Origin of the sequence: Bradyrhizobium sp. Rc3b, assembly GCF_900114915.1 — a bacterium.
Taxonomy (GTDB): Bacteria; Pseudomonadota; Alphaproteobacteria; order Rhizobiales; family Xanthobacteraceae; genus Bradyrhizobium.
The window spans coordinates 57,672-286,064 of record NZ_FOUS01000003.1 but is presented as its reverse complement, the minus strand read 5'-3'; the positions used below and the strand labels follow the sequence as shown (position 1 = coordinate 286,064).

Genomic DNA, 228,393 nt, shown 5'->3' with positions numbered 1-228,393 from the left:
CGGTTCCTGATGCGGCTCAACGCCGAAATCGGCACCGCCAAGACCGCCGACGTCAAGGGCTATTATGTCGGCGGCAAGACCGGCACGTCCGAGAAGGTCATCAACGGCCGCTATGCCAAGAAGCGCGTGCTCAACTCGTTCACGGCCATCATGCCCTGCGACGATCCGAAATATCAGATCCTGATCATGCTGGACGAACCGCAGGCGATTCCCGAAACCAAGGGCTTCATCACCTCGGGCTGGAACGCGGTGCCGACCGGCGGCAAGGTGATCGAGCGGATCGCGCCGCTTCTGGGCGTCGAGCCGCGGTTCGACCTGCCGCCGTCCGAGCGCCTTATTCTTGCAGCATCCAGGACAACCCAGTAATCAATCGGGTGGGCCGTAGCCGTTGCTGAGTCGGGGATTTCCCTCAAGATTCGGCTTTCGGTACGGCGACTGGAAGACCATGAAGCTGCGCGACCTCTTAGGCAATGATGCCGCGATCGAGCCCGCAATCGCGGCGCTCGAGGCGACGGGCCTTGCGCTCGACAGCCGCGTGGTCAAGGCCGGCGACCTCTTCTTCGCACTCGCGGGCAGCAAGACGGACGGTGCGCGCTTCATCGATGCCGCGGTGGCCGCAGGCGCCGTGGCCGTCGTCGGCGACCACGCGCCGGCTGCCTGCAAGGTGCCGTTCATCACTGTCGCCAATCCGCGCCGCGCGCTGGCGCTGGCAGCTGCAAAATTCTTCCCGTCGCAGCCCGCGACCATCGCCGCGGTGACCGGCACCAGCGGCAAGACCTCGGTCGCAGCGTTTACGCGCCAGATCTGGGAGCGGCTGGGGCACGCTTCCGCCAGCATCGGTACCATCGGCCTCGTCTCGCCCAAGCGCACCGTCTATGGCTCGCTGACCACGCCGGATCCGATTGCGCTGCACCGGCAACTCGACGAGATCGCGCGCGAGGGCGTGACGCACCTCGCCTTCGAAGCGTCCTCGCACGGGCTCGATCAGTACCGGCTCGACGGCGTGCGCGTCTCGGCCGGCGGCTTCACCAATCTGTCGCGCGACCACATGGATTATCATCCGACCGTCGCGCATTATCTTGCAGCGAAACTGCGCCTGTTCCGGGAACTCGTTTCTCCGGGCGGCGCGGCGGTGATCTCGGCCGATCAAGATTGCTCGGCGGAAGCGATCGATGCTGCGAAGGCACGCGGCCTGCGCGTGATGGCAGTCGGCCGCAACGGCGACGGGGCAGGCGATGGTATCCGTCTTGCCGACGCCAAGGTCGAAGGATTTTCTCAGAAGCTGACGGTCGAGCATCGCGGCAAGCGCCATGCCGTCCGGCTGCCGCTGGTCGGCGAATTCCAGATCGAGAACGCGCTGGTATCGGCCGGACTTGCGATCGGTACCGGCAGCGATGCCGCCAATGTGTTCGCAAGCCTCGAACATCTCGAAGGCGCCAAGGGCCGGCTCGAGCGCGTCGGCGAGCGCAATGGCGCGCCGATCTTCGTCGACTACGCGCACAAGCCCGATGCGCTCGCCAAGGCGCTGCAGGCGCTGCGGCCCTATGCGAAGCGCAGGCTGGTTGTCGTGTTCGGCGCCGGCGGCGATCGCGATGCCGGCAAGCGTCCGATCATGGGCGAGATCGCGGCCGACAATGCCGACGGCGTCATCATCACCGACGACAATCCGCGCAGCGAGAAGCCGGAAGCCATCCGCGCCGAAATCCTCGCCACGGCGAAGGGCGCCCGCGAGATCGGCGACCGTGCCGCGGCAATCCGAACCGCGATCGAGGAACTACAGGAAGGCGATGCACTGCTCGTCGCTGGCAAGGGACACGAGACCGGGCAGATCGTCGGCGGAGAGGTTTTGCCCTTCAGTGATCACGAGGCGGTCGCCGCCGCATTAGCGTCGAGGGTTGCATGAGCGCGCCGATATGGACGGTTGCCGAAGTCGCGCGCGCGCTGGGCGCTGCCGGATCATTTCCGGATACGCCGATCCACTTTGTCACCCAGGACAGCCGGCTGGTAAAGCCCGGCAGCCTGTTCGTCGCGCTGAGCGGTACGCCGAGCGGCGGCTTCGTCTCGGCCTTCGCCAGCGCGCGCGACGGCTGGGAGTTCGCGGACAAGGCCGAGGCTTCCGGCGCGGTCGCGATGATCGTGCCGCACGAGATCGCGGGCATCCGCATTCCGCAGATCGTCGTCAAGGACACGCTGATCGACGGCCTCTGGGGCCTCGCGCGCGCCGCCCGCGCCCGCTTCCGCGGGCCTGTGATCGGGCTCACCGGCAGCGCGGGCAAGACCAGCACCAAGGAATTTCTGGCGGCCTATCCGAACGCCTATGCCAGCCCCTCGAGCTTCAACAATTTCTGGGGCGTGCCGCTGACGCTGTGCAATGCCAGGCTAGATGCCAGCCTCTGGGTCGTCGAGATGGGCATGAACCAGCAAGGCGAGATTGCGCGGCTCAGCGAACTGACGCAGCCGACCGTCGCACTCGTCGTCAACGTCCAGCCCGTGCATCTGGAAAAGCTCGGCTCGCTCGAAGCCATCCGCCGCGAGAAGGTGTCGATCGCGCTCGGCCTGCCCGAGGACGGGGTGCTGGTGCTGCCGGCCGGGCTGAAGGCATCCGAATGGAAGGGCAAGGTGGTGCGCTTCGGCGAGCATGCCGAGGTGCACGAGGTCACGCACGCGCCGCATGGCGAGAGCTGGCAGGTCGTGGCCATGATCGGCAAGAAGCAAATCGCCTTCAGCCTGACGCCGGGCGCGCCGCACCGCGTGCAGAATGCGCTGGCCGCGCTCGCCGCCATCCGCGCCGCGAGCCTCGATGCGGCGACGCTGGCGATCAAGCTCGATCGGGTCGGCATCATGACCGGCCGCGGCGTCGAGCAGGCGGTCGGCGGTATCACCGTGATCGACGACAGTTTCAACGGCAATCCGGCCAGCGTCGCCGCGGCGCTGCAAAGCCTCCAGGCGCGCAATGTGACCGGCGGCCGTCGCGTTGCCGTGCTCGGTGACATGCTGGAGCTGGGCGATGATGCACCAGGCTATCACACCGGCCTTGCCAAGCATCTCGACGGGATCGACGGGATCTACTGCGTCGGCCCTCTGATGCGCCATCTCTACGATGTGCTCCCGGCCGGCAAGGGCCTCGGCTGGCACGACGATCCCGCCACCTTGAAGCCGAGTGAGGTCGCGAACCTGCTGAAGGCAGGCGACGTCGTGGTTGTCAAGGGCAGCAAGAAGATGTTCTGGGTCAACAAGTTTGTGCCGGGCCTGGTGGCCGCCTTGCAGGCAAAGGCGTAAACTGCTTGGAAGGCGCTGTTCCCGAATCCCACCCTTTGCGCCGCGAAGCGTCCGGTTTCCCGGAGGTCGCGCGACCATGATGAAGACCAGCGAATGCGCGTAAGGCACGTTGAGGCCAAGCTCAAGAAGATCAAGGCCAAGACCGCGTGCGCAAAGGCGCCATAGGACCGTCTGAATGTTTTACTGGCTGATCGAGCTCTCCAACACATTTCCGGGCTTCGGTGCCGTTCGCACCTTCCTGAACGTCTTCCGCTACATCACCTTCCGCACTGGCGGCGCCGTCGTCACCGGCGCGCTGTTCGTGTTCCTGTTCGGGCCCTGGATCATCGATCATTTGCGCATCCGCCAGGGCAAGGGCCAGCCGATCCGGACCGACGGTCCGCAATCGCATCTCGCCAAGAAGGGCACGCCCACCATGGGCGGGCTGATGATCCTGTCCGGCCTCACGGTCGGCACGGTGCTGTGGGCCAATCCGCTCAACCCCTATGTCTGGATCGTGCTGGCGGTGACGCTCGGCTTCGGCTTCGTCGGCTTCTATGACGACTACCTCAAGGTGACCAAGCAGACCACGACCGGGTTCGGCAGCAAGCTTCGCCTGCTGATCGAGGCGGCGATCGCGCTGGTGGCCTGCTATGCGCTGGTGCGGCTGAACCGCGATCCCGCATCGACCGCGCTGACGATCCCGTTCCTCAAGGACACCGTGCTGCATTTCGGCTGGTTCTTCGTCATCTTCGGCGCCTTCGTCATCGTCGGCTCCGGCAACGCGGTGAACCTCACCGACGGCCTCGACGGCCTCGCCATCGTTCCCGTGATGATCGCGACCGCGAGCTTTGCGATGATTGCCTATCTCGCCGGCAACGCGGTGTTCGCCGAATATCTGCAGATCAAATATGTCGCCGGCACCGGCGAGCTCGCGGTGCTCTGCGGCGCGCTGCTGGGCGCCGGCCTCGGCTTCCTCTGGTTCAACGCGCCGCCGGCCTCGATCTTCATGGGCGACACCGGCTCGCTCGCGCTCGGCGGCATGCTCGGCGCGATTGCGGTGGCGGTGAAGCACGAGATCGTGCTGGCGGTGATCGGCGGCCTGTTCGTGCTGGAGGCGGTCTCGGTTATCGTGCAGGTGGTGTCGTTCAAGCTCACCGGCAAACGCATCTTCCGGATGGCGCCGATCCATCACCATTTCGAGCAGCTTGGCTGGACCGAGCCGCAGATCGTGATCCGCTTCTGGATCATCTCGGTGATGCTGGCGCTGGCCGGTCTCTCCACGCTCAAGCTGCGGTGATCGGTCGATGATCCCCGTCACGTCCTTTGCCGGCAAGACGGTCGCGGTGTTCGGCCTCGGCGGCTCGGGGCTTGCCTCCTGCCACGCCTTGAAGGCCGGCGGTGCCGAGGTAATCGCCGCCGACGACAATGCCGAGAATGTCGCCAAGGCCGCGCAGGCCGGCTTCATCACTGCCGATCTGCGCAACGTGTCCTGGGCGAATTTTACCGCGCTGGTGCTCGCGCCCGGCGTGCCGCTGACCCATCCAGTGCCGCACTGGAGCGTGCTGAAGGCGCGCGAGGCGGGCTGTGAGGTGATCGGCGACATCGAGCTGTTCTGCCGCGAGCGGCGCCGCCACGCGCCGGATGCGCCGTTCGTCGCGATCACCGGCACCAATGGCAAGTCGACCACGACGGCGCTGATCGCACATCTGACCAAGGTCGCCGGTTACGACACCCAGATGGGCGGCAATATCGGCACCGCGATCGTGTCGCTGGAGCCGCCGCGCATGGGCCGCGTCCACGTCATCGAGATGTCGTCCTACCAGATCGACCTCACGCCCTCGCTCGATCCCTCCGTCGGCATCCTGCTTAATGTCAGCGAGGACCACATCGATCGCCACGGCGCCATCGCGCACTACGCTGCGGTGAAGGAGCGCCTCGTTGCCGGCGTGCAAGCCGGCGGCACCGCGATCGTCGGCGTTGATGACGGCTTTTGCCGCGACATCGCCGACCGGCTCGACCGCGCCGGCAAGACCGTGGTGCGGATCTCCGTCAAGAATCCGCTGGCCTCAGGCATCCATGTCGAGCACGGCAATATCGTGCGCACCGCGGGCGGCGCCCGCAGCGAAATCGCCGCGCTCGGCGGCATCGGCTCGCTGCGCGGCCAGCACAACGCGCAGAACGCAGCCTGCGCCGCCGCTGCTGCGCTCGCGATGGGCATCAGCCTCGATGTTCTGCAAAGCGGGCTGCGCAGCTTTCCAGGCCTTGCGCATCGCATGGAGCAGGTCGGCCGCCGCGGCAACGTGCTGTTCGTCAACGATTCCAAGGGCACCAATGCGGATGCCACGGCGCACGCACTGTCGTCCTTTGCCGACATTTTCTGGATCGCCGGCGGCAAGCCCAAGGCCGGTGGCATCACTGGCCTGACCGGCTATTTCCCGCGCATCCGCAAGGCCTATCTGATCGGCGAGGCCGCGCAGGAGTTTTCGGGAACGCTGGGCACGCAAGTGGCGCACGAGATCAGCCAGACCCTCGACGTCGCGGTCGAGAACGCCGCGCGCGACGCGGAAGCCTCAGACCTTACCGACGCCGTGGTTCTGCTCTCGCCGGCCTGCGCCTCCTTCGACCAGTACCGCAATTTCGAGATCCGCGGCACCAAGTTCCGCGAGCTGGTGCAGGCGCTGCCGGGCGTGAAGCCGGTGGTGTGAGGATGTCGCGGCGACGCTGGATCGGAATTGTCGTCGCTGCTCTCGCCGTCCCGGTCGCCGCGGGTTTTTTCTTCGTTGTCATCGTCGACAATGTCATGAGCGGATTCGGCGCATGCCGCATCGTTCGCCAGCGCGCATTCGCCTCGCCAAGCGGTAGCCAGTTGGTCGTCGTGGTCTGGAAGTCGTGCGGAGCGACGGTGCCCGACAGCACGCAAGCCAGCATCATCGCGCGCGGCCGGACGTTCTCGCCCGAGAGCACGCCGACCTTTCTTAGCGTACTCGAGCATCAGGACGTTCTCGTTGCCTGGAGTAGCGAGCATGCCGTCAGGATCGGGTCCATTTCGGGGACAGTCCAGATTTACAAACGCGACCAACGCGTGGGGGATGTCACGATCAATTACGAGTAGGCCTCTCGTGTCCCGAACGCGGTGCGGCACGAAGTGACGCTCCGGAGAGCCGGGACCCAGGAGCCGCTGGGCCCCGGCTCTGCAGCGCACCGCAAGGGCGCTGCGCTGCGTCCGGGGCACGAGACTGTGCACAACTTCATCCACTTCCTTAACCCTGCGGTAACCAACCTCGGCGACCAATGGACGGACCTCTGTCCGAAAGCGGCCGCCCATGCTCTCCCGTGAAGAACGCACCCCCTTTTCCGAGTGGTGGTGGACCGTCGACAAGCCGCTGATGGGCGCCATCCTGGCGCTGATGCTGACCGGGGTGATCCTGTCGCTGGCTGCAAGTCCGCCGGTTGCGACCCGCATCGGGCTCGATCCCTTCCACTTCTTCAGCCGTCACGTGCTGTTCCTGCTCCCGTCCTGCCTGGTGCTGCTCGGGGTGTCCTTCCTGTCGCCGCGCGCAATCCGCCGCTCGGCGCTGATCATCTTCGCGGCGAGCATCATCCTGATCGTGCTCACGCTTGCGATCGGCCCGGAGGTGAAGGGCTCGCGGCGCTGGATCACGCTGCTCGGCGTCAACATCCAGGCCTCCGAAATCGCAAAGCCGTCGTTCGTCGTGATCGCCGCCTGGCTGTTCGCGGAATCGACCAAGCGGCCGGAGATGCCGGCGACCTCGATGGCGCTGGTGCTGCTTATGATGCTGGTCGCGCTGCTGGTGATGGAGCCGGACTTCGGTCAGACCATGCTGATCCTGATGGTGTGGGGCTCGCTGTTCTTCATCGCGGGCATGCGCATGATCTGGGTGTTCGGCCTGGCGGGCCTCGGGGCGGCCGGCCTGTTCAGCGCTTATCTCTTTGTTCCTCACGTGGCCGGACGCATCAAGCGCTTCATGAACCCGGCCTCGGGCGACACCTTTCAGGTCGATACCGCCATGGAGGCCTTCTACAACGGCGGCTGGTTTGGGCTCGGGCCGGGCGAGGGCATCGCCAAGCGTAGCCTGCCGGACAGTCACACCGACTTCGTGTTCGCGGTCGCGGCCGAAGAGTTCGGCATCATCCTGTGCCTGGCGATGCTGACGCTGTTCGCCTTCGTCGTCATCCGCACGCTGTCGCGCGCCTATGCCAATGAGGACATGTTCTCGCGCTTCGCGGCTTCCGGCCTTGCCATCCTGTTCGGCGTGCAGGCGGCGATCAACATGTCGGTGAACCTCCAGCTCATCCCCGCCAAGGGCATGACGCTGCCGTTCATCTCCTATGGCGGCTCCTCGATCGTGTCGCTCGCCTATGGCGTCGGCATGATGCTGGCCCTGACGCGGCTGCGCCCACGCACAGAGGTCGAGGCCAGCGGCCATGCCGACGCGATGCGGAGTTACGCTTAGCCGCTCTCGGGTCCCGGACAAGCGAAGCGCAGAGCCGGGACCCGGAATGCCGCAACCAATGGGCCCCGGTTCAGCAGCGCACCACGTCGCCAAGAGCGCTGCGCTGCGCCCGGGCACGAGCGCCGCGTAGCCGGCTCGCAATGGCGAAAAAGTCCCTGTAAAACCTTCCACCATGGACAATTCCCCCCTGATTCTTCTCGCCGCGGGCGGCACTGGCGGCCATCTGTTTCCGGCCGAGGCACTCGGCGTCGAGCTGATCCGGCGCGGCTTTCGCGTTCGTCTCGTCACGGATGAGCGCGCGCTGCGTTACAGCGGGCTGTTCAGCAAGGACATGATCGACGTCGTTTCGAGCGAGACCGCACGGGGCCGCAATCCGCTCCAGCTCGCCTATGCCGGGCTCACGCTCGCGGCCGGCACGCTCTCTGCGTATAGTCTGATCAAGCGGTTGAAGCCGGTTGCCGTCGTCGGCTTCGGCGGCTATCCGACGCTGCCGCCGCTGGTCGCTGCCAAATTCGCCGGCGTACCCGGCATTATTCACGACGCCAACGCGGTGCTCGGCCGCGCCAACCGGTTCCTCTCGGGCCGCGTACGCGCGATCGCGACGTCGCTGCCCGGCGTGCTCGATCGCGATCCGGCGCTATCAGGCAAGACCACGACGGTCGGCACGCCGATGCGCCCGGCGGTGCTCGCCGCGGCTGCCGTGCCTTACGCTGCGCCCGAGGTGAACGGCCCGCTGCGGCTGCTCGTCGTCGGCGGCAGTCAAGGCGCGCGCATCATGGCCGATATCGTGCCCGGTGCGATCGAGCGGCTCGAGCCTGCGCTGTGGAGCCGGCTCATGCTGACCCAGCAGGTGCGGGACGAGGACATGGCACGAGTGCGCGCGGTCTATGACAAGCTCAAGATCAAGGTGGAGCTGGCGCCGTTCTTCACCGATTTGCCGGCACGGCTCGCTTCAAACCATCTCGTGGTATCGCGCTCCGGCGCCGGCACGGTGGCCGAGCTCGCAGCGATCGGCCGGCCCTCGATCCTGGTGCCGCTGCCGGGCTCGATCGACCAGGACCAGTTCGCCAATGCCGGCGTGCTGGTCAAGGTCGATGGCGCGATCCGCATCCCGCAGACCGAGTTCACCTCCGACCGGTTGGCGTCCGAAATCTCCGCCTTCGCCGCCGAGCCTGCGCGCCTTGCCGCCATGGCGCAGGCCGCCCGCGGCGCCGGCCGGCTCGACGCCGCCGAGCGACTGGCTGATCTGGTGGTCAAGGTCGCGGGAATCTGACGCGAAAAAGCCCTTGTCTTCGCCTTCTAAAGCGGGGCATCCAGTAGGAAAGGCGCGCGGCTGATTTGGCCGTGACCTTCGCCAGATGCCGCCTGCGCAAGGCGGCGAGGTCAGGGAACACAGCATGAGACTGCCGCGCGAGATCGGACCCATCCACTTCGTCGGGATCGGCGGGATCGGCATGAGTGGGATCGCCGAGGTGCTGGTCAATCTCGGCTATGCCGTGCAGGGCTCGGACGCTTCCGACAATTACAATCTCGACCGCCTCCGCAAGAAGGGCGCAAAAGTCTCGGTCGGCCACAAGGCCGAGAATGTCGACGGCGCCGAGGTCGTGGTCGTGTCCACCGCGATCAAGCGCGACAATCCGGAACTGATAGCGGCGCGCGAACGGCGCATTCCCGTGGTGCGCCGCGCCGAGATGCTCGCCGAGCTGATGCGGCTGAAGAGCTGCGTCGCCATCGCCGGCACCCACGGCAAGACCACCACGACCACGATGGTCGCAACGCTGCTCGATGCCGGCGGGCTCGATCCCACCGTGATCAACGGCGGCATCATCAACGCCTATGGCTCCAACGCGCGCCTTGGCGCGGGCGACTGGATGGTGGTGGAGGCCGACGAGAGCGACGGCACCTTCCTGAAGCTGCCGACCGATGTCGCCATCGTCACCAATGTCGACCCCGAGCATCTCGATCACTTCAAGACCTTCGAGGCCGTGCAGGACGCGTTCCGTCATTTCGTCGAGAACCTGCCGTTCTACGGCTTTGCGGTGATGTGCATCGATCATCCCATTGTGCAGAGCCTCGTCGGCAAGATCGAGGATCGCCGCATCATCACCTATGGCGAGAATCCGCAGGCCGATGCGCGGCTCGTCGATCTGACCCCCATGGGCGGCGGATCGAGGTTCAAGGTCGCGTTCCGCGATCGCAAGACCGGCGCGGTGCACGAGATTTCCGATTTGATGCTGCCGATGCCGGGACGCCACAACGCCTCCAACGCGACGGCGGCGATTGCTGTCGCGCGCGAGCTCGGGGTGTCCGACGAAGCGATCCGCAAGGCGATCGCCGGCTTCGGCGGCGTCAAGCGCCGCTTCACCAAGACCGGCGAATGGAACGGCGTCACCGTGATCGACGATTACGGCCACCATCCGGTCGAGATCGCGGCGGTGCTGAAGGCGGCGCGGGAATCCACCAACGGCAAGATCATCGCCGTGGTGCAGCCGCATCGCTACAGCCGCCTGCAATCGCTGTTCGAGGAATTCTGCACCTGCTTCAACGATGCCGATGCGGTCGTTGTCGCCGACGTCTATGCCGCCGGCGAAGCGCCGATCGAAGGCATCGACCGCGATCATTTCGTCACGGGCCTGCGCGCCCACGGTCATCGCGAGGTGGTCCCGCTGCCGGCCGCGCCGGAGCTCGCGGGCATCGTCAAGGGATTGGCGAAGTCGGGCGATCTCGTCGTGTGCTTAGGGGCCGGCAACATCACGCAATGGGCATATGCGCTGCCGGACCAACTGAAGGCGCTGGGGTAGGGCGGTGATTTTGATTTCACTATTCGCCACGGAGCACACTGCGCTCCCTCCCCCCTTGTGGGGGAGGGTGGGGCAGAGGGGTGGCCCCGGGCGAGGTCTGAGTTCGTGGCTACCCCCCTCCCTACCCCTCCCCCACAAGGGGGGAGGGAACGGAAGCAGGCTGCGTCCCTCACTCTTGGTGAGCGCTGGCACATGAGCTTTCCCGACATCACACCGTCGCTCAAGGCCGCGATGCCAAAGTTGCGCGGGCGGCTGCTGGCCAACCAGTCGCTGGCCGAGCTCACCTGGTTTCGCGTCGGCGGTCCCGCGCAGGTGCTGTTCACGCCGACGGATGAGGACGATCTCGCTTACTTCCTCGCGCATCTTTCTCCCGACGTTCCCGTCTACGTCGTCGGTGTCGGCTCCAATCTGATCGTGCGCGACGGCGGCATTGCGGGCGTCGTGATCCGCCTGGCGCCGCGCAGCTTTGGCGAGGCCAGCGCCAGCGGCGATATCGTCACTGCCGGTGCAGCCACGCTCGACAAGCGCGTGGCGGAAGTGGCTGCATCCGCCAATGTCGGCGGGCTCGAATTCTATTTCGGTATCCCCGGCACCATCGGCGGCGCGTTGCGCATGAATGCCGGCGCCAACGGCGGCGAGACCAAGGACGTATTGATCGAGGCGCGCGGCGTCGGGCGAGACGGCAGCAAGCACACCTTCTCCAACGCCGACATGAAGTTCGTCTACCGCAACAGCGGCGTCGATCCCTCCATCATCTTCACCTCCGCGCGCTTTCGCGGCGAGATCAGGGATAGTGAGGCGATCCGCGCGCGCATGGCGGAGGTGCAGACCCATCGCGAGACCGCGCAGCCGATCCGCGAAAAGACCGGCGGCTCGACCTTCAAGAATCCGCCCGGCCATTCCGCCTGGAAGCTGGTGGATGCCGCCGGCTGCCGCGGCTTGCGCGTCGGCGGAGCGCAGGTCTCCGAGATGCACTGCAATTTCCTGATCAACACGGGCGATGCCACGGCGCACGACATCGAGACGCTGGGCGAGACCGTGCGCGAACGCGTGAAGGCAAATTCCGGAATTGAGCTACACTGGGAAATCAAGCGGATTGGGGTTTCCCCCTAACACTCATTCCGGGGGCGCGCAGCGCAACCCGGAATCTCGAGATTCCGGGTCTGGTGCTTGCGCACCATCCCGGAATGACAAAGCACGAGGCAGCGAATGCGCATCACCATCCTCTTCGGCGGCTCCAACCGCGAGCGCCTGGTTTCGGTCGCCTCGGCCCAGGCCCTGCATCATGCATTGCCCGAGGCTGATCTGTGGTGGTGGGACGTCGAGGACAAGGTGCATGTGGTGCAGTCCAAGCAGCTGCTCGAACATGCCCGCCCCTTCGAGGACGAGTTCGCCCCCGGAACGCGCGGCATCCCGCTGGCGCAGGCGCTCGACCAGGCCAAGGCCGAGGATCGGGTGCTGGTGCTCGGCCTGCATGGCGGACGCGCCGAGAACGGCGAATTGCAGGTGATGTGCGAGGCGCGGGGCGTGCCCTTCACCGGCTCGGGCTCGGCCTCCTCGCATCTGGCCTTCGACAAGTTCGCGGCCAAGCGGTTTGCGGCGCTCGGCGGTGTGACCCCGCCAGAAAACGTTGCGCTCGAGAACATCGACGAGGCTTTTGCCCAATACGGAAGGCTGATCGCAAAGCCCGCGCGCGACGGATCGAGCTATGGCCTGATCTTCGTCAACGCCAAGCAGGATCTCGTCGCCGTCCGCAACGCGGCCAAGCACGAAGAGTACGTCATCGAGCCCTACATCGCGGGCGTCGAGGCGACCTGCGGCGTGCTGGAGCGCGCCGATGGTTCGATCATCTCGCTGCCGCCGATCGAGATCATCCCGGGCGAGGGCAGTTTCGATTACGCCGCAAAATATCTCCTGAAGTCGACCCAGGAGATTTGCCCCGGCCGTTTCGCACCCGAGATCACCGCGGCGCTGCAGGCGCAGGCGATGCTGGCGCATCGCGCGATGTCCTGCGCCGGCTATTCCCGGTCGGACTTCATCGTCTCGGACAAGGGCCTCGTCTATCTCGAGACCAACACGCTGCCCGGGCTGACCAAGTCCTCGCTCTACCCCAAGGCGCTGAAAGCCGAGGGCATCGAATTCGTCGACTTCCTGCGCGGCCTGGTGGAGCTTGCCGGGCAGCGCGTGCGGAAATAATTAGGACTGGTTAACGGCCGAATCGGCCAAACGGGCCAGTTTGGGGTCCAAAACCGGTAAAATGCCGGACATCGCGGCATAAATGCCTCACATCGCGGGGCAAAATGCGCCGGACGTTAACGAACTTTACCTTTTGTTTACCAGGACGTCCGAAGGTTAACGCTGGCGGCGCATATGGCGCTTTGGCTGCCGGCGCGTGAGCTGTCGGGGGTGATGTCACCTCCAGCGAACGCTTTGAAGGGGAGAGGCTTCTTCTGCTGAAGACCAGCACCCGGCCCGGCACGTCGAAGACGTCATGTTCGCCAGGATCCGCGCGATGTCGCGGGCAAACTGTTGACGAGCTCGTGCAATGGATGGAGCAGGAAGCCTCACCCGGTCGTTTTTCAGATCGCTGAGGCCCCAAGCTGACCTGAAGGCGGCCGCTGTCGGAGCGGTCGTGCTTCTGCGCGAGTGGCTGCAGGACAAGCGCCAGCAAAGACTTCACGCCGCGCGTGCTGCCGCCAAGATCAAGGCCAAGGCCATCATCGAGCGTGAGCCGCCGCCGCGCGTGGTCGCATTGGTGGAGCGCTATCTGCCGCGCCGGGTCGGGATCAGCATGACCGTGCTGCTTTTGATCGGCAGCACCGGCTTCGGCATCGTCAAGGGCGGCCATCTCCAGGATTTCATCACCGCGGTCAGCGATGCCCGCAACGCGCTGGCCAATTCCGCCGGGTTCCGCATCACTTCCGTCGTGATCAACGGCCGCAAGCATCTGACCCAGGACGAGATCCTGGCCATCGGCGGTGTCAGCGGCCGTTCCTCGCTGCTGTTCCTCGATGCTGACGCGGTGCGCGATAAGCTCAAGGCCAATCCGTGGATCGCGGATGCGACCGTGCTGAAGCTCTATCCGGGCCAGCTGATGATCGAGCTCACCGAGCGCAAGGCATTCGCGCTGTGGCAGGAGGCCGGCCGGCTCTCGGTCATCGCCGATGACGGCGCCGTCCTCGAACCCTACGTCTCGCGTCGCTTCCTGTCGCTGCCGCTCGTGGTCGGCAAGGGCGCCGAGACCCAGGCCCGCGATTTCCTCGCGCTGCTGGCGCGCTATCCGCAGGTCAACTCGATCACCAAGGCCGCGATCTTCGTCGGTGAGCGGCGCTGGAACCTGAGGCTCAAGGACGGTCTCGACATCCGTCTGCCCGAGCAGGACGTCGGCAACGCGCTGGCGATGCTGTCCAAGCTCGACAAGGAGGACAGGCTGTTCTCGCGCGACATCGTCGCCGTCGACATGCGCCTGCCTGATCGCCTGGTGGTGCAGCTGTCCGAGGACGCCGCCAAGGCGCGCGAGGAGCTGTTCAAGGACAAGAAGAAAAAGAAGGCCGGGGATTCCGCATGACCGGTCTTGATCGCACCCAGACCCCGAAGACGCGCCCGATGCCGCACAAGCGCGGCGGCCTCGTCGCCTGCCTCGACATCGGCACCAGCAAGATCGCCTGCATGATCGCGCGGCTGAAGCCGTCGCCGCCGAGCGAGGCGCTGCGCGGCCGCACCCATGCGGTGGAACTGATCGGTTACAGCCAGATCCAGTCGCGCGGCATGAAGGCCGGTGCGGTGATCGACCTTACCGAATGCGAGCAAGCCGTGCGCCAGGCCGTCGCGCTCGCGGAGAAAATGGCCAAGGTGCGGGTCGAGTCCGTGCTGCTCTCGGTCTCCGGCGGTCGGCTTTCTGGCCAACTGGTCGAAGCCGCCGCAGATATCCGTGGTGGCGCCGTGACGCAGGCCGATGTCAGCCGCGTCACCTCGACCGGCATGCGTCATGCCACCGGCGAAGGCCGCACCGTGCTGCACGCGCTCCCGGTCGGCTACACGCTCGACGGCGTCAAGGGCATCCGCGATCCCCGCGGCATGGTTGCGCATCAGTTCGGCGTCGACATGAACGTCGTTACTTGCGACGCCACCGTGGCGCGGAACCTGATGCTGGCGGTGGAGCGCTGCCACATCAATGTCGAAGCCATGGCGGCCAGCCCTTACGTCGCCGGATTGTCGGTGCTGACCGACGACGAGGCCGATCTCGGCGCCGCCGTTGTCGAGATGGGCGCCGGCACCACTACGATTGCCGTTTATTCAGGCGGCCGTTTCGTGCATGCGGCGGGTTTTGCGGTCGGCGGGCAACACATCACGATGGATCTTGCGCGCGGACTCTCCGCGACCATTGCCGATGCCGAGCGAATCAAGACGTTATACGGGACCGTCATCACCGGCGGATCGGACTCGCGTGAGCTGATGTCTGTGCCGACAGCCGGTGACGAGCAGGATCTGCCGCAGATCGTCTCCCGCGCCACCATCGCCAACATCGTCAAGCACCGTGCCGAGGAAGTCTTCGAAATGGTTCGGGACAAGCTGAAGGATTCGCCCTTCGCCTCAGAGCCCAACGGCCGGGTCGTGCTCTCGGGCGGCGCCTCGCAGCTGACCGGCCTCGTCGAACTCGGCACCCAGATTCTCGGCCGGCCCGTGCGGGTCGGACGTCCGCTCGGCTTCGGCCGGCTGCCCAACGAGGCGAAGAACGCCGCGTTCGCGGTGCCGGCCGGACTCCTCGTCTACCCGCAATATGTTCACCACGAACATGTCGAACCGCGGCATACGCGGCAGCAGGTCAAGACAGGGACCGGCGGTTATTTCGGAAAGGTCGGACGATGGCTACGCGAGGGCTTCTGATGATTCATTTCCGCAATTCCCGACTTTCACCAACTCCCGCGGCCGCCGGCCGGGGCGAACCCACGCGCGCGTGATCGAGAGGCAAACATGACCATCAGCATCAATGTTCCTGATATTCACGAACTGAAGCCCCGGATCACCGTGTTCGGCGTCGGTGGCGCCGGTGGCAACGCCGTCAACAACATGATCACGGCGGGCCTTCAGGGCGTCGATTTCGTGGTCGCCAACACCGACGCGCAGGCGCTGACGATGTCGAAGGCGCAGCGCATCGTGCAGATGGGCACGGCGGTCACGCAAGGCCTCGGCGCCGGCTCGCAGCCGAACGTCGGCGCGGCGGCGGCGGAAGAGGTGATTGACGAGCTGCGCGACCATCTCTCGGGCGCCAACATGGTGTTCGTCACCGCGGGCATGGGCGGCGGCACCGGTACCGGTGCAGCTCCTGTGATCGCCAAGACCGCGCGCGACATGGGCATCCTCACCGTCGGCGTCGTGACCAAGCCCTTCCACTTCGAGGGCGGCCGCCGCATGCGCACGGCCGAAGCCGGCATCAACGAGCTTCACAAGGTCGTGGATACGCTGCTCATCATCCCGAACCAGAACCTGTTCCGGGTCGCCAACGAGAAGACCACCTTCGCCGACGCCTTCGCGATGGCCGACCAGGTGCTGTACTCGGGCGTTGCCTGCATCACCGATCTGATGGTCAAGGAAGGCCTGATCAACCTCGACTTCGCCGACGTCCGCGCCGTCATGCGCGAGATGGGCAAGGCGATGATGGGCACCGGCGAAGCCTCCGGCGACAAGCGGGCGCTGACCGCCGCCGAAGCCGCCATCGCCAACCCGCTGATCGACGACAGCTCGATGAAGGGCGCCAAGGGCCTCCTCATCTCCATCACCGGCGGCAAGGACCTCACGCTGTTCGAGGTCGACGAAGCCGCGACCCGTATCCGCGAGGAAGTCGACCAGGACGCCAACATCATCGTCGGCGCGACCTTCGACGAAGCGCTCGATGGGCTGATCCGCGTCTCGGTCGTTGCCACCGGCATCGAGCAGGCCGCGATCGCCCGCAACAGCCAGGCGACCTCCGCACCGGTTGCGAACGCGGCGCCGCAGGCACAGCAGGCTCCCGCAGCCCCCGCCGTCGCCGCCGAGAGCCGTCTGGCCGACCTGACCGCGCGGCTCCGCGCCGACAATCAGCGTATGGCTGAGCGCGCCCAGAAGCTGGAAGGCCAGATTCCGGCCGCAGCCCCGGTCGCTGCCGCGCCGATGGCGCCCCGTCCGAATGTCGAGCGCGCCGCGCTCGCTGCCATCGCCGCCGCCGTTGCGGAGGTCCCGCAGGCGCCCGCGCCGATGCAGACCTATGGCGACGTCACCGTGCGCCCGATCGCGCAGAAGCCGACGCTGTTCCCGGAACCCGACATGGCCCCGATCGCGATGCAGGAGCCGATGACGCCGGAGAACTTCATTCCACCGCAGGCCGAGCGCGCGCCGGTTCGTGCGCCGCGGATGCCGCGCCTCGATGAGCTGCCGATGCCGGCCCAGGCCGAGATTCGCCAGGCCCGCGGCGAGGTCGAGGAGGAGACCCCGCAGAAGACCCGCCTGTCGCTGCTGCAGCGCCTCGCCAATGTCGGCCTCGGCCGTCGCGACGAGGAAAGCGAGCCGCCGGTCGCGGCCCGCACCGCCGGTCCCGCGATGCCGCCGCTGCCCGAGCGCCGCCAGCAGAAGACCGTGGCCCAGCAGATCGCATCGAGCGAGCCGGTATCTGAGTATGCCCGCCGCCCCGCGCCGCAGGGTCTGGACATGCACGGCCGTCCGGCGCCTGTTGCGCCGGCGCCACAGGGCGACGACCATCTTGATATCCCGGCCTTCCTGCGGCGGCAGGCGACCTGAGGATTGTTACAATAAGGCAGACGAAAAAAGGTCCCGGCAACAAGCTTGCCGGGACCTTTCCTTTTATCCCGTGCATGTCCGGATTGCGCAGACAAGCAACTGATTTTAAATCATTAATTACGTGTTTGGGTGTTCAGTCAAACTGCCGGAAGCGACCCAAAACCTCGGCGCAATTTGGTTAAGCCTTGGCGCGAATACGGCAGGTTTGGGGTAACAATCGGTAAAAAAGCGTGAGTTGGCGCTGTTTGAGGCAGTGACTATGGTTTGGCGTGACTTGGGGATACGGATTCGCAGGGGCCCGGCACTGGCCGGCCAAGTGAGTCCAGTATAAGTCGCAGTGGGTCGTAGTGGGGCGGGTTCCTGATGAAATTTAGCCGGCAAACAACGCTTCGTGCGCAAGCCTCCGTGGCAGGCGTAGGCGTTCACTCCGGTCTTCCCGTCACTCTCACCCTTGGGCCTGCGCCTGTCGACGCGGGTTTTATTTTTGTCCGCACCGGCCTCGAGGGAAGTGACCGCGAAGTTCAGGCGACCGCCGAGCAGGTGATCGCGACCGACTTCGCCACCGTCCTCGGCGATCGCAACGGTCCGCTGGTGTCCACCGCCGAGCACGTGCTTGCTGCACTGCGGGGTATGGGTGTCGACAACGCCACCATCGAGATCGACGGTCCCGAAGTGCCGATCATGGACGGCAGCGCGGCGGCTTTCATTGCGGCGATCGACCAGGCCGGCATCGTTACCCAGCCGGCGCAGCGCCGCTTCATCCAGGTTTTGAAGCCGATCTCAGTCAAGATCGGCGACTCCTTCGGCGAGATCAGGCCCTATGCCAACGGGTTCTGCGTCGAGGTCGAGATCGATTTCACCAATCCCGTCATCGGCCAGCAGAGCTACGCCTTCGATCTCAACCCGGAGCGTTTCCGCCGCGAAGTCGGCCGGGCCCGGACCTTCGGTCTGATGAGCGACGTTGCGCGGCTCTGGAGCGCGGGCTATGCCCTCGGCGCCTCCTTCGACAACACCGTCGTGTTCGACGACGAGCGGCTGCTCAACACCGAGGGCCTGCGCTACGCCGATGAATGCGCCCGCCACAAGGTGCTGGACGTGATCGGCGACCTCTCCCTGGCCGGCCTGCCGCTGCTTGGCGCCTACCGCTCGGTGCGTGGCGGCCACAAGCTCAACCACGCTGTGCTGACCGCGCTGCTCGCCGACCGTACCGCCTGGCGGGTGGTCGAGGGCGAGGCAGCCCGCCGCACCACGCGCCCCGTGGGCGAGGTCGGTCGCGGTATCGTCGGCGGCCGGATCGCTGCGGCCTATGGGCCGGACGTGTCCTGAACAGAGCTGTTGCCGCCTGCCTCAGGCAGCGGCTTACCCCGGGAAACTCCTGGTAACCACGATCGGCTAGGATTGCGGCACGTTCGCCTTAATCCGGGCGAAATGCCTGCCTATCCGGTTGGTTAAAGATCGCTTTTCGGATACATCGGCGTGGTCGCATGGCAAGGCACCACGGTTACATTTCGCGCCCATGACGGGGTTCATGGGCTGGCGGCACCGCATCACAGGGCGTCAGGGCTTAAACTCATGTCGGCACAGCGTACGACGCGCGGATATTTCTCGGTCTCGTCGCGAGCCCGCGGGCTGCTTCAGGCCGTCACCTTCATGATGCTCGCGCTGCCGCTGGCCGGCTGCGGCACCGGCTCGCTCTGGGACAAGTTCACCGCCAAGGACGACACCTTCGTCGAGGAGCCCGCCGACAAGATCTACAATGAGGGCCTGTACCTCATGAACGAGAAGAAGGACATGAAGGCGGCGAACAAGAAGTTCGAAGAGGTCGACCGCCAGCATCCTTATTCCGACTGGGCCCGTAAATCGCTTCTGATGTCGGCCTATGCGTCCTACCAGGGCGGCGACTTCGACGGCTGCATCGGCGCTGCCACCCGCTACGTCACGCTGCATCCCGGCAGCCCGGATGCGGCCTATGCGCAATATTTGATCGCCGCCTCCCATTACGACCAGATCCCGGACACCAGCCGCGATCAGGCCCGCACCGAGAAGGCGATCGCCGCCCTTGAAGAGGTGGTGCGCAAATATCCGAACTCGGAATACGCGACATCCGCCAAGGCCAAGATCGAGGGTGCGCGCGACCAGCTTGCCGGCAAGGAAATGAATGTCGGCCGCTATTACGCGCAGAAGCGCGACTACACGGCTGCGATCAACCGCTACAAGACCGTCGTCACGCAGTACCAGACCACCCGCCATGTCGAGGAAGCGCTGTTCCGGCTGACCGAGGCCTATATGGCGATCGGCATTGTCGGCGAGGCGCAGACCGCGGCAGCCGTGCTTGGGCACAATTTTCCTGACAGCCGCTGGTACAAGGACGCCTATAATCTTGTAAAATCCGGCGGTCTCGAACCGAGCGAGAATCAGGGGTCCTGGATCAGCCGGACTTTCAAGAAGATGGGTCTCGGCTAGGAAATTTGGTTCCATGCTGGCGCGTCTGTCGATCCGTGACATCGTCCTGATCGAACGGCTCGATATCGAATTCGCCACCGGCCTTGCGGTTTTGACCGGCGAGACTGGTGCGGGCAAATCCATCCTGCTCGATGCCTTTGCGCTGGCACTCGGCGGCCGCGGCGACGCGGGCCTCGTGCGCCACGGCGTGGAGCAGGGGCAGGTGACCGCCGTGTTCGATGTCCCCAAGAATCACCCCGCGACGAAAATCCTCGCCGAGAACGGCCTCGAGGACACCGGCGAGATGATTCTCCGCCGCGTGCAGCTCGCCGACGGCCGCACCCGGGCCTTCATCAACGACCAGTCGATCAGCGTGCAGACGCTGAAGGCGGTCGGCGCCGCCCTGGTGGAGATCCACGGCCAGCATGACGAGCGTGCGCTGGTCGATGCCGCGACCCACCGCCGCCTGCTCGACGCGTTCGCCGGCCTGGAGAGGGACGTCGCCGCGGTCGAAACGCTCTGGGACGCACGCCGCACCGCCAACACCGCGCTGGAGGAGCATCGCTCCGCCATGGAGCGCGCCGCGCGGGAGGCCGACTATCTGCGCCACGCCTCCGCCGAGCTGAAGCAGCTCGCGCCCAAGGACGGCGAGGAAACCTCGCTCGCCAACCGCCGCACCACCATGATGCAGGGTGAGAAGATCGCCTCCGATTTGCGCGAGGCGCAGGAGGCTGTCGGTGGGCACCATTCGCCGGTTTCGACGCTCTCGGCGGCGGTACGCCGGCTGGAACGCCGCGGCGTCAATTCGCCCGCACTGGTCGAGCCGGCCGTGAAGGCGATCGACATGGCGATCAACGCGCTGGAAGAGGCCGACCAGCATCTGCAGGCGGCACTCGCCGCGACCGATTTCGATCCGGCCGAGCTCGAACGCATCGAGGAGCGCCTGTTCGCGCTGAGGGCCGCCTCGCGCAAATATTCGACGCCGGTCGACGGGCTGGCCGCGCTGGCCGCCAAATACGCCGCCGACGTCGTGCTGATCGATGCCGGCGCCTCGCGGCTGAAAAAGCTGGAGCAGGCCGCGATCGAGGCAGATAGCCGCTATGCCGCCGCCGCCAAGAAGCTGTCGCTGGTGCGGCAGAAATCGGCTGAGAAGCTCAACAAGGCGGTCAACGCCGAGCTGGCGCCGCTCAAGCTCGAACGCGCCAGGTTCATGACGCAGGTCGCGACCGATGAGGCAGCTCCAGGCCCGCAAGGCTTCGACCGCGTCGAGTTCTGGGTGCAGACCAATCCGGGCACCAAGGCAGGACCGATGATGAAGGTCGCCTCCGGCGGCGAGCTGTCGCGCTTCCTGCTGGCGCTCAAGGTCGTGCTGTCCGACCGCGGCTCGGCGCCGACGCTGGTGTTCGACGAGATCGACACCGGCGTGGGCGGTGCGGTCGCCGACGCTATCGGCGGGCGCCTGGCGCGGCTTGCCGGCAAGGTGCAGGTGATGGCCGTGACCCACGCCCCACAGGTCGCCGCCCGCGCCGACCAGCACCTGCTGATCTCCAAGGATGCCCTCGACAAGGGCAAGCGCGTCGCCACCCGCGTCAATGCGCTGGCCGCCGACCACCGCCGCGAGGAGATCGCGCGCATGCTGGCGGGGGCAGAGATTACGGCCGAGGCGAGGGCGGCGGCGGAGAGGCTGCTGAAGGCGGCGACGGCTTGATTGTGTGTCCCGGACGCGGCGCAGCGCGTAGCGCTGCTCCGCAGAGCCGGGACCCAGATTTCTGCCACGTGGGCCCCGGCTCTGCAGCGCACCGCACCGGATGATGCTCCGCATCGCCGGGAGCGCTGCGCTGCGTTCGGGGCACGAGATTTCCACACGCCTTTACCGTGCTACCCGCTCCGTCGTATCCAAGCACCATGGTCAGAGCAGCAAAATCCAAAACAACACCGCTTCGCGACGTCGCCGACCTCACCAAGGCCCAGGCCAAGGTCGAGCACATGCGGCTGGCGCTGGAGATCGAGGGGCACAACGAGCGCTACTATCAGGAGGACGCGCCCACCGTCACCGACGCCGAGTACGACGCGCTGCGCCAACGCTTCAATGCGATCGAGAAGCGCTTTCCTGAATTCGTCACCGCGGACTCGCCCTCTCAGAAGGTCGGCGCAGCGCCGTCAGGCCGCTTCAAGAAGGTCCGGCATTCCGTTCCCATGCTGTCGCTCGACAACGCCTTTGCGGAGGAGGACGTGCGCGACTTCGTCGGCCGCATCGTGCGCTTCCTGAAGCTCGACGACGACAAGGTCAATTTCTCCGCCGAGCCGAAGATCGACGGCCTCTCGATGTCGTTGCGCTACGAGGGTGGCGAGCTCGTCACTGCGGCGACGCGCGGGGACGGTGCGGTCGGCGAGGATGTCACTGCCAACATCCGCACGCTCGAAGACGTACCGCAAAAGCTGAAGGGCCGGAACATCCCCGATATCTGCGAGGTCCGCGGCGAGGTCTACATGACCAAGAGGGCGTTCCTCGCGCTCAACGAGCGGCAGAAGGCGGCGGGCGATACCATCTTCGCCAATCCGCGCAATTCGGCCGCGGGCTCGCTGCGCCAGAAGGACCCGACCATCACCGCCTCGCGTCCCCTCGGCTTCTTCGCCTATGCGTGGGGGCAGATGAACGCGATGCCGGAAGCGACGCAGAGCGGCATGATCGACTGGTTCGAGCGCTGCGGCTTCAAGACCAATCCGCTGACCAAGCTGTGTCACTCCGTCGAGGAGCTGATCGCGTTCCACCAGAGCATCGAGGAAGAGCGCGCCGAGCTCGACTACGACATCGACGGCGTTGTCTACAAGGTCGACCGCATCGACTGGCAGGAGCGGCTCGGCTTCGTCTCGCGCACGCCGCGCTGGGGCATCGCGCACAAATTCCCGGCCGAGCGAGCCATGACCGTGCTGCGCGACATCGAGATTCAGGTCGGTCGCACCGGCTCGTTCACGCCGGTCGGCAAGCTCGAGCCGGTCGGCGTCGGCGGCGTGATCGTGCAAAACGTCACGCTGCACAACGAGGACTATATCAAGGGCATCGGCAACAAGGGCGAGGTGCTGCGCGAGGGGCGCGATATCAGGATCGGCGACACCGTCGTGGTCCAGCGCGCCGGCGACGTGATTCCGCAGATCGTCGATGTCGTCCTCGACAAGCGGCCGAAGAGCGCCAGGGAATTCTCTTTCCCGAAGAAGTGCCCGTGCCCGCTGCACACCGACGTCGTCCGCGGCGCAACCGCAGCCGGCGAGGAGGAATCCCGCGCCCGTTGTAGCGGCGAGTTCGCCTGCCCCTATCAGAAGGTCGAACACCTCAAGCTGTTCGTCTCGCGCCGTGCGTTCGACATCGACGGTTTAGGGGAGAAGCAGCTGCAGTATTTCTTCGACGAGGGATGGGTCAAGGAGCCCGCCGACATCTTCACGCTGGAGAAGCGCAACGCGAAGCTGAAGCTCGAGGAGATCGAGGGCTACGGTGCCACCTCGGTGCGCAATCTGTTCGGCGCCATCGAGAGCCGGCGCACAATCGCGCTCGAACGCTTCATTTATGCGCTCGGCATGCGCCATGTCGGCGAGACCACGGCGCTGGCGCTGGCACGCGGCTATGGCTCTTGGGACGCCTTCCACGACGCCTGCCTCAAGATCGCTCACGGCGACGAGGAGGCGATGGCCGACATGGACGCGCTCGACCAGATCGGCGACACCGTGATCAAGAGCATCGCCGATTATTTCGGCGAGAGCCACAACCGCGGCATCGTCGAGCGGCTGACCAAGGAAGTCGAGATCGTCGACGCCGAGAAGCCAAAGAGCAACTCCGCCGTCGCCGGCAAGACGGTGGTGTTCACGGGCTCGCTGGAGAAGATGACGCGCGACGAGGCCAAGGCGACTGCAGAGCGCTTAGGGGCAAAGGTGTCGGGCTCGGTGTCGAAGAAGACCGATCTCGTCGTCGCCGGCCCCGGCGCGGGCTCGAAGCTGGCAGAGGCCAACAAGCACGGCGTCAAGGTGCTGACTGAGGACGAGTGGTTGACGCTGATCGGGGAGTGAGGTTTCTTCCTTCTCCCCTTGTGGGAGAAGGTGGCGCGAAGCGCCGGATGAGGGGTCGTATCCACAAACTCGACTGAGAGTGATCTGCGTGGAGAGAGACCCCTCACCGTCTCGCCGCTCCGCGGCGAGCCACCCTCTCCCACAACAAGGGGAGAGGGGAAGGGTAACGCGCATAGCCTCCCTCACATTATCCCACTCTCTTCCTCTTCCGCCTGCTTGATCAGCGTCTCGCTCACCGTCATCTCGCGGCGGGGCACGACGAAGATCATCACGCAGGCGCAGAGCAGCGAGATCGCGAGGACTGCGGCGGTGAGTGGCAGCGTCGTTGCGGAGTGGCCGCCGAGATAGGCGCCGAATTGCGACATCAGCGCGCCGATGCCCTGTTGGAGGAAGCCCATCGTGCCGGAGGCGGTGCCGGCGGCCTCGGGGCGGATGCTGATGGCGCCGGCGGCCGAATTCGCCATCACGAAGGCATTGCCGGCCATCACGATCATCTGCGTGCCGAACAGCCAGGCCGGCGCCTCGTTCCAGCCGATCAAACTCCAGAGCAGGTTCGCAAGGCTGCCGGCGAGCTGAAGGGCGAGCCCGAACCAGATCAGCTTTTCCAGCGAATGCCGCGGCGCAAAGCGCACGCAGAGCAGGTTGCCGACGAGAAATGCAAAGCCCGAGGTCGCGAACCAGGCGCCGTATTCGGCGCTGCTGCGGCCCATCTGCGTCACCACGATGTAGGGGCCGCCGCCCGCGAAGGTGAAGATGATCTGCGAGGCCAGCACCTGGCACATCACATAGCCGACGAAAGCGCGGTTGCGGATCAAGATGCCGACGTCGCCGCGGAAGCCGCTGCCGGCGGCGCGGCTGCGCCGCGTTTCGGGCAGCGCCACCGCGATGCCGGCGGCGACAATGATCGCGGCGATGGTGATGGCGTAGAAGATCGCGCGCCAGCCGAACGCGGTCTCGATCAGGCCGCCGGTGAGCGGCGAAACCATCTGCCCGATCATCAGCGCGGCGACCACGAGGCTGATCATCGAGGCGACGCGGTCGCGCTCGTAGATGTCGCGGATGATGGCGCGGCTGATCACCATGCCGGAGGCGCCGCCGAGCGCCTGGAAAAAGCGCGCGGCAATCAATTGCGGCAAGGTCTCGGCGAAGATGCACGCGACGCTTGCCACGACCATCAGCGCCAGCCCTCCGAGCAGCACAGGGCGTCGTCCGAACCGGTCGGACAGCGGTCCCATGATGAGCTGCGACAGCGCGATGCCGACCATGTAGAGCGACACCGTCATCTGCGCGATCGAGATGTCGCTGCCGAAATTCGTCGCCAGCACCGGCAGTGCCGGAACCAGGATATAAAGAGAGATCGGCGCGATCCCGGTCATCACGACCAGCAACAGCAGCACCAGGCGCGATGTCGCGAGGTTGGCCGCCGCTCCCGGCGGCTTGCTGATCATGCCGTGCATTGGTGTCCGTCTTTCGAGTTCGAATCGACTGTAGCGCGCTCGCACAAGACGGATATCGGCGTTTCGGAATGCGGCTATACGGATTCCGGGATGGTTATGCTGGAGGCGCGATATTCGCTTTAGCCTCCGTGTCGGGAAAACAGCGTTGCGCAAACGGCGTAGCGCCATGCGCGCTGCGGCAGGGTAACCCTACGCCTTCAGCTCTGCCGTCGCCTGATCGAGCCAGGTCTGTGTCGCCTCGTCCAGCGCGGGCCGTACCTCGGCCCTTACACGCGCGTGGTAGGCGTTGAGCCAGCCGAGCTCGTCGCGGCTCAGCATCGCGACATCGATGAGGCGGCGGTCGATCGGCGCCAGCGTCAGCGTCTCGAACGCGTTCATCGGCTTCTCGGCGCCCTTGATGTCGGCGGCCACCACCAGCTCCAGGTTCTCGATGCGGATGCCGAAACCGTCGGTCTTGTAGTAGCCGGGCTCGTTGGAGAGGATCATGCCGCGCTTCAGCGGCGTGGTGCCGAGCTTCGAGATCCGCGCCGGCCCTTCATGCACCGAGAGATAGCTGCCGACGCCGTGACCGGTGCCGTGCTCGAAATCGACGCCGGCGGCCCAGAGATATTGCCGCGCCAGCGTGTCGAGTTGCGCGCCCGTGGTGCCGTCCGGAAAGACGGCGCGCGCGATCGCGATGTGGCCGCGCAGCACGCGGGTGAAACGGTCGCGCATTTCGTCGGTCGGCTCGCCCACGGCCATGGTGCGCGTGACGTCCGTGGTGCCGTCTTCGTACTGCGCGCCGGAATCGATCAGCAAGAGGTCGCCCGGCGCGATCCGCCGGTTGCTCTTGCGGGTGACGCGGTAGTGCACGATGGCGCCGTTCGGGCCGGTGCCCGAGATGGTCGGAAACGATACGTCCTTCAGCGCGCCGGTGTCGCGGCGGAACGTCTCCAGCGCCTCGACTGCATCGATCTCGGTCAGCTTGCCGCTTGCGGCCTCGCGATCAATGAAAGCGAGGAAGCGTGCCAGCGCCACGGCGTCGCGCACATGGGCCGTCTTCGTGCCCTTGATCTCGGTCGCGTTCTTGACAGCCTTGAGCAGCGCAATCGGATCGCTGCCGCGCACCGGCTTGCCGCCGGCGCCCGCGATCAGGCGGCTGAGCGCATCGGCCGCTGTGGCACCGTCGAGCGCGATCGCAGCGCCGCTTTTGGCAAGCGCCATCAGCGTCGGCGCCATCGCATCGGGCTCGCGCACGTCGGCGGACTGCTCGAGATGGTCGCGCGTGAGGTTGGAGAGTTTTCGATGGTCGATGAAGATGGTGGGACGACCGTCCTTCGGCACCAGCGCATAGGACAGCGGTAGCGGCGTGTGCGCGACGTCGGCGCCGCGGATGTTGAAGGTCCAGGCCACCGCGTGGCTGTCGGACAGCACCAGCGCGTCGGCGCCGAGCTTGACGATCTCGGCTCTGATCTGCGTCAGCTTCTCGGCTTCAGTGACGCCGGCATTCTGCAGACTGTGCACGGCGACGGGGGCGATCGGCGGCTGCGGGCGGTCCTGCCAGACCGCGTCGATTGGATTGCTGTCGACGGCGACCAGCTCGGCGCCGGCCTTGGCGCAGGCGGCGGACAGGCGCTCGGCTGCCGCAAAAGTGTGCAGCCACGGATCAAATCCGAGGCGGTCACCGGCCTTCAGATGCGCGGACACCCAGCTCTCCGGCGGCGGATCGATCAGCGATTCCACGGCCCAGGCCTTCGCGTCGACCTGCTTGGCGGCCTGAAGCGTGTAGCGGCCGTCGACGAACAATGCGGCCTCCTGGGTCAGCACCACCGCGAGTCCCGCCGAGCCCGTGAAGCCGGTCAGCCAGGCCAGCCGCTCTTCGGACGGCGGCACATATTCGTTCTGCTGCTGATCGGCGCGCGGGATCACGAAGCCGGTCAGCTTGCGGCGGGCGAGTTCTTCGCGAAGGGCGGCGAGCCGCGCCGTCAATGCGACGCCGGCCTCCGGCTCCTCGAATGTCTGGAAGTGTGCTTCGAACATGGTGGATCACTTTAGGATCATGGGGACGAGTCCGCAATCTGGACGCATTCGCGTCGCATCTGGCATGGACTGTGCTTGAATGGTTCCATTCGAATTGAGTGGAGTAAAGGATGCGGCAGTTGCGCTTCGTCCGGATGACAGGGAAATTCGAGCAGGTGGTTCATCTCAACGGCGAGGGGACACACGATGCCAGCGTTCACGTTTGAGAAGATTACGCCGCCGGTGCGTCGCGCCCCAACCGCGGCGGCACCGAAGAAACCGCGCGGCGTCATGCGCCAGATGATCGACCGTATCGCCGAGCGTCGCGCGAGGCGTAGCTTGCAGGACGAGCCTCCGATGCGGCGGGACGAGAAGCCTGCGGAGTAGCGCGGCGATTTCGTAGGGTGGGTTAGCCGAAGGCGTAACCCACCACGTCTTTTCCCGCGGTGACAAAAGAGATGGGTTACGCCGAGCGATTGTGCTTTTGCGCAATCGCAGGGCTAACCCACCCTACGACACCTTCCGCAGCAACAGGCTGCTCCACCCCTCGATCCGCAGATGCTTCAACGGCACGAGGCCGCGCGCGCGGTACGCGGCGATCACGGCGGGGGCCTGGTGCGTCAACAGGCCGGAGAGGATGACACGTGCGCCGGGCGCGAGATGCCGCGCCATCGGGCCCGCCAATTGCCTGAGCGGATTGGCGAGGATGTTGGCCAGCACCAGGTCGAACGGACCGGCCTTTTCGAAATCCGGCGCGGCGAAGCCGGTGGCCCGGATGACCCGCACTTGGTTGCCGACCTCGTTCAGCACCGCGTTCTCGGCCGCCACCCGCACCGACGGCGGGTCGATGTCGGAGGCAAGCACCGCGCGATGCAGCGCCTTCGCCGCCGCGATGCCGAGGACGCCGGTTCCGGTGCCGAGGTCGAGCAGGTTCCTCGGACGGGAACTCTTAAGGACATGGTCAAGCAGCAGTAAACAGCCACGGGTGGTGCCGTGGTGGCCGGTGCCGAAGGCGAGCGCCGCCTCGATCTCGATGGCGAGCTTGTTCGGCGCCACGCGGTCGCGGTCATGGCTGCCGTGTACGACGAAGCGCCCGGCCGGGACCGGGACGAGATCTTCCAGGCTGGCCTTGACCCAGTCCTTGGCCTCGACCGTATCGAAGAGAAGCGTCGCGGCGATCGCATTTCCTGCTGAAGTTGCAACGAGTTCGCGTAGCCAAGCCTGATCGGGCGCCTCGGCGAAATGGAGCGTGACGTCCCATGGTCCGTCGGGCCGCTCGAAGGCGGCAACCGCCGCATCGCCGTCGAAAAACACCTCGGTGAGCACGTCGACGACGCGCCTGGCGTCGGCCTCGCTGCCGATCGAAAAGCTGGCGCGATGGGTGGGAGAAGGCTGCATTCAGGGTTCCGTTGAGTTCAATTTTTGGAGCTTTTATCGCCATTTTTCCGCATATGTTGCGGTTCCCGGTTAACCGGGCTGTAGGTTGCGCCCCGTATCTTTGCGGATGTCGAAACCAACCAACACAGCTTGGAATTGAAACGGAGGCGAGTTTTGAAGCGCATGGTTCAAAAGTTCTGGTCGGACGAGTCCGGCGCAACCGCGATCGAGTACGGCCTGATTGCCGCAGGTATCGCTCTGGCGATCATCACCGTGGTGAACAGCCTGGGCGTCACCCTGAACGACAAGTTCACTTCGATTAGCAGCTCCTTGAAGTAAATTCCGCCTCCATTTCCCAGCGGGGGCTATTTTTCTTTGAGGTTTTTCCTGATCACCGCCCGCGAGGGGATACCCTGGCGGGCGAGGTCGTTTTCGGGCGAGCGTTCTCAGTGATCTTCACAAATTGTCCACCGCTTGCCGGGACGCCGTCCACCCGCTTGTCCCGCGATTATCCACCGGCTTTCCCCAAATTCGGTCCCGGCGTTCTGGCCCATGTATCCTCGGTCTGACCACAGATCATTCAACGGCCAGTCCACAGCTCATCCACAGACCTATCCACGGCTTCCGAACAGCGACCGGTGATCTCTCAAGATCGTCTGCGCGGCGTTATGGCCGGGCGCACCGGTGACGCCGCCGCCGGGATGGGCGCCGGAGCCGCAATGGTAGAGGCCCTTCAACGGCCCGCGATAATCGGCATGGCCCAGCATCGGCCGCGCCGAGAACAGCTGGTTCAGCGTCAGCGCGCCATGGAAGATATCGCCGCCGAGGAGGCCGAACTGCCGTTCGAGATCGAGCGGGGACAGGATCTGGCGGCCCAGCACACTCGCCGCAAAACCCGGCGCGTATTTGTCCACCGTCGCGATCATGAGATCGGCGACCTCTTCGCGATGGTCGTCCCACGACTTTCCATCGGGAAGCTCCGGCGCGACGTGCTGGCAGAACAGGCTGGCGACGTGCTTTCCAGCTGAGGCCAGCGTGTCGTCGAGCGTCGAGGGGATCAGCATCTCGACGACCGGCTCCCGGCTCCAGCCCTGCGCCCGCGCATCGAGATAAGCGCGGTCCATGTAGCCGAGGCTCGGCGCCAGGATGATGCCGGAGCTGAGATGATCGCCCTCGCCCGGCAGCGCCGTGAAGGAGGGCAGGCAGTCCAGCGCAACGTTCATGCGGAAGGTGCCGGAGCCGTTCTTCCAGTGCCGGATGCGGGCAAGGAAGTCCGCAGGGAGCGCGTCGGCCGCGACCAGCCGCGTGTAAAGCAGCTTTGGATTGACATTGGCCGCGACATATTTCGCGCGGATGGTTGAACCGTTCTCCAGCACGATTCCGACGGCGCGGTCGCGCTCGACGATGATCTCACGGACGCCGGCATCGGTGTCGATCATGACGCCCCGATCGCGCGCTGTGCGCGCCATCGCCTGCGTGATCGCGCCCATGCCGCCGATGGCGTGGCCCCAGACCCCCTTCTTGCCGTTCACCTCGCCGAAGGCGTGATGCAGCATCACATAGGCCGAGCCGGCGGCGTAGGGGCTGGCATAGTTGCCGACGATGGCGTCGAAGCCGAACAGGGCCTTGACCAGATCATGCTCGAAGCGCTCGTCCAGCATCTCGCCGGCCGAGCGGGTGAAGAGATCGAGCAGGCTGCGGCTCTGTTCCAGCGTGAGACCGCGCAGGATGTTGGCGGTCTTCCAGGCGTTGACGCCTTCGCGAACGGCCGCTGTGCCAAAGCCGTCGACGAGGTTCGGCGGCGCGCGAAGCACGAACTGCCGCAGCACGTCGGCGATGTCTTCCAGCTCGCGCGAAAATCCGTCGAGCGCGTCTGCGTCATGCGCGCTCAGCCGTGCGACTGATGGCTTTGTCCGCCCTTCGCCGGTGAGGAGATAGCTGGCATCCGGCGCGGGCAGAAAGTTCTGGGCGCGCCGTTCGACGATCCGCAGGCCCTGTTCAGTGAGCTTGAGGTCGCGGATCACTTGCGGATTGAGCAGGCTCACAGTGTAGGCCGCGACCGAATTGCGGAATCCGGGGTGAAACTCCTCCGTGACTGCGGCGCCGCCGACCACCTTGCGGCGCTCGACCACGCGCACGCGCAGGCCCGCCATCGCGAGATAGGCGGCGCAAGTGAGGCCGTTATGGCCAGCGCCAATGATGACGACGTCGGTCTCGGTCATGATTTCCCTGGCGTCATTCCGGGGCGATGCGCAGCATCGAACTATGGTGCGGGCTCCGCACCGGAGAATCTCGAGGTTCCGGGTTCGCGCTTCGCGCGCCCCGGAATGACATCTCTATATCAGGCATTCCTCGCTGCAACATCACGAGTGCCTTTATTGCCCGTTCAGGCGCCTTGTGCTCCATTGCGCGCGTCCGGCGCCCGCCGGGGAATGTAGGCTGGAGCTTCCATGGATTCGATCGTGCAACCTGCCGCCACGGAGCAGCCGTCCGCCTCGCGCAACCGGCTGCTGCTGACGGTCTACACCGCTGCGATCTTCGTCAGCGCGCTGCTGCTGTTCTCGGTGCAGCCGCTGTTCACGAAGATGGTGCTGCCGCGGCTCGGCGGCTCGCCGGCGGTGTGGTCGGTGGCGATGGTGTTCTTCCAGTCGCTGCTGCTGGCGGGCTATGCCTATGCGCATCTGTTGATGCAGGCGAGGAGCCGCGTCGTGCCGGTGGCGGTGCATCTGCTGCTGCTGATCGCGGCCTTCGCCACGCTGCCGCTCGGCATTGCGTCCGCCTATGGCGAGCCGCCCGCTTCGGGCTATGCGTTCTGGCTGCTCGGCCTGTTCGTGGTCTCGATCGGCCTGCCGTTCTTTGCGCTCGCCGCCAACAATCCGCTGCTGCAGGCCTGGTTCGTCCGCACCGGCCATCCCGCCGGGCACGATCCCTACTTCCTCTACGCCTCCTCCAACATCGGCAGCTTCCTGGCGTTGCTGTCCTATCCGTTCCTGCTGGAGCCGATGTTCACGCTGCATGCGCAGAACCGGCTCTGGACCGGTGGCTATGGCTTGCTAATCCTCCTGATCGCCGCCTGCGGCGTGCTGCTGTTGCGCTCGCCGAAGCTGGCGGTGGCCGATGCGCGAACCGAGGACGTCAACGCGCCGGCGCCTGATATCGTGACGCGGCTGCGCTGGATCTTCCTCGCCGCGGTGCCTTCGGGCCTGCTCATCGCGGTCACCGCGCACATCTCGACCGACGTCGCTGCGGCGCCGTTGCTATGGGTGCTGCCGTTGTCGCTTTATCTGCTCACCTGGGTCGTGGTGTTCCAGTCGCGGCCGTTGCTGCCGCACAAATGGATGTTGATGCTGCAGCCGGTCGCGATCGCGGGCGTCATCGTTCTGCTCGCCTTCGGCGGCGAGCAGAATTTGCTGCTGACACTCGGCGGCCATCAACTCTGCTTCTTCGTCATCGCCATGGCCTGTCACGGCGAGCTGGCGCGGACGCGGCCGGCCGCCAGATATCTCACCGGTTTTTATGTCGCGCTGTCGTTCGGCGGCATGGTCGGCGGTCTCTTTGCTGGCCTCGTTGCTCCCTTCACCTTCTCGTGGATCGCCGAATACCCGATCCTGATCGCGCTTGCCGCGCTGTGCCGGCCGTCCGCGAGTGAGCGTCTCGCAGGTGTCGTCAAATGGTATTGGCTGGTGCTCGCCGCGCTCGCGGTTGCGCTGGTTGCGCCGTCCTACACCACTGGCGGCCTCTCGACCTGGTTGGAGGATCACCGCGTCTGGGTCGCCGGCGCCGTCGGCGTGCTCGCCGCGCTGCTGGCGCTGGCGCTCAATGCCGGCCGCTGGAAGATCTTCGCCACCGTAGCGCTCGCGCTGGCGTTGATCCGGGTTTATCCCGCGGACGAAGGTCGCGTTACGACGGTGCGCAGCTTCTTCGGCGTGCACAAGATCGTGGTGACGCCCGGCGGCTATTTCCACGTGCTGATGCACGGCACCACCATCCACGGCGCCGAGCGCTTCCGCAACAATGACGGCACGCCGGTCACCGGTCGGCCCGAGCCGATCACCTACTATCACAAGGACGGCGGCATCGGTCAGGCCGTCAGCGCGATCCGCGAGCGCAAGGGCGCGCCGCTCAAGGTCGCCGCGATCGGCGTCGGATCGGGCACGCTCGCCTGCGCCGCCGAACCTGGTGAGGACTGGAAATTCTTCGAGATCGACCAGTCGATGGTGGATGCTGCGCGTGACCCCAAAAATTTCCGCTACATCTCGAGCTGCCTGCCGGACATGAAGCCGGTGATCGGCGATGCGCGCCTCACCTTCGCCAAGGAGCCCGACGGCGCCTACGACCTCATCGTCGTCGATGCCTATTCGTCGGATGCGATCCCGATTCATCTCGCCACCGAAGAGGCGATGAAGATCTACAAGGACAAGCTCGCGCCGCACGGGGCCGTGGTGATGCACGTCTCCAACCGGCACCTCGATCTCGAGACCGTCGTGGTCGGCATCGCCGACGCCAACGATCTCAAGAGCTGGGTCTTCAACGAGGATTCCGGGCGCGATGGCGACTACATCTTCTCGACCGACGTCGTCATCTCCGCGCGCGATGAGGCCGACATCGGTCGGCTCGCGTCCTCGAAGGTCTGGGAGCAGACCGAAGCCGACGACAGGGTGCGGGTCTGGACCGACGACTATTCCAACATCCTGGGCGCCTTGTACCGGCGTTTGAAGAACGGAGAGTAGGGCGGCACGACAATCGTCTCCGTGCCCCCGGACGCAGCGCAGTAGCGTTGCGCGCTGCACCGCGTCCGGGACACGAGACCGACGGTTACGGCTCGACCGGCGTCCCCGCCGGCAGCACAACGCCCTTCTCGCCGGCAACCTCCCGCAGCAGGTCGGGCCTGTCGGAAATGATGCCGTCGACGCCGAGCTCCATCATCCGCGCCATGTCTTCGCGCTTGTTGACCGTCCACACCACGACGCGCAATCCGAGTTTGTGGGCCTCCGCGATGAGCGCCGCCGTCACGTCACCGAAATTGGGCGACCAGATCGTGCCGCCCGCCGCCTTGATCGTCCGTGGCAGCGAGCTGCCGTGATCGGTCGGGCTGAAGCCCGCCGTCCAATTGGTGGCTTTGTCCAGCGCGACTGTCTGGCCCGTGCCGCGCTGGAGCGTCAGGTACACGGTCGGTATCTTCGGCGCCTGCTGCTGGACGAGCTGCAGGGTTCTCCAGTCGAAGGATTGGATCATGACCCTGTCGGAAAACGTTTCGGTCTCGATCAGTCCCAGCAGCTTCGTGACAAAGGCTTGCGGGTCGAGCGTTTCGTCGGGGCGGTTCGGATCGATCTTGGTCTCGATGTTGAAGCGCACACGCGAGTTGCCAGACTTGCGCACCAGCGCGAACAGCTCGCTCAGGGTGGGAATGCGTGTCCCCGGCAGGGCGCGCTGGTCGGGGAATTGCTTCGCATAGGCACTGTCCGGCCGGATTTGGCCGACGTCATAGGTCCTGACCTCGTCCAGCCGCAGTTTTACCAAAGGCGTGCCGGGCGGAGCAATGTAAGTCCCGCCGACGCCGCGTGCGAGATCAGGATTGAGCCCGCGCTCATGCGAGACGACGACCTCACCGTCCGCGGTCACGCCGACATCGAGCTCCAGCGTGTCAACACCCATCGACAGCGCGTTGGCGAAGGCTGGCAGGGTGTTTTCCGGCAGTAGAGCCCGCCCGCCGCGATGCGCCTCGATATCAAAGGCCATATCAATAGCCATGGCTTGTCCTGCAATGAGAACCGAGAGCACGGTCAGGATCGTCGCGGCACGTGACGGCATCGGGGATCGCAGCGCTCGTGAAAACAGGAGCTTATGAAATCTTTGCGCGTTTCGTCCAGTCTCGCGGTTGACGGCGGCCGTGGAAGGCGGAAACTGTCGCAAAAAAAGCAATGATACAGGGAGCCACTTGCATGCGGCTTGTCTTCATCGGAGCGATGGCGGTTCTCATGGTCGGACAGGCCACAGCCAAGGACCTGCTATCGGGCGCGAGTCTCTATGAAGATGTGGCGCGCTATGCCTCCTTCGGTCTGCACCGCTTCGGCTCTGCCGGCGATCGCGGGACCGCCGACTGGATTGCCGGCGAGCTTGCGGCCGCGGGCTTTGCGATCAGCTTCCAGCCCGTCGTGCTGGGTCGCCAATATGTCGTCGAGCAGGCCAGCGCTGAAGCCGCCGGTATCCGTGTCGAGGCGACCCCATTCTGGTGGCCGCCGGAGGACAGAGCGAGCTTCCACCTGTCGGCGTCGCTCGCACGTGATGGCGATGTCGTCGGCAAGATCCTGATGCTCGATCTGCCATTCGACCGGGGAGCCTATCTGGGGCCGACCCATCGTGCGGCCGTCGCTGAAGCGGCGGCGAAGAAGCCGGCCGCGATCCTGCTGATGATCGGCAATCCCGCCGACGATCGCTTCGCCTACAATGTCACGCAGGAGGATGCGCCCTGGCCGGTGCCGGTGATCGTGGTCGGGGCCAGGTCGAAAGCGACGTTCGAGCGCGCGCTCGCCGAAGGCACGCCCGTCAGCTTCGACGTCAAGGGCCGCTACGAACGCGATGTCACCGGCCGCAACGTCATCGCCGAGATCGGCGCCGGCCGGGGGCCGACCGTCGTGGTCTCCACGCCGATGACCGGCTGGTATAGTTGCGTCTGCGAGCGCGGGCCCGGCATTGCCAACTTCCTCGCGCTGGCACGCATCATCGCTGCCGAGAAATGGCCGGCGCATTTTGTCTTCATCGCCACCGCCGGCCACGAGATCGGCCATGGCGGCATGGAGCTGTTCCTGAAGCACGGCGCCCCGACACCGAAGGACACGCTGGCGTGGATTCACTTCGGCTCGTCGAATGCGTGCTACGGCTTTGCGGAAGGTGTCCGCACCGATCGGCCCGAGGAAGAACGTTATCTCGTGCTCAGCAAATCCGCGGTTGCGCTGACCGATGAGGCCTTTGCCAAGGTCGCGGCCAAACGCCTGGTGACGGAGAAGCAGGCGGTCGGCGAGCTGCGCGATGTGCACGCGGCGGGCTACGCCAACTTCCTCGGCATGGCCGGCCGCCATCGCACCTTCCACACGCCGTCGGACGACCTCGCAGCGACCGGGCCCGGGATTCTCGAGCCGGTCGCACGCGCCTTTGTCGATGCTGCGCGAAAGATCGTGGAACGCGGCGACGCCGCGTTCAGATAGCGTCAGTTCTGATAGTAATAGCCGCGCGGCTGGTAAACCTGCCGCGGCTGCGGCTGATAGTAATAGCCCTGCTGGCCGGAGCCTTGGTCGTAATAGGGACGCGGCTGCTGCTGATAGACCTGCGCATCATAGAGCGGGCGTGTGCCGCGCGGTGCCGGATAGCGCGCGCCGGTATCGCTGCCGTCGGCGGGATAGATGTAGTTGTCGTCCTGCGGCATGTAGCGGCGGGCGGGCTGCGCTGGCGGCGTCAGGTTCACGGGATCGCCGGTGGTCGCGTACTGCTCTTCGGCAGGCTGCTGCGGCGCGCGGGCGACTGCATTGTTGGTGCGGCCGCGCGGATTGCGCGCCAGCGCCACCTGCGCCGAGCCGGTCAGCGTCACCGAGGTGTTGAGCACGCCCTGCTGCTGCACCAGCGCATAGAGCGTCGAAGCATTCTGGCGCGACAGCCGAACGCAGCCGTGGGACGCCGGCGAACCGAGACGGCCGACCGAGTCGGTGCCATGGATGGCGTGGCCGACTTTGGTGAAGAAGATCGCGTGAGGCATCGGTGCGTCGTCGAATTCCTTGGAATAGTGATCCTCTTCCATGCGGAAGGCGCGGAATGCGCCGTTCGGCGTTTCGCGCGAGGGGATGCCGGTCGACACCGGCCAGTGATACCGCGCGACGCCGTCGACGGCGACGGTCATCTGCTGATTGTCCTTGTCGACGGTGATCTCGACCTTGGCTTGCGCGCTGCCTGCGCTCAAAAGCATCAGTGAGGTGAAAGCGATAAAAAATGAACGCATCTGGAAACGCATTTGAATCCTGGCCTCCGGCCTGTTCACGCTAGGCGCCGCGGCTCTCCGTCCCCGGCGTGCAATATGCCTGCAATCCGGCTTTCGTTCCAGCGGCCTGCCTGCCCATCGTTAACGCGGCGCGAGGCGTAAGCAAGGCCGCTTTGTGCCGCGCCGCGCGCGGCGAAGCTGACATTTTCGCGAGCGGTGCCCCATTCACAACGCCGACAATTCGTCACAAAGGCGCAACCATTTGGCCGACCGGTGCGTTGACGATCACCTGCCTCGACAGGCGGCGCTCGCCGCCATTCACCGTTTGGGATCGAAGATGAACAAAGCCCGCATCGCCGCCGCGCCGTCGCCGGCCGGTTCAGCCTTCCGTCTGGTGTTCGCGGCCGCCGCCATCCTGCTCGCGCTGTTGGCGCTGCCGCAGGCCGGCCACGCCCAGGGCATCGTCCGCGGCGCCCAGGAAGGTTCGTACGAGGGCAACCGGATTGCCGGCCCCGTGGGCGGCGCGGTCGGAGGCGTCGTCGGTGCCGGCGTCGGCGGCGCCGTTGGTGCAGTCGAGGGCGTGCTCGGCATTCCCCATCGTCACTACCGTCACCGCTGCCACGGATACTATGACGGGTATCACCGCTTCCACTGTTATCGGTGATGACGCGTCAGTTCTTCAGCCGATACCCCGTCCGAAAAATCCACCAGATCACGACGAGACAAATCACCAGGAACGCCAGCGTCATGCCGACGCTGACGGACATGCTGACGTCCGCGATCTCGTAAAAGCTCCAGCGGAAGCCGGAGATCAGATAGACGACCGGGTTGAGCATCGCCACCGTGCGCCAGGTGGGCGGCAGCATGTCGATGGAATAGAAGCTGCCGCCGAGGAAGGTCAGCGGCGTCACCACCAGCATCGGGATCATCTGCAGCTTCTCGAAGCCGTCGGCCCAGATCCCGATGATGAAGCCGAACAGGCTGAACGTCACCGCCGTCAGCACCAGGAAGGCCAGCATCCAGACCGGATGGTGAATATGCAGCGGCACGAACAGTCCGGCCGTTGCCAGGATGATCAGGCCCAAAATGATCGACTTGGTCGCGGCGGCGCCGACATAGCCGAGCACGATCTCGAAATAGGAGATCGGCGCCGACAGGATCTCGTAGATCGTGCCGGTGAATTTCGGGAAGTAGATGCCGAACGAGGCGTTGGCGATGCTCTGGGTCAGCACCGAGAGCATGATCAGGCCCGGCACGATGAAGGTGCCGTAGCTGACGCCCTCGACCTGGCTGATGCGCGAGCCGATCGCGGCGCCGAACACCACGAAATAGAGCGAGGTCGAGACGACGGGCGAGACGATGCTTTGCAGCAGCGTGCGCCAGGTGCGCGCCATTTCGAACAGATAAATGGCGCGGATGGCGCGATGGTTCATGACGTCCTCACGAGATCGACGAAGATGTCCTCGAGCGACGATTGCGTCGTGTCGAGATCGTTGAAGCGGATGCCGGCGGTGCGGAGATCGCCGAGCAGGCTGGTGATGCCGGTGCGCTCGCCCTTGGTGTCGTAATCGTAGACCAGCGTCGCGCCGGCATCGCAGAGCTCCAGCTCGTAATGGCCAAGGCTCTCCGGCAGCGCGTCGAGCCTGCCCTGCAGATGCAGCGTCAGCCGCTTCTTGCCGAGCTTCTGCATCAACGTCGCCTTGTCCTCGATCAGCACGATCTCGCCCTTGTTGATGACGCCGATGCGGTCGGCCATTTCCTCGGCTTCCTCGATGTAATGCGTGGTGAGGATGATGGTGACGCCGGACTGCTGGAGGGTGCGCACCACCTCCCACATGCCCTTGCGCAGCTCGACGTCGACGCCGGCGGTGGGCTCGTCCAGGAACAGGATCTGCGGCTCGTGCGACAGCGCTTTGGCGATCATGACGCGGCGCTTCATGCCGCCGGAGAGCGTGATGATCTTGTTGTCCTTCTTGTCCCAGAGCGAGAGGTCCTTCAGCACCTTCTCGATGTGATCAGGATTCTTCGGCTTGCCGAACAGACCGCGGGAGAAGCTCACGGTCGCCCACACGCTCTCGAAGGCGTCGGTGTGCAATTCCTGCGGCACGAGGCCGATCAGCGAGCGCGCCTTGCGGTAGGAAGTCTGGATGTTCTCGCCGCCGACGAGGACGCGGCCCTCGCTCGGATTGGCGATGCCGCAGATGATGGAAATCAACGTGGTCTTGCCGGCGCCGTTCGGGCCGAGCAGCGCGAAGATCTCGCCCCGCTTGATGTCGAGATTGACGTTTTTGAGCGCCTTGAAGCCGGACCCATAGGTCTTCGACAGGTTGGCGACGGAGATGATGGAGGACATGAGGGCCGGTAGGACTGGGGAGGGGAGGCTGGAACCTGCCGGGAACGGCGGGTCAGCGGAGCCCTGAGATAGGAATGCCTTTGCCGGGCCGCAATTGCCCGGAGAAAAATGGTCTCAAAACAGGCGCTTCAGTGGCGGGTTTCGGGCAGGTGTTGCGCGATGGTCACGGGCTGTGGCTAAGATTGCCATTCACGCGGCTCTTTGTTGCGTCTGCGAGCAGGCCATGGCTACGATTCCGGCCAATCGCAAAGCGTATTGTCCCCAGGGAAAACACCGATGAGACCGAACGGCCGTCACACCGCCGGCGCCAGCCAGTTGTCCGCCCTCCGTGTCTGGGCGATCTGCCTGCTCCTGCTGTCAGCTGTTGCCATCAGCCCGACCACGGCCCGAGCGGCCCCGAGCCAGGCCCAGGTCGCGACCACGCATGTCTATCTGCTCCGCGGCGTGCTCAACATCTTCTCGCTCGGCCTCGACACGATCGGCGCCCGGCTCCAGGCGCAGGGCATCCCGGTGACGGTCGCCAACTTCGTGTCCTGGTCATCGCTCGCCGATGAAGCCGCGACCGCCTACAAGGCCGGCCGGCTCAAGACCATCGTCCTGGTCGGCCATTCGTCCGGCGCGACCGCGCTGCCGGACATGATCGCGAAACTCAACCGGCTCGGCGTGCCCGTGAAGCTCGCGATCGGCCTCGATTCCGTGTTCAAGACCAAGCTCTCGACCGGCGCGGAGCGTTACATCAACATCTATATCGGCGACGGCCCCGGCGAGCCGGTCAAGCGTGCCGACGGTTTCCGCGGCAAGCTCGATAATGTCGACGTGCGCGGCACCGGTGTCGGCCACATCTCGATCGACAAGAACGAGGCGATCCAACGCCGTGTCATCGCCGAGATCGACGCCGCCATCATGCGTTCGCGCGCACCGGCTGTCCCGGTCGCCGAACGCGGCTCGCCCGGGCAGGCGCGCTCGGCGGCCGCGGCCGCTCCGGCACGGAACTGAATCGTTGCGCATCCTCCCGCGTGATGCCGCCTAAGCGGGCGTCACGCGGACCGGCATGCTCTCCAGCCCGCGCAGGGAATTGTTGAGCCTGCGTTTCGGCTCCGCCGTGAGCTCGATGGTCTTCACGCGCCTTGCGAGCTCGCTGAAGATCAGTTCGCCTTCCAGACGCGCGATCATCTGACCGACGCAGGCGTGGATGCCTGCGCCGAAGCCGACATGGCCGGCCGCGGTCCGTTCGACCTCGAACCGGTCGGCTCTCTCCCATCGCGCCGGATCGCGGTTGGCCGAGGCCATGAACAGCAGCACCTTGCGGTGTGCCGGGATCACGCCGCCGCCGATCTCGAGGTCGCGCGAGGTGGTACGAAAGAACGTCTGCACCGGCGAATCATAGCGCAGGCCTTCCTCGAAGGCATTGCGCGCCAGCTCCGGCCGTTGGTGGAGCTTGCGGTATTCATCCGGATGGGTGGCGAGCGCGAGCAGGGTGTTGCCGATGCCGTTGACGGTGGTGTCGATCCCCGCCGTGAGGAATGGCCGCACCAGGTGGGTCGCTTCGTGCTCGGTGATCTCGCCGTCGTCGGCCGCCTGGTAGATCATCATGCCGAGGCTGTCGGGCCGCAACGCATCTCGTGCGCAGCAGTCCATGATCCAGCTCTGGGCGGCGAGGCCTGCCTTGCGTGAAGCCGCTAGCATCTCGTTCTCGGGGCCAAAGCTGTCGAACACGAACGTGCTCCAGGCCAGCAGCTTCTCGCGGCCGTCCGCCCGGATGCCGATCGCATCCGGAAACACCTTCATCGGATAGGCTTCGGCAAGATCGGTGACGGCATCGAACGTGCCTTTGTCGATCAGCTCCGTGACCTTCTTCTCCGCTTCCTGCTGAAACGTCTCGCGCAGCTTCCTCGCGACACCCGGAGACAGCGTGCGGCCGAGGACCCGCCGGCCCTTGTCGTGGTCGGGCGGATCGATCTGGAGCGTCAGCGGCTTCGGCAGCGCAGGGTTCATCCCGTTGAGCCCGACGCCCTCGCCACTGATGAACGTCTTCCAGTCCTTCAAGGCCGGCTCGACCTCGGAATAGCCCGCCATCGCCCACACGCCGTAACGCTCCAGCGCGAACACGGGCCCGAGCGCGCGTAGCGCCTCATAGGCAGGATAGGGGTTCAACAGGAAGTCAGGCGCAAACGGGTCGATCTGACTGGAGGCGATGCCGCTCATGGTCAGCTCCGCTTCTAGGGCTTGCTGAGCGGGCACTGGCCATCGCTCTCCGAGCGGAACGCGTCCTCGCCCTTGATGGTGGCGACGACCTTCAGCAGATCCCAGCTCGATTTCGACTCCTCGGGCGACTTGACCTGCAACAGGTAGAGCGGGTGGATCTTGCGACCGTCCTTGCGGATATAGCCCTTGCCGAACAGCACATCGTCGGTCGGCATCTCCTTCATCGCGGCGACGACGGCCTTGCCATCCTTGGCGCCGCCGGTCTTGTCGACCGCCTTGAGATAGTGAATGACCGAGGCATAGACGCCGGCCTGCATGTCGTTCGGATAGGCCTTCGACGGAATGCGCTCGGCGAAGCGTTTTGCGAAGGCCCGCGTGCCGTCGTTCAAATCCCAGTAGAACGGATTCATGATCTGCGCGCCTTGCGCAAACTTCAGGCCAAGCGCGGGAAGCCCGTTCATGCCCAGGATCAATCCGACCAGCTTGTGGTCCTTGGTCAGCCCGAACTCGGCGGCCTGCTTCATCGATGTGATGGTGTCGTCACCGGCATTGGCGAAGCCGACGACGTTCGCGCCCGAAGCCTGGGCCTGCAGCAGGAAAGAGGCGTAATCGGCCGTTCCCAAGGGATGCCGCACGCTGCCGAGCACCTCGCCGCCGGCCGCTTTCACGGCTTCCGCGGCCTGCTTTTCCAGATCATGACCGAAGGCGTAGTCGGCGGTGATGAAGAACCATTTCTTGCCGCCCTGCTGCACGATCGCCTTGCCGAGACCGCGGCCGTAAGAATAGGTGTCGTAGGTCCAGTGCACGGTGTTCGGCGTGCACTTTTCACCGGTCAGCAGCACCGTTCCCGCGCCCGACCCGACGAACACCTTGTTCTTCTCGGCGCTCATGCCGGCGACAGCGAGCGCGATCGAGGAATTCGGAAGGTCGAAGATCGCATCGACGCTCTCGTTCTCGTACCAGCGCCGAGCGATGCCGATCCCGATGTCGGTCTTGTTCTGGTGATCGGCCGCGACGACCTCCACCGGCTTGCCCGCGGCTTTTCCGCCATAGTCTTCGACGGCCATCTTGGCGGCGACGACCGAGCCGATGCCCTGGTAGCTCGCGAACGGGCCCGACTGGTCGTTCAGGATGCCGATCTTCACGACCTCCTGTGCGAAGGCCGGCGCCGCGGTCAGGGTTGCGGCCAAGATGCACAATTTATGCAGGAATTTGCTGTTCATTGGATCCCTCCCATGGGCGGTCTTGGTGCCGCTGAATAATAGTTATATTTTATAGCTATTTTTGAGAGTGTCAATTCGGCCGTCCCTAGGATTGAGAATCATGAGCTCGAAGCCTCTAAGACCCGGAGCCAAATCCACTCCGCAAAAGTCCGCTCCGCAGACGGAGAAATCGCTGGACCTGCGCGCGCTGCAGCGCACCCCCGGATTCATGCTGCGCCTGGCGCAGCTGAAGTTCTTCGAAGGCTTCTACGAGGAGTTCGCCGCCTTGGGCCTGACGCCCGCGACCTATGCGATCTTCGCCGTCATTCGCGACAATCCCGGCGTGCCGCCAAGCAGCCTCGCCAGCCTGCTCCGGCTGCGGCTGCCGAACCTGATCAAGATCCTGAACGAGCTGGAATCGTCCGGCTTCATCAAGCGCAACCGCTCGAAGTCCGATCGCCGCGCCGTCGAGCTCATGCTGACGCCGAAGGGGACAAAGCTCATTGCGGAGGGCGCAAGGCTGACGGAGCCCTATAATCGGAAGATGCTGGCGCCGCTCAGCGAGGCCGAGCAGCGCACGCTGCTCGAATTGCTGAACCGGATGCTGCCATTTTAGCCGTTCGCGAGCGAGGACTGAGGCCAATCGTCGCAAAGTCCGGTCGCGCCGCCAGGCGTGCGGTGAGAGTTCGCGCCCGGAAGAGATGGAGGCCGGTTCCGTGCCCCAAATTCCACCCAATCGGCCGTCACTAAGCCCGCGGGGGAGGTGATCGCCTCCCGTCGTGGGACTGCTGGATTGATGATTGATTTGAGGCGACTAGTCGCGCTGGCAGCCGTTGCGCTGCTCGCCCTGAGCCCCGGCATGGCCGCCGCCTCACCTGCCAAGTCCAAGGCCAACGCGGCCGCACCCGCAGCGCCGCCGCCTCCGCCGTTCGAGCCGTTGCCGCCGCCGAACGTCTACCTGTTCCGTGGCGCCATGGGCCCGATCTTCTCGACCGGCATGGACCGGCTCGGCGAGAAGCTGACACAGGCCGGCTTTTCCGCCGATGTCTATGAATTCACCCTCTGCCGGTTCATCGGCAACCGCGTCATCGCCAGCTACAAGGAGAAGGCGGCGCCGATCGTGCTGATCGGGCACTCCATGGGTGGTCTGTGCTCGATCGTCATTTCCGAGATGGCGGCCAAGGAGAGCATCCCGATCAGCCTCGTCATCGCCATCGATCCCGCGCATGCGACCGGCGACGTGCCGCTCAATGTCGAGCGCTTCATCAACATCTTCCTGTCCGACAGCGTGCTCGGCGGCGGCGACGTCGTCGCGGTCCCCGGCTTTCGCGGCCATTATGCGAGCTACGACCTGAAGGCAAACGCGCGCGTCTCGCACATCAACATCGAGAAGTCCGACGACATCCATCGCCAGATCGTCGAGATGGTGACGCAACTGCCGCGCATTCCGCCGCAGACCCAGGGCGATGCCGTGCCGCTGCGCTACCTCGTCCCCGCGGACACCTTGGTCGAGTTATGGGACAGCGGCGTGCGGGTGCCGGTGCGCCGCGGCGACACCATGGAGAGCATCGCCGTCGCCAATCGCGTGCCGCTGTGGACGCTCGCGCAGAGCAACTCGCTTGCAGAGAACGCGCAGCTCACGCCGGGCCAGACCATTATCGTGCCCCGGCATCTGACACCGCCCGAGCCCACGGCCGCGATGGTGACGCCGCCGCCGGCTCCGACGAAGCGGAAGTAGGGCTCGTTATCTTGCCGCAGAGGACGGTGCGCTCCCTCTCCCGCTTGCGGGGGAGGGGGTCTCTCCACGATCGAGAACCCCCGAGAGGAGAGAGCCCCCACCCGCCGCGCTCTGGCGCGCAATTGCGCTGCCGAGCGCGTCGACCTCCCCCGCAAGCGGGAGAGGTGCAGCGAGTGCTGGGCGACACTCGATCCGATAAGGCTACACATTTGACCCGCTGATCGCGTCGATCACGGCGTCCGTCACTTCCTTCGTCGTCGCCTTGCCGCCGACGTCAGGCGTCAGCACGCCCGCCGCGCAGACGCGCTCGACCGCCGCCATCAGCCTTGTAGCGGCGTCCTTCTCGCCGAGATGCTCGAGCATCTGCGCGCCGGTCCAGAACGTCGCGACCGGATTGGCGATGCCCTTGCCGGTGATGTCGAAGGCCGAGCCGTGGATCGGCTCGAACATCGAGGGGAAGCGGCGCTGCGGATCGATGTTGCCGGTCGGCGCCACGCCGAGGCTGCCGGCCAGCGCGCCGGCGAGGTCGGACAGGATGTCGGCGTGCAGGTTGGTCGCCACGATGGTGTCGAGGCTTTTCGGATGCAGCGTCATACGGACCGTCATGGCATCGACCAGCATCTTGTCCCAGCTGACGTCGGGGAATTCGCCGGCGACCTCGGCTGCGATCTCGTCCCACATCACCATGCCGTGGCGCTGCGCGTTCGACTTGGTCACGACTGTCAGGAATTTGCGCGGGCGCGACTGTGCGAGCTGGAACGCGTAGCGCATGATCCTGGTGACGCCAACGCGGGTGAAGACGGCGACTTCGGTGCCGACCTCTTCCGGCAGGCCCTTGTGGGCGCGGCCGCCCATGCCGGCATATTCGCCTTCCGAATTCTCGCGCACGATCACCCAGTCGAGGTCGCCGACACCGACATTGCGCAGCGGCGAGGCGACGCCGGGCAGGATCTTTGTGGGGCGCACATTGGCGTATTGGTCAAAGCCCTGGCAGATCGGCAGCCGCAGGCCCCACAGCGTGATGTGGTCCGGCACATCGGGCGCGCCGACCGCACCGAAATAGATCGCGTCGAACTTCTTCAGTTCAGTGAGGCCGTCGGCCGGCATCATCACGCCGTGCTTCTTGTAATAGTCCGAGCCCCAGTCGAACGTCTTGACGTTGAAGGCGAGGTCGCCGCTGCGCTTTGCCAGTGCCTCCAGCACGCGGATTCCGGCCGAGATCACCTCGGGGCCGATGCCGTCGGCGGGAATTGCTGCGATCGAATGGGTGCGCATGAGAATGCTCCGTTAAGAGATGGGGCCGGCAGGCTGGCTGCGTCGTCGGCGAATCTAGACGGGAGTGCAGGACGGACTCAATTGGCGCTGGTTTATACAAAAAAATGATATAATCCTCGCGAGACGAGAGGACCCGGGATGGAATTGCATCAGCTCCGATGCTTCGTGGCGGCGGCCGAGCAGCTGCATTTCGGCCGCGCGGCGCAGCAGCTCCAGATGCTGCCTTCCGCGCTGGGCCGCCAGATCAGGCTGCTGGAGGAGGATCTGGGCACGCGGCTGTTCGCGCGGACGACGCGTGCGGTGTCGCTCACCGAGGACGGCACGACGTTGCTGCGCGATGCCCGCGCCATCCTCGCCCGGGTCGAGGCGGTCGAGAGCAACTTGCGCAACCGCTCGCGCGCCGGCGCTGCTCGGCGGCTGCGGATCGGTGCCATCGACAGCGCCGCCGCCGGGCTGCTGCCGCCGCTCTTGCGCGACTTCCGCGCCAAGCATCCTGATATCGTGGTACAGATCCTGGAGGACAAGACGGTCCGGCTGCTGCCGAAGATCCTGACGGGTGCGCTCGATCTCGCCTTCGTCCGCCCGCCCGGCCGCGCGGACAAGCGGCTCGAATTCCGCGATCTGCTCCATGAGACCGCGATCGTGGCCTTCCCGCAGCAGCATGCGCTGGCCCGGCGCAAGTCGATCACGCTGGCCGACATCGCCGACGAGGCGATGCTGGTACCGAACCGCCGCTCGCGGCCGCACAGCCACGACCTCACGGTGAAGCTGTTCGATCAGGCCGGAATGACGCCGCGCATCGTCCAGGTCGCCGACGAGAAGCAGACCATCATCAACCTGGTGGCGACGAAGCTCGGGGTAGCGATCGTGCCGCGCTGGACGATGCGGATGGCGGTGTCGGGCGTGCGCTTCGTGCCGCTGCGGCCAAGGCAGAGCGGGCCGGTCGGCCGGCTGCCGCTCGCCGCCGCGTGGCTGCGCGGCTCGCGCGATCCGGCTCGCGATGCCATGCTGGCGGTGCTGGAGGCGCGCCTGCGCAGCTATGCGCGGGAGGCGTGAGGGGCTAAGAACTGTGCTAGGTGAAAAGGTGGATGCTATGACTGAACAAAAAGCGTCGGGCGAATTGCGAGTCGGCATCGCAGGCTTGGGCTCGATCGGCACCAAGATCGCCACCGCGCTCGATCAAGGCATCGAGGGGCTGGCGTTGTCGGCTGTCGCGGTGCGCGATCCCGCCAAGCATCAAGCTTTCATCGGCGGCCTACGCCGCCTGCCGCAGGTGCTGCCGATCGATCAGCTCGGCGAGGTCGCCGACATCGTGGTCGAGTGCGCACCAAGCAGCCAGTTGCGTGCGATCGTCGAGCCTGCCGTGAAGCGCGGCAAGGCCGCGGTCGTCGTCAGCGTCGGCGGATTGCTCGACAATTTTGATCTCGTCGATCTCGCGCGTGCCAATGGCGGCCGCATCATCGTGCCGACCGGCGCGCTGATCGGGCTCGACGCCGTCAACGCCGCCGCAATCGGCACCATTCATTCCGTGAAGATGGTGACGCGCAAGCCGATCGACGGACTGAAGGGCGCGCCGTTCATCGTTCAGAACAACATCGACATCGACAATCTGCGCGAGCCACTCAAGCTGTTCGAGGGCAGCGCGCGCGAAGCGGCCAAGGGCTTTCCAGCGAACGTCAATGTCGCCGTTGCGTTGTCGCTGGCGGGCATCGGGCCTGATCGTACCGAGATCCAGGTTTGGGCTGATCCAACCGTGACGCGCAACGTTCACCGCATCGAGGTCGAGGCGGATTCGGCGCGGTTCTCGATGGGCATCGAGAACATCCCGTCCGAGAATCCCAAGACCGGTCTGATCACCGCGCTGTCCGTGATTGCGCTGCTGCGCAAGCAGCGCGCCACGCTGTGTGTGGGGACGTGATGGGTTGAGACGTCACTAGCCCAGACGGCGGTGCGCTCCCTCCCCCGCTTGCGGGGGAGGGGTGGGGAGAGGTTATTTCCGCAATGGGACACTCCCCCAGAGGAGAGAACCCTCACCCGGCGCTTCGCGCCGACCTCTCCCACAAGCGGGAGAGGCGGAGCCCCGGGAGCGCCTACCAATCGCCGCTATGCCCCCGTGACGCGCCAGATCACGTTGCCGACGTCGTCGGCCATCAGCAGTGATTTCTTGTCGGGGCCGATCGTGACGCCGACCGGGCGGCCGTAGGATTCCTTCTCGTCCGGGGACAGGAAGCCCGACAGGATGTCGCGACCGGGACCGGACGGCTTGCCGTTCTCGAACGGGATGAACACCAGCTTGTAGCCGGACAGCTTGCTGCGATTCCACGAGCCGTGCTGGCCGATCACCATGCCGTCGGGGAAGCCGGGCAGCGTGCCCGCGGGCATCCAGCACAGGCCGAGCGAGGCGGTGTGGCCGCCGAGCGCGTAGTCCGGTTGAAGCGCCTTGGCGACCATCGCAGGATCCTGGGGCACGCGGTCGTCCACCGTCTTGCCCCAATAGCAATAGGGCCAGCCGTAGAAGCCGCCGTCGCGCACCGACGTCAAATAATCCGGCGGCGTCTCGTCGCCGAGCCCGTCGCGCTCGTTGACCACGGTCCAGAGCACACCCGTATTTGGCTCCCAAGCAAGCCCGACCGGGTTACGCAGGCCCGCGCCGAAAATGCGGTGCGTGCCGGCAACGAGGTCGAGCTCGTAGACCGCAGCGCGGCCTTCCTCGACCTCCATGCCCATCTCGGCGATGTTGCTGAGCGAGCCGACGCCGGCATAGAGCTTCTTGCCGTCGGGGCTTGCCAAAAGACTGCGGGTCCAGTGTCCGCTTGGCTTGAACGTCGTGAGCCGCTTGCCCGGCGCGGTGATGCGGTCGGCATTGGCGACGTAAGGGAAAGCCATCACGCCGTCGGTATTGCCGACATAGAAGGTGTTGCCGACCAGCGCCATGCCGAACGGCTGGCTGAGATTTTCCATGAAGGCGCCGCGTTGCTCGGCGACGCCGTCGCCGTCCTTGTCCCGCAGCAGCGTGATGCGGTCGGCGGACACGCCGAGCGCTGCGGCGCGCCGCATCGTTGCCTGCATCGCGTAGTGAAACACGCTGCGCGGCGCGCCAGCGATCTGCGTCGCCTCCGCGATCAGCACGTCGCCATTGGGCAGCACCTCGATCCAGCGCGGATGGTCGAGCCCGGTCGCGAACGCGTTGACCTTGAGCCCGGGCGCGACGGTCGGCTTCTGGCCCTCGCTCCAGCCGCGCGCGGTCGGCATCTTCAAAGTCGGGATCGCGCCTTGCGGCTTCGCCTCGGGAATGGCGGGCTTCTCTCCCCAGGCCGGCGCAGGCACGGTGCCTGACAGCTTCCGCCATTGCAGCGCGATGCCGCCGAGGAGCGCAACGAACTGCGCAAAGACGCTGGAGAAGGTCATGAGAGGGCCCCTGTTTGCGCGCGCATCCAACTGGCTGACGGGGCAGACGTCAACCTGTGCGGGGCGCCGGCCGGGCCTATTCCCGTGGAATGGCAGCCGATCGATTTTGCATGGGACGAACGCCGATGGCCTTTGCCCGGAGATCAGCGAGAGATTTGACGCTCCAGCCGCCGTGCTGCGCGAAAATCGTTGAGGTGATGCATGTTCGGCACCAGCGCTGCCTCCTTGGACAGCAGGTGATAGATCCGCGCCACCGTGCGCTGCTTCTGCTTCGGCCGCCCACGCGGCAGTGCCCGCGCCTTGCGGACGGCGGCGATCGCGTGCTCGCGGAAATAATCGTAGGCGTCCGACATGGCTCGATGCTCGCGCAGGTGGCAGCTGTCGAGGGATAACGGGCTTGGAGAGGGGCGGTTCCTGGTTGAATGTTCCGAGTTGTGCCATTCCGTTCCCGTCATCCTGAGGTGCGAGCCATGGGGCGCAACGCGCCGCATGGGGAGCCTCGAAGGATGGAGGGCCCGGATGCATTGGCGGCCGTGCATCCTTCGAGGCTCGGCTTACGATGCATTCGCATCGCAAACCTCGCACCTCAGGATGACGGGACCAAACAGCAGTCTTACGCGGAGAAAATAGTAGGAAGGTGCTACGCCCCTCACCGCGGCGACAGGAACGGGATGATCATCGGCACGCGGCGGCAGTAGGCGCCGTAGGCGTCTTCGCCGAGCTCCTTCGACAGAAACACCTCCTCCATCCGGCCCTTCTGCCACATGCCGAGCGAGATCAGGATCGCGCCGAGGATCGTCGTTACGAGGCCGATTGCGATGCCGGTGACGAGCATGCCGAAGATTAAGCCGGTGTAGATCGGGTGACGCACGATGCCGTAGGGGCCGGTGTCGATAACGCGGTGATCTTCTTTGTGGGTGATGGTGTTCGACCAGAATTTTCCGAGATGCAGTCGGCCCCACCAGGCGAAAGCGATGCCGGCGGCCGAGAGGACCGCGGCGATGTAGATGCCGGTGTTGCCGAGCACCCAAAGCGGCTTCCAGCCCAGCAGCTGTGCAACCCACGGGGTGTACAGGATGCCGCCGACCAGGATCGGCAGGCGATAGCGCTGCGACTCCAGCGTCATGACCTGCTTCTTGGTCCGCCCCTGCCAGAACGAGGCGCCGACCCAGCTGGCGAGAAAGGCGAGCCAGACCAGGGCCAGGAATTCGGTCGGCCAGGCCGTGGTCCAGCCACCCCAGGCGACCGAGAGAAGCTTGCTGAAATCGAAGGACATGAAGGTTCTTTGCGTTGGGCGGCGGCTTTAGCTCGCGCGCGAGGAGAGCGCGTGATGCTTGATGGCGCCGGAGGGCTGCTGGCCGTTGCGGGCGAGCAGATGGGTGATGGTTTCGCGCAGCACCGGCTCGATCGGACGCGGCGCGTAGCCGAGCTCGGTGCGCGCCTTGCCGATCGAGAGGTCGCTTGCGGCGAGCGCAATGCGCACGCCCTCGGCGGTGCCGTTGGGCGGCCGGCGCGTGACACGATCGGCGAGGTATTCGAGCATGATGCCCGAGAGCTCGGCGATCTTGCCGGGCACGACGACCGGGAACTGCCGGCGGCCGCTCATCGCCGACATCATCCGCAGGATGTTGCCGAGCGGGACGCAGTCGCCGCCGAGGATGTAGCGCTGGCCGATGCGGCCGCGCTCCATGGTCAGCACGAGGCCCATGGCCACGTCGCGGACGTCGACGAGGTTGACCAGGAAGTTGAGATGCGGCTGCACCTTCTTCTGCAGGAAGTACCACAGCATCGCCGTCGGCGGCGTCAGATTGTGGTCGGCCGCGCCGATCGGCATGGTCGGCGTGCCGATCACGAGTGGAAAGCCGCTGGCCGCCGCCTTCGCGGCATGATGCTCGGCGAGCGACTTCGAGCGCGTATAGGCGCCCGGCATCGCGTCGGCCGGCTGTAGCGCCTCCTCGGCGGCAGCGCCCTTGAGGTCGGAATAGGGGAACAGGATCGATTCCGTCGAGCAGTGCAGGAAGCGCGACACGCCGCGCTTCATTGCGGCCGCGAGCACGATTTCGGTGCCGCGACAGTTGACGTCGTGAAAGTCCTGCTTGTTGGCGACCCACATGCCGGGCAGGCCGGCGAGGTGATAGACCTGATCGACCCCGGCGATCGCAGCATCGACCGCGGCGCCGTCGAGCACCGAGCCGTGGACAAATTCAACATCCGCGTTCGCCGCGGCCGGCGCGCGGACATCGAGAACGCGCACCCGCTGCCCACGGGCGCGGAGCGCTTCGACGAGGTGATGTCCGATGAAGCCACTGCCACCGGTAACCAGTACGAGAGCCATGCAGAAGGTTGCTGTTTCGCGTCTAGAGCTATCGGGTTGAAAGGGAATTGGTCGGAAGAGGCGCCAGAATCGCGGCAAGGTCGCGACGGAAGCCCAATGCAATGAATAATTTTGCCATCACGAACATCGGTCCAAGCAAAAGATGCGAAGGAAAAGTGAACAATGAGGCTTCGCGGCCCTCAAAAACCTTGTGGCCGATGGCCTGCGCGGCGAGGCCGAGCGCCACCAGCACGGCGAAAATCGCCCACATCGTCGCGGTACTGACTTGCGCCGCAACGGTCGTCGCAACCGAAAACAGCACGATCGAGACCGCCAGAATGCCGATCCCGAGCGCCACATCGAGCAGCAGCCAGTACATCAGGACCGGCAAAGCCAGGATCACGGCGAGGCTGACATCGAAACCGAGCAGCGGCAGCCTGACCAGCGTCAGCGGCATCACGGCGCCGGTGAACAACAGGAGAATACCGACCACATGCATCGCCGTGTTCCGGGGGTCGCGATGGTACTCGACATAAACGGCAAGTTGGCGCTGAAAATAGCCACCCATTTCGGTCTCATGCAGCACGGGGTCGGGGAAGGGCGAACAGAGGCTATAGCACTGGACCGGGCGGTGCACAAACCGGGGCTTTTGTCGCGTGAAACCGTATTTGTGCGCCCCGGACAGGCTACAAAACGATCAGGACTTCAAAGGGTTCCGTCGGGTGCGAAGCTGCGCTCGCTCAGCGCTTCTTGGCGGGCTTTTTCGCCGCAGGCGCAGGTGCCGCAGCCGTATGCGGCGCGTCCTCCGGCAGCTTGGCATAGGTCAGGATTTGCAACTGGCCGTTGACGGCCGAGGTCGGCCTCGCCCGGTCGAGAAACTGCTCCTCGCCGAGGCCGATCGGATGCAGTCGCTTGGTCGAGATCTTGAACGTGTTCACCAGCACGTCGCGGATCGCGTCGGCGCGGCGCTGGCTCAGGATCGCGTTGGCCTCGCGAGTCTTCGAGTTGGATTCGACGTGGCCGACGATCAGGAACGTGTAGGGCAGCAGCGAGGAATGAACCAGCGCGTCCGCGATGCGGCCGACGGTCTGGTAGGACGCCGGCTGGATGATCGGCGTGTCGGCATCGAACTGGATCTGCGCATTGAAGGCGGGCAGCTTGGCGAGATCAGGTGCGATCAGCGGCCGGTTCACCGGACCGGGATCGTTCTTGATCCTGGTCTTGGCGCGCTCCATCACCTGCTGCTTCAGCGCGGGAAGGTCGGCCTCGGCGGCTTCTTCGAAATGGTTGAGCTTGCCGACGATGTCGTCGCGGGTCGGTGCCGCCGTCTGGGCGACGGCCGTGCCCGCGAGCAAAGCGAGACCGAGCGCGACCGCGGTTCCGGCAATGAAGAGCCTGCTCGCGCGCATCAGCGGTACCCCGCGTCGTCGACGGCCTTCAGGCAGTTGTTGCTGATGCCCTTGGGCGTCGAAACCAGGCAGGGGATCGACTTGCTAGTCTCCTTGGTAGAGCCGCCACAGACCTTGACGATCTCGCGCTGGCAGGCGTTCGCCACCGTGACGCGCGCGGCGACGCGCTTCTGGATGGCATCGAACGCGCCGAGATAGTCGCTCGCGCATTGCTGGGACAGCACGTCGCGGTTGCGCGACAGGCACTCCTTCAGGCGGGTCGAATCCGGGTTGACGCCGCGGCAATTGGCGACGATTTCGGCGCCGCAGCTTTTGGCCAGCAGCCCGATCGAATCGCCAAAGCTCATGGTCTCCGCCGCCGCAAGCGACGGCATCCCCAATGCCAGCAAGATCAGTGTCATGGAGCCCCGGACCATGGCTGCATCTGATACGGGGAAGTTCGGGCGGGTCAAGGGCTGTTCGGACGAGAACTGTCGAAGGCGAGGGGAGTGCGGCGAACAGTCCTCACTCCGCGGCGTCTTCGCGGGGCGGCCATTCGATCAGGGCGACCGTGTGTTTCCCGAGGTCGTCGGCCACATCAGGGTCGGCCTTGAGCTCGTCCAATGTTCTGGGCGGAGGAAGCTGCCGACCGTCCGCGATCAGCTCCTGCGCATAGAACGCCAGTGCCTCCGGTGCACTCTCCAGGGCCTCGTCGACGTCATCACCGCCGGAAATGCAGCCGGGCAGGTCGGGAAACCACAGGCTGACAGCGTCCGGATCGGTGTCCTCGATGATGGCGACATACTGAGCCATATCGCGCGCTCACGCCCGCTGCACGAAGCTGTCTACGACCTTCTTCTCGCCGGCCTTGTCGAAGGCGATGGTGAGCTTGTTGCCGTCGATCTTGGTGACGCGGCCGTAGCCGAATTTCTGGTGGAAGACGCGGTCTTCGAGCGAGAATTCCGAGGTGGTGCCGGTCGATTTGGCGACCAGCTCGCCCTCGATCGTCAGGGGACCGCGGCGGCGCGAGGAGAAGCTGCCGAAATCGGGGCCGGACGACGAGGAGGATGAGAACGTCGAAGCCTCTTCCTCGAAGCCGCCGCCACCGCCACCGCCGCTGCGCCCGCCGCCGCGGTTGCGATTGGCTTGCGCGCGCTGCCAGCCCGGCGTCGAATAGGTGGAGCCGAACGCCTCCATGTCGTCGAAGCGTGAGGCGCCGTAACCGCCGGTGCCGCCCCAGGCCGAGCCGCCCTTGGATTCGGTGATCTCGACATTGGCCGCCGGCAGTTCGTCGAGGAAGCGCGACGGGATCGTGGTCGACCAGGTGCCATGGATCCGCCGGTTGGTCGCGAAATAGATCATGGCGCGGCGGCGGGCACGGGTCAGGCCGACATGGCCGAGCCGGCGTTCTTCCTCGAGGCCGGCGCGGCCCTGTTCGTCCAGCGTGCGCTGGCTCGGGAACAGGCCTTCCTCCCAGCCCGGCAGGAACACGTTGTCGAATTCGAGCCCCTTGGCCGAGTGCAAAGTCATCAGCGACACTGCGTCGTCCTCGGCGCCGCCGTCGCGGTCCATCACCAGCGAGATGTGCTCGAGGAACCCTTGCAGGTTCTCGAACTCCTCCATCGAGCGCACCAGCTCTTTCAGGTTTTCGAGCCGGCCCGCGGCGTCCGCCGAGCGGTCCTTTTGCCACATCTCGGTATAGCCGCTCTCGTCGAGCACGATCTGGGCGAGATCGGTGTGCGCGGTAACCTCGCGCTGGGCGCGCCAGCGGTCGAACTGGGCGACGACCTCACGAAGCGAGCCGCGCGCCTTCGGCTTCAGCTCGTCGGTTTCGACCACCGCGCGGGCCGCCTCGAACAAGGGAATGCGGCGCTTGCGAGCGTGGTCGTGCAGCATCTGCACGGTGGCATCGCCAAGGCCGCGCTTGGGCACATTGACGATGCGCTCGAAGGCGAGGTCGTCGGCCGGCGAGTTGATGACGCGCAAGTAGGCCAGCGCATCGCGGATTTCGGCGCGCTCGTAGAAGCGCGGGCCGCCGATGACGCGATAGGGCAGGCCGAGCGTGACGAAGCGGTCCTCGAACTCGCGCATCTGATAGGAGGCGCGCACCAGGATCGCGATCTCGTTGAGCTTCTCGCCGCGGCGCTGGATCTGCTCGATCTCCTCGCCGATGCCGCGGGCTTCCTCTTCCGAATCCCACGAGCCTGTCACCGTGACCTTCTCGCCGTCCTGGTCCTCGGTGCGCAGCGTCTTGCCGAGCCGGCCTTCGTTATGCGCGATCAGATGCGATGCGGCGGCGAGGATGTGGCCGGTCGAGCGATAGTTGCGCTCCAGGCGAATGACCTTGGCGCCGGGAAAATCGTGGTCGAAGCGCAGGATGTTGTCGACCTCGGCACCGCGCCAGCCATAGATCGACTGGTCGTCGTCGCCGACGCAGCAGATGTTTTTGGTCTTCTCCTTCTCCCCGCTCATGTCCGCCGAAGCCTTGGCGAAGGCGGATGCGGGGTCGTGACGAGCTTCGCTCGCACTGAGAAGGTCGGGATGAGGGGGAGTCTCCACGAGCTCAGTGCTCGGAGAGTCCCCCTCACCCGCATCGCTGCGCGATGCGACCTCTCCCCGCGGGCGGGGAGAGGTGAAGGAAGGCGCCTGCGACAGCAGCCGCAGCCACAGATACTGCGCGACGTTGGTGTCCTGATATTCGTCGACCAGGATATATTTGAAGCGCTGCTGGTACTGCCTGAGGATATCCGGGTGCTCGCGGAAGATGCGGATGTTCTCCAGCAACAGATCGCCGAAATCGGCCGCGTTCAGAATCTTCAGCCGCTCCTGATAGCTCGCATAGAGCTTGCCGCCCTTGCCGTTGGCGAACATGGCGGCTTCGCCCGAGGGCACCTGCGAGGGCATCAGGCCGCGGTTCTTCCAGCCGTCGATCAGGCCGGCGAGCATGCGTGCCGGCCAGCGCTTGTCGTCGATGTTCTCGGCCTGCAGCAACTGCTTCAGCAGCCGCACCTGGTCGTCGACATCGAGCACGGTGAAGTTCGACTTGAGCTGCGCCAGCTCGGCATGGACACGCAGGATGCGGCCGCCGATGGAGTGGAAGGTGCCGAGCCACGGCATGCCCTCGACGGCGTGGCCGAGCATCTGGCCGAGCCGGTGCTTCATCTCGCGCGCCGCCTTGTTGGTGAAGGTCACCGACAGAATCTCGGCGGGGCGGGCGCGGCCCTGGCTCAGGATGTGGGCGATACGCGTCGTCAGCACGCGCGTCTTGCCGGTGCCTGCGCCGGCCAGCACCAGGACCGGGCCGTCCAGCGTCTCCACGGCCTCGCGCTGCTCCGGATTGAGCCCGGACAGATATTTCGGGCCCACCGAGGCGCGCGCACGCGCGGCGATGCCGCCGGCTGCGGGCTGGTGGTCGGAGACGTTCTGGGACGTGATCTTGCTCGGCTCGGTCATGCGAATCATTGGCCCCACGATGGCACCGCGGGGTGGCGGAAGGGAGCCTTCTAACAGGGATTGGTGCCTATATGGGGCGGCGGAACGAGGTTTTCCACGTGCGGGGCACGTCATTTTGTTCCAGCGGTCCTCGCGAATTTCCACCCTGTCCGGGCCGGAACCATCGTTCCCGCCTCGAGATTGTCTGGACAGGTGGCGCGGCCAGCCGCGCTAGACGCAGACAGACATCAAGACGAGGGTTTGACCATGCTTGGCTGGGTTGTGACGTTTCTGGTTATCGCACTGATCGCCGGCATCCTGGGCTTCGGCGGCATCGCCGGCGCTTCGATTGAGATCGCCAAGATCATCTTCTTCATCGCGGTCGTTCTGTTCCTGGTCTCGGCCGTGGTCGGCCTGGCCCGCGGCCGCAACAGGGTATAGGCCGCCGGATCACGCGCTACCGCTTCGAGGGCATCGCCACGTTCCGGCCGATGCCCTCGGGGCGCGAGACCGCGCTGTGGGCCTTTGTGACCGCCGCGATGCGCTCGCTTATATCCGGCGGAAATGGCGCGACGCGCCGCGCATTCATGTCCATGTGAAGCGACATGTTCTCGGACGTCGCCGACAGCCAGCCCTCGGTTGCGTGCCGCATCTCCTCGAACGTGTGCAGCCGCTTGTCGTCGGCCTCCAGCAGCCAGACCAGGATCTGCACGGGATCGCCGAGGTGGATTTCGCGCAAGTAACGCACATGGCATTCGGCAGTGAAAGTCGAACCGCCTCGCTCCTTCATGTAGGTCGGCCCGATGCCGAGCTCGGCCCAGAGCTGGTCGATCGCGCGGTCGAACATCACGTTGTAATAGGCCATGTTGAGATGGCCGTTATAGTCGATCCATTGCGGCTCGATCTGCATGATCGAGGCGCGGAACGGCTCGGCTCTGGGCGCTGAGGCGGCAGTCTCCGGCATGTTTCCTTCCAGCTATGCGTCCGGTCGCTTGACTTGACCGGTTTTATATCCTTTGCCACGGTTCTTCTGTCGGGAGGAATGTCCGTGGGTACCACCATCACCAATAATCCGCCGCGGCCGGAGCCGAAAGCCCTCGCGAGCGCGCTGGAGCAGCTTGCCGCACGCTTCGGCAACCGTCTCATCACCTCGCAGGCCGTGCGCGAGCAACATGGCCATACCACCACCTGGATTCCCAACCAGCCGCCGGATGGCGTGGTGATGGCGCAGGAGACCGCCGACATCCAGGACGTGGTGCGGATCTGCGCCAAGAACCGCGTCCCGGTCATTCCTTTCGGCACCGGTACCTCGCTCGAGGGCCAGGTCAACGCGCCGGCCGGCGGTATCTCGATCGACCTGCGCGACATGAACAAGGTGCTGGCGGTCCATGCCGAGGACCTCGACTGCGTGATCCAGCCCGGCGTCACCCGCAAGGCGCTCAACGAGCATCTGCGCGACCAGGGCCTGTTCTTCCCGATCGATCCCGGCGCGGACGCCTCGCTCGGCGGCATGGCTTCGACCCGCGCCTCCGGCACCAATGCGGTGCGCTACGGCACCATCCGCGAGAGCGTACTGGCCCTGAAGGTGGTGCGCGGCGATGGCGAGATCATCACCACGGGCACGCGCGCCAAGAAATCGTCCGCCGGCTACGACCTCACCCATCTGTTCGTCGGCGCCGAAGGCACGCTCGGCATCATCTCGGAATTGACCATCCGCCTGCGCGGCATCCCCGAGACGATCGCAGCCGGTGCGGTGTCGTTCGAGACCGTGCACGGGGCCTGTCAGGCCGTCATCCTGGCGATCCAGACCGGCATCCCCGTGGCGCGCATCGAGCTGCTCAACGCCGCGCAGGTGCAGGCCTGCAACGCCTATTCGAAGCTGACGCTGCCGGAGACGCCGCTGCTGCTGATGGAATTCCACGGCAGCGAGATCGAGGTTGCCGAGCAGTCCAAGGCGTTCGGCGAGATCGCCAGGGATTGCGGCGGCGGCGAATTCTCCTGGACCACCAAGCCGGAGGACCGCACGAAACTGTGGCAGGCGCGGCACGATGCCTATTGGTCCGTGAAGGCGCTGCGGCCCGGCGACAGCATCGGCGTGGTCGCGACCGACGTCTGCGTGCCGATCTCGCGGCTCGCCGATTGCGTCAGCGAGACCGAGGAAGATCTCAAGCGGCTCAACCTGCTGTCGCCGATCGTCGGCCATGTCGGCGACGGCAATTTCCATTGCTCGCTGGTCTGCGACACCAAGGACGCGGCCGAGATGGCGCGCGGCGAAGAGTTCATGCATCGCCTGGTCGAGCGCGCGCAGGCGATGGACGGCACCTGCACCGGCGAGCACGGCATCGGCCAGGGCAAGCAGAAATACCTCCAGGCCGAGCTCGGCCCCGAGGCGCTCGATGCGATGCGGGCGCTGAAGAAGGCGCTCGATCCGCTCAACATCTTCAATCCCGGCAAGATTGTGCCGGAGGCGTAGGCCTTCGGCACAACAAAGCCGCCGCAAGGCCGATGCCGTCCACCGGTCGGGGGCGGGAACTTTCGGCAATCCTGTCGGTTCCAATTCCCGCCAAGTTCCGATGCCTCAATGGCGCGGCTCTGCGGGAGGGTGCGATGGTGCGACCGGTCATTGGAATTGCCGCGATGGCGCTTGCCTGCATGCTGGCGGGCGCGGCTCTGGCCAAGGGCGGCCATGGGGGCGGACATGGCGGTGGCCATGGAGGCGGGCACGGCGGTGGCCATCACGGCGGCGGACATTTCCGTGGCCACGGCGGTGGACATGGGCATGCCGGCGGGCATCATCGCGGCATGCGGTTCACGTCCGGTGTCCGACGCGGCGGGCCCAACTTCGGTCAGATCCGCAACGCGGCGATCCGCCCCGCGAGCTTCCGCAATGCCCTGAACACCAGCGCATTCCGGAATGGCCGGCTGATCAGCAATCCGGCAGCGCGTGCACAGCTCGCGGCAGCGGCCGCATTGGCCGGCTGGAGCGGCGCAAGCAGCGGATGGTGGCAGCATGCGGGCGGCGGCTATGGCTGGGTCGGGCCGCTGTTCTGGCCGTTCGCCTATAACGATCTCTACGACTACACGATCTGGGGCGACGGGCTCGGCTTCTGGGGTTACGGATACCCGGACATCTATGCCGGCATTTTCGGCCCCTATGGCTATGATCGCCTGTCGGCCTATCTGCCGCAGCAATCGCAGGGACGACGACGGGCGCGTAGCGCACCGCTCGATCAGCTCTGCGGCAGTGACCGCCGTGCCATCGCCGGACTACCGATCGATCAGATCGCATCCGCGGTGCAGCCGACGGATGCGCAGGGCACAGCTCTCGATGCGCTCGGCAATGCCTCGATCGACGCCGCAGCGCTGATCCGCACATCCTGTCCGACGCAGGCCGCAGCGACGGCGCCAGGCCGGCTCGCAGCGATGCAGCAGCGCATCGAGGCGATGCAGAAGGCTGTCGAGCTGGTCCAGCCCGCGCTCGACCAGTTCTATGGCTCGCTGAACGACGAGCAGAAGGCGCGCTTCAATGCGCTCGCCGAGGATCAGCGTCGTGCGACGGCATCGAACAATGCGAGGGAATCGTCGGTGCAGGCTTGCAATGTGGCCGCCGCGTTCGATTGGCCTGCTGCTGCGATCGATGAGAGGCTTCGTCCGAGCGACACCCAGCGCGCGGCGCTGCAGGTGCTCCAGGATACCAGCGCAAAGGTCAGCGCATCGCTCAAGGCGGGCTGCGAGCCCAATGACGTGATGACTCCGCCGGCCCGCATGGCCACAATCCGCAAACGGCTCGATGCGATGCTGGACGGGATCAAGTCGGTGCGCGCGGCGCTCGATGATTTCTATGCCACGCTCAACGACGAGCAGAAGGCGCAGTTCGAGGCGATCGGGCCGCGCCGCACGTCCTGAACGGTGCAAGCCAATAAAGGCCACGGGTGGGGGCAATGAAGTGGTTCGCAAGGCGGCAGCCGGCCGACATCTGGGATGAGCCGATCCAGGGACCGATCGGCGATATCGACGCGGCGGAGCGCATTCGTAACATCTGCGAGGCTGCGAGAGCGGGCGCGGAGGCTGTCGGAGGCTCCGCACCGGCTGATAAGCGCGAACGTGAGCGCTTTGAACGTGCAGCCCGCGTCGCGATGGAGATTGCGATGAAGATCGCGGACGATCTGATGCGTGACGATGCGGTCCGCCGCATCGTCGACCTCTGCGTGAAGGCAAATGATATGAAGACGGCGCAGATCCTGTTTCGCGCGATCCAGGCCGGCTGGATCCGGGAGGCCGTCCAGCACGACTATCCGGCGCTGGCGCAGTAGATCCGGCTCGCGCGTCGGGCGCGAGCCGGATCTATGTCAATGCTGGACAGTCTCAGTATCTGCGGTAGTCGCCGCGATAATGGTCGCCGCCGCCGCGGCCGCCCATTCCCATGCCGATCCCGATTCCGATGCCGATACCCTGCATCACGGCGCCGGGCGGTGGGCCGGGGGGCGGCGCGCGTTCGTAGACCACTTCCTCGGGCGGCGGGCGGCGCTTCGGCGGCGTCTCGACCACCTTGCGCTTGGGCGGGGTGTCGTCGACGCGCTTCTTGATCACGGGCGCGACGCTCGGAGTGACCGGCGTTGCCGGTGTCGTTGGCGTCGAGCACGGGCAGGTCGGGCCCATCGCGACGGCGACCGGGATCGCTGCGGCGGCGACGGGGACGCCATAATTGCGGTTCTGGACGCGGAGCAGCAGCCGGCGCGCAGTCGCGGCGAGGTCGCTATTGTCCCAATTGGCCAGGTAAGCCTCGAACGAAGCGCGGGTGTTGATCGCGGTTGCGCGCTCCCAGGCCAGCATCTGGCGCCGCCGTTCCAGCACCGTGCGCACGCGCGGCGTGCGGGTGTCCTGCGCGTACAGCTCGATATAGGCCTGATAGGCCTCCACCGTGTCCTCGGTGATCACGAGCTCATACGCGACCATCGCAGGCTTGCCCCGCAATTCCTTGCGCCAGTCCTCGAGGCTGCGCGTGCCCCCGGCGAGCGCCATCGCGTTCGCGCCCGGAAGAGCGGGTGTGCTGCCGCTGCTCTCGCCGAAGAACTTGAAGTCGGTCGTCAGCGAGGAGCTTTCCCAGGGGATCTGTCGGCCGTCGGTCGATTGCGCAACGGCGACGCGGATGCGCTTGAACACTTCCTCGATCGGCAGATTGGGCTGCTTGGCGATGGTCAGCGCGGCCGTGGTGTAAGGGCTGTCGATGCCGCTGCCGTCCTCGGCTTCGGCGCCGGGGGAGGTCGAATAGGAGATGAAGGAGCCCGGCGCGCCGGCCTTGGTGTCGACGATCGCAAGGCCGTGGCCGGCGCCGCTGAGCGCCGGGAACGGATTGTTGCGGCAGGCATCGAGCATGAAGATGCGCGCCCGCGTCGGCAGCGCACCGAGCGTGTTGAGCATGTCGTTCAGCCGCACGCCCTGGAGCGGAATGTCGGCCTCGCGCTTGGGATCGAGATCGACAGGCACCAGGTAGTTCTCGCCGTCGATCTGCAGGCCATGGCCGGCATAGAACACCAGTGCCACCGTGTCGGCGCCGCTGGCGCTGACCTTGCCGGCGAAATCCGAGATTGCCGCGCGCATCTCGTTCTGCGCCAGGTTGGCCGCCGTGGTGACGGTGAAGCCGGCATTGCCGAGCAACTCCGTCATGCCCTTGGCGTCGTTGGCGGCGTTGGGCAGCTCGGGCACGGTGCGATAGGCGGATTGTCCGATCACCAGCGCGAGCCGCGCTTCGGCTGCAGCGTCCGTCGGCGTCATCAACTGGGCGAGGGCGAGAAAACCGGAAGCAAGAAGCAAATTGGAAAGGACTGGACGGCGCATGGTGTCACCTCCATCGGCAATATTTGCGATGATGGCACCTTTTCTACGTCTGCGCCATGACGCCGTCTGTGCGCTGGATCACGCTGCGCGCTGCGGCAAAATGGGGCAGGCGCCGGCCCATGCGCGATGCATCGGTCTAGCCCCATCCATGTGAATCACGCATTGATCCATGCTCCAATTGGATTGATGCAGGCTCGACGCGACGGGGCCCATTGCGCGGATATGGCCGTAGGCCGATCACTATCGCAAAATCCCCGGGAATCGTAGCCGTTTCGGAGCGCTCACGGACTTCCCAACGCACTTCGCGCACGCTCTGCGGTGGCCGGCCGCCCGCTTGCCTGCGCCGTCGCTTTGGCCATAAAGTCCGCGCAACAGGCCACGGCAACGACCGCGGCGAACAAAAATAATGTGGGAGAGACCGCACCATGACCATCGTGCCCGTGAATCGTCGCGCGTTCATCAAGTCATCCGCGGCGGTCACCGCCGGCCTCGTGCTCTCCCCCGCCATCATCGGCCGCGCCGAAGCCGCGACGCTCAAGCTGAAATGCTCCTCCTCTCTGCCGAACGATCCCAAATTCGCCAACGGTCGCGTCTACTACGACAACCTCGTCAAAAATTTGAAGGGCAACGGGCTCGGCGAGCAAATCGAGGTCGCCTTCTTCCCCGACAACCAGCTCGGCCAGGAGATCGACGTCATCAACTCGGTGAAGCTCGGCGTCATCGATCTCATGGTGTCAGGCTCCTCGATCTCGGCCAATCTGGTGCCGCTGGTCGGCACCTACGATCTCGGCTTTCTGTTCTCCAGCTTCCCGCAGCAGACCAAGGCGTTCGATGCCGGCGCCGCCAAGCCGATCGAGGACGCCCTGCTCAAGGGCGGCAACATCCGCATCATCGCCTGGGCCTATAATTTCGGCTCGCGCAGCGTATTGGCGAAGAAGCCGGTGAAAACGCCGGAAGATCTCGCCGGCCTCAAGATCAGGACGCTGCCGAACCCCGTCATCACGGAATGCCTGCGGCTGATGGGCGCCGCCGCGACGCCGCTGGCCTTCGGCGAGATCTACACGGCCTTGCAGGCCGGCGTGCTTGACGGCCTGGAGCACGATCCGCCGACGATCCTGGCCAGCAAGTTCTTCGAGACGGCCAAATTCTACGCCCTGACGCAGCATAATTTCTCGCCGCTTGCGATCTACTTCAGCGACATGACCTACAACCGCATGGACCCGAAGCTGCGCGAGGGCTTTCTCGACGCCGCGAAGAAGGCCGCGGCCGACACGCGTGCGCATGGGCTTGCAGTCGAGAAGGAGGCGCTGGCCGCCTTGACCGAGAAGGGCGTGACCGCGGCCGAATGCGACCGCGAGGCCTTCAAGAAGCGCGTCGCGCCGCAGATCGAGAACTTCATCAAGGCCCGTCCGGAGTCCAAGGCCGTCATCGACATCATCCGCGCGACGCAAGCCTGATGGCCAGGTCTGAGATGGTGGTGGCGGCCGCCGTGCCCGTTTCGGCCGGCCGCCACGGCAGCATCGCCCTGCTGCTTCGGCTCAGCGATGCGATCGCGGCTATCCTGCTCGCCGCCGATCTCGTGGTGGTCTGCGTCTCGGTGCTGCTGCGTTTCTTCTTCAACGCGCCGGTCGAATGGTCCGACGACGTCGCACGCGGATTGATGGTGGGCTCGGCCTTCTTCGGCGCCGCGAGCGCGCTCGCGCGCGGCGAGAATGTCGGTGTCTCCTTCTTCCGCGATCTCCTGCCGCTGCGCCTGCGCACGCTGGTCGATGCCGCCGGCGCGCTGCTGGTCGTGCTGATCTCCGGCTACGTCGCCTACAACGCCATCAAGCTGGGCTCGTTGACCGCAGGCCAGACCACCGGCTCCGGCCTGCCGCTGGAGCTGACCTTCTATCCGATGGGCGTCGGCGCGCTGTTCATGACGGTGTTCGCGATCGACCATCTCTGCGCGCGCCCGTTCCCCGACATCATCAGGGGGCTCGTTGCGATCATCATCGTCACGGGCCTCTATCTGGCTTGGGATTACCTGTCGCCGTCCTCGGTGCCGTCGGCGGGCACCTTGATGCTGATCGGCTTCTTCGTAACGCTGTTCGGCGGCTTGCCGATCGGCTTTGCGTTGGCGCTCGCTGCGCTCATCTTCATCTGGGTCGAGGGCGCGCTGCCCGGCGTCATCTTCGCCCAGCAGATGGCGCGCGGGATCGACAATTTCGTGTTGCTTGCGATCCCGTTCTTCATCCTCGTCGGCTACCTCATGGAAGCCAACGGCATGTCGGTGCGGCTGATCGAGCTGCTGCAGCGCGCAGTCGGGCGCATGCGCGGCGGACTGAACGTCGTGATGATCGCGTCCATGGTGCTGTTCTCCGGCATCTCGGGCTCGAAGATGGCCGATGTCGCCGCGGTCGGCTCGGTGCTGATCCCGGCGGCGCGTCGATCGAAGCAGAACCCCGGCGGCGCGGTGGCGCTGCTGGCGGCGTCCGCGGTGATGGCGGAGACCATCCCGCCCTGCATCAACCTGATCATTCTGGGCTTTGTGGCCAATTTGTCGATCGGCGGCCTGTTCGTCGCCGGTCTCTTGCCGTCGGCGCTGATGGCGCTGGTTCTGATCGCGGTGTCCATCATCTTCGGCAAGCGGCCGGACAAGGTCGAGGACGTCGAGCCGCAGATGCCGGTGTCGGGGCTCTGGAGCGGCGCGATCGCCTCGTTCGGCCTGATCTTCATGATCTTCTTCGGCTTCAAGAGCGGCTTTGCCACCGCGACCGAGATCTCGGCCTTCGCCGTGGCCTATGCGCTCGTGGTCGGCAGCGTGGTGTTCCGCGAGCTCAGCTTCAAATCGGCCGCGCATAGTTTCGTGCAGGCGGCGACGCGCGCCGGTCTCGTGCTGTTCATCGTCGCTGCCGCGCAGTCGCTCGCGTTCACGCTGACCTTGCAGCAGGTGCCGCATGCGGTCGGCGATTTCATGCTCGGATTGTCGAAGACCTCAGGCGTCTGGCTGTTCATCCTGCTTGCCATCGCCGTGCTGATCGTGATGGGCTCGGTGTTGGAGGGCGCGGCCGCGCTGATCATCTTCGGGCCGCTGCTGCTGCCGGTCGCGGTGCAGCTCGGCGTCGATCCCCTGCATTTCGGCGTCGTGCTGGTCATCGCCATGGGCATCGGCCTGTTCGCGCCGCCGCTCGGGCTCGGGCTTTACGGTGCCTGCCTGATCGGCAACGTGCCGATCGAGCAGACGGTGAAGCCGATCATGGGTTATCTCGGCCTGCTGTTCCTTTGCCTGCTCGTCATCGCCTTCGTGCCGTGGCTGAGCACCGCGCTGCCGCGGGCATTCGGCTACTGAAGGAGTTTTGACGTGAAGGTTCTGCTCGCGCACACACCGGAGATGCGGCGCAATTACTATGGCGATCGCAGCCTGAGCGGCCTACGCGCGGCCGCCGAGGTGATCCTGCACGAGAGCGACGAAACCCTGGACGCCGCCGGCCTCGTGCGCGCGGCGAAAGACGTCGACATCATCGTCGCCGATCGCATGACGGAAGGGCGCGGCGAGATCTTTGCGCAGCTGCCGCGTCTGCGCGCCTTCGTCCGCTGTGCCGTCGATATCCGCAACGTCAATGTGGAAGCGGCCTCAGAGGTCGGCGTGCTCGTGACCCGCGCCGGGCCCGGTTTCGTGCAGGCCGTTGCCGAGCTCGCACTCGGCTTCATGGTCGATCTCTCCCGCGGCATATCCCGGGCGACGGCGGACTACCAGGCCGGCCGCAAGGTCGAGGCGCGGATGGGCCGCCAGCTCGCGGGCAGCAAAATCGGCATTATCGGTTACGGCAGCATCGGCCGTTATCTCGCCGAGGTCGCACAGGTGCTGCGCATGGAGGTGCTGGTCACCGATCCCTTCGCAACCGTCGGCGATGCCGCGATCCGGCAGGTCGGTCTCGATGAGCTCCTCGCTGCCTCCGACTATGTCGTCTGCCTTGCCATCGCCAACGAGCAGACCGAGAATTTGATCGGCGAAGCGGCGCTGGCCCGCATGCAGAGGCATGCCGTCTTCATCAACCTCTCGCGTGGCAATCTCGTCGATGAGCCGGCGCTGGCGCGCGCGCTGCTGGAGCATCGCATCGCCGGCGCGGCGATGGATGTCGGCCGCGCGCCCGACCAGATGCCGACGCCGGAGCTGGCGAAGCTTCCCAACGTCATCGCGACGCCGCATGTCGGCGGGCTGACGCCGCAGGCGATCGAATATCAGTCGCTGGAAACGGTTCGGCAGGTCGAGGCAATCGTCAAGGGCGAGATTCCGCCGGGTGCCGTCAATGCCGAGCGCTGGACGCGGCGGCCGTGAGCGGCTTCATAGCCGGTCCACCGCCCTGAACGTTCCGTCCTTCTGGATCACCGTCAAAAACACCTTCGGCGGCGCATCGATCATGCGGATGCCGACATTGACGGCGCTGCCGCTGATGTCGAAGCGGCCGACATCGTTGATGGCGCGGAGCAGGCTCGCGCGCGTCGGGTTCGGCCCGGCCCTTTCCAGCGCCGCGGCCGCAAGCCGGCCGGAGAGATAGCCTTCCAGCGACACGAAGTCCGGTGTCAGCGTCGGATCGAACGCCTTCTGCGCCGCCTGGTATTCGGCGACGAGCTTGAGCGAGCGGTCCCATGGAAACGGCACGACCTGCGAGACGATGACGCCTTCACCCTCGGGGCCGAGTTCCTTGGCCAGCGCATTGGCGCCGACGAAGGAGACGTTGACGAAGGTCGGATGGAAGCCGCTGCGGTGCGCGAGCTTGATGAACTCCGCGCAGGGCCCATAGGTCCCGACCATCACGATCGCCTCGGGTTCGGCGCGCCTGATCACCCGCCAGGCTGCGGTGACCGCGCGGGTGTTGCGCTCGAACGTGCCCTCGGCGGCAAGCTCGAGGCCGCGCTTGGCGAGCGCGCGCTTGACGCCGACCAGACCGTCCCGGCCGAAGGAATCGTCCTGGTAGAAGATGCCGATGCGGGTGAAGTGGCGATCCTCGGTGAGGTGCTTGATCCACGCCTCGGCCTCCGCACCATAGCTCGCGCGGATGTTGACGACGTTGGCAAGCTCGAGGTCGCGCAGGAATTCGGCGCCGCTGAACGGACCGATGAAGGGAACGTTCCTGGCGCTGGTGATCGGAATTGTCGCCATCGCGGTCGGCGTGCCCACCGCGCCGATCAGCGCAAACACCTTGTCGTCGTCGATCAGGTGCAGCGTCTGCGCCACCGAACGGTCGGGGTCGTAGCCGTCGTCGCGGCTGATGAGCTGGAGCTTGCGGCCGTGGACCCCGCCCTTGGCGTTGATCTCGGTGAATGCCGCGACGATGCCTTGCCGCATGCGCTGTCCGAGCGCGGAGGAGGGCCCTTCCAGCGCGGCGGCCTGGCCGAACAGGATCGCATCCTCGCTGACGCCGGCCTCGTCGGCTCTCGCCGCCAGCACGGTCGCGGCGAGGAGCGCGATGGCCAGGACGAGGGATGTCGCTGATCGAAATCGATACATCAGGGAGTTTTGCCGAATGATGGGGAGGAGCCTTGCGCAACATATTCCTGCGAGCCTGAATAGCTCGCTAACCGGCGACGTGTCGGCAGCCCGTAGTACTCCGGGCAAAACCGGCAAGTTGTTTCCAGAATGCCGGATCATTCGGGCACTTCATTAACTAATTCACGCGTTGCGGAATGGAGGGGTTCCGAAATTGTGCAGTTCTTAACCGCGGTCTTGTTCCGATAGCGGCGCCGGCATCTCAACCAGAGGTTCGGTTCGTCGCGGACAGGGGGACGGCGGCTTCAAGATGGGCGATCGCGATCAGAACGATCAGGATCGGAGGCGTATGACCGGATGGTGGCGTGCCGCGCCGCTGCTCGGGCTGTATCGCCCTGCGCTCGTCGCGGTCGGCGTCGGTCTTCTGTTTTCGGTCGTGGGCGCGGCCGCCGTGGCGCGGTGGGAGGATCGCGTCAACAGGATCGAGTTCGAGAACGCGGCCGAAACCGAAGCGATCGTCATGCAGAACGGCATGGGCGAATACATCTCCCGGCTCGTCGCGTTGCGCACGCTGTTCGAATCGACCAACGACGAGGTCACCCGCAGCGAGTTCGAAACCTTCAGCGCCCGTCTGTTCGAGCGCCATCCCGGCATGCTGCGCATCGCCTGGTTGCCGCGCGTCAACCGCAAGGAACGCGCCGAATACGAGACCGCGGCGATCGCGGACGGCGTGTCCGGCTATCGCATCAAGTCGCTCCAGGGCGCGGGCTTTGCGACGGCGCCGCAGACCGATGAATATTTTCCGGTGTTCTACTCGACCCAGCCGAAGACCTCGGCGGTGTACGGCATGGATTACGCCACCGTCCCGGAGCGCCTCGCGGTGCTGGAGCGCGCCCGCGACAACGACAAGGTCGCAGCCATTCGCACGCGCTTGTTCGAACCGAAGGAGGGCGGCCGGCTGCCCGACGTCCTCGTTGCCGTTCCCGTCTACGCCAAGGGGACCTCGCGCGATACGGTCGCGGACCGGCGCCGCAATCTGGCCGGCTTCGTGGTCGGCATCTTCGACATGCCGTTGCTGATCCAGGCCATTCGCGTCACGACCGGAGCAAGCCCCGCGGTCAGCATGAACGTCTATCCGCCTTTCACGGCGCAGATCGTCAGCCTGGAGCAGATGCTGCCGGATTATTCGTCGGCGGCCACGGCGCCGCAATCGATGCGGGACGTTGCGCGGGCGCTGCACTGGGCGGGCAGCCTCAAGATCGGCGACACCGATTGGCAGGTGCGGGCGGTTCCAACCGCCGGCGGTCCGCTGGAGACGACTTACGATCGCGCCGGCGCCGTGCTGATCGTCGGCATGCTGCTGACGCTGTCGCTGTCGACCTATCTCATGCTTGCGAGCCGCAATTCGCGGCGGCTGTCGCTGGCGAACCGGCGGGTGCTCGAGCTCGCCCAGACCGACATCCTGACCGGGCTGCCGAACCGCGCCTTCTTCCTCACCCGGCTCGACGAGATGAACAGCCAGCTGAGCGTGCGGGGTCTGCCGTTCTCGATCCTGATGCTCGACCTCGACCGCTTCAAGAACGTCAACGATTCGCTCGGCCACGGCGCCGGCGATGCATTGCTGCGCCAGGTAGCGCAGCGGCTGAAATCCGCCGTGCGCGCCAACGACGTGCTGGCGCGGCTCGGCGGCGACGAGTTCGCCATCATCCAGGAAACCGGCGAGGATCAGCGCGCCTGCTCGACCGAGCTGGCGGCGCGGATTGCCAAGCTCTTGACCGAACCGTTCCTGCTGCCTGGTCACCGCGTCGAGATCGGCACCAGCATTGGCATCGCCATCGCGCCGGATCACGGCAGCGATCAGGAGCAATTGCTGAAGAAGGCGGACCTTGCGCTCTATCGTTCGAAATCGGCAGGCCGCAACTGCTTCACCATCTACGACGAGGCGATGTCGGCCGAGCTCGAGGCGCGCAACACCCTGGAGGGGGATCTGCGCGACGCCATCGCGCGGTGCCAGCTGGAGGTGCACTACCAGCCGTTCGTCGACGCGCTGAGCGGCGCGCGGCGCGGCTTCGAGGCGCTGGTGCGCTGGCGGCATCCGACACGCGGATTGATTCCGCCGGACCAGTTCATTTCGCTTGCGGAGGAGACCGGGCTGATCGTGCCGCTCGGCGAGTTCGTGCTGCGGCGCGCCTGCGCGGATGCGGCCGGCTGGCCATCGGATCTCGCGGTCGCCGTCAACCTGTCGCCGATCCAGTTCAAGGAGGCCCGGCTGTTCGAGGTGATCTGCGCGGCGCTCGCCGATTCCGGCCTGCCGCCCCAGCGGCTGGAGATCGAGATCACGGAATCCGTGCTGCTGGAGCGCGGGGTCGAGAACCACGCCTTCATGCAGCGGCTGAAGCAGCTCGGCGTCGAGCTCGCGCTCGACGATTTCGGCACCGGTTATTCCTCGCTCAGCTATCTGACGGCGTTCCCGTTCGACAAGATCAAGATCGACAAGTCGTTCATCCGCAACCTCACCCAGCAGCCGCGTAGCTCCGCCATCATCTCCTCGATCGTGACGCTGGCGCGCGGGCTCGACATGTCGGTCACCGCCGAGGGCGTCGAGACCCGCGAGGAGTACGAGCGACTGAAGGCGCTCGGCGTCAATTTCGCGCAAGGCTATCTGTTCGGCCGCCCGCAGCCGATCGAGCGAATCCTGTTCGACGCGCCGGCCAAACCCTCGCGGCGCGACGCCGCCTGAGATCTCCCTGACGCATCTCGCTCAAGGGGCATGCGCGAAAAGCGCTTGACCCGGACATCTCCAGATGGTCGGAAGGATCGTCTAGGGATGAAATAAGCACAACATGCGGCTTCCGTTCTTCTACGGCTGGGTCGTGGTCGCCGTGACCTTCGTCACCATGGCCATCGGCGTCAACGCGCGTACCGCCTTTTCACTGTTCTTTCCTCCCATCATCTCCGAATTCGGCTGGGAGCGCGGCGTCACCGCGGGCGCCTTCTCCTTCGGCTTCGTGGTGTCTGGCGTGGTCAGCCCGCTGATCGGCCGCCTGATGGACCGCGCCGGCCCGCGCGCGGTGATGGAGCTCGGCGTCGTGCTGATGGGCGGCGGATTGCTGCTTGCGCCGCTCACCAGCGCGCCCTGGCACCTCTATGTCACCATCGGCGTCATGGTTGGTGCCGGATCGGTGTGTCTCGGCTATTCCGGCCAGTCGCTGTTCCTGCCGAACTGGTTCATCCGCAAGCGCGGCTTCGCCATCGGCATCGCTTTCGCCGGCGTCGGTATCGGCTCGGTGACGCTGCTGCCATGGGTGCAGCACATGATCGAGCAGACCGGCTGGCGCACCGCCTGCACCGCGATGGGCCTGCTCATCCTGGTCGTGCTGGCGCCGGTCAATCTGCTGCTGCACAAGCGCCCGCAGGACATCGGCCTCGAGCCGGACGGCGATGTCGTCCCGGCCGCAGGTGCGGCCGAGCCGATCTCCAATGTCGTCGATCCCGTCTGGGTCGGGACCGACTGGACGCTGAAACGTGCCGTCGCGACCGCGCGGTTCTGGTGGATCGCACTCGGCTATTTCTGCGGCCTGTACATCTGGTACGCGGTGCAGGTGCACCAGACCAAGTTCCTGCTCGACATCGGCTTCAGTCCAGGTGTCGCGGTGTGGGCGCTCGGCATCGTCAGCCTGCTCGGCATTCCCGGCCAGATCCTGCTCGGCCATGTCTCCGACCGGATCGGGCGGGAATGGGTGTGGGCGATCAGTTGCGCCGGCTTTGTGATCTGCTTTGCGGCGCTGATGGCGCTGAAGTTCCAGCCGTCGCTGTGGCTGGTCTACGTGATGGTGTTCACGCAAGGCGCGTTCGGTTACGGCCTCACCTCGATCATGGGCGCGGTGGTGTTCGAGATTTTCCAGGGCAAGCACCAGGGCAGCATCTTCGGCACGATCATGCTGGCGGCGTTGGCAGGCGGTGCCGCCGGACCGTGGGTGACCGGCTTCCTCTACGATCGCACTGGTGACTACACGCTCGCCTTCGCCATCGCGATGATCGTGAGCGCCTTGTCGGCGCTCTCGATTTGGCAGGCCGCACCGCGCAAGGTGCGGGCCGTCGCCGGCCGGCTGCACAAGCTTCACGCGGGAACCGGCGCGGATTAGTTCCGCACGCATCAAGATACCGTCGCCGTTTTCGCGGATCGTTAAGCATGCCGCCTCTTGGCGAGGAGCGATGACGCGGCAAAAAACGACTTGGACACCATCGGAGCGTTAGCGTCGGACCGCTTGCCGTATTTTCCCGATATCGCCGGGTCAAACGATGTCCGCCTTCGATTGTCTCACTGAAATTCCGGACGTGCTGCGAGCCGCGCTCGAACGCGCCGACGATGGCGTCGTCATCGTCGATGACGCGCATCGCATCACTCATTTCAACGCCGCCGCGGAGCGCATCTGGAAGTTGGCACGCACCGACGTGCTGGGTCGCGATGCCGAAATTCTCGCCCTCAAGGGCCTTCAGGCCGATCCGGTGGCCGATCTCCGGGACGAGATCAGTCTCGTGCGCCGTGACGGCAGCCGCATCAGGGCGGCTATCGCGCTGTCTTCCGTGAAAATCGGCGGCGCCAATCATTACATCCTGTTTGCGCGTGACGTCACCATCGAAGCCGAGCGCCGCGTCAGGATCGGGCTTCTCCACGCCGTCTCCGACCAGACCAACCGGGCGGTGATCATCAGCGACACCGAGCAGAACATCGTCTATGTCAATTCCGCCTTCACGACGCTGTTCGGCTATACCAACGCGGAGGCCGAGGGCCGCCGCGCTGGCGAGCTGATCGCCGGCCGGCATACCGATCGCAAGGCCATCGCGAAGCTCATCAAGCGCCTGATGCATGGCGGTCGCCGCGGCGAAGCCGAGGTGCTGGTCTACGACAAGGACGGCGAGGAGATCTGGGTCTGCGCCCGGATCGATGCCTTCCGCGACACGAAGGGCCGGGTCAAGCACATCTTCGCGCTGCTCGAGGACATCACCGAGACCAAGCAGCTGCGCTCGCTCCAGCAACTCATCATGGGCGCGCTCGCCGACGAGGTGCCGATCGGCGAGATCGCCGACAGGCTGTGCCGTCGCGTCGAGGAGATCGCGCCCCACGTGGTCTGCTCGTTGCTTCACGTCGATGCCGCGGGCCTGATCCATCCGCTCGGCGGTCCCAGCCTGCCCGATGATTATTCCCGCGCGCTGGACGGCGTGGCCATCGGCCCCGATGTCGGCTCCTGTGGCACCGCCGCTTTCTACGGCGAACCGGTGCTGGCGACCGATCTGGAGACCGATCCGCGCTGGCAGCCCTACAAGGCCATGCCGCTCGCGATCGGCCTGCGCGCCTGCTGGTCGACGCCGGTCAAGGCCAAGGACGGCCGGGTCATCGCGACCTTCGCCTTCTACTATCGGGAGCCCCGCGCGCCGAGCAATTGGCATCGGCGCATCGTCGAGGCCTGCGTCAATCTCGGCGCCTTCGCGATCGAGCGCAAGGAAGCGCGCGCCGAGATCGCGCGGCTCGCCTATCACGACATTCTCACCGGGCTGCCGAACCGCGCGCAGCTGCGCCACCTGATCACCACGGCGATCGATGCCTGCCCGACCGGCAGCCATGTCGCACTCGCTTTTCTCGACGTCGATCATTTCAAGGACGTCAATGACACGCTCGGTCACGCCGCCGGCGACGAGCTCCTGATCCAGCTCGCCCAGCGCCTGCGCGAGCAGATCGGCCCCGAGGACATGCTGGGACGGCTCGGCGGCGACGAGTTCGTCATCCTGCTGCCGCAACGCAACGCCGAGAGCGCCGCGCGCGTCGCGGCCGACATCACGGAGGCGCTGGCTGCACCCTTGAAGCTCGGATCGAAGCTGATGCCGATGTCGGCCAGCATCGGCATCAGCCTCTATCCCGACCATGCCACCGACATCGATACACTGATGCAGCAGGCCGATGCCGCCATGTACATGGCCAAGCAGGCGGGCCGCTCGACCTATCGTATCTTCAGCGCCGAGATGAACGGGCTCACCGAGCAGCGGCTGGCGCTGATCGCGGCGCTCCGCCGTGCCATCGTCGAAGGCGCGCTGACTCTCAGCTACCAGCCGCAGATCCGCAGCTGCGACGGCGCCATCCACGGCGTCGAGGCGCTGTCGCGCTGGCGTGATGCCGTGCTCGGCGACGTCTCGCCGGCAAAGTTCATCCCGCTCGCCGAGGAGTGCGGCCTGATCGAGCAGATCGGACTGTGGTCGGTGCGCGAGGCCTGCCGGCAGATGGCGAGCTGGCGCCGCGCCGGGCTCAACATCCCTAGCGTGTCGGTCAACCTGTCGCCGATCAATTTCCGCAACGTCACGCTGGCCGCGCGGCTCAAGGACATTCTCTCCGAATACGATCTGTCGGCGGACGCCTTGATGCTGGAGATCACCGAAGGCGCTTTCATGCAGGACGGCGTCGCCGCGCTCGAGACGATGAACGCGATTCGCGAGCTCGGCGTCGGGCTCTCGTTGGACGATTTCGGTACCGGCTATTCCAGCCTCAGCCGTCTCGCGCATTTGCCGATCCGCGAATTGAAGATCGACCGCAGTTTCATGCGCGATATCGAGCGTGACGCCGGCGCGCTCGCGATCGCCACCGCCGTGGTGCGCGTCGGCCAGGGCCTCGGCATGACCGTCGTCGCCGAGGGCGTCGAGACCGAAGGCCAGCGCAAGACCCTGGCCGAGCTCGGCTGCGACGTCGTGCAAGGCTTCTTCTACGCCCCCGCACTTCCCCCCGTCGCGTTCGAGCGCTGGCTGATCGAGCACTGCGCCGAGCAGGCGAGGGCGATGCTGGGGCGGCTGGATGTTGCGCCGGCAGGCAGCGACGCCGTAAGGCGGTCGGCTTAGGGGCCGCGCCGAACACAGGGTGCGAACTCACTCATGCGGTGAGTACGCACCCCCGGCTCTAACCCGACGAGCGGTCAGTAGTCCCAGAAGGCTGGCACCCAGCGAAAGTGGTCGCCGTCGACCGCGACCCGTCCGATGGACGGGAACGGCATGTGCGTGGCGACGAGGAGTTCTTCGTTCGCCGCCAGCTCGCGCAGAAGACGGACCCGGACGCGGGCCGCCTCTTCGGGATCGTGCTCGAAGCCGTTGTGCCAGTCGGGGTGGTCGAACCCGACAGTGAACACGGCGTCGCCGGCGAATGTCAGCCGATCGCCGCCTGATGCCAGGCGGACCACGCTGTGCCCGGGGGTGTGGCCACCGGTGCGCGTGACCACCACGCCCGGTGCCACCTCGTGCTCGTCCTCGAAGGTACGCAGCTGGTTGTGGTATTCTTTCGCGAACCGCTTGGCGGTCGCCCGAAGCGCGTCCGGGAATCCCGGCGGCATCGAGACGTGGGAGAAATCGGGCGCCTCCCAGAATGCGACCTCGGCGGCTGCCACGTGGATGCGCAGGTCCGGGCGCAGCCGCTCCTTCACCTCGTCGACGAGCAGCCCGCCAATGTGGTCCATGTGCATGTGCGTCAGCACCACGTCGGTCACGGACTCAAGATCGATACCGGCGGCTTCCAGTCGCTTGCTCAACTGGCCGGCCCGCGGCAAGTGCAAGTCCGGGTCGGATCCTAGTCCGGCGTCGACGAGGATGGTCCGGTCGCCGCTACGCACCACGACCACGTTCAGCGCCCAATCGAACGCGTCCGGCGGCAGGAACATATCCTTCAGCCACGCCGCGCGGACGGCCGGGTCGGCGTTGTGGGCCAGCATCGCGCCTGGCAGCGTCAGTACGCCGTCGCTGATCACCATCACGTCGATCTCGCCGATCTTCAGCGCGTAGCGCGAAGGAACCAGCTCTTGGGACCCCGGCTCGCCGGGGCGTGTGGTGTGGTGCAGGTTCATGTTCGTCTCCTCAGTGTTACGGATCGTCTGGTTCATCTTGAAAGCTCCTTTGCTCTGTCTTGACGCAGTTCAGTAAGTGACCGCGCGTCTGCCGTGGGCAGTGCGGTCAATGCCTTGAGGTGTTCGGAGATTGAGGCGTGCTGGGGCGACCTGGTCCAACACGCGGTCAGTAGTCCCACCAGGTCGGTACCCAACGAAACAGGTCGCCTGCGGCCGCTACCCGGCCGATCGACGGGAACGGCATGTGCGTGGCGACCAGCCACGCGCCCGTCTCCGCCAGCTCGCGCATGAGCCGGATCCGGACGCGGGTCGCCTCCTCGGGATCGTGCTCGAAGCCGTTGTGCCATTCGGGGTGATCAAACGAGACCGGGAATATGGCATCGCCGGCGAACATCAGCCGGTCGCCGCCGGATGCCAGGCGGACCACGCTGTGCCCGGGGGTGTGACCGCCGGTGCGACTGACGACCACGCCCGGCGCCACTTCGTGCTGCTCTTGGAAAGTGCGCAGCTGGTCGCGGTATTCGTCCATGAATTGCCTGGATGCTCGCCGAGCCAGGTCGGCGAGCGCCGGCGGCATGGCGGTGCGGGAGAAATCCGGCGCTGCCCAGAACTTGACCTCGGCCGCAGCCACGTGAATCCGCAGGTCCGGACGCATCCGCTCTTTCACCCCGTCGACGAGCAGTCCGCCAACATGGTCGAAGTGCATGTGGGTCAGCACCACGTCGGTCACCGATCCAAGATCGATGCCGGCAGCATCGAGCCGCGAGCCGAGCTGCCCGGCTCGCGGAAATTCCGGGTACTCCACACCGAGCCCGCTGTCGATGAGGATGGTCTGGTCGCCGCTGCGCACCACGACCTCGTTCAGCGCCCAATCGAACGCGTCGCGCGACAGGAACATGTCGTCCAGCCACGCGCCTCGTGCAGCCGGGTCGGCGTTGGTGGCCATCGACTCCGCGGGCGGTGTCAACACGCCATCGCTGATCACCATCACGTCGATCTCGCCGACACGGAGCGCATAACGCGACGGAACCAGCTCGTCGGACCGCGCTTTGTCGAAATGTGTGGTGTCGTGCAGGTTCATGTTCGTCTCCTTTTGAGCGTGAGAGATCATCTGATTCATCTTTGAGACTCCTCTGTTCGCATGTGGATTGTTGAGGGGCTGCAGCGGGCCGCGCCCGCAGGAGCGCGGCCGTCATCAGGTGGGCGTCTAGAGATCAGTCACGCGTTCCGGATCGGCTGACGCGAGCGCGGCGGCGCGCTCGGCGCGTGGCGGATAGATCCAGACCGTGTTGATCTCCCGCTTCGTCTTCTTGGCGACGTCGCCGACCATCTCGACGTTGCGCTCCCAGCCGCGCGTGAACAGCGCGCCGGCCTCGCCGAGGTCGAGACAGGTGACGTAGGTTTTCTGGTGATAGGGCCTGGTCGCGAGGCCGAGCAGCTCGGCTGCGGCATTGTTGCCGGCGAAGGCGCCCATCCGCGTGGCGTGCTGGCACGACATCAGCGCGTAATTGCCCTCGTCGTCGCAGGCCGCACGCGCCGCATCGCCGGCCGCGAAGACGCCCTGAACGCCTGTCACCTGCAGGCAGCGGTCGACAAGCAACCGGCCGAAACTGTCGCGCTCGGCGGGAATCTGCGTCGTCAACGGCGCGGCGCGAATGCCCGCCGCCCAGATCACGGTCTCGGTTTCGATGTGCTCGCCGCTGGAGAGGGTGACGCCGGATTTGTCGAGCGAGGCGACCCCTGCACCGAGGCGGGCTTCCACGCCAAGCTTGCCAAGGGCTTCCTCGATGATGGGACGGGGACCCGCGCCCATGTCGGGCGCGATCGACGTGTTGCGTTCGACGATGATGACGCGGGGCCTGGCGCTCGTGCCGAGGATTTCGCGAAGCCGCGCCGGCATTTCGGTGGCCGCCTCGATGCCGGTGAAGCCGCCGCCGGCGACGACGACCGTGTCGCGCCCGTTCCTGGCGGGCCGCTTGGCGAGGCCATGCAGATGCTTGTCCAGCGTGATCGCATCCTCGAGCGAATCGACGCTGAAGCCGTGCTTGGCGAGACCCGGGATATTCGGGCGAAACAGCCGGCTGCCGGTGGTCACGACGAGGCGGTCGTAAGAGAGCGTCTTTTTCGTGCCCTTCACTGTCGCGATCTTGACCATGCTCGATTTGGTGTCGACCGTCTCGGCAATGCCTTGCACATAGCTGACGTCGATGGCCTCGAGCACGTCGAGCAGGGGTGCCGTCAGGGTCTCGGGCTTTCGTTCATAGAGCCGCGGGCGAACCACGAGCGTCGGCTCGGGGGCAACCAGCGCGATCTCGAGCTGCTCTGGCGAGACGCCCTGGATCTCGCGCAGGCGGGCGGCGGAAAGGGCGGCGTACATGCCGGCAAAGCCGGCGCCGACGATGACTAGTCGCATGAGTTTACTCCTTGATCTCTGCGTTTCGATCTCTGCGTTTCGAAAGTCCGTGCGCACGCCGTCGCTGCTCCGCTTGAGGCAGCGTCCGGTGACTCCACGAAGAGGTGAAGTGAATCGCCGGCCTTAAGGCGCGGCGCAGCGCGACAGCGGCGAACTCGATGGCCAGCCTTGGTGCAACGAACTTTGGCGTAGCCAACCTTGACGAGAGACGACCGGCTGAGTCGTCCTCGGGCCCCAGTCCTGGTAGGGAAGACCGGAGCCATCCCGGGTCATGATGGACACCAGCGGGTAGGTCGGATGCATGGCTTGCGCCGGAATCTCGACCTGCTCGCCCGTCGCCGACGTGAAGCGAACGGCCAGCGAGAGTCCGTACAATGTTGCGGTTGCAAGGCCTCGGCGTCGCGAAGCGATCACCCGCCGGCTGATGAAGTTTTTCCAGGTCATCTTCGGTCTCCGTCGATTGGTCTGGCACGGTGATGGTCTAGCGGATCGAATCTGCCGCTGCGCCAGAGCGATTGCCGCGGTTGCATCGCGATTGCTGCTAACGCTTGTGCCTGCGCCAGTCGCTCGGGCTCTCGCCGGTTTTTTGAAGGCGACTGCGAACGCCGTTTGCGAGGAATAGCCAAGCGCAGCTGCGATCGAGACGATCGAATCGTCGGAGTCGCGCAGCATATTCATGGCCTGCTCGAGCCGGTGCTGGCGCAGCCAGGCATGCGGTGAAAGTCCAGTGCTTTCCTTGAACGCGCGGCGGAAACGGAAGCGCGACAGCCCGGCATCCGACGCCAGCGCGGCGAGTGATAGGTCCGTCTCGACTTCGGACCGCGGGCGCTGGATCGCGCGGGTTCAGTGTCGTCGCTGACAGTCCGCCGATGACGGACCGGATCGGCGGGGCTCTTAGCGTGCGTGCCGCCTGCGCCAGTCGCTCGGCGTCTCGCCGGTCAGCTTCCTGAAGGCTGCTGCGAACGCCGTCTGCGACGAATAGCCCAGCGCCGCAGCGATCGAGACGACCGCTTCGTCGCTGTCGCGCAGCATCTTCATGGCCTGCTCGAGCCGGTGTTGGCGCAGCCACGAGTGCGGGGAAAGGCCGGTGCTCTCCTTGAAGGCGCGGCAGAAGTGAAAGCGCGATAGTCCGGCATCGGAAGCCAGCGCATCGAGCGAGACGTCCGCATCGCTGTCCGAGCGCAATCGTTCGATCGCACGGAGCAGGATCTTCGGCGACAGCCCGCCCATGGTCGGCTGGAGCGTGGCTGGCGAACCTGTGTGCGCAACCAGCAGGCGCGTGGCCAGAAGATCCGTCAGCTGATGCCGAAACAGCGTATCCAGGGCTTCGTTGCCTCCCAGCGTATCAGCCGCGCTCAGGAGCAGCCGAGACGTAATGGGGTCAGGATGCGCCGTCCGCTCCAGCAGCTCGTTCGTTCCCGTGATCTCGGCTTCGCGAGCAACGCGCTTTAACGTTGCATCGGGAAGATACAGTTGAACTACATCCACGGGCTTCGGAATGTCCCAGCGGGAGCTTGATCCTTCCGGAATGATGACCACGACCCCGCGACGAAACGTGCCGATCGCAACCGATTTTCCTGTCCGCCGCTCCATGCGCTGCACCATGCCGTTATGGGCCATGATCACGTGGTGGCTCATGGGCTTGACGACGTCGTGCAATCGATCATGTTTCCAATGGGCAATCCCGGCGCCGGAGGAGTCCAGTGCCATGCGAAGTGGCTCGGTCCCGAGCACGCGCGCCATTTCCGCATCGGCGCGTCGCTCGGAGCTCGAGCGATCGTGCGGCTGTGAGCCCGGCGGGGGTGGCAAGCCCTGGTGCGAGGGATTGCGCATGAGTGCAGTGCTCCCGGTCATTGCGTGGCTCCTCCTGATCAGCTCAAGCTTTCGATCAGTGTCCGTACTTGTACGGGTCGGCGCGTGTTCTATGCGCTGCGAAGGTTCCGTGTATTTCCTGAAGCGGTGATGCTTTGTCCGATCCTGCTCCAAGCCGGCGCGCGCTTTCACAAACGCACGATGGGCCGGCGATGCGCTTACCGAGGCACTGAATCGGTATTGCGCGGAGAGGTACCAAAACACGTTGAAATCGCTCGTGAAAAACGGTCCGGGCAATAAATGCGGCGGGCCGTCATACGGCTGCCGCTCCGACGCGCTGGTCTGGACCGTCGCTTGGCGATGTCGGATAATCGGGCGTGATTTGGCGATGGCGCCGCGCTCTCAAGTCTCCTCTCACACGAGATCCACGCCCGAGATTCCCGCCATGACACAGGCAGCTGCCTTCGCGCAGAAGGTCGAACGGTTTCTGCATCTGAAAGATGCGCCGCCAACGCTGGTCACGCGTTCGCTGCGCAGCGCCGAGCTCGCCGTCACCGAGACCCGGGATGACCATCCAATGCCGCGTCTTTCCGATTCGATGCCCTCGGAGGACGCTTATCTCGTTGGCCTGAAATTTCGCGATTTCGCCGATTGCGAGTGCTGGGAGCGCGGCCGCTGCGTAATCAAGAGCGATATCCAAGCCGGCGCGACATACCTGTACGACCTGAAACGCGATCCGCGCTACGTGATCGACAAGCCTTTCCATTCCCTGTTGTTCTATCTGCCCCGTTCAGTGCTGGACGACATGGCGAGGCAAGGCGGCGCGCCAAGGATTGGCGAACTCGCCTATCAGCCCGGCGTCGGCCATGACGATATGACGATCCGCCATCTCGGCGCATCGTTCCTGGCGGCATTGCGCCAGCCTGATGAGGCCAACCAGCTCTTCATCGACCACATGATGCTCGCGCTCGCCGCACATGTTGCGACGACCTACGGCGGATTGCGGTGCGCCGCCGAGCCGGCGCGCGGCGGCCTTGCTCCTTGGCAGGTCAAGCGGGCCTGCGAAAGACTGGAATCCGATCTCCGCGGAAAGCTCTCACTGGACAAGATCGCAGCCGAGTTCGATCTCTCCGTCAGTCATTTTTCGCGTGCATTTCGCGTCTCCACCGGCCTGCCGCCGCACCAATGGCTGCTGCGCCAGCGCGTGGACACGGCCAAGCAATTGATGACGGTGCGCGACCTGTCGCTGGCGGAGATTGCGATATCGGCCGGGTTCGCCAATCAAAGCCACTTCACCCGGGTATTTTCCTCGGTGGTCGGGATGAGCCCGGGAATATGGCGCCGCGAGGCGCAGGGCGTGCCGGAAAGCGAAACGTGATCCGGGCTCAAGACGCCATCCGCTCAACGGCGCCTTGCCTGAGAGATGGCATAGGCGGCGCTGCGCGCTGCAAACATCTCGTCCGGCGGATGGCCGATGCCGTCGGCAAGATTGGCCGGATTGAACGCGGACCCGTCGCACGCCTCGTTTGATTCTGTGCCCGTGATCACGATCGTTCCGAGGCGTACCGCTTCGCGCGCATCCTCATCGGGCCAACGATCGGTCACGTCCATGACGGGGTCGCCGGGCCGGTCCAGCAGCGCCATCACGCTGAACCTGACATCGCGTGCCCCGATCCGGGCTTCGAGCTCGCCGCGCAGAAGGCCGGTGGACTCGGCTGCGGCGGCGTCCTCGGGCGGCCTGCCTTCCTCGCCGACCGGCGCGACCTTGAATTTGATGAACCGTGTCTCGCCATTTGCATTCGTCGCGGGAAAGGCGTGCACGCCCCAATAGGTCGTGCACGCAAGGCTTGCGGGCGGCGGATGCACGGCAAGGTAGCTTGCCTGATGCAGCGTTTCGGGATTGGCGGCGGAGAATGCCTCGACCTGCGCCATGTCCTGCTTGCCGTCCGGTCCCGGCATGCGCGCCTGGAGGAACGCCAGCATCTGGTCGAGCGTTCTGGCGAAATGAACCGGGGCGCTCTGGGTGAAGATCTCGGAGCGCTGCCCCTCGCTGCCCAGCCGGAAGCTGAAGCCACGCAGCGAGCACCTGTCAGTGTTCATCGCGTTCGGGGGGCAGCCGTCCGCCGAGAACCGCGCCAGCACCCGGGACGGCTTGGTGAAGCTGCGGGATCTGGTGATCTCCTCGGCCTGATGCGACGGGGTGTAGGTGCCGCGAACGCATTGGCTCCAGGCAAAGCTCGCCCGTGCCTTTGGCGGAAGCCCGGCAACCGCCTTCAGGGCATCGACAACAGACGTCGGCGGGGCAGCGCCGCTGGGGAACTTAGGCAGGACGAAACCCTGGGTTCGAACGATGGCGCTCGTTTGTGACGCAGGGCGGATCGAGCTTCTTTCCCAAAGCGGGCGCGCCTTGTCCGATCCTGCGACAAATCTCGCGGCTCGCTTGCTCGGGGCCACCGCGCGCTATGAAGACGCCCCCTAGTCCGACGCCAGCCCCGTCCTCCGCCGCAAATCCGTGATCGCCCGCAGAAAGCTGTCCGCAGGCGTCGTCTCGGGATCGATCAGCCGGTGCAGGCGAAAGCCGTCTTCGAGCGCCAGCACGACGGAGGCCATCCAGGGCGGATTCAGATTGTCGTTGCGTCCGTTGCTCTTCAACGTCGCCTCGACGATGTCGGCCACCAGCTTGCGCCGCGCGCGCAGGCGCTTGGCAAGCTCGGGACGGCGCTTCTCGGCGCGGGCGACGAACAGGATCATCTCCATGTGCAGCAGCGGCGAGCGGGCGAGGGGATCCTGCCGCGAGCGGTCCATCGCCTTCAGCGCAGCGATGAAGTCGTCGAGATTGTCGTGCTGGGCGAGGATGTCGAGGTTGCGCCGGATCGACTGCTCGACATGGTCCTCGAGCATGGCGATGATCAGCTCGTCCTTGCTCTTGAAGTTGGAATAGAACGCGCCGCGGGTGAAGCCTGCCGCCGCCGCGATCGCCTCGATGCTGGCGCCGCCGATGCCGTCCTGCTCGAACACGCGCGCGGCCGCTTCGAACAATTTGTCGCGCGTATCGTCCCTGGTCGGCCTGGTTCTCACCCTTGACATCGGACGAGGTTAGGGCAGAATGCAACTCGATACAACAATGTATCGAGTTGATAATTCAGGGATGGTTACGCCGGGCAGTGGGGCTGCGATCGGCGTATTCGTGTCATCGGCAACCGATTGAGGTCACCATGAACGAGCACGTGCAAGGCGCAGGCGGACCGCTGTTCAACCCGCTGTCGCCGGACTTCATCCGCGATCCCTATCCGCACTATGAACGGCTGCGCACGAACGATCCGATCCACGTGACGCCGTTCGGCCAGTTCGTCACCAGTCGCCACGCCGACGTCAGCCTCGTGATGCGCGACAAGCGCTTCGGCAAGGATTTCGTCGAGCGCTCCAAGCGCCGATATAGCGCCGCCATCATGGACGAGCCGGTGTTCCGCAGCATGAGCCACTGGATGCTGCAGGCCGATCCGCCCGACCACACCCGTCTGCGCGGCCTCGTCGTGAAGGCTTTCACCGCCCGCCGCGTCGAGGACATGCGGCCGCGCATCCAGGAGATCGTCGACCAGGCCATCGATGCCGTGATCGACCGCGGCCACATGGACCTGATCGAGGATTTCGCCTTCCGCCTGCCCGTGACCATCATCTGCGAGATGCTCGGCATCCCCGAGGACCATCGCGAGGTCTTCTACAAGAGCTCGCGTGACGGCGGGCGGCTGCTCGACCCCGTTCCGCTCACTGCCGAGGAGATCAGGAAGGGCAACGAGGGCAACCTGATGGCGCAGATGTATTTCCAGCAGCTGTTCGAGCTGCGCCGCAAGAACCCCGGGGACGATCTCACCACCCAGCTGGTGCAGGCCGAGGAGGACGGCAACAAGCTCACCAATGAGGAGCTGACCGCCAACATCATCCTCTTGTTCGGCGCCGGCCACGAGACCACCGTCAATCTCATCGGCAACGGCCTGCTCGCGCTCCACCGCAATCCGGACCAGCTTGCGCTGCTCAAGGCGCGCCCCGAGCTGATGGCAGGCGCGATCGAGGAATTCTTGCGCTACGATTCCTCGGTGCAGATGACCGGACGCGTCGCGCTGGAGGAGATCGAGGATCTCGGCGGCAAGAGGATCCCCAAGGGCGAGACCGTGCTGTGCCTGCTCGGCTCGGCCAACCGCGATCCCGCGGTCTATCCCGATCGGCCCGACCAACTCGATGTCACCCGCCAGAATGTGAAACCGCTGTCGTTCGGTGGCGGTATCCATTTCTGCCTCGGTGCCCAGCTGGCGCGCATCGAGGCCGAGATCGCCATTGCCACGCTGCTGCGGCGGCTGCCCGATTTGCGCATCGACAACGTCGAAAACCCGGAATGGCGGCCGACCTTCGTGCTGCGCGGCCTGAAGCGGCTGCCGGCGAGCTGGTGAGGCGCGCCGGCATTAACCTCCGCGCGCAACAGTCGCTGTGACTTCGCCACACTTCCCCCTATATAAGGGGCTGTTCCGGCACGCCTGAAGTCCACTAAGGCCAGGGTTTGGTCCGGATGCCGGTTTGGCCGAGGGGAGACCCGTGCAGACGACGCTGCTCGGATTGGCGATTGCCTTCATTATTGCGCTGCTGGCCGCGCTGATCGGGCCTTACTACGTCGACTGGAACCAGTTCAGGCCCCAGTTCGAGGCGGAGGCTGGCAAGATCATCGGCGTACCGGTGCGGGTCGCGGGCGAGCTCGACGCGCGGCTGTTGCCGGCGCCGACGCTGCGGCTGCGCCAGGTCACCTTCGGCGGCAACAACGATCTCGGCCGCCTGCGCGCCGACAAGCTCGATGTCGAGTTCAGCCTGGGCTCATTGATGCGCGGCGAATGGCGCGCCACCGAGCTTTCGGTGGGCGGCATGGCGGTCGATCTCGGCCTCGATGCCCGGGGGCGGGTCGATTTGCCCTCCACCGCGAGCGGCACCTTCAATCTGGCCTCGCTCGCCATCGAGCGGGTGAATCTCACCGGCCGCATTGCGCTCCACGATGCCGCCAGCCGTTCGACGCTGGAGCTGAACGACATCGGCTTCTCCGGCGACGTCCGCTCACTCGCGGGCTCGGTGCGCGGCGACGGCAGGTTCACCGCCGCCGGGGTGCGCTATCCGTTCCGCGTCTCCTCCGGCCCGAGCGCCGACGGCAGCGCCACCCGTCTCCATCTCAACATCGATCCTGGCGAGCGTGCCATCCTCGCCGATCTCGAGGGCGTGCTCGCCTTCGACAACCGCCTGCCGAAATTCGACGGTGCGCTGACGCTGGCCGTGCCGGCGGTCAAGAAGGCGGGTGAGGCGGGTCCAACGCCGTGGAAGCTCACGACCAAGCTTAGGGCGGATCCAGCCGGCGCGAAGTTCGAGCAGATCGACGCGAGCTTCGGCGCTGAAGACAATGCGCTGAAGCTCGGCGGCGTCGGCGACCTCAAATTCGGCGCCTCGCCGCTGCTGCGCGCGGTGCTGTCGGCGCGCCAGGTCGATGCCGACAGGCTCGCGGGCAAGGATGATGCCGAGCCGCTTCGCATCCTGCCGGCGCTGCGCGCGGGGCTGGCTGCCATTCCGCAGGCGCCGATCCCGGCGCAGATCGAGTTCAATTCCGACCAGATCATGCTCGGTGGCCGCCCGCTGCAGAACATCGCGGCCGAGCTTCAGACCGATGGAAGGTCCTGGACCTTCCAGCGGCTCGAGCTGCGCGCGCCCGGCATGACGCAGCTCTCGCTCAACGGCGCAGCTCCCGGCGCCGACAGTTTCAGCGGTCGTCTCAGTGTCGAATCCTCCGATCCTGACGCGCTGGTGGCCTGGTTGCAGGGCCGCAGCGAGATCAACCGCCGCAGCACGCGGCCGCTGCGCCTTGCCGGCGACGTAACCATCGCCGCCAACCATCTCGCCATCGACAGGCTGAAGGCCGACATCGAAGGCGGCGCCGTCACGGGCCGCATCGCCTTCGTGCAAACAGGCGCGAGCAAGGGCTCGCGGATCGACGCCGAGCTCAAGGCCGATCGGCTCGATCTCGACGCCGCCGCGAGCTTTGTGCGCGCGCTTGCGGGGCCGCAGGGCGAATGGCCGGAAGAGGCAAAGCTCTCGCTCGATATCGGCAGCGCGATCTCCGCTGGCCAGGAGTTGCGGCCATTCGGGGCAAAGCTCGGTTACGGCCCGGCATCGCTGTCGCTGGAGCAGCTGCGCTTCGGCCAGGCCGGCGGCGTGACCACGGAGGCGAGCGGCAGCTTCGACCGCACCAAGGCCACCGGCAAGCTCGCGCTGAAATCCTCGGCCAATTCGCTGCGCGAGCTCACCGCGTTGATCGAGCCGTTTGCGCCTGCGGTCCGCGCCCGTTTCGATGCCATCCCCTCATTACCAGGCGCGACCCGTCTCAAGCTCGATCTCAGCCTCGACAGGAATGCCGAGCATGCCGATCGCAGCAATGCCCGCGCCGTGCTCGACCTCGACGCGCCGCAGCTCAAGGCCACCGCGACGCTGTCCGCGCAGAAGCCGGTGGCGGCGGTCAACGGCATCGATATCGACAAATTGCGCAACAGCGACTTCACGCTGGACTCGAAGATATCGACGCCGCAGGCCGGCGCGCTGCTGGCGCTGCTCGGGCTCGATCGCGTGGTGGCCGCAGGCGAGGGCGCGTCGCAATTCGAAGGCAAGCTGACCGGTGCATGGCGGCGGCCTTTGCAATTGAACGCAAAGCTCAGCGGCGGCGGGCTCGACGCCGATGCGCAGGGCAGCGTCGAATTGTCGGAGCCGAAAGCCAGCGTGAACCTGCGCGTGCGCAACGCCAATCTGGCGCCGCTGTTCGGGACCAGCCCGGCCGGCAAATCGATGCAGGCCGTCAGCCTGTCCTCCCGCCTCACGCTCTCCGGCAACCGCCTGACCTTCGACGATCTCGACGGCAATGCAGCGGGCTCGCATTTGCGCGGTCATCTGGCGGTGACGCTCGATCAGGAAAGGAGCGTCGACGGCGAAGTCGGCCTCGATACGCTCGATCTGGCGCCCGCGCTGGCGATGGCCATCGGCGCCGCCGGGCATGAGTCCGGCGAGCCGCTGAGCGCGGGGTTGTTGGGCGGCTGGCGCGGCCGCATCGCTTTCCAGGCGTTGCGCGGGATGTTGCCCGGCGGCATCGAGCTGCGCCCGTTCGGCGGCACGCTGCGAAGCGACGGCCAGTCGCTCGCACTCGATGCATTAAAGGGCGGCCTCAGTGGCGGCGAGATGTCGGCGAGCTTCGACGCACGCAACGGCGCGAATGGTCTTGCGCTGAACGCGCGCATCGATCTCAGCAATGTCGATGCGGCGACGCTGCGCTACCGCGATCTCGCGCTGCCGAAGGGGCGCGCCTCGGTGCAGATGGCGCTGACCAGCCAGGGCCGCAGCGTCGCGGCACTCACCGGTGCGCTCGCCGGCAACGGCACGGTGACGCTGGACTCCGCGGAAATCGGCGGCCTCAATCCGCGCGCCTTCGAGATCGCGATTCGCGCCAGCGATGGCGGCCAGGTCGCCGACGACAACCGCCTGCGCCAGCTGGTCGAGCCCGCGCTTGCCGCCGCACCGATCGCGGTGGCCTCGGCGCAGATCCCGTTCACGATCCGCGACGGACGCTTGCGCGTCGGCGCCACGCCGCTGGAAGCGAAGAACGCCCGCGCCATCGTCTCCGGCGGCTACGACATTCCCGCCGACCAGGCCGACATCCGCGCCAGCCTGACGCCGATCATGACCGGCCTCTCCGGCGCCCCGCCGGAGATCCAGCTGTTCGCGGCCGGCCCTCCCGACAAGCTCAATCGCACCATCGACCTTGCGCCGCTGTCGTCCTGGCTTGCGGTGCGCACGATCGACCGCGAGACGCGCCGGCTCGACGCCATCGAGCGCGGCGAGCCGCCGCCGGCGACCGCGGCGCTGCCGACGCTGGTGTCTCCGGATGCAGCGCCCGAGCAGGCGCCGGTTAACGTGCCGCTGCCGGGCCAGGATCCGCGCCGCGCGCCGTCAAAGCCGAAAGCCGCGCCGTTGCCAAAGGCCCCGCAGGCAGCTCCCGCCGCGCCAAGCCCGCCACTCGCCCAACAGCTTGCGCCGCTGCCGCCGGCCATCGACGTGAAGCCCGCCCCGGGTCCGCCGCCCGCCAAGCCCAAGCCAAAGCCGCCGCTGGTGCTGACGCCGCAGAATCCGTAAGGGTGCCCTTGTTTAGAGAGATGAATCCGCGGGCTCGGTGCGACCTCTCCCGCTTGCGGGGGAGGTCGGCACGAAGCGCCGGGTGGGGGCTCTCTCCACATTGGGAGTCTCTCCGTTGAGACAACCTCTCCCCAACCCTCTCCCGCAAGCGGGAGAGGGAGTGCACCTTCCGCGCCCGTAAACCCATTCCCTCGCATTTGAATGAATTTTGCCCGGCAAAACTGATTTGCCGATTTTACCGAATTCTCGCGTTTGATCTCTAGCGTCAGTTCCCAGGGAATCCGGTGTCCCGCCACGAGCGGCGGGGCGGCGCGCCAAAAGAACTGCCAAGAATTGGGGTTATCGAGATGAACGGGGCGAAAACGCTTCTACAGGATCTGGACGACGCGATCGCGCGCGGCACTGACGAGAGTCGAGCAAAGGCGTTGTGGCATGCGACCGACATTCTGATCACCGGCCGCTACAGCGACGACGAGATCAGCATGTTCGGCGAGGTCATCGGGCGGCTCGCCGACGAGATCGAGGTCGCTGCGCGGGCGCAGCTCTCGGAGCTGATGTCGGCGTGCGATCACGCTCCGCTCAACGTCATCGAAAAGCTGGCGCTCGACGACGAGATCGAGGTCGCCGGTCCCGTGCTGCGCGACTCCACTCGTCTCGACGAGAAGATGCTGGTCGAGAGCGCCATGACCAAGGGCCAGTCGCATCTGCTCGCAATCGCCCAGCGCAAATCGATCGGCGAGGCCGTCACCGACGTGCTGGTCAAGCGCGGCGATCAGGAGGTCGTGACGTCGGTGGCCAGGAACGAGGGCGCGCGCTTCTCCGGTTCGGGCCTGTTGCACATGGTCCGGCGCGCCGAAGGCGATTCGATCCTCGCCGAGCAGCTTGGCCTGCGCAAGGACGTGCCGCGCCACATCTTCCAGCAGCTGATCTCGAAGGCGTCGGAAGACGTCCGCCGCCGCCTCGAGACCGAGCGGCCCGAAATGATGGCGCAGATCCAGAGCTCGGTGACCGAGGTCACCGGCGATCTCCAGTCCAAGTTCGGCCCGTCCTCGCGCAGCTATTTCGTCGCCAAGCGCGTGGTGACGACGCAGCATCGCCAGGGCAACCTCAACCAGGATTCGATCTCGAACTATGCGCGCCAGCATCGCTTCGACGAGGTGCAGATCGGCCTGTCGCTGCTGTCGGCGCTGCCGGTCGACGTGATCGAGCGCGCGATGATGGACCGCAACCGCGAGATGATTCTGGTGCTGTGCAAGGCGCTCGACTTCTCCTGGGATACGACCATGTCGCTGCTGTTCCTCGGCGCCAAGGATCATCTGATCACGGCGCGCGAGCTGCACGAAAACGAGCGCGATTTCGGCCGGCTCAAGATCGAGACCTCGCGCAGCGTCTTGAAGTTCTACCAGTCGCGCAAGACCGCGGATTCCATCGCCGGCGGCCGTCAGCCCGAGCTTCAGGTCCACTGAGCATCGTCCCGGAATTCGAAGGGGAGTATTTGCAATGTTGCCTCAATTCGGCACCGCGGTTCGCAAGAAGAACCTCAACAGCGCCGTCACCGCCGATCTCGGCGGCGGAGCACCCGACAAGGCGTCGGTGGACGCGGCCTGGCTCGTGCTGGAAGCCGCCAACGACCTCGGCGACCACGCCGCGATCGACGCTTGCCGCCGCGTCATCGACGCCGAGCTGACCGGCACGGTGGCCGGAAGCTCCGACATCGATCTCGTGCTGGGGTATTTCAGGTAGGATCCGCGAGGCCGCGCGGCGACGTCATCATGCATAAACAACAAGCTAAAGCGCGATGACGCTCCATCCTGATCGCATCGCGCCTTAAGGGGCTGGGCGGCTCAACCTCTTGCGCGGTGGTTACGTCGTCACCGCGCAGGAGGACCCGCGGCTTTCATCGACGGATTCGGTAGATCACCACGTCCTCGCCGTGACGGATCGTGCTCCGCTCGACCAGGTAATTCGATTTCTCCAGCACACGGCGCGATGCGCCGTTTGCGACATAGACAATGCCGATGAGAGACGGCAGCTCGAGCTGTGACAGCCCGATCCGAGTGAGCGCAGTCGCGATCTCGCTGGCAAATCCGCGGCCCCAGACGCCGCGCACGAACGCATAGGCGATCTCGATCTCGTCGACGTCATTCACCAGGATGTGCCGGATGCCCGCCCGTCCGGCAAAGGCGCCGTCTTTCGTGCGCAGGGTCCACAGGCCGAAGCCGTATTGATCCCAATGCGCCATGTTGGCGACGAGATATTTCTCCGTTGCCTCCGCCGAGCGCACGCCGCCGAGATAACGCGACGCTTCGGGATCCAGATGGAGCGCGACGAGGTCGGCGAGGTGACTTTCGTTCAGCCGCTCGGCGTTCAGGTTGTCGGTACTGAAGCGATTCATGGAAGCAGAGTGTCGCCCGGAGCTGGTCGCGATCTGGATGTTATCGAGGCCGATGATGCCATCGTGCCGCTGTTTTGCCCGACAGGTCAACCGGCGCGCGGCGCTTTAGGTCGTTGTTCAAGCATGATCTTTCCGGAAAACCGCTGCGCACTTTTCCGGATCATGCTTTAGACCGGGCCGTGCGAGCCGGGCGGGACCATGTAGAGCGTCATCGCGAAGATCGCGTAGATGCAGAGCAGGAGCGCGCCGACGAACCAGGCGGAGCGTCCGCCATTGGTGACGAAGCTCGTCACCACGGCGGCGATCATGACCATGGTCACCGCGCCCGGCCAGAATTGAAGATCCATGGGCTGCGGCCCGACAACGTAGCTCAGCAGCACGAGAACGGGTGCGACGAACAAGGCGATCTGGCTGGCGCTTCCGAGCGCGATGCTCACGCTCATGTCGAGCCGGTTGCGGCGTGCCGCGGAAAACGCCACGGCCATCTCGGCCGCGGCCCCGACCAGGGCAACGACGATGAACCCGACGAATGCCGGCGTCATGCCGAGCGTTTCGGCGGCCTTCTGCACCGACGCGACGAAGATTTCGCTCACGAGCGCAACCAGCACGGTGACGATCCCCAGTGTCGGAACGGCGATTGCAAGCGGCAGTATCGGGCCGCCAGCCTCGCCATGGTCGCTGCTTGCAAACAGCTCCTTGTGCGTTTTCAGCGAGAACAGCAGGCTGAGACCATAGGCCGCGATCAGCAGGACCGCCAAGGCGGTGCTCAAGCGCTGCACCGTCGCCTCGTGTCCGGGAAAGTCGAGATCGGCCACGGCCGAGGGTGACAACAGCGCAATCGTGGCCATCAGCAGCAGCGCGGAATGGAGCCTGCCACCTGCCCGGTTGTATTCCTGCACGCGATGCCTCAATCCGCCCAGAAACAGCGATGCGCCCAGCATGAACAGCGAGTTGGTCACGATCGCACCCGCGATCGAGGCTTTGACCAGCATGTATTGACCGGCCTGCAACGCTGTGACCGCGATGATGAGCTCCGTGAGATTGCCAAGCGTGGCGTTCAACAGCCCACCGACCGCATCGCCTGTCTTCTCGGCCACGGCCTCCGTCGCGTGGCTGAGCAGGCTCGCGAGCGGCACGATGGCGATCACGGCCAGCACGAACAGCAGCGTATGCGCGTCCGGCATGACGTGCTCGAGCACGATCACGACAGGCACGACGATCAGCAGCCACAGCAGCGGGCTGTGCCGGATTTCCCTGAGGAGCGCATTCATGGTCCGTCCTTCGCGGTCAGACCTCGACGCTGCCGCCGGAGAGGGGCCCGGTGTTGATCTAGCTCAACGGCTTGCGCGCCCTCGAACCGGCGCCTCAATAGCAGGGCGGCTGATATCCGCACGCCCGGCGATAGCCATAGGCGCCAAAGGCGGCGGCTCCCGCCGCTGCTGCGCTGCATCTGGCCTTCCTCGCTGGCGAATTCGACAAGCCATTCGAGTTGATCTGCATCAAGCGCTGCGATCACGGCCAAACCACAACAGCAACCGGGCTGGTTGGCGGGGCGTTGGTGCGAGCGATGATTCCGACTTGGTACGTCACCTTTGAAGTTCGAAAACGGGGGCTACTTTTGAGACAGCGGAGTCCGCGTGAGACGAAGACTTTCGCGACCGAGCATGAAGCCAAGCTGTTCGCGCGTGCCAGGCTCGACGAGGGGCTTGCGGTCTTTGCAGGCACGATCAACCCCCATCTTCCCAGGCGGCTCATCCCATCCTCCGGCATCCACGCCTGGCTTGCCGACGAACAAGACAGCACTTCGCGCTCCGAGATGGATGGCGAGTAAGCACGTTATCGTGCACAGACGTGGCGCTTGAGTGTTGCCATTTTGGTGCGAGCCAAAGCTTCCCTCGCGCGTAACCTTCGAGACGTTCGCAATATGCACGCCAGCCTGCATAAGGCTCAATTTTTGAACGGCAGAGATCTAGGAAAAGGGGATTCGACGATGAAGAAGCTCTCGATAGCTGCGATCGGCTTCGCGGCGCTGAGCATGGTGGCTCCGGCCATGGCTGCCGATATGGCTGTCAAGGCAGCGCCGCCGCCGGTACCTGTGATGGCAGTCTATAACTGGACGGGATTCTACATCGGCGCCAACGGCGGCTGGGGGCAGAGCCGTGGCTGCGTGGACTTCGTGACGGCCGCAGGGACGCTCGCAAGTGGTTGCGCCGATCGCTCCGGCGGCTTGATCGGCGGACAGCTCGGGTATCGCTGGCAGACCAATCAGTTTGTGCTCGGCCTGGAAGCGCAGGGCGATTGGGCCGAGATCAAGAACACGCGTGTCAGCCTGATTGATCCGCTGGTCTCGACCACGGGCAAGACAGATGGCATCGGGCTCTTCACGGCCCAGGTAGGTTGGGCATGGAACGCCTCGCTGTTCTACCTGAAGGGCGGCGCGGCGGTGACCCGTAATCGCTTCGACATTTTCAACAACGTCACGGGCGTTGGCCTCGCCTCCGCAGGTCACACGCGCTGGGGCGGTGCTCTCGGTGTTGGCTGGGAATACGGCTTCACGCCGAACTGGTCGGTCGGTGTCGAGTACGACCATCTCTGGATGGGGCGCGACAACACCGCCTTCGCAGCCGGCGTGGTCACGCCCGGCGGGCTCGCGCTCACGGGCAGCGGCGTCACCCAGGATATCGACATGGTCACACTTCGGCTGAACTATCGCTTCGGCGGTTACGGCGCGCCGGTCACGGCTCGCTACTGATCTCAGGTCTTCCCAGTGAACTCAGGCCCCGGCATCGACCGGGGCCTTTTTCGTGGGAGATGAACAGACGCGAGAATGTCCGGCGTGTTCGAGTGCCGCACGAGCGCCATTGCGATCACCAGTCCCGGTAGCCAAACCACCCGAACTGTGGTTGCCGCGCCGCCAGGACCATCTGCGGCGTCGGGTGTCGTTTCGATCGCGTCGCAATGTGTTGCGGCCTTCGCGGCCGCTTGTGCTCGACGGATTCGCGCGGCGGCGAGTCCGCGCGCGCCATCGCGAGTGCATTGGCAACCGCGGATGTCTCCGCCCGAATGACCGGCGGCTCTGTGCGGGCGAGGGAAGGAGGCTCTGTAGTCGAAGGTGCAGATGCGACCGCCACGATCACTGGCGCGGTCATATCGAGGACCACACGCTCGGGCCATTTGCGGTCCGAGTGAATGCGTATGGTCGCCCGATCCGCGATCGTCCTCTCGGCGACTTGCGCGCCGGGCAGACAAAAGTCCGCAACGAACAGGAGCGCGAGCAACGCCGCTCCGACCTTCCAGAAATAGGCCAATAACGGCATCCCGGTCGCTCCGTGCCCCCACAATGGCCCAGCTTGCGACGACGTTTCGCCAGTTTCCGACTCGTTGCGCGAGGCAGCTTGATCCAGATCAAGTGCGCGAAATATCTCCAACCTGGTCCTGGCTACTCTTTGATGATGTCATTGCATCCATGCTTTGCCCGACGATGCCGCGCCTCGGAAGCAGCATGCAGCTCGACCGCTGCCGCAGCTTCGCAGCAGTCTGGTCGCGCGTCGGCAAAGCTCGTGACTTGCGAGCCAGACCTGTGCGGCATCGATGATTCTCGGGAGAATGGCATCGTGCCAGTTTTTCGCCCGACCAGGCAGCCGAGACGACTCTCGCCCGCGCGTAAGCCATTGATTTCACAGCCCCCGTCTACTGTGCATGGGGTTGTTTTCGCGATTTTTGTTTTGGAGGGGCTAGCCGGCGCCCAGCGCCACCGCGACGTTGTAGGTCAGGAGGCTCGCGGCATAGGCCAGCACCAGCATGTAGGTGAAGGTCACGGCCATCCAGGTCCAGCTTCCGGTCTCGCGCCGGATCACGGCCAGCGTCGAGGCGCATTGCGGGGCGAAGATGTACCAGGCCAGCATCGACAGCGCGGTGGCGAGCGACCATTTCGTCGCCAGCACCTGGCCGATCTGCTCGGCCGCTTCCTTGCCGCCTTCGATCGCATAGACGGTGCCGAGTGCCGCGACCGCGACCTCGCGCGCCGCCATGCCCGGGATCAGCGCGACCGCGATCTGCCAGTTGAAGCCGACCGGGGCGAGCAGCGGTTCGAGTGCCTTGCCGATCATCGCGGCGAGGCTGAAGTCGATCGCGGGTTCGGTCGCGCCCGCCGGAGGCTGCGGGAACGAGGCCAGGAACCAGATCAGCACCATCATCGAGAAGATCGTGGTGCCGGCGCGGTACAGGAACATCTTGGCGCGGGTGAAGATGCCGATCACGATCGATTTCAACCGCGGCATCTTGTAGTCCGGCAGCTCGAGCATGAACGGCGCCGGCGCATAGTCGCGCAGCATGAAGAACTTGATCAGGAACGAGACGAGAAGCGCGCTGATGATGCCGCAGGCATAGAGGCCGAACATCACGAGGCCCTGCAGGTTGATGAAGCCCCAGACGTCCTTCGCAGGGATGAAAGCCGAGATGATCAGCGTGTAGACCGGAATACGCGCCGAGCAGGTCATCAGCGGCGCGATCAGGATCGTGGTCAGCCGGTCGCGCTTGTTGTCGATCACGCGCGTCGCCATGATGCCGGGAATGGCGCAGGCAAAGCTCGACAGCAGCGGAATGAAAGCGCGGCCGTGCAGGCCGGCGCCGCCCATGATGCGGTCCATCAGGAACGCGGCGCGCGCCATGTAGCCGAAATCTTCCAGCAGCAGGATGAACAGGAAGATGAGGATGATCTGCGGCAGGAACACGATGACGCTGCCGACGCCGGAGATCACGCCATTCTGCAGGAAGCTCTGCAACAGGCCGTCGGGCAGGGTGGCCTGCACGAGCTCCCCGAGCCCGTCGAAGCCGGACTTGAGCACGTCCATTGCCGGTTGCGCCCAGGCGAACACCGCCTGGAACATCACGAACAGGATCAGCGCGAGCACGACGAGGCCGCCGACCGGATGCAGCACGATCGCGTCGATCCGCGCGGTCCATGTGTCGGGCCTGGCAGGCAGGCTGACGCAGTCGGCGATGATGCGGTCGGCCTCGCGCTGGGTCGCGCGCAATTCGGAGACACTGAGCGCGCGCCAGTTGTTCGCCTCCGCCTCGGCGGCGAGCTTTGCCGAGACCTCGTCGGTCAGCTTCAAGAGGTCGGCGGTGCCGCCCTTGCGCACCGCGATCGAGGTGACCACGGGCAGGCCGAGCTCCTTGGCGAGCCGCTCCGTGTCGACGGTGATGCCGCGGCGGGCCGCGATATCGAACATGTTGAGCACGAGCAGCATCGGCCGTCCGGTGCGCTTGAGCTCGAGCAGCAGGCGGATGGTCAGCCGCAAATTGGTCGAATCGGCCACGCACAGCACGAGGTCGGGCACGGTCTCGCCGGAGGCCCTGCCGAGCACGAAGTCGCGGGTGATCTCCTCGTCCGGGCTGCGGCCGCGCAGCGAATAGGTGCCGGGCAGGTCGACCACCGAGACCTGACGTCCCAGGGGAGTGACGAAGAAGCCTTCCTTGCGCTCGACGGTGACGCCCGGATAGTTCGCGACCTTCTGCCGGCTGCCGGTCAGGGCATTGAACAGCGAGGTCTTGCCGCTGTTCGGCGTGCCCACCAGGGCGAGATGCAGCAGGGGTAATTCCATGGAATCACTGGTCCGGGATCAGAGGTCCGGTCGCTGTCTAGGCGACGATGATGGCCATGGCCTCGCGGCGTCGGACCGCAATCGTGATGCTGTCGACCCGCACGGCGATCGGGTCGCGCCCGACCAGCCCCTCGTGCAGGACCTCGACCCGGGCGCCCTCGACGAAGCCGAGCTCGATCAGGCGGCTCTCGAGCTCGATGTCGGAGAGCGCCGAGCCCGCCTCTCGAGCGGAAAGATGCTGGATGACGCCGGTATAGCCGCGCTGGGCCAGACCCAGCGGCATGTGCGGGCGCGTGTCATTGGTGTCGGTCATGCCCTGTATTTTCAACGCAAGGCATTGAGGTCAAGCGCGCGCGCTCGCTGAAACCGCACCTTAGAGTGATTTTAAAGTGCAGGTCGCGGAGCGCCGTCGAAGGCGCCCCGGCGCCTACTGGGCCGCGACCTTGTCCGGCTGGGGGGCCATGGCCCGGCTCTTGAAGTAGTCCAGCACGAACAGGCGGATCGCCGACGACAAATTGCCCTGCTGGCGGTTGTTGTCGATCTCGCCGACCAGCTCGGACAACGTCATGTTGCGCAAGCCGGAGATCTCCTTCATGCCGTTCCAGAACGCCTCTTCCAGGCTGACGCTGGTCTTGTGCCCGGCGACGACGATCGACCGTTTCACGACGGGCGACTTCATGGCTGCTCCTCGCGATCGATCTGGTGCTGGTCCAACTGATGCTGGTCCAGATGCGCCTTCGCCTTGTCCGCGCGCGTCTCCTGCGCCGACCGTTCCGCCTTCGTGCGGCCGAACTTCGTCCGGTTGGCGTCCGCCTGCTTCGCCGAGGCTTCCCGTTCGGCGCGCTTCCTGAAACGATTCAGGTTGATGACGTTCCCCATGCCGCGTCTCCATCATCCGATCCTTTCCAGGCAGGATGAAACACTCAGAAACAGGGTGCCGCACTGCGCCCCACAAGACTTGATCGCCATTCGCTTGTCCTCGTCAATCGGCCTCTCGGGCCATCAAACGATGAATTTCGCCCCCGTCGAGGGGCGGAAGGGCTGCGTAGCACGCCGTCCTGCCGGAACATTGACGGTAATCAAATCCCGCCCCCAAAGCCGCACATTTCTAGGGCGCCGAGCGTCCGTATCATTACGGATGGCTATCGGAATTCGGAGTTCTATCCCGGGCTGGTCATCTTCTCGGGGCGTACCAGGCGATCGAACTCGTCGGCCGAGACGAAGCCGAGCCGCAGCGCCTCCTCCTTCAGCGTGGTGCCGTTGGCATGGGCCGTCTTGGCCACCTTGGCGGCGTTGTCGTAGCCGATCTTCGGGGCGAGCGCCGTCACCAGCATCAGCGAACGCTGCATCAGCTCACTTATGCGCTTTTCGTCGGCACGAATGCCGCTCACGCAATGCTCGGTGAAGGATCGCGCCGCATCCGCCATCAGGCGGATCGAGTGCAGCATGTTGTAGGCGAGCACGGGCTTGTAGACGTTTAGCTCGAAATGGCCCTGGCTGCCGGCCACCGTGATCGCGGTGTGATTGCCGAACACCTGGCAGCACACCATGGTCATCGCCTCGCACTGGGTCGGATTGACCTTGCCCGGCATGATCGAGGAGCCCGGCTCGTTCTCCGGCAGGATCAGCTCGCCGAGCCCCGAGCGCGGGCCTGATCCCAGGAGGCGGATGTCGTTGGCGATCTTGAACAGCCCTGTCGCGACCGAGTTGATGGCGCCGTGCGCCAGCACGTAGGCGTCGTTGGAGGCCAGTGCCTCGAATTTGTTGGCGGCGCTGGTGAAGGGCAGCTTCGTGATCCCGACCACGTGCTTGGCGAAAAGCTTCGCGAAGCGCGGCTTCGAGTTGAGGCCGGTGCCGACGGCGGTGCCGCCCTGCGCCAGCGGATAGAGGTCCTTCACCGCGCTCCTGAGCCGGGCGATGCCGCTTTCGACCTGCGCGGCATAGCCGGAAAACTCCTGGCCGAGCGTCAGGGGCGTGGCATCCTGCGTATGAGTCCGGCCGATCTTGACGATTTTTGCGAACGCTTTCTCCTTCTTGCGCAGCGCGCGGAGCAGCTCATCGAGCGCAGGAATGAGGTCGGCATTGATGCGACTCGCGGCCGCGATATGCATCGCGGTCGGAAACGAATCGTTCGACGATTGGCTCATGTTGACGTGATCGTTGGGATGCACCGGCTTCTTGGCGCCGAGCTCGCCGCCGAGCAGCTCATTGGCGCGGTTGGCGATCACCTCGTTGAGGTTCATGTTGCTCTGCGTGCCCGAGCCGGTCTGCCACACGACAAGCGGGAAATGGTCATCGAGCTTGCCCTCGATCACTTCGCGCGCGGCGCGGATGATGGCGCCCGCGCGGCGCCGGTCGAGCAGGCCGAACTCGAGGTTGGACTGCGCCGCCGCGAGCTTGACGATGCCGAGCGCGTGCACGAGCGCGATCGGCATGCGGTCGGTGCCGATGCGGAAGTTCTGGCGCGAGCGTTCGGTCTGCGCCCCCCAATAACGATCGGAGGGGACCTCGATGGGACCGAAACTGTCGGTCTCGATGCGGGTGTTGGGGCGGTCAGTCTTCGATTGGGCAGTCTTCGAGCGGGCAGTTTTGGCCATGAGCACATCCATCCTGCCGCCCGAAATGCCGCGCGGCCGTTTCATGTGCTCTTCTATATAGACAGTTTGGCCGGGCGCGATGGCTTCGGCCCCAACCTAGATCATTTCTTGCGGAAACGATCGAGCCGCACGACTTCGGCGCCGCCCTGGTTCGGAGCCGCCGGCTCCTCCGTGCCTTCCGCCGTTTCAGGGGCAGGCGTCTGCACGGCGACGGCCGACGGCGCGGGAGCTGTCGGCAGCGTCTCGGGCGCGACCTCGGCGACGTCGGACGTGTCGAACTGCAGGCCGAATTTCACGGACGGATCGAGGAAGCTCTTGATGGCGCTGAACGGCACGATCAGCCGCTCCGGAATGCCGCCGAAGGAGAGGCCGACCTCGAAACGGTCCTCGAGCACGGTCAGATCCCAGAACTGATGCTGCAGGATGATCGTCATCTCTTCCGGATATTGCGCCAGCAGCCGCGGCGACAGCTTCACGCCCTCGGCCTTCGACACGAAAGTGATGAAGAAATGGTGCTCGCCCGGCAGGCCCTGGGCCGCGGCATCGGTCAGCACCTTCCGCAGCACGCCGCGCAGCGCGTCGCGGGCCAGCACATCGTATCGGATATGATCGGTCGCCATGGTGGTCCTGTTGCATCCCCGAAGCCGGACCGTGCCGACCCGACTCGCCAAGCCGCAATAGTACCGCGCCTGACGGGTCAGCAGGAGTCCCCGCCGGGGAAGAAATCAAGAGTAAAGTGGAGGCTTCTGTTGCCAGGTGCCTCCGAACCCCGCCTAACGGAGCTTAACCCGTTAGGACTTTAAGATGGTCTTTCAAACTGCGTTACGCAGCCTGAGCAACCGGAGCAAAGTTGTCGTTGGCAACTATTGCAGTAGCCCGATAACGGCGGAACAATACCGGGAAAAAGTACGCCCTTTACGCCCTCGTCGATCCTATTTCGCCCCCGCCAAAGCCCGCTTCGGGATGACCCCGTTGGTGGGCTTTGGTGGAGGCGCCGGGTACCGCCCCCGGGTCCGAATGGTTTATTGCGACGACCGTTTATTTCCATAGCCGGCGAACCGGCAGCCCCAATATAGGGCGCAAAGGGTTTGAAAAACAGGGGGTTTTGAACGTTCCCGCGCAGTTCCCTTGGGATAGGTTCCGGACGGAGGCGCGACTGGCCTTAGCGACGCCGCGGCCGGCGTTCTAAGCTTCTGAGATGTCCGAGGATTCAGCACCGGCCGGCCGAGCGCCAGGCCTGTTGCTGCCGCCGACGCTGATCATGACGATGCTTGCGATCATCTACGCCCGTTACGGCGACCTCGACGTGCTGCGCCGCAGCCTCGCCGGCATCTCCTGCGCGGCGGTAGGCCTCGTGATCGCAGTAGTGGTCCGCATGATGACGCCGCTGCTGAAGCGGACGGATCCCCTCGCATTGATCCTGATGGCCGGCGTGTTTCTTGCCATCGGGTGCTTCGCCTGCCGCTTTCCGGCGGTGCTGCTGGTCGCGATCCCCGTCAGTGTCGGCGCCACTTTTCCTGCGGCGGAAAGTAGCAGCATGAATCCCGACAATCCGATCTGAGCGCTGATCTCCACCTTTGGACTGATGTCGCTGTTCTTTGGACTGATGTCGCTGTTCGCGGTCTGCGGCGCCGCGGCGGCGGTGGCCGCGATGCACCGCATCGCGGTCGAGGTGCATCACTGGATAACCGACGAGCAGTTCACCGACGCCTATTGCGATCACGCAGCTCGCGCCAGGTCCGAACGTGCTTATCGTGACCTTAATCGGCTATGCCGTCGCCGGCATCCCCGGCGCACTGGCGGCGACGGCTGGCGATGTGCCTGCCTGACGGCGCTGCTTGCTTATTATATCAGCCGCCTCCTCAATCGGCCCAGCAAATCGCGCTGGCCCGGCTTGATCCAAGCTGCACTGGTTCCGCTTTCGATCGGATTGATGGCGGCGAGTGCCCTGATCCTGGCCCAGTCGACCGATCGCACAATTGCTGCAGTGCTCCTGACCGCAATGGTTGCGGTGATCGCCTCGGTCTCGCGCATCAATCCACTCTGGCTCCTGCTCGCCGGGGGACTGTTGGGTTTTGCTGGCATTGTGTAATGAAAATCGCTAGGCAGTGATCCGGGCGGGGGACCCAGTTCCAGCCGATTTAGAACAACAGTGCTCGTGACTTACCGGTCGCGGAGGAGACATGCATGGCCGATACGATGGGCCACACGGCGACAGCCACCCGAAATACCCAGGTGGCGCTCGGCTTCTGTCTGCTGGCGATTGCGCCGCAGATTTTCGAATTCATCTGGTCGATAGGGACGATTTTCGGTTGGGGCGCGGGACGCGGCCCGGCCACGGTCGTGATCAGCCACGCCACCGCGTTGCTCGCCGGCGCGCCCAGTACGTTGATGGGAGCGGCCACCGGTGACACCAAGAAGGCGTCGTCCGAGGTGCTGCTGGCGCTGATCTATTCCTATCCGATCTTCGTGGTCGCGATCGTCACGCTGTTCATGACCATCAGGTCGGCGCAGGACTATGTCGGCGGGGTCATCCTGATGGCGCTGGCCCTGTTTGCGCTGTGGGCCTCGAGCGATCTGCAGGGGATGCGCGGCTTCTCCTTCGGCGCCGGCACCGCGCCGCGGATGTTCGGCGGACTGCTGGTCGCCTTGTCCGCCGGCATCGCCCTGACCGGACTTCTGACCGATGGGCCGACGATGGCCCATTACTCGTGGCGCGGGCCGCTGTTCGTGATGGCCGCGATCCTGTTCTTCGCGCTGGCGATCCGGCCGCTCGGCCTCGTGGTCACGGCCTTTGCGAGCTTCATGATCGCCGCGACGGGGTCGCATGAGACGCGCTGGCTGGAGGCCGCCATCGTCGGCGCCTGCCTGACCATCGGCTGCGCGATCCTCTTTCCCTACGTGCTCGGGTTGCCGATGCCGATGTACCCGCGTTTCATGATCCAGTGAGGGTGTGATGGATATCTTTGCCAACCTCGCTCACGGTTTTGCCGTCGCGCTGACCCCGATCAACCTGCTGATGTGCCTGATTGGCGCGCTGGTCGGCACCCTGGTCGGCGTGCTCCCGGGCATCGGCACCATCGCCACCGTCGCGATGCTGCTACCGATCACCTTCGGATTGCCGCCGGTTGGCGCGCTGATCATGCTCGCCGGCATCTATTACGGCGCCCAGTATGGCGGCTCGACCACGTCGATCCTGGTCAATATTCCAGGTGAGGCGACATCGGTCGTCACCGCTATCGACGGTCACCAGATGGCCAAGCAGGGCCGTGCCGGCCCGGCGCTGGCGATCGCGGCGATCGGCTCGTTCTTCGCCGGCTGCGTTGCGACCGTGCTGATTGCCCTGCTCGGCGCGCCGCTGACCAAGCTGGCGCTGGCGTTCGGTCCGGCCGAGTATTTCTCGCTGATGGTGCTCGGCCTGATCTTCGCGGTCGTGCTGGCCAAGGGTTCGGTGCTGAAGGCGATCGCGATGATCGTGTTCGGCCTGCTGCTGTCGATGGTCGGCTCGGACATCGAGACCGGCGCCTCGCGCATGGCCTTCAACATTCCAGAGCTCGCCGACGGCCTCGGCTTTGCGACGGTGGCGATGGGCGTGTTCGGCTTCGCCGAGATCATCCGCAATCTCGACCATGGCGCCGAGATGAACCGCGATCTCGTGCAGCAGAAGATCACCGGCCTGATGCCGACCAAGAAGGACCTGCTCGACTCGACGCCGCCGATCCTGCGCGGCACCGTGCTCGGCTCGATCCTCGGCATCCTGCCCGGCGGCGGCGCGGTCATCGCCTCGTTCGCGGCCTATACGCTCGAGAAGAAGCTCGCCAAGAACCCGTCGCGGTTCGGCCGCGGCGCGATCGAGGGCGTGGCGGCGCCGGAAAGCGCCAACAACGCTGCGGCGCAGACCTCCTTCATCCCGCTGCTGACGCTCGGCATCCCGCCGAACGCGGTGATGGCGCTGATGGTGGGCGCGATGACCATCCACGGCATCGTGCCGGGTCCGCAGGTGATGCAGAAGCAGCCCGACCTCGTCTGGGGCATGATCGCCTCGATGTGGATCGGCAATCTGATGCTGATCATCATCAACCTGCCGCTGGTCGGAATCTGGGTCCGGTTGCTTCGTGTGCCGTACCGGCTGATGTTCCCCTCGATCGTGATCTTCTGCGCGATCGGCATCTACTCGGTGAACAACGCGCCGGTCGACGTCATCCTTGCCGGCGTGTTCGGTCTCGTCGGCTACTGGCTGATCAAGCACGATTTCGAGCCGGCGCCGCTGCTGCTCGGCATGGTGCTCGGACCGCTGATGGAAGAGAACCTGCGCCGTGCGCTGCTGATCTCGCGCGGCGACTGGAGCGTGTTCCTGACGCGTCCGCTGTCGGCGGTGCTGCTCGCGATCGCGGCGAGCCTGCTGCTGCTCACAGTGCTGCCTGTGTTGCGATCGAAGCGGGACCAGGTGTTCACCGAGTCTGAGAACTAGGGCATGATCCGGAAAAGTGTCAGGCGGTTTTCCGGAAAGATCATGCTCACGTGAAAAGCCGCCTGCGTCGGCGCGCCGCATTCGGAAGTCGAATCGACTTGTGTTACGGCTTCGTGAAATGAAAATGCCGGCCTTTGGGCCGGCATTTTGCTGTGTCCAAGGGAACGACGGGGATCGACATGACCTTCATTCGCGCGCTCACGAGCGCATGTGCCGCAGCGCTCGCCTCGCTGTGCGCTTTTGTTGCGCCGGCTGAGGCGCAGACTTATCCGACGCGCAGCATCACCATGATCGTGCCGTTTGCGGCCGGCGGCCCGACCGACGTCGTCGCGCGCATCGTCACCGGGCATATGGCGCAGACGCTGGGACAGAGCATCATCATCGAGAACGTGGTCGGCGCCGGCGGCACCACCGCAACCACCCGCGCCGCGCGCGCGGCCAATGACGGCTATGCGCTCATCACCGGGCATATGGGCACGCATGCCGCCTCGGTGCCGCTCTATCCCAAGCTCGCGTATCATCCCGAGAAGGATTTCGAGCCGATCGCGCTGCTCGCGGGCACCCCGATCCTGATCCTCGCGCGCAAGGACTTTCCGCCGAAGGATTTGAAGGAGTTCGTGGCCTATGTGAAGGCCAACGCCGAGAAGGTGAATGCTGCCCATGCCGGCGTCGGCTCGGTCTCGCACGTTTCCTGCGAGCTCCTGCACTCGATCCTCGACATCAAGCCGGTCGGCGTGCCCTTCAACGGCACGGGACCTGCGATGAACGCGCTGGTGGCGGGGCAGGTCGACTACATGTGCGACCAGATCGTCAACGCCGTGCCGCAGATCAATGCCGGGACCATCAAGGCCTATGCGATCGCAACGCCGGAGCGCAATCCGTCGCTGCCGAACGTGCCGACCACGGCAGAAGCGGGCCTGCCGAAATTCCAGGCCCAGGCCTGGAATGCGATGTTCGCGCCCAAGGGAACTTCGCCGGCGATTCTGGCCAGCCTGAACGCTGCGGCCAGCAAGGCGCTCGACGACGAGACCGTGAAGAAGCGCCTGCTCGAGCTCGGCAGCGTCATCCCGGGCCCTGCGGAGCGGACGCCGGAGGCGCTGGCCACCCTCGTCAAGAACGAGATCGCGAAATGGACCCCGGTGCTCAAGCCGGCAACTTAGGCAGTGCGATCAAGCCGATAGGGCAAGGGGCGGGACTTGGGTTCCGCCCCTTGTCGTTTGCGCCGGGACCACTCACTTTTCCGGGTATAATCGGAGCGGACAGCGAATCGCCGCTGTTGCAGCGCGGGGACGGCCGCTAAGTTCGCCGCCTCCCCAAAGGCTCAGTCGCACATGCACCAGTATCAGGACCTGCTCGAGCGGATTCTTTCAGACGGCGCCGAGAAGACCGACCGGACCGGTACCGGCACGCTCTCGGTGTTCGGTCATCAGATGCGCTTCAATCTGTCGGCCGGCTTCCCGATGCTGACCACCAAGCGGCTGCCGCTGAAGGCGATCATCCACGAGCTGCTGTGGTTCCTGAAGGGCGACACCAACATCAAATATCTGCGCGACAACGGTGTCACCATCTGGGACGAATGGGCGGATGCCAATGGCGATCTCGGCCCGGTCTATGGCCATCAATGGCGCTCCTGGCCGGCGCCTGACGGCCGCAGCATCGACCAGATTGCGAACGTGGTCGACATGATCAAGCGCAATCCGGACTCGCGCCGCCTGATCGTCTCGGCGTGGAATCCAGCCGAAGTCGACAAGATGGCGCTGCCGCCGTGCCATTGTCTGTTTCAGTTCTACGTCGCAGGCGGCAAGCTGTCCTGCCAGCTCTATCAGCGCTCGGCCGACGTCTTCCTCGGCGTGCCCTTCAACATCGCCTCCTATGCGTTGCTGACCATGATGGTGGCGCAGGTCACCGGCCTGAAGCCCGGCGACTTCGTACATTCGTTCGGCGATACCCATCTCTATTCCAACCATCTGGAGCAGGCCCGGCTTCAGCTCACGCGCGCGCCGCGCGCGCTGCCGGTGATGCGGATCAATCCCGATGTGAAGGACATCTTCTCCTTCCGCTTTGAGGATTTCGAGCTCGTCGGCTACGACCCGCATCCGCACATCAAGGCGGAAGTCGCGGTTTAGCGCCGATGTCGCTCAACATTCGCCGTGTGCGCCCGGGCGAAGCCGGGCTCGTTCTCGCTTTCATCCGAGAGCTCGCCGAATACGAAAAACTCTCGCACGAGGTCGAAGCGACCGAGGCCGACATCGCCGATGCGCTGTTCGGCGAGCGACCGCAACTCTATTGCGCGATCGCCGAGTGGGACGGCGAGCCGGCCGGCTTCGCGGTCTGGTTTACAAATTTCTCCACCTTTAGTGGCCGTCACGGCATCTATCTCGAGGATCTCTACGTGCGGCCGTCGCATCGCGGCAGGGGGCTCGGCAAGGCGCTGCTGGTTTATCTGGCCAAGGAATGCGCCGATAACGGCTGGTCCCGCCTGCAATGGGCGGTGCTCGACTGGAACGCGCCGTCGATCGCGTTCTACAAGTCGCTCGGCGCGGTGATGATGGACGACTGGACGCTGTGCCGCGTCACCGGGCCGGCGCTGACGCGGCTTGCCGGGAGTGCGCCCTGATGGAGATCGTCTTCGTCGTCGCGATCGCGGAGAACGGCGTCATCGGCGCGGGCAACGCGATCCCGTGGCGATTGAAATCCGACATGGCGCGCTTCAAGGCGCTCACGATCGGCAAGCCCGTGATCATGGGCCGCAAGACCTTTGAATCATTGCCCCGCCGCCCGCTGCCGGGCCGCACGAACATCCTCATCACGCGCGATGCGGGTTATCGCGCCAATGGTGCCATCGTCACGACGTCGGCCGCGGACGCCGACGCGGTCGCGCGCGGCGATGCCCTGCGGCGTTCGGTCACTGAGATCGCGGTGATCGGCGGCGCCGAAATCTTTCGGCAATGGCTCGACCGCGCCGATCGGCTCGAAATCACCGAAGTCCACGCGCGACCCGAAGGCGATACGTATTTCGACATCGACAAGGCGGAATGGGACGAGGTGGCGCGTGTCCGCCATCCTGCCGCAGGCGAGGACAGCGCCGAATACTCCTATGTGACATATCGTCGGCGGCGCGGCCATTAACCGCTTTCTTCAATGTTTACATTGACTTTTTCGTGCCCGAGCATAGCTCGGAAGACGGTCACCGCTGCGTTGTAAGGGACTTGCCTGTCCCCTATAAAGCGGACCGGACAAAGCGGGCAAGGGGCAATTCCACCCTGCCGAGGAGAGCGTCGAATGCCGTGGAAGAATCAGGGCGGTGGCCCATGGGGCTCGGGTCCGAAGGGACCATGGGGCTCAGGCCCGCAACCGGTCGGGCCGAGGCCGCCGGATCTGGAAGACCTTCTGCGGCGCGGCCAGGACCGCCTCCAGCAGATCATGCCGGGCGGCTATTTCTCCGGCATCGGCATCACGCTGATCGTGCTGCTGATCGTCGCGTTCTGGCTGCTGTCGGGCTTCTTCCGCGTGCAGTCCGAAGAGCTCGGCGTCGTGCTGCGTTTCGGCAAGCATGTTCGCACCGTGCAGCCGGGCCTGAACTATCATCTGCCCTATCCGATCGAGACAGTGCTGCTGCCCAAAGCGCTGCGCGTCAACACCATTTCGATCGGCATGACGCTGATCGACGATCCGGCGCGGCGCGGCCGCTCCATTCGTGACGTGCCGGAAGAGAGCCTGATGTTGACCGGCGACGAGAACATCGTCGACGTCGACTTCACCGTGCTCTGGCGCATCAAGCCGGACGGCGTCGGCGACTTCCTCTTCAACATCCAGAATCCCGAAGGCACCGTGAAGGCGGTCTCCGAGAGCGCGATGCGCGAGGTGATCGGCCGCTCGCAGATCCAGCCGATCCTGACCGGCGCACGCAACGTCACCGAGCAGGGCGTGCAGGAGTTGATCCAGAGGACGCTGGACAGCTATGGCGCCGGCATTCAGGTCACCCAGGTGCAGATGCAGAAGGTCGATCCGCCGGCGCAGGTGATCGACGCGTTCCGCGACGTCCAGGCGGCGCGCGCCAATCTCGAGCAGTTGCAGAACGAGGCGCAGACCTACGCCAACCAGGTGGTGCCGCAGGCGCGGGGCCGCTCGGCCAAGATCCTGCAAGACGCCGAAGGCTACAAGGAGCAGGCGGTCGCCGAGGCCAAGGGCCAGAGCGCGCGCTTCCTGAAGGTGTACGAGGAATACAAGAAGGCGCCCGACGTGACGCGTGAACGGATCTATCTGGAGACGATGGAGCGCGTGCTCGGCGGCGCCGACAAGCTGGTCTTTGACGGCGGGCCCTCGGGCCAGGGCATCGTGCCCTATCTGCCGCTCGGCGAACTGACGACCAAGCGGCCGCCTACCACCGGTCCGCAGTCGAGCGGAGGCAACCGATGAGGTCCCCGGTCACAGGTTTCGTCACGCTGGTCGGGCTCCTGCTGGTCGTGATCGTCGGCTACATGTCGCTGTTCACGGTGCAGCAGACCGAGCAGACCATCGTGCTCCAGTTCGGCCGGCCCGTCGACGTCGTCACCGCACCCGGCCTGCACTTCAAGGCGCCGTGGAATTCGGTGATCAACATCGACAAGCGGATCCTCGATCTGGAGAACCCGTCGCAGGAAGCGATCGCCTCCGATCAGAAGCGGCTCGTGGTCGACGCCTTCGCGCGCTACCGCATCAAGGATGCGCTGCGCTTCTATCAGAGCGTCGGCTCGATCCAGGCTGCCAACATCCAGCTCACCACGCTGCTGAACGCGGCGCTGCGCCGCGTGCTGGGCGAGGTCTCCTTCATCAACGTGGTGCGCGACGACCGCGAGAAGCTGATGCAGCGCATCCGCGACCAGCTCGATCGCGAGGCCGATGGCTACGGCATCCAGGTCGTCGACGTCCGGATCCGCCGCGCCGATCTGCCGGAGCAGAACAGCCAGGCGGTCTATCTGCGCATGAAGACCGAGCGCGAGCGCGAGGCGGCCGAGTTCCGCGCGCAGGGCGGCCAGAAGGCCCAGGAGATCAGGTCCAAGGCCGATCGTGAGGCGACCGTCATCGTCGCCGAGGCGAATTCGCAGGCCGAGCAGACCCGGGGCGCCGGCGATGCCGAGCGCAACCGCCTGTTCGCCGAAGCCTACAGCAAGGATGCCGACTTCTTCGCCTTCTACCGGTCGATGACGGCTTACGAGAACGGGCTGCGTTCGAACGACACCCGCTTCCTGCTGCGGCCGGACTCGGATTTCTTCCGGTACTTCAGTAACCCGTCCGGCAAGACGGCGACCGAGACGCCGGCGAAGCCGTAAGCTAGACAAAGGGCGGCGATCTCGCCGCCCTTCGTCCAGACAAGAACAGCATAACGGGAGGTTCCAATCCGATGAGGTCCATTGCGTTCGCCGACTTCCTCATCGGCTTGGGCATCCTGTTCGTGCTGGAAGGCTTGATGTTCGCGGCAAGTCCCAACTGGATGCGCAAGGCCATGAAGAGCGCTATCGCCACGCCGGACAACATCCTGCGGGCGGTCGGGATCGGTTCGGCCATCGTCGGCCTGGTCCTGATCTGGGTCATGCGGCGCCCCATTTAGGCGGCGCGCCAACGCCAAAGTGAAGGCGAGAGACCGGTTTTCGCCGTATTATCGGGGTGTTGAGGCCCATTAACCTGCGCGCTTGCGCCGTCCCCCCGTCAAGCGCAGTCTGGCGCCGAATCCCTCTCTCTGGAGATCACAATGACCGCTGCCACCATTGCCCCGTCCCGCTCGCGACTTGGTGTGCGAATTGGGCTGGCCGCGCTCGCCGTCGCTGCTGTCAGCGCGTTCGGCTCGCCGGCTTATGCGCGCGGACCGGAGGGCATCGCCGACGTCGCCGAGAAGGTGATCGACGCGGTCGTCAACATCTCGACCTCGCAGACCGTCGAGGCCAAGGGCGGCGGCAGCAACGCCATGCCGCAATTGCCGCCCGGCTCGCCCTTCGAGGAGTTCTTCGACGATTTCTTCAAGAACCGCAAAGGTCCGGGCGGCAGCAGCAAGGGTGGCGAGCGCGGCGACGGCGGCCCGCCGCCGCGCAAGACCAACTCGCTCGGAAGCGGCTTCATCATCGACACATCAGGCGTCGTCGTCACCAACAACCACGTCATCGCGGATGCCGACGAGATCAACGTCATCCTCAACGACGGTACCAAGATCAAGGCCGAGCTGGTCGGCGTCGACAAGAAGACCGACCTTGCAGTCTTGAAGTTCAAGCCGACCAAGCCGCTGGTCGCGGTGAAGTTCGGCGATAGCGACAAGCTGCGTCTCGGCGACTGGGTGGTCGCGATCGGCAACCCGTTCAGCCTGGGCGGCACGGTGACGGCCGGCATCGTCTCGGCCAAGAACCGCGACATTTCCTCGGGTCCTTATGACAGCTACATCCAGACCGATGCCTCCATCAACCGCGGCAATTCCGGCGGTCCGCTGTTCAACCTCGATGGCGACGTCATCGGCGTCAACACGCTGATCATCTCGCCCTCGGGCGGCTCGATCGGCATCGGCTTCGCCGTGCCCTCGAAGACGGTCGCAGGCGTCGTCGACCAGCTCCGCCAGTTCGGCGAGCTGCGGCGCGGCTGGCTCGGCGTGCGGATCCAGAGCGTCACCGACGAGATCGCCGAGAGCCTCAGCATCAAGCCGGCGCGCGGCGCGCTGGTTGCGGGCGTCGACGACAAGGGCCCGGCCAAGCCGGCCGGCATCGAGCCGGGCGACGTCGTCGTCAAGTTCGACGGCAAGGACGTCAAGGATCCGAAGGACCTGTCCCGCGTCGTCGCCGACACGGCGGTCGGCAAGGAAGTCGACGTCATCATCATCCGCAAGGGCAAGGAAGAAACCAAGAAGGTCACCCTCGGCCGTCTCCAGGATCCCGAGAAGGTGCAGGCCGCGGTGAAGACCGACGAGCCCGCGCCCGAGAAGCCGGTGACGCAGAAGGCGCTCGGCCTTGATCTTGCGGCGCTGAACAAGGATCTGCGCACCCGCTACAAGATCAAGGAGAGCGTCAAGGGCGTGGTCGTCACCAATGTCGACGCGAATTCCGACGCCGCCGAGAAGCGCCTCTCCGCCGGCGACGTCATCGTCGAGGTCGCGCAGGAGGCCGTCTCCAGCGGCGCCGACATCCAGAAGCGGGTCGACCAGCTCAAGAAGGACGGCAAGAAGTCGGTGCTGCTGCTGGTGTCGAACGCCGACGGCGAGCTGCGGTTTGTGGCGCTGAGCGTGCAGTAGTCGCTGGCCGGTGCCGTAGGGTGGGCAAAGCGACTTGTCCGCCGTAGCTCGAAGAGCGAAGGCGGAAGCGTGCCCACCCCCTGTCGCCGTCGGAGAAAGATCGTGGGCACGGCGCTTTGCGCCTTTGCCCACCCTACGGCCGCTGAGCATGCGGCAAGAGGCTACCCCTCCACGAACTCGTCCCGCCGATACCCCTGCGCATACAGCAGCGCGGTGAGGTCGCCGTGATCGATCCGCGCCGCGGCCGCAGCCGCCACGGCCGGCTTGGCGTGATAGGCGACGCCCAGCCCCGCGGCCTGGATCATCGCGAGATCATTGGCGCCGTCGCCGACCACGACCGAGTCGATGTCGTCGAGATCGAACGACTCCATCAGATCCACCAGCGTCGCGAGCTTCGCCGCGCGGCCCAAAATCGGCTCCTTCACCTCGCCGGTGAACTTGCCGTCGCGCACGACCAGCTCGTTGGCGCGGTTCTCCTGGAAGCCGATCTTGGCGGCGACCGCGGTCGTGAACAGCGTGAAGCCGCCGGAGACGAGGCAGGTATAGGCGCCGTGCTTGCGCATGGTCGCGACCAGTTCGCGGCCGCCCGGGGTCAGCGTGATGCGCTTGGCCAGCACCTCATCGACCACGCCGGCGGGCAGGTCCTTCAGCAGCGCGACGCGCTCGCGCAGTGCCGGCTCGAACTCGATCTCGCCGCGCATGGCGCGTTCGGTGATGGCGGCGACGTGGGCCTTCATCCCGACGAGATCGGCGAGCTCGTCGATGCATTCCTGGCCGATCATGGTGGAATCCATGTCGGCGAGAAAAAGCTTCTTGCGCCGGGCGCCGACTGGCTGCACGACGATGTCGACGGGCAGGTCGCCGCGAAGCTCGCGGAGCCGCTGCTCGATGGCGTGACGGTCGGCTTCGAGGTTACTGTCGGCGCCGAAGGGAATGTCGACCGCAACCCCGTCGAACAGCCAGTGAGCGGGAGCTGCCTGGGGCAGCACGGCGCGGGCGCCATCGACGATGGTGGAGTCGAGCGCGGGATTGTCGGGGTTGCAGATCAGCGTGGCGACGAGGGACATTTGAGGTTTTCGTGAGCGAGGGGCAAGTCAGCAGAAGCCATGTTGGCAAGGCCGTGCTTATCGCAGGCCCGACCGCCAGCGGCAAGTCGGCGCTGGCGCTGGAGCTTGCCCTCAGCACGGGCGGGGTCGTCATCAATGCCGATTCCATGCAGGTCTATCGTGACCTGCGGATCATCACGGCGCGCCCCACACAAAGCGAGGAAGCGCGCGCGCCGCATCGCCTGTACGGTCATGTCGATGCAGCCGTGAATTTTTCGGCCGGTGCCTGGGTGAGTGATGCAGCCAAGGCGCTCGACGAGGCAGAAGCGGAAGGCCGTCTGCCGATCTTCATCGGCGGCACCGGGCTCTATTTCAAGGCACTGACGGCGGGGCTCTCCGTGGTGCCGCCAATCCCTGCCGAGGTGCGCGAGGATGTGCGCGCGCGGCTGGAACGCAACGGCGTCGAGGCGCTGCATGCGGAACTGGCGCTTCGCGACCCCAGTGCGGCCGAGCGATTGAACCTGCGTGACCGCACCCGGATCGCGCGCGCGCTCGAAGTGGTCGAGGCGACCGGCCGCTCGCTGCTCGACTGGCACCGGGAGGGCCAGCCGCCGCTGCTGCCGAAGGACAGTTTTCGCGCGGTATTTCTCGCACCCGAACGGGACGAGCTCTATGCCCGTATCGATGCCCGCTTCGACGCCATGCTGGGCGCCGGCGCGTTGAGTGAGGTTGAGCGACTTGCCGCCAGAAACCTCGATCCGCTGCTGCCGGCGATGAAGGCTCATGGCGTGCCGGGCCTGATCCGGCATTTGCGCGGTGAGCTCAGCCTGGAGCAGGCCGCCACCACCGGCCGCGCCGATACCCGCCACTACGCCAAGCGGCAATTCACCTGGTTCCGGCACCAATTGCCGGAGTTCGAATGGGTGAAGCCCGGGGAGGCGAGGGGATGGCTCGCCGCCATTGTAAACGCGACCCGCGGCCCCGCCTGAGGCGCTTTTCTGTCCGGGTTCCCGAATTTACCTCTCGCCGAACCCGGGGAACACCGCTACACTGCCAAAATCGCGCGGGAACGGCCGCATCGCCTTGACATCCGGGCTTTGGCCGTTATGTTTCGCGCAACCTTTGGGAAGCCGGGCACCTGCCATGCGTAACATTATTACCAAACTCCTTGTCGCCGTCGTACCCAGGCACACCGCCGGGGGTGGCTAGCTGCCATCCACATGACAGGCGGTGTGCATGGGCCCTCTTCGGGGCCTTTTTTATTTCCCGAACCAGACACGAACGAAGCCGCTGACAACAGCGCATCCGGAGCAAGCCAATGAGCGACAAGAGCCACGATCCGAACCAGATGACCGGCGCTGCGATGATCGTTCGCGCGCTCATCGATCATGGCGTGACCGACATTTTCGGCTATCCCGGCGGCGCGGTGCTTCCGATCTATGACGAGATCTTTCAGCAGAGCGAGGTCCAGCACATCCTGGTCCGCCACGAGCAGGGCGCCGGCCACGCCGCAGAAGGTTATGCGCGCTCGACCGGCAAGCCGGGCGTTGCGCTGGTGACCTCCGGCCCCGGTGCCACCAATATGGTGACGCCGCTCACCGACGCGCTGATGGATTCGATCCCGCTGGTCTGCATCTCCGGCCAGGTGCCAACGCATCTGATCGGCAACGACGCGTTCCAGGAATGCGACACCGTCGGCATCACGCGTCCCTGCACCAAGCACAATTGGCTGGTGCGCGACGTCAACGATCTCGCCAAAGTGCTGCACGAAGCCTTCTATGTCGCGACCTCCGGCCGTCCCGGCCCGGTGCTGGTCGACGTCCCCAAGGACGTGCAATTCGCGACCGGCACCTATCATCCGCCGCGCAAATCCGACGTGCACCGCTCCTACGCGCCACGCGTGAAGGGAGATGCGACGCAGATCCGCAAAGCCGTCGCACTGCTGGCCCATGCCAAGCGCCCCGTGATCTACAGCGGCGGCGGCGTCATCAATTCCGGTCCCGAAGCGACCAAGATGCTGCGCGAGCTGGTCGAGGTCACCGGATTCCCGATCACCTCGACACTGATGGGCCTCGGCGCCTATCCGGCGTCGGGCAAGAACTGGCTCGGCATGCTCGGCATGCACGGCACCTATGAAGCCAACATGACGATGCATGATTGCGACGTCATGCTGTGCGTCGGCGCGCGCTTCGACGACCGCATCACCGGCCGCGTCGATGCGTTCTCGCCGGGCTCGAAGAAGATCCACATCGACATCGACCCGTCCTCGATCAACAAGAACATCCGCGTCGACGTGCCGATCATCGGCGATTGCGGCAACATCCTCGGCGACATCCTCCAGGTGTTCAAGGCCGAGGCGAAGAAGCCCGACATCAAGGCGTGGTGGCAGCAGATCGCGCAGTGGCGCGCCCGCAACTCGCTCTACTACCGGAAGAGCAACGAGGTGATCCTGCCGCAGCACGCGATCCAGAGCCTGTTCGAGGCGACGCGCGGCAGGGATACCTACATCACGACGGAAGTCGGCCAGCACCAGATGTGGGCGGCGCAGTTCTTCGGTTTCGAGGAGCCGCATCGCTGGATGACCTCGGGCGGTCTCGGCACCATGGGCTACGGCCTGCCGGCGGCGGTCGGCGTGCAGGTTGCCCATCCCGACAGCCTCGTCATCGACATCGCGGGCGATGCCTCGGTGCAGATGACGATGCAGGAGATGTCGACGGCGGTTCAGTACGAGCTGCCGATCAAGATATTCATCCTGAACAACCAGTACATGGGCATGGTGCGGCAGTGGCAGCAGCTGCTGCACGGCAACCGCCTGTCGCATTCCTACTCGGAGGCGATGCCGGACTTCGTCAAGCTCGCGGAGGCCTATGGCGGCGTCGGCATCCAGGTGCACAAGCCCGGCGATCTCGACGGCGCCATCCAGGAGATGATCTCGGTCAAGCGCCCGGTGCTGTTCGACTGCCGCGTTGCCGCGCTCGAAAACTGCTTCCCGATGATCCCCTCGGGCAAGGCGCACAACGAGATGCTGTTGCCGGAGCAGGCCAACGACGAGGCCACCGCCAAGGCTTTCGCCGGCGGCAAGGCGCTGGTGTGAGGCCATGTTCGACCTGACCGAGCTCGAGCGCGCACATGCGATCGTGGGGCAGGCGGTGCCGGCAACGCCGGCGCACGCCTGGCCTTTGCTCGCCGAGCGGCTCGGCGCGCAGGTCGTGGTCAAGCACGAGAACCACACGCCGATCGGGGCTTTCAAGGTGCGCGGCGGGCTGGTCTATCTCGAGCGGCTGAAGCGCGAGCGGCCGAAGACATCCGGCATCATCTCGGCGACGCGCGGCAATCACGGCCAGAGCCTGGCGTTCGCGGCGAGCCGCCACGGCGTGCCCGCAGTGATCTACGTGCCGCGCGGCAATTCGGCCGAGAAGAATCGCGCGATGAAGGCCTTTGGCGCCGAGCTCGTCGAGCATGGCGAGGATTTCCAGGCCGCGCGTGAGGAAGCCGAGCGCCGCGCGCAGTTTGCCGGGCTCCATATGGTGCCGTCGTTCCACCCCGACCTTGTGCTCGGCGTCGCCACTTATGCGCTTGAGCTGTTCAAGGCGGCGGCGGACCTCGACATGCTCTATGTGCCGATCGGGCAGGGCTCCGGCATCTGCGGCTGCATCATGGCGCGCGACCTGCTCGGCCTGAAGACCGAGATCGTTGGCGTGCAGTCGACCGAAGCTCCGTCCTACGCGCTGTCGTTTGCGGCCGGCAAGATCGTGACGACCGAAACCAGCAACACGCTCGCCGACGGCATGGCGACGCGCATTCCGGACGCCGAGGCATTCACGCTGATCCGCAAGGGTGCCTCACGCATCGTAGAGGTCACCGACGCTGAGGTCGCGGCCGCGATCCGTGCGCTCTGGACCGACACGCACAATCTCGCCGAAGGCGCGGGAGCAGCCGCGCTCGCCGCGGCGCTTCAGGAAAAGAGCAAGTTGAAGGGCAAGCGCGTCGGTCTCGTGCTGTCCGGCGGCAATATCGATTTCGATCTGTTCCGCCGTTGGGTCGGGACGGACGCGTCAGCGATGGCGTGAGGAAGAGACAAGAGGGGACGACAATGAACCAGCCCGCATCCGCCTACTTCATCGAGGATCGCCACGATCCCAACGAGACGCATACGCTCTCGGTGCTCGTGCAGAACGAGCCGGGCGTGCTCGCGCGCGTCATCGGCCTGTTCTCGGGCCGCGGCTACAACATCGAGAGCCTCACGGTCTCGGAGACCGAGGCCCAGAAGCACCTGTCGCGCATCACCATCGTCACGACGGGTACGCCGATGGTGATCGAGCAGATCAAGCACCAGCTCGACCGCATGATCCCGGTCTACCGGGTCGTCGACATGACCCAGACCAAGCGCTCGATCGAGCGCGAGCTGGCGATGGTGAAGGTGCGCGGGCAGGGCGAGCATCGGGTCGAGGCGCTCAGGCTCGCGGATGCGTTCCGCGCCCGGGTGATCGACGCCACGACCGAGAGCTTTGTGTTCGAGATCACAGGCAATACGGACAAGATCAATCAATATATCGACCTGATGCGCCCGCTCGGCCTCGTCGAGGTGTCGCGCACCGGCGTTGCCGCGATCGGCCGCGGGCCTGAAGGGATGTGAACCATGCTGGCGCGCGACTGGTACTATAACGAGCGGAACCGGATGGGGATCGAGCCCGCGGTGGCCTCGATCTACGACGCCCACGACGATGCCGATCTGCGGGCGCGCGCCGCGCTGAAAATGCTGGGAGTCCAGCGCGGCTGGCGCATCGCCGACATCGGCTGCGGCAACGGCGTGCTGGCGACCGAAGCCGCACTGCTGGGCGCGGAAGTGGACGCCATCGACATCTCGCCGGCAATGCTGGCGCTTGCCGAGATCTACGCGCGTGATCGCAAGGCGCCCGTGCGCACACAGTCCGCCGGCCTGCTCAGCTTCGCCTATCGGCCGGAATCCTACGACCTGATCGTCAGCGAATTCACGCTGCACCACCTGCCGGATTTCTGGAAGGCGGTGGCGATGTCGCGAATCTATCGTGCGCTGAAGCCGGGCGCGAGCTTCTATCTGCGCGACATCGTCTATGCCTCCATGCCCGACGCGATCGAGCGCGACGTCGAGCAATGGGCTGACTACCAGATCAAGAACCACGATTTTTCGCGCGAAGGCGTCGTCACGCATATGCGCGACGAATACTCCACCTTCGGCTGGGTGATGGAGCGGATGCTGACCGACGTCGGCTTCACGCTGGTCTCGGCCGATTACCACGCACCGATGCACGGCACCTATCTGCTGCGCAAACCAAGAGCCGGCGAGCAAGGCTAAACGACAACAACAGGGCTGCACGACAGGGCAGAACCGAGAACAACAATGAAGCCGGCCGATATCCTCATCGCCATCCTGGTGGCGATCATCTGGGGACTTGCCTTCGTGGCGAGCCGGATCGCGCTCGACGAGCTTTCGCCGGAGCTGATGACGGCGCTGCGTTTTTCCATCGCCGCGTTGCCGTGCCTGTTCATCCGCAAGCCCAAAATCGCCTGGTCGCTGCTGATCGCAATCAGCTTTACGCTGTTCCTCGGTCAGTTCCTGAGCCAGGCCTATGGCATCGCCCATGGTGTGCCGGTGGGGCTGACCAGCGTCGTCGTGCAGAGCCAGGCGCTGTTCACGATCGGCTTTGCCGCGATCGCTTTTGGCGAGCGGCCGACGCCGATGCAGGCGCTCGGCGTTGGTATCGCTGCGATCGGCCTTCTGATGATCTGCGGTACGGTCGGCTATGATTTCAGCGTCGCCGCGTTTGCGGTGCTGATGATCTCGCCGATCAGCTTTGCCGTCGGCAATCTGCTGCTGCGCGGCGCCCGCGGCGTGCCGATGTTCGACCTGTTCGCGTGGTTGTGCCTTGCCGCGGCCGTGCCGCTGTTCGTGCTGGCGCTGATCGCCAATGGTCCCGCGCCGACATGGACGTCGCTGAGCCACATATCGCTGACATCGGCTCTCTGCATGCTGGCGCTTGGCGGCATCTCAACGAGTATCGCCTATTGGCTCTGGGGCCGGCTGCTGCGTGACTATCCCGCCGCGCAAGTGGTGCCGTTTGCGCTGCTGGTGCCGTTCGTCGGCTCGGCCGCCTCCAGCATCGTGTTTGGCGAGCGGTTCGGACCCTTGCGGCTCGCCGGCATGCTGACCGTGATCGGCGGTATCGCGGTGATGGTGCTGGCGAAGCGGCCCAAGGCGTTACCCGAAGAACCGTTGCCGAAAACGGCGTGAGGTGAGCATGTCCCAGTCGCTGCTCTATGCCTTCCTGATCTTCATGGTCGTGATGTATTTCACGCCCGGACCGAACAACATCATGCTGCTGTCCTCGGGCCTGACCTACGGCTTCCGGCGCACCATCCCCCACATCGCCGGCATCGTCCTCGGTTTCGCCTTCATGGTCGCCGCCGTCGGCCTCGGGCTTGGCTCCGTGTTCCTGGCCTATCCGATCCTCCAGACCATCCTGAAATATGCCGGTGCTGCCTACCTGATCTATCTTGCCGTCGCGATCGCCATGTCCGGCCCGGCCAAGCCGGGCGAGGGGGATGGCCGCGGCCCGATGACCTTCTGGGGCGCGGCGATGTTCCAATGGATCAATGCCAAGGGCTGGGTGATCGTGATCGGCACCATCACCGCCTATGCGGCGATCGCCCAATTTCCGCTCAACATCGCGATCCAAACCGTGATCAGCCTGATCGTCGGCACCGTCTCGACCGTGGTCTGGGCCCTGTTCGGCTCGGCATTGCGGCCGGTCCTGACCTCGGAGCGGCTGGTCCGCGCCTTCAATATCCTGATGGCGATCCTGCTGCTGGCCTCCCTCTACCCCGTTTTCATGGATGCATGATGTCGCGGATTTCCATGCAGAAACGGGTTTCCCAGCCGGCTGAAAATGCTCTAGACAGCCCCCGAAATCCGCAAATTTCACCGTCCAAGACTTGAGCAGTCGGACCTGACCAACGGCCGATTCTGGCCCCTAACGAGGAAACGACCCATGCGTGTTTATTACGATCGCGACGCCGACCTGAACCTGATCAAGGGCAAGAAGGTCGCCATCGTGGGCTATGGCAGCCAGGGCCACGCCCATGCGCTCAACCTGAAGGATTCCGGCGTCAAGGACGTTGCCATTGCGCTGCGCAAGGACTCGGGCTCGGTCAAGAAGGCGGAAGCCGCCGGCTTCAAGGTGATGGAAGTCGCCGAAGCCGCCAAATGGGCCGACCTCGTCATGATGCTGACCCCGGACGAGCTCCAGGGCGACATCTATCGCGATCACCTGCACGACAACATGAAGAAGGGCGCCGCCCTCGTGTTCGCGCACGGCCTCAACGTCCACTTCAACCTGCTCGACCCGCGCGCCGATCTCGACGTGCTCATGATCGCGCCGAAGGGCCCCGGCCACACCGTGCGCTCGGAATATCAGCGCGGCGGCGGCGTGCCCTGCCTGATCGCAATCGCCAAGGACGTCTCGGGCAACGCCCATGACCTCGGCCTGTCCTACGCCTCGGCTGTCGGCGGCGGCCGCGCCGGCATCATCGAGACCACCTTCAAGGAAGAGTGCGAGACCGATCTTTTCGGCGAGCAGGTGGTGCTCTGCGGCGGCCTGGTCGAGCTGATCAAGGGCGGCTACGAGACCCTGGTCGAAGCTGGCTACGCTCCGGAGATGGCCTATTTCGAGTGCCTGCACGAAGTGAAGCTGATCGTCGACCTGATTTATGAAGGCGGCATCGCCAACATGAACTACTCGATCTCCAACACCGCGGAGTACGGCGAGTACGTCACCGGCCCGCGCATCGTCACCGCCGAGACCAAGGCCGAGATGAAGCGCGTTCTCGCCGACATCCAGGGCGGCAAGTTCGCCCGCGACTGGATGCTCGAGAACAAGGTCAACCAGACCTCGTTCAAGGCGACCCGCGCCAAGCTCGCTCAGCACCCGATCGAGGAAGTCGGCGCCAAGCTGCGCGACATGATGCCCTGGATCAAGAAGGGCGCGCTGGTCGACAAGTCGAAGAACTAAGTCGTCTCCCGGACGCAGCGCATCACGCAAGTGGTGCGCTGCTGATCCGGGGGCCATTGCGGCTCCCGGGTCTCGGCTTCTGCGCTCCGTTTCGCTGCGCTTGTCCGGGACATGGGCAAAAATCCAAGGCATGATCGCAGGAACTCCAGGGGAGGAAGACCATGCGATCTGTCGTCGTCACCGGTGCGTCCACAGGCATCGGCTGGGCTACTGCCAAATTCCTGATCGGGCGCGGCTATCGCGTGTTCGGCAGCGTCCGCAAGCAGGCCGATGCCGACCGGCTTCAGGGCGAGTTTGGCGCCAATTTCAGGCCGCTGCTGTTCGACGTCACCGACGAGGCCGCGGTCCTCGCTGCTGCGCGAAAAGTTCGCGAAGCGCTGAACGGTGAGACGCTGGCCGGCCTCGTCAACAATGCGGGCATCGCCGTCGCCGGTCCCGTGCTCGAATTGTCGGCGGATGATTTCCGCCGCCAGATGGACATCAACGTCATCGGCCCTGTCATCGCGACGCAGGCGTTCGGGCCGCTGCTCGGGGCCGACCCGTCGCTGAAGGGGCCGAAGGGGCGGATCGTGATGATCAGCTCGGTCGCAGGAAAGAACGGCAATCCGTTGTCGGCGCCCTACTGCACCTCCAAGCACGCCGTCGAGGGATTGTCGGAAAGCCTGCGCCGCGAATTGATGCTGTTCGGCATCGACGTCATCATCGTCGCCCCCGGCGCGGTGAAGACACCGATCTGGAGCAAGGCCGAGCAGATCGATCTCTCCGTCTACCAGAACTCGCCCTATCTCCCGGCGCTCAACAAGGTCATGGCCTTCATGATGGACCTCGGCGCGAAGGGCCTGCCGGCCGAGCGGATCGCCGAGATCGTGTTCGAGGCGCTGACGGCGGTAAGCCCCAAGGTACGTTACCAGATCACGCCCGACCCGCTCCGCCATCTGATCGGTGCCGTACTGCCGAAACGGACGGTCGACCGGATCATCGCCAAGCGGCTCGGACTGCTGCCGCAGTAAAGGCGGGCGCTTCAGCCCGCTGCAACGGTCTGCCCGCGCGGGTGGCGGGCCATCGCGATCATACGCAGCGTCATCACGATCAGCAGCGGAATGAGGAACGCGGCATAGAGCGGCATCGCCGGCACGCGCTTGCCGAATGACACCATGAACTGGAACCAGAGATAATAGCCGCCGACCAGGTGCAGCGTGCGCCAAGCGCGGGGGCCGATCAGCGCGGCGGTGCGGTCGAACGAGGTGGCGCTCATCGCGACGATGAAGCCATAGCCGATGCCGCCGAAGATGTAGGAGACGGCCGAGGTCGTCTCGGCAAAGCCGGCAGGATCCATCCAGGCGAAAACAACGATCGCAACCGCGTGGGTGGCGTGGGAAGCCGCAAAACTGAGGCCGAGATAGCGGCGGTTGCGGCGCTGCCAGCGGGTCCATGCGTTGGGCCAAAGCCGCGCCATCGCCGCGGCGCTGAAGGCGAGGCAGAACAGCAGCAGCGAGCTGCGTGCGGTGAAACGGATCACCATCCGCACGCCCTCGACCTCGAACTGCCGCATCGAGGCGATCCACAGGCTGAGAAGGACCAGGCTGAGGGTGAGGGCGGCGAGCAGCCGCCAGCCTTCGAACCAGCTTTGACGTTGCGGCATGGTGATCTTCCTCCGTTATGTAATCATCGATTACATTTCGGCGCCGCGCGGCGGTCAATGGTGTAATCATCGCTTACATTCACGTTCGGGTGATGCTAGGAAGCGCCATGTCCGCCCGCCAGCCGTCCAAGCCGCGCGCCCGCCGCCCTGCAGCCCAGGCCAGGCCGTATCACCACGGCGACCTCCGCCGTGTCCTGATCGATGCTGCGCTGCAATTGGCGGCGGAGGGAGCGGAGGTCTCCGTCCGTGAGGCCGCGCGCCGGGCCGCGGTGTCGCCGGGCGCGCCGTTCCGGCACTTTCCGAACCGCGATGCACTGATGGCGGCGGCCGCCGAGGAGGCGCAGCGGCGTTTCCGTGTCGAGATCGAGGCCGCGCTGAGCGAGGCTCCGCCGGCCGGCCCGCTTGCCCGTTTCCGTGCCTTTGGCCTTGCTTACCTGCGCTGGGCGATGCGCAATCCCGCCCATTTCGAGATCATCTCCACCGGGCGCTATTTCGCCCATGGCAGCTCCGCGGAATTGACGCGCGACAATGCCGAGTTGATCGCGCTGACCGAGGGAATCCTGGCCGAGGCGGCGGAGCAGGGCCTGCTGCGGTCGGCGGACCTCAAGCGCATCCAGATCGCCGGCCGCGCCCTGGTCTACGGCTTCGCCCGGATGAATCTCGATGGCCACTTTCCGCGCTGGGGCGTCGAGGAGGGGGCGATCGAGCGGATGGCGGAAGGCGTGCTCGACCTCTTCATCGCCGGCATCGCAAAGCCTTAACCGAGCGAGCGGCTCGGCCCGCCGCCGTGCGGGCTTCGCCGGTCACTAACAATAAGCGAAGGTCGGGTCACCGCATGCGTTGCCTGTCCTTGACCGTTCCGTTACAGTTTTATGACACGGTGCAGGCTTCCGGCTGCTCCGGACGCCCCGTCACCGTCTCGAGGACCAGACGGCCTGGCATCACCGCGCCGGACTTGAAGTATAGCGTGTCGTCGATGGCGTCCGCGCCCAATCCAGGTCCTTCTGCCACGACCGCCGTGCTGGCGAGCGTCGCCGCGCTCGGCATCTGGCGGCTGCTCGCGGTTGCCGCGCCGCATCTGGCCGCGCTCGCGCTGATGTACCAGACCGAGACCGATTTCGGCTCGCGGCTCTCCTTCGCGCTGGCCTGGGGCATTCTCAATTTTTTCTGGATCACGCTGCTGCGCCGGCCGGCGCTATCAGGCGCGCTGTCGCTGACCATGGTCGTCGTGCTGGTGCTGCTGTCGCGGCTCAAGCACGACGTCGTCCAGATGACGGTCAACTTCATCGACCTGATGATGATCGACCGCGACACCGTCGCGTTCTTGTTCACGATCTTCCCGAATTTGCGCTGGTCGGTGATCCTGGCCGGCTTCGTCACGCTGCCGCTGATGTATGCGCTGTGGTGGCTCGATCCGTTCCGCATCCGCCGTCTGCCGGCGTTCGCCTGCAAGCTGGCCTGCCTTGCCGCGCTGGTCGGCTATTCGCTCTATCATCCGGACGAAGCCTGGCGCGGCTATTACGACGACGGCTATCTGTCGAAATTCTTCCGCTCCGGCGTCAGCTCGGTCTCCGATTTCGTGCAGTACGGTTTCATGGAATCGGCCGCCGCGACCAACGAGCGCCTCAACATGCCGCTGGTCGATTCCTGCCATCCTGCCGGACGCCGGCCGAACATCATCATGGTCCATGATGAATCGAGCTTCGACATCCGCGCCGCCCAGGGCATCAAGGTGCCGCAGGGCTATGGCAGCCACTTCAAATCCTGGGACGGCAAGCAACGCACGTTCCTGGCCGAGAGCAATGGCGGGCCGAGCTGGTTCACCGAATACAACGTGCTTGCAGGCCTCTCCTCGCGCTCGTTCGGCCGCTTTGCCTACTTCGTGACGCGCATCGCCTCGAACCGCGTCGAGCGCGGGCTGCCGCTGGCGCTGCGCCGTTGCGGCTACGACACGATGTCGCTCTATCCCGCCCATGGCGGCTTCATGGCCGCGCGCAGCTTCCAGCTGACGACGGGCATCGAACGCTTCCTCGACGCCAAGGACCTCGGTGCCAAGGACGTCGAGCCCGACGGCTTCTTCTACGACAAGGCGCTCCAGCTGATGGGCCAGCAGCCGCCCAACAAGCCGCTGTTCACCTTCATCTATCTCGGTGCCAATCATTTCCCGTGGGAGACGCGCTTCCGTCCCGACCTGCTGCCGAACTGGCGCGCGCCGGGCAATGTGCCGTCCATCGACGAATATCTGCGTCGGCAGGCGATCAGCGCCGAGCAATACAAGGCGTTCGTCGCGGGCCTGAAGAAGACGTTCCCGGGCGAGCCCTTCCTGATCGTGCGCTATGGCGATCATCAACCCGAGTTCGCGCCTGCTATCCTCGAGCCCGGGCTCGACGAGGGCGCTCTCGGCAAGAAGCTGGACGCCTACGATCCGCGCCTCTACGCGACCTATTACGCGATCGACGCCGTCAATTTCGAGCCGGTGAAGAGTGCTGCCGTGATGGACACGATCGACGGCCCTTATCTGCCGCTGGTGATCCAGGAGGCCGCCGGCATCCCGCTCGATCCGTCCTTCGCCGAGCAGAAGGAGATCATGCTCCGCTGCAAGGGCGTGTTCTACAGCTGCAAGGACGGCGTCGAAGCGCGGCGGCTGAACCGCCTGCTGATCAACGCGGGGATCATCAGGGGGCTGTAGGCTCTGCCGCCATCCTGAGCATCCGTAGGTGGGCAAAGCGACGTGTCCGCCGTAGCTCGAAGAGCGAAGGCGGAAGCGTGCCCACCACCTCTCACACGCATTGCGCGCCTTTGCCCACCCTACGAAATCTCAACCTACCGCCCGCCCACCTTCTCCCACAGCCACTTCGCCACCGCATCCGGCGAGGAATTCGCGTCATTGCCGCTGGCGCGCAGATTCGCCTCGCGCATAGTGGCGATGTCGATCTTGCCGAGCAGCGGTTGCAGCGCTGCCTTGAGCCGCTCATCCCCGGCGCGCTTCGGTGCGAGCAGGAGGATCGCGTCGTAGGGCGGAATCGCGTGCTTGGGATCGTCGAGCGCGACAAGATCGTATTTCGCGATCAACCCGTCGCTGGTGTAGCCGGCGATCACGTCGACTTCGCCGCTCGCAACCGCTGCATACATGAAATCCGGCTGCATCTGGCGCTGGGCGCGGAACGAAAGGCCGTAGGCCTTTTGCAGCGCCGCCCATTCCGGCCGCGAGAAGAACTCGTAGTCGCCGGCAATCGATAGCGTCGATGCGTGCGCCGCGAGATCGGCAATGGTCCGGATGCCAAGCGCTTCGGCGCGCTTCTTCGGAAGCACCAACGCATAGGCGTTCTCGAAGCCGAGCTCGCCGAGCAGGGTGATGTTGTCCTTTGCCAGGCTTGCCTTCAAATCCGTCAACAGCTCTGCGCGCGGCTTGATGTCGGAGCGATGCAGCTGATTGGCCCAGAGCGTGCCGGAATAATCGACATAGAGATCGATGTCGCCGGCCTTCAACGCCCCGAAGATCACGCTGGAGCCGAGGCCCGAGCGCGTCGTCGCGGGCAGACCGGCGGCCTGGAGGCGGTCCCTCAGTAGCGCCGACAGCACATATTGCTCGGCGAAGGTCTTGGCGCCGACGACATAGCCCTGCGACGAGCGTCCCATCGTCGGCACCAGCGTTGCAGCGACCAGCGCCGCGATACCGGCTGCGCCGAGCGCGGTGCGGGCGCGGCTGCGCTGGCGCAGGCCGCCCTCGATCAGGCCGAGCAGCTGATCGACGGCGAGCGCCAGCAGCGCCGAGGCAAAGCAGCCGAACAGCACGAACACCCAGTTCTGGGTTTGAAGCCCGGCAAAGATGTAATTGCCGAGGCTGGTCTGCCCGATCGGCGTCGACAACGTCGCGGTGCCGATCACCCACACCGCGGCGGTGCGGATGCCCGCCATCATCACCGGCAGCGCCAGCGGCAGCTCGACCATGACGAGCGACTGCCGCGCGGTCATGCCGACGCCCTTGGCGGCCTCGATCAGCGCGGGATCGATGCCGTTGAGCCCGGTGATGCCGTTGCGCAGCACTGGCAGCATCGAATAGAGCGCCAGCGCCAGCATCGCCGGCAGGAAGCCGAACGCCGAGAAGGATACGCCGAACCAGGCCAGCGTCACCGAGGCGGCCAGCAGCAGCAGCGGATAGAACAGCGCGAGCAGCGCCAGGCCCGGCACTGTCTGCACGATGCTGGCGATTGCGAGCAGGATAGCTCGCGGCGCCGGACGGCTGCGCGTCAGGATCGCCAGCGGCAGGCTGACGGCAAGGCCAAGCTCGAGCGCGGCGAGACTGACCCGCACATGATTGCCGAGATAATCGGGCAGATGCGCCAGCGCCTCGCCCCAGCGTGGATCGGAAAACAGGCTCATGCCGCACCGCTTTGCGGCAGCAGCGCGTTCAGCCGCTCGACCTGGCGCCGCGGCGTACGCAGCAGCTCCAGCACGTAAGCGTCGCTGCTGTTCGAGAGCTCGGTGGGGGTGCCCTGCGCGAGCAGCTGTCCGCTGCGCATCACCGCGATGCGGTCGGCGAGCAGGATCGCCTCCGTCATGTCATGCGTGATCATCACGGTGGTCAGGCCGAGCTTGCGATGCAGCGAACGATAGTCGTCGCCGAGCGCATCGCGGGTAATGGGATCGAGCGCGCCGAACGGCTCGTCCATCAGCACGATGCGGGGCCTTGCCGCCAGCGCCCGCGCCACGCCGACGCGCTGGCGCTGGCCGCCGGAGAGCGCCTCCGGCAGACGGCTGCGATGCGCGTCACGATCGAGCTGCACAAGCTCCAGCAGCTCGTCGACGCGCGCTGCAATATCGGCCGCCGGCTGGCCCAGCAGTTTCGGCGTGATCCCGATATTGTCGGCAACGCTCAGATGCGGAAACAGCCCGCCGCTCTGGAACACGTAGCCGATCCGCCGCCGCAGCGCGACCGGATCGACGCTTTGCACGTCCTCGCCCTCGACCGTGATGGTGCCGCCCTCGGCCTCGATCAGCCGGTTGGCGAGCCGCAGCAGCGTGGTCTTGCCGGAGCCCGATCCGCCGACGATCGCCACAAATTCGCCCTCGGCGATGTCGAGCGACAAACCGTCCACGGCCTTCAGCAGGCCGAAGCTCTTGGTGACGTGGGCATAGCTGATGGCTGGCTTGGAAGGCATCGCAGGTAAGCTCGCTTTTCTCTTACCCTCCCCTGGAGGGGGAGGGTCGATCGCGCGCTGCGCGAGCGGGGTGGGGTGGTCTCTCGACACGGGCAGTGTTGGACGTGGAGAGACCGTCACCCCACCCCGTCTCACATTTCGCTGGCGCTCATGTGAGCCGACCCTCCCCCTCCAGGGGAGGGTAAGAGCGCGGCGACGCCCATGCGTAGCACGCTTGGCGGCTTGATTGAACTTGGCCGCGCGAGCGGCTAAGGCATCGGGCCAAGTTCGGAGGGAATATATGTCAACGCCAACGGCAGTGGCGCTGGAAGATGCCAAGGTTGCGTTCCGGCTCGGGGACGGGCGGGTCTACACGGCGGTGGAAAAGGCCCACCTCACAGTGGCGCAAGGCGAGTTCGTCGCCATCGTCGGGCCCACGGGCTGCGGGAAATCGACGCTGCTCAACGTCGCGGCCGGGCTGCTGAAGCCGGCCGCCGGCAGCGTCAGGATTTTCGACCGGCCGCTCGCGGGGCTGAACCGGGATGCCGGCTACCTGTTCCAGGCCGACGCGCTGTTCCCGTGGAAGACTGCGCTCGACAATGTCGCGATCGGGCTGGAGATCAAGGGCACGCCGCGCGCCGAGGCACTGCCGCGCGCACGGAAATGGCTGACCTCGGTCGGCCTTGGCGCGTTCGCGGGTCGCTATCCGCATATGCTCTCGGGCGGCCAGCGCAAGCGTGTGGCGCTGGCGCAGGTGCTGATCCGCGATCCAAAAATCCTTTTGATGGACGAGCCGTTCGGGCCGCTCGATGCGCAGACCCGCCAGGTGATGGGCAACCTGCTGCTGGACCTCTGGAACGCCGACCGCAAGGCCGTGCTGTTCGTCACCCATGATCTCGAAGAGGCGATCGCGCTCGCCGACCGCGTCGTGATCATGTCGGCCGGGCCGTCCTCGCGCATCATCGGCGACTGGCAGGTGAGCCTGCCGCGCCCGCGCGACATCTTCGAGGTGCGACTGGACAAGGAGTTCCATGCGCTCCACCGCGAGATCTGGAGCGTGCTCAAGGACGAGGTGATGAAGGGCTACGCGCAATCCACCCAAGCGGCGGAGGCGGTCTGATGTCGCGCCCGACGCTGTTCGCGCTGCAAGTCCTGGTCGCGGTCGTTTGCATCGTGCTGTGGCAGGTGCTGTCGACCGTTCCCGTGTTCGGCAAGATCCTGCTGCCGCCGTTCTTCTTCTCCAACCCGTTCGACGTGTTCAGCCAGATCGTGAAGTGGTTCTCTTCCGGCGTGATCTGGAAGCACCTCGGCATCACGTTGGCGGAATCGATCCTCGCCTTCGTGATCGGTTCGCTCGGCGGCGTGCTGGTCGGCTTCTGGTTCGCGCGCCAGCCGATTGTAGCGGCAGTGTTCGACCCCTACGTCAAGATGGTCAACGCGCTGCCGCGCGTGGTGCTGGCGCCGATCTTCGCGCTGTGGCTGGGCCTCGGCATCTGGTCCAAGGTCGCGCTCGGCGTGACCCTGGTGTTCTTCATCGTGTTCTTCAACGTCTATCAGGGCGTCAAGGAGGTCAGCCGCACCGTGCTCGACAATGGCCGCATGCTCGGCATGAGCGAGCGGCAGCTGATGCGGCACGTCTATTGGCCCTCGGCGCTGTCCTGGATGTTCTCCTCGCTGCACACCTCGGTCGGCTTTGCCGTGGTCGGCGCGGTCGTCGGCGAATATCTGGGATCGGCAGCGGGCCTCGGCTATCTCATCCAGCAGGCGGAGGGCGTGTTCGACGTCGCCGGCGTGTTCGCCGGCATGTTCGTGCTGTCGGCGTTCGTGATCCTGATCGACTATGGGGTCACGCTGGTGGAGCGGCGCCTGTTGGTGTGGCGGCCGACCGCATCGGATGGGCGCGGCTAGGCGCGAGGCGGGACCCGCGTATCGGCGCGGGCCCCAATCGCGAAGCCTCAATCCAGCAGCTTGGTGTCGTCGGGTGCCTGCGGCGGCGTCTTGATCGCGATCGCCTTGACCTGTCCGCTGATCGGCTTGGTGCCGCCATGCGGCGTGCCCTTCGGGATGATGACGAGGTCGCCCGGCTTGACCGTGACTTCCTTGTCGCCAAGCCAGATCGTGCCGGTCCCGTCCAGGATGTACTGGATCTCGTTGGTGTTGGGATGCATGTGCTTGGGCACATTGCCGACCTGGATCGAGATCGTGGCGCCGTCGGCGCTCGCGAACATTTTTGAGCGGTAGCCGACATTGTTGGCGGCGCCGAGCGCATCGCCTTCCATCTCGCCGGTGTGGATGATCTGCGCGGTGATGTTCTCGGCGGCCAGCGCCGGCCGGAGCAGCTGGTTCGCGCCGCATCCGGCGGCAAAGGCGGCGGCGATCGACAGCCCGATTGCAAGACGATTCATGGATGATCCTCCCCATCACGAGTTTGTTGTTGTACCCGCATGCTATTGCGCCAAAAGGCCGATGGCCAGTGCCTTAGGCTACGCTTCTCAAGCCCGTCGCGCTGCTCTATGGTGCCGCCGGCCGAACGGAGGAAACCAATGAAGAACACGATTGCCAGGCTCGCCGCGGCGCTGCTCGCGCTTACGCTCACCACCGGATTTGCCGCGGCGCAAAGCAAGGTCACCATCGCGGTCGGCGGCGGCTCCTGCCTGTGCTATTTGCCGACGGTGCTGGCCAAGCAGCTCGGCGAATACGAGAAGGCCGGCCTCGATGTCGAGCTGGTCGACCTCAAGGGCGGCTCGGACGCGCTCAAGGCCGTGCTCGGCGGCAGCGCCGACGTCGTGTCCGGCTATTTCGACCATTGCGTCAATCTGGCGGCCAAGAAGCAGGAGCTCCAGGCTTTCGTGGTCTATGACCGCTATCCCGGCCTCGTGCTCGTGGTCGCGCCCTCGCGCACCAACGACATCAAGTCGGTCAAGGATCTCGCCGGCAAGAAGGTCGGCGTCAGCGCGCCCGGTTCCTCGACCGACTTCTTCCTGAAGTACATGCTCAAGAAGAACGGCATCGATCCGACCAGCGCCGCCGTGATTGGCGTCGGCCTCGGCGCCACCGCGGTCGCCGCGATGGAGCAGGGCCAGATCGACGCGGCCGTGATGCTCGATCCCTCCGTCACCGTGCTGCAGGGCAGCCACAAGGATTTGCGTATCCTCTCCGACACGCGGACGCAGAAGGACACGCTCGAGACCTTCGGCGGCGAATATCCCGGCGGCGCGCTGTACTCGACCGCGGCCTGGGTTGCCAAGCACGAGAAGGAGACGCAGGCGCTCACCAACGCGATCCTCGCCACGCTCGCCTGGATCCATTCGCACAGCCCTGAGGAGATCATGGCGAAGATGCCGGAGGAGACGGTCGGCAAGAACAAGGATCTCTATCTCGCCGCGCTGAAGAACACGATCCCGATGTACTCGGAGACCGGCAAGATGGACCCGAAGGGCGCGGATGCCGTGCTCGCGGTGTTCAGCGTCGGCTCGCCCGAGGTGGCGAACGCCAAGATCGACGTCAGCAAGACCTTCACCAACAAGTTCGTTGAGCAGGCCAAGAAGACCACGGGGAACGCCAAATAGCTGACGCGAAGGCGTGATAGTCGCCCCCTCATGACGTCACCGATCATTCATCGCGTCACGACGCTTGCTCTTGCCGTGCGGCCGATCGTCTGGCCGTTCGCCGAGGAGCGTCGGGCCGAGATCGCGGCGCACTTCGCCGAGAAGCAGCGCGAGCGGCCGAAGATCTGGAACGGCCGCGTCCTGCTCGGGTGCCATCCCGTATTCACGGACGGCCATTTCGCCTCGACCTATTTCGAGACCGATTTCGCAAGCTTCCTTGCCTGGCGCGACTGGGGCTTTCCCGGCGCGCCCGTGTTCAACGGGTTTGGCATGGGCGCGCTGCGCACGTCCGACGGCGCCTTCCTGATGGGCGAGATGGCGCAGCACACCGCGAACGCAGGCCGCATCTATTTCCCGTCGGGCACGCCCGATCTCGACGATGTCAGGGATGGGATGCTGGACATTCCCGGCAGCGTCGTCCGCGAAATCCAGGAAGAGACCGGCTTGACGGCGGCGGACTATCGGGCCGAGCCGGACTGGTATTGCGTCGTCAGCGGCCCCACGATTGCGATGATGCAGGTGCTCAACCTCGATATGCCCGGCGACGAGGCCCGCGCCCGGATCGAAACCAATCTCGCCCGTGAGCACGAGCCGGAATTGTCGGCGATTCATCTCGTGCGCGGGACGGGTGATCTCACGCCGACCATGCCGCGATTTGTCACGGCCTTTATCGAGCAGCAGTTCGCCTCGCGCTGATGCGCGAGGCTTGACATCCCTGCGCTCTGCCCATGTGATGGGGGCAACCAAAAGCAAGACGAATGCAATGCACAATCGTCCAGGGAGGTTTTGATGCGCCTGCGCATGGCTGCCCGATTGGTACGTGGGCTGGTGATCGCGATATCCGCGACGAGCCTGGCGGTGGCCGCCCAGGCTCAGGACAAGAAGATCAAGATCGGCGTCGTTTTTGATTTGACCGGACCTCTGGCCGGCGGCGGTTCCGAACTCGGCTATATCGGCGCGAAGATCATCCTCGACCATTTCGCCAAGACCGGCGTCGAAGGCTACAAGATCGAGGCGGTCTATGCCGATGCGCAGAGCAAGCCCGACATCGCCATCAACGAATCCGTCCGCCTGCTCGAGCAGGAGAAGGTCGACATGGTGCTCGGCTTCTTCTCCTCGGCGCAGTGCGTGCCGGTGGCCGCCCGCGTCGAGCAGCTCAAGAAGTTCATGTGGATGACGACCTGCATCTCGTCCGCCGTGTTCAACGAGAAGGGCTACAAATACGTCTTCCGCCCGCAGGCGAGCGGCGACCAGTTCGGCATGATGACGATGGACTTCATCGCGCAGAACGCCAAGGCGAAGTTCGACAAGGAGCCGAAGGACCTGCGCGTCGCCATCATCCACGAGGACGGCGCCTATGGCGTCGACGTCTCCAAGGGCAACGAGGCAGGCGCGAAGAAAGCCGGCTTCAACGTCGTGATGAAGGAGGGCTATTCGGCGACCGCGCCCGATCTGTCGGCGCTGGTGACCAAGCTCAAGCGGGCCAAGCCCGACGTGATCTTCCACACCGGCTACAACCCCGACATCACGCTGCTGCTCCGCCAGGCCCGCGAGCAGGGCCTGAAGTTCGGCGCGCTGATGGGCCATGGTGCGGGCTACGGCGTCTATGAGAAGCTGAAGGAAGGCATGGGGGCCGACGCCACCTACATCTTCAACGCCGACCCGATCTCGATCTGGCTCGCCAACCAGAAGACCATGGATCCGAAGCTCCCGCCCGTGATCAAGATGGTCGGCGAGGAGTTCGACAAGATCCGGCCCGGGGTTGCCATCCGCTCCGCCCATGTCGGCATCGGCGCGTCCAACACTTACGTGTTCATGGCCGACGTGCTGCCGCGCGCGATCAAGAAATATGGCGGTGTCGATCCCGAGGCGCTGCGCAAGGCGGCGCTCGACACCGACATCCCCGAAGGCGGCACCATGCTCGGCTTCGGCGTGAAGTTCTACGGCGAGGGCAGCCCCATGGCCGGGCAGAACGAGCGCTCGTTCCCCGTCGTGATCCAGTACATCGACGACAAATCCTCCGTGGTGTGGCCGAAGAGCCAGGCGCAGCGCGAAGCCGTGCTGCCGCTGCCGAAAGGCACCACCTACAGCAACCAATAGCGGCGGAGTGTCTGGTGCTGGAGGTCAGTGGGCTGGTGAAGCGGTTCGGCGGCTTCACCGCCGTCAACAACGTGTCGTTTCGGGTTGATCAGGGCGAGATCCTCGGCCTGATTGGGCCGAACGGTTCGGGCAAGAGCACGATCTTCAACATGCTCTCCGGCACGCTCGCGCCGACATCGGGCTCGATCGTGTTCGGCGGCTCCGAGATTGCGGGCCTCGCACCGCACCGGATCATCAACAGCGGAATCGGCCGCACCTTCCAGATTCCGCGACCGTTCCGCCGCCTGACCATCTTCGAGAACGTCGCGCTCGCCGGCTTTTACGGCCAGGGCCGCCACAGCCGCATCAAGGCCGAGGAAGCGGCCGAACGGTCACTCGCGATGGTCGGTCTGCCGACCGATCGCCATGCCAGCGTCGACGGTCTCGGCGCAGCGGGGTTGAAGAAGCTCGAGCTTGCGAAAGCGCTCGCCACGGCGCCAAAGCTGCTGCTGGCCGACGAGAGCCTCGGCGGTCTCGACGAAACCGAGATGGATCAGGCCGCCGACATGTTGCGCAATATCCGCGACGAGCTCGGCATCACCATCATCTGGGTCGAGCACATCATGGGCGTGCTGATGCGCGTCGTCGATCGCGTCATGGTGCTCGATCACGGCGAGAAGATCTCGGAAGGCCTGCCGAGCGCGGTCGCGGGCGACCCGCGCGTGATCGAGGTCTATCTCGGCACCGATGCCGAGACCACGCAGGCCGCGGCCGCCGAAGCGCGCCGCCGCGCGGGAGGCTAGGCATGCTGGAGCTCCGCGCCGTCAATGCCGGCTATGGCACGTTCCAGGCGCTGTTCGATGTCAATCTCGACGTGAAGGCCGGCGAAGCCGTCGGCGTCATCGGCCCCAATGGCGCCGGCAAGACCACCCTGATGCGTGTCGTCTCCGGCCTGATCCGGCCCTCGCGCGGCTCGATTCGGATGGAGCGGACCGACGTCGTGGCGACTCCGCCGCACAAGATCGTCAGCCTCGGCATTGCGCATGTGCCGGAAAACCGGCGGCTGTTTCCGCAGCTCTCGGTCGACGACAATCTCAAGATGGGCGCCTTCATGAAGGAGGCGCGCAGTCAGTATGCCGAGCGACTCGAAGTGGTGTTCGACCTGTTTCCACGCCTGAAGGAACGGCGCCACCAGATGGCCGGCACCATGTCCGGCGGCGAGCAGCAGATGTGCGCGATCGGCCGTGCGCTGATGTCCAATCCAAAGCTGCTGCTGCTCGACGAGCCCTCGGCCGGCCTCGCGCCGGTCGTGGTGCAGCAGGTGTTCGAGCTGGTGAAGCGGATCCGCGCCAGCGGGCTGACCGTGCTGATCGTGGAGCAGAACGTGCAGCAGGTGCTGAAAGTGGTCGATCGCGCCTATCTGATCGAGGCGGGCACCATCCGGGCATCCGGCACGTCCGCCGAGATGCTGGCGAGCGACACGGTCAAGGAAGCGTATCTCGGGGTGTGAGGGGCATGCAGGCATTCTTGGACGTCTTCGACATCTATCTGCTGGAGGCCGTGATCAACGGCATCCTGCTCGGCGGCGTGCTGGCGCTGCTCGCGCTCGGGCTGAACCTGATCTTCGGCGTGATCGACGTGACCTGGATCTGCTATGCCGAGCTGGTGATGATCGGCATGTACGCCATGTATTTCATGGTGCAGTATTACGGCGTCAGCTATTTCGTCGCCGCGCCCTTCACCATCCTGCTGGTCGCGATCCTCGGCGCGGCGCTGCATTACCTCGTGATCGCGCCGCTGTTGACTGCGCCGCCGATCAACCAGCTGCTTGCGACCGGCGGCGTGCTGTTCGTGCTGCAGAGCTTTGCCACCGTCGCCTTCGGCATCGATTTCCGCAATCTCGGCATCCGCCTGCCGGTGCTCGCGCTCGGCGACATGAATTTCAGCTACGCGCGGCTACTGTCGTTCCTGGCCGCGCTGGTCGGCATGGTCGCCGTCTATCTGTTCATGACCCGCACCTTCACCGGCACCGCGATCCGTGCCATCTCGCAGGACCGGCAGATCATGGCGTTGATGGGCGTCGACACCAAGCGGATCTATCTCATCACCTCCGCGCTCGGCGGCGCGCTCGCGGGGCTCGCCGCCTGCCTCCTGGTGCTGCAATATGACGTGCATCCATTCGTCGGCCTGTCCTTCGGGCCGATCACCTTCCTGATCTGCGTGCTCGGCGGGCTCGGCAATTTCATCGGCGGCTTCATCGCCGCCTTCGTGTTCGCCGAGATCATCTCGCTCGGCGGCCTGTTCTCCGACCTCGAATGGGGTTATGTGCTCGCCTTCGCCTTTTTCATCGTCATGATGTTCATCCGGCCCGCGGGCCTGCTCGCGAGGCGCCGATGATGGGGCAGGGGCGGCTTGCGGCATGGGGGATTGGGCTGGCGGCGCTGGTCGCGCTGCCCTTCGTCTATCGCGATCCCTATCATCTGCACATCCTGGTGCTGATCCTGATCTGGTCGTTCGCCTACACGTCGTGGTCGATGATGGGGCGGTTCGGCCTCGTCTCGCTCGGCCATGGCGGCTTCATGGGGATCGGCGCCTATGTCACCGCGCTGCTCTGGAATCACCTCGGCGTGTCGCCCTGGATCGGCATTCCCGTCAGCATGGTCGCTGCCGGCGCACTGGCGCTGATCGTCGGTTATCCCTGCTTCCGCTTCCGCATCACCGGACACTATTTCGTGCTGGTGACGCTGGCGCTGTCGGGCATCGTGCTCCAGGTCATCACGGCGACGCGCGACTACACCGGCGGCTCGCTGGGCTACACGCCGAATCGAACCTCGGGCAACAAGCTGCTGGCACTGCAGTTCGACGACAAGACGACCTGGTATCTGATTGCGCTCGGGGTCTGGCTGTTCGGCATCGTGGTCTGGCACTGGGTCGACCGCAGCATGAGCCGCTATGCGCTGGAGGCGATCTCGGAGGACGAGGACGCAGCCGCCGCCGCCGGCGTCGACGTCACCGCGGAGAAGCTGAAGATCACGCTGCTCAGTGCCCTGATGACGGCGCTCGCGGGCGCGATCTACTGCCAGTACCAGATGTTCATCACGCCCGACACCGTCAGCGGCATCGCGGTGTCGCTGCAGATGGTGTTCGCGGCCATCGTGGGTGGCCTGTTCGTCTCGCTCGGTCCGACCTTTGGCGCCGTGATCACCATCCTGCTGGCGGAAACCCTTCGCATCGGCTTCGGCACCAAGGCGGTCGGCTGGGACAATCTCGTCTACGGCGTGCTGCTGGTCCTTTTCATCATATTCCTTCCCAAGGGCATCCTTGGTAGCTTGCTCGACCGACTGAAGCCGCAACCCAAGGTGCCCCGCGCTCATGAGCAAGAAGCCGTCCAAATCGCTCGCCCAGGAACTTGACCGCTACATCACGCCGTTCCGCTACGATGGATCGGGCAAGTTTCATCTCAAGGCGCACAAGACCGACGAGAAGGGCGATCTCGACAAGGAGAAGGCGCTGGCGATTCTCGACGCCAACAAGAAGCGGCTGATCGGGTTTCAGGAGAAGCTCTATGCCCAGGACCGCTGGTCGCTCCTGATCGTATTTCAGGCCATGGACGCCGGCGGCAAGGACAGCGCCATCAAGGCGATCTTCGAGGGCATCAACCCGCAGGGCTGCGAGGTGACCGCCTTCAAGGCGCCGAGCAAGAACGAACTCGACCACGATTTCCTTTGGCGGCACGCGGTCGCGCTGCCCGAACGCGGCCATATCGGCATCTTCAATCGCTCGCACTACGAGGAATGCCTCGTCACGCGCGTTCATCCGCAACTTCTGGCCAACGAGAAGCTGCCGTCAAAGCTCCTCACCAAGAACATCTGGAACGAGCGGTTCGAGGACATTGCCGCCTGGGAGCGGTATCTCTGCCGCAACGGCACCGTGGTGCTGAAGTTCTTCCTCAACGTCTCCAGAGAGGAGCAGCGCAAGCGCTTCCTCGACCGGCTGGAGGAGCCGGCCAAGCAATGGAAGTTCTCGATGGACGACATCAAGGAGCGCGCGCTGTGGCCGCGCTACCAGGCGGTCTACCAGGATATCGTCCGGCACACCTCTACGCCGTATGCGCCGTGGTACGTCGTGCCCGCGGACCACAAATGGTTCGCGCGCGTCGTGATCGGCTCGGTGATCAATGCCGCGCTCGAAAAGCTCGACCTGCGTTTCCCCCGCGCCGACAAGGCCTCGGTGGCGGAGTTCGACGAGGTGCGCAAGGCCTTGGAGAAAGAGGGGACGGGAGGCAAGAAGAAAGCAAAGTGACAGCCAACCGGACCGCCGACCGCAAGACCATCAATTTCGCGCTCCAGGGCGGCGGCGCGCACGGCGCCTTCGTCTGGGGCGTGCTCGACCAGGTGCTCGAAGACGGCAGGCTCGCGATCGAGGCGGTCAGCGCGACCAGTGCCGGCGCCATGAACGCGGTGGCGATGGCTTCCGGCATGGCGCACGGGGGCGCGGAGGCCGCGCGGGAGAGCCTGCACGCATTCTGGTACGAAGTGTCTCGCATGGACATGGCATACGATTTGATGTCGCCGCTGAACCAGTGGATCCAGGCCCTGAAGCTGCCGCCGGAATATCATCCGGTTCACGCCGTCATCCACACGTTGACGCACACGCTGCCGCCGGGTCTGCTCAATCCCTTTCATTTCAATCCGCTCCGGTCGCTCTTGCAGCGGGTCGTCGATTTCGATCGGCTCAATTCCTCGCCCGAGGCACCGCAACTGTTCCTCAACGCGACCAACGTCCGCACCGGCAAGATCAAGGTATTTCAGAGCCCGCATCTCACCGCAGATACCGTGCTGGCCTCGGCCTGCCTGCCGCCCTATTTCCAGGCCGTCGAGATCGACGGCGAGCATTATTGGGACGGCGGCTACCTCGGCAACCCCGCGATCTTCCCGCTGATCTACCGCAAGGGCAGCCACGACGTCATCGTCGTGCAGGTCACGGCGATCCGGCGCGACGAGCTGCCGACGAGCGCGGCCGACGTCCTCCATCGCATCAACGAGATCAGCTTCAATTCGTCCCTGATGCGTGAGATGCGCGCGATCGCCTTCGCCACACGGCTGATCGACGATGGCGAGCTCGACAGCGGCAAGCACAGCCGCATGTACATGCACTGGATCGGCAACGACCAGCTGATGTCGCAGCTCGGCACGGCCACGCAATTCCATCCCGAATGGAGCCTGTTGTGCCGCCTGCGCGACGAGGGCCGTTCGGCGGCGCGAAGCTGGCTGGCGCGCAACTTCGACCAGGTCGGGATGGCCTCGACGGTGGACCTGGCCGACATGTTTCTCTAGGCCACAGACAAAAACTACGAAAACGACCCCATGCACAGTAGCCGGGCGCAGCGGAATCAATGGCTTGCCGGCGGGTGTCGTATGAATGCTGACTTTACGAAATCGAGTTGGCGCGTCGGGCAAAACAGGGACATGATGTCGCCATGCCCATCCGGGGAACCGGCACATTCAAATGTGATCTTTCACATCATTGATCTCGCTTGACAGTTTTGTGGCACAGGAGGAGCATTCCGCTGGTCGCAATAAGCGACGCGCAACGTCCACCTCATGAGCAAGGGGAGGTCTATGACTCCACCTCCGCAAATCCAGCCGCGTTAAGTGCGATGGAGCTCGTTCGGACTATCGCATAGCGGCGGAAACCGCGAACGGCACGCCGGGTCAAGGTTTAGCGGGCTGCATCAGTGAGGCAGAGCCCCTACCTTCCCGGCGCTGTATTTTGCATCACATCGACCGTGTCCGGATGGCCAAGACGAGGCTGACCGCGACAGGTGGTTTTGACATCCTGCTTTTCTCCTCCACCTTCCTCCTTGCCGTCATTCCGGGCCGACTCCCGGAATGACGGAGGGTGTTGCATGGCACGTCGGCTGGCCCGAGCGCGTCTCGAACCATGGCCGCAGCGCAATTGCCAGGCAATTGACCCGCGCTGATGTTGCGGTTCCCCCGATCTTCGCATTGCGGCAAATGCCAAGAGAATGTCGCCTCAAAGGCCAACTTCCGACACAGGCCGGAGGCGAATAGCTGCGATCCGACATGACGCGTGTGCTTCGGCGGCGACGGTGCCGACGCCGCCGGCTCATTCATTTTTTCCAGGGAATCCTCGTGTCGCATAAGCTTGCCCCGGCGGTCCTCGCCGCTCTCTTCCTCGCGATCTCCTCTTTCTCCGGCGTCCGCGCCGAAACGCCTCGGCCGGCGACCAACAATGCTGCCGCACTGTCGCCCGACGAAGCCAGGCGCGCGCTGGAGACGCTCCAGGACGACAAGAAGCGCGCGCAGATGATCGATACGCTGCGCGCGATCGCGAGTGCGTCCGGTCAGCAGCAGCCTGCGCCGCCCGCGCCTGAGCAGAAGTCGCCGATCCCGCTCTCCGCCGACGGCCTTGGCGCGCAACTCCTGCTCACGGTGTCGGAGGAGATTGGCGCGATCTCGAGCGAGATCGCCAGCATGGCGCGGACGCTCACGCACTTCCCGGCCTTCTACTACTGGTTCCTGCGGACTGCGAACGATCCTGCCGCCTACAATCTCCTGATCGAGATCGCCTGGAAGCTGGCGCTGGTGCTCGGCTGCGCCCTTGCGGCCGAGTGGGTGATCTTTCGCTTGATCCGCCGCCCGGTTGCGTTCCTGGAAGGACGCGTGCCGCAAACCGCGCACCTGCCGGCACAGGTGATCCCCATTGCCGACCCGCCGTCCTCAACGGCCGATGTCACGCCCGCGCCCGACTTGAACAAGCGACGCCACAGCCTCGCGCGCGTGTGGCAGGTCCTGTTGCGGCTGCCCTTCGTGCTGGGACGTCTCGTGCTCGAACTGCTGCCGGTGGTCATCTTCGTCGGCGTCGCCACCGCGCTGCTCGGCACCGAGATCGGCGAGCCCACGACCGTTCGCCTCGTGATCCTCGCGGTGGTCAATGCCTATGCCTTCTCGCGCGGACTCATCTGCGTGATCCGGGCGCTGGCGGGACCGTTCGGGCTGTTTCCGGTCCGGGCCGAGACCGCGGCCTATATCGAGATCTGGGCGCGCCGCATCGTCGGCGTCGGCGTCTCCGGCATCGCCTTTGCCAATGTGGCCCTGCTGCTCGGCCTGCATCGTACCGGTTATGCGGCGCTGCTGCGCATGGTGATGCTGGTCGTGCACCTCTTCATCGTCGTCATCATCCTGCAATGCCGCCGGCAGGTCGCCGAGGCCATCCGTGCGCCGGCCGAGCGGCAGGGCATCGCGGCCCGCCTGCGCAACCGCGTCGCCGGCGGCTGGCATTATCTCGCCATCGCCCTCGATCTTGCGCTGTGGGCGGTGTGGGCGCTCAACATCCGCAACGGCTATTCCCTGCTTTTGCAGTATTTCGTCGGTACGGTCGTTGTGGCGCTGGTCACGCGCGTCGCCATCATGCTGACGCTCAGCCTGATCGACCGCGGCTTCCGCATCAAGCCTGAGATCCTCCACCGCTTTCCCGGTCTCGAGATCCGCGCCAACCGCTATCTGCCGCTGCTGCGCAAGATCGTTTCCGGCGTGATCGGCTTCATCGGCTTCGTCGCCGTGCTCGAGGTCTGGGGCGTGGACGCCATCGTCTGGTTCTATGGCGGCCAGATCGGCAGCCGGCTGATCTCGGCCGTGGTGACGATCGGCCTTGCCGTCCTGATCGCGGCGGCGATCTGGGAAGCCAGCAACGCGCTGCTGGACCGCCAGATCAACACGTTGTCGCGGGACGGGCACTACGCCCGTGCCGCGCGGTTGCGCACCTTCCAGCCGATGCTGCGCACGGCGCTGCTGTGCCTGATCGCCACCGTCGTCGGCCTCACCGCGCTGAGCGAGATCGGCGTCAATGTCGCGCCGCTGCTCGCGGGCGCCGGCATCGTCGGCATCGCGATCGGCTTCGGCTCGCAGAAGCTGGTGCAGGATCTCATCACCGGGCTCTTTTTGCTGCTGGAGAACACGGTGCAGGTCGGCGACAATGTCAGCGTGTCAGGGCTGTCGGGCGTGGTCGAGAACGTCTCGATCCGCACCATCCGTCTGCGCGCCGGCGACGGCGCCGTGCACATCGTGCCGTTCAGCGCGGTCACGACCATCACCAATGCCAGCCGCGGCGCCGGCAACGCCTCGGTCAGCGTCAACGTCGCCTACAAGGAAGACACCGACCGCGCCGGCCAGATCCTCAAGGACATCGTCGACGAGATGCGCCGCGAACCGGAATTCCGCCCGCTGATCCGCGGCGACCTCGATCTGTGGGGCATCGACAAGGTCGACGGTGCGATGGTGTCGATCGTCGGCCAGATCCGCTGCACCGAGGCCGGGCGCTGGCCGGTCCAGCGCGAATTCAACCGCCGCATGAAGCTGCGCTTCCAGCAGAACGGTATCGACGTCGCTTCCGCCACCCAGACCATCCTGATGCACGTCGTGCCGCCGGCAGATGGTGCGGCCAATCTGACGCCGCGGCGGGCCGCCGGATAGCGGTCAACTTACCGCTTGCCTCGGCCCGCCCGGCAGCGTTCACTCGCCCTCCAGCCCGCTGCCGACATGCGGGCGGCGAAAAGGGGTGGGAGAGGCTGATGCGGGGGCTGTGGGCCGTGTTGCGCGGTCACGTGATCGTCGTTGGCGCGTTGATTGGATGCGCGATGTGGTGCGCACCGGCAAGCGCCCAGCCATCGCGCCCCATAACCCTCATCGTACCGTTCGCGGCGGGAGGCCCGACCGACACGCTGGCGCGAATCCTGTCCGAGCGAATCGCCGCCGAACTGCACACTACGATCGTGGTCGAGAACGTGGCGGGCGCATCCGGCAGCATCGCCGGCGCGCGCGTTGCACGCGCGACACCCGACGGCACCACGATCACCATCGGCCATTGGGGCACCCATGTGCTGAACGGCGCGATCTTCAAGCTGCCCTATGACGTGGTCGCCGATTTCGAGCCGGTCGCAATGATCGCGATGGGAACGCAGCTCATCGTCGGCAGGAAGTCGCTCGAGGCGAACAGCCTGAAAGAGATGATCGCCTGGCTGAAGGCCAACCCCGGCAAGGCCACCGCCGGGACGGCCGGGGCCGGCACGGGCGCGCATGTCGCCGGCGTCTTCTTCAAGGACAAGACCGGCACCGACTTCCAGTTCGTGCCTTATCGCGGCGCAGGACCCGCCATGATCGATCTCGTCGCCGGGCAGATCGACATCATGTTCGACCAGGCCTCGAACTCGCTGCCGCACGTCAAGAGCGGCGCGATCAAGGCCTTCGCGGTGACTTCGCCGACGCGGCTCGCGTCTGCGCCCGATGTGCCGACCGTCGACGAAGCGGGCCTGCCGGGTCTCTACATCTCCTACTGGCACGGCATCTGGGCACCGAAGAACACGCCGAAGGACATCGTCACCAAGCTCAACGCGGCCATCATCGCCGTGCTCGCCGAGCCCGCCGTTAAGCAGCGCTTTGCCGAACTGGGGCAGGAGATTCCGCACCCGGCGCAGCAGACGCCCGCAGCGCTTGCGGCGTTCCAGAAGGCCGAGACCGAGAAATGGTGGCCGATCGTGAAGGCTGCCGATATCAAGCCGGAATAGCCTTGCGACGTTAACCTTTTCGCGTGCGACTGCCTGTCGTTCGCGAGAGTCTCGCTGCGGTGCGAGATCACAATCGATGCCTCCGTCGCTACGTCCTTGATCTCAATGGAGCGCTGGCCGACAATGTCCGCGGTTCAATATGAAGCTTCTTGGGGGAATTCGTGAATAGACCTGCCCGGGTCGTTGCCCAACCGACATCGTCCAGTCCGCCGCAAGGCATGACACTGCTGCGCGATCCCTTGCTCAACAAGGGGACCGCCTTCACGGAAGCCGAGCGCGAGGCGCTGGGCCTGCGCGGCCTGTTGCCGCCTTGCGTGCTGACGATGGAGACGCAGGCTCAGCGCGTCCTCACCAATCTGCGAACGCTGCCGACCGATCTGGAAAAATACGTCGCGCTGAACGCGCTGCATGACCGCAACGAGGCGCTGTTCTTCCGCGTCGTCGTCGACAATATCGACGAGATCCAGCCGATCATCTACACCCCGACGGTCGGGCTCGCCTGCCAGAAATTCGGCCTGATCTTCCAGCGGCCGCGCGGCATGTTCATCTCCTCGCGCGACCGCGGTCAGATCGCGGACATTCTGAAGAACTGGCCCTATGCGGCCAAGCTGATCGTCGTCACCGACGGCGAGCGCATTTTGGGACTGGGCGATCTCGGTGCCAACGGCATGGGTATTCCGGTCGGCAAGCTCTCGCTCTATTCGGCCTGCGCGGGCGTGCATCCGGAAGCGTGCCTGCCGATTGTGCTCGACGTCGGCACCAACAACGAAGAGCTCTTGAACGATCCCTATTATCTCGGCCTGCGAGAGCGACGGCTGACGGGCGAGGCCTATGACAGCTTCGTCGACGAATTCATGCAAGCCGCGCGAAAGACCTTTCCGGGCGTGCTGATCCAGTTCGAGGATTTCGCCAATCATTCGGCGTTCAAGCTGCTGCACAAATATCGCGACGAGGCCTGCGTCTTCAACGACGACATTCAGGGCACTGCGGCGGTCGCGCTCGCCGGCCTGTTCTCGGCGCTACGCGTGAACGGCGGCAAGCTGAAGGATCAGCGCATCCTGTTCCTCGGCGCAGGCGAGGCGGCAACCGGCATTGCCGATCTCGTGGTCTCCGCGATGATGGCGGAGGGGGCTTCGGAAGCCGAAGCACTCCGGCGCAACTGGCTGGTGGATTCCCGCGGGCTCGTCGTCGGCGGCCGTGAGGGCCTTTCCGGCCACAAGCTGCGCTATGCGCATACGGGTCAAGCGCCGATCGCCGACTTCCTCACCGCGATCAAGACGCTGAAGCCGACCGCGATCATCGGGGTTGCCGCGGTTGGCGGCGCCTTCACGCCCGAGGTGCTCAAGGCGATGGCTGAACTCAACGAGCAGCCGATCGTGTTCGCGCTCTCCAACCCGACCTCGAAGGCCGAATGCTCGGCGGAAGACGCCTATCGCTACACCGAAGGGCGCGCGCTGTTCGCCTGCGGCAGCCCGTATGACCCCGTGACGCTCAACGGCCGCAGCTTCGTGCCGCGCCAGGGCAACAACTCCTACATCTTCCCCGGCGTCGGCCTCGGCGTCATCGCCAGCGGCTCGAAGCTGGTGACCGACGAGATGTTCATGGCGGCGGCCCATACGCTCGCCGATTGCGTCGGCAAGGAGGATCTCGCGCAGGGCAGCCTCTATCCGGCCCTGCCGCGCATCCGCGAAGTCTCGGTCCGCATCGCCGCGGCGGTGGCGGATGTTGCCTATCAGCGCGGCCTCGCCGACGGACCCGCACCCAACGACGTCAAGGCGCTCGTGCAGTCGCAGATGTACGAGCCGCATTACTAAGCCGCCATCCCCGGCCAAGCGGCGCGGTTAAGGCGCGTCACGTGTCCGCCTCGTCATGGCCGGGCTTGTCCCGGCCATCCTCGTCTTGACGCGCGGTACGAACGTGGATGCCCGGGACAAGCCCGGGCGTGACGACCTCGCATATTTCGACTTCCCTCAAATCACGAACCGGCAACTAGGTCAGCACACCGGCACCATCCCAGGTGGAATCGCCATTGTGCCGCGCGGCCGCATATGCGACAGTCTGTAGCGCTACAAGAAAATTCAATCCGCAAGGTAAGTCGCCATGGACGATCGTTTGCCCGAACTGGGCGACCTCGAGCACGAGGTCATGCAATTGGTTTGGGCCCATGGTCCTGTCACGGCCGAAATCGTGCGCGAGCGCTTGTCGCGGCGTCTGAAGGAATCAACCGTGCGCACGGTGCTGCGCCGGCTCGAAGAAAAGGGCTATGCTAATCACACCGTGGACGGCCGCACCTACGTCTACCAGGCCGCCGAGCCGCGCGCGAAGGTTGCGGCCAAGGCAGTGCAGCGCATCGTCGACTGGTTCTGCAACGGCTCGATCGAGGAGGTCCTCGTCGGCATGGTGGACAACAAGATGCTCGACCAGCAGCAACTGCGTACGCTGGCCGACCAGGTGGCCAAGGCGAAGAAGGCGAGGGGAGTGAAGAAAGAATGATCGCAACTCTGGCGGAGGCGGCACTGCGCTCCCTTGTGCTGGGAGGCGTCGTCTGGTTCGGTCTCAACCTGTTTCGCGTGCGCAACCCGCACGTTCACATGACGGCCTGGGTCGTCGTGCTGCTGGCATCGCTGGCGATGCCGTTCGTGATGCATTGGCCGACGCTCACGATCACCCGGCTGCCTTTGCCGGTCGCCGTGCCGGATGATTTTCTGCCGGCCGACATCTCGATGCTGGAGACGCCGCAGCCCGCGCTGCCAGTCGCGCCCGGCATTGCCATCGCGCCGCAGGCCAGAAGCGGGCTCTCGATCAATTGGTGGCTCGTTGCCACCGTGATCTATGCCGGCGTCGCTGGCCTGTTGCTGCTGCGGCTCGCGATCGGGCTCTGCCTGACCTGGCGTCTGGCGCGCGCGGCAAAGCCGATGAAGGGCCTGCAGATGATCGACGCCGACGTGCGCGTCAGCCGCGATGTCGGCGGCCCCGTCACCTTCGGCTCGACCATTCTGGTGCCGCCGCAATTTTTCAGCTGGGACGCGAAGAAGCGCCTTGCGGTGCTCGCGCATGAAGGCGCGCATGTCGTCAACCGCGATTTCTACGTCCTCCTGCTGGCGTCGTTCAACCGCGCGGTGTTCTGGTTCAGCCCGTTCTCGTGGTGGCAGCTGGCGCGGCTTGCCGAGCTCGCCGAGATCATCAGCGACGCCGAGGCGATCGAGGTGATCGACGACCGGCTGTCCTATGCGGAAATCCTGCTCGATTTCGCCAGCACCGTGAAGCCGCGCCCGGTCGAGCTCGCGATGGCGCGGGCCTCGACCGTTCGCGCCCGTGTCGAGCGCATCATCGCGGCTGCCGCGATGCCCGTCGCCGTCAGCTGGCGCAAGCGGCTGTGGATCGCGGCTGCGATCGTCCCCGTGGTGATCGTGTCCGCCGGCATGATCGCCTATCGCACGCCGGACGCGGCGCCCGTGGCCGCGGATATCGGCGAGGTGCCCGTCCAGCATTACCGCCCGTTCGTCAATTTCTACGCCATGGGTCCGACCTCGGTGTTTGCCGTCTTCCGCGAGGGCGACGAGCTTTACGGCCAGCTCACGGGCCAGCGCAAGCTGCGCCTCACGGTCGGCAATGACGGCACGGCGTCCTATGCGGCTTCGTCCGGCGAGATTACGTTCTCAGCTGATGCGGAGCGCCGCTCGTCCGAGCTGACGCTGCGCATGAACGGCCGCGACATTCGTGCGGTTCGTGTCGCCGAGATGCCGGCGGCGGTAGCCGAGCCCGTATCGCTCGACCCGTATGTCGGTTGGTACAGGATTGCGCCAAACCGCGTGCTGACGGTGCGGCGTGACGGTGATCGGCTCCGGGTGCAGGAAACCGTGCTGGGCCCGGCGACGCTCCTCGCCGAAGGTGCCGACATCTTCTCAATCCGTGGCGAGAATCTCCTGATCTTCCTGCGTGACGAGCAATCAAAGGTCTCGCGCGTGCTGGTGCACAATTCGGTCTTTGGCGCCCGCCTGGCGCCCCGGATCGATGCGGCGGTGGCTCAGGCGATCGAGGCGGATTTCGCGCGCCGCCTTGCGGAAGTGCCTGACCGATTCAGGGAGCAGGTCCCGGCGCCCGGCGGCAAGGAGATGATCTTGCGCGGCATCGAGGATCTTCGCCGCGGTACGCCCAACTACGATCGGATGAGTGCGCCGCTGGCGGCCAAGGTTCACCGGCAGCTCAGCGAGTCGCAAACGACGTTCGTGTCGCTCGGCGCGGTGCAATCGATCTTCTTCCGCGGCGTCGGCCCCGGCGGCTACGACATCTATGGCGCGAAGTTCGAGAACGGCACGGCGGAATTTCGCCTGATGATCGAGCCGGACGGTAAGGCCGGCGACGTGCTATTCCGGGCCGACGGCAATGAGGAGCTCGGCGGCATCGTGCCTTGCGCGGAGGAGGCGAGCGTTCGCGGCCGCGCCGGCACCTCGCCGATCAGGATCATGCTCTACAACGAGATGGCCGACGACATCCAGGTGTTCAAGCTGGACGCGGACGGCAATCGCAAGGCGCAGATCGTCAGGCCCAACATGACCTGGTTCACCACCACCACCGTAAATAATCCCTGGATGATCGCCGACAAATCGGGACGGTGTCTGGAGATCCTGATGCCGGGCCGGCAGACCCGCTTCCACAATGTCGAAGCCTCGAATATCGGCGCGCATCCCGGTCGCGCCGCGCGCCGCGCCGTTCCGATCGCCAATGGCGAGGCGATGCTGCGCCGCTATATCGAGGGCGTCGGCAGAGGACAGCCGGACTACGAGCACATGACCTCGGAAGTGGCCGACATCACACGTCAGCAGTTGCCGTTCGACCAGGCGATCCTGGCGCGGCTCGGTGCGTTGCGTGCGGTCTCCTTCCGCGGCGTCACCGCGCTCGACAGCGACATCTACATCGCCCAGTTCGCCAACGGCTCGGCGGAATGGCGCATCGGCGTCAGGAACGACACCATCACGAAGATCGCGCTCGGGCCGAATTTCTAGGGCCGCCGGCCGCTCCCGATGTCTTGATGGAGGTGTTTCAATCTCCGCTTGTCTGTCAGTCCCGCGAATGCTACGATATGTAGCACTACAATTCGTAGCCTCGAGCGATGCCGTCGGGCGGGCTCGTAGAATTGGGCATTCGCCATGAGCAATTCCGCAAAGGCCGAAGCCGTGCTGGCGCTCCATCGCTTCGGGATGGGGCCGCGGCCGGGCTCGATTGCCGCGCTGGGAAGCGACCCGCGCGCCGCGCTGATTGCCGAGCTCGACCGGCCGCTCGTGCTCGCCGCGGCGGCCAGCCTGCCCTCCAGTGCGAAAGCCTATCGCACCGTGGCCGATGCCAATGCGCGGCGCACGGCCCGCGCCAAGCAAGCGCAGCAGCAGGCCAAGAAGCAGCAGATGGCGTCGGCACCCACCGCAGCTGACGACCAGGCTCAGCCGCAATTGCAGACGCAGGGGCAAGCGGGCCAGGAAAAGGACGCCGCCGAGATGGCGGCGAAGCAAGCCGCCGACGCTATTCCTGATCCCGGACGTCCGATGTATTTGCAGGAAGCCAAGCTGCGCACGGAGGCAGCGCTTGCAGCCGATATCGGCTTTGCCGAGCGGCTGGTCTGGTTCTGGTCAAATCATTTCTGCATCTCGGCCAACCGGATCCAGAGCATGTCCGGTGCCTATGAACGCGAGGCGGTTCGCGCCAATGCGCTTGGCCGGTTCGTCGATCTCCTGCTGGCCGTCGAAGGCCATCCGGCGATGCTGTTCTATCTCGACAATCTCGGTTCGATGGGGGCGAATTCGACCGCGGGCATCAACCGCAGCAGCGGCCTCAACGAGAACTTTGCCCGCGAGATCATGGAGCTGCATACGCTCGGCGTGCGCTCCGGCTACACCCAGGACGACGTCATCAGCTTCGCCAACGTGATGACCGGCTGGACGCTGGTGCCGCCGGGCGCAGATCCCCAGCATGGCGGCGAGTTCACCTTCAATCCCCGGCTGCACGAGCCCGGCGGACAGACCGTGCTCGGCAAGCGCTATGAGCAGGAAGATGTCGAGCAGGGCCGCGCCGTGCTGCGCGATCTCGCCGCGCATCCGGCCACCGCGACCCATGTCGCGACCAAGCTCGCGCGGCACTTCGTCGCCGACGAGCCGCCGCCGGCGCTGGTCGAACAGATGGCGAAGGTTTTTCGCGACACCGAGGGCGATCTCAAGCAGGTCGCGACCCTGATGGTGTCGTCGGACGAGGCGTGGCGTGCGCCGCCGTCAAAGCTCAAGCGTCCCGGCGAATGGGTCGTCGGCATGGTGCGTGCGACCGGCATCACGCAGGTCGATCCCGTCCTCTACACCGGTGGCCAGCAGCTGCTCGGCGAGCCGCTGTGGCGTCCGCCCGCGCCCAAGGGTTATCCGGACGATGAAGCGAGCTGGATCGACGGCGTCGGCCGGCGGCTCGACGTCGCCAACAATTTCGCCGAACGCATCACCGGCATGGCCGATCCGCAAGCCATCATCGAGGACGTCCTTGCATCGCAAATCGCCCCCGAGGTGAAGCAGGCGGTCGGCCGCGCCGAGAGCCGGCAGCAGGCACTGGCGCTGCTGTTCATGTCGGCGGATTTTCAGAGGAGGTGAGCATGGGCTTCGTCGATCACCTGCCCACGCGGCGGGAGCTTCTGGTCGGCTCCGGGGCGCTGTTCGCATGGAGCCAGATGCCCAGGATCGCGCGCGCGGAGGGGCGCGATCCGCGCCTGCTCGTCATCGTGCTGCGCGGTGCGCTCGACGGCCTCGGCGCCGTCGCGCCGGTCGGCGATCCCGACTGGATCTCGTTGCGCGGCGATCGCGCGCTGGTGCTGGACGGCAAGCCGCCGGCGCTGCCGCTCGATGCCTTCTTCGCGCTCAATCCGGCGATGCCGAATTTGCACCGGCTCTACAAGAGCGGCAAGGCCGCGATCGTCCATGCAGTTGCGACGCCCTATCGCGAGCGCTCGCATTTCGATGGCCAGGACGTGCTGGAGAGCGGGCTCGTCAAGCCGGGGATGACCAGTTCGGGATGGCTCAACCGCGCGCTGCTCGCGCTGGAATCGGGCGGCCGCGTCGATCCACGCGGCAGCCGCGCGCTCGGCATCGGCTCGGTGACGCCGCTGGTGGTGCGCGGCTCGGCGCCGGTCATGACATGGGTGCCGCAGAAATTGCTCCCGGCGAGCGAGGACACGCAGAGCCGCCTGCTCGATCTCTACCAGCACACCGACCCGAAGCTCGCGACCGTGCTGCAGGCGCGCATGAAGCTCGCTTCGCTCAGCGGGGCACCCAGCGCGGGCGACGTCATGTCGGACGATCCGACCCTGGCGCCGCCGGGCATCGCGCGCGTGCGCGCCTACTTCGCCGACGCCGCCGGCACCGCCGCGCGGTATCTCGCCAAGCCCGACGGTCCGCGCGTCGGCGCCATGGGCTTCGTCGGATGGGATACGCACATCGCCGAAGGCGCGGCCTCGGGCCAGCTCTACAATCTGCTGGGCGCGCTCGACGGTGCCTTCGCCGCGATCGAGAGCAACATGGGCGAGGCCTGGGGCGAGACCGTCGTCGCCGTGGTCACCGAGTTCGGGCGCACCGCGCGCATCAACGGCACGCAAGGCACCGATCACGGCACCGGCACGGTCGCATTCCTGATCGGCGGCGGGCTCGCCGGCGGCCGGGTGATCGCGGACTGGCCGGGGCTGAAGCCGGCGCAACTGTTCGAGGATCGCGACCTCAAGCCGACCACCGATCTGCGCGCCGTGCTCAAGGGCCTGCTCAGGGATCATTTGCGCGTCGAGGAGAAGGTGCTGGCGGATGCGGTTTTCCCCGGCAGCGCCGACGTCAAGCCGATGGGGGGCCTTGTGGCCTGAAGGCGCAATGTGCACGCTGACGCAAAGAGAGCTCGATTTTCTCGCCAGCTTGAAGACGAACTGGCGAAGGCTCTATTGGCGTGAGTTCGCGCGCATCCTCAGAGAGAACGCGCAGCCCCGATACGCCGGCGCCGAAGCTGGCTCCGCGCCGCAACAGGGATGAGGCTCGCATGAGGCGGCGCCAGTTCATTTCGCTTCTCGGCGGCGCCGCACTGGCGCCGCTCTCCGCGGTCTGCGCGAACGCAGCCGACGGCTGCGATGTTCCGCCCGAACGGGGCGACGGCTGGCCGGGCGGCTCCGTCGCTGGCGACAGTCTCGTCAATCGCGAGGCGCTGTGCGGGATGGCCGACCGGCTCGCCACGAGCGATGCCAATATCCATGCGGTGCTGGTCGCCCGCGACGGCAAGCTGGCGTTCGAGCGTTACTTCAAGGGCGCCGACGAGATACCCGGCTACATCTACGGCCGCCGTGTGGAAACCATCGCCTTCGATGCCGATACGTTGCACAACATGAAGTCTGTTTCGAAGAGCGTTGCATCGCTCGTCGTCGGGATTGCGATCGATCGCGGGCTGATACGCGGCGTCGACGAGCCGATCTTCAGCTTCTTCCCCGAGCTGTCCGACTTGCGTTCTCCCGAAAAGGACCGCATCCGGCTGGTGCACGTGCTCACCATGTCGATGGGCCTGAAGTGGGTCGAGGCGACGCCCGCGACGGGAGACGATGACAATGACGAGACGCGCATGCATATGGCGTGGGATCCGTGTCGTTACGTTCTCGGTCTTCCCGTGACCGCCGCGGCGGGGCAGGAGTTCTTCTACAACACCGGCGCGCTCACGCTTGTGTCGGCCATCATCCGCAAGGCGACGGGACGTCCTCTCGATGAATTCGCGCGCGAGAATTTGTTCGAGCCTCTGGGTATCACCGGCACGGCGTGGGGCCGGTACAGGGGGGATACCGATGCCGGAGGAGGATTGCGCTTGCGACCGCGCGACATGGCCAAGATCGGCCAGCTCGTGCTTGCGGGCGGTCGCTGGAACGGCCGCCAGATCGTCTCCAAGGCGTGGATCGAGGCTTCGACGGCAGAGAAGATCAAGGCGACGGACTCTCAAACCTACGGATATCTGTGGTGGCGCGGCCAAACGCGCCTCAATGACCGCAAGATCAACTGGATCGGCGCGCTTGGCCGCGGCGGGCAGTCGATCCGCATCGTCCCGGAACTCGATCTCGTCGTCGCAGTGACTGCGGGTTACTATCAGGACTACAGCTCGCAAGCGTTTCGATTGCAGTTCGGCGTCTTCCGGGACGTGTTGCGCGCGATCCCGCCTCCGGCCTGAACGGGAAGGGCCCTTCTGGGGCGGTCGCCGTCCCGATTCAGGACATGCAGGTGTGGTGGAATCGTCACAGCTGACGCGAAACGGCGGCGGCCCCACGCCCGCTTTTGTTCCGACAAGGTTCTGCCCTCATTGCCCACCGAAACTCCGGGCAGTTCGGAGGGCGCATCATGTCTTGCATTGCACGTGCCGAAACTGCCCCGATTTCACTGGCAACCGCGAGCCGGCTGCTGCTGGCCATCGTCGGGGCCGCCTCGCTCGCCGCCTGCGCGCAATCGCCTGTCGGCCGCCAGAAGGCCGATCTCGGGGGCACCGGCCGGCAGGCCGCGATCGAGCGGCCGCACCGGGTGGCGGCGCTGCATCCAAGGCCGATCAGCCGGGTGCGCATTCCCAATGGCGATGCAAAGCAAGCGGCTTCGCACGGCGTTGCCAGCTTCTATTCGGATACGGAGACTGCGAGCGGCGAGAAGTTCGACAAGAACGAATTGACCGCGGCCCATCCGACCCTGCCATTCGGCACCAAGCTGCGCGTCACCGACGTTTCCTCCGGCCGCTTCGTGACCGTCAGGGTCAACGATCGCGGGCCCTATATCCGCGGACGCGTCGTCGACGTCTCGCCTTCCGCAGCCGAGGCGCTCGGCATGGTCGACAGGGGCATCACCAATGTCCGGCTCGACGTCGTGCAATGAGTTCGAGACATCGCGTTCGGCCCGCCGCGCTTAACCGGGTGTTAGCGGCTTCTCAAGCACCATGTCTGTCCGAACAATTTGGGGCTGTTGGGGAGGCGGGCGCTTGAACACGATCCGATATCTCGAAGATCAAGCCGCGCGCGCCGAGCGACTCGCCAAACGGATCACGGATACGCTGACGATCGAAAAGCTCCAGGCCTTCGCCGACGAGCGCCGTCGCGAAATCGAAGTCATCGCCGGCAAATATCGGCGCGCATAACTCCCGCATTCATGCTATGGCTATCGATGAAGTCGCTGAGATAGTCGGGTAGCTCTATGCCATAGATGTCGCAGCGTGCCTTTATCGCGCCGGCGACATCGGTCGAGATGTCCTTCATCCAATGTTCGAGCGTGTTGAACGAAATCACCTTGATGGGGTCGTTGAAGCAGCCGGCGACGAGCTCGCCGATCGTGGCTTCGAGATCGCTTCGTTCGATGCGAATCTCCGTCGCCTGGTCGAGGCGATCGATCACCACGAACAGGGTCTGGTCTGCGCCATAGGGCACGACCGGGGGTGGTACGCCAGCTTCAAGCATGTGAGGCACTCGCGGCTTGACTTCCGATTTCCACCAACGGGAAAAACCGGCAGAAGGTTCCTAACGCGCCTGCATGTGAAGCGCCGTCAGAGAAATTCTCTCCAGCGCGAGAGTTCGATAACGTGTTCGGGCGAGAGGATGCCGGTCACGAGCGGCGGCTGCGCCGCTGTCCGGATCTCATAGAGATGCCGGGTCGCCGCCGGCTTCCCCATGAACGCCGAGATGCACTCGTCGAGCGTGCCTTCCCTTATCGGGTATGATTCCCGGTCCGGCCGGCGCTGGTTTGCCAGCGATGGCCATTTATGCAGGGCCGCCAGCGCATCGAAATCGACCTTTGAAGCCGCAACCACGTCCCCCATCGTCCCACCTCACGCAAAAAACACCCCAGCACGCAGATTTGCGTGCCGGGGCCCATACCTGTCGCTGCATCTCAATGCCACACGCACTTAACGGGGCAGCGGGGAAAAGGTTCCCGGCCGCTCCGTTTCCGCTCAACTCGCGGCCGCCGCGATTTTGTGCCCTGGGCTGGCGTTGCCGTGATTGTCCTCGTCACCGCGGCTGATCTCCGGCGGCAGCCCGGCGAAGCGTCGCAAGGCTTCCGCCATTTGCACGCGGCCCGGCACGCCCGTGATCACCACATCGACCATGGTGAAGGACGAGTGGAAATGGCCGTTCGCCCTGAGCTGCTCGACCGGGACGCCTGCGGCCGCCATCGCTTCGGCATAAGCGATGCCTTCGTCGCGCAAGGGATCGAACTCGCAGGTCGCCACGAAAGCAGGCGGCAACCTTTCGACCTTGCCGCGGAGCGGCGAGGCGCGCGGATCGGTGCGGTCCGCCGGCGAGCAGTAGAGGTCCCAGAACCAGTACATCAGCGATCGCGTCAGGAAGTAGCCGGTCGCATTGTCGTTATAGGACGGGCGATCGAAGGTGCAGTCAGTGGCCGGGCAGATCAGGAGCTGGCCAGCGATCTCCGGCCCGCCGCGGTCGCGCGCGAGCTGGCAGGTGACGGCGGCGATGTTGCCGCCGGCGCTCCAGCCCGCCACCATTACCGGGCCCGGCTTGCCGCCGAGTTCAGTGGCGTGTTCGGCGATCCAGCGCGTGGCCGCATAGCCATCTTCGGCAGCGGTCGGGAAGCGATGCTCGGGGGCGTGGCGATAGCCGACGCTGACGAACGTCATGCCGGTCCGCCGCACCATGTCGCGGCAGAACGGCTCGTCCGACTGCTCGTCGCCGAGCACCCAGCCGCCGCCGTGGAAATAGACCACGACCGGATGCGGTCCCGGCGTCGCCGGCTTGTAGACGCGGTAGGGCAGCGCACCGCCCGTGACGGGCAGGGTGCCGTCGACGATCTCGCCGACCGGCCGTCCGGCGGGCCGGCCCTTGTTGAACTCGTTCACGAACTCGCGTGCGCCGATCGCGCCCATCGACTCGATCGGCGGCAGATTCAGCGACGCGAGCAGGTTCATCACCAGCCGCACGTCGGGCTGCAGCCGCACCACCTCGCCGTCATTGCATTGCTCCGTGCCGCCAGGGCCGGTGAGCCTGAAGCCGAGCATGCCGCGGCTGACCACCTCATCGCAGATGCTGCGATAGGGGCCAACGCCGCCGGTATAGGGCATCAGGCCCTGCACCTTGCCGGGGACGTTGGCGCCCGTGTACCAGGTGTTGGCGAGCCGATGCAGCGTCAGCATCGAACAGTCGGCCATGTGCCTGTTCCAGCCGGCCTGCGCCGTCTCGGTCGGCTCGATCGTGGTGAAGCCGGCATCACGCAATGCGGCCAGTCGGTCGACCACCCAGTCGACATGCTGCTCGATCGACACCGCCATGTTCGACAGCACCGACGGGCTGCCCGGCCCGGTGATCATGAAGAAGTTGGGAAAGCCTTCGACCGTGAGCCCGAGATAGGTCTGCGGCCCCTGCGCCCAGACATCGGTCAGCGACTTGCCGCCGCGCCCGGTGATCGGATGCACGGCGCGGATCGCGCCGGTCATGGCGTCGAAGCCGGTCGCGAACACGATGACGTCGACGTCGAAGCTGCGGCCGTTCGTGGAGATGCAACTTGCCGTGATCGCCTTGATCGGCTCCTGCCGCAGATTGACCAGCGTGACGTTCGGCCGGTTGTAGGTGGCGTAGTAGTTGGTATCGAGGCAGGGACGCTTGGCGCCGAACGGATGGTCGTGCGGCATCAGCGCCGCGGCGGTTTCGGGATCCTTCACGGCCGCCGAGATCTTCTCGCGGATGAGATCGCAGATCAGCTTGTTGCCGTCGACATCGACGGCCTGGTCCGCCCAGAGCTGGGTCAGAATATAGACCAGATCGCCCTTGCCCCAGGCTTCCTCGAAGCGCGCGCGGCGCTCGGCATCGCTGAGCTGCCAGCTCACTGCCATCTGCTGCGGATAGGGCACGCCCGCCATCGACTGGCGCGCCTGCTCACGATAGGCGGCGCGATCGCCCTGCAAAAGGCTCATGCGGTCCGATGGGGCCGGGCCATTATGCGCAGGCAGTGCGAAGTTCGGCGTGCGTTGGAACACGGTCAGATGCGCGGCCTGCTCGGCGATCAGCGGGATCGACTGGATCGCCGACGAGCCGGTGCCGATCACGGCGACGCGTTTTCCTGCGAGATTGACGCCGCCATGCGGCCAGCGTCCGGTGAAATAGACCTCGCCCTTGAAATCCTTGACGCCGTCGATCTCCGGCGGCTTCGGCGCCGAGAGGCAGCCGGTGGCCATGATGTAATGGCGGCAGGAGACCGGTGGGCCATTGTCGGTGGTCAGCTGCCAGCGCTCGGCCTTCTCGTCCCATTTGGCTTCGGTGACCTTGGTGCTGAAGCGGATGTCGCCCCTGAGGTCGTAGCGGTCGGCGACGAAGCCGAGATAGCGCAGGATTTCGGGCTGGGTCGCGTATTTCTCCGACCAGGTCCAGGCCGTCTCGAGCTCGGGATCGAAGGTGTAGCTGTAGTCGATGGTCTGGATGTCGCAGCGCGCGCCCGGATAGCGGTTCCAGTACCAGGTGCCGCCGACGTCGCCGGCCTCTTCGAGCCCGACCGCCCTAAAGCCGGCCTTGCGCAGGCGATGAAGCAGATAGAGGCCGGCAAAGCCGGCGCCGACCACGGCGACATCGACCTGCTGAGCGGTTCCGCGCTCATCGGAGGCACGTGTGGCAACCATCGCGTCAGGCATGGCATCCTCCCGTATGTTTTGTTTTGCCGGCAAGGCTATCGCCACATGCACGGCTTGTCATCACGGCATGTGCAATCTTGGGTAGGCGTTTGCGGCGTCATCGTGGCCGCGTGAATGTTGCGGCACTACACGCACCGCGATGCACAATGGCCGTGATTACCCGGGCTAATCATGCCCGATCCGCCTCTGTATGCTTGCGGTTACAAGCCACGCGTACCGGCCGGGCGTCATGACAGAGTTGAGTGAGCGGACCAAAGCGAACATGGACGTCGTCCTGGAGCAGACGTGCCGGCAATTGCCGCATGGCGGCGATCACGACAGCCGCAGGTTCATCGCCGAGCGCCTGATCGAAGCCGCGCGGGCCGGGCACGCCACGCTCGGCGAACTCGGCATCGTCGCGCGGCACGCGCTGGCGGAGATTCTCGCAAAGCGCGGTTAGTACGAGCCGCCAGGCTTGCCCCGCCGACGGCGGCGGACGTAACCTGCAGGAAACCGTTCCGCGCATCGAGATGCACCGAAGATGCGATCCCTGCTCGCGCTTCTTGCGGCCTCCATTGTCCTGTGTTGCGCCGGCCCGGCCGTGGCGCAGCCGGTCGGACAATTTCCATTCGCGCTGACGCGTGAAGGACAGATGCTCGGCGCCGTCGAAGGCGAGGTGGCCTCGTTCAAGGGACTGGCCTACGCCACGCCGCCGGTCGGCGCGCTGCGCTGGCGCCCGCCGCAGCCGACGCCCGAAAGTTCGGAGATGCACACCGCCTACGATTACGGCGCGCCGTGCCTTCAGCCGTCCTTGCCTGATGCGAGCGAGGATTGCCTGACGCTGAACGTGTTTCGTCCCTTCGGGGTCGACGGCCCGCTGCCGGTGATGATGTTCATCCATGGCGGCGGCTTCATCGGCGGCACCGCGAATGAGCGGCTGTTCGACGGAGCCAGGCTGGCGCAGGCCGGCCTCATCGTGGTCACCGCAAATTATCGCCTCGGCGCGCTCGGCTGGCTCGCTGATCCCGCGTTGGCGGACGGCGGCTCCGGCAATTACGGCCTGATGGACCAGATCGCCGCGCTGCGTTGGGTTCATGACAACATCGCGGCCTTCGGCGGTGATCCGCACAACGTCACCTTGTTTGGCAGCGACGCGGGCGCGACATCGATCGCGCTTCTGATGCTGTCCGCGCAGTCGCGCGATTTGTTCCAGAAGGCCATTCTGCAATCGGTGCCCGGTCGCGCGCCTCTGCGCTCGGTGCAGGACGCGCATGCGACCGGCCGGCAGTTCGTGGCGGCGCTCGGACCGCAGGCGGATTTGCGCGCCGCCGAACCGCGCCGCCTGCTTGCCGCCGAAAGCCGTCTGCTGGAGCAATCGCGGTATGCCTTCGCGCCAATGATGGATGGAAGTCTGGTGACCGAGGATATCGCTGCCGGCTTTGCGGCCGGACATCAAAGCCGCATTCCTCTGATGATCGGCTCGAACGACGACGAGACGGGTTTCGACGGCGAGTTCGATACCAGGGAGGAGCTTGCAGCGTCAGGCCTCACAAGCGATGAACTGCGCAAGCTCTATCCCGATCTCGCCAAGCCTTCTCTCGACAGGCCTTCTCTCGCCAAGCCTTCGGATCTTGCGGCAAGATTTTACACCGACAAAGTTTTTTCCGAGCCCGCAAGGCTGCTGGCGCGCCTGCATGCCGCAAGCGGCGCGGCGACCTTTCGCTATCGCTTCGCTTACGTGCCCGAGGCGCGGCGCGCCAATCCTGGGGCTGGGCACGGGCGCGAGTTGCAGTTCATCTTCGGTGCAGAAGGCGTGCCGGGAGCGGGCATCTTCTCGCGAGCCGATCGCGAGGTCGCAAGCCGCATGCGGTCCTATTGGATCAACTTCGCCAGAAGCGGCGATCCCAACGGTCCCGGTCTGCCGCATTGGGACGCAGCCGCAGGGAGCGATCGCCTGCTGCTGATCACGAACGATCGCATCGCGAGCGGCGACGATCCCTTGGCGGAGCGTCTCGACCGGCTCGCGCGCTAGCGCCGATAAAAATGGTTGGACTTAAGCCGCGAGCTCGACGCGGGGCGCCGGCGTCAGCCGGCCTTCCTCCAGATAGTCCATCGCGCCGTCCTTCTCGACGGCGTAGAACTGCTGGCCGTCCCGCGACTTGAAGGCGGCGCGAACGATGCCGCGGCGGCCCTTGTCACTGTTGACGACATCCCCCAGCGCAAACTTCTTCATCTCACGTCTCACTTGTCTTCAGGCCGACTGCTTCGGCCACGCCGGGGATTTTGGGCGGCAAATCGTTAACGACTTGCTAACCATGCCGGTTTGCCTATGCTCGTTGCCGGACGCGCGGGCACGCGCAGAGTGCCGATGAGACGAGCCCCATGACGCGATTTCCGACCCTGTTCCTGTCGCACGGCGGCGGCCCCTGGCCGTTCATGGAGGACAGGCGGGTGCAATATGCCAGAACCGCCGAAGAGTTCGGCCGGTTGCCGCAGCTTCTGCCGGAGAGGCCGAAGGCCGTGCTCGTCATCACCGGCCATTGGGAGGCCGATGCCTTCACCGTCTCGACCTCGGCGCATCCGCCGATGGTGTACGACTATTACGGTTTCCCCGAGCATACCTATCATCTCAAATATCCGGCGCCGGGCCGGCCCGAACTTGCGACCGAGGTGAAGGCGCTGCTCACGCGCGCGGGCCTCGAATGCCGGGAAGATCCCAACCAGGGTTTTGATCACGGCACCTTCGTGCCGCTCGGCCTGATGTATCCGAACGCCGACATGCCGATCGTGCTGCTGTCGCTGAAGTCTGCTTACGATGCGGCCGAGCACGTCAAGGTCGGCGAGGCGATTGCCCCGCTCCGCGATGAAGGCATCCTGATCGTCGGCAGCGGGCTGACCTATCACAATATGCGTGGCTTCAACCGGCCGGAGTCCAAGCCGGTCTCGTATGACTTCGAGGCCTATCTGAACGAGGCGATCAGCAACCCGGATCCGGCTCGCCGCAACGCGATGCTGGTCGACTGGGAGAACGCACCGAGCGCGCGCCTCGCGCATCCGCGCGAGGATCATCTGCTGCCGCTGATGGTGGCTGCCGGCGCCGCCGGCAGCGATATCGGCAAGCGCGTCTTCGTCGACGAGGTCGCGAGTGTGGCGATGGCGTCGTATGTATTCGGTTGATTCCGTAGGGCGGATTAGCGAAGCGTAATCCGCCGTCGTGCGGCAAGGTGGCGGATTACGCCCGCGGACTGCGCTTCGCGCAGCCGGGGGCTAATCCGCCCTACGCATCCCGCGACCTCACCCGTATTTCAGTTTCATGAACAAAATGCCGCCGGCGAGCAGCATGGTGATGGCGTTGGCGGCGACCAGCGGCGCATCGCCCGAGAGCAAGCCATAGATCAGCCAGAGCGCGAGGCCGAGCACCATCACAAGAAACATGCCGAGCGAGATGTCTCCGGTGGAGCGCGTCTTCCACACCTTGATGGCTTGCGGCGCATAGGCCACGGTGGTGCAGGTGGCGGCGGCAAAGCCGATCAGCTTGATCACGAACGGGTCCATGCCGGCTCTATAGCATGGATTCGACGATGGTCATCGCCTCAGGCACGCTCCGTCATGAGCCCGCGATACAGCGCGGCATAGTCGCCGGTGCGGTTGCGCCAGGAGACGTCGGTCGCAAGGCCGTTTCGTTGCAGCCGGCGCCAGGTCTGCTTGTCGTGGAAGGCGGTGTTGGCCTTGCGCAGCGTGCCGGCGAGGGCGGCCGCCGTCACGGGTGCGAACTTGAAACCGGTGGCATCGCGGTCGGCGGCGTCGGCTTCGCTGATGTCGACGATGGTGTCCTCGAGCCCGCCGACGCGTGAGACGATCGGAACGGCGCCATAGCGCAGCGCGCAGAGCTGGGTCAGGCCGCACGGCTCGAAGCGTGACGGCACGATCAGCGCGTCCGATCCGGCCTGGAGCAGGTGCGCCAAAATCTCGTCATAGCCGATCACGACGCCGATCCGGCCGGGATTGGCGCGGGCAGCGGCCTGATAGCGATCCTGGAGATCGCGGTCGCCGCTGCCGAGCAGCGCGAGCTGCATGCCTTCGGCCAGAATGGTCGGAATGGCCTCGAGCAGCAGATCGAGCCCCTTCTGCCACGACAGCCGGCTGATGACGCCGAGCAGCGGCGCCTCGTCGGAGGAATCGAGATTGAACTGCTGCTGCAGCACCGCCTTGTTCGCGGCCCGGAAGGTCAGGTCCTCGGCGCCGTAGCGGTAGGCGATGTGCGCATCGTCCTGCGGATTCCACACCGAGATGTCGATGCCGTTGAGGATGCCGCTCAGCACGTTCGCGCGTGCGCGCAGCAGGCCACCGAACCCCATGCCGCCTTCGTCGCTCTGGATCTCCTGTGCGTAGGTCGGCGACACCGTCGTGATGCGATCGGCGAATTGCAGGCCCGCCTTCAAGAAGCTGATGCCGCCGAAATATTCGATCTCGTTGACGTTGAACGCGTGCCAGGGCAGGCCGATCGCACCGATTAGCTCAGGAGCGAACTTGCCCTGATAGGCCATGTTGTGGATGGTCATCACGGTGCCGGGCCGCGGGCGATTGTCATAATGCAGATAGGCCGGCGCGAGCCCGGCCTGCCAGTCATGGGCGTGCACGACATCGGGAACGAAGGCGGGGACGAGTCCGTGGCCGATATCGGCGGCGATGCGCGACAGCGCCGCGAAGCGCACGCCATTGTCCGGCCAGTCGACGCCTTCGGTGGTGACATAGGGATTGCCCGGCCGCGCATAGAGATGCGGCACGTCGAGCACGAACAGGTCGAGCCCGTCATGGGAGCCCGCGAGCAGCCGGCCCGGCCCGCCGAAATAATCCGGCCAGCTCCGGATCTCCTCTGCGTTCGATACGAGCCGCATCACGTCGGGATAGCCCGGCATCAAGGTGCGCATCTCGACGCCATGCGCCTTCAGCGCGATCGGCAGCGCGCCGGCGACATCCGCGAGGCCGCCGGTCTTGACGATGGGATAGACTTCAGAAGCGACCGCGAGGACGCGAACAGGCCTCATGTATTGAGCCTGTCGATCATCGGCTGGGTGACGAGCGAAATCCCCTGCTCGGTGGTGCGGAAGCGCTTGGCATCGAATGCGGGATCCTCGCCGATCACGAGTCCTTCCGGAATCTCGACGCCGCGGTCGATCACGACGTTCTTCAGCCGCGCGCCGCGGCCGACATTGACATAGGGCATGATCACGGCGTTCTCGACATTGGCATAGGAGTTGATGCGCACGCCGGTGAACAGCAGCGACCGGCGCAGCGAGGCGCCGGAGATGATGCAGCCGCCCGAGACCAGCGAGCTCACGGCCTGGCCGCGCCGGCTCTCCTCGTCATGGACGAATTTCGCCGGCGGCGTGATCTCGGCATAGGACCAGATCGGCCAGGAGCTGTCGAACAGGTCGAGCTCGGGCACGACGTCGGTGAGGTCGATATTGGCGGCCCAATAGGCATCGACCGTGCCGACGTCGCGCCAATAGGCGCGGGGGTCGCTGCCGGAACGCACGCAGGAGGTGGAATATTGGTGCGCCATCGCGCGGCCGTTCTTGACGAGGTAGGGAATGATGTCCTTGCCGAAATCGTGGTTCGAGTTCGGATCATCGGCGTCGCGCTTGAGCTCCTCGAACAGGAACTTGGCGTCGAACACGTAGATGCCCATGCTGGCGAGCGAGACGTCCGGCTTGCCCGGCATCGGCGGCGGATCCTTCGGCTTCTCCAGGAACTCCTGAATCCAGCCGTTCTCGTCGATATGCATGATGCCGAAGCCCGAGGATTCCGTCCGCGGCATCTCCAGGCAACCGACGGTGACGTCGGCGCCGCTGTCGACGTGCTGGCGCAGCATCACCTCGTAATCCATTTTATAGATGTGGTCGCCGGCCAGCACCACGATGAAGCGGCAGGCGTGGGATTCGATGATGTCGATGTTCTGGTAGACCGCATCCGCCGTGCCGACATACCACATGTTCTCGGAGACGCGCTGGCTCGCGGGGAGGATGTCGAAGCTCTCGTTTCGCTCCGGGCGGAAGAAGTTCCAACCCATCTGAAGATGCCGGATCAGGCTGTGCGCCTTGTACTGGGTTGCGACCGCGATGCGGCGGATGCCCGAATTGACGGCATTCGACAGCGCGAAATCGATGATGCGGGACTTGCCGCCGAAATAGACGGCTGGCTTGGCGCGGCGGTCGGTCAGCTCCAGGAGCCGGCTGCCACGTCCGCCAGCCAGGACGAACGCCAGCGCCTGACGGGCAAGCGGCTCGGGTCTCGCGGCACTCATGTCATTCCTCCCACTCACACCCGGCGCAGGCCGAGGCTATTTGTCGCGAGAAGCCTCGCGCCATTGGAACCGATAGTAGCGGTACGAATAGTCAATCGTGAAGTAGGTTGTTGGTTGCGCGGGCGAGAAGCTTAATGCTCTGCCTTGGCCGCGGGGCTCCGGCATCGCACCGGTGTCACGTCGGGCAGAGCGGGCGCGTCGGCTCGCCTCGCATGCCGGCAGCCGGCTCGCAGCGAGGCTTGGACGAGGCTTGTGCGCCGCACGCAAATACGGGCTTGGAAAATCCGGGCTTTGACTTGGCGCAAAGATGCCCGATCATGTCGCTGCGATCCTTTTCCAAGCAAGACGTTAGACAGGGAGCAAGTCGATGAGGATCTGGAAAACGGCAATTGCCTGTTCGGTCGCCGGCGTGGTCATCGCCGGTCAAATTCAACCGGCGGCAGCGGCCCCGCTGCCGACCAACGTCGCGACCATGAAGGCCGCGGTCGGTGACGATGTCGCGCAAGTGCATTGGCGCGGCGGCGGGTGGGGTTGGGGCCTTGGCGGTCTCGCGGCCGGCGCGATCATCGGCGGCGCGATCGCGGCCGGCGCGCCTTACGGCTACGGCTATTACGGCGGCGGACCGTATTATGGCGGCTATGGCTATCCGGGTTACGGCTACGGTTATGCCCCCGCCTATTACGGCGGCTACGGCTACGCGCCGGTGTATCCGCGCTATTATCGGCCCTATCGTCCGTATTACGGCTATGGCTACGGCTACCGGCCGTACCGGGTCTATCACCGGCACTATTATCGCCGATATTGGTGAGCCGTCGCGCTTTGGCTTTGAGCATGGTCTGCGCGCAAACGCGTCACAGGTTTGCGCGCACGATTGCGGCGTGATGTCGCTAAGCCGGCGACGATGCTGCGCGAGATCACCGTACGCGCCGCTCTTTCCGGAAAGTAACAATGTGTGATGGCGCGGTCGCTCCTTGCGCGCCGTGAGTTGGGAACCTTAGGGAACAAAGCGACGTTTGCAGCGCCGGGTGTGGCCAATCTGGAGCGGTGCCGTGCAAGCGCAAACCACGCTATTCCTCTGTCTGGCCATTTTTTCGTTTTCACCATTTTCTGTTGCATATGCCGAAAGCGGGCTCGCCTCCTATTACGGCTACGCAAAAGCCGGCAAAGGCGGCGAGCTCACCTGCGCGCACCGGACGCGCCCGTTCGGCAGCGTGCTGAGGGTCTCCTATGGCAGCCGCACGATCCAATGTCGCGTCAACGATCGCGGCCCGTTCATCCGCGGCCGTATCGTCGACCTCTCGGTGCCGGCCGCCCGCGCGCTCGGGATGATGAGCGCCGGCGTGGTGCGAGTCTCCGTGGAATAGGCCGGCCAGCGCGCTATAGTGCCGCCCAAAGCAAGGGGGCGCTATGGCAGGCATCAGGATCGGACTCGTCGGCTGCGGCTTCGTGTCGGAGCTGCATATGTATGCGTTCCGGCGCGTCTATGGCGTGGATGTCGAGGTCGCGGCGGTGGCCGCGCGCGGCGACCACGTCGTCGAATTCGCCGGCCGTCACAACATCCCGCGCGTCTATCGCAGCTTTGCCGATCTGATCGCCGACCGCGAGATCGACGTCGTCGACATCTGCACCCCGCCCAATCTTCATGCCGAAATGATTGTCGGGGCGATGCAGGCCGGCAAGCATGTCATTTGCGAAAAGCCGTTCGCCGGCTATTTCGGCCGCGACGGCGACAAGCAGCCGATCGGCAAGCACGTGCCGAAGGCGCTGATGTATGAGCGCGTGCTCGAGGAGATGGACAAGACGCGCGCCGCGATCGAGCGCACCGGAAAGCTCTTCATGTATGCCGAAGACTGGATCTACGCGCCCGCGGTGACCAAGACTGCGGAGATCATCAAGGCGACCAAGGACAAGATCCTCTTCATGAAGGGCGAGGAGAGCCATTCCGGCTCGCACGCGGCCCACGCCGCGCAATGGGCGATGACCGGCGGCGGCTCGTTGATCCGCATGGGCTGCCATCCGCTCTCGGCCGTGCTCTACCTCAAGCAGGTCGAAGCCAAGGCGCGCGGTGAGAGCATCCGTGTCGCCAGCGTCACCGGCGATGTCGGCAACGTCACAGCGGGCCTCAAGCCGGAGGAGCGCACCTACATCAAGGCCAATCCGGTCGATGTCGAGGATTGGGGCACGCTGACGGCGACGTTCTCGGACGGCACCAAGGCCACCGTGTTCTCCGGCGACATGATCATGGGCGGCGTGCGCAATCTGGTCGAGACGTATACGTCAGGCGGCTCGCTATTCGCCAACATCACCCCGAACAATCATCTGATGAGCTACCAGACCTCCGAGGAGAAGCTCGCCAGCGTCTACATCACCGAGAAGGTCGACCGCAAAACCGGCTGGCAATATGTCTGCCTCGAGGAGGAATGGACGCGCGGCTATCTGCAGGAGATTCAGGACTTCATGGAATGCGTCGCGACCGGGCGGCAGCCGCTGTCTGACCTCGCGCTGGCCTATGAGACGATCAAGTTGAACTACGCAGGGTACTGGGCCGCGGAGGAGGGGCGGAGGGTGGTGTTGTAGGGCACGCTTCTCTTACCCTCCCCTGGAGGGGGAGGGTCGATCGCGCGCAGCGCGAGCGGGGTGGGGTGATCTCTCCAATCGGGCAGTGCCCGTGTGGAGAGATCACCCCATCCCGCCACGCATTTCGCTTCGCTGCATGCGTAGCGACCCTCCCCTGGAGGGGGAGGGTGGGAGCAAGCCGCCCCTACGTCCCGTAGGTCGATCCCTTCGGCAGCGGGAATACCGGGTCTTGCGTCCTGATATTGGTCGGCCACACCACCGAGATGTGCTCGCCGGCGTTCTGCATCACCACCGGCGTCGAGCGCTCGTTCTGGCCGGACAGCGGCGTGCCCGGCGGGAAGAACTTCACGCCATAGCCCTGGATGGTGCCGCCGGCGGGAATGTCGACGTCGAGCGCGGCCTTGCGGATCGCCTCCGGCTCGAAGCTGCCGTACTTCTCCTTGGCGACAGGCAGCACGTTGTTGAGCAGCACCCAGGTCTGGTTGAATCCCATCGAGCAGTGCGGCGGCACGTCGGTGGCGCCGGTCTTGGCCTGGTAGCGCGAGACCATGGTCTTGATCAGCTCGCCCATGCCCGGCGCGAGTTTTGCCGCATCGAGCAGCTGCGCCGGCACCGGGTCGATGTTGCAGAAATTGTCGATGTCGGGACCGAAGGTGGCGCGCAGCTTGTCGAGCTGGCTGTAGCCGGCGCCGGCACCGAACAGCATCTTGAAGCGCAATCCGCTCTCGCGGGCCTGGCGCAGGAACAAAGTGATATCGGGGTTGTAGCCGGCATGCGAGATCACGTCGGCCTTGGCGCGCTTGATCTTGGTCACGAGCACCGAGAGGTCGGGAGCGGACGCCGAATAGCCTTCGCGCAGCACGACCTGAATGCCGGCCTGCTTGGCATAGGCCTCGTCGGCCGCGGCGACGCCGACGCCATAGGGGCCGTCCTCGTGGATCAGCGCGACCTTGACGTCCTTCGCCTCCATGCCGAGCTTGGCTTTCGCATGCTCGGCGATGAAGCCGGCAAAGGCCTGGCCGTACTGGTCGGAATGGATCTGCGCGCGAAACACGTATTGCAAATTCTTGTCCTTGAACACGGCGGTCGAGACCGCAGTCGTGATCCAGAGGATCTTCTTCTGCTGCTCGACCTTCGCCGCCATCGGCACCGCATGCGCGCTGGAATAGACGCCGTTGATGATGTCGATCTTTTCCTGGCTGATCAGCCGCTCGGCCTCGTTGATGGCAACATCCGCCTTGCTCTGCGAGTCCGCCGCAACCGGCACGATCTTGGTCTTGCCGCCGATGCCGCCCTTCTCGTTGACGAGGTCGATGGCGATCTGCGCGCCGACCGAGGAGGCGACCGAGCCGCCGGCGGCGAACGGGCCGGTGAGGTCGTAGATCAGGCCGATGCGTAAATTCTCGGCCTGCGCCTGGGCCCTGGTCCAATCGAGGCTGAGTGTGGCGGCGGCAGCCGCCGTACCCTTCAGCAGCTGCCTGCGTGAAGTCGGCATCCTATCCTCCCTCAAAACCGTTCTTATGACTGGTTGTTATTTTTTTGCGAAGTATGGGGAGCGGGACAGCGGAAAGTCAACATGGCGAAAGTCGGGTCTGTCAGCTGCGCCATAGAACGCAATTGCGAAATGACGGTGAGGTCCGGCGAGACCGAGCGCTACTGCTTCAAGCGCCGCGCCAGATAATGCGCGGTCTTTCCGCTGGCCTTGGCAACCTGATCCGGTGTCCCCGATGCGACGATGCGTCCGCCCTCGTCGCCGGCGCCGGGGCCGAGATCGATGATCCAGTCGCTGTGAGAGACGACGTCCATGTCATGCTCGACCACGACCACGCTGTTGCCGGCGTCCACGATCCGGTCGAGTTGGGCGATCAGCCGCTCGACATCCCGCGGATGCAGCCCTGTGGTCGGTTCGTCCAGCACATAGAGCGTATGGCCGCGTTGCGGACGCATCAGCTCGGTCGCCAGCTTGATCCGCTGGGCTTCGCCACCGGACAATTCGGTGGCGGACTGGCCGAGGCGGATATAGCCGAGACCGACCTCGCGCACCACCGAGAGCGACCGGTTCAGCGCGGCATCGCCCTCGAAGAACTCGAAGGCCTCGTCGACGCGCATCGCCAGCACGTCGGCGATGGATTTGCCGCGGATTGTCACCTCGAGCGTCTTGTCGTTGTAGCGGGCGCCTTTGCAGGTCGGGCAGGGCGCGTAGACGCTGGGCAGGAACAAGAGCTCGACACAGACGAAGCCCTCGCCCTCGCAAGTCGCACATCGGCCTTTCGCGACATTGAACGAGAAGCGTCCCGCGTCGTAGCGGCGGGACTTTGCCTGCGGCGTTGCCGCGAACATCCGCCGCACATGGTCGAACAGGCCGGTATAGGTCGCAAGGTTGGACCGCGGCGTGCGGCCGATCGGCTTCTGGTCCACCACGACGAGGCGGCCGATCCGGTCGAGGCCGGCAACAATCTTGCCGCCCAAGGTCTCGACCCTTGCGGCGAGGCTGTCGTCGTCCGCTTCGTCCGCGAGCGTATGGCCGAGATGCCCGGCGACGGCCTCGACGAGGAATTGGCTGATCAGGCTCGATTTGCCGGAGCCCGACACGCCGGTGATGCTGGCGAGGACACCCAGCGGGATATCGACGTCGAGACCGCGAAGATTATTGCGGGCGACGCCCCTGACCTTCAGGTGGCCCTTCGGCTCGCGACGGGTCGTCGGCAGCTTCTTGCGGGGATGCGCGAGATAGTGGGCGGTGCGCGATTGCTCGATCTGACCGAGCTCTGCCGGCGGCCCGCTGTAGAGGATGAGCCCGCCGCCGTCGCCCGCGTCAGGCCCGACATCCACCAGCCAGTCGGCATGCCTGATCACTTCGATCTCGTGCTCGACCACGAAGATCGAATTGCCGGCGTGCTTCAGCCGGTCCAGCGCCCGCAGCAGCGCCTCGGTGTCGGCGGGATGCAGGCCCGCGGACGGCTCGTCGAGCACGTAGACGACGCCGAACAGGTTCGAACGAACCTGCGTCGCAAGGCGCAGCCGTTGCAATTCGCCCGGCGACAGCGTCGGCGTGCTGCGCTCGCAGGCGAGATAGCCAAGGCCGAGGTCGAGCAGAACGGCGAGGCGCGCCGACAGATCCTCGCAGATGCGCCTGGCGACGACGGTCTTTTCCGATCTGTCCGTCGAAGTCTTTGCGAACGGCTTGACCAGCTCCTGCAGCTGCTTGAGCGGCAAATGCGACATCTCGGCGATATTGAGCCCGGCGAACCTGACCTTGAGCGCCTCGGGCTTGAGCCGGGTGCCGTGGCAGGTCGGGCAATCCCGCGTGATCATGAATTGCGCGACACGGCGCTTCATCATCGCGCTCTCGGACTTGGCGTAGGTCTGCATCACGTAGCGCTTCGCGCCGGTGAACGTGCCCTGGTAGCTCGGCTCCTCCTTGCGGCGCAGCGCGCGTTTGACCTCAGCGGCGTCGTAGCCGGCATAAACAGGAACGGTCGGCTGCTCCTCGGTGAACAGGATCCAGTCGCGGTCCTTTTTCGGCAGCTCGCGCCAGGGCTTGTCGACGTCGTAGCCGAGCGTCGTCAGGATGTCCCGGAGGTTCTGCCCTTGCCAGGCACTCGGCCAGGCCGCGACGGCGCGCTCGCGGATCGTCTTGGTGTCGTCGGGCACCATGGACTTCTCGGTAACGTCGAGCATCCTGCCGATGCCGTGGCAGGTCGGGCACGCCCCCTCGGGCGTGTTCGGCGAGAACGCCTCCGCATAGAGCATCGGCTGTCCCCGCGGATAATCGCCGGCGCGGGAATAGAGCATCCTCAGCAGGTTCGAGATGGTGGTGACGCTGCCGACGGATGACCTTGTCGTCGGCGCCCCGCGTTGCTGCTGGAGCGCGACGGCGGGCGGCAGGCCCTCGATGTCGTCGACCTCGGGGACTTGCATCTGGTGGAACAGCCGCCGCGCGTAGGGCGACACCGACTCCAGATAGCGCCGCTGCGCCTCGGCGTAGATCGTTCCAAAGGCAAGCGAGGATTTCCCGGAGCCCGACACGCCCGTGAATACGACGAGCGCGTTGCGGGGAATGCGAACGTCGACGTTCCTTAGATTGTGCTCGCGCGCGCCGCGCACCCGGACGAAGCCGTCGTCCTGCATCAGGCTGTCGGGTCGTCTTGGTCGATCGTCCATCTTGCTTCTCCAGGCCGCGTCGGAATTAACGGCAAGATCGCAGGATGGGTCCTTCGAGGCCAGTGGGCCTCTGCGTTCTGCACAAAGCCAAGGCCCGCCGCGATGACAGTGAAGGGCCTTGCGAGGGATTTGGGTCGCGGCGGCAAGCCGCGCCTCAGACCATGAAATCCCTGGCGTTGAGATCGGCGGCATGGATGCCATCCAGCGTGATGGTGTCGTTGGCCGTCAGCTGGATCACCGCATTGCCGGCGCTGTCATCGCTGATCAGGCTCTTCAGCGCGCCCCAGTCCGCAAAGCCATAGGCCCGCACATCGATCACGTCCTGCTCGAGTATCGTGCTGCCCGCCGCCTTGTTGCCCTGATCGAAATCGTTGATCACGTCCTGGCCCGAGCCTGCCCCGAACACGAACAGATCGTTGCTCGGTCCGCCCCAGAGCTGATCGTTGCCGCCTCCGCCGTTCAGCAGATCCCTGCCGCCGGTGATCGAGCCGCCTACGAACGGGTTGTAGGCTCGTGCATCGCCATAGAGCCAATCGCCGCGATCGCTCCCGTAGAGAATATCATTGCCACCCTGTGCGTTGCCGGACATCTGCGAGCCATCGCCGACGAGCGCGATGGAGGTCGAATTGGGATTGCCGTCGACGGCTGCGATCAGGATGTCGTCCCCGCCACGGGCATTGTCGCTCATGTAGCCGCTATCGCCGAGCAGTGATGCGCCGCCGGACCGCGCATCGTCGCCGGCCGTATAGATGAGGATGTCATTGCCGCCGCGTGCATCGCCGATCATGGACACCAAGGCATCACCTGACATCGATATGTTGCCAGAGGCGCCGGCCTGGACCACGCTGACGATGTCGTTGCCGCCTTGGGAGTTGCCGCTCATGAGCGATCCGGAATCGCCGCTGAACGCACCATACGATCTGTCGCCCATCTCTGCCTTGATGAGGTCATTGCCGCCCTTGGCATCCCCGGTCATGGCGATTTCGGCGTCGCCTGAGAGATAGACGCTCGCATAGATCGCATTCGAGGCCTCGACATGCAGCAAATCGTTGCCGCCGCGGGCTTGGCCGGACATGATCTGCGCGTCGCCGTCAAAGGTCGTATAGGGCAAGCGGCCCTGGATCGTCGCGACGAGAAGGTCATTGCCGCCATGCGATTGGCCTTCCAGGATCGACTCGTCGCCGACAAACAGCAGGCTACTGGGCCCGTCATCGACTGTTGCGATCATGATGTCGTTACCGCCATGGCCGTCGACCGGTAGACCGGGGTCTCCGAACGCGATCACGAGCTCCTGGCTTCCAACGCTGACGATGATCGTGTCGTTTGGCATACGGCGCATCGTGCAACTCCCAATTTCTTGTCCGGCGCGGACGGAGGCGAAGCGACATGCCTGCGCACCGCGCTGCGGCCCTGCCGCGTCACACATCATCTTTGGTTTGATGGCGGAGATTGGCCCGCGATGGAGCTTGATTGCGGCCGCGGAACCGCCGGAGCGGGCGCGTCGTTAAGCTGTCATGAAACGCACAAGCGAAGGGGTATTTACGGCGATCGATCCGCAGATCGTGCCGCAGAAAGCAGTGCCGTAGGGTGGGCAAAGGCGCAAAGCGCCGTGCCCACCATCTCGTTCCGTATCAAGGGGATCGTGGGCACGCTTCGCTTTGCCCACCCTACGAGAGCGCTGCAAGCCTGCAGGATGCAGCGCTCTCGGCTCAGCCCGGCCCGGCGCCCTGCGTTGCCGTGAACACCGCGTAGAGCGACTGGCTCGCGGCCATGAACAGGCGGTTGCGCTTGGGGCCGCCGAAGGTGATGTTGCCGCAGACCTCCGGCAGGCGGATGCGGCCGAGCAGCTTGCCCTCCGGCGACCACACCGTCACGCCGCTGTAGCCGACGGCGCGGCCGGCATTGCTCGAAGCCCAGACATTGCCGTTGACGTCGCAGCGCACGCCGTCCGGCCCGCACTTCACGCCGTCGATCACGCAATCGCTGAACTTCTTGGGGTTGGAGAGCTTGTTGTCGCCGCCGACGTCGAACACGAAGATCTCGCCCTTGCCGCCCGGGCCGGTGTCGCCCGGCCCTTTGCCGGTCGAGGCGACGTAGAGCTTCTTGTAATCCGGCGAGAAGCACAGTCCGTTCGGATCGGGGACCTGCTCCTCGGTAACGACGAGGTCGATGCGGCCGGAAGGGTCGATGCGATAGCAATTGGTCGGCAGCTCGCGCTTGCCCGGCTGGAAACCGGCCGGCTGTCCGATCCGCGGATTGAGCTTGCCGCCCGCATTGCTCGGGCCGCTCGCGGCATCCGGCTCGCCTTCGTAGAGCTGGCCGCCATAGGGCGGATCGGTAAACCAGTAGCTGCCGTCGGGATGCGCGGCGATGTCGTTCGGCGAGTTCAGCTTCTTGCCTTGATAGGAGTCCGCGAGCACGGTGGCGGTGCCGTCATGCTCGTAGCGCGTCACCCGGCGGGTCAAATGCTCGCAGGAGAGCTGGCGGCCCTGGAAGTCGAAGGAGTTGCCGTTGGAATTGTTGGACGGCGTGCGAAACACGCTGACGCGGCCGTCATCCTCGCTCCAGCGCATCTGCCGGTTGTTGGGAATGTCGCTCCACAACAGATACCTTCCTTGCGCGCTCCACGCCGGGCCCTCGGCCCACAGCAGGCCGGTGTACAGGCGCTTGATCGCGGTGTTGGGCTGGGCGAGATCGTTGAAGGAGGGATCGACCGCGATGATGTCGGGGTCCCAGAAATAAGTGGTCGGCGCGCCGTGGGGGCCGAAATCGCGCGGCGGGGTGGTGATGGTGGTCGGCGGTGCGGCGGGTCCGGTCTGGGCCAGAGCGGGGCCGGCGACGGTGGCCGCGGCGCCAAGCGCAAGCCCCCGGACAAGCGTTCGTCGTGAAAGCGCAGCATCCTGGTCACGCTGCTCGTGGTCACGAGCCGTGTGGTCACGAGCCTCTTGGCGTGTCATCGCGTCCTCCCAATGATATTCGCTGACCGGTTGATCCGGCCAAGCAACCGGAGGTTAATGCGGTCCAGCGCCGGTTGCGAGGGTGGAATCGGATTCGCGCAGGCCGCAATCCCGTCATATTCGAATGCACTTCGCGTCCGCCTTGTGCCGTTTGCAAGGCGCGAAAATGTTCCGCGGATCGAAGCAAAAATTTGCTTGCGGCAAAGCGCGGCAGGCCGCCCGTTCGGCGCAGTTCAAGCCTTGATTTCGCGCTGATTGCCACGCAGAACCCGTCCGGGGGCATGGACGGAGTTGATTGTGGCTGGCGTCATCGTATTGATCGTGTTGCTGGGAATCGCGTTCGCGGCCGGCTATTTCACGCGTGACTACATCTCCAGCAAGCGACGCGCCGAAGCACGCCGCTGGCGCGAATACACCGAGCCGGATTGGCTTCCCGCCAACGCGCCCGCCAACACCAACGAGATCGCGAGCGCCATCACGGCGGTCCCCGTGGTCAACGGCGAACTCGGCCAGATGCTCGACCGCTGGGAAAGCAGAGCCCGCGCCCGCCGCGCGGGATAGGGCGAAGTTCGTAGCCCGGATGAAGCGACTTGTCCGCCATAGCTCGAAGAGCGACGGCGGAAGCGCAATCCGGGGCCGCTCGCCCGGCATCTCGCACCGTCCCGGATTACGCTGGCGCTCCATCCGGGCTACGGCGCCGAGAGCCTGTGTCGCCCTCTGTCAATCCATGCGGACAAAAATATTCCACTTTACCGAAATTCGGTTTCGGCGTATGCGTTGTCCATCCCGGCTCACCCAAGAGGGGCGATCATGTGTCGTCACGCATCGCGAGCCGGGCTTGCGGTGGACGCGGCAGCGTCGGCACGAGAGGCGCGGGCAGGGCGGGTAGTCCCTGTGAGCCCGAGGCTTCGTGCGGACGACGGCGCTGCTAGGCTTCGTCTCGTCTGTAAGTTTCCGGCTTCGTCGACAGGGCTGGAAAAACTGCGGCGAAATGGCGGGCCGTGCGTACGGCAAAACCGTGTGGTCCTGGCCGTCGTTGCCACGGTCAAGCCTTTCGCGGGGATGCGAGCGAGCCCAACCGGGCAGACTGCATCATCCAAATTCGCGGGGCGAGGGAGGGCCAGAAGGAATGGTCGGCTCCCGGGAGATCACGGCATAAGCCGTCCAGCCATCGCGCAGGGAAGGCCGAGTGATCGGCACCACCTGTATGCTGCTGTGCGGTTCTTTCTGCGTGTGCTTTTCGCGCAGCGGACCGCGGGTGCGAGCCGGCACCCGGCCTTCCCTGCGCCCTCTTGGATGAGAGGGTGGAGTGATCAAGCAAAGCTCGGGCGAAATGCGCCGCGAGGCCGCGATGCCGCGTCTGCAACTTGAGCTACGTGCCACAAACCAGATCTCGTAGGGTGGGCAAAGCGCAGCGTGCCCACGCCTTGTTGAATATGGACGGAGATCGTGGGCACGGCGCTATGCGCCTTTGCCCACCCTACGGCACTGCTGCTGGGATCTGCATTGGAGCATCGCAATGACGGTGTGAGGAAAGCATGCGCCACGCTGCGCTCTCGTGCCCCGGACGCCGCGCAGCGTCCCCGGCGATGCGAAGCATCCTCCCGTTCGATGGTGCGCTGCAGAGCCGGACCGGATCATGCCCTGTCGGCCCTGGGTCCCCGCTCTGCGCAGCAACGCAAGTGCGTTACAACGCGTCCGGGACACGAGATCGGCGCAACCAGGGCAGGCTACCTGACCATCTTTTGGCGTTGCAGTTGCTGCTATTTCTCGTCTAGAAACGGGTCACTGAGCCTCCCGGCAACCAACCGTCAATGGTTTTGACCGAGGATTTGGGGCTCAAAAGGGTCTGGCAATGCTGATTCGCGGCCAAATCGATGGGATTTCGGAGGAGGTGGCTCTGGCCGCCGCCACGATCCCGGCCGCGCTGCTGCCCACCCTCCTTATTGGCGGCCTCCTTCTTACTTGCCCCTGAGGGCCGGCTGGGCGCGACGCGCCTGGGCGCTCAGGGGTTGGTCGAGATCACCGGACACCTCAAGCGCCCAGCAGACTGACGGCGCAAAAGCTCAAAAGGAAATTTGCAATGGCCACCGCGAACAAGTCCGACAAGGACCGCGTCATCATTTTCGACACCACCTTGCGCGACGGCGAGCAGTGCCCCGGCGCCACCATGACCTTCGAGGAGAAGCTCGAGGTCGCCGAGCTGCTGGACGATATGGGCGTCGACGTCATCGAAGCCGGCTTCCCGATTACCTCGCAAGGTGACTTCGAAGCTGTGAGCGAGATCGCCCGCCGCTCCAAGAATGCCGTCATCGCCGGCCTGTCCCGCGCCCACCCGGCCGACATCGACCGCTGCGCCGAGGCGGTGAAGTTCGCCAAGCGCGGCCGCGTCCACACCGTGATCGCGACCTCGCCGCTGCACATGCGGGTGAAGTTGAACAAGACGCCGGAAGAAGTGCTCGAGACCTCGGTCGCGATGGTCGCCCGCGCCCGCAACCAGATCGACGACGTCGAATGGTCGGCCGAGGACGGCACCCGCAGCGAGATGGATTTCCTGTGCCGGATCGTCGAGGCCGTGATCAAGGCCGGCGCCACCACGGTGAACATTCCCGATACCGTCGGCTACACGGTGCCGGAGGAATACACCCACTTCATGAAGACGCTGATCGAGCGCGTGCCGAATTCGGACAAGGCCGTGTTCTCCGTGCACTGCCATAACGACCTCGGCATGGCCGTGGCGAACTCGCTGGCCGGCATCGTCGGCGGCGCGCGCCAGGTCGAGTGCACCGTCAACGGGATCGGCGAGCGCGCCGGCAACGCGGCGCTCGAAGAGATCGTGATGGCGATCAATGTCCGCAACGACAAATTCCCGTACTGGAACAAGATCGACACCACCCAGCTCACCCGCGCCTCCAAGGTGGTGTCGGCAGCGACCTCGTTCCCGGTGCAGTATAATAAGGCGATCGTCGGCCGGAATGCGTTCGCGCATGAGAGCGGCATCCACCAGGACGGCGTGCTGAAGGACGCCTCGACCTACGAGATCATGCGGCCCGAAATGGTCGGCCTGAAGCAGTCCTCGCTGGTGCTGGGCAAGCACTCCGGACGCCATGCCTTCGTGCACAAGCTGGAGGAGATGGGCTACAAGCTCGGTCCGAACCAGCTGGAAGATGCGTTCACGCGGATGAAGGCGCTGGCCGACCGCAAGAAGGACATCTACGACGAGGACATCGAGGCGCTGGTCGACGAGGAGATGGCGGCCTCGCACGACCGCATCAAGTTGACCTCGCTGACCGTGATCGCCGGCACCCATGGCCCGCAGCGCGCGACCATGAAGCTGGACGTCGACGGCCAGATCAAGATCGAGGAGGCCGAGGGCAACGGTCCGGTGGACGCGGTGTTCAACTGCATCAAGCGCCTGGTCCCGCACGAGGCCAAGCTCGAGCTCTATCAGGTCCACGCCGTCACCGAAGGCACCGACGCGCAAGCCGAAGTGTCGGTGCGGTTGTCGCAGGAGGGACGCGCGATGACCGCGCGCGCGGCGGATCCGGACACGCTGGTGGCCTCGGCCAAGGCCTATCTCGGCGCGCTCAACAAGATCGTCATGAAGCGCCAGCGCGACAATGTGACGACGGCGGCTGCGAGCTGACACCGCTTGCCTTCGCCTCTCCCGCTTGCGGGAGAGGCCGACACGCTCCGGGCGATGCGAAGCATCGTCCCGTGCGTGGCGGGTGAGGGTTCTCTCGGCACAGGGGCTGTCCCGTTGCGAAGGCACCCTCTCCCAACCCTCTCCCGCAAGCGGGCGAGGGGCGCAGCGGCGTGTGCAGGATTCACCATGAATACCTGCCCTGCTAAGGGCCAATAGCGGCTGCGTCTCCCAGCCGCTATTGATGCTGTCGGCATAAGGATTGGCCGCCCGCGCGCCGGGCTGCCTAGATAATAACAGGGAGAGATTATGCGCACCTTCGCGATCGCCGCGTCCATCGCGGCACTGGCACTCGGACTTGCCGGGCCGGCATCGGCGCAATCGCCGATCATCATCAAGTTCAGCCACGTCGTCGCCACCGACACGCCGAAGGGCAAGGGGGCGGAGAAGTTCAAGGAGCTCGCCGAGAAGTACACCGGCGGCAAGGTCAAGGTCGAGGTCTATCCGAACTCGACGCTGTACAAGGACAAGGAAGAGCTCGAGGCGCTGCAGCTCGGCAGCGTGCAGATGCTGGCGCCGTCCAACTCCAAGTTCGGACCGCTCGGCATTCGCGAGTTCGAGGTGTTCGATCTGCCCTACATCCTGCCCGACCTGAAGACGCTGCGGAAGGTGACGGAAGGCCCGCTCGGCACGCGGCTGCTCAAGCTGCTGGATGCCAAGGGCATCACCGGCCTTGCCTATTGGGACAACGGCTTCAAGCAGATGAGCGCCAACAAGAAGCTGATCACGCCCGCCGACTATCAGGGCGTCAAGTTCCGCATCCAGTCCTCGCGCGTGCTGCAGGCCCAGTTCAAGGCGCTCAGCTCGCTGCCGCAGGTGATGGCGTTCTCGGAAGTCTACCAGGCGCTCCAGACCGGCGTGGTCGACGGCCAGGAGAACACCTGGTCGAACATCTATACCCAGAAGATGCACGAGGTGCAGAAGTACATCACCGAGACCAATCACGGCTACATCGGCTACGTCGTGATCGTGAACAAGAAGTTCTGGGACGATCTGCCGGCCGACATCCGTGACCCGCTCACCAAGGCGATGAAGGAAGCGACCGACTTCAGCAACGCGCAGTCGCAGAAGGAAAACGACGACGCGCTGGCCGAGATCAAGAAGAGCGGCAAGAGCGAGATCATCAAGCTCACGGCCGAGCAGGACGAGGCGATGCGCAAGGCGATGGAGCCGGTCTACAAGGACGCCGCCGGCCGCGTCGGCCAGCCGCTGATCGACGAATTCCTTAAAGAGGCCAAGAGCACCACGAACTGAGCACGACGAACCGATCGTTTCGAACGATGAACGAAGGCTTCCGTGCAGCCTGCACGGAAGCCTTTTTGTTGCGAATGATTTCCGATTGCGGCTGGAGGTAAAATCGGGCGTTACAATCCTGGCAAGGGCCCGCTTCCTGTCCAAGTTGTAAGTTGCGTGTCAGCGGCGTCGCGCCCATCTTCATGGACATCCTTCCAGAGGAGGTCCGGATGAAGAAGTTCACCATCGCCGCCATCGCCGTGCTCAGCATCGCCGGCTCGGGCGCGGTCTATGCGCAATATCATCGCCCGTGGATGGAGCACATCCGCCACATCCGCATGAACCCGGAAGACCGCGCCGCTTTTGTCGACGCGCGGATCGCCGCCGTCCATGCCGGCTTGAGGCTCAACGCCGACCAGGAGAAGCTGTGGCCGCCGGTCGAGGCTGCCGTGCGCGAATTCGCCAAGCTGCGCATCGACCGCGCCAATGCGCGGATGAATGCCGGCCCCGGCGATGCCGGCAAGGACGCCGACAGGCCGGAGGATCCGGTCGCCCGCCTGCGCCAGCGCGCCGAGGACATGGGCGCGACCTCGGCGGCCCTGAAGAAGATCGCCGATGCCGCAGACCCCCTCTACAAGACCCTGGACGAGGGCCAGAAGCGGCGCCTCGCCGTGCTGACCCGCCACCGCGGCCCCTTCGGCGGCGGCGAAGACGGCCCGCACCGCCACTTCATGGAACGCGGCATGGACCGCATGATGGAGCGCGGCATGGAGCACTTCCATCGTGACCGTTTCGACCGCGACGGCGGCCCCGACCGGGATCGCGAGGGCCGGCTCTGAACGGGGCGGGATTCTGCGACGATTAACCCTGGAGAAGCCGCTGGAATCCAGCGGCTTTTCGCTTCCTGGGGACTGTGGAAAAACCTTCATTGCATCGCTTGCCAGACCCGGATCGCTTTGCTAAACGACCGACCTCGCAAGGCACTAACCGCCTTTCGGGCGCATAGCTCAGTTGGTAGAGCAGCTGACTCTTAATCAGCGGGTCCCAGGTTCGAGCCCTGGTGCGCCCACCATCCTTAAGAGATTGGCCCGCAAGGGCTTTTTTAGATTCTTCGACAGAACAAAGCGCGTCTCGTGCGACGTTCTTTGTGTGGGGTGGACACAGCGTGCACGCACGATCTGGCCGGCTTAACCTCTTCCGCGTCAGCCGCGCTTTCGCTCAGAGGGTGGCTTAAACTCCACGACCTCGTGCGGGTTGCTCGGATCAGGTGGCTCACTTTTCTTCACGATTAGCTCGAGCTCGAGAGCCTCGAAGGCGAGCTCATCCGCCAAGCGCCTAAACAGCTCACGCTTTTCCATGTCCGTGGCCTGCTGACTCATCAGCGTAAACTCTCTGGCGTCAGCGCGGACCTTTTCCAAACGTCGTCGGAAGTCCTTCATGTGTGCCGGCTTAGCTTTTTAAACTTTATCGGCCCGAACAATCAGTTTGCTTGTTCGGATCCACCGGGAGTCAACTGCCGAAACTCGATATTGGTTCTAGGCGGACCGCCAAATTCGCCGCTCATCGTGCTGCGATATTTAGGCCATGCTCTATGACCATGCCCCTGTTCAGGGGTTGCGGGCTGGAGGACGCCGCTGGCTGATGAGCCATCCCTGTCCGGCTCTCGCCGGACGATGCATAGAACTAGCATACCTGAAGGGGCATGAATGTTCGAAAGCGCACAGACGCGAGTGTTGCGCCCGACTAGGCTGCGAGCGATCCTGCAGGCTCGCGAAGCGCTCAGGGCCCAACGGCCTCGGGGGATGCCAAATTGTGCCGGCTGCGCTGAAGCGGCTCCGTCCGCGAACGCAGTGTTGCCGGCTGCGTGCCGGGTATGAGGCAGGATTAAGCTCGACAGATTTTAGATCAACGATGGTCGTCTCGTGCGTACTTTCCTTCTCATTGTGGGAATATGGCTACTGGCGAACGTTCTGTTCGTTGTCGCTGTCCTGCCCTCGCGCAGACCGGCACCTACTCGACGAGCGGGAACTCCATCTCCGGTGACGATCAACACGACGGCCGGTCGCTCGGACGATCACGACCTACCACTCCTGCAGCGCGGGATGACGCCGGTTTCAATCAGAGTTCTTTTCCTCGTCCTCCTCCTTCCAATCCTTCGAGCGTGGAATGCGGTTAGGCGGCACTTCAGAGGGCACCACGACTAGACGTGGGCCATCGCGCGCTTGAGATTCTCGTCGATGTCTTCACTGCGCCGCGGGGCCCCCGAGCGATTCAGCGAGAACCATCAGCCAGATCGCAAGTGCGCTCGCTACGGCCATGCCTCCAAGCATGGTTATGACCCGCGTTGAAACGATGATGTGAAAAGCTCAGAGCCCCAGGGTGCGCCGGCATTCCCATCCCGAAATGCCGCAATCGGCGCTCAATTTGTCTGCCGCTTTTGAGCTGAAGCCTGATCGATCAGAAAATCGTCCAGAGCTCGGCCGCTTCGAAGCTGCGGACGCAGCCATCGCGGCTGCCTGCCGCGACCCGACCATGTCTCCGCTGGGTTCTTCGGATTGCGATATTTGGGACGAACGGGCGGGTATGCACGGCGGCGCTTACGATTGAGCCGCGTGACCTCGTTGGCCAGTGCAATCCTGTGGAGCCTTTCCTCCAAATGCGCTTTTTGCACCAACATTTTCTGAGTGAGTTTGGCGGCGACCTCTTGATGAATTATCCAGAGCTCGTCAACGGAGAGCGAATTAAAATGCGCGGTGTTCATGGCTCCATCCGAATCTTGGGCAGAAGGCCCAGGCAGACAAGTCGGGAATCCGGGAGCAGACAAGCCGTCAGTTAAATATTGATCGTGAAATCCACATTTAAATCGAGAGGTGGCAGGGAGAAAGGCGCGACAGTGGTAATATCGTGGCGCAGTATTTAATTCGCCGCGAGGGGTAGCCACGTCTCGTGACATCCACAAACTCATCCCTCGGCGAGTTGCGCTTTCGTGATCGACGAGCGCAACGTTGGCGATCGAGCGGGCGGCCGCGGCGCGGATCGTGGGCAGGAGCGAGGCCCGGCGGAATTCAGATGGATCGATCTATCGATCGCGCCGCCTCGTGTGCACCCCTGGAGTGCCGGGCCGGCATATTAAATTAGGTGGCCAAGAGAATAATTAATTCATCGCGCCGCCCGATTTAAGCCGCATCGGGGCCGTTGTCGCCGCTGAGGCTCAAGCGGGGGTGGGGCGCACCCGGGAGTTTTCGATGTCCGGTCAATTGCGATTGTACTTAGCCAGTTTGGTCCTTGTCGGGGGTTTTTCGGCGGCGCCCGCGTCTTCCAATCCTGTTGCCGACTTCTTCAATACTGCTACGTCCCAACCCACGGTAACCCCTCCGCCGCAAGCCGAATGCGTGCCGCGTCCCGGTAGCTCGACCAGTGGCGGACAGCATTGGGTCTACCGAACGGACGGTCGCCGCAAATGCTGGTTCCTGGCCGAGGGCATCGCGAGGGTGAAGAAGCCCATTCGGGCTCGCGCGGCCAAAGACCATAGCGCCAGTCTGGACGAAAACCGGACCACGCAGACCAGGCGGAGCGCGGTCGTTGATGCGCGCGCGGAGTTGCTGCGCTCCGCACCGCCCGAGCGATCTCAGACGCCTGTACCCGAAATGCAGGTAGCAGATGCCGCCCCCGATCCTGGCACGAGCCCCACCCTGATGTCGGCGGCCCCCATCGTAGATCTTCCCAGCAACCAGCTCACGCCCGAACACTCCGTGCCGGGCCAAGTCGACGCTGGGCAGCTTCTCGCCGCCGCGCCCGCCGACCCACCTCAAGATATGCCGCTGGGCGCGCGCACTGCAGAGGCGCACGGCGAAGCGCGCAGCTGGACGGCCTGGTTCGGTGTGCTGCTGATGACGCTTGGTGGTCTCTCGCTTTTAAGCTCGAACCGCACGCTTCGGCACGCAGTGAGATTACGCCACTGAGGTAGTACAAGGTACTGCCGGCCGCGCGACCGAGGGATTGAACGAGCAGGTATAGCCGAACTGCCACACGTACCAAGGTTCCGTGTGTCGTCACTTAGTTTTACACTGTCCTAGACGGACATTCGAGTATGATGACGGTCGCCTTTTGGATCGGACTGCATCATGCGGTACAAGGTGTTCGTGGTGGACGGCAGCCGGCAAGTAATCTGCACAGCAAAGCTCGACTGCATTGACGAGCAGGCGGCGAGACGCCGAGCCGAGCAAATGCATGACGAGCACGACGTTGAGCTTTGGGAAGGCGATCGACTCGTTGCTGTGTTCCGAAGCGCAACGTCGAATGAACGTCGGAGCTAACGCGCGATCCTGAATAGGTGGCCGGTCTCGCCGCCGAGTTAGTTAAAGCGTTGGCTGGTTGGCGACATGTCGCAGCGACGTCATAGCCGAGGCTCGCTACTGCCGGGATGAAGGCGCCCAGTCTCTTTCAAGATAGTGGCAGATGCCAGGAACCCGGGCAATCCGTGCATCGATTCGCGCGAGTGAGCCAACGCGGGTCAACCTTCGGACCCGGCGGGGGTCTCTAACCGGCTCTTGCTCTGCCGCTCGCTTTGATACGCCGTCTTCTGCCGATTGTTTTTGCTTCTACATGTCGGAGCTTACTTCGAAGCTTCTCCACCTCTCTAAGCTCCGCCAGAAGCGCCTGATGCCGTTCGCTCAGAACAGCACTCGAAAAAAATCGACGCGTACTCGACATCACATGCCTCAGAAAATGACTTGAAGTAAGAAGTCGACGAAAAGCGAAAGACACAAAGAACGCTCGACCGAAGCTCAATGAGCTAAAGCCGCAGCCGCCAGATGCTCCCAGTACTCTGCCTCTGCAAGCAGTTTCCAGCTTCTCTCAGGTTGGAGTGCGGCAGTCTGTCGGCAAAGCAACGCCATTGCGCGAAAGCGGCGGGCAGCTTCCATTCCAACCTCCCATGTTTTCTTTTCCCCAACATATTTTTCAATTTTGCGATGGAGTCATCATGATTATATACGATAATCAAATATATCATTTAATGGCAGGTCGATTTGACCGACTTCCCGAGTCAAGCGGGAACTGGTTTCGGTTTAAGCTTCACATGGATTTCGAATGCGCCTTGCCGCGCCCTTTTGCGCGTTAAAGCGAACGAGAAAGCGTGCGCGGGGCAGCACCAGGTGATGCGAAGCTTCGTGCGCGAGCATCGCAATGTCAGAAATCCCAACCGAGGGCTCTTCACGCCGCACCCAGGGCACGTGCGCCGGCTACCGAGCCATGACCCGGTCATTGGATGCGTCAGCGGTCTGGCGACGCGCCTCGCTCTTAACGCACAATGCCGCCAACGGCTCGGTGAATGGCCTTACGTTCTGAACAACGGGGCCGCCCAGTACCTCGCTGCGGACCAGGCGATCACCGAGAGCTTCCCGGTGACGATCAATGGCGGCCACGGCCCGACAGATAGCCAGACGGTGACTGTCACGATCACACACAAACGATGCGGCCACGGTCTCTTCCGAGGCGAAGTCCGTCACCGAGGGCAATGCCGCGGCGGCGCTCAATACCACCGGGCAGCTCAGCATCACTGACCCGGATGCGGGCGAAGCCCATGTCGTGGCGCAGAGCAATGCGCACGGCAGCTACGGCGACTTCAGCATCGACGCCACTGACAGGTTGCTGCAGCGCGATAGCTGTTGCCGTCACATTATTCTCGAAGCTCAGAATAACAAAATTATACCCTTGGTCACCCGTACTATTCCGGTGAATCTTTGCCGACCCTTGGCCGGCGCCCTCCGCGGGGTTCGATTGCGGAGTCTGCCATCATCTTCATATTTCGACGTTTTTGCCGGTTTATGGATTCTCACGGTGGCTTGTTTCGCGCGCGATTAACTCAGAAAGGTCATTAATATATTAAATGTTGACGATAATAAACATTTAATGGATAGTTTTATCGCTGGCGGGGCCGGACATAAATCCGCGGCCGCTGGAAGTTGCCGAGGTGTCTGCAAATTCATCTTGAAAGAAGGGATTCTTCCTATGTTGCATCATTTCATCGAGACCAAGGAAGCGTTGAAGCGTCTGCGGACGGACCAGGACGGCGTGGTGTCATTCGAGTACATCATCGTCGCGGTTTGCATCGTTGGCGCAGTGGGTGCCGTGTTCGGCGGTGGAGCCGGCGGGCAGATTGGGGCGGCGCTGACCACCGGGATCACCGCAATCACCACCGCTTTCGCTACCGCGATCGCTGGCTGATACAGCCATTTTGGCGCCAGAGGGGGGCAATCCAGCTGCCCCCCTCCCGCAGGAGTGCTCCCGCCAGTTTGCCTTCCACTTTTTTGAAACGTGCATTTCATGAGTTGGATTGCTCCCACAGCCTCGATCCTGGAAATCCTTTTGTTGCTCTATGTCGCAACGATGGACGTTGCGACCCGCTTGATCCGAAACGAATTTTGTCTTGCGCTGGCGCTCCTCGGGATCGCCGGTCAATTGCCCAGCCCGATTCAAGTCGCTGTGTCGCTGATCGCAGCCGCGATCCTGTTTCTGCTGCTTTTTGTCCTATACGCGCGCGGAGGAATTGGTGGCGGCGATGTCAAGCTGCTGGTTGCCCTGGCGGTTGGTCTTCCGCCGAGCGGCGTGATGCAGTTGCTGACCGTCACCGTGCTGGCCGGCGGCGTTCTTGCCTTGGTGCATCTGATGATGCGTCACCTGCCATATCCCAGGTTGGCACCCGCCGGATCGTCGCTTGCGCGCCGGATCTACGCGATCGAGCGTTGGCGCCATTTGCGACACGCCCCGCTGCCTTACGGAGCCGCTATCGCCTGCGGCGGTATCTGGACCATTTTGAGCAAAGGATCATGAAATGTCATCCGCGCTGCGTCTGTCGATCATCGTGGTGCTTTTGCTTGCAACCACAGCGTTCGGATTGATCGCCTATAGCATGAATCTGCCGAAGGCGCAGACTCCGGTCCCAGTACAGGTGACAGCGGCGCCCCTCGCGCCGGCGGCGCCAGCGACCGCCGGGTACTTTGTCGCGGCACGACCATTGCCGAGGGGGACGTTGGCCCGCGAAGAGGATTTCGCCGTCCGCTCGGTGCCACCGGAGCGCGTTCCCCAAGGGGCTATCCTTGAAAACCCCGAGTCCAAGGCCGGACTTCCCGGTTCACTCATCCGCAACTTCGTCGAAGCGGGCAGTCCCGTTACGTTGCAGGACATCCTGCGTCCGCGGGATCGAGGTTTCCTCGCCAGTGTCCTGGCGCCAGACAGCCGTGCCATCAGCATCAAGGTTGACGAGGAGGCCGGTGTCTCGGGCCTCATCAGGCCAGGCGATCACGTCGACGTCGTGTTGACCCAGGTCTTCGAGAAAGTCGATACCGCGCGCCGCGCCCTCAGCGAAACCGTTCTGCGTAATGTTCGAGTCATCGCGATTGATCAGGAGATCGTGCAGGGCGCGCGACCCATCAGCGGGATGGCAGGTAAGCAAACCCAGACCGTGTCACTGGAGCTTACGCAGGTGCAGGTCAAGAAAGTCACTGTCGCAAAGCAGCTCGGGACGCTTTCCTTGGCCGTGCGCGCAGCAGTCGATCAGTGGGACAAGGCAGACACCGGCGCGATGTCGAGCTGTGATGTGTCGCCTGAACTTGCCCGCCAGTATGCAATTTCCGCACAGAGAACGGCAGTGGTCGTTCATTCAGGCGGCGAGGTCAAGCAATACACGGTCAGGAAGCAAGAGGAAGACGCTCTCGTCAGCTGCGACGGTGCATCGGAAGCTGTACGCCCGACTGCGACGGCGGCGGGTTACGATAACAGGTTGTCGGAGAAACGGTGATGAACATTGCCATAGCCACCCCGCCTGAAGAATCGACGTCGATCGTTACGCGTAACCGCATCATCGGCTTCGTAAATGACGAACTCAGCGCCGCGGCGTTGCGCAAGGGGCTCGAGGGCGCCAATCTATCGATCAGGCGCGGCACGATCCGCAATGCCATACGGATGCTCGAAACCGACACGGATCTGTTCGCGCTGGTGGTAGACATCAGTGGCATCGATGATCCCTTTACTGAACTGGAAAGACTGGCCGGCGTCTGTCCGCCCGATGTCCGCGTAGCCGTGATTGGCGACAACCGGGAGATCACCTTCTACCGTGAGCTCCTGGAGCTCGGCTTGACCGAGTATCTGCCGCGGCCGCTCACGCGCGATCTGGTGCTGGACAAGCTGCGCCCCAAGCTTCTCGGCGACGTCGCAGCCAACCAGATCGATCGTGGCGGGCACGTGGTCTCGATCTGCGGGGCGCAGGGCGGCGCCGGCGCCACGAGCATCGCGATCAATCTGGCGCTGCAGCTTGCCGAGACAACCAAGGCGAAGGTGGCCCTGCTTGATCTTCATCTGCAGGGCGGCGAAGCCGCCGTGATGCTGGGTGTTCGTCCCGGGCCGGGGCTGCGTATCGCTCTGGAAAATCCGACGCGGGCGGACACACTCTTCCTCGAGCGCGCGGCAATCGAAGTCAACGAAAGGGTTTGCCTGGTCTCGGCCGACGAGGACCTCGATGCGCAGCTCGAAATTACGGAAGCTGGCATACGACACGTGCTGGGTCTGCTGCGTCAACGGTTCAACTACATTGTCGTCGATGTACCCGTCCCGTTTCCGCCGTCGATTTATCCCGTGATTGCGCTTTCCCGTCATGTGATGGTGCTGCTCGAATCCGAGGTGACCGGACTTCGCAATGCCCATGCGCTACGCACCGCCGTGATCAACATCGCGGGCAAGGACCGGGTCTTTACCTTGCTCAACCGGGCCGGTCGTCCCGGGGGCCTTCCGAGGGCGGCGGTTGTCAAGGCCTTGGGTGCAGAGCCCGATATCGTCGTTCCCGATCTCGGCAAGGGCATGACCGAGGCGCTCAATCTCGGAATTCCAGCTCTGAAACACGTCAGAAAATTGCGGCGTCACCTGGCACCGATCGTGCGGGAGATCAGCGGTGTCGCTGCCGAGCGGGTTAGCTGGTGGAGGAGGGTGCTCACAGCACATCTGCGATGAAGAAGTTTGGTAGGCGCGAAGACGACGCACCAGCTCACGTATCTGCATTGGCGGCAGGTCTCCCTGCATCTGCGATAGGCTTGCCTTTGCCGTCGCCCAGCGCGGCTGCATCCGCACCGAGCGTGCCGTCACCTGCGCCAAGGCGCGACGAACCAGCGATCCACCAACCCGTCATCCCGCCTTCGCTGCGTGAGCGGGTGATTGAGCAGATCGAGCCATCGGTGGCCGCAACCGTCTCGCGGGAAGTTCTCCGGCGGCAGATTGAAGAGATCATCCATCACATTGCCAACCAGGAACGGCTGGAGCTGTCGGGCCGCGAGCAGCTGCAGCTCGCGGACGAAATTGCCGACGACATGACAGGTTACGGGCCGCTCCGTCCGCTACTGCTGGACCAATCGATCAGCGATATCATGGTGAACGGTCCAAGCAATATCTACGTGGAGCGAAGCGGCAGGCTGGAACGAGTCGCGGTGCGCTTCCGCGACAATGACCACATCGCCTCCGTCGCTCAGAAGATTGCCGCGCAGGTTGGTCGGCGCGTCGACGAATCCAGTCCGATGGTGGATTGTCGCCTGCTGGACGGCAGCCGGGTCAACATCATCCTCCCGCCGCTGGCGATCCATAGTCCGTGCATTTCCATCCGAAAATTTCCAAGCCGCCGGTTGGACATCGCCGGATTGATTGAGAACGGCTCGATGACCGCGGCCATCGGTCAATTGCTGGAGATCGCCGCCCGCTCGCGGCTCAATGTTCTGGTATCCGGCGGTACCGGATCCGGTAAGACGACGCTCCTGAACGCGATGAGTCAGTTCATCGATCTCACCGAACGTATTGTCACGATCGAGGACGCGGCGGAGTTGCAGCTTCAGCAGCCGCACGTGATCAGCCTGGAGACCCGGCCTCCCAGCCTCGAGGGCACGGGTCAGGTGACACAACGCGATCTGCTGGTGAATGCCCTGCGCATGCGTCCCGACCGGATCGTCGTTGGCGAGGTGCGCAGTGCCGAAGCATTCGACATGCTGCAGGCGATGAACACCGGCCATGATGGTTCGATCTCCACGGTACACGCGAATAGTACCCGGGATGCCCTGACCCGCATCGAAAACATGGTGCAGATGGGACAGGTCAATCTTCCGTCGCGCGCCATTCGAAGTCAGATCGTCGCTGCGCTGGATCTCATTGTGCAGGTCGAACGCATGCGGGACGGACAGCGCCGCATCGTTCAGATCAGCGAGGTGATCGGCCTTGAAGGGGAGGTGATCACCACCAATGACATCGCAGCCTTCGAGTATCAGGAGGAGGATGTGAACGGGCGGATATCGGGCAGCTATAAGTCCAACCTTGCAACTCCGAAGTTCAAGAGCCGTCTCGTCTATTTCGGGCTAGATGGTGCTTGGGCCGAGGCCATGAGGCAAATATGACGCTGGAGTCCGTGATCGTCACTGTTCTGGCGCTCGCGATGTGCGCAGCGGCCGTTTCGTTGTGGCTCGACGCTCGGGAAAGACGCATCAATCGCCGGTTGGCGGTTGCTCTGCCAACGTCGCATCCGGCTAACCTGCCATCCATTCGCCGCTTGGAGAGCGGGTCCCAGGATCAGTTTCTCAATCGGTTGTCCAACTACAATCCCGATATACCTTACACGTTGCATCCGGCCTATGTGCTGCTTGCCGGTGCATTCGGAGCAGCAGCGATCCCTTATGCGAACAGCCAGCTGGGATATTCCATTGTCTACGTGTCCATTGTAGCCGCAATCGCGGCCCTCATTGTGATACGAGGCCTGTTCGGATGGCAGCAGCGTCGCTTCGCTCTTCAGCTTTTTCGACAGCTGCCTGATGCGATCCAGTTGGTGACAAGTACCGTGCGTTCGGGTCTGCCTGTGCACGAGGCATTTCGTGCCCTCGCGCGCGATATGCCGCAGCCAACGGCCGGGCAGTTTGCCATCGTATGCAGCGAAGTGAATTTGGGAAGACCCCCCGAGGAAGCTATCCAAGCTGTCTATCGGCGAACGCAGGTGGCGGAGTATGCGATCTTTGCGGTGACACTTGCCGTGCAGTTGAAGTCCGGTGGCAGCCTGGCCGAGACCTTGCAGAACCTGGGAGACACTGTCAGGCAACGTGTTGCGCTGGCCGCTCGCGCCAAGGCGCTGGCAGGAGAGGTGATCTTTTCCTCACGAGCGCTGACAGTCTCCCCCTTGATTGCAGGTGGGGTCCTGTACGCAGCCAATCCGCAAACGGTTGATCTGTTGTTCACCGATCCGGTTGGAAACAAGCTGCTGGCTTACGCAGTCCTTTCGGTGCTTGTCGGAGCCCTGGTGATAGGCTGGATGGTCAGAAGGGAAACAGAACTATGACCTCTGGTCTCAGTCTGGTGGCCCTCGCAGTCGTGGCTGCAACCGCGTCCTGCATGTTGATTATCCGCGAAATACACATTCGTACATTGGACGCCCGGGTATCAAACGCCGTGATGGGCGTTGCCGGCCGGTCTGCACCCTTCCAGGATTTGACCGGTTGGTTTTCGTCACTCGGCATGCGGTATCGTCGCTTCTACGCTGAGGAAAATCTGGATCAGCTACGAACCATCCTTCAATCGTCAGGTTTCAATCATCATCGAGCCTTGCCGACCTGGATCGGTGTCAAAGCCGTCAGCATGGCGCTATCCCCGATCATCGCCGGGTGTGTCGCTCAGCTTTTCGGGAAGGCACTGCTGGATGTGATGGTCTTCACCCTTATCGGCTTGGCGATCGGGATTCTAGCGCCGCGATTGATACTGGCGGTACTGAAGCGGCGGTTTGATGCCGCCATTCGACTGGGCACGCCGGACATGATCGATTTGCTGGTTGTGTGCAGCGAAGCGGGAATGGGCCTGGAAAGCGGGCTGGCACGCGTCGCGCAAGAAATGCAAGAGACCAATCCCGCTATAGCCCGGGTCATGAGCGGCCTTCTTGATGATCTCCGGATCCTGCCAAGCCGCAGCGACGCATTCGAGAAACTGGGATCTACATCGGATGGGCTTCGCCGATTCGGAATCATGGTCGGCCAAAGCCTGCAATACGGAACGCCGGTGGGGCAGGCTCTGCGGAGTATCGCCGTCGACCTCCGGCGCGAACGTATTACCAAGCTTGAAGAAAGAGCACACAAGTTGGGCGCCAAGCTGACCATTCCGATGGTGTTGTTCCTGCTTCCAGCCATGTTCGTCATTTTGGGTGGAAGTCCCATTCTGCACCTCGTGCGTTCGTTCGCCAGCTTCGGCAAGTAGCCATGAGCACGATCGCCCTTCCGAAAACGTCCTCTTACGACCGGACAATGCAGCTGTTCGGCGGCATGTGGTTCATGTTGCTGGCGCTTGGCGTGGCGATCAAGATCGGATCATCGGCTCATGATCCTTGGCCGTCGCTCCTGTCGAGTGTTTGCCTCGCTGTCTTTTACGTGCTCCTGGCGCTTTTGGTCATCACGCGGCCGCCGGCGAAGGCGCAAGCGAACGGCCGTCTCCCAAGGATAGCGGCGTTCGTCGGCACCTATATGCCCTGGACGATCGCCTTCTTCGGCGAAACCGACAAGGCGTTGCCAAACCTGGCGTCCACCGTGTGCGTGTTGATCGGCATGATCATGATGTTGGTCACCATCCGACATCTTGGCAGGTCGTTCAGTCTGGTGCCACAGGCGCGCAACGTGGTGCAAACGGGTCCGTATCGATGGATCAAGCACCCGCTCTACCTTGCGGAAGAAATCGCCGTGTTGGGTGTGGTGCTGAGAAGCCCGACGCCGCTGACAGCGGTCCTGCTCGTCTTGCATATCGGCGTTCAGGTTTGCCGGATTTATTACGAAGAGGACCTGCTACGTCGCAACTGCCCGGAATATTCTGGTTACGAAGCATCGCGCTGGAGAGTGATCCCTTACGTTTGGTGAGTTCTGTTCCGGTCGACGACCGGAAGGTGAGTATCGGTCGAGGTCAACTCATGAGCCACAAGAGGTCGTTCGTCGTGGATCAGCGCGGCGCCGTCGCATTTGAGACATTGATCGTCTACCCGGTTTTGGTGGCGTTCCTGCTCATGCCGCTCGCCGACCTGGCTGCTGCGGGCTTCCAGTTTATCTCCGCATGGAGCGCATTGCGCTCCTTCGGGCAGTATGTGCAGTACGCTAATCCGCTCGCCCCTGACGGCACGGTGAGCTGGAAGACAGGGCTACAGACGACAGTCGCTGGTCATGCGATCAGCAACCTTCAGGTTTTGTGCGGAGACGCAGGAGCCACCTGTTCGCCAGGCAATCTGGCTTCTCCCAAGTACATTACATTTTCGACAACCATCACTTTGGCTCCAATTGTGTGGAGAGGGGTGCTGTGTCCCACCACGTGTACCTACACGCTGCCTTACTCAGAACGCTTCCAGTAGGTGCTTCCATGCGTAGTCTGCTCCGTTCCCAACGAGGCTCCGTCGCATTCGCAACGGTCATCGCTCTCGTGCCGCTCATCGGAGTAGTCGCACTCGGGGCTGAGGCCGGATCGTGGTACGTCACCCGTCAGCATGCGCAGAACGCCGCCGACTCGGCCGCCTATTCGGGCGCATTGCGGCTTTCATGTATCATGGTGGGTGCGGCCTGCGACACGTACTCAGTGGATTATCGCGGCAAGGAATTCGCGGCACAGAATGGGTTTTGCAACTCAAGTCCCAACGACGCTACCGGCTATCCGGGCAGAACTTGTCCGACAAGCCTACCGACCAGAATCTCGCGGGCCGTGCAGATCGATATCGGCGATTACAATGGGACCACGTTCACAACGCCACCTGCAGGCACCGGCAACGCCGTTCGCGCTAGAGTCAGCCAGCAACAACCGGCGTACTTGGCGGCAGTGCTGGGTTTGACCACCGTCGACATCCCCGCCCAAGCCATTGCAGTGGTTCAGCAGCCGACCAAGGCCTGCGTCCTGGCGCTTGGACCTGACTCAGGCGCACTCAAGCTTGCTGGTAACCTCAGCAACAACGGAACTGGCTGCGCTCTGATGTCGGATACCAGTGTTCAACTTGCCAGCACTCCAACGTTCACCGGCTCGGGATGGGCAGTTTATGGTGTAAATGGCTGCACCCCCTCAAGCAGCTGCAGCAATGTTGGCGTACCGTACAACTATTTCATGACGTACGCTAACAATCCGCTCAGCAAACTGGACACCGCATCGTTCAACAGCAGAACGGGCAATACAAATATGCCATGCACCCTTCAGGCGGATGGCTGGAAGCATTGCGCGCCGAATAGCGCGGGGACTGGAGCTTACGGCAGTTTCACGGTGCAGAACGGCGACAAGTACGTTTTGGACCCGGGAACATATGTCTTCTACAAGGCAAACATAAAGGTCACCGGCGGACAACTGAAAGGCGCGGGCGTAACCCTCGTCTTGCTCGGAGACTCGCAGCTTACCATCAACGGCGGTACGGTTGATCTCTCCGCACCTGCCACTAACACGTTCTCCTCTGATCTAAATGGCGTCCTGATTGATGATCAGGCTCCGAGCAAGACCAGCAACAAGGTCACCATAAACGGTGGCGGTCTGGTGAGCCTGGGCGGGGCTATCTACTTCCCCAACGTCGACGTTAGCTGGGCCGGTACGACTGCCAGTACGAACACGACCTGTTCGCAAGTGATCGCCAAAACGCTCGACATGAGCGGTGGCGGCTACCTCAGCACGGAAGGCTGTGCGCCGGCCACCATCGTATACACCCAGGTTGTCGCTTTGGTGCAATGATGAGAAAGCTCGACAATCGCGGTATGGCGCCGTTTGAATTTATCATGGTGTCCGTGGCGCTTTTCACATTGATGTTCGCCATCTTCGATCTTGGGCGCTATGCCATCACGATGCAATCCTTGCGGACGCTCGCGAGTGCTGGCGCCCGTGCGGTCATGATCAGCTGCTATACGCCTGCGTTGCTTCAAAGCCCGCCGCAGTCGCCGGCCGGCTGCACCGGGGATCCCCTGTCCACCGCTGCCAAGCAGAACGCGGCCCCCTTCCTGTTTTTCGGTGGTCTGACGCCAACGCTGACCGTGGGGGCCAACAGCAACAGCTTGAGCGTTACAGCTTCCCAGGCAAACTTCACGATGCTGATGCCCATATGGGGCGCAGCGCTCAATGCGCCGAGCGCCTCCAACCAAATTCCCTTCTAGCACAAATATGGCAGTACGACTGACATGTTTCGCTCGACAGCTTTTCGTGGACGCGGCGTGCGGACCAAACGCGCGGGGGCGGAATTACTCGGCCAGGCGAATCGCCAAGCTGCCACCGACTGTCCTTCGATCGCAAAGCCACGACGAGAGCGCGCGCCAAGAGCGGTTGTGCTGCGGGATAGTTCCCCACAACCAGTGAGAATGATGCGCGCTGGCAACATCGAAGGGTTTTCTTTCTGCTTGCGGCGGTGCGGTAAGTATCTCGTCTTGCAAGCTGCCTGCATGAGGGAGGATGATCTTGGAAACACGAAGTAACGAATTGTAGTGGGACAGATTGTAAGCTCTGCGACGTGGTGCGCAGAGGGGAAATGTTGAGGACGTCGGGCACGTAGATTTGCGGGGATCTCCGTGGATCGCAGTGGGGGGACTGGGGATGAGTGGCGATCGCGTATCGGGTAACAGGGCCGGGAGGCTTCTCGCCTTCGGCGTGATGGGTCTGGGCGCGGCACTCGCCTCCTCTGGGTTCGCCGACCGCGCGGCGGCTGCAGACCGGCGGGGCTCCTCCGGTGGCGTCATCGTCAGCGAGATGAATGACGTCCAGCGGGTCAAGCTCGTCGTCAACAAGTCACGTACCTTCAAGGTCGACACGGCCTTTGCGACGATCGTGGCGGGTTCGTCTGACATCGTCGACGTGAAGTCGCTGAGCGATCATCTCATCTACGTGCAGGGCAAGCAGACCGGCACCACCAATGTCATCCTGTTCGACAGCTCGATGAAGCAGATCGGGATCCTCGACGTCGAGGTCGTGATCGATACCGGCAATCTACAGCAGAACATCCGGACCAGCACCGGCGGGCAGGGTATCCGCGTGTCGGCTTCCGAGGGCCAGGTGGTGCTCAGCGGGGTCGCCGCCGACGCAGTTACGGCCGAGCGGGCCATGGCGATCGCCACAAGCACGGTCGCGAAAGGGGGCGTCGTCGTTAACGCGATGAGCGTCGCGGCGCCGCAACAGGTGATGCTCGAGGTGCGCTTTCTAGAGGTGAGCCGGGAGGCTGGACGCAACCTGGGCGTCAATCTGTACGCGGCGAATGCCAATGGTACCAACGTCGGCAATACCGGTCTTGGTTCAACCACGGCCGTCGGGCGGGCACCCATCGGTGGCGTCAATAGTCTCACTAGGGTACCCACCACCGGCGGCACCAGTAACCTTAGCGCCAGCAGCACTCCTGTTGGCGCCAATCCTGCTGGCAGCCTTCCGATACTCGGAACACTCGGGACGCTCGCCGGTACTGCGGGAGGCATTGCGCCGGCGCCGTTCGGAAGCTTGTTGACCAGCATTATCAGGACCAGCAGCGGGGGCTCGGTGGACCTGTTGATCTCGGCGCTGGAAACCAAAGGATTGGCACGCCGGCTGGCGGAGCCAAATCTGACCACGCTGTCCGGCGATGCCGCCCGCTTTCTCGCCGGCGGCGAGTTTCCAGTGCCGATACCGACCCAGACGCAGAACGGCTTTCCCACCATCACAATTGACTACAAGAAGTTCGGTGTTGAGCTCGCCTTCGTCCCCACTGTGCTCTCGCGCGGTGTGATCAATCTTCGCGTCGAGCCGTCGGTCAGCGAACTTGATTTCGCCAACGCTGTGACGATCCAGGGGACGACCGTTCCTGCGCTGACCCGCCGCGACGCGCGAACCACGGTTGAGTTGCGCGATGGCCAGAGCTTTGCCATCGCCGGCCTGTTGCAGACCCGCAATCGCCAGGACGTCTCGCAGTTGCCTTGGATCGGCTCGGTGCCGGTGATTGGAAGCCTGTTCAGCAGCAAATCGTATCAGCAGGAAGAAACCGATCTGGTGATCATCGTGACGCCGCGCCTGGTCGCGCCGGCGGCACCCGGTCAGCAACTGGCGTCGCCACTCGACTCCCGCCTGCCGGCCAACGACGTCGATTTCTTCCTCAATGGTCAGATGGAAGTCCGCAAGCGGTACAATGACTACGTCAATTCGGGAGGCGAGGTGAAGGGGCCGTATGGCCACATCATCGCGCCTGAAGTCAGGACCCCCGTCGTCGTCCCGGCCGCGAGTGCCGATCAGACGGTCGTCAAAACTCTAAACTAGAGGACGCGCGAGATGACGATCAGGTATCTGGCTCTGTTTGCGCCCTTCCTCCTCGGGGGATGTTACGGCGTCGCCGGTCATGACGAGGTAGACCGCTACTTTCAGCGTTCCGACAGCATCACGATGACCGCCGGCGATGCCAAGCAGGTCAACGCCGTGACCCATACAATTCATCCATGGCCGCGATATGTCGGTGATCGCCGGATCGCATACGACGCTCGACGTGTGGGCTCGGCCGTGACGCGTTACGGCAACCAGCAACAGCCGGTGGATCAGCTTCCCGACATGGGCGATCCGACGAAACTCATGGGCCAACGGCCTCCGGTCACGCAGAATGTCAACGTAACTGGATTGGGTGCTGGAGCATCGGCGGGAGTATCGGTGCCAGTCGGCGGGGCAGCGGGCAGGTAGCGGCTTCTGGTAAATGAGTTGAGCGACGGGACAGTTGAGTGCGGTGCAGTGCGTCCGCTGGGCCGGGCGGGGGACAAAATTATGCGACGTGCCATTCTACTGCTGACCTGTTGCTGGCTGGCGCCAGGCCTTGCGGCATGTGACTATACCACGAGAGAGGCTGCCATCGTGGCTCCCGTCGAGCCACCGGGTGGGGACCCGGTGCAGGAGCCGACGGACGTCAAGTACTACCCGTCGGACGAGCCTGTGCGGCTGGGCCTGGAGCATTACAATCGCGGTAGTTACGGGCTCTCACAGCGCTATTTCAAGGACGCCGTCGAGAAATCACCCAAGGACGTCACGGCCTGGATTGGTCTCGCAGCGAGCTACGACAAGCTGCGTCGTTTCGACCTGGCCGATCAGGCCTATGCCCAAGCGATCCGGCTGGGAGGCGAAACCGTTCAGATCCTGAATGACCAGGGGTACTCGTACATGCTGCGCGGCAATCTGAGTGCGGCGCGACGGAAGTTCGAGAAGGCCTATTCGCTCGATCCAGGTAATCCGGTCATCGCCAATAACCTCGAGCTCCTCAATGGCAGCCGGCGGTTCATTGAAAGACCACCAAACAACCAGCCTTAAGTGGTCGATCGGCTGCTGCGATCGCGGCCAGTTCTCGTCAGTTTGGCCCAATCACAGCATCAGCGTGACGGCTGCCGCTCCGGATGATGACAACAACGCCATTGCGAACGGTAAATCGCGCGCCGAGCAGTTTCCGCACCTTCTCCGTGATCGGAGAGGGAAAGGGAACGGTTTCTCCCACGACGGGTTCGCCGACCTTTATCGTCTCAGTCGCGGGGCCAGCAACTGGTGCAGGCTTGATATAGTCTCGGATAAGCTGAATCTCTTCACGTGACAGGATGAGCGGAGCCTGGTCAGGTTGGGTCTCCGACGGCGGCTTGGGTGTTCCGCTGCTTGCCTTTTCACGTATCTCATTGGTGCTTGCGATCTGATCGAGCCTGGCTACGCGTAGCTTGAGCGCGATGATGTCACGTTGCAGTGTTGCGATCTCCAATTTGCGCGCGTTGACCTGCATGAAGACGATGATCGCGCAAACGCAGCTCACGATGAAGCCGACACTCAGCAGTGCGATCAGCCAACGCTCGAAGTTTCCCATCGACCCTCCGGTCGTCCGGGGGAGTTGATCGCGCTGGAGATGGCGCCGCCAGATGCGGCGTCCTCGGTCGATCCAATTGGTAGAGCCCGTTACGCCGGTCGCCGCCTGGCCCGACCCAAAATGCGCAGGCGACGAGGTGGCTTCCTCGCGGGCCGGATCGACGAACGACGTCGTGTCGACTTGCTCAAGCTCTGGATTCTCGGGAACGCGATCCGCCGTCGTCAGATGGGCGGCAGGATGGAAGGGATCCATCTGCTTATCGAGCCGGCCCATCTCCGCTCTCCATGCAGCCATCTATCAACTTCAGCAGTTCCGCCGACGCGGCTAGAATAGGGTACCCGAGGATTCGATCAATCGAAACGGAAAAGGCTCTAAGCCGCGGAGCCGCTCGAAGCGGTAGCTTCAAGAGATAGGGTGCCAACTCGATGCCAGGGTTCACCCGCGCGGATGCTCCGACCACGCAGAACTCGGCAACCACCCTCGCATAGTAAGCACAACCATAAGTAGTAGAATGCCCGCTCTCTTGAAAAGCCGGAATGCGGGCGTCGGCCGCCAGAAGAGATTCAAATCCGACGGAGAATCGCACAGGATCAACGTCCACTTGCCGCCAGCGGCGCGACACGGCTATGGGGCAGGGCCACCGAAAATTGCCTAGGTGACCACGTCCGGCAAGTGGATTGGTGGATTGCCAATCCTTGATTGAAGTTGATTGATACCCTAATACCGTTGCTGACAGGCAACACAGGTGCGGACCGGTGCGGACGATCATTGCTGACGATCACGCGATCATGCGGGAAGGTCTGAAGCAGCTCCTGTCGACCGTGGACGATCTTATTGTCAGCGGAGAGGCGGCGGACGCAGAGGCTGTTCATCGGCTTCTGAACGAAAACTCCGCCGATCTTCTCATCCTTGATCTCGGCATGCCGGGTGTGAGCGGCTTTCAATTCATAGCTCACCTGAGAACCGTTTGGCCGGGGCTGCGGGTTCTTGTCCTCACCGCCAATGTCGAGCCGCGTTCCGTTCGAGCAGCTTTTTCCGCGGGCGCGAGCGGCTATTTGACCAAGAGCGGCGATCCGTCCGAACTCGTTGCTGCGATCGATGCCATCAGAAAAGGCAACCTCTATGTTGCGGAGGAGGTTCGCTTTGCAGTGGACCACCATGACGGCCCGAACGAAATCCCGGAGCCGATCGCCGCGATCGTATCTCCGGTTGCGCTGACAAGGCGTGAGCGGCAAATCCTGGCGATGATCCCTCACGGCGCCACCAACCGCGATATCGCCAGCCGTCTCGGCATCAGCCCGCTCACCGCCCGGAAACATCGCGAAAATCTCATGCGGAAGCTTGACCTGCACAATGGCGCTGAGTTGACCGCCTACGCGGTTCGTCTCGGCCTTCCAGCGGGTTAGCGCAACGGCAACTCGCAAACGAAGCCGCCGCACCGGCCGGCGCGCGGAGAGGTCTCGATGCAAGAGGACAAGATACGCGAGGCGCTCGTTGAACTCCTGTATCGCAATTCCTATGGAGTGGTGGCTTCCAACGTCCTCATCTCCCTAGCGGCAGCGTCCGTGCTGAGGAGCGCTGTACCGGCAAGCTGGTTGATCGGATGGCTCGGCGCGGTGTATCTGCTCACCGCCATACGCGTCCTGGCGGCGCGCCGGTTCTTCAAGCGGGTTAGAGAGCCGACCTCAGTGTTGCGATGGGCTTGGCTTGCGGCTGCGTTTTCCTGCGTGTCGGGCCTGCTGTGGGGAATGCTCGGTTGGGTTGGCTTCCGTCCCGAGGAGCCCATTCTTTTTTCATTCACTGCTGTTGTCTTGACCGGTCTGATCTGCGGCACGGTTCCGTCGCTCTCGGCCTTTCCGCCTGCTTTGGTCGGCTCGATCGTCGCAACGATGCTGCCATTCACGGTACGCTCGATCACCAATGGAGGCGATATCTCCGGTGCGTATCTCGCCCTGCTCGCCGGGCTTTTGACCATCAATCTCTATTACTGCCGTACGACGTACCGCATGCTGCATGAGAGCATCAGGTTGCGTTTGGAAAATGTCGAGCTCGTTAGCCACCTCCAGGAAGAACGCGACCGCGCACAAGCCGCGGACCGCGCGAAAACGCGTTTCCTCGCGGCCGCCAGTCATGACCTGCGCCAGCCGATCCATGCCTTGAGTCTTCTGATTGCCACGCTGGCGGCGCTGGGCCACCGCGGCGTTGTCCAGCCCGGCGATGCACGCGATCTGGCAGGCAAGGCAAAATCCATCGTCGGAAATCTCAGCGCCCTTCTGAACGGACTGCTCGACATCTCCCGGCTTGATGCCGGCGTCGTCACTGTTGCGAGGGAGACGGTGAATCTGTCCCAGCTTTTCAACCAGCTCAGCAATGAATTCGCTCCCGAAGCGAAGGATCGCGGCCTGGATTGGCGTGTCGTTGAAAGCCGTCTCCAGGTGGACAGCGATCCCATGATGCTGAAACGGGTCCTGGGCAATCTGCTGTCGAACGCCTTTCGATACACGAGGTCCGGTGGCGTTCTGCTCGGTTGCCGCAGGCGCGGTGCCTCGGTGGAAATCCAGATATGGGATACCGGCCCCGGCATTCCCGCAGATCAGCAAGCGATGATCTTCGAGGAATTCGTGCAGTTGCAGAACCCGGCGAGGGATCGCACCCAAGGCCTTGGCCTTGGCCTCGCCATCGTTCGCCGCACCGCCGCACTGCTGCAACATCCGCTGAAGCTGGTTTCCGTCGTCGATCGCGGTTCGATGTTTTCCGTTACGGTTCCGCAAGCCAGTGCAGTGGCGCCTCCCTTGCCCGATCACAGCGCGCCACCTGCAGATATCACCATCAGCATCATGGTCGTGGAAGACGAGGGGGATGTTCTCGATGTCATGGTGCGGCTGCTCACGCTGCAGGGCCATCGGGTCTATGCCGGCCGGTCTGCAGCCGAGGTGCAACAGATTCATGCGGAGGCAATGGCGACCGGCGATGCGCCGGTCGATCTGATCGTCACCGACTACCGCCTCGGAGGTGGTGCTACTGGCCAGGACGCAATCGAGGCTCTTTGCGACTATATCGGCCGCTCCCTGCCTGCCATCATCGTGACCGGCGATACCTCGCCGGCGCGCATCAAGGAAGCCAGCGCCAGCGGTCATCGTATTCTCCACAAGCCGATCGCCGGCGAGCAATTGAATGAAGCGATTGTTGCCGCCTACGTAGATCGCAAGCAATCAATCAAGAGCGGCTGCTAAAAGCACGCGTAGCTTGCTACCAAAATTGGCGATCAACCGGCCACGGTTGAGGTTGTATCTCCGCGCGGACGCCCACCGCGCCACTACCTGTGGCGACAAAGGTCTTTCGGCTTTCCCTTCCAGCCGGGTACGAAATACGACATCTGCCGTATCGCTCGCGGATTGCCTCAGTGATATCCATGTGGATGTCATTGCCGCCGTCGCTGGGTACGGTGCTATTTCGCCCAGCAGCGATAATCAATTTCGAGTTTAAAGCATGACGCTCGAATATGAGAAGCAGACGATGTGTCATCAATCGCGCGATTTAGCTCCCTCAATATCTATTTTCGACAGCAAGGTGCGAAGCGTCCTCAAAGATATTCTCGTCTCCCTTCACGTATCGCGGCGCCTTGGAGCGAAACGCGTAATCGGAGAGTACCGGCATTTGCTTGCGAAGGACTGTGCTTCGTTGAATTTTCGGACGCGCACAATGCGTAATCTGGACAGGGGAGTTGCCGATAACCCCCGCGCCCGGCGAGCAGCGCCACCTCTCAAGGCGTGGACAATGGCTGTCCTGGTTGGCTTCGGCATTTTGCACGTCGTCGGAGAACGCACGCTGCATCAGGCGCCGAGTATTCGACCGATCGAGCCGGCAACGGCAGCGATCCAAGGCGACTAGATGGATTGGTTGTTTGTCGTTTGAGTGAGCTCGAACGACCCGACGCTGTCCCGCCATCCACGACGACCAGCATCTTCAGGAAGCGGTGTCATGTCCGACATAGCGGTTTATCTTGTGCTAAGCGGGGCGGTGTTTGCAGGCGCGTTCGTGTCTGGCCTTTCCGGGTTTGCGTTCTCGGCGGTCGCTGGCGCCATCCTGCTACACGTGTTTCCGCCTATCGAAGCTGTGCCGTTGATGATGGCCTGCAGCATCACCGTGCAAGCCGCCAATCTGTATGCGCTCCGCAAGAGCATGCAATGGAGAACCAGCCTGGTTTTCATCGCTGGTGGACTATTAGGCGTTCCAATTGCGATCTATCTCCTGCAGAACGTGGATACAGGTATTTTCAGATTGGGATTTGGAGCGCTCGTGTCGCTTTACGCGGCATACGCCCTGATGCGGCCGACGGCTGCCTACTTGCGTCAGATGGAGAGCCAGAGCAGGAACGCTCTGGTGGGGTTTGGCGGCGGCCTGGTCGGCGGGTTGACAGCGATGCCTGGCGCACTTCCTGCGATCTGGTGCGATATTCATGGTCTTCCGAAAACGCAGCAGCGCGGCCTGGTTCAACCCTACATCGGGGTCATGCAACTTTTTGCCCTCGCTCTCATGCTTTCGCACCACAGCCTCTCGTTCAAAGTCTTGATCGACTTTGGCATTTCTCTGCCCGCCTTAGCTGCGGGAACGGCTGCAGGTATCGTCTTGTTCGGTCGAATCAACGAAGCAGCCTTCAAACGTATCATCCTTGGCTTGCTGCTGTTTTCGGGAATTTGCCTTGTGATTTAGCAGGACCTCGTGGGAAGGCATGCGTGCTTCTGCGTGCGCGCCGATCCGGGCCGGCTGCTCATCTGCGCGAGCACGGAATTGAAGTTGTCGCCGACCTGCCGGGTGTGGGCGAAAAGACCGTCAGCCGTCACGTCCACGAAATGTCAGGGCAGTGGCTGGAGTTTCCGCAGCATGGTCGGCGACGGTATCGAGCGGAGGAGCGGTGTCCAGGGGCCTCATCCCCCGAAGCCATAGTAGTCACGCACCACGGTCTCGCGGAGCTTGCCCGGCTCGAAGATCTCGATGACGACCCCGTCGGGTGCGCCGAGCATGAAATAGCCGCCGCCTCCGCCCAGGCGGCGGATGGGATTGGGAATATGCAGGCCCGCAGCGGTCATGCGTTCGTAAAGCTCGTCGATGCCGACGACCTGCATGCCGAGATGATGGACGGCATTCTTGCCCTCGCCGCGTGGCAACTGGTCATAGAGATGCAGGGCGCCGATGCCGACCTTGATGAAGACGTTGCGGGCACCGGCAGCGTCGCCATCCCACTTCACCTCGGCATCGAACCACTTCTTGTAGAAGGCGATTGTCGCATCGACGTTGGATGCGAACAAATGCACATGCTGCAGGTGATAGCGCTGCTTGGTGCCATAGGGGTACTGCCACTCGTTCTCGGGTGTCGTCATGCTGTCCTCGGATGTTGAAGTCGGATATCGGATTAGCGCTTCACGAGCGGGCAAGTGCTCTCGGCCAGCGGAATGGTCACGTCCTGGGCCGGAATCGTGCGGAGGATCTTGTAGAGATCCCACTCTCCCTTGGAGTCCTTGGGGGCCTTGCCTCCGGCGAGGTACATGTCGCAGACGACGCGGCCGTCCTCGCGGATCGTGGCGCCATGCGTGAAGGCGCTCTCGATCCGGGTTGCGCGCATTTTGCGACGACTTGATTTGCGTCGTCCGACCGGTCGCCTCCACGGCCTGTAGATAGTGACGCACCGGCTCATAAACGCCGATCTGCGTGAAGGTCGGCCGCTGTCCCTTGCGCCCCGGGCAATCGGAGCAAGCGCGCGCGACGAGCATCCCGAATACAGCCTCATCCGGCGTTCCCCCATCATTGCTGTGGGAGGGTCTGTGTCAGAGCCGGTTCAGGCTGGCAAACGAGGTTTTCGCGGTGTCCCTTGAGTGAAACTCAACTCAATCGTTTGCACGCTTTCGCGAGGATGTCCTGGCCGCCGCCTTGTTGGCGCCCTGTTGCTTGCAGGCGTTGCAGAGCCACGTGGCAAAGGCCGCGACCGCCGGATCGTCCGCCATGCGTTGCTCATATTCGAGCACGAAGTGGCGCCGCGTCGGCCGGACCACGGGATGCGCTCTGACGAGATTGAGTTGCGCAAGGTCCGGAGCGAGCAGGCTCTCGATGGCGATGGCGGCGCCGAGCCCGGCCGCAGCGGCCTCGATCGCGAGCCCCAGATTTTCAAAGCTGCTTCCGCCGCGGATCGGCACCTTGGTGAGCTGCGCGTGGTCCAGCCAGCGGCGCCAGTCGTCGGGCCGCGGCCTGTTGTGCAGCAGCGGAACGGACGCGAAATCCAGCGCGCCATCCTTCAGCAGAGCTGGCGAGCAGACCGGCACGGTGGCGATCGGCAGCAGAGGCCGGGTGACGAGGCCGGCTCTCGGCTCTCCGTCCGAGACGGCAATGACGGCATCGTAGCGGCTGGCAAGAAGATCAACCGGGTTGGCGCTGGTGTGCAGATCGATCTCCAACTCGGGATGTGCCGCCTTGAGCCCCGGCCATATCGGCAGGAGAAAACGCGACAGGAAGAATCCGTAGACGCCGACGGATAGCCGTCTGAACTGCCGCAGGTGCAGGCCTTCAGCGGCATCCGCAATGCGATCGAGGGCCTCGCGGGTGGAATCGGCGAACGCCTTGCCGGCCGAGGTCAGGACGAGGCCGCGCGACCCCCGCAGGAACAGCGCGGTGCCCATGCGCACCTCGAGTGCGCGGACGTGCCTGCTGACTGCGCCGACCGTCACGTTCAACTCGTCGGCGGCTCGCGTGATCGACAGGTGTCGTGCGGCCGCTTCGAATGCCCGCACGGCATGGAGTGGAGGAAGTCGTCGTGAAGCCATGATGGTGCGCCCCGCGGGATGACCGGGCCTTGAGTTTCGCTCAAGGCGCCCGCCCAAGAAGTCGTTTGCGTGGAGCGCTGTCAAGTCATACCCGAACACTGGCCCGGGGTCCGCCCCGCCCAAGATACGTCCGTCCGGAGAGGAAGCTCATGACCGTTCATGCCGGTTTGGCCCGTCGCGAAGCGTCGTCCCGACGCTCGATCGCGTTAGCGCCCACCTGCCGTGGGCTGAACTACTTTGCGATCGACCGGAGCATTCGGGATCTGCTTCCCCTGTACATGGAAGCGCCGCTGCTGGCGCATCTCGGGCCGCATCTCGCCGAGCTTGGCGCGCTTGCCGGAAGTAAGCTCTACGATCTGTCCGATCAGGCCGAGCGCCATCAGCCGGTGCTGCATCCGCGCGATGGCTATGGCCGCGATGAGGAGTGGGTCGAATACCACCCGGCTTACCGGGAGATGGAGCGGATCGCATTCGGACAATTCGGTATGCACGCGATGTGCAATCGAGGTGGCGTGCTGGGCTGGCCCTCGGTGATGCCGCCGATCGCAAAATACGTGTTTCACTACCTGTTTTCGCAAGCCGAGTTCGGCCTGCTGTGCCCGGTGAATCTGACCGACAGCTCGTCCGAGCTGGTGCGACGTTTCGGCAGCGACGAGCTTCATAAGCGCTATCTGCAACGCATGTGGAGCCAGGATCCGGCCACGCTGTTCAAATGCGCGCAGTTCATGACCGAGAAGGCGGGCGGCTCCGATGTCGGTGCGGCCGAACTGACCGCCGTGCGCGATGGCGCGCATTGGAGGCTCTATGGTGAAAAATGGTTCTGCTCCAACGCCGATGCGGAGCTTGCCGTGTTGCTGGCACGGCCGGAGGGCGCAGTCGGCGGCGGGCGCGGCCTTGGCCTGTTCCTGATGCCGAAGACGCTGCCGGACGGCAGCCGCAACGCCTATCGCATCGTGAGGCTCAAGGACAAGCTCGGCAGCCGCACCCTGGCCAGCGGCGAAATCGTGTTCGATGGAGCCGTCGCCTATCAGCTCGGTGAGCTCGATCAGGGCTTGAAGCTTATGCTGGTGATGGTGAATTCCAGCCGTGTCTCGCATCTGGCGCGCGCCGCCGGCATGATGCGCCGCTGCCTCAACGAAGCGCTGCAGGCCTCCCGTCACCGCAATGCCTTCGGCCGCGCAGTGGTCGATCATCCCCTGATGCGCCGGCAGCTCGTCAAACTGATGGTGCCGACCGAGCAGGCGCTGTCCGCGCTGCTCTATTCGGCAACCGCACCGGAGAAGGTGCTGCGGCTGCTGACGCCGATCGTCAAATACCGGGCCTGCCGCGACAACGTCACGGTGGCGACCGGTGCGATGGAGGCGCGCGGCGGCAACGGCTATGTCGAGGACTGGCCGAACGCACGGCTGGTGCGCGATGCCCATCTCGGCCTGATCTGGGAGGGCACCAGCAACATCAACGCGCTCGATGCCGTGCAGCGCGCCGTTGGAAAGATCGGCGCGCACGCCGCCCTGCGCGACGATCTCCTCACCCGGCTCGCGGATACACAGGGCATTCCCGGACAGTTTCGCACGCGGCTCGATGGCGCGGTCAATGGTGCGCTGCGCTTTGCGGAAGAGGTCGCGTCCCGCAAGGAGAATGAGCGCTTCTGCCGGGCCGCGGCGGGCAAGCTCTATCACGCTGTCACCGCCGCGCTGTTCATTCAGGAGGGATTGCGCCTGGGTCTATCCGGCGGCGACGCCCGCCGCCTGCTGCTCGCGCGCTTCGTGCTGGAGCACCGGGTGCAAGAGCCGAACACGTTGAACTTGGAGAGCCAGCGCTGGGAGGACGAGGCCATCGACCTGCTGCTGGATGAGGCGCCAGTGCCGTTGTCGCGCGCGGCCGCGCTGCTGGTGAGGTAATCGCGATGGATCAGTCGGCCCAGCGCGAACTCGCTCGCCTGCTTGCGACCCTGCGCCGCGAAGGACGCCAGCAGAGCGGCCTCGACCAGCGCCTCGTGCCGCCGGACAAGCCGACCGCCTATCGCGTCGCGCGCATGGTCGAGGAGGAGCTCGGCTGGACCGTCGCGGGCTGGAAGATCGCAGCGATGAAGGAAGGGCTGCAGCGCGAGTTGCGTACGGATTCGCCGATCTATGGCCGGGTCTACGCGCCGCTCATCAAGCAAGCACCCGTCACGGTCGAGTATGCACGCCAGTGCAGTCCCATTCCCGAAGTCGAGTACCAGGCGCTGCTCGGCGCCGATCTTCCGCCGCGTGAAGCGCCTTACAGCATCGAAGAAGTCAAGCAGGCCGTCGTTTCGCTGCATCCGGGCGTGGAACTGGCCGAGTGTCGTTTCGTCCACGACGCCGCGTTTCCTCCTTTGCCCGCTATCCTTGCGGACGGAGCCGGCAGCGGGACGATTGCATACGGTCCGCCGATCGAGAACTGGCGGGAGCGCGACATTGCCGGCCAGGAGGTCGTGCTGACCTGCAATGGGACCTTGAGGCGGAAGGGCAATGCGGCGATCGCGCTGGACCATCCGATCGTGCCGGTGACGTGGCTCGCCAACGAACTCTCCCGGACCGGCATCGGCCTGAAGGCGGGGCAGATGATCAGCACCGGCACCGTGACGGGAATGTTGAGACCGAAGGCCGGTGAGACGTTCGTCGCGGATTTCGGACCTTTCGGCAGCGTGACGGTGACGTACGCGTGATCTGATCGAACTGACAATCTTCCAAGAACAACAGTCGGACGTGGGGGCGCGATGATGTCGTGGTCACACACCCAACCGGCGAGGAGTTGGAAACGGCATGGCGCCAGCCTTGCCTCGAGGGAGGGGAGAAGCCTATGGGATTGATCAGTCTTTGCCGCAAATTACTTCTCGTGTCAGCCGTTGCGTTATCCATGCCTGCGATGGCGAGGGCGGAATTTCCCGAGCGACCGATCAAATTCGTGGTGCCTTTTGCCGCCGGCGGGCCGACGGATGCATTGGCGAGATCTCTCGCCGAGGGGGTCCGGGCCAAGCTCGGCCAGCCCGTCATTGTCGAAAACCGGGCTGGCGCCGGCGCCAATGTCGGAGCCGACTTCGTCGCGAATTCGCCAGCTGACGGTTACACCCTCCTGTTCGGGACATCGGGCCCGCTCGCCATCAATGTGAGCCTGTACACCAAGCTCAGCTACGATCCGATCAAGAGCTTCGATCCGGTCATCATGATCGGCAAGATGCCGAACGTGCTCTCGGTGCATCCCTCCGTGCCGGCGCAGAATGTGCAGGAGTTGATCGCGTATGCGAAAGCCAATCCGGGAAAATTGAGCTTTTCCTCGTCCGGCAACGGCGCATCGACGCATCTCGCTGGCGTCATGTTCAATGCCATCGCCGGCACCGATATCCTGCATGTGCCTTACCGCGGCGGCGCACCCGCGATCAACGATCTCATCGGCGGCCAGGTTCAGATGAGCTTTGCCGACATCTTCGTCTCCGCACCTCACATCAAGGCCGGACTCCTTCGCGCGCTCGGCGTGACGACGATCGAGCGGACGCCGGTTCTGCCTGATGTGCCGACCTTCGACGAGCAGGGCCTGAAAGGTTTCGATGTCAGCGTGTTCTTCGGCGTCGTCGCACCGAAGGGCGTGCCTGAGCCGATCATCGCGAAGCTCAATGCGGCTTTCGTCGCCGCCATGAACGACAACTCGATCAAACCGATTCTCGATGCGCAGGGAATCATCCCGGCGCTGTCGAGCAGTCCCGCCTATCTGGGGACGTTCATGGCGCAGGAAATTCCAAAATGGCGGGACGTCATCAACTCGATCGCACTGCGAATTGATTGAGGCGGGAGAAGCCATCGGCAGTCGTGGTTCGCCAGGGGGCGGTAATTCACGGTGCCGATGACGAGCCGCCGGCAGGGCACATGAAGACACGAGCTTGGCCCCGAGCGAATCACTGGAGAGAGGATCTTATGTTTCAACGTAGCAGTTTGATGATTGCGATCGCGGCGCTCGCCATGTTCGTGCCCGTCTGCGCCGGCGCACAGGAATACCCGATCAAGCCGATCACGCTGATCATTCCCTGGCCAGCCGGCGGATCGACCGACCTCACCATGCGCGCGATCGCCGAGAGCGCCTCGAAGGTGCTGGGACAACCGATCGCGATCGACAACAAGGCCGGAGGAAGCGGCACGGTCGGCCCAGCCACCATGGCCGCATCCGCGAAGCCCGACGGCTACACCATCGCGCAGCTCCCGATGGGAGTGTTCCGCCTGCCGCTGATGCAGGAAACCCCCTGGGATCCGTCGAAGGACTTCAGCTATATCATCCACCTCTCGGGCTACACCTTCGGCGTCACGACCAGTGCGGAAGGTCCGTTCCAGACATGGCAGGACGTGGTCGACTACGCCAAGGCCAATCCGGGCAAGGTCACCTATGCGACGCCTGGCGTGGGCACTTCGCCACATGTCGGCATGGAGCAGATCGCTATGCTCGCGGGCATCAAGCTCACGGCTGTTCCGTTCAAGGGCGGCGCGGAGACGAATGCCGCGGTGCTCGGCCAGCACACCATGCTGCAGGCCGACGCCACCGGCTGGCGTCCGCTGGTCGACGCCGGCAAGCTGCGCCTGCTGATGGTGTGGACCGCGAGCCGCTCGCCGAACTTTCCCGACGCGCCGACGCTGAAGGAGCTCGGCTATCCCGTGGTCTACGACTCGCCGTTCGGCATAGCCGGCCCGAAGGGCATGGATCCCAAGATCGTCGCCAAGCTGCACGACGCCTTCAAGAGGGCGCTGGATGATCCGGCTGTGGTCGCGACGCTGTCCAAATACGACATGGTGCCGAACTACAAGAACAGCGAGGACTACAAGAAGTTCGTCGTCGAGGTCACGGACTCCGAACGCAAGGTGATCGATGCACTCGGGCTCGGCAAGAAGAACTGAGCCATGAGTGACAACAGCAACGTCAAGTTCCGTCCCGACAACACCGAGCTCTGGGGCGGGCTGATCGGTCTCGGGCTCGGCCTCTTCGTGATACGGTCGGGGCTGCACCTCAAGCTCGGCACGATCCACGATCCCGGCTCGGGTTTCGTGCTGTTCTACACCGGCATCCTGATGTGCGCGTTCGCTGCAACGATCATCGTTGCCGCGCTGGCCGACGGCGGACCGACGTTCGGCGCGCGCTGGAAAGATGTGCACTGGGCCAAGCCTGTCATCGTCATCGCGTGTCTCATCATGTTCGCCTTCGCGCTCGATCCTTTCGGCTTCCTGCTGTCCTCGATCCCGCTGATGCTGCTGCTGATGCGTCTGATCGATCCGGTACGCTGGGTCCTCGCGGTGCCGATCTCCGTCCTGGTCCCCGTCGGCATGTGGTGGCTGCTCAAGCATGGGCTTGGCATCCAACTGCCATCCGGCATGTTCGAAATCGGCTGAGCGCTCGCCATGGATACTCTCGTCAATGTCGCGCATGGGTTCGGGGTCGCGTTGGCGCCGATCAACCTGCTTTACTGCTTCATCGGCGTCTTCATCGGCACGCTGGTCGGCGTGCTGCCGGGCATCGGGCCAATCTCCGCGATGTCGCTGCTGCTGCCCGTGACGCTCTCGGGAACACCGGAATCCGGTATCATCATGATGGCCGGCATCTACTACGGCTCGATGTATGGAGGCTCGACCACCTCGATCCTGGTCAACATCCCCGGCGAGGCAGCTTCCGTCGTCACTTGCATCGACGGCCACCAGATGGCGAAGCAGGGCCGCGCGGGTCCCGCGCTCGGCATCGCCGCCTTCGGCTCCTTCATCGCCGGCACCTTTTCGCTGGTCGCCTTGATGCTGGTCGCGCCGAAGCTCGCGAGCGTCGCCATTGTCTTTGGTCCCACCGAGTATTTCAGCCTGATGGCGCTCGGGCTCGTGGTGCTGACCTTCCTCAGCCAGGGCTCGATGGCGAAGGCCTTGTTGATGGCCTGTATCGGCGTCGTGCTCGGTCTGATCGGGCTCGACAGCATTACGGCGCAGCCGCGCCTGACGTTCGGCCGCATGGAACTGATGGACGGCATCGGGCTCGTGCCTGTCGTGATGGGCCTGTTCGGCGTCGCCGAAGTACTGCTCAACACCGAGCAGTTGATCCGGCGCGACATTATCAATGCCAAGATCACCCAGCTCTTTCCGAACCAGGAGGATTGGAAGGCGAGCGCTGGCCCCGTCGGCCGCGGCACCATTCTCGGCTTTTTCCTCGGCATCCTGCCGGGCGGCGGCGCGGTAGTAGCCTCTTTTGCTTCCTATGCCCTGGAGATGCGGCTCTCCAAGACTCCCGAGCGCTTCGGCCACGGCGCGATCGAGGCCGTCGCGGGGCCGGAATCCGCCAATAATGCCGCCGCCGGTGGCGCCTTCATTCCGCTGATGACGCTTGGGATTCCACCGAACGTGGTGATGGCGCTGCTGCTAGGCGCCTTCGTGATTCACGGCCTGCAACCGGGACCGCTAATGATCACGCAGAACCCCGGACTGTTCTGGGGCATCGTCGCCAGCATGTATATCGGCAACCTCATGCTGCTAGTGCTCAATTTGCCGATGATCGGCATGTGGGTGCAGCTCCTGAAGCTGCCCTACAACATTCTGTTCCCCCTCATCATCCTCTTCACCATCATCGGCGTCTATTGCAGCGGCAATAACGTGTTCGACGTCTACGTCATGATCGCGTTCGGGATCATCGGCTACTTCATGCGCAAGCTCGGCTATGAGCCGGCACCGCTGGTGCTCGCCTTCGTGCTGGGACCGATGCTGGAGAACAATCTGCGCAAGTCGCTGATCCTTTCGCAGGGCGATCTCGGCACCTTCGTGACGCGGCCGATCTCGGCGGTGTGCCTCGCGCTTGCTCTGGTGCTGCTGATCGGACCGCTGTTGCCGACGCTGCGCAGAAAGCGCGAACTGGTGGCGCTTGACGAGGGAGCCTGACGTTGACCTGTGCGGCTCTCGCTTCTCGACGCTATGGCTTGTCGATTGCGCTCTTCAGCAGGAGCTCGAGCTCGTGACTGACCTCCTCCAGGGGTTGGGCGCTACGCGCAGCCCTGCACATGGCGACTGTACCTTCGACCGATGCGACGATCAGCGTGGCAAGCCGCCGTGCGCGCGACGCGGTGAGGCCTTCCTGCTTCAGCGCATTGGACAGGATCTGCTGCCAGTCCGCAAAGATGCCCTGAGCGAGATCAAGCAGATGGCGCTGGACCGCCTGTCCGCCGGCGGTTTCCTGATCGGAGGGATCGCTGACATATTCCTCGACGGCAACTGCCAGGATAGGACATCCGGCCTGATAATTCGTCTGCTCCAGCGTCCTCTTCCAAAGCGTGATGAAGGCGCGCAGGCCGGCCATGGCCCCCCGTTCGCTGGTGAGATGCCGCAGGGGACCGCTGACCTGGGTGCCCGCAAAGACAATGGCATCTTCGATGAGCTGCCGTTTGCCCCCGGGAAAATGATGGCTGATCGATCCGCGCGGCGTGCCGGTGTGGCGCACGACCTCCCGTACGCTCGTCGCATTCACGCCGCGGCGGCTCATCAGATCGGCGGCCCCGGCCACCATTTTCGCTCTCGTATCGGACGTCATCGGGCACCTCGTCGTCCGACGCTACAATATGACAGATGACATAGCTAGCGCCGTGTGGATGTATGTCACGTGACATAGTCAGCCCCGGAGAGCTCGAGATGACCTTTATCCACGTGATGACCCCGCAAGGCCGATTGACCGGTCAGCAGCGCCGGGTGCTTGCCAAGACGCTGACGGATGCCGTGCTGGTGCCGGAGGTCGGCCGGCTCGTTCCCCAGGCACGCCGAGGTTACCAGGTGCATTTCCTCGAGCGCCCGCTCGACATGATCGCGCACGGCGGAGAGCTGCTCTCGGACCAGCCGAGCGACGTCATGGTGGTGGACGTCGTCGTGATGGACTGCTGCTGGACCCGCGAGGATCGAGCCGTCGTCATTCGCAATGTGCTGAGGGCGCTCGCCGATGCTTGCGAGATGAAGGAGCCCTCTCCGAGCTGGTGGATCAATTTCCGCATCATAGAAGAGGGCAATTGGGGCTCCCGCGGCGGCGTGCTGTCCTTCCTCGACATTCTCCAGGAGGGCGCAGCGGCGTTCCCGCCGGAGCGGGCCGCAGCCATTCGAACCGCACTCGCCATCAAGAACGACAGGTAGACAGGAGACGCTCGCATGACCACCGAAGGCACGATCCGCACCGAGGCGCATGATCACATCCTGAAGATCATCATCGACAATCCCGCGAAGAAGAACTCCCTCTCCCCCCAGATGATGGATCTGCTGTCGGACGCGTTGACCGAGTTGCACGACAACGACGGCTACTGGGTCGGCGTGATTTGCGCGGAAGGCAAGGACTTCACCGCGGGCCTCGACATGCCGAAATTCTTCGGCCCGAACGCCGAGAAGCGGACTGTCAAGGAAGGCAATGTCGACGTTTTCGGCCTCACCAAGCGCTGCAGGAAGCCAATCGTCACCGCGACGCAAGGCATCGTCTACACCGTCGGCATCGAGCTGATGCTGGCCGGCGACATCGTAGTGGCCGCCGACGACAGCCGATTCTGCCAGATGGAGGCCAAGCGCGGCATCGCGCCCCTGGGCGGCGCTCACTTCCGCTATCTGTCCCGCGCAGGCTGGGGTAACGCCATGTACCACCTCTTCCTGTGCGATGAATTCACGGCGCAACGTGCCCGAGAGATCGGTCTCGTTCAGGAGGTCGTTCCGGCCGGCCAGCAGATCGGCCGTGCCATGGAGATCGCGGCGATCATCGCCCGCAACGCACCGCTTGGGATTCAGGTGACCAAGGAAGCGGCCGCGAAATACACCGAGCAGGGTGAGGCGGCTGCGATCGCCTGCATTCCGGCGATCCGGGACCGTGTGCTCAAGAGCGCCGACGCGCGCGAGGGCATCCAGTCGTTTATTGAGCGGCGGCCAGCAGTCTTCCAGGGACGGTGAGCCAATGCCACAAGCATCTTTGTGACGGGCGACAGGCGGATGAAGGTGGCTGATAACCAGATCTTTGGACAGTCATCAGCCCCTGGGGGCCTTCTTCGTTGAACGACGCAGCGTTGCGGGATGCAAGGCACCCCCAAAGCCTGTCTAGATTGCATTGCGATCGGGCGATTTCGGCTGATGGCTTGACTTGAAGGCCGCCTTCGCCCGCTCACGCAGGCGCTGGAAAACCACGTAGAGCATCGGCACGATGAATATTCCGATCGAGCTTGCGGCCAGCATGCCGGCGAAGACCGCCGTGCCGACGGCGCGCCGGCTGAGCGCGGCGGCGCCGGTCGCGATCACGAGCGGCAAGAGGCCCAGGATGAAGGCCGCCGAGGTCATCATGACGGCGCGAAAGCGCATATGTGCGCCCTGGATCGCGGCCTCGTCGAGCGGCACGCCGGCCTCGCGTTGCTCCTTGGCGAACTCGACGATCAGGATGCCGTTTTTGGCGGCAAGCGCGATCAGGACGACGAGGCCGATCTGACCGTAGAGGTCGAGATTGAGCCCAGCGATCTTGATGCCGAGGTAGGATCCGAGCACGCCGACGACGACCGAGAGCAGCACGGGAATCGGAATCACGGTGCTTTCATAGAGCGCGACCAGGAACAGATAAGCGAAGAGGACGGCGAGCATAAGCACGATGCCGGTCTGGCCGGCCGCCTGCTGTTCCTGGTAGGCGGTGCCAGTCCACGCGAAACCGTACCCCGGCGGCAGAACATCCTCCGAGATCTGCGCCATGGCGGCGATCGCGGTCCCGGAGGAGATGCCCGATGCCGGGCTGCCGTTGACGGTCACCGAACGATAATTGTTGTAGCGGGTGATGACCTGTGGCCCGGTCACGATCTTGAGGCCGGCGAGGGATCGTAACGGCACCATCTCGCCCGAGCTGTTACGCACATGGATGCGCCAGACATCGGACGTATCGGCGCGATCGAATGCTTCACCTTGCAGATTGACCTGCCAGGTGCGACCGAACAGGTTGAAGTTGTTGACGTAGATGCCGCCAAGCGTGGCCTGGAGCGCCGTAAAGATGTCGTTGACGCTGACGCCCAGCGCCTGGGCCTTGCGGCGGTCAATATCGAGATAGAGCGATGGATTGGTCGCCGTGAATGTCGAGAATACGCGCGCGAGCTGCGGATCGGCATTGGCTGCGCCGATCAACGCGTTCGTGACGCTGGAGATCGCGGCCGGGGCCTGACCCTCCAGGGCCTGCAATTGATATTCGAAGCCACCGCCGGTGGAGAGCCCGATGATCGGCGGCAGGTTGAAGGGTAGCACATTGGCTTGCCGGATCTGGGCGCCGGCGGCGAAGGTCTTGGCGATCAACGCCTGGGCGGAATCCGTTGCCGTCTTGCGGTCGGCGAACGGCTTCAGTCGCGCCACCACGAGTGCGCTGTTCGGCTCGGAGGCTCCGTCGAGGAGGGAAAAGCCGATCACCGCGAGGACGTGGTCGACGGCCGGCATCTGTTTCAAGATGTCCTCGATCTGCCGGGTGGTCTCGCTGGTCCGCGCTACCGATGCGCCGTCCGGCAACTGAACCGAGGTGAAGAAGGCACCCTGGTCCTCCTCGGGCAGGAAGCCGGTCGGGGTCACCAGCGACAGGCCGAAGATTCCTGCGGCAAAGGCTGCCACCAGCAGGAGCGACAAGGCTGCCATGCGCACCAGCCGGCGGACCGCGCCGCTGTAGTGATCGCGCACCCAGTCGATGCCGGTAAGCATGCGGCCGATGATGCCGCGGCGCTGTCCTGTATGATGCAGCAGCAGCGCACAAAGGGCTGGCGACAGCGTCAGGGCATTCAAGGCCGAGATCATCATGGCGGCGCTGATCGTCACCGCGAATTGGCGGAACAGCGTGCCCGAGATACCGGGAATGAAAGCGATAGGCACGAACACCGAGAGCAGTACCAGCGTGATCGCGACGATCGGCGCGGTGATCTGGCTCATGGCTTTCTTGCTGGCCTCGGCCGGAGACAGGGCAGGCTCCTCCGCCATGACACGTTCGACATTCTCGACCACGACGATGGCGTCGTCCACCACGATGCCGATCGCAAGCACCATTGCGAGCAGGGATACGGTGTTGGCGGAATAACCGAGCGCGAGCAGGACAGCGAAGGTGCCCACGAGGCTTACCGGGACCGCGACGGCCGGAATCGCGGTGGCACGCATGTTTCCGAGGAACAGATAGACCACGATCACAACCAGGACGAAGGCCTCGCCCAACGTCCACAGCACCTCCGTGATCGTGTCGCGTACGAACGTGGTGGAGTCGTATTGCACGAGATAACCGAGCCCTGCCGGAAACCGGCCGGACAGCCGCTGCATCGTGTCCGCGACCGCACGCGCGGTGGTCACCGCGTTGGCGCCGGGGGCGAGGTAGATCGCAATCGGAACTGCAGCTCGCCCGTCGATCCGGGCTTCGCTGTCGAGATTTTGCGCGCCCAACTCGACGCGGGCGACGTCCTTGACCAGCAGCGAGGATCCGTCCGGCTCGGCGCGCAGCACGATGTTGGCGAATTGATCGACAGTGGCGAGGCGGCCCATTGTCTGCACGTTGAACTGGAACTGCTGATCGTCGCTGATCGGCCGCGCGCCAATGCGGCCGACGGGAGCCTGGACGCTCTGTGCGCGAATGGCGGCGACCACGTCCGAGGGGGTCAGGTTGAGGCTGGTGAGGCGCTGCGTATCGAACCAGATCCGCATCGAATAATTCATCCTGGCGAACAGATTGGCCTGGCCGACACCCGGCGTGCTCGCAATCGCGTCCAGCACGTTGATGATGGCGTAATTGGTGATGAAGAGCGGGTCCTGCTGACCATCTGCACTGTAGAGCACCAGGAACTGCAGGATCGAAGAGGATCGTTTCTGGACGGTCACGCCCTGCTGTTGCACTTCCGTGGGCAATTGCGACAATGCGCTCTGGACGCGATTATTGACGTTGACCGTGTTGATGTCGGGATTGGTGCCGAGCGCGAACGAAACCGTCAGCGTATAGCTGCCGTCGTTGCCGCTGGTCGATTTCATATAGAGCGCGCGGTCGACGCCGACCACCTGCGCCTCCAACGGCTGTGCGACGCTGCTCTCCACGACCTCGGCGGAGGCGCCGGGAAAGTTCGCGGCTACGGTGACCTGCGGCGGCACGATATCGGGAAACTGCGCCACCGGGATCTGCGTGAGCGCCAGCGCGCCGGCAATGGTGATGACAAAGGCGATCACCATCGAAAGACGTGGCCGGTCGACGAAGACGCTCGATATCATTGGCTACCGCCCTTGCCGGTTCGGGGCGGCGGGGCGCGCCCGCCTTGCGGAGTCGCCTCGCCGGTTGAGTCTTTCATGCTCGACAAGATCAGCGGACTTGCCGGCTCTGGAGAGACGGTTTGGCCGGCGCGAACCCGCTGCAGCCCTTCCGCGATCACCTTGTCACCGGCCGTCAATCCGCTGATGACGGCGGCGATCGTGGGAGTCGATTGCCCGAGCTGAATGCGCCGCTGCTCTGCCTTATCGTTTGCCCCGACGACAAGAACGTAGTCGCCGCGCTGGTCGGACAGCACCGCCGAGCGCGGGATCGCCAGCACCTCGACAGGCTGGACTCCTTCGAGGACGACGGTGACGAATTCGCCGTTGGTGAGCTCGTGGACGGTAACGCCTGCGGCCGAGGGAGCGCGCAGGATCGGGTTGGCGATCTCTCCACGCACCGTGATCGTGTCGGTGTTCTGGGCGATGGTGTTGTCGACGAAATTCAGCTTGCCGGATTGCCCATACATGCGCCCGTCGGGCAGCCGCAACCGGATCGTCACCGCCTCGAGGCCGCCTTGGGGGCCGTAGCGTTCGCGCAGCTCGAGCCCCTGGCGCAGCGGCACCGGGAACGTGACATACATTGGATCCTGGCTGACGATCGTGGTCAGCACGCCCGAACTCGGACTGACGATGTTGCCTTCCGTCACGGCCGTGCGCCCGATCTTGCCGTCGATCGGCGCGCTGATGATGGTGTAGTCGAGGTTGATCTGTGAGGCCTGGACCTGCGCTTGCGCAGCCTTGACCTGGGCCTCGAGGCTGCGCTGGCTCGCGAGCGCGGCATCGTAGGTCGATTGCTGCCCGGCCGGTCCGCCAAGCAGGGTGCGGGCGCGCTCGGTGGTCAATCTGGCATTCTCGAGCGTCGCTTCGAGCTGTGCCACCTCCGCCTGCTTGGCGGCGACATCGGCCTCGAACGGGCCGCGTTCGAGCTTATAGAGCTGCTCGCCTTTCCTGATTTCGGCGCCCTCGGTGAACAGCCGCCGCTCCAGAAAAGCGGTGACGCGAGCGGCAATGTTGACCTGGTTGATGGCCTCGATCCGGCCGAGAAACTCACTGCTCTCGGTGATCGGCCGCCGCGCCGCTTCGACAACGCCGACGGCGGGCGCAGGCGGGGCCGGCTGCGGCCGCGCGGGTTCGCCGGCTAATGTCACGAGGCTCGCCGCCAGCAGTCCGAGCCGGACGTCAGCAAGGTTCATCGTCCGCTCCCTGCACCAGGCTCGGAACTGCCGGCGTCAGGCCTCCGCGATTCGACCAGCTGAGCTAGTCCCGCGCGGTTCGGTTGCTGCGCGCCGGCTCGTCGTAGCCCTTGCGATGGCTATAGAACATCAGCGCGATCAGGCCGCAGCCGAGCACCAGAACAAGGATGGCGGCCGCCGCCAGCACGATGTTTCCGTAAAGCGGCATCGAGGGTGTCGCCGTCCAGACTGACAGGCAGAACCAGCTCGCGCCGAGGAAAAGCACTGCAAGCACGGCGACGACGATCCATTGGTTCTTGTTGCGTACCATTTCCTCATCCTCTTCGGACTACCAGCGCCATCCGCAATGACGGCGCCCACGATGCCACCAGCAAACCCAGCGGCGGCGCCGGCGCGGTCGCGGGCCCCAGCCAGGATGAGAAGGGCCCCAGCCGGGCCGCGGCGGAGGTCCCCATTGCACCGGGATGGCGCGATCCCCCGGTGCCCGGCCGGCCCGAGAGAGACCGGGATCGACCGGCATTGCGTCCGCAACACCGATGAACTGAGCGCCGGACGCTCCGATCGCGGCGGCGGCAATGGTGTTCATCGCAAGGCTGAGGAAGACGCGGCGACTGGGAGCATCCATGGTTGTTCTCTCCTCTGTTATCCGGTCGTTCGCACTGATTGCAGCGCGTAGAGCAGCCATGCCAGGCCATGGGCAATCAGGTCGACGCCCAACAGGAAGCCGAGAGCCCAAGCGCTGATGGTGGGGAAGCCGAACAGGACCAGCACGCCGGCGATCACCGCGAAGACGCCCGAGATCAGCATCATCCATCCGTTCTGCCGCCAATAGGCAAAGCTCAGCACGCATCGAATGACACCCGAAGCGAACAGCACCGCGCCGAGGAAATAGGTCAGGATAAGCGCGCCCGAGACCGGCTGGGTGAGCAGCACGACACCGAAGGCGAGGTAGAGCGCGCCGAGCACGACTTGCCAAAGGAACCCGCCCCACCCCTTGGTCCAGAAGGCGTGGGCAATCTCGAATGCGCCGGCGGCGATCGCGGTGAGCCCGATGAGCTTGACACTGACGACGGTGGCGAAGGCAAGGTCGCCGAGCGCGAACAGGCCGGCGGCGATCAGGACGACGCCGAGGAGCGCACAAACCCACAGCGGCGGAGCAACCACGGCATCGAGACTTCCGCGACTGTCATACACTGTCATGCGATCCTCCTGGGCGGTTACGGCCCGAACGAGCATGCATCGGATCCTAGCTTCGAACACCCGACACCGACATCGGACGAAACCCTGAGCGGCGGGGCGGGAATGTTCTCATCCTCTCCCTGCGCGAACCGGCATCAAGAGCGGACCGAACCGCGGGACCGAGACGGCGGGATCAGAGCCCGCCTCGCGGTCCCAGTGTCAGATGAGTTACGCCAGCCGCGAGATTGAGCCCGATCGAGCGTTCGACCGAGATCGGCTGCAGCATCACGCTCCTGCGCGAGCCGCCGACCAGGACGTTGGCGCCGAGGCCGGGACCAAATGCAAGATTGCCGCTCGCGCCGACGTAACTGCCGCGCAACGTGCCGGGGCCTATCCGCGAGTTCCTGGCGAGGACGGCCCACGATAGCGCGCCGGCGCTGGTCACGCCGATATCAACGCCGACGCGCCGTATCCGCCCCTCGTAGACGTACTGCCGGGGCGGGCGCAGCGCGTTGAATACGCAACGCAGCGCCTGCGTCGATCCAAGCACCAGTCCGACGCGTGGCTCCGAGAAGCACAGGAGCCTGCCCACCCTGAATCTCTCGGCTTGCGCGGGCGAGGTGACGGCGCAAAGAACGAGTGATGCGCCGATGGCGGCAAGATATCGCAACGTTCGCATTCAATCCTCCCGGTGGTTCGTGATGTCCCTGGCGCTCTGCGAGGGGCTGCCGTCCTGACGCCACCAGAACGAGATGGCGAGGCCAATCAGCAGCACTGCGCCGAGCAGGAAGAAGAAGATGGATTGCTTCAGCCAGGAAATCGCCGGAACGGCGGCGCCCATCGCAAGGCCAAGGAAGGCGATCTGCAACGACAGCAGGCTCAGGCCCGCAAGGAACGTGCCGAGCGCGAGCAACGTCAGCAGGACGAGTCCCGTTGCAGGGGTCGGAAGCAGTTGCTGCACGCCGGAGATCAGCATGATGTTCATCGTGATCAGGACCGCGATCCAGTGCAGGGCCTGCGTCCAGATCAGCCGGATCTGGCCCTCCTTCCCCTCGATCTCCGGCCACTTGGTGACAACGCAGACGACGCCGATGGCGAGCGCCAGGAATTCCCAATAGCCGGTCAAAGGCTGGTGCGAGACGTTGGTATAGGCAACGCCGACGATGGCGAGCAGCAGCGCGACGACGTAGGGGAGTTGCTGCCACAGGAAACGCGCCGTCGTCGAACGCGCAGGGGCATCACTCGGCTGCGCTTCGAATTCGCTCATGGCTGCTCGCTCGCAATTAATGGCGGCTTGGGATCGCCGCCCAGATAGTCCTCGACATAGAACCTGACGATCGCAACCCGACCGATCGCAACCAGCGGCATCGCGACCGCGACGCCCATGACGCCGAACTGAGCGCCGAGAAGGACGATCGCAACCAGTGTCCACGCCGGCGGGGTCTCGACTGCCTGGCGCTGGATCAGTGGGCCGATCACGTAGCCTTCGATCGACTGGATGATGGTGTACACGGCGACCGCCCAGATCAGGGGCGATGCGCCGAGCGGCATCGCGACGAGCGCGATCGGGATCGCGGCAACGATCGGCCCGAGATAGGGAATGAAGTTGGACAGACCGGCCTGAAGTCCAAGCACGAAGGGACCGGGCAGCCCGATAAGATAGAGCGCGAGCCACACGCACAACGTCATCAGCATGATGCGGATCAATTGTCCGACGAACCACAGCCGCATGACGTTGCCCATCTCGTCCATCACGGCGCGCGCACGGGCGCGATGGGAATGCCTGACCAGCGCGATCACGCTTTCGCGGTGGCCGGTGGGATCGAAAGCGAAGAGAATGCCGAGGAACAGGATCACCAGCACGGCGGTCAGAAGGCTCGATGCTCCGCCGAGCAGAAATTGAGCGTGGCTGAAGAACCGGCCCTGATCGGCGAACAGCCATTGTGCAAAGTCGCGGCCCCATTCCGGGCCGAGCAGGTCGACGCCATACGACAGCAGGTGCTCCTGGAGCAGGTCGACCTGCGCATCCATCACTTTCAGAAGCAGACGCGTCTGTTCCGGCAGCTTGCGCGCGCCCCAGGCGAGGCCAAAGCAGGAGAGCGCGGACAGAAGCAGGACAACGAGCGTCAACCGCCAGGCTCGTTTGAGTGGAAGGACCGGCGCCAAGGTTCGCGCCAAGGCGTCCAGAAAGGCGGCGAACAGCACCCCGGCGAAGACAATCAGAAGGCTGGAGACCGTTTGCCAGATCAGGAACAAAGCGATGCCGGCGGCGAGCAGGGTGAGACCGACGGCCAGCAGACTTGGCCGTCCGGCCTCTCCGGTCTCGTCGACAGCGGTCTCGTGCCGAGGGAGTTCTCGGTAGTTTAGGGAGCGCATCCCGGAAACGCTGTCAGGTTGATCCATTGGAGGGGCCACTACGATGTCTCAGGGGCGAAGGCGGCGGCTGCCATAGTGCGGGTGTCTGCCGCCGCGATGACGCCAGTACCGGTGCTTTGTCGGATTGGTGTTGGTGTTCGGAGGCGCCTGCTTTTTGGATGCGGCGGTGCCGGTCTCCTTTGTCATCGCCGCGCTGTTGTCCTTCGATTGCGCGAGCGTGACGGTGGGTGACGCCATGACGGCCAGCAACCCGGCGAGGAGCAAGCTGCAACGCGTGATCGTCATGTTCATGTTCGCCTCCCTACAGTTCAAAGACGCCGGGTCAGATCGAAAGGGCACCGACGGCGAGCCCATAGACTCCGCCGCCCGCCGCGATTGCGACCGCTGCAAACAGGATGGCTTCGGTTCTCGTGAAGGTGCTTTCCTTGCGCTCGCGTTTGGCCATCAGGAACAGCAAGGTTCCGGGCGCGTAGAGGATCGAGGACAGCAGGAGAAACTTCGGGCCGCCGGCGTAGATCATCGCGGCGGCGTAGAGCGTCGCAACGGCGGCGCGGATCCAATCGCTCGTGCGGGCGCGCTCGCCGGCGTAATAGGTCTCGCCGGTCGATGCGAGCTTGAGGCCATAGGCCGCGACGAGGACGTACGGGATCAGCGTCATCGCACTCGTCATCTTCAGTGCGAGCGTGAAGGCATATTCGGCGAACCAGCTGACGAGCAGAAACGCCTGGATCACGCAGTTGGTCAGCCAGAGCGCACCGACAGGAACCTTGTTCGCATTCTCACGCGCGAGAAAGGACGGCATCGTGTGGTGTATCGCCGCCGAATGCAGGATCTCCGCGGCGAGCAGCGACCAGGACAGATAGTTGCCGAGGATCGAGATCAACAGCGCCACGCTGATGAACACGTTGCCCCAGCGCCCGACCATTGATTCCATCACGCCTGCCATCGACGGCGTCGAAAGATCCGCCAGCTCGTTCCGCGGCAAAACGCCGTAGGAGAGCAGCGTCACCAGGACGAGCAGGCAGAGAACGCTCAGAAAGCCCACCACCGTCGCAATGCCGATGTCCGCGCGATTCCTGGCGTAGCGCGAATAGACGCTCGCGCCCTCGACGCCGACGAAGACGAATACGGTAAGCAGCATCGTAGAGCGTACCTGGCTCAGCACCTGTCCGAGGCTCGGCGGCTCCGTTCCCCAGAAATTCCGCACCAACAGGTCGCGATCGAGAACGAACGCGGCCACGACGATGAACAGGAGTATCGGAACGATCTTTGCGAAGGTTGCAATCGTGTTGAGCCTGGCCGCGCCCCTGATGCCCCGCAGCACAAGAAAGTGCACACTCCACAGAAGCAGTGTCGCCGATGCAATGGCCGTCGGCGTCGTGCCGTCGCCAAAGATCGGAAAGAACTGCCCGAGTGTGGCCTTGATCAGAATGAGACAGGCGACGTCGGCAAGACAGCAGCCGATCCAGTAGCCGGCTGCCGAGGCGAATCCGATGTAGTCGCCGAATCCGGCCTTGGCGTAGGCATAAATGCCGGCATCCAGTTCCGGTTTGCGCTGCGACAGCGACTGGAAAACGAGCGCCAGCATAAGCATGCCCGTCCCTGCGATGATCCATGCGATGATCGCACCGAAGGCGCCGGTGGCGCGTCCGAATGCAGCCGGCAGGGCGAAGATACCGGATCCCACCATCGATCCGATCACAAGCGCAATCAACGCGTTGCGGGAAAGCTCTTGATCGGCCTCGTTCGACGAAGACGCCATGACGGAAGGTGGCCTCCCAATCCGGAGCGCGGCGGTGGTCACATCTGCCGACCGCCCCCCGCGGACGACCTTAGAAGTGTCTGCCGCATGCGCACATCAGGGATTCTCTGTAGGAGGTGAGGGCAGAAAAATCAGCCGCCGCCCGGGGCTCCGCAAGCCGTCTGCGGCGGGCTGGCCACAAGCACGACGCCGCCGCGGCAGAATTCACCGGCCTTGGCGAGCTCGGCGGCGAGGCGCCTGGCGTGCAGGATGGCTGCATCCTGATCTAGGCAGTCCTGTCCGATCCCGTCGGGAAAGAGGCCGTATTTGTCGGCGATGTGAAAGAAGAAGCGCATGGCATGGGTTAGATCGCGACCCGCCCGGCTTCCAAGTGACAAAGCTGTAAGGAGCGTAGGCCAAAGGGCTTAGACGTCGTTCCAAGCTCTCGCATCGGTCATGTGCGGCGTCGCTGCGATGCCCGCGGTTGCGACAGAGAAGGGTAATTTCCACGGCCGCCATTCGGGTGATTGTCCGATGCCGCTCCGGAAGCCCGAGGATTAGTGTCGCCTCCCTCGGCAAAGTCCCTGAGGAGGCGGATGTGTCAAATTTCGATCAAGACCTGACTGCGGCAGAGACGACTGGCAGTGCGTTTGCGGTGGACGCCGGCCTGCATGAATACATGCTTCGCATCTACGCTCACATGGCCGCGGGCGTCGGCTTGACCGCCGTTGTGGCCTGGCTGACCTATCAGGTCACAGGCCCGGCACTGCTGCAGAGTCCATTGATGTGGGTCTTCATTCTGGCGCCGTTGGGGCTGGTGTTCTTCATCGGCTCGCGCATCAACACGCTGTCCGTGTCGACGGCACGGCTGCTGTTCTTCCTCTACGCAGCCTTGGTCGGCGTATCGCTCTCGACATTGTTCCACATCTACACGGACTCGTCGATTGCCCGGGTCTTCTTCATCGCCGCCGCGAGTTTCGGAGCGCTCAGTGCGTTCGGGTATACGACGCGACGCGATCTCTCCGGGCTGGGCACATTCCTGTTCATGGGATTGATCGGCGTCATCATCGCAAGCCTGATCAACATCTTTCTGTCCTCGAGCGCGCTCGACTGGCTGATCTCGATCGTTGGCGTCGGCGTATTTGCCGGGCTTACCGCCTACGACACGCAGCGGATCAAGACGATGTACGACAGCACGGATGACCATACCTCCGCGGGTCGCAAGTCGGTCATCGCGGCGCTGTCGCTCTATCTGAATTTCATCAACCTCTTCATGATGCTGTTGCGGCTTGCAGGCGGCCGGCGCTGAGATGGGGAGGACGGCGGCTTCAGGCCGCCGGCCGCTCCACCGCACTCGTCAGCGCATCGCGGAGGAGCTTTTCCTTCGTCTCGTCGAGTGACGTCTTGAGCACAACGCCGCCGGCGCTCTTGATCTCGTTGATTACCTTGTCCGCCGTCATGTGCTTGATCAGGACGAACAGGGCCGCGTTGCCGGGCTGGAGGCTGGTCGACAGGCTCTTCATGAAGGCGTCGTCGATGCCGAAGTCCGAGAGCGCGCCGCCGAGCGCGCCGGACGCGGCGCCTACCGCGACTCCGAGGATCGGGTTCAGGAACAGGACGCCGATGAGAAGGCCCCAGAAGCTTCCCGTCATTGCGCCCATGGCAGTGGTATTGACGAGTTGATTGAGCTTGATGCCGCCCGCGTCCGTCTTAACGGCAATCACGGCGTCGCTGATTGTGATCAGATATTCCTTCTGCAGCTTGAATAGCTGTTGGCGCACTTCTTCTGCCTTTGCTTCCGACGGATACACGATCGCGACAAGATCGGACATTGACACCTCCCGTTGATCCAAATGCGAACCGGAGCAGTCGATGCTACCGTGCAAGGAGACCCGCCGCGATTGGAGGAAACCCCGGATGTTGGGGAGGAATGTCCCGATGGGGCAGGCACAGTTGGCATTCATGCCGAATCCGGGTGGCGTACGACAACCAACAGCACGTCATTTACGCCGCCCGGCCGATATCGGACTGAGCGCTGCCGTCAGCGGCGGCGATTTTGCACGCAGGTGCCCTGCCGCCCGCTCACCGATGCGCGGCATTGGGAGCGGGTCTCATACATGCAGTTGAGCATTCCCTTGATCTTCGAGCACCATGCCAGATCCTGCGCCTGTACGGGCGTCGTCGAACCCATCGCGCTGAGCGCAATGAAGATGGCCGCGGACAGCAAAGCCAGCTTTCTCATGTCGATCCTCCTGTCGTCGTGTGAATCATTCGGAGCCTGAGCGGCCGGTTCCCTTGCCACCTGCTGCTTTGGCGAACGCGCCGCGGCGGGAGCAGGTGCAGCCTTAATGCACCGCTTGCGGCGTTTCCGGTATCGGGTGATTGCCTGACGTTGCCCTGGGAATCTTCTGACTGCTGCCGGAAGGTTCTCCGGACCACGATTGCATCTGTGATCGCTCAGTAGATTTACCGATGGAAGCGAGATGATCTATCGACAAGATCGTCAGCGGAGCAGTTGACCGATGATCATGTCATGCCGATGCGGCCGCTGAACATCGCGCTTGTCGCAGCGGTCACCACGCTGCTGGTTGCCGCCTGTGAAAGAGGCCCGGTGGAGGATGCGCCCCCGGCGCCACGTCCGGTTCGCACGACCACGGTCGAGAAGCGCGAGCAGCTAACGCCGTTCACGTTTACGGGGCGTATCGAGGCGGAGGACGAGGTAAGCATCGCATTTCGAATCGGCGGGCGGCTGCTTTCGAACAACACCCGGCTTGGTGATCGCGTCCAGGCCGGCCAGCTTCTGGCGCAACTGGAATCGCAGAACGAAGCGAACGCGCTACGCCAGGCGCAGGCGGCACTTGCTGCTGCGCAAGGCCAGCTCACTCAGGCCCGCAATCATTTCGAGCGTCAGCAGACGCTGCTGGCGCAGGGTTGGACCACCCGCGCCAACTTCGAAGCCGCGACGCAGGCGCAGCAGACCGCCCAATCGCAGCTCGATATGGCCGAAGCCCAGTTGAGCGCCGCCCACGATCAAGTTGGCTTTACCGAGCTGCGCGCCGATGCGCCGGGCAAGGTCACCGAAACCGGCCCCGCCGCCGGCGAGGTCGTTCAGGCCGGGCAGACGATTGCGAAGATCGCTCGCCAGGACGGTCGCGATGCGGTCTTCGATGTGCCCGCCCAACTGGTGAGAGCGGCGCCTGCCAATCTGCAGGTAACGGTCGCGCTCACGGACGATCCGGCAGTGACGGCACAGGGGCGCATCCGGCAGGTCGCCGCCCAGGCCAACCCGGTCACGCGGACCTTCGAGGTCAAGGTGGGCCTTACCGATCCGCCGGCTGCAATGCGGCTCGGGGCGACCGTGGTCGGGCGCGCCGAGGCGAGCTCCGGCCCGATGATCGGCATTCCCGCAACCGCGCTGACGAGGATGAATCAACAGCCGGCCGTCTGGGTCTTCGATCCCTCGGCCAATACGGTCTCAGTGCGGAACGTCGACGTGCTGCGGTTCGACCAGGCGCAGGTGATCGTCGCGCAAGGGCTTGATAGCGGCGAGATCGTCGTGACCGCAGGCGTTCAGGCACTTCATCCAGGCCAGAAGGTGCGCGTGCTCGGGTCGGGGCGATGAGTGGATTCAACCTTTCGGAATGGGCACTGGGGCGACGCTCGCTGGTCGTCTACCTCATGCTGATAGCGGTGGCCGCCGGCGTCCTGTCATATTTCCGGCTGGGCCGGAACGAGGATCCCGCCTTCACGATCCGGACCATGGTCGTTCATGCCGTCTGGCCAGGGGCGACGGCCGACGAGACGATGAAGCAGCTGACGGAGCGCCTCGAGCGCCAATTGCAGGAGACCCCGCATCTGGATTTCCTGCGCAGCTTCACCCGGCCAGGCCTCACGACCATCTTCGTGAACCTCAAGGGAAGCACCAATGCGCGGGATGTCTCCGATACCTGGTACCACGTGCGGAAGACGATCGGCGACATTCGCCATACGCTGCCTGCCGGTGTCGTCGGTCCGTTCTTCGACGACGATTTCGGCGACACCTTTGGCATCGTCTATGGCTTTACCAGCGATGGCTTCGCGCAACGCGAGCTGCGTGACCGGGTCGAGGCGATCCGTTCGCAGCTCCTGGCTGTGCCGGATGTCGCGAAGATCGAGCTGCTGGGCGCACAAGAGGAAGTGATCTTCGTCGAGTTCTCCAAGCAGGAGCTTGCAAATCTCGGTGTTGATCGCACGGCTCTGATCGCGGCGTTGCGGGCGCAGAATATCGTGATGCCGGCTGGAACGATTCAGACCGGCACCGAGCGGATATCGCTGCAGGTGTCGGGCAGCTTCCTGTCCGAGCAGGACATCGCCGATATCAACTTCGCCGCCGGCGATCGCATGCTGCGCCTGAGCGACCTTGCGAAAGTGCGGCGGGGCTACGCCGATCCACCTCAGCCGCTGTTCCGGATCAATGGCCGTCCGGCGATCGGGCTTGCCATCGCCATGCGCGACGGCGGCGACATCCTCGCGCTCGGCAGGAACGTCAAGGCGGCGATGGCGCGGATCACCGCTGATCTGCCGATCGGGATCGAGCCCAGCCTGGTGGCCGACCAGGCCGTCGTCGTGGGCAAGGCGGTCGGCGAGTTCATGACCTCGTTGTTGCAGGCGATCGCCATCATTCTGGCCGTGAGCTTCATCAGCCTTGGGGTTCGTCCGGGCCTTATCATCGCGCTGGCGATCCCGCTCACGCTCGCGGTCGTGTTTCCGGTCATGGCGGTGCTTCAGATCGACATGCAGCGGATATCGCTCGGGGCCCTGATCATTGCGCTTGCCCTGCTGGTCGATGACGCCATGACGACGACGGATGCCACGCTCATTCGCCTGGCGTTGGGCGACAGCAAGGTCGAGGCCGCCAGCTACGCCTTTCGGACCCACGCGCTGGCCATGCTTGCGGGGACGCTCGTGACGATCGCGGGCTTCATTCCGGTCGGCTTTGCCGCCAGCGCCGCGAGCGAATACACGTTCTCGCTGTTCGCTGTGGTCGCGATCGCGCTACTGGCGTCCTGGTTCGTCGCGGTGATCTTCGCGCCACTGCTCGGCGTTGCCATCCTTGTCCCGCCCAAGCAGAAGGGCGCTGCGGCTCCCGGACGGGTATTCCGGCTGTATCGACGCTTGCTGATATCGGCGATCCGCGCCAAATGGCTGACCCTCGGTGGGACCGCCGCGCTGTTCGTCGCCTCCGTGCTCGCGCTGCCGCTCATTCCGCAACAGTTCTTTCCGTCCTCCGATCGGCCGGAACTGCTGGTCGATCTCAGCCTGCCGCAGAACTCGTCGATTTTTGCCAGCGAAACCGCGGCAAAACGTCTGGACAAGATGCTGACGGGCGATCCCGATGTCGCGCATTGGAGCACCTATGTCGGGCGCGGTGCGATCCGGTTCTATCTGCCGCTCAGCGTCGAATTGCCGAACGACTTCTTCACGCAGGCGGTCGTCGTGGCCAAAGACATCGGGGCGCGTGAGCGGCTGCATGGCAAGCTGGAACGATTCCTCGCCGACGAGTTTCCGAACGCGATCTCGTCGGTATCTCCGCTCGGCCTTGGCCCGCCGGTCGGATGGCCGCTGCAGTATCGCGTCAGCGGCCCCGACGTCGAGCGGGTGCGTGACATCGCGCTCGAGGTCGCACGGATCGTCGGGGCCGATCCGGCCGCCAAGAGCGTGAATTTCGACTGGATGGAGCCCGATCGCCAGGTGCGGATTCGCGTCAACCAGGACGAGGCCCGACTTCTCGGCCTCAGTTCGCAGACGATTTCCACCGTTCTGAACACCGTGATATCCGGCACGCCGGTCACGCAGGTGCGGGACGATATCTACCTGGTCGATGTGGTGGTCCGCGCAACCGATGAACAGCGCGTCTCGCTGGCGAGCTTACGCACGTTGCAGATGCCGATCGCGGGTGGCCGGACCGTTCCATTGAGCCAGTTTGCATCGTTCGAATATAATCAGGAGTTTCCGCTGATCTGGCGACGAGATCGCGTGCCCACGCTCACGGTTCGGGCGGCCATTGCCGACCGTGTGCTGCCGGAGACGGTCGTCAACAGGCAGGCCGCGGCCGTGGCAAAGCTGAAGGCGGCGCTGCCGGCTTCATACCGCGTCGTGGTCGGTGGCACGGTGGAGGAAAGCCGGAATTCTCAGGCGTCCGTCATGGCGGTGGTGCCCGTGATGCTGTTCGTCATGTTCACGGTCCTGATGGCCCAGTTGCAGAGCTTTCCGCGATTGTTGATGGTCGTCAGCGTTGCACCGCTCGGTCTGATCGGCGTCGTCGCAGCGCTGCTGTTGTCGGGGCGGCCGTTGGGCTTCGTCGCCATTCTCGGTGTGCTTGCTCTGCTCGGCATGATCAGCAAGAACGCGGTCATCCTGATCGGCCAGATCGAGGCGGAGCGTTCACTGGGGAAGGGACCCTGGCAGGCCGCGGTGGATGCCAGCAGTTCCCGCTTTCGTCCAATCATGCTGACGGCCGTCTCCACCGTTCTCGGCATGATCCCGATTGCTCCGACGGTGTTCTGGGGGCCGATGGCCTTTGCGATCATGGGCGGCCTGCTGGTTGCGACAGGTCTGACCCTGGTCTTCCTGCCGACACTGTATGTGGCATGGTTCGGCGGAAAGGAGCCGGCCGAAGCTTCCGGTTCTTCGTTCGCGGCCTGAGGGCGTGTGGGCGGTGAGGGTAATCCCGGACCTCGACTAGGTAATCACCTGATTGGCCATGCGCGCTCCACGGCGCATCGTCCGGCTCGCAGCGAGCGACGCGGCCGCTGCGCCGACCATCGTTCGCGGTCCGAGGCCTTCACATGAGCGCGACGCCGTCGATCCAGAAGCTTTCGCTGTTTGCTCTGACGGCCGTGGTGGTCGGCTCCATGGTCGGTTCCGGCATCTTCTCACTGCCGCGCACTTTCGGCATCGCAACCGGTCCATTCGGCGCCATCTTCGCCTGGTGCATCGCCGGTGGTGGCATGTACACGCTGGCGCGCGTGTTTCAGTCATTGGCAGAGCGAAAGCCTGAACTCGACGCCGGTGTCTACGCCTATGCGAAAGCGGGTTTCGGCGATTATCCCGGCTTCCTCTCGGCGCTTGGCTACTGGATGGGAAGCTGCATTGGCAACGTGTCGTATTGGGTCCTGATCAAGTCGACCTTGGGCGCGTTCTTTCCCGTGTTCGGCGACGGCAATACCGTCACCGCCATCATCGTCGCCTCGATCGGGATCTGGCTCTTCCATTTCATGATCCTGCGTGGCGTGCAACAGGCCGCCGCGATCAACACCATCGTGACGATCGCCAAGATCGTGCCGATCCTGGTCTTTATCGTCATCCTGATCTTCGCCTTCAAGGCCGACCAGTTCAGCGACAATTTCTGGGGCGGCGAGGGCATGCCGGACAAGGGGCTCTTCGAGCAGATCCGCGCGACCATGCTGGTCACGGTGTTCGTGTTCCTCGGGATCGAGGGGGCCAGCGTCTATTCCCGCTATGCCAAGGAACGATCCCATGTCGGCGCGGCGACGATCATCGGCTTTGTGATGGTGACCAGCCTGATGGTGCTCGTCACCATGCTGCCCTACGCCGTGCTGCCGCGCGCCGACATCGCCGAGATGCGACAGCCGTCCATGGCGGCGGTGCTGGAGGCCGTGGTCGGGCATTGGGGCGCGGTCTTCGTCAGCATCGGACTTCTGGTTTCGGTGCTCGGGGCTTATCTCGCCTGGAGCTTGATCTGCACCGAAGTTCTTTCGGCCGCGGGCCGCACCAGGGATATGCCGGCCCTGTTCGGCACCGAGAACGAGAACAAGGTCCCGGCTGCGGCGCTGTGGCTGACCAACATCGTCGTCCAGCTCTTCGTCATCAGCACCTACTGGTCGCGGGACGCCTTCTCGCTGATGCTCAATCTGACGAGCGTCATGAATTTGATCCCGTTTTTCCTGGTCGCCGCCTACGGGCTCTTGCTGGTCAAGCGGGGCGAGACCTATGAGAAGCGCCCGGACGCGCGTCGAAGCGGGCTGATCTTTACCGGCATTGCGCTGATCTACACGCTCTTCCTGATCTATGCGGCCGGAATGAAATATCTGCTGCTGTCGGCCATCCTCTACGCGCCCGGCACGGCACTGTATTTGTGGGCGCGCCTCGAGCAGAAGGCGAGAGTCTTCACCTTCGCCGAGTGGATCATCTTCATTGTCGTTGCGATCGGCGCGGTCGTCGGCGTTCATGGCCTGGCCACCGGCTACATCACGATCTGAGCGGAGCAGTTCCGGAGATAGGCCTCATGACAAAGCAGACATCGGATGCAGGGATTCCCTTCGGTGTTCATTCGGAAGTCGGCCAGCTGCGCAAGGTGCTGGTCTGTTCGCCGGGGCGGGCCCATCAACGTCTGACGCCGACG

General features: G+C 64.6%; 206 protein-coding genes, 1 tRNA gene, 1 other RNA gene and 2 pseudogenes (2 of these 210 running past the window's edge). 133 read left to right on the top strand and 77 right to left on the bottom strand.

Features of this window, described 5'->3' with window-relative positions:
• The 18 genes from BM190_RS08155 to ligA form a co-directional block, all read left to right on the top strand.
• On the top strand, window positions 1-366 hold the end of the coding sequence (locus tag BM190_RS08155; RefSeq protein WP_092253471.1) for a peptidoglycan D,D-transpeptidase FtsI family protein. Its footprint begins 1,377 nt before the window's first position; 366 of the gene's 1,743 nt are visible here — the last part of the coding sequence; its start codon lies beyond the left edge, outside the window; the stop codon is at window positions 364-366.
• A gap of 79 nt (window positions 367-445) precedes the next feature.
• The gene (locus BM190_RS08150; RefSeq protein WP_092253469.1) at window positions 446-1,903 is read left to right on the top strand and encodes a UDP-N-acetylmuramoyl-L-alanyl-D-glutamate--2,6-diaminopimelate ligase; all 1,458 of its coding nucleotides are present in this window, start codon (window positions 446-448) and stop codon (window positions 1,901-1,903) included.
• On the top strand, window positions 1,900-3,279 hold the full coding sequence (locus BM190_RS08145; RefSeq protein WP_092253467.1) for a UDP-N-acetylmuramoyl-tripeptide--D-alanyl-D-alanine ligase: 1,380 nt from the start codon (window positions 1,900-1,902) through the stop codon (window positions 3,277-3,279). Before BM190_RS08150 ends, BM190_RS08145 begins: the two co-directional genes overlap by 4 nt.
• A 175-nt stretch (window positions 3,280-3,454) precedes the next feature.
• Window positions 3,455-4,558 (top strand): phospho-N-acetylmuramoyl-pentapeptide-transferase, encoded by a 1,104-nt coding sequence (gene mraY / locus BM190_RS08140; protein ID WP_018318673.1) that lies wholly within the window; start codon window positions 3,455-3,457, stop codon window positions 4,556-4,558.
• A gap of 7 nt (window positions 4,559-4,565) precedes the next feature.
• Window positions 4,566-5,966: a UDP-N-acetylmuramoyl-L-alanine--D-glutamate ligase gene (murD, locus tag BM190_RS08135; RefSeq protein WP_092253465.1), complete on the top strand. Its 1,401-nt coding sequence runs from the start codon at window positions 4,566-4,568 to the stop codon at window positions 5,964-5,966.
• Window positions 5,967-5,968: 2 nt separating this feature from the next.
• On the top strand, window positions 5,969-6,373 hold the full coding sequence (locus BM190_RS08130; protein ID WP_092253462.1) for a hypothetical protein: 405 nt from the start codon (window positions 5,969-5,971) through the stop codon (window positions 6,371-6,373).
• 211 nt (window positions 6,374-6,584) lie between these two features.
• Window positions 6,585-7,736: a putative lipid II flippase FtsW gene (gene ftsW / locus BM190_RS08125; protein WP_018318676.1), complete on the top strand. Its 1,152-nt coding sequence runs from the start codon at window positions 6,585-6,587 to the stop codon at window positions 7,734-7,736.
• Between the two features lie 172 nt (window positions 7,737-7,908).
• Complete coding sequence (gene murG, locus BM190_RS08120; RefSeq protein ID WP_092253460.1) at window positions 7,909-9,009, top strand: undecaprenyldiphospho-muramoylpentapeptide beta-N-acetylglucosaminyltransferase; 1,101 nt, start codon at window positions 7,909-7,911, stop codon at window positions 9,007-9,009.
• Window positions 9,010-9,133: 124 nt separating this feature from the next.
• A complete protein-coding gene (murC, locus tag BM190_RS08115; protein WP_092253972.1) occupies window positions 9,134-10,537 on the top strand; it encodes a UDP-N-acetylmuramate--L-alanine ligase in 1,404 nt (467 codons plus the stop codon).
• 192 nt (window positions 10,538-10,729) lie between these two features.
• Window positions 10,730-11,650 (top strand): UDP-N-acetylmuramate dehydrogenase, encoded by a 921-nt coding sequence (gene murB / locus BM190_RS08110; RefSeq protein ID WP_092253458.1) that lies wholly within the window; start codon window positions 10,730-10,732, stop codon window positions 11,648-11,650.
• 96 nt (window positions 11,651-11,746) lie between these two features.
• A complete protein-coding gene (locus tag BM190_RS08105; protein WP_092253456.1) occupies window positions 11,747-12,733 on the top strand; it encodes a D-alanine--D-alanine ligase family protein in 987 nt (328 codons plus the stop codon).
• Between the two features lie 349 nt (window positions 12,734-13,082).
• Window positions 13,083-14,105 (top strand): cell division protein FtsQ/DivIB, encoded by a 1,023-nt coding sequence (locus BM190_RS08100; RefSeq protein ID WP_018318681.1) that lies wholly within the window; start codon window positions 13,083-13,085, stop codon window positions 14,103-14,105.
• Complete coding sequence (ftsA, locus tag BM190_RS08095) at window positions 14,102-15,424, top strand: cell division protein FtsA (RefSeq protein ID WP_018318682.1); 1,323 nt, start codon at window positions 14,102-14,104, stop codon at window positions 15,422-15,424. Before BM190_RS08100 ends, ftsA begins: the two co-directional genes overlap by 4 nt.
• Before the next feature lie 87 nt (window positions 15,425-15,511).
• Window positions 15,512-17,311, top strand: a complete 1,800-nt coding sequence (gene ftsZ, locus BM190_RS08090) for a cell division protein FtsZ (RefSeq protein WP_092253454.1) — start codon at window positions 15,512-15,514, stop codon at window positions 17,309-17,311.
• Window positions 17,312-17,674: 363 nt separating this feature from the next.
• Window positions 17,675-18,637, top strand: a complete 963-nt coding sequence (gene lpxC / locus BM190_RS08085) for a UDP-3-O-acyl-N-acetylglucosamine deacetylase (RefSeq protein ID WP_092253452.1) — start codon at window positions 17,675-17,677, stop codon at window positions 18,635-18,637.
• A 246-nt stretch (window positions 18,638-18,883) separates the two neighbouring features.
• Complete coding sequence (locus BM190_RS08080; protein ID WP_092253450.1) at window positions 18,884-19,774, top strand: outer membrane protein assembly factor BamD; 891 nt, start codon at window positions 18,884-18,886, stop codon at window positions 19,772-19,774.
• 13 nt (window positions 19,775-19,787) lie between these two features.
• The gene (gene recN / locus BM190_RS08075) at window positions 19,788-21,461 is read left to right on the top strand and encodes a DNA repair protein RecN (protein ID WP_092253448.1); all 1,674 of its coding nucleotides are present in this window, start codon (window positions 19,788-19,790) and stop codon (window positions 21,459-21,461) included.
• A gap of 197 nt (window positions 21,462-21,658) precedes the next feature.
• A complete protein-coding gene (gene ligA / locus BM190_RS08070; RefSeq protein ID WP_092253446.1) occupies window positions 21,659-23,812 on the top strand; it encodes an NAD-dependent DNA ligase LigA in 2,154 nt (717 codons plus the stop codon).
• Window positions 23,813-23,994: 182 nt separating this feature from the next.
• Here ligA and BM190_RS08065 read toward each other — a convergent pair whose 3' ends face one another.
• Together BM190_RS08065 and BM190_RS08060 are read right to left on the bottom strand one after the other, a co-directional pair.
• Window positions 23,995-25,269 (bottom strand): multidrug effflux MFS transporter, encoded by a 1,275-nt coding sequence (locus tag BM190_RS08065; protein ID WP_092253444.1) that lies wholly within the window; start codon window positions 25,267-25,269, stop codon window positions 23,995-23,997.
• A 189-nt stretch (window positions 25,270-25,458) separates the two neighbouring features.
• Window positions 25,459-27,288 (bottom strand): aminopeptidase P family protein, encoded by a 1,830-nt coding sequence (locus BM190_RS08060; protein WP_092253442.1) that lies wholly within the window; start codon window positions 27,286-27,288, stop codon window positions 25,459-25,461.
• 186 nt (window positions 27,289-27,474) lie between these two features.
• Between BM190_RS08060 and BM190_RS08055 the strand changes: the two genes are divergently transcribed.
• Window positions 27,475-27,654 (top strand): hypothetical protein, encoded by a 180-nt coding sequence (locus BM190_RS08055; RefSeq protein ID WP_018322541.1) that lies wholly within the window; start codon window positions 27,475-27,477, stop codon window positions 27,652-27,654.
• A 123-nt stretch (window positions 27,655-27,777) separates the two neighbouring features.
• On the opposite strand, the gene BM190_RS08050 is transcribed toward BM190_RS08055, so the two are convergent.
• Window positions 27,778-28,665: a 50S ribosomal protein L11 methyltransferase gene (locus BM190_RS08050; protein WP_092253440.1), complete on the bottom strand. Its 888-nt coding sequence runs from the start codon at window positions 28,663-28,665 to the stop codon at window positions 27,778-27,780.
• Between the two features lie 162 nt (window positions 28,666-28,827).
• Here BM190_RS08050 and BM190_RS08045 point away from each other — a divergent pair, with 162 nt between their 5' ends.
• A complete protein-coding gene (locus tag BM190_RS08045) occupies window positions 28,828-28,983 on the top strand; it encodes a Flp family type IVb pilin (protein ID WP_018322539.1) in 156 nt (51 codons plus the stop codon).
• Between the two features lie 272 nt (window positions 28,984-29,255).
• Here the strand turns inward: BM190_RS08045 and BM190_RS08040 are convergent, their stop codons facing one another.
• On the bottom strand, window positions 29,256-30,866 hold the full coding sequence (locus BM190_RS08040) for a phytoene desaturase family protein (RefSeq protein ID WP_092253438.1): 1,611 nt from the start codon (window positions 30,864-30,866) through the stop codon (window positions 29,256-29,258).
• A gap of 228 nt (window positions 30,867-31,094) precedes the next feature.
• On the opposite strand from BM190_RS08040, the gene BM190_RS08035 reads away from it, so the two are divergent.
• Window positions 31,095-33,374, top strand: a complete 2,280-nt coding sequence (locus BM190_RS08035) for a fused MFS/spermidine synthase (RefSeq protein ID WP_092253435.1) — start codon at window positions 31,095-31,097, stop codon at window positions 33,372-33,374.
• A gap of 85 nt (window positions 33,375-33,459) precedes the next feature.
• Here the strand turns inward: BM190_RS08035 and BM190_RS08030 are convergent, their stop codons facing one another.
• Window positions 33,460-34,455 carry a glycerophosphodiester phosphodiesterase gene (locus tag BM190_RS08030; RefSeq protein ID WP_092253433.1) on the bottom strand — a complete coding sequence of 332 codons (996 nt, stop codon included), beginning with the start codon at window positions 34,453-34,455 and terminating at the stop codon, window positions 33,460-33,462.
• Window positions 34,456-34,586: 131 nt separating this feature from the next.
• On the opposite strand from BM190_RS08030, the gene BM190_RS08025 reads away from it, so the two are divergent.
• Window positions 34,587-35,849, top strand: coding sequence for a hypothetical protein (locus tag BM190_RS08025; protein WP_092253431.1), 1,263 nt, complete (start codon window positions 34,587-34,589; stop codon window positions 35,847-35,849).
• Between the two features lie 2 nt (window positions 35,850-35,851).
• On the opposite strand, the gene BM190_RS08020 is transcribed toward BM190_RS08025, so the two are convergent.
• Window positions 35,852-36,646 carry a L,D-transpeptidase gene (locus tag BM190_RS08020; protein WP_026202764.1) on the bottom strand — a complete coding sequence of 265 codons (795 nt, stop codon included), beginning with the start codon at window positions 36,644-36,646 and terminating at the stop codon, window positions 35,852-35,854.
• A 304-nt stretch (window positions 36,647-36,950) separates the two neighbouring features.
• Here BM190_RS08020 and BM190_RS08010 point away from each other — a divergent pair, with 304 nt between their 5' ends.
• On the top strand, window positions 36,951-37,277 hold the full coding sequence (locus BM190_RS08010; protein WP_092253427.1) for a hypothetical protein: 327 nt from the start codon (window positions 36,951-36,953) through the stop codon (window positions 37,275-37,277).
• Window positions 37,278-37,284: 7 nt separating this feature from the next.
• Here BM190_RS08010 and BM190_RS08005 read toward each other — a convergent pair whose 3' ends face one another.
• Both BM190_RS08005 and BM190_RS08000 read right to left on the bottom strand, forming a co-directional pair.
• Window positions 37,285-38,046 (bottom strand): ABC transporter permease, encoded by a 762-nt coding sequence (locus tag BM190_RS08005; RefSeq protein ID WP_018322533.1) that lies wholly within the window; start codon window positions 38,044-38,046, stop codon window positions 37,285-37,287.
• The gene (locus tag BM190_RS08000; RefSeq protein WP_092253425.1) at window positions 38,043-38,966 is read right to left on the bottom strand and encodes an ABC transporter ATP-binding protein; all 924 of its coding nucleotides are present in this window, start codon (window positions 38,964-38,966) and stop codon (window positions 38,043-38,045) included. The genes BM190_RS08005 and BM190_RS08000 overlap by 4 nt, the downstream gene beginning before the upstream one ends.
• A gap of 276 nt (window positions 38,967-39,242) precedes the next feature.
• Here BM190_RS08000 and BM190_RS07995 point away from each other — a divergent pair, with 276 nt between their 5' ends.
• On the top strand, window positions 39,243-39,962 hold the full coding sequence (locus BM190_RS07995; protein WP_018322531.1) for a hypothetical protein: 720 nt from the start codon (window positions 39,243-39,245) through the stop codon (window positions 39,960-39,962).
• 30 nt (window positions 39,963-39,992) lie between these two features.
• Here BM190_RS07995 and BM190_RS07990 read toward each other — a convergent pair whose 3' ends face one another.
• Together BM190_RS07990 and BM190_RS07985 are read right to left on the bottom strand one after the other, a co-directional pair.
• Window positions 39,993-41,171, bottom strand: coding sequence for a cytochrome P450 (locus BM190_RS07990; RefSeq protein WP_092253970.1), 1,179 nt, complete (start codon window positions 41,169-41,171; stop codon window positions 39,993-39,995).
• Window positions 41,172-41,185: 14 nt separating this feature from the next.
• Window positions 41,186-42,394 (bottom strand): ABC transporter substrate-binding protein, encoded by a 1,209-nt coding sequence (locus BM190_RS07985; RefSeq protein ID WP_092253423.1) that lies wholly within the window; start codon window positions 42,392-42,394, stop codon window positions 41,186-41,188.
• Window positions 42,395-42,494: 100 nt separating this feature from the next.
• Here BM190_RS07985 and BM190_RS07980 point away from each other — a divergent pair, with 100 nt between their 5' ends.
• The gene (locus BM190_RS07980) at window positions 42,495-42,989 is read left to right on the top strand and encodes a MarR family winged helix-turn-helix transcriptional regulator (RefSeq protein WP_092253421.1); all 495 of its coding nucleotides are present in this window, start codon (window positions 42,495-42,497) and stop codon (window positions 42,987-42,989) included.
• A 180-nt stretch (window positions 42,990-43,169) separates the two neighbouring features.
• Window positions 43,170-44,111 (top strand): LysM peptidoglycan-binding domain-containing protein, encoded by a 942-nt coding sequence (locus BM190_RS07975; protein ID WP_092253419.1) that lies wholly within the window; start codon window positions 43,170-43,172, stop codon window positions 44,109-44,111.
• A gap of 201 nt (window positions 44,112-44,312) precedes the next feature.
• Here the strand turns inward: BM190_RS07975 and BM190_RS07970 are convergent, their stop codons facing one another.
• On the bottom strand, window positions 44,313-45,386 hold the full coding sequence (locus BM190_RS07970; RefSeq protein ID WP_092253417.1) for a tartrate dehydrogenase: 1,074 nt from the start codon (window positions 45,384-45,386) through the stop codon (window positions 44,313-44,315).
• A 138-nt stretch (window positions 45,387-45,524) separates the two neighbouring features.
• Between BM190_RS07970 and BM190_RS07965 the strand changes: the two genes are divergently transcribed.
• Window positions 45,525-46,442, top strand: a complete 918-nt coding sequence (locus BM190_RS07965; protein ID WP_092253415.1) for a LysR substrate-binding domain-containing protein — start codon at window positions 45,525-45,527, stop codon at window positions 46,440-46,442.
• A gap of 37 nt (window positions 46,443-46,479) precedes the next feature.
• Window positions 46,480-47,304, top strand: coding sequence for an aspartate dehydrogenase (locus BM190_RS07960; protein WP_092253413.1), 825 nt, complete (start codon window positions 46,480-46,482; stop codon window positions 47,302-47,304).
• Between the two features lie 185 nt (window positions 47,305-47,489).
• Here the strand turns inward: BM190_RS07960 and BM190_RS07955 are convergent, their stop codons facing one another.
• From BM190_RS07955 to BM190_RS07915, 9 genes are all read right to left on the bottom strand, one after another.
• Window positions 47,490-48,794, bottom strand: coding sequence for a PQQ-dependent sugar dehydrogenase (locus BM190_RS07955; RefSeq protein WP_092253411.1), 1,305 nt, complete (start codon window positions 48,792-48,794; stop codon window positions 47,490-47,492).
• Between the two features lie 143 nt (window positions 48,795-48,937).
• Window positions 48,938-49,147 (bottom strand): hypothetical protein, encoded by a 210-nt coding sequence (locus BM190_RS07950; protein ID WP_092253409.1) that lies wholly within the window; start codon window positions 49,145-49,147, stop codon window positions 48,938-48,940.
• A 296-nt stretch (window positions 49,148-49,443) separates the two neighbouring features.
• Window positions 49,444-50,070 carry a methyltransferase family protein gene (locus BM190_RS07945; RefSeq protein ID WP_092253407.1) on the bottom strand — a complete coding sequence of 209 codons (627 nt, stop codon included), beginning with the start codon at window positions 50,068-50,070 and terminating at the stop codon, window positions 49,444-49,446.
• A gap of 27 nt (window positions 50,071-50,097) precedes the next feature.
• Window positions 50,098-51,129, bottom strand: coding sequence for an NAD-dependent epimerase/dehydratase family protein (locus BM190_RS07940; protein WP_092253405.1), 1,032 nt, complete (start codon window positions 51,127-51,129; stop codon window positions 50,098-50,100).
• Between the two features lie 28 nt (window positions 51,130-51,157).
• Complete coding sequence (locus BM190_RS07935; RefSeq protein WP_177236961.1) at window positions 51,158-51,676, bottom strand: Mpo1 family 2-hydroxy fatty acid dioxygenase; 519 nt, start codon at window positions 51,674-51,676, stop codon at window positions 51,158-51,160.
• Between the two features lie 172 nt (window positions 51,677-51,848).
• On the bottom strand, window positions 51,849-52,517 hold the full coding sequence (locus BM190_RS07930; RefSeq protein WP_092253401.1) for an OmpA family protein: 669 nt from the start codon (window positions 52,515-52,517) through the stop codon (window positions 51,849-51,851).
• Entirely contained in the window at window positions 52,517-52,933 is a 417-nt protein-coding gene (locus BM190_RS07925; RefSeq protein WP_092253399.1) for a hypothetical protein, read from the bottom strand. The genes BM190_RS07930 and BM190_RS07925 overlap by 1 nt, the downstream gene beginning before the upstream one ends.
• A gap of 88 nt (window positions 52,934-53,021) precedes the next feature.
• A complete protein-coding gene (locus BM190_RS07920; RefSeq protein WP_092253397.1) occupies window positions 53,022-53,309 on the bottom strand; it encodes a type II toxin-antitoxin system HicB family antitoxin in 288 nt (95 codons plus the stop codon).
• Between the two features lie 9 nt (window positions 53,310-53,318).
• Window positions 53,319-55,958, bottom strand: coding sequence for an ATP-dependent helicase (locus BM190_RS07915; RefSeq protein ID WP_092253395.1), 2,640 nt, complete (start codon window positions 55,956-55,958; stop codon window positions 53,319-53,321).
• A 237-nt stretch (window positions 55,959-56,195) separates the two neighbouring features.
• Here BM190_RS07915 and BM190_RS07910 point away from each other — a divergent pair, with 237 nt between their 5' ends.
• Window positions 56,196-56,369: a DUF1328 domain-containing protein gene (locus tag BM190_RS07910; protein WP_018319670.1), complete on the top strand. Its 174-nt coding sequence runs from the start codon at window positions 56,196-56,198 to the stop codon at window positions 56,367-56,369.
• A 16-nt stretch (window positions 56,370-56,385) separates the two neighbouring features.
• Here the strand turns inward: BM190_RS07910 and BM190_RS07905 are convergent, their stop codons facing one another.
• Complete coding sequence (locus tag BM190_RS07905) at window positions 56,386-56,892, bottom strand: thioesterase family protein (protein ID WP_018319671.1); 507 nt, start codon at window positions 56,890-56,892, stop codon at window positions 56,386-56,388.
• 84 nt (window positions 56,893-56,976) lie between these two features.
• Here BM190_RS07905 and BM190_RS07900 point away from each other — a divergent pair, with 84 nt between their 5' ends.
• From BM190_RS07900 to BM190_RS07890, 3 genes are all read left to right on the top strand, one after another.
• A complete protein-coding gene (locus BM190_RS07900) occupies window positions 56,977-58,401 on the top strand; it encodes an FAD-binding oxidoreductase (RefSeq protein WP_092253968.1) in 1,425 nt (474 codons plus the stop codon).
• A 134-nt stretch (window positions 58,402-58,535) separates the two neighbouring features.
• On the top strand, window positions 58,536-59,834 hold the full coding sequence (locus BM190_RS07895; RefSeq protein ID WP_092253393.1) for a Spy/CpxP family protein refolding chaperone: 1,299 nt from the start codon (window positions 58,536-58,538) through the stop codon (window positions 59,832-59,834).
• 35 nt (window positions 59,835-59,869) lie between these two features.
• Window positions 59,870-60,241, top strand: coding sequence for a hypothetical protein (locus tag BM190_RS07890; protein ID WP_026202237.1), 372 nt, complete (start codon window positions 59,870-59,872; stop codon window positions 60,239-60,241).
• Window positions 60,242-60,293: 52 nt separating this feature from the next.
• Here BM190_RS07890 and BM190_RS07885 read toward each other — a convergent pair whose 3' ends face one another.
• Window positions 60,294-61,766 carry a caspase family protein gene (locus BM190_RS07885; protein ID WP_092253391.1) on the bottom strand — a complete coding sequence of 491 codons (1,473 nt, stop codon included), beginning with the start codon at window positions 61,764-61,766 and terminating at the stop codon, window positions 60,294-60,296.
• A 425-nt stretch (window positions 61,767-62,191) separates the two neighbouring features.
• Here BM190_RS07885 and BM190_RS07880 point away from each other — a divergent pair, with 425 nt between their 5' ends.
• From BM190_RS07880 to BM190_RS07870, 3 genes are read left to right on the top strand one after another with little or no spacing between them, the layout of a single operon-like run.
• Window positions 62,192-63,223: a TRAP transporter substrate-binding protein gene (locus BM190_RS07880; RefSeq protein ID WP_092253389.1), complete on the top strand. Its 1,032-nt coding sequence runs from the start codon at window positions 62,192-62,194 to the stop codon at window positions 63,221-63,223.
• Entirely contained in the window at window positions 63,223-65,097 is a 1,875-nt protein-coding gene (locus BM190_RS07875) for a TRAP transporter large permease (RefSeq protein ID WP_244550622.1), read from the top strand. The genes BM190_RS07880 and BM190_RS07875 overlap by 1 nt, the downstream gene beginning before the upstream one ends.
• Window positions 65,098-65,109: 12 nt before the next feature.
• The gene (locus tag BM190_RS07870) at window positions 65,110-66,087 is read left to right on the top strand and encodes an NAD(P)-dependent oxidoreductase (RefSeq protein ID WP_092253385.1); all 978 of its coding nucleotides are present in this window, start codon (window positions 65,110-65,112) and stop codon (window positions 66,085-66,087) included.
• Between the two features lie 6 nt (window positions 66,088-66,093).
• Here the strand turns inward: BM190_RS07870 and BM190_RS07865 are convergent, their stop codons facing one another.
• Window positions 66,094-67,260: an ABC transporter substrate-binding protein gene (locus BM190_RS07865; RefSeq protein WP_092253383.1), complete on the bottom strand. Its 1,167-nt coding sequence runs from the start codon at window positions 67,258-67,260 to the stop codon at window positions 66,094-66,096.
• Between the two features lie 328 nt (window positions 67,261-67,588).
• Between BM190_RS07865 and BM190_RS07860 the strand changes: the two genes are divergently transcribed.
• The 3 genes from BM190_RS07860 to BM190_RS07850 all read left to right on the top strand — a co-directional run bounded on the left by BM190_RS07860 (window position 67,589) and on the right by BM190_RS07850 (window position 74,124).
• Window positions 67,589-69,979, top strand: coding sequence for a bifunctional diguanylate cyclase/phosphodiesterase (locus BM190_RS07860; RefSeq protein WP_244550621.1), 2,391 nt, complete (start codon window positions 67,589-67,591; stop codon window positions 69,977-69,979).
• A gap of 103 nt (window positions 69,980-70,082) precedes the next feature.
• The gene (locus BM190_RS07855; RefSeq protein WP_092253379.1) at window positions 70,083-71,384 is read left to right on the top strand and encodes an MFS transporter; all 1,302 of its coding nucleotides are present in this window, start codon (window positions 70,083-70,085) and stop codon (window positions 71,382-71,384) included.
• A gap of 157 nt (window positions 71,385-71,541) precedes the next feature.
• Window positions 71,542-74,124 carry an EAL domain-containing protein gene (locus BM190_RS07850; protein ID WP_177236960.1) on the top strand — a complete coding sequence of 861 codons (2,583 nt, stop codon included), beginning with the start codon at window positions 71,542-71,544 and terminating at the stop codon, window positions 74,122-74,124.
• A 74-nt stretch (window positions 74,125-74,198) separates the two neighbouring features.
• On the opposite strand, the gene BM190_RS07845 is transcribed toward BM190_RS07850, so the two are convergent.
• From BM190_RS07845 to BM190_RS07820, 6 genes and pseudogenes are all read right to left on the bottom strand, one after another.
• Window positions 74,199-75,152 carry an MBL fold metallo-hydrolase gene (locus tag BM190_RS07845; protein ID WP_092253375.1) on the bottom strand — a complete coding sequence of 318 codons (954 nt, stop codon included), beginning with the start codon at window positions 75,150-75,152 and terminating at the stop codon, window positions 74,199-74,201.
• A 130-nt stretch (window positions 75,153-75,282) separates the two neighbouring features.
• Window positions 75,283-76,236 carry an MBL fold metallo-hydrolase gene (locus tag BM190_RS07840; protein WP_092253373.1) on the bottom strand — a complete coding sequence of 318 codons (954 nt, stop codon included), beginning with the start codon at window positions 76,234-76,236 and terminating at the stop codon, window positions 75,283-75,285.
• A gap of 87 nt (window positions 76,237-76,323) precedes the next feature.
• Window positions 76,324-77,529 (bottom strand): NAD(P)/FAD-dependent oxidoreductase, encoded by a 1,206-nt coding sequence (locus BM190_RS07835; RefSeq protein WP_092253371.1) that lies wholly within the window; start codon window positions 77,527-77,529, stop codon window positions 76,324-76,326.
• 123 nt (window positions 77,530-77,652) lie between these two features.
• Window positions 77,653-77,973 carry a hypothetical protein gene (locus BM190_RS07830; RefSeq protein ID WP_092253369.1) on the bottom strand — a complete coding sequence of 107 codons (321 nt, stop codon included), beginning with the start codon at window positions 77,971-77,973 and terminating at the stop codon, window positions 77,653-77,655.
• Between the two features lie 97 nt (window positions 77,974-78,070).
• Window positions 78,071-78,400: pseudogene (locus tag BM190_RS07825) on the bottom strand (helix-turn-helix transcriptional regulator); the annotation flags it as partial.
• Window positions 78,401-78,423: 23 nt separating this feature from the next.
• Window positions 78,424-79,272, bottom strand: a complete 849-nt coding sequence (locus BM190_RS07820; RefSeq protein WP_092253367.1) for a helix-turn-helix domain-containing protein — start codon at window positions 79,270-79,272, stop codon at window positions 78,424-78,426.
• 514 nt (window positions 79,273-79,786) lie between these two features.
• Here BM190_RS07820 and BM190_RS07815 point away from each other — a divergent pair.
• Window positions 79,787-80,719 carry a helix-turn-helix domain-containing protein gene (locus BM190_RS07815; RefSeq protein ID WP_092253365.1) on the top strand — a complete coding sequence of 311 codons (933 nt, stop codon included), beginning with the start codon at window positions 79,787-79,789 and terminating at the stop codon, window positions 80,717-80,719.
• A gap of 23 nt (window positions 80,720-80,742) precedes the next feature.
• Here BM190_RS07815 and BM190_RS07810 read toward each other — a convergent pair whose 3' ends face one another.
• Entirely contained in the window at window positions 80,743-81,669 is a 927-nt protein-coding gene (locus tag BM190_RS07810; RefSeq protein ID WP_092253966.1) for a catalase, read from the bottom strand.
• Between the two features lie 147 nt (window positions 81,670-81,816).
• A complete protein-coding gene (locus tag BM190_RS07805) occupies window positions 81,817-82,428 on the bottom strand; it encodes a TetR/AcrR family transcriptional regulator (RefSeq protein WP_092253363.1) in 612 nt (203 codons plus the stop codon).
• Window positions 82,429-82,556: 128 nt separating this feature from the next.
• Between BM190_RS07805 and BM190_RS07800 the strand changes: the two genes are divergently transcribed.
• The 4 genes from BM190_RS07800 (at window position 82,557) to BM190_RS07785 (ending at window position 89,283) form a co-directional block, all read left to right on the top strand.
• On the top strand, window positions 82,557-83,786 hold the full coding sequence (locus BM190_RS07800; RefSeq protein ID WP_092253362.1) for a cytochrome P450: 1,230 nt from the start codon (window positions 82,557-82,559) through the stop codon (window positions 83,784-83,786).
• A gap of 142 nt (window positions 83,787-83,928) precedes the next feature.
• Window positions 83,929-87,540 (top strand): AsmA family protein, encoded by a 3,612-nt coding sequence (locus tag BM190_RS07795; RefSeq protein ID WP_092253361.1) that lies wholly within the window; start codon window positions 83,929-83,931, stop codon window positions 87,538-87,540.
• 347 nt (window positions 87,541-87,887) lie between these two features.
• The gene (locus BM190_RS07790) at window positions 87,888-89,006 is read left to right on the top strand and encodes a DUF2336 domain-containing protein (RefSeq protein ID WP_177236959.1); all 1,119 of its coding nucleotides are present in this window, start codon (window positions 87,888-87,890) and stop codon (window positions 89,004-89,006) included.
• Between the two features lie 34 nt (window positions 89,007-89,040).
• Entirely contained in the window at window positions 89,041-89,283 is a 243-nt protein-coding gene (locus tag BM190_RS07785; protein WP_092253357.1) for a hypothetical protein, read from the top strand.
• Window positions 89,284-89,437: 154 nt separating this feature from the next.
• Here the strand turns inward: BM190_RS07785 and BM190_RS07780 are convergent, their stop codons facing one another.
• The gene (locus tag BM190_RS07780) at window positions 89,438-89,935 is read right to left on the bottom strand and encodes a GNAT family N-acetyltransferase (protein WP_177236958.1); all 498 of its coding nucleotides are present in this window, start codon (window positions 89,933-89,935) and stop codon (window positions 89,438-89,440) included.
• Window positions 89,936-90,102: 167 nt separating this feature from the next.
• Entirely contained in the window at window positions 90,103-91,206 is a 1,104-nt protein-coding gene (gene cax / locus BM190_RS07775; RefSeq protein WP_092253355.1) for a calcium/proton exchanger, read from the bottom strand.
• A gap of 218 nt (window positions 91,207-91,424) precedes the next feature.
• Here cax and BM190_RS07770 point away from each other — a divergent pair, with 218 nt between their 5' ends.
• A complete protein-coding gene (locus BM190_RS07770; protein ID WP_502686984.1) occupies window positions 91,425-91,766 on the top strand; it encodes a hypothetical protein in 342 nt (113 codons plus the stop codon).
• 159 nt (window positions 91,767-91,925) lie between these two features.
• The gene (locus tag BM190_RS07765) at window positions 91,926-92,687 is read left to right on the top strand and encodes an outer membrane protein (protein WP_091961499.1); all 762 of its coding nucleotides are present in this window, start codon (window positions 91,926-91,928) and stop codon (window positions 92,685-92,687) included.
• A 115-nt stretch (window positions 92,688-92,802) separates the two neighbouring features.
• On the opposite strand, the gene BM190_RS07760 is transcribed toward BM190_RS07765, so the two are convergent.
• The 8 genes from BM190_RS07760 to ssrA all read right to left on the bottom strand — a co-directional run bounded on the left by BM190_RS07760 (window position 92,803) and on the right by ssrA (window position 99,240).
• Window positions 92,803-93,252 (bottom strand): hypothetical protein, encoded by a 450-nt coding sequence (locus BM190_RS07760; RefSeq protein ID WP_092253353.1) that lies wholly within the window; start codon window positions 93,250-93,252, stop codon window positions 92,803-92,805.
• A 417-nt stretch (window positions 93,253-93,669) separates the two neighbouring features.
• The gene (gene feoB / locus BM190_RS07755) at window positions 93,670-95,541 is read right to left on the bottom strand and encodes a ferrous iron transporter B (RefSeq protein ID WP_092253351.1); all 1,872 of its coding nucleotides are present in this window, start codon (window positions 95,539-95,541) and stop codon (window positions 93,670-93,672) included.
• Between the two features lie 37 nt (window positions 95,542-95,578).
• Complete coding sequence (locus BM190_RS07750) at window positions 95,579-95,854, bottom strand: FeoA family protein (protein WP_018319701.1); 276 nt, start codon at window positions 95,852-95,854, stop codon at window positions 95,579-95,581.
• 114 nt (window positions 95,855-95,968) lie between these two features.
• Window positions 95,969-96,220: a ribbon-helix-helix domain-containing protein gene (locus BM190_RS07745; RefSeq protein WP_018319702.1), complete on the bottom strand. Its 252-nt coding sequence runs from the start codon at window positions 96,218-96,220 to the stop codon at window positions 95,969-95,971.
• Window positions 96,217-96,420 carry a DUF4169 family protein gene (locus BM190_RS07740; RefSeq protein ID WP_018319703.1) on the bottom strand — a complete coding sequence of 68 codons (204 nt, stop codon included), beginning with the start codon at window positions 96,418-96,420 and terminating at the stop codon, window positions 96,217-96,219. The genes BM190_RS07745 and BM190_RS07740 overlap by 4 nt, the downstream gene beginning before the upstream one ends.
• A gap of 281 nt (window positions 96,421-96,701) precedes the next feature.
• Window positions 96,702-98,150: a class II fumarate hydratase gene (fumC, locus tag BM190_RS07735; RefSeq protein ID WP_092253960.1), complete on the bottom strand. Its 1,449-nt coding sequence runs from the start codon at window positions 98,148-98,150 to the stop codon at window positions 96,702-96,704.
• An 89-nt stretch (window positions 98,151-98,239) separates the two neighbouring features.
• The gene (locus BM190_RS07730) at window positions 98,240-98,758 is read right to left on the bottom strand and encodes an SspB family protein (RefSeq protein WP_018319705.1); all 519 of its coding nucleotides are present in this window, start codon (window positions 98,756-98,758) and stop codon (window positions 98,240-98,242) included.
• Window positions 98,759-98,873: 115 nt separating this feature from the next.
• Window positions 98,874-99,240: a transfer-messenger RNA gene (ssrA, locus tag BM190_RS07725) on the bottom strand.
• Between the two features lie 96 nt (window positions 99,241-99,336).
• Here ssrA and BM190_RS07720 point away from each other — a divergent pair.
• From BM190_RS07720 to BM190_RS07665, 12 genes and pseudogenes are all read left to right on the top strand, one after another.
• Entirely contained in the window at window positions 99,337-99,699 is a 363-nt protein-coding gene (locus BM190_RS07720; protein WP_244550620.1) for a chromate transporter, read from the top strand.
• Between the two features lie 24 nt (window positions 99,700-99,723).
• Window positions 99,724-100,230, top strand: a pseudogene (locus BM190_RS07715) (chromate transporter).
• 95 nt (window positions 100,231-100,325) lie between these two features.
• A complete protein-coding gene (locus BM190_RS07710; protein ID WP_092253349.1) occupies window positions 100,326-101,087 on the top strand; it encodes a tripartite tricarboxylate transporter TctB family protein in 762 nt (253 codons plus the stop codon).
• Window positions 101,088-101,094: 7 nt separating this feature from the next.
• Complete coding sequence (locus tag BM190_RS07705) at window positions 101,095-102,609, top strand: tripartite tricarboxylate transporter permease (protein ID WP_026202241.1); 1,515 nt, start codon at window positions 101,095-101,097, stop codon at window positions 102,607-102,609.
• A gap of 179 nt (window positions 102,610-102,788) precedes the next feature.
• Complete coding sequence (locus BM190_RS07700; RefSeq protein ID WP_092253347.1) at window positions 102,789-103,769, top strand: tripartite tricarboxylate transporter substrate binding protein BugD; 981 nt, start codon at window positions 102,789-102,791, stop codon at window positions 103,767-103,769.
• Between the two features lie 171 nt (window positions 103,770-103,940).
• Window positions 103,941-104,735 (top strand): thymidylate synthase, encoded by a 795-nt coding sequence (locus BM190_RS07695; protein WP_018319711.1) that lies wholly within the window; start codon window positions 103,941-103,943, stop codon window positions 104,733-104,735.
• 5 nt (window positions 104,736-104,740) lie between these two features.
• Window positions 104,741-105,226, top strand: coding sequence for a GNAT family N-acetyltransferase (locus BM190_RS07690; protein WP_092253345.1), 486 nt, complete (start codon window positions 104,741-104,743; stop codon window positions 105,224-105,226).
• Window positions 105,226-105,738: a dihydrofolate reductase gene (locus tag BM190_RS07685; protein ID WP_092253343.1), complete on the top strand. Its 513-nt coding sequence runs from the start codon at window positions 105,226-105,228 to the stop codon at window positions 105,736-105,738. Before BM190_RS07690 ends, BM190_RS07685 begins: the two co-directional genes overlap by 1 nt.
• Before the next feature lie 153 nt (window positions 105,739-105,891).
• Complete coding sequence (hflK, locus tag BM190_RS07680) at window positions 105,892-107,028, top strand: FtsH protease activity modulator HflK (RefSeq protein ID WP_092253341.1); 1,137 nt, start codon at window positions 105,892-105,894, stop codon at window positions 107,026-107,028.
• A complete protein-coding gene (gene hflC / locus BM190_RS07675) occupies window positions 107,025-107,921 on the top strand; it encodes a protease modulator HflC (RefSeq protein ID WP_018319715.1) in 897 nt (298 codons plus the stop codon). The genes hflK and hflC overlap by 4 nt, the downstream gene beginning before the upstream one ends.
• A 71-nt stretch (window positions 107,922-107,992) precedes the next feature.
• Entirely contained in the window at window positions 107,993-108,199 is a 207-nt protein-coding gene (locus BM190_RS07670) for a DUF2065 domain-containing protein (RefSeq protein WP_018319716.1), read from the top strand.
• 141 nt (window positions 108,200-108,340) lie between these two features.
• A complete protein-coding gene (locus BM190_RS07665; protein ID WP_092253339.1) occupies window positions 108,341-109,858 on the top strand; it encodes a Do family serine endopeptidase in 1,518 nt (505 codons plus the stop codon).
• Window positions 109,859-110,019: 161 nt separating this feature from the next.
• Here the strand turns inward: BM190_RS07665 and serB are convergent, their stop codons facing one another.
• Window positions 110,020-110,925 (bottom strand): phosphoserine phosphatase SerB, encoded by a 906-nt coding sequence (serB, locus tag BM190_RS07660; protein WP_092253337.1) that lies wholly within the window; start codon window positions 110,923-110,925, stop codon window positions 110,020-110,022.
• Between the two features lie 11 nt (window positions 110,926-110,936).
• Here serB and miaA point away from each other — a divergent pair, with 11 nt between their 5' ends.
• The 9 genes from miaA (at window position 110,937) to BM190_RS07615 (ending at window position 119,962) form a co-directional block, all read left to right on the top strand.
• Window positions 110,937-111,893: a tRNA (adenosine(37)-N6)-dimethylallyltransferase MiaA gene (gene miaA / locus BM190_RS07655; RefSeq protein WP_092253335.1), complete on the top strand. Its 957-nt coding sequence runs from the start codon at window positions 110,937-110,939 to the stop codon at window positions 111,891-111,893.
• A 329-nt stretch (window positions 111,894-112,222) separates the two neighbouring features.
• Window positions 112,223-113,998, top strand: coding sequence for an acetolactate synthase 3 large subunit (locus BM190_RS07650; protein WP_092253333.1), 1,776 nt, complete (start codon window positions 112,223-112,225; stop codon window positions 113,996-113,998).
• Between the two features lie 4 nt (window positions 113,999-114,002).
• Window positions 114,003-114,974: a threonine dehydratase gene (locus tag BM190_RS07645; protein WP_092253331.1), complete on the top strand. Its 972-nt coding sequence runs from the start codon at window positions 114,003-114,005 to the stop codon at window positions 114,972-114,974.
• Between the two features lie 23 nt (window positions 114,975-114,997).
• Complete coding sequence (gene ilvN, locus BM190_RS07640; RefSeq protein ID WP_011089241.1) at window positions 114,998-115,540, top strand: acetolactate synthase small subunit; 543 nt, start codon at window positions 114,998-115,000, stop codon at window positions 115,538-115,540.
• A 3-nt stretch (window positions 115,541-115,543) separates the two neighbouring features.
• Window positions 115,544-116,239 (top strand): class I SAM-dependent methyltransferase, encoded by a 696-nt coding sequence (locus tag BM190_RS07635; RefSeq protein ID WP_018319722.1) that lies wholly within the window; start codon window positions 115,544-115,546, stop codon window positions 116,237-116,239.
• A 45-nt stretch (window positions 116,240-116,284) separates the two neighbouring features.
• Window positions 116,285-117,175, top strand: a complete 891-nt coding sequence (locus BM190_RS07630) for an EamA family transporter (protein WP_092253329.1) — start codon at window positions 116,285-116,287, stop codon at window positions 117,173-117,175.
• A 7-nt stretch (window positions 117,176-117,182) separates the two neighbouring features.
• Window positions 117,183-117,785, top strand: a complete 603-nt coding sequence (locus BM190_RS07625; RefSeq protein ID WP_177236957.1) for a LysE family translocator — start codon at window positions 117,183-117,185, stop codon at window positions 117,783-117,785.
• Window positions 117,786-117,932: 147 nt separating this feature from the next.
• Entirely contained in the window at window positions 117,933-118,952 is a 1,020-nt protein-coding gene (gene ilvC / locus BM190_RS07620; RefSeq protein ID WP_018319725.1) for a ketol-acid reductoisomerase, read from the top strand.
• 161 nt (window positions 118,953-119,113) lie between these two features.
• Window positions 119,114-119,962, top strand: coding sequence for an SDR family oxidoreductase (locus tag BM190_RS07615; RefSeq protein WP_092253325.1), 849 nt, complete (start codon window positions 119,114-119,116; stop codon window positions 119,960-119,962).
• An 11-nt stretch (window positions 119,963-119,973) separates the two neighbouring features.
• Here BM190_RS07615 and BM190_RS07610 read toward each other — a convergent pair whose 3' ends face one another.
• Window positions 119,974-120,594 (bottom strand): hypothetical protein, encoded by a 621-nt coding sequence (locus BM190_RS07610; RefSeq protein WP_092253323.1) that lies wholly within the window; start codon window positions 120,592-120,594, stop codon window positions 119,974-119,976.
• 107 nt (window positions 120,595-120,701) lie between these two features.
• Between BM190_RS07610 and BM190_RS07605 the strand changes: the two genes are divergently transcribed.
• Together BM190_RS07605 and BM190_RS07600 are read left to right on the top strand one after the other, a co-directional pair.
• Window positions 120,702-121,355, top strand: a complete 654-nt coding sequence (locus BM190_RS07605) for a TetR/AcrR family transcriptional regulator (protein ID WP_244550618.1) — start codon at window positions 120,702-120,704, stop codon at window positions 121,353-121,355.
• 215 nt (window positions 121,356-121,570) lie between these two features.
• Window positions 121,571-123,283: a sulfatase-like hydrolase/transferase gene (locus tag BM190_RS07600; protein WP_092253319.1), complete on the top strand. Its 1,713-nt coding sequence runs from the start codon at window positions 121,571-121,573 to the stop codon at window positions 123,281-123,283.
• A gap of 134 nt (window positions 123,284-123,417) precedes the next feature.
• On the opposite strand, the gene BM190_RS07595 is transcribed toward BM190_RS07600, so the two are convergent.
• Window positions 123,418-124,977: a glycine betaine ABC transporter substrate-binding protein gene (locus BM190_RS07595; RefSeq protein ID WP_092253317.1), complete on the bottom strand. Its 1,560-nt coding sequence runs from the start codon at window positions 124,975-124,977 to the stop codon at window positions 123,418-123,420.
• Window positions 124,974-125,756: an ATP-binding cassette domain-containing protein gene (locus tag BM190_RS07590; protein WP_092253315.1), complete on the bottom strand. Its 783-nt coding sequence runs from the start codon at window positions 125,754-125,756 to the stop codon at window positions 124,974-124,976. The genes BM190_RS07595 and BM190_RS07590 overlap by 4 nt, the downstream gene beginning before the upstream one ends.
• A 280-nt stretch (window positions 125,757-126,036) precedes the next feature.
• On the opposite strand from BM190_RS07590, the gene BM190_RS07585 reads away from it, so the two are divergent.
• Entirely contained in the window at window positions 126,037-126,855 is an 819-nt protein-coding gene (locus BM190_RS07585) for an ABC transporter ATP-binding protein (RefSeq protein ID WP_092253313.1), read from the top strand.
• Window positions 126,855-127,643, top strand: a complete 789-nt coding sequence (locus BM190_RS07580; RefSeq protein WP_018319734.1) for an ABC transporter permease — start codon at window positions 126,855-126,857, stop codon at window positions 127,641-127,643. Before BM190_RS07585 ends, BM190_RS07580 begins: the two co-directional genes overlap by 1 nt.
• Window positions 127,644-127,690: 47 nt before the next feature.
• On the opposite strand, the gene BM190_RS07575 is transcribed toward BM190_RS07580, so the two are convergent.
• Complete coding sequence (locus BM190_RS07575) at window positions 127,691-128,140, bottom strand: cupin domain-containing protein (protein ID WP_028145436.1); 450 nt, start codon at window positions 128,138-128,140, stop codon at window positions 127,691-127,693.
• Window positions 128,141-128,278: 138 nt separating this feature from the next.
• On the opposite strand from BM190_RS07575, the gene BM190_RS07570 reads away from it, so the two are divergent.
• The 19 genes from BM190_RS07570 (at window position 128,279) to BM190_RS40310 (ending at window position 151,163) form a co-directional block, all read left to right on the top strand.
• On the top strand, window positions 128,279-129,304 hold the full coding sequence (locus tag BM190_RS07570; protein ID WP_177236956.1) for an ABC transporter substrate-binding protein: 1,026 nt from the start codon (window positions 128,279-128,281) through the stop codon (window positions 129,302-129,304).
• A 30-nt stretch (window positions 129,305-129,334) separates the two neighbouring features.
• The gene (locus BM190_RS07565) at window positions 129,335-130,039 is read left to right on the top strand and encodes an NUDIX hydrolase (RefSeq protein ID WP_092253309.1); all 705 of its coding nucleotides are present in this window, start codon (window positions 129,335-129,337) and stop codon (window positions 130,037-130,039) included.
• A gap of 93 nt (window positions 130,040-130,132) precedes the next feature.
• Window positions 130,133-131,443, top strand: coding sequence for an ABC transporter substrate-binding protein (locus BM190_RS07560; RefSeq protein WP_092253307.1), 1,311 nt, complete (start codon window positions 130,133-130,135; stop codon window positions 131,441-131,443).
• Window positions 131,444-131,457: 14 nt separating this feature from the next.
• Window positions 131,458-132,225 carry an ABC transporter ATP-binding protein gene (locus BM190_RS07555; protein ID WP_018319739.1) on the top strand — a complete coding sequence of 256 codons (768 nt, stop codon included), beginning with the start codon at window positions 131,458-131,460 and terminating at the stop codon, window positions 132,223-132,225.
• Between the two features lie 2 nt (window positions 132,226-132,227).
• Window positions 132,228-132,932: an ABC transporter ATP-binding protein gene (locus BM190_RS07550; RefSeq protein WP_092253305.1), complete on the top strand. Its 705-nt coding sequence runs from the start codon at window positions 132,228-132,230 to the stop codon at window positions 132,930-132,932.
• A 5-nt stretch (window positions 132,933-132,937) separates the two neighbouring features.
• Complete coding sequence (locus BM190_RS07545) at window positions 132,938-133,819, top strand: branched-chain amino acid ABC transporter permease (protein ID WP_092253303.1); 882 nt, start codon at window positions 132,938-132,940, stop codon at window positions 133,817-133,819.
• A complete protein-coding gene (locus tag BM190_RS07540) occupies window positions 133,816-134,835 on the top strand; it encodes a branched-chain amino acid ABC transporter permease (RefSeq protein ID WP_026202244.1) in 1,020 nt (339 codons plus the stop codon). Before BM190_RS07545 ends, BM190_RS07540 begins: the two co-directional genes overlap by 4 nt.
• Complete coding sequence (locus BM190_RS07535; RefSeq protein ID WP_092253301.1) at window positions 134,795-135,724, top strand: polyphosphate kinase 2 family protein; 930 nt, start codon at window positions 134,795-134,797, stop codon at window positions 135,722-135,724. The genes BM190_RS07540 and BM190_RS07535 overlap by 41 nt, the downstream gene beginning before the upstream one ends.
• Window positions 135,721-136,758: a patatin-like phospholipase family protein gene (locus BM190_RS07530; RefSeq protein ID WP_092253299.1), complete on the top strand. Its 1,038-nt coding sequence runs from the start codon at window positions 135,721-135,723 to the stop codon at window positions 136,756-136,758. The genes BM190_RS07535 and BM190_RS07530 overlap by 4 nt, the downstream gene beginning before the upstream one ends.
• 819 nt (window positions 136,759-137,577) lie before the next feature.
• Window positions 137,578-139,917 carry a mechanosensitive ion channel domain-containing protein gene (locus BM190_RS07525; protein WP_092253297.1) on the top strand — a complete coding sequence of 780 codons (2,340 nt, stop codon included), beginning with the start codon at window positions 137,578-137,580 and terminating at the stop codon, window positions 139,915-139,917.
• 98 nt (window positions 139,918-140,015) lie between these two features.
• Window positions 140,016-141,008: a Bug family tripartite tricarboxylate transporter substrate binding protein gene (locus BM190_RS07520; RefSeq protein WP_092253295.1), complete on the top strand. Its 993-nt coding sequence runs from the start codon at window positions 140,016-140,018 to the stop codon at window positions 141,006-141,008.
• A 161-nt stretch (window positions 141,009-141,169) separates the two neighbouring features.
• Entirely contained in the window at window positions 141,170-142,822 is a 1,653-nt protein-coding gene (locus BM190_RS07515) for an NAD-dependent malic enzyme (protein ID WP_283806119.1), read from the top strand.
• Window positions 142,823-143,108: 286 nt separating this feature from the next.
• Entirely contained in the window at window positions 143,109-143,501 is a 393-nt protein-coding gene (locus BM190_RS07505; protein ID WP_018319749.1) for a BlaI/MecI/CopY family transcriptional regulator, read from the top strand.
• On the top strand, window positions 143,498-146,014 hold the full coding sequence (locus tag BM190_RS07500; protein ID WP_092253289.1) for a M56 family metallopeptidase: 2,517 nt from the start codon (window positions 143,498-143,500) through the stop codon (window positions 146,012-146,014). The genes BM190_RS07505 and BM190_RS07500 overlap by 4 nt, the downstream gene beginning before the upstream one ends.
• A 144-nt stretch (window positions 146,015-146,158) precedes the next feature.
• Window positions 146,159-147,631 carry a DUF1800 domain-containing protein gene (locus BM190_RS07495; protein WP_092253287.1) on the top strand — a complete coding sequence of 491 codons (1,473 nt, stop codon included), beginning with the start codon at window positions 146,159-146,161 and terminating at the stop codon, window positions 147,629-147,631.
• Window positions 147,632-147,633: 2 nt separating this feature from the next.
• Entirely contained in the window at window positions 147,634-148,884 is a 1,251-nt protein-coding gene (locus tag BM190_RS07490; RefSeq protein ID WP_092253285.1) for a DUF1501 domain-containing protein, read from the top strand.
• A 170-nt stretch (window positions 148,885-149,054) separates the two neighbouring features.
• Window positions 149,055-150,218 carry a serine hydrolase domain-containing protein gene (locus BM190_RS07485; protein ID WP_092253283.1) on the top strand — a complete coding sequence of 388 codons (1,164 nt, stop codon included), beginning with the start codon at window positions 149,055-149,057 and terminating at the stop codon, window positions 150,216-150,218.
• Window positions 150,219-150,385: 167 nt separating this feature from the next.
• On the top strand, window positions 150,386-150,904 hold the full coding sequence (locus BM190_RS07480) for a septal ring lytic transglycosylase RlpA family protein (RefSeq protein WP_092253281.1): 519 nt from the start codon (window positions 150,386-150,388) through the stop codon (window positions 150,902-150,904).
• 103 nt (window positions 150,905-151,007) lie between these two features.
• A complete protein-coding gene (locus tag BM190_RS40310) occupies window positions 151,008-151,163 on the top strand; it encodes a hypothetical protein (RefSeq protein ID WP_177236955.1) in 156 nt (51 codons plus the stop codon).
• On the opposite strand, the gene BM190_RS07475 is transcribed toward BM190_RS40310, so the two are convergent.
• The 3 genes from BM190_RS07475 to BM190_RS07465 all read right to left on the bottom strand — a co-directional run bounded on the left by BM190_RS07475 (window position 151,135) and on the right by BM190_RS07465 (window position 154,658).
• Complete coding sequence (locus tag BM190_RS07475) at window positions 151,135-151,479, bottom strand: hypothetical protein (RefSeq protein ID WP_091961321.1); 345 nt, start codon at window positions 151,477-151,479, stop codon at window positions 151,135-151,137. The genes BM190_RS40310 and BM190_RS07475 overlap by 29 nt on opposite strands.
• Before the next feature lie 86 nt (window positions 151,480-151,565).
• Window positions 151,566-151,838, bottom strand: a complete 273-nt coding sequence (locus tag BM190_RS07470; RefSeq protein WP_092253279.1) for a hypothetical protein — start codon at window positions 151,836-151,838, stop codon at window positions 151,566-151,568.
• 132 nt (window positions 151,839-151,970) lie between these two features.
• Window positions 151,971-154,658, bottom strand: a complete 2,688-nt coding sequence (locus tag BM190_RS07465) for a flavin-containing monooxygenase (protein WP_092253278.1) — start codon at window positions 154,656-154,658, stop codon at window positions 151,971-151,973.
• A 190-nt stretch (window positions 154,659-154,848) separates the two neighbouring features.
• On the opposite strand from BM190_RS07465, the gene BM190_RS07460 reads away from it, so the two are divergent.
• On the top strand, window positions 154,849-155,097 hold the full coding sequence (locus BM190_RS07460; RefSeq protein ID WP_092253276.1) for a hypothetical protein: 249 nt from the start codon (window positions 154,849-154,851) through the stop codon (window positions 155,095-155,097).
• A gap of 81 nt (window positions 155,098-155,178) precedes the next feature.
• On the top strand, window positions 155,179-156,669 hold the full coding sequence (locus BM190_RS07455; RefSeq protein WP_092253274.1) for a carboxylesterase/lipase family protein: 1,491 nt from the start codon (window positions 155,179-155,181) through the stop codon (window positions 156,667-156,669).
• 21 nt (window positions 156,670-156,690) lie between these two features.
• On the opposite strand, the gene BM190_RS07450 is transcribed toward BM190_RS07455, so the two are convergent.
• A complete protein-coding gene (locus tag BM190_RS07450; RefSeq protein ID WP_018319760.1) occupies window positions 156,691-156,870 on the bottom strand; it encodes a hypothetical protein in 180 nt (59 codons plus the stop codon).
• Window positions 156,871-157,019: 149 nt separating this feature from the next.
• Here BM190_RS07450 and BM190_RS07445 point away from each other — a divergent pair, with 149 nt between their 5' ends.
• Window positions 157,020-157,814 carry a DODA-type extradiol aromatic ring-opening family dioxygenase gene (locus BM190_RS07445; protein ID WP_092253272.1) on the top strand — a complete coding sequence of 265 codons (795 nt, stop codon included), beginning with the start codon at window positions 157,020-157,022 and terminating at the stop codon, window positions 157,812-157,814.
• A gap of 117 nt (window positions 157,815-157,931) precedes the next feature.
• Here the strand turns inward: BM190_RS07445 and BM190_RS07440 are convergent, their stop codons facing one another.
• From BM190_RS07440 to glgC, 3 genes are read right to left on the bottom strand one after another with little or no spacing between them, the layout of a single operon-like run.
• On the bottom strand, window positions 157,932-158,192 hold the full coding sequence (locus BM190_RS07440; protein ID WP_028145410.1) for a SemiSWEET transporter: 261 nt from the start codon (window positions 158,190-158,192) through the stop codon (window positions 157,932-157,934).
• 38 nt (window positions 158,193-158,230) lie between these two features.
• Window positions 158,231-159,685: a glycogen synthase GlgA gene (gene glgA, locus BM190_RS07435; RefSeq protein WP_092253270.1), complete on the bottom strand. Its 1,455-nt coding sequence runs from the start codon at window positions 159,683-159,685 to the stop codon at window positions 158,231-158,233.
• Window positions 159,682-160,944, bottom strand: coding sequence for a glucose-1-phosphate adenylyltransferase (glgC, locus tag BM190_RS07430; RefSeq protein WP_018319764.1), 1,263 nt, complete (start codon window positions 160,942-160,944; stop codon window positions 159,682-159,684). The genes glgA and glgC overlap by 4 nt, the downstream gene beginning before the upstream one ends.
• Window positions 160,945-161,311: 367 nt before the next feature.
• Here glgC and BM190_RS07425 point away from each other — a divergent pair, with 367 nt between their 5' ends.
• The 3 genes from BM190_RS07425 (at window position 161,312) to BM190_RS07415 (ending at window position 163,521) form a co-directional block, all read left to right on the top strand.
• On the top strand, window positions 161,312-161,752 hold the full coding sequence (locus BM190_RS07425) for a hypothetical protein (RefSeq protein ID WP_092253268.1): 441 nt from the start codon (window positions 161,312-161,314) through the stop codon (window positions 161,750-161,752).
• Between the two features lie 241 nt (window positions 161,753-161,993).
• Window positions 161,994-162,308 (top strand): septal ring lytic transglycosylase RlpA family protein, encoded by a 315-nt coding sequence (locus BM190_RS07420; RefSeq protein WP_092253266.1) that lies wholly within the window; start codon window positions 161,994-161,996, stop codon window positions 162,306-162,308.
• Between the two features lie 43 nt (window positions 162,309-162,351).
• Window positions 162,352-163,521: a Gfo/Idh/MocA family protein gene (locus BM190_RS07415; protein ID WP_092253264.1), complete on the top strand. Its 1,170-nt coding sequence runs from the start codon at window positions 162,352-162,354 to the stop codon at window positions 163,519-163,521.
• Window positions 163,522-163,705: 184 nt separating this feature from the next.
• Here the strand turns inward: BM190_RS07415 and BM190_RS07410 are convergent, their stop codons facing one another.
• From BM190_RS07410 to BM190_RS07395, 4 genes are all read right to left on the bottom strand, one after another.
• Window positions 163,706-165,016, bottom strand: coding sequence for an ABC transporter substrate-binding protein (locus tag BM190_RS07410; RefSeq protein WP_018322896.1), 1,311 nt, complete (start codon window positions 165,014-165,016; stop codon window positions 163,706-163,708).
• Window positions 165,017-165,174: 158 nt separating this feature from the next.
• On the bottom strand, window positions 165,175-167,685 hold the full coding sequence (gene uvrA, locus BM190_RS07405) for an excinuclease ABC subunit UvrA (RefSeq protein WP_092253262.1): 2,511 nt from the start codon (window positions 167,683-167,685) through the stop codon (window positions 165,175-165,177).
• A 154-nt stretch (window positions 167,686-167,839) separates the two neighbouring features.
• Window positions 167,840-169,024: a calcium-binding protein gene (locus BM190_RS07400; RefSeq protein WP_244550617.1), complete on the bottom strand. Its 1,185-nt coding sequence runs from the start codon at window positions 169,022-169,024 to the stop codon at window positions 167,840-167,842.
• Window positions 169,025-169,394: 370 nt separating this feature from the next.
• Window positions 169,395-170,642 carry an SMP-30/gluconolactonase/LRE family protein gene (locus BM190_RS07395; RefSeq protein ID WP_092253258.1) on the bottom strand — a complete coding sequence of 416 codons (1,248 nt, stop codon included), beginning with the start codon at window positions 170,640-170,642 and terminating at the stop codon, window positions 169,395-169,397.
• Window positions 170,643-170,939: 297 nt separating this feature from the next.
• Between BM190_RS07395 and BM190_RS07390 the strand changes: the two genes are divergently transcribed.
• The 5 genes from BM190_RS07390 to BM190_RS07365 all read left to right on the top strand — a co-directional run bounded on the left by BM190_RS07390 (window position 170,940) and on the right by BM190_RS07365 (window position 176,650).
• Window positions 170,940-171,203 carry a hypothetical protein gene (locus BM190_RS07390; protein ID WP_049815127.1) on the top strand — a complete coding sequence of 88 codons (264 nt, stop codon included), beginning with the start codon at window positions 170,940-170,942 and terminating at the stop codon, window positions 171,201-171,203.
• A gap of 1,522 nt (window positions 171,204-172,725) precedes the next feature.
• Window positions 172,726-174,288: a 2-isopropylmalate synthase gene (locus BM190_RS07380; RefSeq protein WP_018321622.1), complete on the top strand. Its 1,563-nt coding sequence runs from the start codon at window positions 172,726-172,728 to the stop codon at window positions 174,286-174,288.
• Window positions 174,289-174,594: 306 nt separating this feature from the next.
• Window positions 174,595-175,599: a TRAP transporter substrate-binding protein gene (locus BM190_RS07375; RefSeq protein ID WP_092253256.1), complete on the top strand. Its 1,005-nt coding sequence runs from the start codon at window positions 174,595-174,597 to the stop codon at window positions 175,597-175,599.
• A gap of 209 nt (window positions 175,600-175,808) precedes the next feature.
• Window positions 175,809-176,417, top strand: coding sequence for a Spy/CpxP family protein refolding chaperone (locus BM190_RS07370; protein ID WP_177236954.1), 609 nt, complete (start codon window positions 175,809-175,811; stop codon window positions 176,415-176,417).
• Window positions 176,418-176,574: 157 nt separating this feature from the next.
• Window positions 176,575-176,650 (top strand) — tRNA-Lys (locus BM190_RS07365).
• A 130-nt stretch (window positions 176,651-176,780) separates the two neighbouring features.
• Here the strand turns inward: BM190_RS07365 and BM190_RS07360 are convergent.
• Window positions 176,781-177,017 (bottom strand): hypothetical protein, encoded by a 237-nt coding sequence (locus tag BM190_RS07360; protein WP_018318142.1) that lies wholly within the window; start codon window positions 177,015-177,017, stop codon window positions 176,781-176,783.
• 980 nt (window positions 177,018-177,997) lie between these two features.
• The gene (locus tag BM190_RS07355) at window positions 177,998-178,339 is read right to left on the bottom strand and encodes an H-NS histone family protein (RefSeq protein WP_092253254.1); all 342 of its coding nucleotides are present in this window, start codon (window positions 178,337-178,339) and stop codon (window positions 177,998-178,000) included.
• Window positions 178,340-178,823: 484 nt separating this feature from the next.
• Here BM190_RS07355 and BM190_RS07350 point away from each other — a divergent pair, with 484 nt between their 5' ends.
• Window positions 178,824-179,540: a hypothetical protein gene (locus BM190_RS07350; protein WP_092253252.1), complete on the top strand. Its 717-nt coding sequence runs from the start codon at window positions 178,824-178,826 to the stop codon at window positions 179,538-179,540.
• Between the two features lie 1,498 nt (window positions 179,541-181,038).
• Here the strand turns inward: BM190_RS07350 and BM190_RS41050 are convergent.
• Window positions 181,039-181,257, bottom strand: a complete 219-nt coding sequence (locus BM190_RS41050) for a hypothetical protein (RefSeq protein ID WP_244550616.1) — start codon at window positions 181,255-181,257, stop codon at window positions 181,039-181,041.
• On the opposite strand from BM190_RS41050, the gene BM190_RS41875 reads away from it, so the two are divergent.
• The 15 genes from BM190_RS41875 to BM190_RS07265 all read left to right on the top strand — a co-directional run bounded on the left by BM190_RS41875 (window position 181,168) and on the right by BM190_RS07265 (window position 193,875).
• Complete coding sequence (locus BM190_RS41875) at window positions 181,168-181,443, top strand: hypothetical protein (RefSeq protein ID WP_409362357.1); 276 nt, start codon at window positions 181,168-181,170, stop codon at window positions 181,441-181,443. The genes BM190_RS41050 and BM190_RS41875 overlap by 90 nt on opposite strands.
• A gap of 48 nt (window positions 181,444-181,491) precedes the next feature.
• Window positions 181,492-181,806, top strand: a complete 315-nt coding sequence (locus BM190_RS07330; protein WP_244550615.1) for a hypothetical protein — start codon at window positions 181,492-181,494, stop codon at window positions 181,804-181,806.
• Window positions 181,807-181,905: 99 nt separating this feature from the next.
• Window positions 181,906-182,412 carry an A24 family peptidase gene (locus tag BM190_RS07325; protein WP_177237000.1) on the top strand — a complete coding sequence of 169 codons (507 nt, stop codon included), beginning with the start codon at window positions 181,906-181,908 and terminating at the stop codon, window positions 182,410-182,412.
• 1 nt (window position 182,413) lies between these two features.
• Window positions 182,414-183,379, top strand: coding sequence for a Flp pilus assembly protein CpaB (gene cpaB, locus BM190_RS07320; protein ID WP_092253241.1), 966 nt, complete (start codon window positions 182,414-182,416; stop codon window positions 183,377-183,379).
• The gene (locus BM190_RS07315; RefSeq protein WP_092253239.1) at window positions 183,379-184,584 is read left to right on the top strand and encodes a CpaE/TadZ family protein; all 1,206 of its coding nucleotides are present in this window, start codon (window positions 183,379-183,381) and stop codon (window positions 184,582-184,584) included. The genes cpaB and BM190_RS07315 overlap by 1 nt, the downstream gene beginning before the upstream one ends.
• A complete protein-coding gene (locus BM190_RS07310; protein WP_092253237.1) occupies window positions 184,581-186,005 on the top strand; it encodes a TadA family conjugal transfer-associated ATPase in 1,425 nt (474 codons plus the stop codon). The genes BM190_RS07315 and BM190_RS07310 overlap by 4 nt, the downstream gene beginning before the upstream one ends.
• Window positions 186,002-186,934: a type II secretion system F family protein gene (locus tag BM190_RS07305; RefSeq protein WP_177236953.1), complete on the top strand. Its 933-nt coding sequence runs from the start codon at window positions 186,002-186,004 to the stop codon at window positions 186,932-186,934. Before BM190_RS07310 ends, BM190_RS07305 begins: the two co-directional genes overlap by 4 nt.
• Window positions 186,931-187,839, top strand: coding sequence for a type II secretion system F family protein (locus BM190_RS07300; protein ID WP_018318132.1), 909 nt, complete (start codon window positions 186,931-186,933; stop codon window positions 187,837-187,839). The genes BM190_RS07305 and BM190_RS07300 overlap by 4 nt, the downstream gene beginning before the upstream one ends.
• Window positions 187,840-187,841: 2 nt before the next feature.
• Window positions 187,842-188,489 carry a methyltransferase family protein gene (locus BM190_RS07295; RefSeq protein WP_018318131.1) on the top strand — a complete coding sequence of 216 codons (648 nt, stop codon included), beginning with the start codon at window positions 187,842-187,844 and terminating at the stop codon, window positions 188,487-188,489.
• A 50-nt stretch (window positions 188,490-188,539) separates the two neighbouring features.
• Window positions 188,540-188,971, top strand: a complete 432-nt coding sequence (locus BM190_RS07290; protein WP_049814884.1) for a hypothetical protein — start codon at window positions 188,540-188,542, stop codon at window positions 188,969-188,971.
• Between the two features lie 8 nt (window positions 188,972-188,979).
• Window positions 188,980-190,317 carry a pilus assembly protein TadG-related protein gene (locus BM190_RS07285; protein ID WP_092253233.1) on the top strand — a complete coding sequence of 446 codons (1,338 nt, stop codon included), beginning with the start codon at window positions 188,980-188,982 and terminating at the stop codon, window positions 190,315-190,317.
• Window positions 190,314-190,733, top strand: coding sequence for a TadE family protein (locus BM190_RS07280; RefSeq protein ID WP_018318128.1), 420 nt, complete (start codon window positions 190,314-190,316; stop codon window positions 190,731-190,733). Before BM190_RS07285 ends, BM190_RS07280 begins: the two co-directional genes overlap by 4 nt.
• A gap of 433 nt (window positions 190,734-191,166) precedes the next feature.
• On the top strand, window positions 191,167-192,846 hold the full coding sequence (locus tag BM190_RS07275; protein WP_092253231.1) for a type II and III secretion system protein family protein: 1,680 nt from the start codon (window positions 191,167-191,169) through the stop codon (window positions 192,844-192,846).
• 12 nt (window positions 192,847-192,858) lie between these two features.
• Window positions 192,859-193,257: a hypothetical protein gene (locus BM190_RS07270; protein ID WP_092253229.1), complete on the top strand. Its 399-nt coding sequence runs from the start codon at window positions 192,859-192,861 to the stop codon at window positions 193,255-193,257.
• Between the two features lie 81 nt (window positions 193,258-193,338).
• Window positions 193,339-193,875, top strand: a complete 537-nt coding sequence (locus BM190_RS07265; protein WP_177236952.1) for a tetratricopeptide repeat protein — start codon at window positions 193,339-193,341, stop codon at window positions 193,873-193,875.
• Window positions 193,876-193,912: 37 nt separating this feature from the next.
• On the opposite strand, the gene BM190_RS07260 is transcribed toward BM190_RS07265, so the two are convergent.
• Window positions 193,913-194,683, bottom strand: a complete 771-nt coding sequence (locus BM190_RS07260; RefSeq protein WP_177236951.1) for a hypothetical protein — start codon at window positions 194,681-194,683, stop codon at window positions 193,913-193,915.
• Between the two features lie 482 nt (window positions 194,684-195,165).
• On the opposite strand from BM190_RS07260, the gene BM190_RS07255 reads away from it, so the two are divergent.
• The 4 genes from BM190_RS07255 to BM190_RS07240 all read left to right on the top strand — a co-directional run bounded on the left by BM190_RS07255 (window position 195,166) and on the right by BM190_RS07240 (window position 199,123).
• On the top strand, window positions 195,166-195,816 hold the full coding sequence (locus tag BM190_RS07255; RefSeq protein ID WP_092253227.1) for a response regulator: 651 nt from the start codon (window positions 195,166-195,168) through the stop codon (window positions 195,814-195,816).
• 57 nt (window positions 195,817-195,873) lie between these two features.
• The gene (locus tag BM190_RS07250) at window positions 195,874-197,643 is read left to right on the top strand and encodes a hybrid sensor histidine kinase/response regulator (RefSeq protein ID WP_177236950.1); all 1,770 of its coding nucleotides are present in this window, start codon (window positions 195,874-195,876) and stop codon (window positions 197,641-197,643) included.
• A gap of 256 nt (window positions 197,644-197,899) precedes the next feature.
• Window positions 197,900-198,301: a hypothetical protein gene (locus BM190_RS07245; protein WP_092253223.1), complete on the top strand. Its 402-nt coding sequence runs from the start codon at window positions 197,900-197,902 to the stop codon at window positions 198,299-198,301.
• 90 nt (window positions 198,302-198,391) lie between these two features.
• Window positions 198,392-199,123, top strand: coding sequence for a sulfite exporter TauE/SafE family protein (locus BM190_RS07240; RefSeq protein WP_092253221.1), 732 nt, complete (start codon window positions 198,392-198,394; stop codon window positions 199,121-199,123).
• A gap of 215 nt (window positions 199,124-199,338) precedes the next feature.
• Here BM190_RS07240 and BM190_RS07235 read toward each other — a convergent pair whose 3' ends face one another.
• The 3 genes from BM190_RS07235 to BM190_RS07225 all read right to left on the bottom strand — a co-directional run bounded on the left by BM190_RS07235 (window position 199,339) and on the right by BM190_RS07225 (window position 201,225).
• Window positions 199,339-199,791: a VOC family protein gene (locus tag BM190_RS07235; RefSeq protein ID WP_092253218.1), complete on the bottom strand. Its 453-nt coding sequence runs from the start codon at window positions 199,789-199,791 to the stop codon at window positions 199,339-199,341.
• A 32-nt stretch (window positions 199,792-199,823) separates the two neighbouring features.
• The gene (locus tag BM190_RS07230) at window positions 199,824-200,033 is read right to left on the bottom strand and encodes a hypothetical protein (RefSeq protein WP_092253216.1); all 210 of its coding nucleotides are present in this window, start codon (window positions 200,031-200,033) and stop codon (window positions 199,824-199,826) included.
• A 262-nt stretch (window positions 200,034-200,295) separates the two neighbouring features.
• Window positions 200,296-201,225, bottom strand: coding sequence for a LysR substrate-binding domain-containing protein (locus BM190_RS07225; RefSeq protein WP_092253214.1), 930 nt, complete (start codon window positions 201,223-201,225; stop codon window positions 200,296-200,298).
• 149 nt (window positions 201,226-201,374) lie between these two features.
• Here BM190_RS07225 and BM190_RS07220 point away from each other — a divergent pair, with 149 nt between their 5' ends.
• From BM190_RS07220 to BM190_RS07195, 6 genes are all read left to right on the top strand, one after another.
• Window positions 201,375-203,126 (top strand): acyl-CoA dehydrogenase family protein, encoded by a 1,752-nt coding sequence (locus BM190_RS07220; RefSeq protein ID WP_244550613.1) that lies wholly within the window; start codon window positions 201,375-201,377, stop codon window positions 203,124-203,126.
• A 5-nt stretch (window positions 203,127-203,131) separates the two neighbouring features.
• Complete coding sequence (locus BM190_RS07215) at window positions 203,132-203,917, top strand: 2-keto-4-pentenoate hydratase (RefSeq protein ID WP_092253212.1); 786 nt, start codon at window positions 203,132-203,134, stop codon at window positions 203,915-203,917.
• A gap of 191 nt (window positions 203,918-204,108) precedes the next feature.
• Window positions 204,109-205,032: a Bug family tripartite tricarboxylate transporter substrate binding protein gene (locus tag BM190_RS07210; RefSeq protein ID WP_244550612.1), complete on the top strand. Its 924-nt coding sequence runs from the start codon at window positions 204,109-204,111 to the stop codon at window positions 205,030-205,032.
• 149 nt (window positions 205,033-205,181) lie between these two features.
• Window positions 205,182-206,129 carry a tripartite tricarboxylate transporter substrate binding protein gene (locus tag BM190_RS07205; protein ID WP_244550630.1) on the top strand — a complete coding sequence of 316 codons (948 nt, stop codon included), beginning with the start codon at window positions 205,182-205,184 and terminating at the stop codon, window positions 206,127-206,129.
• A 3-nt stretch (window positions 206,130-206,132) separates the two neighbouring features.
• The gene (locus tag BM190_RS07200; protein WP_092253205.1) at window positions 206,133-206,618 is read left to right on the top strand and encodes a tripartite tricarboxylate transporter TctB family protein; all 486 of its coding nucleotides are present in this window, start codon (window positions 206,133-206,135) and stop codon (window positions 206,616-206,618) included.
• A gap of 9 nt (window positions 206,619-206,627) precedes the next feature.
• The gene (locus BM190_RS07195; RefSeq protein ID WP_092253202.1) at window positions 206,628-208,136 is read left to right on the top strand and encodes a tripartite tricarboxylate transporter permease; all 1,509 of its coding nucleotides are present in this window, start codon (window positions 206,628-206,630) and stop codon (window positions 208,134-208,136) included.
• A gap of 31 nt (window positions 208,137-208,167) precedes the next feature.
• Here BM190_RS07195 and BM190_RS07190 read toward each other — a convergent pair whose 3' ends face one another.
• On the bottom strand, window positions 208,168-208,758 hold the full coding sequence (locus BM190_RS07190) for a TetR/AcrR family transcriptional regulator (protein ID WP_244550611.1): 591 nt from the start codon (window positions 208,756-208,758) through the stop codon (window positions 208,168-208,170).
• Between the two features lie 122 nt (window positions 208,759-208,880).
• On the opposite strand from BM190_RS07190, the gene BM190_RS07185 reads away from it, so the two are divergent.
• Both BM190_RS07185 and BM190_RS07180 read left to right on the top strand, forming a co-directional pair.
• Complete coding sequence (locus tag BM190_RS07185; protein WP_092253198.1) at window positions 208,881-209,369, top strand: tautomerase enzyme; 489 nt, start codon at window positions 208,881-208,883, stop codon at window positions 209,367-209,369.
• Between the two features lie 15 nt (window positions 209,370-209,384).
• Window positions 209,385-210,164: a crotonase/enoyl-CoA hydratase family protein gene (locus tag BM190_RS07180; protein ID WP_092253196.1), complete on the top strand. Its 780-nt coding sequence runs from the start codon at window positions 209,385-209,387 to the stop codon at window positions 210,162-210,164.
• 144 nt (window positions 210,165-210,308) lie between these two features.
• Here the strand turns inward: BM190_RS07180 and BM190_RS07175 are convergent, their stop codons facing one another.
• From BM190_RS07175 to BM190_RS07130, 10 genes are all read right to left on the bottom strand, one after another.
• On the bottom strand, window positions 210,309-213,461 hold the full coding sequence (locus BM190_RS07175) for an efflux RND transporter permease subunit (RefSeq protein WP_092253194.1): 3,153 nt from the start codon (window positions 213,459-213,461) through the stop codon (window positions 210,309-210,311).
• Entirely contained in the window at window positions 213,458-214,693 is a 1,236-nt protein-coding gene (locus tag BM190_RS07170; RefSeq protein ID WP_092253192.1) for an efflux RND transporter periplasmic adaptor subunit, read from the bottom strand. The genes BM190_RS07175 and BM190_RS07170 overlap by 4 nt, the downstream gene beginning before the upstream one ends.
• 64 nt (window positions 214,694-214,757) lie before the next feature.
• Window positions 214,758-215,003 carry a hypothetical protein gene (locus BM190_RS07165; RefSeq protein WP_092253190.1) on the bottom strand — a complete coding sequence of 82 codons (246 nt, stop codon included), beginning with the start codon at window positions 215,001-215,003 and terminating at the stop codon, window positions 214,758-214,760.
• 332 nt (window positions 215,004-215,335) lie between these two features.
• Window positions 215,336-215,893, bottom strand: a complete 558-nt coding sequence (locus tag BM190_RS07160; RefSeq protein WP_018318104.1) for an HdeD family acid-resistance protein — start codon at window positions 215,891-215,893, stop codon at window positions 215,336-215,338.
• A gap of 172 nt (window positions 215,894-216,065) precedes the next feature.
• Window positions 216,066-216,551, bottom strand: coding sequence for a DUF992 domain-containing protein (locus tag BM190_RS07155; RefSeq protein ID WP_092253186.1), 486 nt, complete (start codon window positions 216,549-216,551; stop codon window positions 216,066-216,068).
• Window positions 216,552-217,139 (bottom strand): hypothetical protein, encoded by a 588-nt coding sequence (locus tag BM190_RS07150; protein ID WP_018318102.1) that lies wholly within the window; start codon window positions 217,137-217,139, stop codon window positions 216,552-216,554. It lies immediately after the preceding gene.
• Entirely contained in the window at window positions 217,136-218,248 is a 1,113-nt protein-coding gene (locus tag BM190_RS07145; protein ID WP_092253184.1) for an AI-2E family transporter, read from the bottom strand. The genes BM190_RS07150 and BM190_RS07145 overlap by 4 nt, the downstream gene beginning before the upstream one ends.
• Window positions 218,249-218,296: 48 nt before the next feature.
• Window positions 218,297-218,539, bottom strand: a complete 243-nt coding sequence (locus BM190_RS07140; protein ID WP_092253182.1) for a hypothetical protein — start codon at window positions 218,537-218,539, stop codon at window positions 218,297-218,299.
• Window positions 218,540-218,570: 31 nt separating this feature from the next.
• Complete coding sequence (locus BM190_RS07135) at window positions 218,571-220,010, bottom strand: basic amino acid/polyamine antiporter (protein WP_092253180.1); 1,440 nt, start codon at window positions 220,008-220,010, stop codon at window positions 218,571-218,573.
• Between the two features lie 131 nt (window positions 220,011-220,141).
• Window positions 220,142-220,345, bottom strand: coding sequence for a DUF6894 family protein (locus BM190_RS07130; RefSeq protein ID WP_092253178.1), 204 nt, complete (start codon window positions 220,343-220,345; stop codon window positions 220,142-220,144).
• A gap of 242 nt (window positions 220,346-220,587) precedes the next feature.
• Between BM190_RS07130 and BM190_RS07125 the strand changes: the two genes are divergently transcribed.
• Complete coding sequence (locus tag BM190_RS07125) at window positions 220,588-221,298, top strand: Bax inhibitor-1/YccA family protein (RefSeq protein WP_092253176.1); 711 nt, start codon at window positions 220,588-220,590, stop codon at window positions 221,296-221,298.
• A gap of 19 nt (window positions 221,299-221,317) precedes the next feature.
• Here the strand turns inward: BM190_RS07125 and BM190_RS07120 are convergent, their stop codons facing one another.
• Both BM190_RS07120 and BM190_RS07115 read right to left on the bottom strand, forming a co-directional pair.
• Window positions 221,318-221,821: a DUF1269 domain-containing protein gene (locus tag BM190_RS07120; RefSeq protein ID WP_028143792.1), complete on the bottom strand. Its 504-nt coding sequence runs from the start codon at window positions 221,819-221,821 to the stop codon at window positions 221,318-221,320.
• 209 nt (window positions 221,822-222,030) lie between these two features.
• Window positions 222,031-222,231, bottom strand: coding sequence for a DUF3551 domain-containing protein (locus BM190_RS07115; RefSeq protein WP_018318095.1), 201 nt, complete (start codon window positions 222,229-222,231; stop codon window positions 222,031-222,033).
• 273 nt (window positions 222,232-222,504) lie between these two features.
• Between BM190_RS07115 and BM190_RS07110 the strand changes: the two genes are divergently transcribed.
• From BM190_RS07110 to arcA, 4 genes are all read left to right on the top strand, one after another.
• On the top strand, window positions 222,505-223,611 hold the full coding sequence (locus BM190_RS07110) for an efflux RND transporter periplasmic adaptor subunit (protein WP_092253174.1): 1,107 nt from the start codon (window positions 222,505-222,507) through the stop codon (window positions 223,609-223,611).
• The gene (locus BM190_RS07105) at window positions 223,608-226,673 is read left to right on the top strand and encodes an efflux RND transporter permease subunit (RefSeq protein ID WP_092253172.1); all 3,066 of its coding nucleotides are present in this window, start codon (window positions 223,608-223,610) and stop codon (window positions 226,671-226,673) included. The genes BM190_RS07110 and BM190_RS07105 overlap by 4 nt, the downstream gene beginning before the upstream one ends.
• A 143-nt stretch (window positions 226,674-226,816) precedes the next feature.
• A complete protein-coding gene (locus tag BM190_RS07100; RefSeq protein WP_092253170.1) occupies window positions 226,817-228,250 on the top strand; it encodes a basic amino acid/polyamine antiporter in 1,434 nt (477 codons plus the stop codon).
• 26 nt (window positions 228,251-228,276) lie between these two features.
• Window positions 228,277-228,393, top strand: the beginning of a protein-coding gene (gene arcA / locus BM190_RS07095) for an arginine deiminase (RefSeq protein WP_092253167.1). 1,146 nt of this gene lie beyond the right edge of the window; 117 of the gene's 1,263 nt are visible here — the first part of the coding sequence; its start codon is at window positions 228,277-228,279; its stop codon lies beyond the right edge, outside the window.

Bases quoted from the DNA above. Each gene is read 5' to 3' on its own strand.
- BM190_RS07915 (WP_092253395.1), bottom strand. From the start codon at position 55,958: ATGATTCGCATGACCGAGCCGAGCAAGATCACGTCCCAGAACGTCTCC.
- BM190_RS07800 (WP_092253362.1), top strand. From the start codon at position 82,557: ATGAACGAGCACGTGCAAGGCGCAGGCGGACCGCTGTTCAACCCGCTG.
- BM190_RS07475 (WP_091961321.1), bottom strand. From the start codon at position 151,479: ATGCTTGAAGCTGGCGTACCACCCCCGGTCGTGCCCTATGGCGCAGAC.
- BM190_RS07455 (WP_092253274.1), top strand. From the start codon at position 155,179: ATGCGATCCCTGCTCGCGCTTCTTGCGGCCTCCATTGTCCTGTGTTGC.
- murB (WP_092253458.1), top strand. From the start codon at position 10,730: ATGAGCTTTCCCGACATCACACCGTCGCTCAAGGCCGCGATGCCAAAG.
- BM190_RS07595 (WP_092253317.1), bottom strand. From the start codon at position 124,977: ATGAGCCTGTTTTCCGATCCACGCTGGGGCGAGGCGCTGGCGCATCTG.
- BM190_RS07840 (WP_092253373.1), bottom strand. From the start codon at position 76,236: ATGAATCAGATGATCTCTCACGCTCAAAAGGAGACGAACATGAACCTG.
- BM190_RS07240 (WP_092253221.1), top strand. From the start codon at position 198,392: ATGTCCGACATAGCGGTTTATCTTGTGCTAAGCGGGGCGGTGTTTGCA.
- BM190_RS07630 (WP_092253329.1), top strand. From the start codon at position 116,285: ATGAAGCCGGCCGATATCCTCATCGCCATCCTGGTGGCGATCATCTGG.
- BM190_RS07790 (WP_177236959.1), top strand. From the start codon at position 87,888: ATGAACGGGGCGAAAACGCTTCTACAGGATCTGGACGACGCGATCGCG.
- BM190_RS07605 (WP_244550618.1), top strand. From the start codon at position 120,702: ATGTCCGCCCGCCAGCCGTCCAAGCCGCGCGCCCGCCGCCCTGCAGCC.
- BM190_RS07185 (WP_092253198.1), top strand. From the start codon at position 208,881: ATGACCTTTATCCACGTGATGACCCCGCAAGGCCGATTGACCGGTCAG.
- BM190_RS07670 (WP_018319716.1), top strand. From the start codon at position 107,993: ATGAGGTCCATTGCGTTCGCCGACTTCCTCATCGGCTTGGGCATCCTG.
- BM190_RS07685 (WP_092253343.1), top strand. From the start codon at position 105,226: ATGGAGATCGTCTTCGTCGTCGCGATCGCGGAGAACGGCGTCATCGGC.
- BM190_RS07845 (WP_092253375.1), bottom strand. From the start codon at position 75,152: ATGAACCAGACGATCCGTAACACTGAGGAGACGAACATGAACCTGCAC.
- BM190_RS07465 (WP_092253278.1), bottom strand. From the start codon at position 154,658: ATGCCTGACGCGATGGTTGCCACACGTGCCTCCGATGAGCGCGGAACC.
- BM190_RS07985 (WP_092253423.1), bottom strand. From the start codon at position 42,394: ATGAACAGCAAATTCCTGCATAAATTGTGCATCTTGGCCGCAACCCTG.
- BM190_RS07105 (WP_092253172.1), top strand. From the start codon at position 223,608: ATGAGTGGATTCAACCTTTCGGAATGGGCACTGGGGCGACGCTCGCTG.
- BM190_RS07395 (WP_092253258.1), bottom strand. From the start codon at position 170,642: ATGACACGCCAAGAGGCTCGTGACCACACGGCTCGTGACCACGAGCAG.
- BM190_RS08050 (WP_092253440.1), bottom strand. From the start codon at position 28,665: ATGCAGCCTTCTCCCACCCATCGCGCCAGCTTTTCGATCGGCAGCGAG.
- BM190_RS07955 (WP_092253411.1), bottom strand. From the start codon at position 48,794: ATGACCTTCTCCAGCGTCTTTGCGCAGTTCGTTGCGCTCCTCGGCGGC.
- BM190_RS07495 (WP_092253287.1), top strand. From the start codon at position 146,159: ATGAGCAATTCCGCAAAGGCCGAAGCCGTGCTGGCGCTCCATCGCTTC.
- murC (WP_092253972.1), top strand. From the start codon at position 9,134: ATGAGACTGCCGCGCGAGATCGGACCCATCCACTTCGTCGGGATCGGC.
- BM190_RS07150 (WP_018318102.1), bottom strand. From the start codon at position 217,139: ATGAGCGAATTCGAAGCGCAGCCGAGTGATGCCCCTGCGCGTTCGACG.
- feoB (WP_092253351.1), bottom strand. From the start codon at position 95,541: ATGGAATTACCCCTGCTGCATCTCGCCCTGGTGGGCACGCCGAACAGC.
- BM190_RS07355 (WP_092253254.1), bottom strand. From the start codon at position 178,339: ATGAACACCGCGCATTTTAATTCGCTCTCCGTTGACGAGCTCTGGATA.
- BM190_RS07830 (WP_092253369.1), bottom strand. From the start codon at position 77,973: ATGACCTGGAAAAACTTCATCAGCCGGCGGGTGATCGCTTCGCGACGC.
- BM190_RS07325 (WP_177237000.1), top strand. From the start codon at position 181,906: ATGAGTTGGATTGCTCCCACAGCCTCGATCCTGGAAATCCTTTTGTTG.
- BM190_RS07535 (WP_092253301.1), top strand. From the start codon at position 134,795: ATGAGCAAGAAGCCGTCCAAATCGCTCGCCCAGGAACTTGACCGCTAC.
- BM190_RS07560 (WP_092253307.1), top strand. From the start codon at position 130,133: ATGCGCCTGCGCATGGCTGCCCGATTGGTACGTGGGCTGGTGATCGCG.
- BM190_RS07425 (WP_092253268.1), top strand. From the start codon at position 161,312: ATGAGGATCTGGAAAACGGCAATTGCCTGTTCGGTCGCCGGCGTGGTC.
- BM190_RS07230 (WP_092253216.1), bottom strand. From the start codon at position 200,033: ATGCGCGCAACCCGGATCGAGAGCGCCTTCACGCATGGCGCCACGATC.
- mraY (WP_018318673.1), top strand. From the start codon at position 3,455: ATGTTTTACTGGCTGATCGAGCTCTCCAACACATTTCCGGGCTTCGGT.
- BM190_RS07215 (WP_092253212.1), top strand. From the start codon at position 203,132: ATGGATCAGTCGGCCCAGCGCGAACTCGCTCGCCTGCTTGCGACCCTG.
- BM190_RS07815 (WP_092253365.1), top strand. From the start codon at position 79,787: ATGACACAGGCAGCTGCCTTCGCGCAGAAGGTCGAACGGTTTCTGCAT.
- BM190_RS07550 (WP_092253305.1), top strand. From the start codon at position 132,228: ATGCTGGAGCTCCGCGCCGTCAATGCCGGCTATGGCACGTTCCAGGCG.
- BM190_RS08105 (WP_092253456.1), top strand. From the start codon at position 11,747: ATGCGCATCACCATCCTCTTCGGCGGCTCCAACCGCGAGCGCCTGGTT.
- BM190_RS08150 (WP_092253469.1), top strand. From the start codon at position 446: ATGAAGCTGCGCGACCTCTTAGGCAATGATGCCGCGATCGAGCCCGCA.
- ftsA (WP_018318682.1), top strand. From the start codon at position 14,102: ATGACCGGTCTTGATCGCACCCAGACCCCGAAGACGCGCCCGATGCCG.
- BM190_RS07910 (WP_018319670.1), top strand. From the start codon at position 56,196: ATGCTTGGCTGGGTTGTGACGTTTCTGGTTATCGCACTGATCGCCGGC.
- BM190_RS07895 (WP_092253393.1), top strand. From the start codon at position 58,536: ATGGTGCGACCGGTCATTGGAATTGCCGCGATGGCGCTTGCCTGCATG.
- BM190_RS07205 (WP_244550630.1), top strand. From the start codon at position 205,182: ATGATTGCGATCGCGGCGCTCGCCATGTTCGTGCCCGTCTGCGCCGGC.
- BM190_RS07960 (WP_092253413.1), top strand. From the start codon at position 46,480: ATGACTGAACAAAAAGCGTCGGGCGAATTGCGAGTCGGCATCGCAGGC.
- BM190_RS07440 (WP_028145410.1), bottom strand. From the start codon at position 158,192: ATGGACCCGTTCGTGATCAAGCTGATCGGCTTTGCCGCCGCCACCTGC.
- ilvC (WP_018319725.1), top strand. From the start codon at position 117,933: ATGCGTGTTTATTACGATCGCGACGCCGACCTGAACCTGATCAAGGGC.
- BM190_RS07835 (WP_092253371.1), bottom strand. From the start codon at position 77,529: ATGCGACTAGTCATCGTCGGCGCCGGCTTTGCCGGCATGTACGCCGCC.
- BM190_RS07615 (WP_092253325.1), top strand. From the start codon at position 119,114: ATGCGATCTGTCGTCGTCACCGGTGCGTCCACAGGCATCGGCTGGGCT.
- BM190_RS08040 (WP_092253438.1), bottom strand. From the start codon at position 30,866: ATGACCGAGACCGACGTCGTCATCATTGGCGCTGGCCATAACGGCCTC.
- BM190_RS07410 (WP_018322896.1), bottom strand. From the start codon at position 165,016: ATGCCGACTTCACGCAGGCAGCTGCTGAAGGGTACGGCGGCTGCCGCC.
- serB (WP_092253337.1), bottom strand. From the start codon at position 110,925: ATGTCCCTCGTCGCCACGCTGATCTGCAACCCCGACAATCCCGCGCTC.
- BM190_RS07315 (WP_092253239.1), top strand. From the start codon at position 183,379: ATGAACATTGCCATAGCCACCCCGCCTGAAGAATCGACGTCGATCGTT.
- BM190_RS07190 (WP_244550611.1), bottom strand. From the start codon at position 208,758: ATGGTGGCCGGGGCCGCCGATCTGATGAGCCGCCGCGGCGTGAATGCG.
- BM190_RS07375 (WP_092253256.1), top strand. From the start codon at position 174,595: ATGCGCACCTTCGCGATCGCCGCGTCCATCGCGGCACTGGCACTCGGA.
- BM190_RS08060 (WP_092253442.1), bottom strand. From the start codon at position 27,288: ATGTTCGAAGCACACTTCCAGACATTCGAGGAGCCGGAGGCCGGCGTC.
- BM190_RS07450 (WP_018319760.1), bottom strand. From the start codon at position 156,870: ATGAAGAAGTTTGCGCTGGGGGATGTCGTCAACAGTGACAAGGGCCGC.
- BM190_RS07565 (WP_092253309.1), top strand. From the start codon at position 129,335: ATGACGTCACCGATCATTCATCGCGTCACGACGCTTGCTCTTGCCGTG.
- BM190_RS07570 (WP_177236956.1), top strand. From the start codon at position 128,279: ATGAAGAACACGATTGCCAGGCTCGCCGCGGCGCTGCTCGCGCTTACG.
- BM190_RS07690 (WP_092253345.1), top strand. From the start codon at position 104,741: ATGTCGCTCAACATTCGCCGTGTGCGCCCGGGCGAAGCCGGGCTCGTT.
- uvrA (WP_092253262.1), bottom strand. From the start codon at position 167,685: ATGGACGATCGACCAAGACGACCCGACAGCCTGATGCAGGACGACGGC.
- BM190_RS07280 (WP_018318128.1), top strand. From the start codon at position 190,314: ATGATGAGAAAGCTCGACAATCGCGGTATGGCGCCGTTTGAATTTATC.
- BM190_RS08035 (WP_092253435.1), top strand. From the start codon at position 31,095: ATGGATTCGATCGTGCAACCTGCCGCCACGGAGCAGCCGTCCGCCTCG.
- lpxC (WP_092253452.1), top strand. From the start codon at position 17,675: ATGAAATTTAGCCGGCAAACAACGCTTCGTGCGCAAGCCTCCGTGGCA.
- BM190_RS07115 (WP_018318095.1), bottom strand. From the start codon at position 222,231: ATGAGAAAGCTGGCTTTGCTGTCCGCGGCCATCTTCATTGCGCTCAGC.
- ligA (WP_092253446.1), top strand. From the start codon at position 21,659: ATGGTCAGAGCAGCAAAATCCAAAACAACACCGCTTCGCGACGTCGCC.
- BM190_RS07665 (WP_092253339.1), top strand. From the start codon at position 108,341: ATGACCGCTGCCACCATTGCCCCGTCCCGCTCGCGACTTGGTGTGCGA.
- BM190_RS07135 (WP_092253180.1), bottom strand. From the start codon at position 220,010: ATGGCGTCTTCGTCGAACGAGGCCGATCAAGAGCTTTCCCGCAACGCG.
- glgA (WP_092253270.1), bottom strand. From the start codon at position 159,685: ATGAGGCCTGTTCGCGTCCTCGCGGTCGCTTCTGAAGTCTATCCCATC.
- BM190_RS07695 (WP_018319711.1), top strand. From the start codon at position 103,941: ATGCACCAGTATCAGGACCTGCTCGAGCGGATTCTTTCAGACGGCGCC.
- BM190_RS07930 (WP_092253401.1), bottom strand. From the start codon at position 52,517: ATGCGCGCGAGCAGGCTCTTCATTGCCGGAACCGCGGTCGCGCTCGGT.
- BM190_RS07995 (WP_018322531.1), top strand. From the start codon at position 39,243: ATGAGACCGAACGGCCGTCACACCGCCGGCGCCAGCCAGTTGTCCGCC.
- BM190_RS08080 (WP_092253450.1), top strand. From the start codon at position 18,884: ATGTCGGCACAGCGTACGACGCGCGGATATTTCTCGGTCTCGTCGCGA.
- BM190_RS07155 (WP_092253186.1), bottom strand. From the start codon at position 216,551: ATGCGAACGTTGCGATATCTTGCCGCCATCGGCGCATCACTCGTTCTT.
- BM190_RS07610 (WP_092253323.1), bottom strand. From the start codon at position 120,594: ATGCCGCAACGTCAAAGCTGGTTCGAAGGCTGGCGGCTGCTCGCCGCC.
- BM190_RS07580 (WP_018319734.1), top strand. From the start codon at position 126,855: ATGTCGCGCCCGACGCTGTTCGCGCTGCAAGTCCTGGTCGCGGTCGTT.
- BM190_RS07975 (WP_092253419.1), top strand. From the start codon at position 43,170: ATGATTGATTTGAGGCGACTAGTCGCGCTGGCAGCCGTTGCGCTGCTC.
- BM190_RS07905 (WP_018319671.1), bottom strand. From the start codon at position 56,892: ATGCCGGAGACTGCCGCCTCAGCGCCCAGAGCCGAGCCGTTCCGCGCC.
- BM190_RS07965 (WP_092253415.1), top strand. From the start codon at position 45,525: ATGGAATTGCATCAGCTCCGATGCTTCGTGGCGGCGGCCGAGCAGCTG.
- BM190_RS07250 (WP_177236950.1), top strand. From the start codon at position 195,874: ATGCAAGAGGACAAGATACGCGAGGCGCTCGTTGAACTCCTGTATCGC.
- BM190_RS07545 (WP_092253303.1), top strand. From the start codon at position 132,938: ATGCAGGCATTCTTGGACGTCTTCGACATCTATCTGCTGGAGGCCGTG.
- BM190_RS07270 (WP_092253229.1), top strand. From the start codon at position 192,859: ATGACGATCAGGTATCTGGCTCTGTTTGCGCCCTTCCTCCTCGGGGGA.
- recN (WP_092253448.1), top strand. From the start codon at position 19,788: ATGCTGGCGCGTCTGTCGATCCGTGACATCGTCCTGATCGAACGGCTC.
- BM190_RS07175 (WP_092253194.1), bottom strand. From the start codon at position 213,461: ATGATATCGAGCGTCTTCGTCGACCGGCCACGTCTTTCGATGGTGATC.
- fumC (WP_092253960.1), bottom strand. From the start codon at position 98,150: ATGGATGTGCTCATGGCCAAAACTGCCCGCTCGAAGACTGCCCAATCG.
- BM190_RS07875 (WP_244550622.1), top strand. From the start codon at position 63,223: ATGGCCAGGTCTGAGATGGTGGTGGCGGCCGCCGTGCCCGTTTCGGCC.
- BM190_RS07140 (WP_092253182.1), bottom strand. From the start codon at position 218,539: ATGAACATGACGATCACGCGTTGCAGCTTGCTCCTCGCCGGGTTGCTG.
- BM190_RS08020 (WP_026202764.1), bottom strand. From the start codon at position 36,646: ATGCGTTTCCAGATGCGTTCATTTTTTATCGCTTTCACCTCACTGATG.
- BM190_RS07990 (WP_092253970.1), bottom strand. From the start codon at position 41,171: ATGAGCGGCATCGCCTCCAGTCAGATCGACCCGTTTGCGCCTGACTTC.
- BM190_RS07730 (WP_018319705.1), bottom strand. From the start codon at position 98,758: ATGGCGACCGATCATATCCGATACGATGTGCTGGCCCGCGACGCGCTG.
- BM190_RS08045 (WP_018322539.1), top strand. From the start codon at position 28,828: ATGGTTCAAAAGTTCTGGTCGGACGAGTCCGGCGCAACCGCGATCGAG.
- BM190_RS07350 (WP_092253252.1), top strand. From the start codon at position 178,824: ATGTCCGGTCAATTGCGATTGTACTTAGCCAGTTTGGTCCTTGTCGGG.
- BM190_RS07225 (WP_092253214.1), bottom strand. From the start codon at position 201,225: ATGGCTTCACGACGACTTCCTCCACTCCATGCCGTGCGGGCATTCGAA.
- BM190_RS07145 (WP_092253184.1), bottom strand. From the start codon at position 218,248: ATGCGCTCCCTAAACTACCGAGAACTCCCTCGGCACGAGACCGCTGTC.
- BM190_RS07945 (WP_092253407.1), bottom strand. From the start codon at position 50,070: ATGTCCTTCGATTTCAGCAAGCTTCTCTCGGTCGCCTGGGGTGGCTGG.
- murD (WP_092253465.1), top strand. From the start codon at position 4,566: ATGATCCCCGTCACGTCCTTTGCCGGCAAGACGGTCGCGGTGTTCGGC.
- BM190_RS07260 (WP_177236951.1), bottom strand. From the start codon at position 194,683: ATGGGCCGGCTCGATAAGCAGATGGATCCCTTCCATCCTGCCGCCCAT.
- BM190_RS08025 (WP_092253431.1), top strand. From the start codon at position 34,587: ATGCGGCTTGTCTTCATCGGAGCGATGGCGGTTCTCATGGTCGGACAG.
- BM190_RS07170 (WP_092253192.1), bottom strand. From the start codon at position 214,693: ATGAACCTTGCTGACGTCCGGCTCGGACTGCTGGCGGCGAGCCTCGTG.
- BM190_RS07235 (WP_092253218.1), bottom strand. From the start codon at position 199,791: ATGACGACACCCGAGAACGAGTGGCAGTACCCCTATGGCACCAAGCAG.
- BM190_RS07805 (WP_092253363.1), bottom strand. From the start codon at position 82,428: ATGTCAAGGGTGAGAACCAGGCCGACCAGGGACGATACGCGCGACAAA.
- BM190_RS07880 (WP_092253389.1), top strand. From the start codon at position 62,192: ATGACCATCGTGCCCGTGAATCGTCGCGCGTTCATCAAGTCATCCGCG.
- BM190_RS07585 (WP_092253313.1), top strand. From the start codon at position 126,037: ATGTCAACGCCAACGGCAGTGGCGCTGGAAGATGCCAAGGTTGCGTTC.
- glgC (WP_018319764.1), bottom strand. From the start codon at position 160,944: ATGAGTGCCGCGAGACCCGAGCCGCTTGCCCGTCAGGCGCTGGCGTTC.
- BM190_RS07710 (WP_092253349.1), top strand. From the start codon at position 100,326: ATGGCCGATACGATGGGCCACACGGCGACAGCCACCCGAAATACCCAG.
- BM190_RS07855 (WP_092253379.1), top strand. From the start codon at position 70,083: ATGCGGCTTCCGTTCTTCTACGGCTGGGTCGTGGTCGCCGTGACCTTC.
- BM190_RS08065 (WP_092253444.1), bottom strand. From the start codon at position 25,269: ATGCACGGCATGATCAGCAAGCCGCCGGGAGCGGCGGCCAACCTCGCG.
- BM190_RS07210 (WP_244550612.1), top strand. From the start codon at position 204,109: ATGCCTGCGATGGCGAGGGCGGAATTTCCCGAGCGACCGATCAAATTC.
- BM190_RS07330 (WP_244550615.1), top strand. From the start codon at position 181,492: ATGGATAGTTTTATCGCTGGCGGGGCCGGACATAAATCCGCGGCCGCT.
- BM190_RS07720 (WP_244550620.1), top strand. From the start codon at position 99,337: ATGTCCGAGGATTCAGCACCGGCCGGCCGAGCGCCAGGCCTGTTGCTG.
- BM190_RS07575 (WP_028145436.1), bottom strand. From the start codon at position 128,140: ATGAATCGTCTTGCAATCGGGCTGTCGATCGCCGCCGCCTTTGCCGCC.
- BM190_RS08055 (WP_018322541.1), top strand. From the start codon at position 27,475: ATGCCAGCGTTCACGTTTGAGAAGATTACGCCGCCGGTGCGTCGCGCC.
- BM190_RS07415 (WP_092253264.1), top strand. From the start codon at position 162,352: ATGGCAGGCATCAGGATCGGACTCGTCGGCTGCGGCTTCGTGTCGGAG.
- cax (WP_092253355.1), bottom strand. From the start codon at position 91,206: ATGAATGCGCTCCTCAGGGAAATCCGGCACAGCCCGCTGCTGTGGCTG.
- BM190_RS07160 (WP_018318104.1), bottom strand. From the start codon at position 215,893: ATGACAGTGTATGACAGTCGCGGAAGTCTCGATGCCGTGGTTGCTCCG.
- BM190_RS07370 (WP_177236954.1), top strand. From the start codon at position 175,809: ATGAAGAAGTTCACCATCGCCGCCATCGCCGTGCTCAGCATCGCCGGC.
- BM190_RS07935 (WP_177236961.1), bottom strand. From the start codon at position 51,676: ATGGGTGGCTATTTTCAGCGCCAACTTGCCGTTTATGTCGAGTACCAT.
- BM190_RS07275 (WP_092253231.1), top strand. From the start codon at position 191,167: ATGAGTGGCGATCGCGTATCGGGTAACAGGGCCGGGAGGCTTCTCGCC.
- BM190_RS07165 (WP_092253190.1), bottom strand. From the start codon at position 215,003: ATGGTACGCAACAAGAACCAATGGATCGTCGTCGCCGTGCTTGCAGTG.
- BM190_RS07890 (WP_026202237.1), top strand. From the start codon at position 59,870: ATGAAGTGGTTCGCAAGGCGGCAGCCGGCCGACATCTGGGATGAGCCG.
- BM190_RS07590 (WP_092253315.1), bottom strand. From the start codon at position 125,756: ATGCCTTCCAAGCCAGCCATCAGCTATGCCCACGTCACCAAGAGCTTC.
- BM190_RS07400 (WP_244550617.1), bottom strand. From the start codon at position 169,024: ATGCGCCGTATGCCAAACGACACGATCATCGTCAGCGTTGGAAGCCAG.
- BM190_RS07470 (WP_092253279.1), bottom strand. From the start codon at position 151,838: ATGGGGGACGTGGTTGCGGCTTCAAAGGTCGATTTCGATGCGCTGGCG.
- BM190_RS07360 (WP_018318142.1), bottom strand. From the start codon at position 177,017: ATGAAGGACTTCCGACGACGTTTGGAAAAGGTCCGCGCTGACGCCAGA.
- BM190_RS07445 (WP_092253272.1), top strand. From the start codon at position 157,020: ATGACGCGATTTCCGACCCTGTTCCTGTCGCACGGCGGCGGCCCCTGG.
- ftsZ (WP_092253454.1), top strand. From the start codon at position 15,512: ATGACCATCAGCATCAATGTTCCTGATATTCACGAACTGAAGCCCCGG.
- BM190_RS07645 (WP_092253331.1), top strand. From the start codon at position 114,003: ATGTTCGACCTGACCGAGCTCGAGCGCGCACATGCGATCGTGGGGCAG.
- BM190_RS07485 (WP_092253283.1), top strand. From the start codon at position 149,055: ATGAGGCGGCGCCAGTTCATTTCGCTTCTCGGCGGCGCCGCACTGGCG.
- BM190_RS07505 (WP_018319749.1), top strand. From the start codon at position 143,109: ATGGACGATCGTTTGCCCGAACTGGGCGACCTCGAGCACGAGGTCATG.
- ilvN (WP_011089241.1), top strand. From the start codon at position 114,998: ATGAACCAGCCCGCATCCGCCTACTTCATCGAGGATCGCCACGATCCC.
- BM190_RS07300 (WP_018318132.1), top strand. From the start codon at position 186,931: ATGACCTCTGGTCTCAGTCTGGTGGCCCTCGCAGTCGTGGCTGCAACC.
- BM190_RS07295 (WP_018318131.1), top strand. From the start codon at position 187,842: ATGAGCACGATCGCCCTTCCGAAAACGTCCTCTTACGACCGGACAATG.
- cpaB (WP_092253241.1), top strand. From the start codon at position 182,414: ATGTCATCCGCGCTGCGTCTGTCGATCATCGTGGTGCTTTTGCTTGCA.
- BM190_RS07265 (WP_177236952.1), top strand. From the start codon at position 193,339: ATGCGACGTGCCATTCTACTGCTGACCTGTTGCTGGCTGGCGCCAGGC.
- BM190_RS07950 (WP_092253409.1), bottom strand. From the start codon at position 49,147: ATGTCGGACGCCTACGATTATTTCCGCGAGCACGCGATCGCCGCCGTC.
- BM190_RS07245 (WP_092253223.1), top strand. From the start codon at position 197,900: ATGACGCTCGAATATGAGAAGCAGACGATGTGTCATCAATCGCGCGAT.
- BM190_RS07760 (WP_092253353.1), bottom strand. From the start codon at position 93,252: ATGCCGTTATTGGCCTATTTCTGGAAGGTCGGAGCGGCGTTGCTCGCG.
- BM190_RS07765 (WP_091961499.1), top strand. From the start codon at position 91,926: ATGAAGAAGCTCTCGATAGCTGCGATCGGCTTCGCGGCGCTGAGCATG.
- BM190_RS07785 (WP_092253357.1), top strand. From the start codon at position 89,041: ATGTTGCCTCAATTCGGCACCGCGGTTCGCAAGAAGAACCTCAACAGC.
- hflK (WP_092253341.1), top strand. From the start codon at position 105,892: ATGCCGTGGAAGAATCAGGGCGGTGGCCCATGGGGCTCGGGTCCGAAG.
- BM190_RS08130 (WP_092253462.1), top strand. From the start codon at position 5,969: ATGTCGCGGCGACGCTGGATCGGAATTGTCGTCGCTGCTCTCGCCGTC.
- BM190_RS07780 (WP_177236958.1), bottom strand. From the start codon at position 89,935: ATGAATCGCTTCAGTACCGACAACCTGAACGCCGAGCGGCTGAACGAA.
- BM190_RS07220 (WP_244550613.1), top strand. From the start codon at position 201,375: ATGACCGTTCATGCCGGTTTGGCCCGTCGCGAAGCGTCGTCCCGACGC.
- BM190_RS07200 (WP_092253205.1), top strand. From the start codon at position 206,133: ATGAGTGACAACAGCAACGTCAAGTTCCGTCCCGACAACACCGAGCTC.
- BM190_RS07500 (WP_092253289.1), top strand. From the start codon at position 143,498: ATGATCGCAACTCTGGCGGAGGCGGCACTGCGCTCCCTTGTGCTGGGA.
- BM190_RS08000 (WP_092253425.1), bottom strand. From the start codon at position 38,966: ATGTCCTCCATCATCTCCGTCGCCAACCTGTCGAAGACCTATGGGTCC.
- BM190_RS07195 (WP_092253202.1), top strand. From the start codon at position 206,628: ATGGATACTCTCGTCAATGTCGCGCATGGGTTCGGGGTCGCGTTGGCG.
- BM190_RS07520 (WP_092253295.1), top strand. From the start codon at position 140,016: ATGCGGGGGCTGTGGGCCGTGTTGCGCGGTCACGTGATCGTCGTTGGC.
- murG (WP_092253460.1), top strand. From the start codon at position 7,909: ATGGACAATTCCCCCCTGATTCTTCTCGCCGCGGGCGGCACTGGCGGC.
- BM190_RS07130 (WP_092253178.1), bottom strand. From the start codon at position 220,345: ATGCGCTTCTTCTTTCACATCGCCGACAAATACGGCCTCTTTCCCGAC.
- BM190_RS07310 (WP_092253237.1), top strand. From the start codon at position 184,581: ATGAAGAAGTTTGGTAGGCGCGAAGACGACGCACCAGCTCACGTATCT.
- BM190_RS08030 (WP_092253433.1), bottom strand. From the start codon at position 34,455: ATGCCGTCACGTGCCGCGACGATCCTGACCGTGCTCTCGGTTCTCATT.
- BM190_RS07600 (WP_092253319.1), top strand. From the start codon at position 121,571: ATGGCGTCCGCGCCCAATCCAGGTCCTTCTGCCACGACCGCCGTGCTG.
- BM190_RS07305 (WP_177236953.1), top strand. From the start codon at position 186,002: ATGACGCTGGAGTCCGTGATCGTCACTGTTCTGGCGCTCGCGATGTGC.
- BM190_RS07460 (WP_092253276.1), top strand. From the start codon at position 154,849: ATGCTTGCGGTTACAAGCCACGCGTACCGGCCGGGCGTCATGACAGAG.
- BM190_RS07970 (WP_092253417.1), bottom strand. From the start codon at position 45,386: ATGCGCACCCATTCGATCGCAGCAATTCCCGCCGACGGCATCGGCCCC.
- BM190_RS07285 (WP_092253233.1), top strand. From the start codon at position 188,980: ATGCGTAGTCTGCTCCGTTCCCAACGAGGCTCCGTCGCATTCGCAACG.
- BM190_RS07625 (WP_177236957.1), top strand. From the start codon at position 117,183: ATGTCCCAGTCGCTGCTCTATGCCTTCCTGATCTTCATGGTCGTGATG.
- BM190_RS07740 (WP_018319703.1), bottom strand. From the start codon at position 96,420: ATGGGGAACGTCATCAACCTGAATCGTTTCAGGAAGCGCGCCGAACGG.
- BM190_RS07540 (WP_026202244.1), top strand. From the start codon at position 133,816: ATGATGGGGCAGGGGCGGCTTGCGGCATGGGGGATTGGGCTGGCGGCG.
- BM190_RS07860 (WP_244550621.1), top strand. From the start codon at position 67,589: ATGACCGGATGGTGGCGTGCCGCGCCGCTGCTCGGGCTGTATCGCCCT.
- BM190_RS07120 (WP_028143792.1), bottom strand. From the start codon at position 221,821: ATGTCCGATCTTGTCGCGATCGTGTATCCGTCGGAAGCAAAGGCAGAA.
- BM190_RS07480 (WP_092253281.1), top strand. From the start codon at position 150,386: ATGTCTTGCATTGCACGTGCCGAAACTGCCCCGATTTCACTGGCAACC.
- BM190_RS07490 (WP_092253285.1), top strand. From the start codon at position 147,634: ATGGGCTTCGTCGATCACCTGCCCACGCGGCGGGAGCTTCTGGTCGGC.
- BM190_RS07100 (WP_092253170.1), top strand. From the start codon at position 226,817: ATGAGCGCGACGCCGTCGATCCAGAAGCTTTCGCTGTTTGCTCTGACG.
- BM190_RS07180 (WP_092253196.1), top strand. From the start codon at position 209,385: ATGACCACCGAAGGCACGATCCGCACCGAGGCGCATGATCACATCCTG.
- BM190_RS07380 (WP_018321622.1), top strand. From the start codon at position 172,726: ATGGCCACCGCGAACAAGTCCGACAAGGACCGCGTCATCATTTTCGAC.
- hflC (WP_018319715.1), top strand. From the start codon at position 107,025: ATGAGGTCCCCGGTCACAGGTTTCGTCACGCTGGTCGGGCTCCTGCTG.
- BM190_RS08145 (WP_092253467.1), top strand. From the start codon at position 1,900: ATGAGCGCGCCGATATGGACGGTTGCCGAAGTCGCGCGCGCGCTGGGC.
- BM190_RS08005 (WP_018322533.1), bottom strand. From the start codon at position 38,046: ATGAACCATCGCGCCATCCGCGCCATTTATCTGTTCGAAATGGCGCGC.
- BM190_RS07635 (WP_018319722.1), top strand. From the start codon at position 115,544: ATGCTGGCGCGCGACTGGTACTATAACGAGCGGAACCGGATGGGGATC.
- BM190_RS07650 (WP_092253333.1), top strand. From the start codon at position 112,223: ATGAGCGACAAGAGCCACGATCCGAACCAGATGACCGGCGCTGCGATG.
- BM190_RS07865 (WP_092253383.1), bottom strand. From the start codon at position 67,260: ATGTATCGATTTCGATCAGCGACATCCCTCGTCCTGGCCATCGCGCTC.
- BM190_RS07290 (WP_049814884.1), top strand. From the start codon at position 188,540: ATGAGCCACAAGAGGTCGTTCGTCGTGGATCAGCGCGGCGCCGTCGCA.
- BM190_RS07980 (WP_092253421.1), top strand. From the start codon at position 42,495: ATGAGCTCGAAGCCTCTAAGACCCGGAGCCAAATCCACTCCGCAAAAG.
- BM190_RS07850 (WP_177236960.1), top strand. From the start codon at position 71,542: ATGTCCGCCTTCGATTGTCTCACTGAAATTCCGGACGTGCTGCGAGCC.
- BM190_RS07940 (WP_092253405.1), bottom strand. From the start codon at position 51,129: ATGGCTCTCGTACTGGTTACCGGTGGCAGTGGCTTCATCGGACATCAC.
- BM190_RS07705 (WP_026202241.1), top strand. From the start codon at position 101,095: ATGGATATCTTTGCCAACCTCGCTCACGGTTTTGCCGTCGCGCTGACC.
- BM190_RS07920 (WP_092253397.1), bottom strand. From the start codon at position 53,309: ATGGCTCAGTATGTCGCCATCATCGAGGACACCGATCCGGACGCTGTC.
- BM190_RS07885 (WP_092253391.1), bottom strand. From the start codon at position 61,766: ATGCGCCGTCCAGTCCTTTCCAATTTGCTTCTTGCTTCCGGTTTTCTC.
- BM190_RS07820 (WP_092253367.1), bottom strand. From the start codon at position 79,272: ATGGCGCGCGTGCTCGGGACCGAGCCACTTCGCATGGCACTGGACTCC.
- BM190_RS07925 (WP_092253399.1), bottom strand. From the start codon at position 52,933: ATGGTCCGGGGCTCCATGACACTGATCTTGCTGGCATTGGGGATGCCG.
- ftsW (WP_018318676.1), top strand. From the start codon at position 6,585: ATGCTCTCCCGTGAAGAACGCACCCCCTTTTCCGAGTGGTGGTGGACC.
- BM190_RS08100 (WP_018318681.1), top strand. From the start codon at position 13,083: ATGGATGGAGCAGGAAGCCTCACCCGGTCGTTTTTCAGATCGCTGAGG.
- BM190_RS07700 (WP_092253347.1), top strand. From the start codon at position 102,789: ATGACCTTCATTCGCGCGCTCACGAGCGCATGTGCCGCAGCGCTCGCC.
- BM190_RS07750 (WP_018319701.1), bottom strand. From the start codon at position 95,854: ATGACCGACACCAATGACACGCGCCCGCACATGCCGCTGGGTCTGGCC.
- BM190_RS08010 (WP_092253427.1), top strand. From the start codon at position 36,951: ATGAACAAAGCCCGCATCGCCGCCGCGCCGTCGCCGGCCGGTTCAGCC.
- BM190_RS07745 (WP_018319702.1), bottom strand. From the start codon at position 96,220: ATGAAGTCGCCCGTCGTGAAACGGTCGATCGTCGTCGCCGGGCACAAG.